This is a genomic window from Terrabacter koreensis, assembly GCF_054783315.1.
This window is the reverse complement of record NZ_BAAGQU010000004.1, coordinates 1753077-1978649: the sequence shown is the minus strand read 5'-3', so window position 1 is coordinate 1978649 and position 225573 is coordinate 1753077. Positions and strand designations below refer to the sequence as shown.

The 225573-nt window shown below is 71.8% G+C and carries 213 protein-coding genes, 6 tRNA genes and 1 riboswitch (1 of these 220 cut by a window edge); of the genes, 81 read left to right on the top strand and 138 right to left on the bottom strand.

Annotation, left to right across the window (positions count from 1 at the left end; genetic code table 11):
* Window positions 1–12: 12 nt before the first annotated feature.
* The gene (locus ACYVNR_RS12005) at window positions 13–1515 is read left to right on the top strand and encodes a CoA-acylating methylmalonate-semialdehyde dehydrogenase (protein WP_461048246.1); all 1503 of its coding nucleotides are present in this window, start codon (window positions 13–15) and stop codon (window positions 1513–1515) included.
* 29 nt (window positions 1516–1544) lie between these two features.
* The gene (locus ACYVNR_RS12000) at window positions 1545–2927 is read left to right on the top strand and encodes an aminotransferase class III-fold pyridoxal phosphate-dependent enzyme (RefSeq protein ID WP_461048245.1); all 1383 of its coding nucleotides are present in this window, start codon (window positions 1545–1547) and stop codon (window positions 2925–2927) included.
* A 93-nt stretch (window positions 2928–3020) separates the two neighbouring features.
* Here the strand turns inward: ACYVNR_RS12000 and ACYVNR_RS11995 are convergent, their stop codons facing one another.
* Complete coding sequence (locus tag ACYVNR_RS11995; RefSeq protein ID WP_045188115.1) at window positions 3021–3860, bottom strand: RecB family exonuclease; 840 nt, start codon at window positions 3858–3860, stop codon at window positions 3021–3023.
* 130 nt (window positions 3861–3990) lie between these two features.
* Between ACYVNR_RS11995 and ACYVNR_RS11990 the strand changes: the two genes are divergently transcribed.
* The 4 genes from ACYVNR_RS11990 (at window position 3991) to arc (ending at window position 8613) form a co-directional block, all read left to right on the top strand.
* Window positions 3991–5136 carry a site-2 protease family protein gene (locus tag ACYVNR_RS11990; protein ID WP_458799947.1) on the top strand — a complete coding sequence of 382 codons (1146 nt, stop codon included), beginning with the start codon at window positions 3991–3993 and terminating at the stop codon, window positions 5134–5136.
* A gap of 138 nt (window positions 5137–5274) precedes the next feature.
* A complete protein-coding gene (locus ACYVNR_RS11985; RefSeq protein ID WP_461048244.1) occupies window positions 5275–5703 on the top strand; it encodes a single-stranded DNA-binding protein in 429 nt (142 codons plus the stop codon).
* Between the two features lie 11 nt (window positions 5704–5714).
* A complete protein-coding gene (locus ACYVNR_RS11980) occupies window positions 5715–6794 on the top strand; it encodes a tRNA (adenine-N1)-methyltransferase (RefSeq protein ID WP_461048243.1) in 1080 nt (359 codons plus the stop codon).
* A 55-nt stretch (window positions 6795–6849) separates the two neighbouring features.
* Entirely contained in the window at window positions 6850–8613 is a 1764-nt protein-coding gene (gene arc / locus ACYVNR_RS11975) for a proteasome ATPase (RefSeq protein ID WP_461048242.1), read from the top strand.
* A 113-nt stretch (window positions 8614–8726) separates the two neighbouring features.
* Here the strand turns inward: arc and ACYVNR_RS11970 are convergent, their stop codons facing one another.
* Genes ACYVNR_RS11970 through ACYVNR_RS11960 form a run of 3 tightly spaced genes read right to left on the bottom strand, consistent with a single transcriptional unit; the run spans window position 8727 to window position 11137 of the window.
* The gene (locus ACYVNR_RS11970; protein ID WP_461048241.1) at window positions 8727–9116 is read right to left on the bottom strand and encodes a DUF3054 domain-containing protein; all 390 of its coding nucleotides are present in this window, start codon (window positions 9114–9116) and stop codon (window positions 8727–8729) included.
* On the bottom strand, window positions 9113–10102 hold the full coding sequence (locus tag ACYVNR_RS11965; RefSeq protein ID WP_461048240.1) for a ribose-phosphate diphosphokinase: 990 nt from the start codon (window positions 10100–10102) through the stop codon (window positions 9113–9115). Before ACYVNR_RS11965 ends, ACYVNR_RS11970 begins: the two co-directional genes overlap by 4 nt.
* A gap of 51 nt (window positions 10103–10153) precedes the next feature.
* On the bottom strand, window positions 10154–11137 hold the full coding sequence (locus ACYVNR_RS11960) for an alpha/beta hydrolase (RefSeq protein ID WP_052677076.1): 984 nt from the start codon (window positions 11135–11137) through the stop codon (window positions 10154–10156).
* A 104-nt stretch (window positions 11138–11241) separates the two neighbouring features.
* On the opposite strand from ACYVNR_RS11960, the gene ACYVNR_RS11955 reads away from it, so the two are divergent.
* From ACYVNR_RS11955 to prcA, 5 genes are all read left to right on the top strand, one after another.
* On the top strand, window positions 11242–13821 hold the full coding sequence (locus ACYVNR_RS11955; protein WP_461048239.1) for a lysylphosphatidylglycerol synthase domain-containing protein: 2580 nt from the start codon (window positions 11242–11244) through the stop codon (window positions 13819–13821).
* 68 nt (window positions 13822–13889) lie between these two features.
* A complete protein-coding gene (gene dop, locus ACYVNR_RS11950) occupies window positions 13890–15410 on the top strand; it encodes a depupylase/deamidase Dop (protein WP_461048238.1) in 1521 nt (506 codons plus the stop codon).
* A 145-nt stretch (window positions 15411–15555) separates the two neighbouring features.
* Window positions 15556–15762, top strand: coding sequence for a ubiquitin-like protein Pup (locus ACYVNR_RS11945; protein WP_045188098.1), 207 nt, complete (start codon window positions 15556–15558; stop codon window positions 15760–15762).
* Window positions 15759–16592, top strand: a complete 834-nt coding sequence (gene prcB / locus ACYVNR_RS11940; RefSeq protein ID WP_045188096.1) for a proteasome subunit beta — start codon at window positions 15759–15761, stop codon at window positions 16590–16592. Before ACYVNR_RS11945 ends, prcB begins: the two co-directional genes overlap by 4 nt.
* The gene (gene prcA, locus ACYVNR_RS11935; RefSeq protein WP_461048237.1) at window positions 16589–17383 is read left to right on the top strand and encodes a proteasome subunit alpha; all 795 of its coding nucleotides are present in this window, start codon (window positions 16589–16591) and stop codon (window positions 17381–17383) included. Before prcB ends, prcA begins: the two co-directional genes overlap by 4 nt.
* Window positions 17384–17453: 70 nt before the next feature.
* On the opposite strand, the gene ACYVNR_RS11930 is transcribed toward prcA, so the two are convergent.
* Window positions 17454–18722, bottom strand: coding sequence for a hypothetical protein (locus ACYVNR_RS11930; RefSeq protein WP_461048236.1), 1269 nt, complete (start codon window positions 18720–18722; stop codon window positions 17454–17456).
* 168 nt (window positions 18723–18890) lie between these two features.
* Here ACYVNR_RS11930 and pafA point away from each other — a divergent pair, with 168 nt between their 5' ends.
* The 3 genes from pafA (at window position 18891) to ACYVNR_RS11915 (ending at window position 21903) form a co-directional block, all read left to right on the top strand.
* Window positions 18891–20282: a Pup--protein ligase gene (gene pafA / locus ACYVNR_RS11925; RefSeq protein WP_458799962.1), complete on the top strand. Its 1392-nt coding sequence runs from the start codon at window positions 18891–18893 to the stop codon at window positions 20280–20282.
* Window positions 20283–20438: 156 nt separating this feature from the next.
* Window positions 20439–21431 (top strand): FKBP-type peptidyl-prolyl cis-trans isomerase, encoded by a 993-nt coding sequence (locus ACYVNR_RS11920; protein WP_461048235.1) that lies wholly within the window; start codon window positions 20439–20441, stop codon window positions 21429–21431.
* 85 nt (window positions 21432–21516) lie between these two features.
* Entirely contained in the window at window positions 21517–21903 is a 387-nt protein-coding gene (locus ACYVNR_RS11915) for an FKBP-type peptidyl-prolyl cis-trans isomerase (RefSeq protein WP_461048234.1), read from the top strand.
* 7 nt (window positions 21904–21910) lie between these two features.
* Here ACYVNR_RS11915 and ACYVNR_RS11910 read toward each other — a convergent pair whose 3' ends face one another.
* Window positions 21911–23017 carry a DUF3866 family protein gene (locus ACYVNR_RS11910; protein WP_045188086.1) on the bottom strand — a complete coding sequence of 369 codons (1107 nt, stop codon included), beginning with the start codon at window positions 23015–23017 and terminating at the stop codon, window positions 21911–21913.
* A gap of 76 nt (window positions 23018–23093) precedes the next feature.
* Between ACYVNR_RS11910 and ACYVNR_RS11905 the strand changes: the two genes are divergently transcribed.
* The 7 genes from ACYVNR_RS11905 (at window position 23094) to ACYVNR_RS11875 (ending at window position 30664) form a co-directional block, all read left to right on the top strand.
* Entirely contained in the window at window positions 23094–24092 is a 999-nt protein-coding gene (locus tag ACYVNR_RS11905; RefSeq protein WP_461048233.1) for a helix-turn-helix transcriptional regulator, read from the top strand.
* On the top strand, window positions 24089–25084 hold the full coding sequence (locus ACYVNR_RS11900) for a helix-turn-helix transcriptional regulator (RefSeq protein ID WP_045188082.1): 996 nt from the start codon (window positions 24089–24091) through the stop codon (window positions 25082–25084). Before ACYVNR_RS11905 ends, ACYVNR_RS11900 begins: the two co-directional genes overlap by 4 nt.
* Before the next feature lie 133 nt (window positions 25085–25217).
* Window positions 25218–25616: a Sec-independent protein translocase subunit TatA gene (tatA, locus tag ACYVNR_RS11895; RefSeq protein ID WP_045188080.1), complete on the top strand. Its 399-nt coding sequence runs from the start codon at window positions 25218–25220 to the stop codon at window positions 25614–25616.
* A 54-nt stretch (window positions 25617–25670) separates the two neighbouring features.
* On the top strand, window positions 25671–26477 hold the full coding sequence (gene tatC / locus ACYVNR_RS11890) for a twin-arginine translocase subunit TatC (protein ID WP_458799970.1): 807 nt from the start codon (window positions 25671–25673) through the stop codon (window positions 26475–26477).
* A gap of 9 nt (window positions 26478–26486) precedes the next feature.
* Window positions 26487–27392 (top strand): YegS/Rv2252/BmrU family lipid kinase, encoded by a 906-nt coding sequence (locus tag ACYVNR_RS11885; protein ID WP_461048232.1) that lies wholly within the window; start codon window positions 26487–26489, stop codon window positions 27390–27392.
* Complete coding sequence (locus ACYVNR_RS11880) at window positions 27389–30268, top strand: DEAD/DEAH box helicase (RefSeq protein ID WP_461048231.1); 2880 nt, start codon at window positions 27389–27391, stop codon at window positions 30266–30268. Before ACYVNR_RS11885 ends, ACYVNR_RS11880 begins: the two co-directional genes overlap by 4 nt.
* Before the next feature lie 195 nt (window positions 30269–30463).
* On the top strand, window positions 30464–30664 hold the full coding sequence (locus tag ACYVNR_RS11875; protein ID WP_045188074.1) for a cold-shock protein: 201 nt from the start codon (window positions 30464–30466) through the stop codon (window positions 30662–30664).
* 92 nt (window positions 30665–30756) lie between these two features.
* Here ACYVNR_RS11875 and ACYVNR_RS11870 read toward each other — a convergent pair whose 3' ends face one another.
* From ACYVNR_RS11870 to ACYVNR_RS11860, 3 genes are all read right to left on the bottom strand, one after another.
* Complete coding sequence (locus ACYVNR_RS11870; protein WP_045188072.1) at window positions 30757–30990, bottom strand: hypothetical protein; 234 nt, start codon at window positions 30988–30990, stop codon at window positions 30757–30759.
* Between the two features lie 97 nt (window positions 30991–31087).
* Window positions 31088–31447, bottom strand: coding sequence for a VOC family protein (locus ACYVNR_RS11865; RefSeq protein ID WP_461048230.1), 360 nt, complete (start codon window positions 31445–31447; stop codon window positions 31088–31090).
* Between the two features lie 25 nt (window positions 31448–31472).
* A complete protein-coding gene (locus tag ACYVNR_RS11860) occupies window positions 31473–32414 on the bottom strand; it encodes a 5'-3' exonuclease (protein WP_461048229.1) in 942 nt (313 codons plus the stop codon).
* 114 nt (window positions 32415–32528) lie between these two features.
* On the opposite strand from ACYVNR_RS11860, the gene ACYVNR_RS11855 reads away from it, so the two are divergent.
* Complete coding sequence (locus ACYVNR_RS11855; protein ID WP_045188066.1) at window positions 32529–32987, top strand: Lrp/AsnC family transcriptional regulator; 459 nt, start codon at window positions 32529–32531, stop codon at window positions 32985–32987.
* Between the two features lie 22 nt (window positions 32988–33009).
* Here the strand turns inward: ACYVNR_RS11855 and ACYVNR_RS11850 are convergent, their stop codons facing one another.
* Window positions 33010–33945 carry a threonine/serine dehydratase gene (locus ACYVNR_RS11850; RefSeq protein ID WP_461048228.1) on the bottom strand — a complete coding sequence of 312 codons (936 nt, stop codon included), beginning with the start codon at window positions 33943–33945 and terminating at the stop codon, window positions 33010–33012.
* 50 nt (window positions 33946–33995) lie between these two features.
* Between ACYVNR_RS11850 and ACYVNR_RS11845 the strand changes: the two genes are divergently transcribed.
* Window positions 33996–34847 (top strand): phosphotransferase, encoded by an 852-nt coding sequence (locus tag ACYVNR_RS11845; protein ID WP_461048227.1) that lies wholly within the window; start codon window positions 33996–33998, stop codon window positions 34845–34847.
* A 22-nt stretch (window positions 34848–34869) separates the two neighbouring features.
* Here ACYVNR_RS11845 and ACYVNR_RS11840 read toward each other — a convergent pair whose 3' ends face one another.
* Genes ACYVNR_RS11840 through ACYVNR_RS11830 form a run of 3 tightly spaced genes read right to left on the bottom strand, consistent with a single transcriptional unit; the run spans window position 34870 to window position 37273 of the window.
* Window positions 34870–36162 (bottom strand): multidrug effflux MFS transporter, encoded by a 1293-nt coding sequence (locus ACYVNR_RS11840; protein ID WP_458799979.1) that lies wholly within the window; start codon window positions 36160–36162, stop codon window positions 34870–34872.
* Window positions 36159–36653: a Cys-tRNA(Pro) deacylase gene (ybaK, locus tag ACYVNR_RS11835; RefSeq protein WP_461048226.1), complete on the bottom strand. Its 495-nt coding sequence runs from the start codon at window positions 36651–36653 to the stop codon at window positions 36159–36161. Before ybaK ends, ACYVNR_RS11840 begins: the two co-directional genes overlap by 4 nt.
* Window positions 36653–37273: a TetR/AcrR family transcriptional regulator gene (locus ACYVNR_RS11830; protein ID WP_082080703.1), complete on the bottom strand. Its 621-nt coding sequence runs from the start codon at window positions 37271–37273 to the stop codon at window positions 36653–36655. Before ACYVNR_RS11830 ends, ybaK begins: the two co-directional genes overlap by 1 nt.
* Before the next feature lie 77 nt (window positions 37274–37350).
* On the opposite strand from ACYVNR_RS11830, the gene ACYVNR_RS11825 reads away from it, so the two are divergent.
* The 4 genes from ACYVNR_RS11825 (at window position 37351) to ACYVNR_RS11810 (ending at window position 41354) form a co-directional block, all read left to right on the top strand.
* Window positions 37351–38445 carry a sensor histidine kinase gene (locus ACYVNR_RS11825; protein WP_458799982.1) on the top strand — a complete coding sequence of 365 codons (1095 nt, stop codon included), beginning with the start codon at window positions 37351–37353 and terminating at the stop codon, window positions 38443–38445.
* On the top strand, window positions 38442–39107 hold the full coding sequence (locus ACYVNR_RS11820; RefSeq protein ID WP_045188054.1) for a response regulator: 666 nt from the start codon (window positions 38442–38444) through the stop codon (window positions 39105–39107). Before ACYVNR_RS11825 ends, ACYVNR_RS11820 begins: the two co-directional genes overlap by 4 nt.
* Before the next feature lie 101 nt (window positions 39108–39208).
* The gene (locus ACYVNR_RS11815; RefSeq protein ID WP_461048225.1) at window positions 39209–40393 is read left to right on the top strand and encodes a hypothetical protein; all 1185 of its coding nucleotides are present in this window, start codon (window positions 39209–39211) and stop codon (window positions 40391–40393) included.
* The gene (locus ACYVNR_RS11810) at window positions 40383–41354 is read left to right on the top strand and encodes an alpha/beta fold hydrolase (RefSeq protein ID WP_461048224.1); all 972 of its coding nucleotides are present in this window, start codon (window positions 40383–40385) and stop codon (window positions 41352–41354) included. Before ACYVNR_RS11815 ends, ACYVNR_RS11810 begins: the two co-directional genes overlap by 11 nt.
* Before the next feature lie 97 nt (window positions 41355–41451).
* Here the strand turns inward: ACYVNR_RS11810 and ACYVNR_RS11805 are convergent, their stop codons facing one another.
* Entirely contained in the window at window positions 41452–42894 is a 1443-nt protein-coding gene (locus ACYVNR_RS11805) for a KamA family radical SAM protein (protein WP_461048223.1), read from the bottom strand.
* Window positions 42895–42984: 90 nt separating this feature from the next.
* Here ACYVNR_RS11805 and kdd point away from each other — a divergent pair, with 90 nt between their 5' ends.
* Genes kdd through ACYVNR_RS11770 form a run of 7 tightly spaced genes read left to right on the top strand, consistent with a single transcriptional unit; the run spans window position 42985 to window position 49802 of the window.
* Window positions 42985–44079, top strand: coding sequence for an L-erythro-3,5-diaminohexanoate dehydrogenase (gene kdd, locus ACYVNR_RS11800; protein WP_461048222.1), 1095 nt, complete (start codon window positions 42985–42987; stop codon window positions 44077–44079).
* Complete coding sequence (gene kamD / locus ACYVNR_RS11795; protein WP_461048221.1) at window positions 44076–45689, top strand: lysine 5,6-aminomutase subunit alpha; 1614 nt, start codon at window positions 44076–44078, stop codon at window positions 45687–45689. Before kdd ends, kamD begins: the two co-directional genes overlap by 4 nt.
* Window positions 45686–46465: a lysine 5,6-aminomutase subunit beta gene (kamE, locus tag ACYVNR_RS11790; protein ID WP_461048220.1), complete on the top strand. Its 780-nt coding sequence runs from the start codon at window positions 45686–45688 to the stop codon at window positions 46463–46465. The genes kamD and kamE overlap by 4 nt, the downstream gene beginning before the upstream one ends.
* Window positions 46462–46893 carry a 3-aminobutyryl-CoA ammonia lyase gene (kal, locus tag ACYVNR_RS11785; RefSeq protein ID WP_461048219.1) on the top strand — a complete coding sequence of 144 codons (432 nt, stop codon included), beginning with the start codon at window positions 46462–46464 and terminating at the stop codon, window positions 46891–46893. Before kamE ends, kal begins: the two co-directional genes overlap by 4 nt.
* Window positions 46894–46931: 38 nt before the next feature.
* Window positions 46932–48497, top strand: coding sequence for an apolipoprotein N-acyltransferase (gene lnt, locus ACYVNR_RS11780; RefSeq protein ID WP_461048218.1), 1566 nt, complete (start codon window positions 46932–46934; stop codon window positions 48495–48497).
* Window positions 48478–49269 carry a polyprenol monophosphomannose synthase gene (locus ACYVNR_RS11775; RefSeq protein WP_461048217.1) on the top strand — a complete coding sequence of 264 codons (792 nt, stop codon included), beginning with the start codon at window positions 48478–48480 and terminating at the stop codon, window positions 49267–49269. The genes lnt and ACYVNR_RS11775 overlap by 20 nt, the downstream gene beginning before the upstream one ends.
* Window positions 49266–49802 carry an FxsA family protein gene (locus ACYVNR_RS11770; RefSeq protein ID WP_458800002.1) on the top strand — a complete coding sequence of 179 codons (537 nt, stop codon included), beginning with the start codon at window positions 49266–49268 and terminating at the stop codon, window positions 49800–49802. The genes ACYVNR_RS11775 and ACYVNR_RS11770 overlap by 4 nt, the downstream gene beginning before the upstream one ends.
* A gap of 125 nt (window positions 49803–49927) precedes the next feature.
* Here ACYVNR_RS11770 and ACYVNR_RS11765 read toward each other — a convergent pair whose 3' ends face one another.
* Both ACYVNR_RS11765 and ACYVNR_RS11760 read right to left on the bottom strand, forming a co-directional pair.
* Complete coding sequence (locus ACYVNR_RS11765; protein WP_045188037.1) at window positions 49928–50287, bottom strand: RNA polymerase-binding protein RbpA; 360 nt, start codon at window positions 50285–50287, stop codon at window positions 49928–49930.
* A 118-nt stretch (window positions 50288–50405) separates the two neighbouring features.
* Window positions 50406–51782, bottom strand: a complete 1377-nt coding sequence (locus ACYVNR_RS11760; RefSeq protein ID WP_461048216.1) for an MFS transporter — start codon at window positions 51780–51782, stop codon at window positions 50406–50408.
* Between the two features lie 237 nt (window positions 51783–52019).
* Between ACYVNR_RS11760 and ACYVNR_RS11755 the strand changes: the two genes are divergently transcribed.
* The 6 genes from ACYVNR_RS11755 (at window position 52020) to ACYVNR_RS11730 (ending at window position 58056) form a co-directional block, all read left to right on the top strand.
* Window positions 52020–53435 carry a M28 family metallopeptidase gene (locus ACYVNR_RS11755; RefSeq protein WP_461048215.1) on the top strand — a complete coding sequence of 472 codons (1416 nt, stop codon included), beginning with the start codon at window positions 52020–52022 and terminating at the stop codon, window positions 53433–53435.
* Window positions 53436–53580: 145 nt separating this feature from the next.
* A complete protein-coding gene (locus ACYVNR_RS11750; RefSeq protein ID WP_461048214.1) occupies window positions 53581–54057 on the top strand; it encodes a MarR family winged helix-turn-helix transcriptional regulator in 477 nt (158 codons plus the stop codon).
* A gap of 104 nt (window positions 54058–54161) precedes the next feature.
* On the top strand, window positions 54162–55043 hold the full coding sequence (locus ACYVNR_RS11745; protein WP_461048213.1) for an aminoglycoside phosphotransferase family protein: 882 nt from the start codon (window positions 54162–54164) through the stop codon (window positions 55041–55043).
* Between the two features lie 100 nt (window positions 55044–55143).
* Window positions 55144–56352, top strand: coding sequence for a methyltransferase domain-containing protein (locus ACYVNR_RS11740; RefSeq protein ID WP_461048212.1), 1209 nt, complete (start codon window positions 55144–55146; stop codon window positions 56350–56352).
* Entirely contained in the window at window positions 56352–56897 is a 546-nt protein-coding gene (locus ACYVNR_RS11735) for a mycothiol transferase (RefSeq protein WP_461048211.1), read from the top strand. Before ACYVNR_RS11740 ends, ACYVNR_RS11735 begins: the two co-directional genes overlap by 1 nt.
* A complete protein-coding gene (locus tag ACYVNR_RS11730; protein WP_461048210.1) occupies window positions 56890–58056 on the top strand; it encodes a DUF2332 domain-containing protein in 1167 nt (388 codons plus the stop codon). The genes ACYVNR_RS11735 and ACYVNR_RS11730 overlap by 8 nt, the downstream gene beginning before the upstream one ends.
* Before the next feature lie 88 nt (window positions 58057–58144).
* On the opposite strand, the gene ACYVNR_RS11725 is transcribed toward ACYVNR_RS11730, so the two are convergent.
* The 3 genes from ACYVNR_RS11725 to ACYVNR_RS11715 are packed head-to-tail and all read right to left on the bottom strand — an operon-like array spanning window position 58145 to window position 62044.
* The gene (locus tag ACYVNR_RS11725) at window positions 58145–59332 is read right to left on the bottom strand and encodes a Fic family protein (protein ID WP_461048209.1); all 1188 of its coding nucleotides are present in this window, start codon (window positions 59330–59332) and stop codon (window positions 58145–58147) included.
* 60 nt (window positions 59333–59392) lie between these two features.
* On the bottom strand, window positions 59393–61366 hold the full coding sequence (locus ACYVNR_RS11720; RefSeq protein ID WP_461048208.1) for an alpha-amylase family protein: 1974 nt from the start codon (window positions 61364–61366) through the stop codon (window positions 59393–59395).
* Between the two features lie 57 nt (window positions 61367–61423).
* Window positions 61424–62044, bottom strand: coding sequence for an L-threonylcarbamoyladenylate synthase (locus tag ACYVNR_RS11715; protein ID WP_458800020.1), 621 nt, complete (start codon window positions 62042–62044; stop codon window positions 61424–61426).
* A 25-nt stretch (window positions 62045–62069) separates the two neighbouring features.
* Between ACYVNR_RS11715 and ACYVNR_RS11710 the strand changes: the two genes are divergently transcribed.
* Window positions 62070–62498, top strand: a complete 429-nt coding sequence (locus ACYVNR_RS11710; RefSeq protein ID WP_461048207.1) for a GNAT family N-acetyltransferase — start codon at window positions 62070–62072, stop codon at window positions 62496–62498.
* A complete protein-coding gene (lhgO, locus tag ACYVNR_RS11705) occupies window positions 62495–63703 on the top strand; it encodes an L-2-hydroxyglutarate oxidase (RefSeq protein WP_461048206.1) in 1209 nt (402 codons plus the stop codon). The genes ACYVNR_RS11710 and lhgO overlap by 4 nt, the downstream gene beginning before the upstream one ends.
* Window positions 63704–63706: 3 nt before the next feature.
* Here lhgO and ACYVNR_RS11700 read toward each other — a convergent pair whose 3' ends face one another.
* From ACYVNR_RS11700 to ACYVNR_RS11685, 4 genes are all read right to left on the bottom strand, one after another.
* Window positions 63707–64903, bottom strand: a complete 1197-nt coding sequence (locus tag ACYVNR_RS11700) for a WXG100 family type VII secretion target (protein WP_461048205.1) — start codon at window positions 64901–64903, stop codon at window positions 63707–63709.
* Between the two features lie 30 nt (window positions 64904–64933).
* Complete coding sequence (locus ACYVNR_RS11695; RefSeq protein WP_461048204.1) at window positions 64934–66295, bottom strand: APC family permease; 1362 nt, start codon at window positions 66293–66295, stop codon at window positions 64934–64936.
* An 85-nt stretch (window positions 66296–66380) separates the two neighbouring features.
* Window positions 66381–67010 (bottom strand): CE1759 family FMN reductase, encoded by a 630-nt coding sequence (locus ACYVNR_RS11690; protein WP_461048203.1) that lies wholly within the window; start codon window positions 67008–67010, stop codon window positions 66381–66383.
* Window positions 67007–68188, bottom strand: coding sequence for an LLM class flavin-dependent oxidoreductase (locus ACYVNR_RS11685; RefSeq protein WP_461048202.1), 1182 nt, complete (start codon window positions 68186–68188; stop codon window positions 67007–67009). The genes ACYVNR_RS11690 and ACYVNR_RS11685 overlap by 4 nt, the downstream gene beginning before the upstream one ends.
* Before the next feature lie 219 nt (window positions 68189–68407).
* Between ACYVNR_RS11685 and ACYVNR_RS11680 the strand changes: the two genes are divergently transcribed.
* Together ACYVNR_RS11680 and ACYVNR_RS11675 are read left to right on the top strand one after the other, a co-directional pair.
* Window positions 68408–69094 carry a VanW family protein gene (locus ACYVNR_RS11680; RefSeq protein WP_461048201.1) on the top strand — a complete coding sequence of 229 codons (687 nt, stop codon included), beginning with the start codon at window positions 68408–68410 and terminating at the stop codon, window positions 69092–69094.
* Window positions 69091–69855: a TrmH family RNA methyltransferase gene (locus ACYVNR_RS11675; RefSeq protein ID WP_461048200.1), complete on the top strand. Its 765-nt coding sequence runs from the start codon at window positions 69091–69093 to the stop codon at window positions 69853–69855. Before ACYVNR_RS11680 ends, ACYVNR_RS11675 begins: the two co-directional genes overlap by 4 nt.
* Window positions 69856–69863: 8 nt before the next feature.
* Here ACYVNR_RS11675 and ACYVNR_RS11670 read toward each other — a convergent pair whose 3' ends face one another.
* Both ACYVNR_RS11670 and ACYVNR_RS11665 read right to left on the bottom strand, forming a co-directional pair.
* A complete protein-coding gene (locus ACYVNR_RS11670; RefSeq protein ID WP_461048199.1) occupies window positions 69864–70403 on the bottom strand; it encodes a DUF1697 domain-containing protein in 540 nt (179 codons plus the stop codon).
* A 35-nt stretch (window positions 70404–70438) separates the two neighbouring features.
* Complete coding sequence (locus ACYVNR_RS11665) at window positions 70439–71320, bottom strand: PhzF family phenazine biosynthesis protein (RefSeq protein WP_461048198.1); 882 nt, start codon at window positions 71318–71320, stop codon at window positions 70439–70441.
* Window positions 71321–71385: 65 nt separating this feature from the next.
* Here ACYVNR_RS11665 and ACYVNR_RS11660 point away from each other — a divergent pair, with 65 nt between their 5' ends.
* Window positions 71386–72012, top strand: a complete 627-nt coding sequence (locus tag ACYVNR_RS11660; RefSeq protein WP_458802056.1) for a histidine phosphatase family protein — start codon at window positions 71386–71388, stop codon at window positions 72010–72012.
* Window positions 72013–72096: 84 nt separating this feature from the next.
* Here ACYVNR_RS11660 and ACYVNR_RS11655 read toward each other — a convergent pair whose 3' ends face one another.
* The 11 genes from ACYVNR_RS11655 to ACYVNR_RS11605 all read right to left on the bottom strand — a co-directional run bounded on the left by ACYVNR_RS11655 (window position 72097) and on the right by ACYVNR_RS11605 (window position 82970).
* Entirely contained in the window at window positions 72097–73584 is a 1488-nt protein-coding gene (locus ACYVNR_RS11655) for a glutamate--cysteine ligase family protein (protein WP_045188002.1), read from the bottom strand.
* 53 nt (window positions 73585–73637) lie between these two features.
* Window positions 73638–76565 (bottom strand): aminomethyl-transferring glycine dehydrogenase, encoded by a 2928-nt coding sequence (gene gcvP, locus ACYVNR_RS11650; protein WP_461048197.1) that lies wholly within the window; start codon window positions 76563–76565, stop codon window positions 73638–73640.
* Between the two features lie 78 nt (window positions 76566–76643).
* Window positions 76644–76742, bottom strand: a riboswitch (glycine riboswitch).
* Window positions 76743–76865: 123 nt separating this feature from the next.
* Entirely contained in the window at window positions 76866–77447 is a 582-nt protein-coding gene (locus ACYVNR_RS11645) for a MerR family transcriptional regulator (RefSeq protein WP_045188000.1), read from the bottom strand.
* 225 nt (window positions 77448–77672) lie between these two features.
* A complete protein-coding gene (locus ACYVNR_RS11640) occupies window positions 77673–78200 on the bottom strand; it encodes a bifunctional nuclease family protein (RefSeq protein ID WP_045187997.1) in 528 nt (175 codons plus the stop codon).
* A gap of 40 nt (window positions 78201–78240) precedes the next feature.
* The gene (gene ftsR, locus ACYVNR_RS11635) at window positions 78241–78990 is read right to left on the bottom strand and encodes a transcriptional regulator FtsR (RefSeq protein WP_461048196.1); all 750 of its coding nucleotides are present in this window, start codon (window positions 78988–78990) and stop codon (window positions 78241–78243) included.
* Window positions 78987–79451, bottom strand: coding sequence for an FHA domain-containing protein (locus ACYVNR_RS11630; protein WP_045187995.1), 465 nt, complete (start codon window positions 79449–79451; stop codon window positions 78987–78989). The genes ftsR and ACYVNR_RS11630 overlap by 4 nt, the downstream gene beginning before the upstream one ends.
* A 98-nt stretch (window positions 79452–79549) precedes the next feature.
* Complete coding sequence (gcvH, locus tag ACYVNR_RS11625) at window positions 79550–79939, bottom strand: glycine cleavage system protein GcvH (protein WP_045187993.1); 390 nt, start codon at window positions 79937–79939, stop codon at window positions 79550–79552.
* Window positions 79940–80116: 177 nt separating this feature from the next.
* On the bottom strand, window positions 80117–81049 hold the full coding sequence (locus ACYVNR_RS11620; protein WP_461048195.1) for a DUF881 domain-containing protein: 933 nt from the start codon (window positions 81047–81049) through the stop codon (window positions 80117–80119).
* A gap of 3 nt (window positions 81050–81052) precedes the next feature.
* Window positions 81053–81385: a small basic family protein gene (locus ACYVNR_RS11615; protein ID WP_045187991.1), complete on the bottom strand. Its 333-nt coding sequence runs from the start codon at window positions 81383–81385 to the stop codon at window positions 81053–81055.
* Window positions 81382–82368: a DUF881 domain-containing protein gene (locus ACYVNR_RS11610; RefSeq protein WP_052677072.1), complete on the bottom strand. Its 987-nt coding sequence runs from the start codon at window positions 82366–82368 to the stop codon at window positions 81382–81384. Before ACYVNR_RS11610 ends, ACYVNR_RS11615 begins: the two co-directional genes overlap by 4 nt.
* Window positions 82365–82970, bottom strand: coding sequence for a CDP-alcohol phosphatidyltransferase family protein (locus ACYVNR_RS11605; RefSeq protein WP_045187989.1), 606 nt, complete (start codon window positions 82968–82970; stop codon window positions 82365–82367). Before ACYVNR_RS11605 ends, ACYVNR_RS11610 begins: the two co-directional genes overlap by 4 nt.
* A gap of 189 nt (window positions 82971–83159) precedes the next feature.
* On the opposite strand from ACYVNR_RS11605, the gene ACYVNR_RS11600 reads away from it, so the two are divergent.
* Window positions 83160–84605 (top strand): YibE/F family protein, encoded by a 1446-nt coding sequence (locus ACYVNR_RS11600; RefSeq protein ID WP_461048194.1) that lies wholly within the window; start codon window positions 83160–83162, stop codon window positions 84603–84605.
* 19 nt (window positions 84606–84624) lie between these two features.
* On the opposite strand, the gene ACYVNR_RS11595 is transcribed toward ACYVNR_RS11600, so the two are convergent.
* From ACYVNR_RS11595 to ACYVNR_RS11585, 3 genes are all read right to left on the bottom strand, one after another.
* Complete coding sequence (locus ACYVNR_RS11595) at window positions 84625–86358, bottom strand: Ig-like domain-containing protein (RefSeq protein WP_461048193.1); 1734 nt, start codon at window positions 86356–86358, stop codon at window positions 84625–84627.
* A 56-nt stretch (window positions 86359–86414) separates the two neighbouring features.
* Window positions 86415–87008: a hypothetical protein gene (locus ACYVNR_RS11590; protein ID WP_461048192.1), complete on the bottom strand. Its 594-nt coding sequence runs from the start codon at window positions 87006–87008 to the stop codon at window positions 86415–86417.
* Window positions 87009–87105: 97 nt separating this feature from the next.
* Window positions 87106–87609, bottom strand: coding sequence for a hypothetical protein (locus ACYVNR_RS11585; protein ID WP_052677071.1), 504 nt, complete (start codon window positions 87607–87609; stop codon window positions 87106–87108).
* A 355-nt stretch (window positions 87610–87964) separates the two neighbouring features.
* Between ACYVNR_RS11585 and ACYVNR_RS11580 the strand changes: the two genes are divergently transcribed.
* From ACYVNR_RS11580 to ACYVNR_RS11570, 3 genes are all read left to right on the top strand, one after another.
* Window positions 87965–88888: a universal stress protein gene (locus tag ACYVNR_RS11580; RefSeq protein ID WP_461048191.1), complete on the top strand. Its 924-nt coding sequence runs from the start codon at window positions 87965–87967 to the stop codon at window positions 88886–88888.
* Window positions 88885–89922, top strand: coding sequence for a zinc-dependent alcohol dehydrogenase family protein (locus ACYVNR_RS11575; RefSeq protein WP_461048190.1), 1038 nt, complete (start codon window positions 88885–88887; stop codon window positions 89920–89922). The genes ACYVNR_RS11580 and ACYVNR_RS11575 overlap by 4 nt, the downstream gene beginning before the upstream one ends.
* Window positions 89923–90065: 143 nt before the next feature.
* Complete coding sequence (locus ACYVNR_RS11570; RefSeq protein ID WP_461048189.1) at window positions 90066–91004, top strand: universal stress protein; 939 nt, start codon at window positions 90066–90068, stop codon at window positions 91002–91004.
* Window positions 91005–91079: 75 nt separating this feature from the next.
* Here ACYVNR_RS11570 and ACYVNR_RS11565 read toward each other — a convergent pair.
* The 11 genes from ACYVNR_RS11565 to ald all read right to left on the bottom strand — a co-directional run bounded on the left by ACYVNR_RS11565 (window position 91080) and on the right by ald (window position 101245).
* Window positions 91080–91153, bottom strand: a tRNA-Pro gene (locus ACYVNR_RS11565).
* 93 nt (window positions 91154–91246) lie between these two features.
* Complete coding sequence (der, locus tag ACYVNR_RS11560) at window positions 91247–92746, bottom strand: ribosome biogenesis GTPase Der (RefSeq protein WP_045187975.1); 1500 nt, start codon at window positions 92744–92746, stop codon at window positions 91247–91249.
* A 12-nt stretch (window positions 92747–92758) separates the two neighbouring features.
* Window positions 92759–93424: a lysophospholipid acyltransferase family protein gene (locus ACYVNR_RS11555; protein WP_461048188.1), complete on the bottom strand. Its 666-nt coding sequence runs from the start codon at window positions 93422–93424 to the stop codon at window positions 92759–92761.
* Window positions 93421–94128 (bottom strand): (d)CMP kinase, encoded by a 708-nt coding sequence (cmk, locus tag ACYVNR_RS11550; protein ID WP_045187972.1) that lies wholly within the window; start codon window positions 94126–94128, stop codon window positions 93421–93423. The genes ACYVNR_RS11555 and cmk overlap by 4 nt, the downstream gene beginning before the upstream one ends.
* Window positions 94129–94240: 112 nt before the next feature.
* Entirely contained in the window at window positions 94241–95335 is a 1095-nt protein-coding gene (locus tag ACYVNR_RS11545; RefSeq protein WP_461048187.1) for a prephenate dehydrogenase, read from the bottom strand.
* A 46-nt stretch (window positions 95336–95381) separates the two neighbouring features.
* Window positions 95382–96353 carry a pseudouridine synthase gene (locus ACYVNR_RS11540; protein WP_461048186.1) on the bottom strand — a complete coding sequence of 324 codons (972 nt, stop codon included), beginning with the start codon at window positions 96351–96353 and terminating at the stop codon, window positions 95382–95384.
* The gene (gene scpB, locus ACYVNR_RS11535; protein WP_045187965.1) at window positions 96350–97006 is read right to left on the bottom strand and encodes an SMC-Scp complex subunit ScpB; all 657 of its coding nucleotides are present in this window, start codon (window positions 97004–97006) and stop codon (window positions 96350–96352) included. Before scpB ends, ACYVNR_RS11540 begins: the two co-directional genes overlap by 4 nt.
* On the bottom strand, window positions 96999–97946 hold the full coding sequence (locus ACYVNR_RS11530; RefSeq protein ID WP_461048306.1) for a segregation and condensation protein A: 948 nt from the start codon (window positions 97944–97946) through the stop codon (window positions 96999–97001). The genes scpB and ACYVNR_RS11530 overlap by 8 nt, the downstream gene beginning before the upstream one ends.
* A gap of 164 nt (window positions 97947–98110) precedes the next feature.
* Window positions 98111–99052 (bottom strand): ParA family protein, encoded by a 942-nt coding sequence (locus ACYVNR_RS11525; RefSeq protein ID WP_458802060.1) that lies wholly within the window; start codon window positions 99050–99052, stop codon window positions 98111–98113.
* Between the two features lie 97 nt (window positions 99053–99149).
* Entirely contained in the window at window positions 99150–100133 is a 984-nt protein-coding gene (gene xerD / locus ACYVNR_RS11520) for a site-specific tyrosine recombinase XerD (RefSeq protein ID WP_461048305.1), read from the bottom strand.
* Window positions 100130–101245, bottom strand: a complete 1116-nt coding sequence (gene ald / locus ACYVNR_RS11515; RefSeq protein ID WP_045187961.1) for an alanine dehydrogenase — start codon at window positions 101243–101245, stop codon at window positions 100130–100132. The genes xerD and ald overlap by 4 nt, the downstream gene beginning before the upstream one ends.
* Before the next feature lie 203 nt (window positions 101246–101448).
* Here ald and ACYVNR_RS11510 point away from each other — a divergent pair, with 203 nt between their 5' ends.
* On the top strand, window positions 101449–101850 hold the full coding sequence (locus ACYVNR_RS11510; protein ID WP_461048185.1) for a hypothetical protein: 402 nt from the start codon (window positions 101449–101451) through the stop codon (window positions 101848–101850).
* A complete protein-coding gene (locus ACYVNR_RS11505; RefSeq protein WP_045187957.1) occupies window positions 101847–102458 on the top strand; it encodes a hypothetical protein in 612 nt (203 codons plus the stop codon). Before ACYVNR_RS11510 ends, ACYVNR_RS11505 begins: the two co-directional genes overlap by 4 nt.
* A gap of 70 nt (window positions 102459–102528) precedes the next feature.
* On the opposite strand, the gene hisS is transcribed toward ACYVNR_RS11505, so the two are convergent.
* Both hisS and ACYVNR_RS11495 read right to left on the bottom strand, forming a co-directional pair.
* The gene (gene hisS / locus ACYVNR_RS11500) at window positions 102529–103899 is read right to left on the bottom strand and encodes a histidine--tRNA ligase (protein ID WP_461048184.1); all 1371 of its coding nucleotides are present in this window, start codon (window positions 103897–103899) and stop codon (window positions 102529–102531) included.
* Window positions 103896–104597, bottom strand: a complete 702-nt coding sequence (locus ACYVNR_RS11495) for an MBL fold metallo-hydrolase (RefSeq protein WP_461048183.1) — start codon at window positions 104595–104597, stop codon at window positions 103896–103898. Before ACYVNR_RS11495 ends, hisS begins: the two co-directional genes overlap by 4 nt.
* A gap of 182 nt (window positions 104598–104779) precedes the next feature.
* On the opposite strand from ACYVNR_RS11495, the gene ACYVNR_RS11490 reads away from it, so the two are divergent.
* Entirely contained in the window at window positions 104780–105628 is an 849-nt protein-coding gene (locus tag ACYVNR_RS11490; protein ID WP_461048182.1) for a peptidylprolyl isomerase, read from the top strand.
* Window positions 105625–107481 carry a DUF349 domain-containing protein gene (locus tag ACYVNR_RS11485; protein ID WP_461048181.1) on the top strand — a complete coding sequence of 619 codons (1857 nt, stop codon included), beginning with the start codon at window positions 105625–105627 and terminating at the stop codon, window positions 107479–107481. Before ACYVNR_RS11490 ends, ACYVNR_RS11485 begins: the two co-directional genes overlap by 4 nt.
* A 68-nt stretch (window positions 107482–107549) precedes the next feature.
* On the opposite strand, the gene ACYVNR_RS11480 is transcribed toward ACYVNR_RS11485, so the two are convergent.
* The 10 genes from ACYVNR_RS11480 to pdxT all read right to left on the bottom strand — a co-directional run bounded on the left by ACYVNR_RS11480 (window position 107550) and on the right by pdxT (window position 118064).
* A complete protein-coding gene (locus ACYVNR_RS11480; RefSeq protein WP_045187948.1) occupies window positions 107550–109850 on the bottom strand; it encodes a RelA/SpoT family protein in 2301 nt (766 codons plus the stop codon).
* A gap of 28 nt (window positions 109851–109878) precedes the next feature.
* Window positions 109879–110403: an adenine phosphoribosyltransferase gene (locus ACYVNR_RS11475; protein ID WP_461048180.1), complete on the bottom strand. Its 525-nt coding sequence runs from the start codon at window positions 110401–110403 to the stop codon at window positions 109879–109881.
* 67 nt (window positions 110404–110470) lie between these two features.
* On the bottom strand, window positions 110471–111631 hold the full coding sequence (secF, locus tag ACYVNR_RS11470) for a protein translocase subunit SecF (RefSeq protein ID WP_461048179.1): 1161 nt from the start codon (window positions 111629–111631) through the stop codon (window positions 110471–110473).
* On the bottom strand, window positions 111628–113529 hold the full coding sequence (gene secD, locus ACYVNR_RS11465; protein ID WP_461048178.1) for a protein translocase subunit SecD: 1902 nt from the start codon (window positions 113527–113529) through the stop codon (window positions 111628–111630). The genes secF and secD overlap by 4 nt, the downstream gene beginning before the upstream one ends.
* Before the next feature lie 7 nt (window positions 113530–113536).
* The gene (gene yajC / locus ACYVNR_RS11460) at window positions 113537–113896 is read right to left on the bottom strand and encodes a preprotein translocase subunit YajC (protein WP_045187940.1); all 360 of its coding nucleotides are present in this window, start codon (window positions 113894–113896) and stop codon (window positions 113537–113539) included.
* Between the two features lie 229 nt (window positions 113897–114125).
* A complete protein-coding gene (gene ruvB, locus ACYVNR_RS11455; RefSeq protein WP_461048177.1) occupies window positions 114126–115253 on the bottom strand; it encodes a Holliday junction branch migration DNA helicase RuvB in 1128 nt (375 codons plus the stop codon).
* Complete coding sequence (gene ruvA, locus ACYVNR_RS11450) at window positions 115250–115852, bottom strand: Holliday junction branch migration protein RuvA (RefSeq protein WP_458801919.1); 603 nt, start codon at window positions 115850–115852, stop codon at window positions 115250–115252. Before ruvA ends, ruvB begins: the two co-directional genes overlap by 4 nt.
* Window positions 115849–116514, bottom strand: coding sequence for a crossover junction endodeoxyribonuclease RuvC (gene ruvC / locus ACYVNR_RS11445; protein ID WP_461048176.1), 666 nt, complete (start codon window positions 116512–116514; stop codon window positions 115849–115851). The genes ruvA and ruvC overlap by 4 nt, the downstream gene beginning before the upstream one ends.
* A gap of 141 nt (window positions 116515–116655) precedes the next feature.
* Window positions 116656–117414 carry a YebC/PmpR family DNA-binding transcriptional regulator gene (locus tag ACYVNR_RS11440; protein WP_045187931.1) on the bottom strand — a complete coding sequence of 253 codons (759 nt, stop codon included), beginning with the start codon at window positions 117412–117414 and terminating at the stop codon, window positions 116656–116658.
* Entirely contained in the window at window positions 117411–118064 is a 654-nt protein-coding gene (pdxT, locus tag ACYVNR_RS11435; protein ID WP_045188225.1) for a pyridoxal 5'-phosphate synthase glutaminase subunit PdxT, read from the bottom strand. The genes ACYVNR_RS11440 and pdxT overlap by 4 nt, the downstream gene beginning before the upstream one ends.
* Before the next feature lie 253 nt (window positions 118065–118317).
* On the opposite strand from pdxT, the gene kynU reads away from it, so the two are divergent.
* Window positions 118318–119571, top strand: a complete 1254-nt coding sequence (gene kynU, locus ACYVNR_RS11430) for a kynureninase (RefSeq protein WP_461048175.1) — start codon at window positions 118318–118320, stop codon at window positions 119569–119571.
* Here kynU and ACYVNR_RS11425 read toward each other — a convergent pair.
* The 12 genes from ACYVNR_RS11425 to ACYVNR_RS11370 all read right to left on the bottom strand — a co-directional run bounded on the left by ACYVNR_RS11425 (window position 119564) and on the right by ACYVNR_RS11370 (window position 135385).
* Window positions 119564–120583, bottom strand: a complete 1020-nt coding sequence (locus ACYVNR_RS11425; protein ID WP_461048174.1) for a DUF4037 domain-containing protein — start codon at window positions 120581–120583, stop codon at window positions 119564–119566. The genes kynU and ACYVNR_RS11425 overlap by 8 nt on opposite strands.
* Window positions 120584–120789: 206 nt before the next feature.
* Window positions 120790–121725 carry a pyridoxal 5'-phosphate synthase lyase subunit PdxS gene (gene pdxS, locus ACYVNR_RS11420; protein WP_045188224.1) on the bottom strand — a complete coding sequence of 312 codons (936 nt, stop codon included), beginning with the start codon at window positions 121723–121725 and terminating at the stop codon, window positions 120790–120792.
* A 139-nt stretch (window positions 121726–121864) separates the two neighbouring features.
* A complete protein-coding gene (locus tag ACYVNR_RS11415; RefSeq protein WP_045187924.1) occupies window positions 121865–122416 on the bottom strand; it encodes a LemA family protein in 552 nt (183 codons plus the stop codon).
* A complete protein-coding gene (locus ACYVNR_RS11410; protein WP_461048172.1) occupies window positions 122413–123582 on the bottom strand; it encodes a glycosyltransferase family 4 protein in 1170 nt (389 codons plus the stop codon). The genes ACYVNR_RS11415 and ACYVNR_RS11410 overlap by 4 nt, the downstream gene beginning before the upstream one ends.
* Complete coding sequence (locus ACYVNR_RS11405; RefSeq protein ID WP_461048171.1) at window positions 123579–124577, bottom strand: phosphatidylinositol mannoside acyltransferase; 999 nt, start codon at window positions 124575–124577, stop codon at window positions 123579–123581. Before ACYVNR_RS11405 ends, ACYVNR_RS11410 begins: the two co-directional genes overlap by 4 nt.
* Window positions 124574–125197 carry a phosphatidylinositol phosphate synthase gene (pgsA, locus tag ACYVNR_RS11400; RefSeq protein WP_461048170.1) on the bottom strand — a complete coding sequence of 208 codons (624 nt, stop codon included), beginning with the start codon at window positions 125195–125197 and terminating at the stop codon, window positions 124574–124576. Before pgsA ends, ACYVNR_RS11405 begins: the two co-directional genes overlap by 4 nt.
* A gap of 26 nt (window positions 125198–125223) precedes the next feature.
* Window positions 125224–125778 carry an HIT family protein gene (locus ACYVNR_RS11395; protein WP_045187918.1) on the bottom strand — a complete coding sequence of 185 codons (555 nt, stop codon included), beginning with the start codon at window positions 125776–125778 and terminating at the stop codon, window positions 125224–125226.
* 448 nt (window positions 125779–126226) lie between these two features.
* Window positions 126227–129508, bottom strand: a complete 3282-nt coding sequence (locus ACYVNR_RS11390; RefSeq protein ID WP_461048168.1) for a GH92 family glycosyl hydrolase — start codon at window positions 129506–129508, stop codon at window positions 126227–126229.
* A gap of 198 nt (window positions 129509–129706) precedes the next feature.
* Window positions 129707–131704 (bottom strand): threonine--tRNA ligase, encoded by a 1998-nt coding sequence (gene thrS / locus ACYVNR_RS11385; protein ID WP_045187915.1) that lies wholly within the window; start codon window positions 131702–131704, stop codon window positions 129707–129709.
* A 189-nt stretch (window positions 131705–131893) separates the two neighbouring features.
* Entirely contained in the window at window positions 131894–132751 is an 858-nt protein-coding gene (locus ACYVNR_RS11380) for a MaoC family dehydratase (RefSeq protein ID WP_461048166.1), read from the bottom strand.
* A gap of 7 nt (window positions 132752–132758) precedes the next feature.
* Window positions 132759–134087: a 3-oxoacyl-ACP reductase gene (locus tag ACYVNR_RS11375; RefSeq protein ID WP_052677069.1), complete on the bottom strand. Its 1329-nt coding sequence runs from the start codon at window positions 134085–134087 to the stop codon at window positions 132759–132761.
* 2 nt (window positions 134088–134089) lie between these two features.
* Window positions 134090–135385, bottom strand: a complete 1296-nt coding sequence (locus tag ACYVNR_RS11370) for an acetyl-CoA C-acetyltransferase (protein WP_045187911.1) — start codon at window positions 135383–135385, stop codon at window positions 134090–134092.
* A gap of 98 nt (window positions 135386–135483) precedes the next feature.
* Here ACYVNR_RS11370 and ACYVNR_RS11365 point away from each other — a divergent pair, with 98 nt between their 5' ends.
* The gene (locus tag ACYVNR_RS11365; RefSeq protein WP_045187909.1) at window positions 135484–136173 is read left to right on the top strand and encodes a TetR/AcrR family transcriptional regulator; all 690 of its coding nucleotides are present in this window, start codon (window positions 135484–135486) and stop codon (window positions 136171–136173) included.
* Window position 136174: 1 nt separating this feature from the next.
* The gene (locus ACYVNR_RS11360; protein WP_082080693.1) at window positions 136175–138154 is read left to right on the top strand and encodes an acyl-CoA dehydrogenase family protein; all 1980 of its coding nucleotides are present in this window, start codon (window positions 136175–136177) and stop codon (window positions 138152–138154) included.
* A 20-nt stretch (window positions 138155–138174) separates the two neighbouring features.
* Here the strand turns inward: ACYVNR_RS11360 and ACYVNR_RS11355 are convergent, their stop codons facing one another.
* From ACYVNR_RS11355 to ACYVNR_RS11310, 10 genes are all read right to left on the bottom strand, one after another.
* Complete coding sequence (locus ACYVNR_RS11355; RefSeq protein WP_045187907.1) at window positions 138175–138696, bottom strand: flavin reductase family protein; 522 nt, start codon at window positions 138694–138696, stop codon at window positions 138175–138177.
* A gap of 31 nt (window positions 138697–138727) precedes the next feature.
* On the bottom strand, window positions 138728–139078 hold the full coding sequence (locus ACYVNR_RS11350) for a hypothetical protein (RefSeq protein ID WP_461048164.1): 351 nt from the start codon (window positions 139076–139078) through the stop codon (window positions 138728–138730).
* A 10-nt stretch (window positions 139079–139088) separates the two neighbouring features.
* On the bottom strand, window positions 139089–140066 hold the full coding sequence (locus tag ACYVNR_RS11345; protein WP_082080692.1) for an FUSC family protein: 978 nt from the start codon (window positions 140064–140066) through the stop codon (window positions 139089–139091).
* Window positions 140067–140124: 58 nt separating this feature from the next.
* A tRNA-Val gene (locus ACYVNR_RS11340) sits at window positions 140125–140198 on the bottom strand.
* Between the two features lie 121 nt (window positions 140199–140319).
* On the bottom strand, window positions 140320–140802 hold the full coding sequence (locus ACYVNR_RS11335) for a TIGR02611 family protein (protein ID WP_461048162.1): 483 nt from the start codon (window positions 140800–140802) through the stop codon (window positions 140320–140322).
* Window positions 140799–141644, bottom strand: a complete 846-nt coding sequence (locus ACYVNR_RS11330) for an aminotransferase class IV (protein ID WP_461048160.1) — start codon at window positions 141642–141644, stop codon at window positions 140799–140801. Before ACYVNR_RS11330 ends, ACYVNR_RS11335 begins: the two co-directional genes overlap by 4 nt.
* 43 nt (window positions 141645–141687) lie before the next feature.
* Window positions 141688–142725 (bottom strand): chorismate-binding protein, encoded by a 1038-nt coding sequence (locus tag ACYVNR_RS11325; RefSeq protein ID WP_082080691.1) that lies wholly within the window; start codon window positions 142723–142725, stop codon window positions 141688–141690.
* A 16-nt stretch (window positions 142726–142741) separates the two neighbouring features.
* The gene (locus ACYVNR_RS11320; protein WP_045187899.1) at window positions 142742–143224 is read right to left on the bottom strand and encodes a glutathione peroxidase; all 483 of its coding nucleotides are present in this window, start codon (window positions 143222–143224) and stop codon (window positions 142742–142744) included.
* Window positions 143225–143335: 111 nt separating this feature from the next.
* The gene (ligD, locus tag ACYVNR_RS11315; protein WP_045187897.1) at window positions 143336–144307 is read right to left on the bottom strand and encodes a non-homologous end-joining DNA ligase; all 972 of its coding nucleotides are present in this window, start codon (window positions 144305–144307) and stop codon (window positions 143336–143338) included.
* 130 nt (window positions 144308–144437) lie between these two features.
* Window positions 144438–144510: transfer RNA gene (locus ACYVNR_RS11310), tRNA-Gly, on the bottom strand.
* 176 nt (window positions 144511–144686) lie between these two features.
* Between ACYVNR_RS11310 and ACYVNR_RS11305 the strand changes: the two genes are divergently transcribed.
* Window positions 144687–144977, top strand: a complete 291-nt coding sequence (locus tag ACYVNR_RS11305) for a hypothetical protein (protein ID WP_045187895.1) — start codon at window positions 144687–144689, stop codon at window positions 144975–144977.
* Between the two features lie 31 nt (window positions 144978–145008).
* Here the strand turns inward: ACYVNR_RS11305 and ACYVNR_RS11300 are convergent, their stop codons facing one another.
* The 5 genes from ACYVNR_RS11300 to ACYVNR_RS11280 form a co-directional block, all read right to left on the bottom strand.
* Window positions 145009–145335, bottom strand: a complete 327-nt coding sequence (locus ACYVNR_RS11300; protein WP_045187893.1) for a putative quinol monooxygenase — start codon at window positions 145333–145335, stop codon at window positions 145009–145011.
* Between the two features lie 69 nt (window positions 145336–145404).
* Window positions 145405–145908: a DUF1097 domain-containing protein gene (locus ACYVNR_RS11295; protein ID WP_461048158.1), complete on the bottom strand. Its 504-nt coding sequence runs from the start codon at window positions 145906–145908 to the stop codon at window positions 145405–145407.
* Window positions 145909–145917: 9 nt separating this feature from the next.
* A complete protein-coding gene (locus ACYVNR_RS11290; protein ID WP_458801960.1) occupies window positions 145918–146952 on the bottom strand; it encodes an NAD(P)-dependent alcohol dehydrogenase in 1035 nt (344 codons plus the stop codon).
* Complete coding sequence (locus ACYVNR_RS11285; protein ID WP_461048157.1) at window positions 146949–147770, bottom strand: iron-sulfur cluster assembly protein; 822 nt, start codon at window positions 147768–147770, stop codon at window positions 146949–146951. Before ACYVNR_RS11285 ends, ACYVNR_RS11290 begins: the two co-directional genes overlap by 4 nt.
* 2 nt (window positions 147771–147772) lie before the next feature.
* Window positions 147773–148840, bottom strand: a complete 1068-nt coding sequence (locus tag ACYVNR_RS11280) for an amidohydrolase family protein (protein ID WP_045187887.1) — start codon at window positions 148838–148840, stop codon at window positions 147773–147775.
* Between the two features lie 177 nt (window positions 148841–149017).
* On the opposite strand from ACYVNR_RS11280, the gene ACYVNR_RS11275 reads away from it, so the two are divergent.
* Together ACYVNR_RS11275 and ACYVNR_RS11270 are read left to right on the top strand one after the other, a co-directional pair.
* A complete protein-coding gene (locus ACYVNR_RS11275) occupies window positions 149018–150538 on the top strand; it encodes an AAA-type ATPase lid domain-containing protein (RefSeq protein ID WP_461048156.1) in 1521 nt (506 codons plus the stop codon).
* Window positions 150539–150573: 35 nt separating this feature from the next.
* On the top strand, window positions 150574–151098 hold the full coding sequence (locus tag ACYVNR_RS11270; RefSeq protein WP_461048154.1) for a GNAT family N-acetyltransferase: 525 nt from the start codon (window positions 150574–150576) through the stop codon (window positions 151096–151098).
* Between the two features lie 34 nt (window positions 151099–151132).
* Here ACYVNR_RS11270 and ACYVNR_RS11265 read toward each other — a convergent pair.
* The 4 genes from ACYVNR_RS11265 to ACYVNR_RS11250 all read right to left on the bottom strand — a co-directional run bounded on the left by ACYVNR_RS11265 (window position 151133) and on the right by ACYVNR_RS11250 (window position 152554).
* Window positions 151133–151207: transfer RNA gene (locus ACYVNR_RS11265), tRNA-Val, on the bottom strand.
* Between the two features lie 29 nt (window positions 151208–151236).
* Window positions 151237–151307 (bottom strand) — tRNA-Cys (locus ACYVNR_RS11260).
* A gap of 28 nt (window positions 151308–151335) precedes the next feature.
* A tRNA-Gly gene (locus ACYVNR_RS11255) sits at window positions 151336–151408 on the bottom strand.
* A 99-nt stretch (window positions 151409–151507) separates the two neighbouring features.
* Complete coding sequence (locus ACYVNR_RS11250; RefSeq protein WP_045187883.1) at window positions 151508–152554, bottom strand: YihY/virulence factor BrkB family protein; 1047 nt, start codon at window positions 152552–152554, stop codon at window positions 151508–151510.
* A gap of 95 nt (window positions 152555–152649) precedes the next feature.
* Here ACYVNR_RS11250 and ACYVNR_RS11245 point away from each other — a divergent pair, with 95 nt between their 5' ends.
* Window positions 152650–154290, top strand: a complete 1641-nt coding sequence (locus ACYVNR_RS11245) for an acyl-CoA dehydrogenase family protein (RefSeq protein WP_461048152.1) — start codon at window positions 152650–152652, stop codon at window positions 154288–154290.
* A gap of 55 nt (window positions 154291–154345) precedes the next feature.
* Here the strand turns inward: ACYVNR_RS11245 and ACYVNR_RS11240 are convergent, their stop codons facing one another.
* Window positions 154346–155287, bottom strand: coding sequence for a polyphosphate kinase 2 family protein (locus tag ACYVNR_RS11240; protein ID WP_461048150.1), 942 nt, complete (start codon window positions 155285–155287; stop codon window positions 154346–154348).
* A gap of 89 nt (window positions 155288–155376) precedes the next feature.
* Here ACYVNR_RS11240 and ACYVNR_RS11235 point away from each other — a divergent pair, with 89 nt between their 5' ends.
* The gene (locus tag ACYVNR_RS11235; protein ID WP_045187877.1) at window positions 155377–156120 is read left to right on the top strand and encodes a dihydrofolate reductase family protein; all 744 of its coding nucleotides are present in this window, start codon (window positions 155377–155379) and stop codon (window positions 156118–156120) included.
* Between the two features lie 30 nt (window positions 156121–156150).
* Here ACYVNR_RS11235 and ACYVNR_RS11230 read toward each other — a convergent pair whose 3' ends face one another.
* Window positions 156151–157320, bottom strand: coding sequence for an alpha/beta hydrolase family protein (locus ACYVNR_RS11230; RefSeq protein ID WP_461048148.1), 1170 nt, complete (start codon window positions 157318–157320; stop codon window positions 156151–156153).
* Window positions 157321–157518: 198 nt separating this feature from the next.
* Here ACYVNR_RS11230 and ACYVNR_RS11225 point away from each other — a divergent pair, with 198 nt between their 5' ends.
* The 3 genes from ACYVNR_RS11225 to ACYVNR_RS11215 all read left to right on the top strand — a co-directional run bounded on the left by ACYVNR_RS11225 (window position 157519) and on the right by ACYVNR_RS11215 (window position 159791).
* The gene (locus ACYVNR_RS11225; RefSeq protein ID WP_461048146.1) at window positions 157519–158847 is read left to right on the top strand and encodes a vWA domain-containing protein; all 1329 of its coding nucleotides are present in this window, start codon (window positions 157519–157521) and stop codon (window positions 158845–158847) included.
* A gap of 61 nt (window positions 158848–158908) precedes the next feature.
* A complete protein-coding gene (msrB, locus tag ACYVNR_RS11220) occupies window positions 158909–159361 on the top strand; it encodes a peptide-methionine (R)-S-oxide reductase MsrB (protein ID WP_461048145.1) in 453 nt (150 codons plus the stop codon).
* A 43-nt stretch (window positions 159362–159404) separates the two neighbouring features.
* Entirely contained in the window at window positions 159405–159791 is a 387-nt protein-coding gene (locus ACYVNR_RS11215; RefSeq protein WP_461048144.1) for a DUF1707 domain-containing protein, read from the top strand.
* A 12-nt stretch (window positions 159792–159803) separates the two neighbouring features.
* On the opposite strand, the gene hemQ is transcribed toward ACYVNR_RS11215, so the two are convergent.
* Window positions 159804–160505, bottom strand: coding sequence for a hydrogen peroxide-dependent heme synthase (hemQ, locus tag ACYVNR_RS11210; protein ID WP_045187869.1), 702 nt, complete (start codon window positions 160503–160505; stop codon window positions 159804–159806).
* A 7-nt stretch (window positions 160506–160512) separates the two neighbouring features.
* Complete coding sequence (hemG, locus tag ACYVNR_RS11205) at window positions 160513–161919, bottom strand: protoporphyrinogen oxidase (RefSeq protein WP_461048142.1); 1407 nt, start codon at window positions 161917–161919, stop codon at window positions 160513–160515.
* An 80-nt stretch (window positions 161920–161999) separates the two neighbouring features.
* Between hemG and ACYVNR_RS11200 the strand changes: the two genes are divergently transcribed.
* Together ACYVNR_RS11200 and ACYVNR_RS11195 are read left to right on the top strand one after the other, a co-directional pair.
* A complete protein-coding gene (locus tag ACYVNR_RS11200; protein WP_458801987.1) occupies window positions 162000–162644 on the top strand; it encodes a DedA family protein in 645 nt (214 codons plus the stop codon).
* Between the two features lie 173 nt (window positions 162645–162817).
* The gene (locus ACYVNR_RS11195) at window positions 162818–163993 is read left to right on the top strand and encodes a DUF4349 domain-containing protein (protein ID WP_461048139.1); all 1176 of its coding nucleotides are present in this window, start codon (window positions 162818–162820) and stop codon (window positions 163991–163993) included.
* A 30-nt stretch (window positions 163994–164023) separates the two neighbouring features.
* On the opposite strand, the gene murJ is transcribed toward ACYVNR_RS11195, so the two are convergent.
* Window positions 164024–165730 carry a murein biosynthesis integral membrane protein MurJ gene (murJ, locus tag ACYVNR_RS11190; protein WP_461048138.1) on the bottom strand — a complete coding sequence of 569 codons (1707 nt, stop codon included), beginning with the start codon at window positions 165728–165730 and terminating at the stop codon, window positions 164024–164026.
* On the bottom strand, window positions 165727–166779 hold the full coding sequence (hemE, locus tag ACYVNR_RS11185; protein ID WP_045187861.1) for a uroporphyrinogen decarboxylase: 1053 nt from the start codon (window positions 166777–166779) through the stop codon (window positions 165727–165729). The genes murJ and hemE overlap by 4 nt, the downstream gene beginning before the upstream one ends.
* A 95-nt stretch (window positions 166780–166874) precedes the next feature.
* Between hemE and ACYVNR_RS11180 the strand changes: the two genes are divergently transcribed.
* From ACYVNR_RS11180 to ACYVNR_RS11160, 5 genes are all read left to right on the top strand, one after another.
* The gene (locus tag ACYVNR_RS11180) at window positions 166875–167459 is read left to right on the top strand and encodes a DUF3000 domain-containing protein (RefSeq protein ID WP_045187859.1); all 585 of its coding nucleotides are present in this window, start codon (window positions 166875–166877) and stop codon (window positions 167457–167459) included.
* Entirely contained in the window at window positions 167456–168817 is a 1362-nt protein-coding gene (locus ACYVNR_RS11175) for an HRDC domain-containing protein (protein WP_461048137.1), read from the top strand. Before ACYVNR_RS11180 ends, ACYVNR_RS11175 begins: the two co-directional genes overlap by 4 nt.
* Before the next feature lie 149 nt (window positions 168818–168966).
* On the top strand, window positions 168967–170208 hold the full coding sequence (locus tag ACYVNR_RS11170) for a thiolase family protein (protein WP_045187857.1): 1242 nt from the start codon (window positions 168967–168969) through the stop codon (window positions 170206–170208).
* Window positions 170205–172352, top strand: coding sequence for a 3-hydroxyacyl-CoA dehydrogenase NAD-binding domain-containing protein (locus ACYVNR_RS11165; RefSeq protein ID WP_461048135.1), 2148 nt, complete (start codon window positions 170205–170207; stop codon window positions 172350–172352). The genes ACYVNR_RS11170 and ACYVNR_RS11165 overlap by 4 nt, the downstream gene beginning before the upstream one ends.
* 128 nt (window positions 172353–172480) lie before the next feature.
* Complete coding sequence (locus tag ACYVNR_RS11160) at window positions 172481–174010, top strand: helix-turn-helix domain-containing protein (protein ID WP_461048133.1); 1530 nt, start codon at window positions 172481–172483, stop codon at window positions 174008–174010.
* Between the two features lie 57 nt (window positions 174011–174067).
* Here ACYVNR_RS11160 and ACYVNR_RS11155 read toward each other — a convergent pair whose 3' ends face one another.
* From ACYVNR_RS11155 to ACYVNR_RS11145, 3 genes are all read right to left on the bottom strand, one after another.
* Window positions 174068–174838 carry a hypothetical protein gene (locus tag ACYVNR_RS11155; RefSeq protein WP_461048131.1) on the bottom strand — a complete coding sequence of 257 codons (771 nt, stop codon included), beginning with the start codon at window positions 174836–174838 and terminating at the stop codon, window positions 174068–174070.
* 83 nt (window positions 174839–174921) lie between these two features.
* Entirely contained in the window at window positions 174922–175746 is an 825-nt protein-coding gene (locus ACYVNR_RS11150) for a 2-oxo acid dehydrogenase subunit E2 (RefSeq protein WP_461048130.1), read from the bottom strand.
* Complete coding sequence (locus ACYVNR_RS11145; protein ID WP_461048128.1) at window positions 175743–177293, bottom strand: carboxylesterase/lipase family protein; 1551 nt, start codon at window positions 177291–177293, stop codon at window positions 175743–175745. Before ACYVNR_RS11145 ends, ACYVNR_RS11150 begins: the two co-directional genes overlap by 4 nt.
* Before the next feature lie 195 nt (window positions 177294–177488).
* On the opposite strand from ACYVNR_RS11145, the gene ACYVNR_RS11140 reads away from it, so the two are divergent.
* Complete coding sequence (locus tag ACYVNR_RS11140) at window positions 177489–178310, top strand: 3-hydroxybutyrate dehydrogenase (RefSeq protein WP_461048127.1); 822 nt, start codon at window positions 177489–177491, stop codon at window positions 178308–178310.
* 69 nt (window positions 178311–178379) lie between these two features.
* Window positions 178380–180272 (top strand): helix-turn-helix domain-containing protein, encoded by a 1893-nt coding sequence (locus ACYVNR_RS11135; protein WP_082080687.1) that lies wholly within the window; start codon window positions 178380–178382, stop codon window positions 180270–180272.
* Here ACYVNR_RS11135 and ACYVNR_RS11130 read toward each other — a convergent pair.
* The 13 genes from ACYVNR_RS11130 to ACYVNR_RS11070 form a co-directional block, all read right to left on the bottom strand.
* A complete protein-coding gene (locus tag ACYVNR_RS11130; protein ID WP_461048125.1) occupies window positions 180257–181180 on the bottom strand; it encodes an alpha/beta fold hydrolase in 924 nt (307 codons plus the stop codon). The two genes, ACYVNR_RS11135 and ACYVNR_RS11130, sit on opposite strands and share 16 nt — an antisense overlap.
* Entirely contained in the window at window positions 181177–182307 is a 1131-nt protein-coding gene (locus ACYVNR_RS11125; RefSeq protein WP_461048124.1) for a branched-chain amino acid ABC transporter permease, read from the bottom strand. The genes ACYVNR_RS11130 and ACYVNR_RS11125 overlap by 4 nt, the downstream gene beginning before the upstream one ends.
* Window positions 182304–183188 carry a branched-chain amino acid ABC transporter permease gene (locus tag ACYVNR_RS11120; RefSeq protein ID WP_461048122.1) on the bottom strand — a complete coding sequence of 295 codons (885 nt, stop codon included), beginning with the start codon at window positions 183186–183188 and terminating at the stop codon, window positions 182304–182306. Before ACYVNR_RS11120 ends, ACYVNR_RS11125 begins: the two co-directional genes overlap by 4 nt.
* Window positions 183185–183943, bottom strand: coding sequence for an ABC transporter ATP-binding protein (locus ACYVNR_RS11115; protein WP_461048121.1), 759 nt, complete (start codon window positions 183941–183943; stop codon window positions 183185–183187). The genes ACYVNR_RS11120 and ACYVNR_RS11115 overlap by 4 nt, the downstream gene beginning before the upstream one ends.
* Window positions 183940–184674 (bottom strand): ABC transporter ATP-binding protein, encoded by a 735-nt coding sequence (locus ACYVNR_RS11110; RefSeq protein WP_461048119.1) that lies wholly within the window; start codon window positions 184672–184674, stop codon window positions 183940–183942. The genes ACYVNR_RS11115 and ACYVNR_RS11110 overlap by 4 nt, the downstream gene beginning before the upstream one ends.
* 16 nt (window positions 184675–184690) lie before the next feature.
* On the bottom strand, window positions 184691–185911 hold the full coding sequence (locus ACYVNR_RS11105; protein WP_461048118.1) for a substrate-binding domain-containing protein: 1221 nt from the start codon (window positions 185909–185911) through the stop codon (window positions 184691–184693).
* 589 nt (window positions 185912–186500) lie between these two features.
* On the bottom strand, window positions 186501–186911 hold the full coding sequence (locus ACYVNR_RS11100; protein WP_461048116.1) for a VOC family protein: 411 nt from the start codon (window positions 186909–186911) through the stop codon (window positions 186501–186503).
* A 254-nt stretch (window positions 186912–187165) separates the two neighbouring features.
* Window positions 187166–187753 (bottom strand): N-acetyltransferase, encoded by a 588-nt coding sequence (locus ACYVNR_RS11095; RefSeq protein WP_461048115.1) that lies wholly within the window; start codon window positions 187751–187753, stop codon window positions 187166–187168.
* A gap of 64 nt (window positions 187754–187817) precedes the next feature.
* Window positions 187818–189686, bottom strand: coding sequence for a 1-deoxy-D-xylulose-5-phosphate synthase (gene dxs / locus ACYVNR_RS11090; RefSeq protein WP_461048113.1), 1869 nt, complete (start codon window positions 189684–189686; stop codon window positions 187818–187820).
* A 108-nt stretch (window positions 189687–189794) separates the two neighbouring features.
* Window positions 189795–190241 carry a CoA-binding protein gene (locus ACYVNR_RS11085; RefSeq protein ID WP_461048112.1) on the bottom strand — a complete coding sequence of 149 codons (447 nt, stop codon included), beginning with the start codon at window positions 190239–190241 and terminating at the stop codon, window positions 189795–189797.
* On the bottom strand, window positions 190238–190720 hold the full coding sequence (locus ACYVNR_RS11080; protein WP_461048110.1) for an SRPBCC family protein: 483 nt from the start codon (window positions 190718–190720) through the stop codon (window positions 190238–190240). Before ACYVNR_RS11080 ends, ACYVNR_RS11085 begins: the two co-directional genes overlap by 4 nt.
* Window positions 190717–191052 (bottom strand): ArsR/SmtB family transcription factor, encoded by a 336-nt coding sequence (locus ACYVNR_RS11075; RefSeq protein WP_045192493.1) that lies wholly within the window; start codon window positions 191050–191052, stop codon window positions 190717–190719. The genes ACYVNR_RS11080 and ACYVNR_RS11075 overlap by 4 nt, the downstream gene beginning before the upstream one ends.
* Window positions 191053–191096: 44 nt before the next feature.
* Window positions 191097–191474 (bottom strand): hypothetical protein, encoded by a 378-nt coding sequence (locus ACYVNR_RS11070; RefSeq protein WP_458800468.1) that lies wholly within the window; start codon window positions 191472–191474, stop codon window positions 191097–191099.
* 31 nt (window positions 191475–191505) lie between these two features.
* Here ACYVNR_RS11070 and ACYVNR_RS11065 point away from each other — a divergent pair, with 31 nt between their 5' ends.
* Window positions 191506–192252 (top strand): VOC family protein, encoded by a 747-nt coding sequence (locus tag ACYVNR_RS11065; RefSeq protein WP_461048108.1) that lies wholly within the window; start codon window positions 191506–191508, stop codon window positions 192250–192252.
* A 3-nt stretch (window positions 192253–192255) separates the two neighbouring features.
* Here ACYVNR_RS11065 and ACYVNR_RS11060 read toward each other — a convergent pair whose 3' ends face one another.
* The 5 genes from ACYVNR_RS11060 to ACYVNR_RS11040 all read right to left on the bottom strand — a co-directional run bounded on the left by ACYVNR_RS11060 (window position 192256) and on the right by ACYVNR_RS11040 (window position 201124).
* Window positions 192256–193554: a peptidase C39 family protein gene (locus tag ACYVNR_RS11060; protein WP_461048106.1), complete on the bottom strand. Its 1299-nt coding sequence runs from the start codon at window positions 193552–193554 to the stop codon at window positions 192256–192258.
* Window positions 193555–193672: 118 nt separating this feature from the next.
* Window positions 193673–194818 (bottom strand): peptidase C39 family protein, encoded by a 1146-nt coding sequence (locus tag ACYVNR_RS11055; RefSeq protein ID WP_461048105.1) that lies wholly within the window; start codon window positions 194816–194818, stop codon window positions 193673–193675.
* 105 nt (window positions 194819–194923) lie between these two features.
* Window positions 194924–197701: an aconitate hydratase AcnA gene (gene acnA, locus ACYVNR_RS11050; RefSeq protein WP_461048104.1), complete on the bottom strand. Its 2778-nt coding sequence runs from the start codon at window positions 197699–197701 to the stop codon at window positions 194924–194926.
* A gap of 190 nt (window positions 197702–197891) precedes the next feature.
* A complete protein-coding gene (locus tag ACYVNR_RS11045; RefSeq protein ID WP_458800460.1) occupies window positions 197892–199166 on the bottom strand; it encodes a class I SAM-dependent RNA methyltransferase in 1275 nt (424 codons plus the stop codon).
* Window positions 199163–201124 carry an APC family permease gene (locus tag ACYVNR_RS11040; RefSeq protein WP_045192662.1) on the bottom strand — a complete coding sequence of 654 codons (1962 nt, stop codon included), beginning with the start codon at window positions 201122–201124 and terminating at the stop codon, window positions 199163–199165. Before ACYVNR_RS11040 ends, ACYVNR_RS11045 begins: the two co-directional genes overlap by 4 nt.
* A 169-nt stretch (window positions 201125–201293) precedes the next feature.
* Between ACYVNR_RS11040 and ACYVNR_RS11035 the strand changes: the two genes are divergently transcribed.
* Together ACYVNR_RS11035 and ACYVNR_RS11030 are read left to right on the top strand one after the other, a co-directional pair.
* Window positions 201294–201956, top strand: a complete 663-nt coding sequence (locus tag ACYVNR_RS11035) for a potassium channel family protein (protein WP_045192500.1) — start codon at window positions 201294–201296, stop codon at window positions 201954–201956.
* A gap of 22 nt (window positions 201957–201978) precedes the next feature.
* Window positions 201979–202665: a potassium channel family protein gene (locus ACYVNR_RS11030; protein WP_045192502.1), complete on the top strand. Its 687-nt coding sequence runs from the start codon at window positions 201979–201981 to the stop codon at window positions 202663–202665.
* A 48-nt stretch (window positions 202666–202713) separates the two neighbouring features.
* Here the strand turns inward: ACYVNR_RS11030 and ACYVNR_RS11025 are convergent, their stop codons facing one another.
* From ACYVNR_RS11025 to ACYVNR_RS11005, 5 genes are all read right to left on the bottom strand, one after another.
* Window positions 202714–203448 (bottom strand): DUF3159 domain-containing protein, encoded by a 735-nt coding sequence (locus tag ACYVNR_RS11025; protein ID WP_461048102.1) that lies wholly within the window; start codon window positions 203446–203448, stop codon window positions 202714–202716.
* Window positions 203441–203833: an OB-fold nucleic acid binding domain-containing protein gene (locus tag ACYVNR_RS11020; protein ID WP_045192504.1), complete on the bottom strand. Its 393-nt coding sequence runs from the start codon at window positions 203831–203833 to the stop codon at window positions 203441–203443. Before ACYVNR_RS11020 ends, ACYVNR_RS11025 begins: the two co-directional genes overlap by 8 nt.
* 46 nt (window positions 203834–203879) lie before the next feature.
* On the bottom strand, window positions 203880–204650 hold the full coding sequence (locus ACYVNR_RS11015; protein WP_461048100.1) for a DUF3710 domain-containing protein: 771 nt from the start codon (window positions 204648–204650) through the stop codon (window positions 203880–203882).
* Window positions 204651–204748: 98 nt separating this feature from the next.
* Window positions 204749–205291 carry a dUTP diphosphatase gene (dut, locus tag ACYVNR_RS11010; protein ID WP_461048098.1) on the bottom strand — a complete coding sequence of 181 codons (543 nt, stop codon included), beginning with the start codon at window positions 205289–205291 and terminating at the stop codon, window positions 204749–204751.
* 62 nt (window positions 205292–205353) lie between these two features.
* Complete coding sequence (locus ACYVNR_RS11005) at window positions 205354–205653, bottom strand: DUF4193 domain-containing protein (RefSeq protein WP_030146251.1); 300 nt, start codon at window positions 205651–205653, stop codon at window positions 205354–205356.
* Between the two features lie 357 nt (window positions 205654–206010).
* On the opposite strand from ACYVNR_RS11005, the gene ACYVNR_RS11000 reads away from it, so the two are divergent.
* Window positions 206011–206196 (top strand): hypothetical protein, encoded by a 186-nt coding sequence (locus ACYVNR_RS11000; RefSeq protein WP_045192506.1) that lies wholly within the window; start codon window positions 206011–206013, stop codon window positions 206194–206196.
* A 115-nt stretch (window positions 206197–206311) separates the two neighbouring features.
* On the opposite strand, the gene ACYVNR_RS10995 is transcribed toward ACYVNR_RS11000, so the two are convergent.
* The 3 genes from ACYVNR_RS10995 to ACYVNR_RS10985 all read right to left on the bottom strand — a co-directional run bounded on the left by ACYVNR_RS10995 (window position 206312) and on the right by ACYVNR_RS10985 (window position 209085).
* On the bottom strand, window positions 206312–207253 hold the full coding sequence (locus tag ACYVNR_RS10995) for an inositol monophosphatase family protein (RefSeq protein ID WP_461048096.1): 942 nt from the start codon (window positions 207251–207253) through the stop codon (window positions 206312–206314).
* Between the two features lie 9 nt (window positions 207254–207262).
* Window positions 207263–208387, bottom strand: coding sequence for a ferrochelatase (locus ACYVNR_RS10990; RefSeq protein ID WP_461048095.1), 1125 nt, complete (start codon window positions 208385–208387; stop codon window positions 207263–207265).
* Window positions 208388–208449: 62 nt separating this feature from the next.
* Window positions 208450–209085, bottom strand: coding sequence for a trimeric intracellular cation channel family protein (locus tag ACYVNR_RS10985; protein WP_045192509.1), 636 nt, complete (start codon window positions 209083–209085; stop codon window positions 208450–208452).
* Between the two features lie 120 nt (window positions 209086–209205).
* On the opposite strand from ACYVNR_RS10985, the gene sepH reads away from it, so the two are divergent.
* A complete protein-coding gene (sepH, locus tag ACYVNR_RS10980) occupies window positions 209206–210606 on the top strand; it encodes a septation protein SepH (protein ID WP_461048094.1) in 1401 nt (466 codons plus the stop codon).
* A 14-nt stretch (window positions 210607–210620) separates the two neighbouring features.
* Here sepH and ACYVNR_RS10975 read toward each other — a convergent pair whose 3' ends face one another.
* From ACYVNR_RS10975 to ACYVNR_RS10960, 4 genes are read right to left on the bottom strand one after another with little or no spacing between them, the layout of a single operon-like run.
* Window positions 210621–211313, bottom strand: coding sequence for a thymidine kinase (locus ACYVNR_RS10975; protein ID WP_045192510.1), 693 nt, complete (start codon window positions 211311–211313; stop codon window positions 210621–210623).
* Between the two features lie 11 nt (window positions 211314–211324).
* Window positions 211325–212473 carry an alkaline phosphatase family protein gene (locus ACYVNR_RS10970; protein WP_045192511.1) on the bottom strand — a complete coding sequence of 383 codons (1149 nt, stop codon included), beginning with the start codon at window positions 212471–212473 and terminating at the stop codon, window positions 211325–211327.
* Window positions 212474–212481: 8 nt separating this feature from the next.
* A complete protein-coding gene (locus ACYVNR_RS10965; RefSeq protein ID WP_045192512.1) occupies window positions 212482–213081 on the bottom strand; it encodes a DUF5998 family protein in 600 nt (199 codons plus the stop codon).
* Between the two features lie 36 nt (window positions 213082–213117).
* Window positions 213118–215814 carry a bifunctional acetate--CoA ligase family protein/GNAT family N-acetyltransferase gene (locus ACYVNR_RS10960; RefSeq protein ID WP_461048091.1) on the bottom strand — a complete coding sequence of 899 codons (2697 nt, stop codon included), beginning with the start codon at window positions 215812–215814 and terminating at the stop codon, window positions 213118–213120.
* 88 nt (window positions 215815–215902) lie between these two features.
* On the opposite strand from ACYVNR_RS10960, the gene ACYVNR_RS10955 reads away from it, so the two are divergent.
* The 3 genes from ACYVNR_RS10955 to ACYVNR_RS10945 are packed head-to-tail and all read left to right on the top strand — an operon-like array spanning window position 215903 to window position 220145.
* Window positions 215903–216523 carry a nitroreductase family protein gene (locus ACYVNR_RS10955; RefSeq protein WP_461048089.1) on the top strand — a complete coding sequence of 207 codons (621 nt, stop codon included), beginning with the start codon at window positions 215903–215905 and terminating at the stop codon, window positions 216521–216523.
* Between the two features lie 56 nt (window positions 216524–216579).
* Window positions 216580–219120 (top strand): DNA gyrase/topoisomerase IV subunit A, encoded by a 2541-nt coding sequence (locus tag ACYVNR_RS10950; protein ID WP_461048088.1) that lies wholly within the window; start codon window positions 216580–216582, stop codon window positions 219118–219120.
* A complete protein-coding gene (locus ACYVNR_RS10945; protein WP_461048086.1) occupies window positions 219117–220145 on the top strand; it encodes a sucrase ferredoxin in 1029 nt (342 codons plus the stop codon). Before ACYVNR_RS10950 ends, ACYVNR_RS10945 begins: the two co-directional genes overlap by 4 nt.
* Before the next feature lie 31 nt (window positions 220146–220176).
* Here the strand turns inward: ACYVNR_RS10945 and ACYVNR_RS10940 are convergent, their stop codons facing one another.
* The 6 genes in view from ACYVNR_RS10940 to ACYVNR_RS10915 are tightly spaced (at most 42 nt apart) and all read right to left on the bottom strand, a layout consistent with a single transcriptional unit that may run on beyond the window.
* The gene (locus tag ACYVNR_RS10940; protein WP_461048084.1) at window positions 220177–221055 is read right to left on the bottom strand and encodes a tetratricopeptide repeat protein; all 879 of its coding nucleotides are present in this window, start codon (window positions 221053–221055) and stop codon (window positions 220177–220179) included.
* On the bottom strand, window positions 221052–222062 hold the full coding sequence (locus ACYVNR_RS10935; protein WP_461048083.1) for a VWA domain-containing protein: 1011 nt from the start codon (window positions 222060–222062) through the stop codon (window positions 221052–221054). The genes ACYVNR_RS10940 and ACYVNR_RS10935 overlap by 4 nt, the downstream gene beginning before the upstream one ends.
* Window positions 222059–223048 carry a VWA domain-containing protein gene (locus tag ACYVNR_RS10930; RefSeq protein WP_461048082.1) on the bottom strand — a complete coding sequence of 330 codons (990 nt, stop codon included), beginning with the start codon at window positions 223046–223048 and terminating at the stop codon, window positions 222059–222061. The genes ACYVNR_RS10935 and ACYVNR_RS10930 overlap by 4 nt, the downstream gene beginning before the upstream one ends.
* Window positions 223039–223521, bottom strand: coding sequence for a hypothetical protein (locus tag ACYVNR_RS10925; RefSeq protein WP_045192514.1), 483 nt, complete (start codon window positions 223519–223521; stop codon window positions 223039–223041). Before ACYVNR_RS10925 ends, ACYVNR_RS10930 begins: the two co-directional genes overlap by 10 nt.
* Window positions 223508–224395 carry a DUF58 domain-containing protein gene (locus tag ACYVNR_RS10920; RefSeq protein ID WP_045192515.1) on the bottom strand — a complete coding sequence of 296 codons (888 nt, stop codon included), beginning with the start codon at window positions 224393–224395 and terminating at the stop codon, window positions 223508–223510. Before ACYVNR_RS10920 ends, ACYVNR_RS10925 begins: the two co-directional genes overlap by 14 nt.
* Before the next feature lie 42 nt (window positions 224396–224437).
* On the bottom strand, window positions 224438–225573 hold the 3' portion of the coding sequence (locus ACYVNR_RS10915; protein ID WP_461048081.1) for an AAA family ATPase. The gene runs 88 nt beyond the window's last position; the window shows 1136 of its 1224 coding nt (coding positions 89–1224); its start codon lies off the right edge, out of view — the gene reads right to left on this strand; the stop codon is at window positions 224438–224440.

Sequence of the window (225573 nt, the reverse complement as noted above, 5' to 3'; positions counted from 1 at the left end):
AATGTTGCGGGCATGACGACGCCCACCGTGACGACCATCGACCACTGGATCCAGGGGGCGCGCGTGCCCGGCACCTCCGGCCGCACCGCACCCGTGCACGACCCCGCCACGGGGCGGCAGACCGGCGAGGTCGCCCTGGCCTCGGCCGCCGAGGTGGATGCCGCCGTCAAGACCGCTGCCGCCGCGAGCCGGGAGTGGCGCGCGAGCTCGCTGTCGAAGCGGGCGGCCGTCCTCTTCGCCTTCCGCGAGCTGCTCCACACCCACACCGACGAGCTGGCCGCGATCGTCACGGCCGAGCACGGCAAGGTGCTCTCCGACGCCGTCGGCGAGATCGCCCGCGGGCTCGAGAACGTCGAGTTCGCCACCGGCGTCCCGCAGCTGCTCAAGGGCGGCTTCTCCGAGCAGGCCGCCTCCGGCGTCGACGTCTACAGCATCCGCCAGCCCCTCGGCGTCGTCGCGGGCATCACGCCGTTCAACTTCCCGGTCATGGTGCCGCTCTGGATGTGCGCCAACGCCATCGCCTGCGGCAACACGTTCGTGCTGAAGCCCAGCGAGAAGGATCCGTCTGCCTCGCTGTTCCTCGCCGAGCTCTGGAAGCGCGCCGGACTGCCCGACGGCGTCTTCACGGTCGTGCACGGCGACAAGGAGGCCGTGGACGCGCTGCTCGACCACGACGACGTCGCCGCGATCAGCTTCGTCGGCTCGACGCCGATCGCGAAGTACATCTACGAGCGCGGCACCGCCAACGGCAAGCGCGTCCAGGCCCTCGGCGGGGCGAAGAACCACGCCCTCGTGCTCCCCGACGCCGACATCGACATGGCGGCCGACGCGATCGTCTCGGCCGCGTACGGCGCGGCCGGCGAGCGCTGCATGGCGCTGTCCGTCGCCGTCGCGGTCGGCGGCATCGGTGACGAGCTGGTGCGGGCCGTCTCCGACCGACTGCCCGCGCTGAAGGTCGGACCCGGCTCCGCCGAGGGCACCGACATGGGCCCGCTCATCACGGCCGAGCACCGCGACAAGGTGGCCGGCTACGTCGCGGAGGGCGCCGCGGCCGGCGCCACCGTCGTCGTCGACGGCCGCGAGCAGGACGTGCCGACCGACGGCTTCTTCCTCGGCATGACACTGCTCGACGGCGTGACGCCCGACATGACCGTCTACCGCGACGAGATCTTCGGACCCGTGCTCTCCGTCGTACGCGTCGACACGTACGACGAGGGGCTGGCCCTCATCAACCGCAACCAGTACGCCAACGGCACCGCCATCTTCACCCGCGACGGCGGGGCGGCCCGCCGCTTCCAGAACGAGGTCGAGGTCGGCATGGTCGGCATCAACGTGCCGATCCCCGTCCCCGTCGCGTACTACTCGTTCGGCGGCTGGAAGGACTCCCTCTTCGGTGACACGCACATGTACGGCCCCGAGGGGATCAGCTTCTACACGCGCGGCAAGGTCGTCACGCAGCGCTGGCCCGACCCGGCGACGTCCACCGTCGACCTCGGCTTCCCGCGAACCCGCTGACCGCGCCGACAGACAGGAGCATCCCCACCATGACCGACCTGGACCGCCGGACCGTCGTCAAGGACCTGCTCGACCAGATGGGCGAGGACGAGGTGCGCGCGCTCGACCGCGCCCACGTCTTCCACTCGTGGTCGGCGCAGGGGCTCATCGACCCACTGCCGATCGCGCGCGCCGAAGGCTCGTACTTCTGGGACTACCAGGGCAAGCGCTACCTCGACTTCAGCAGCCAGCTCGTCAACGTCAACATCGGCTACAACCACCCCAAGGTCGTCGCCGCGATCCAGGAGCAGGCCGGCCGGCTCGCGACCATCCAGCCCTCCTTCGCCAACGACGCGCGCAGCGAGGCGGCCCGGCTCATCACCGAGGTCTCCCCCGAGGGGCTCTCGGCGGTGTTCTTCACCAACGGCGGCGCCGAGGCCAACGAGAACGCGATGCGGATGGCGCGCCTGCACACCGGGCGCCACAAGGTGCTGGCCACCTACCGCAGCTACCACGGCGCGACCGCCGGCTCGATCACCCTCACCGGCGACCCACGACGCTGGCCCTCCGAGCCCGGCTACCCCGGGGTCGTGCACTTCTGGGGTCCCTACACCTACCGCTCGGCCTTCCACGCCCAGGACGACGAGCAGGAGCGCGACCGAGCCCTCCAGCACCTGCGCGACACGATCATGGTCGAGGGTGCCCACACGATCGCCGCGATCATCCTCGAGACGGTCGTCGGCACCAACGGCATCCTCGTTCCGCCCGACGGCTACCTGCAGGGCGTTCGCGACCTGTGCGACGAGCACGGCATCATGCTCATCGCCGACGAGGTGATGGCCGGCTTCGGTCGGTGCGGCGAGTGGTTCGCGGTCGACCACTGGGGCGTGCGGCCCGACCTCATCACCTTCGCCAAGGGCGTCAACTCCGGCTACGTGCCGCTCGGAGGTGTCGTCATCTCCGACGAGATCCGCGCCACCTTCGACCAGCGTGCCTTCCCGGGCGGCCTCACCTACTCGGGCCACCCGCTCGCGTGCGCCTCGGCCGTTGCCTCGATCAACGCCTTCCGTGAGGAGGGCATCATCGAGAACGCGCGCACGCTGGGCAGCGACGTCATCGGCCCCCGACTGCGGGAGATCGCGGCGAAGCACCCGAGCGTCGGCGAGGTGCGTGGCCTCGGCGTCTTCTGGGCCGTCGAGCTCGTGCGCGACCGCGAGACCCGCGAGCCGCTGGTGCCCTACAACGCCGGCGGTGAGGCAGCCGCACCGATGGGCGCTTTCGCCGCCGCGTGCAAGGAGCGGGGCCTCTGGCCCTTCACCCACTTCAACCGCACGCACGTCGTGCCGCCGTGCACCACGACGCCGGCCGAGGCCGAGGAGGGGCTCGCCGTCCTCGACGAGGCCCTGTCGGTGGCCGACGAGTTCACCGTCTGACCCGCGGGAGAGGGGGGCGTATGCCGTCCGGCGCGGACCTGCGGGTCGGCACCGGACGGCATACGGCCCCGGGTGGCGCGAACGGGGCGGAGGTCAGGCGTCGATCTCGACGAGGCCGGTGACGGCGGGATCGACGGCGCGCTCGGCAGCGTCGACCGGCAGCGGCGGTGGGGTGCCGCCCCAGGCTGGGCACAGGGCGCGGTGCTCGCACCAGTCGCAGAGACGGCTCGGGCTCGGGCGCCAGTCGCCGGTGGTGGCTGCCCGCTCGATGGCGGTCCAGAGCGCCTTGACCTTGCGCTCGGTGCCGAGGAGGTCCTGCTCGTCGGGCTCGTAGGCGACGATCTCGCTGTTGCCGAGGTAGACGAGCTGGAGCCGCTTCGGGATGACGCCACGCTGACGCCACAGCACGAGCGCGTAGAACTTCATCTGGAACAGGGCCTTGGCCTCGAAGTGCTCGGAGGGCGAGCGCCCAGTCTTGTAGTCGACGACGCGCATCGCACCCCCCGGCGCCACGTCGAGGCGGTCGACGTAACCGCGCAGCACGAGGCCGTCGATCTCGGTCTCGACGTAGAGCTCGCGCTCGGCGGGCTCGAGCCGCGTGGGGTCCTCGAGGCCGAACCACGTCTGCAGCAGGGAGGCGGCGCCGGCGAACCACTCGTCGGTGCGGCCCTGCTGCTCGGCCAGCAGCTCGAGCATCGCCGGCTCCTCGTCGGCGAGCCGCTGCCACTCCTGCGGCACGAGGGCGACGGCGGCGTCGATGGTGCGCTCGGCGGCCGGGAGGTCGAAGAGCCGCTCGAGGACGGCGTGGACGAGCGTGCCCCGCGCTGTCGCCTGGGTGGGCGGCGACGGGAGCTTGTCGATGACCCGGAAGCGGTAGAGCATCGGGCACGACATGAAGTCGGAGGCCCGACTCGGGGACAGCGCTGAGACCATGGCCAGACTGTATGCCGCAGCGGCGACAGGGCCCCGACTCGACCCGGACTCGACCCGGACTCGACCCCACAGGCGGCGCACGGGACCGGCACGGGCCGGGCTCAGCGGGGCAGGCCCTAGGGTTGAGGTCATGAGCACTCCCGCCCGCCGGAGCACCTCCCACGGGTGGCGGATCGGCAGCCTCGCCGGCACGCCGGTCTACCTCGGCCGCTCGTGGCCGGTCATCGCCGTGCTCATCGTCGTGGTGTTCGGTCCGAACCTCGCGCGCGCCGACCGCGGGCCGGCCTACGGCTACCTGCTCGCCGCGGGCTACGCCGTGCTGCTGCTCGTGTCGGTGCTCGTGCACGAGGCCGCCCACGCGCTCGCCGCGCAGTGGCGCGGCCACCCCGTGAGCCGCATCGTCGCCGACGTGTGGGGCGGCCACACCGTCTACGACGCCACGCGCACGTCCCCGAGCACGACGGCCATCGTCGCGGTCGTGGGGCCGCTGTCGAACCTGCTCCTCGCCGCCCTCGTCTGGGGCATCCGTGCGCTCACCACGAACGAGACCGCCCTCACGCTGCTCGGCATCGTCGCCTTCGCGAACCTGCTCGTGGGGTTGTTCAACCTGTTGCCCGGGCTGCCGCTCGACGGCGGCCAGATCGTCAGCGCGCTCGTGTGGCGCGCGACGGGCAGCAAGGGACGAGGCCTGGTGGCCGCCGGCTGGCTCGGGCGCGTCGTCGCGGTGCTCACGGTGGCCTGGTTCGCCCTGCGGCCCCTCGTCGAAGGGCGCTCGTCGGACATCTTCGGGATCGTGTGGCCGGTGGCGATCGCGTTCTTCCTGTGGCAGGGCGCGTCGGCTGCCGTCCAGACCGGGCGCATCCACGAGGTCACGTCCGGTCTCGCGACCGAGGTGCTCGAGCCCTTGGTGCTCGTCGCCGGAAGCACCCCCGTCTCCGAGGTCCAGACGGCGGTGGCGCAGGGTGCGCACGTGGCTGCCGCCGACCCCGCCGGGTGGCCGCTGGGACTGGTGGACGCCGAGTCCGCCGTGCGGGTGCCGGCAGAGGCACGCGGCCGCACGGCCGTCGCCTCGGTCACCATCGCCCAGCCCACGGCATGGGTGGTGGCCCTGGCCGCCGACGCGGCCCTGACCGACCTCATCCGGGTGATGAGCGAACGCGACCTCTCGCAGGCCGTCGTCATCGATGACGACACGCGTGACGTGCGGGGCCTGGCCACGGCAGAGCGCATCAACGCGGTGGTCGGTGCCGAGCTCGGACGCCGCGGTCGTCGCTGAGGGTCTGTCTCCCGCTCCGTCCACACCCCCTCTGCTCAGGGTGCTGTCGTCCACAGGACGCCCGAGAGCGGTGCGCCGCGTGCGTGCCGTGGGCCAGCGTGGGGCCAGTGCCCGAGGGTCGGGCCGGAGGGAGTGACCATGGGCACGAGCAGGACCGCCACCGCGACGGTCGGAGGGGCGGCGGCCGCGGCGGCGAGCGCCGCAGCAGTCGGACGCAACGAGGTCGCCCTCGCCGGACGGGTCGCGGCTGCCGCCGAGGAGCGCGAGCTGCCGAGCGGCGACCGGATCGCGACCCTACGACTGGTCGTGCCTCGAGCAGACCCACCACGTCGGCGCAAGGACGCGGGGGAGGGGGCGCGCCGGGCCACCGTCGACACGATCGACGTGGTGTGCTGGACGGCCGCCACGCGTCGCACCGCCCTGCGCCTGCAGGCGGACGACCAGGTCGAGCTGGAGGGCGCGCTGCGGCGCCGGTTCTTCGGGGGTCCCGGCGGCTGCCTGAGCCGCTACGAGGTGGAGGCGAGCGCGCTCCGACGCGTGTCCGGGAGCCGCTCCGTGGGCACCTAGACTGTGCTCCCATGACCGACGCCGCACAGTCCCTCGTCACCGGTGCAGCCCACAACCGCCGCGGCGTCTTCGAGGTGGGGGAACGGGTGCAGCTGACCGATCCCAAGGGCCGGCTGCACACCATCACCCTCGAGCCCGGCCGTGAGTTCCACACGCACCGCGGGTTCCTGCGGCACGACGACCTCATCGGCTCGCCCGACGGCTCGGTGGTGACCAACACCGCCGGCGTCGAGTACCTCGCGCTCCGTCCCCTCCTCAGCGACTACGTCATGTCGATGCCGCGCGGGGCAGCGGTCGTCTACCCCAAGGACTCCGGCCAGATCGTCCAGATGGCCGACATCTTCCCGGGCGCGACGGTCGTCGAGGCCGGGGTCGGCAGTGGGGCGCTGTCGATGTCCCTGCTGCGCGCCATCGGCGAGAACGGACGCCTGCTGTCGTTCGAGCGCCGCGAGGACTTCGCCGAGATCGCCCGCGGCAACGGCCGCGCCTTCTTCGGGGGTGACCACCCCGCCTGGACCGTCACGGTGGGTGACCTCGTCGCCTCGCTCCCGCAGGTCGCCGAGGGCGGCACGGTCGACCGCGTTGTGCTCGACATGCTCGCCCCTTGGGAGTGCCTCGACGCCGTGTCGGAGGCGCTCATCCCCGGCGGCGTGCTCATCTGCTACGTCGCCACCACCACCCAGCTGAGCCGGGTCGCCGAGGGCATCCGTGCCCACGGCGGCTTCACCGAGCCCTCCGCCTGGGAGTCGCTGGTGCGCGGCTGGCACCTCGAGGGCCTCGCCGTGCGGCCCCAGCACCGCATGCACGGCCACACCGGCTTCCTCATCACGACGCGCCGCCTCGCGCCGGGCGTCGAGGCACCCGGGCGCAAGCGGCGCCCGGCCAAGGGCGCCTACGGTGACAACGGCGCCGCGGACGGCACCACGACGACGCCGGGCGGAGCGGGCGATCAGGTCGCCGGTTCCACCGCGTCCACGGACATCCCGGCCGATGCCTGGACCCCTGAAGCGCTGGGCGAACGGGTCAAGAGCGACAAGACGATCCGGCGCCTCCGGCGATCAGTGGCTGAAACGTCCGATGACTTGGGGTGACGCGGGGTTAGGGTCGAATCGTCACTATGTGCGAGTGACGGATGAGGAGGCCGAGATGTCTGACGACGTCCGCAACCCAGACGCTGAAGGTGCCGCCGGCGCCGGAGCCCCCGATGTGGGGGACCGCGAGCTCGCAGCCCTGCGTGCCGAGGTCGAGTCCCTGCGTGAGGTGGCGCGGCACTCGCCGCAGCGCACCCGCGAGCTCGAGGCCCGGCTGGCTCACGTGCAGACGAGCCTCTCGACGCTCTCGTCGCAGAACGAGCGGCTCGTGCGCACGCTCAAGGACGCGCGCGAGCAGATCGTCACCCTCAAGAAGGAGGTCGACCGGCTCGCCCAGCCGCCCAGCACCTACGGGCTGGTGGTCGACGCTCCCGACGACGGCGCCGTCGACATCCTCACGGGTGGACGGAAGATGCGCGTGGCGATCAGCCCGTCGGTCGACCAGAAGGAGCTCGGGCTCGGCCGCGAGGTGATGCTCAACGAGGCGCTCAACGTCGTCTCGGTCCACGGCTACGAGCGCGTGGGCGAGGTCGTCACGGTCAAGGAGCGCATCGAGCCCGACCGCGTCGTCGTCGTGACGCACGGCGACGAGGAGCGCGTGTGCCGCATCGCCACGCCGCTGCTCGACGAGCGCATCCGGGTCGGCGACTCCCTGACCCTCGACCCGCGCTCCAACTTCGTGCACGAGCTCATCCCGAAGCTCGAGGTCGAGGAGCTGGTCCTCGAGGAGGTGCCCGACGTCGACTACGCCGACATCGGTGGTCTCGCCGGCCAGATCGAGCAGATCCGTGACGCGGTCGAGCTCCCCTTCCTGCACCCCGAGCTCTACAAGGAGCACGCCCTCAAGCCGCCCAAGGGGGTGCTGCTCTACGGCCCTCCCGGGTGCGGCAAGACGCTCATCGCCAAGGCGGTGGCCGCCTCGCTCGCGCGCCAGGTCGCGGCCCGCACGGGCAAGCAGACGGAAAAGAGCTACTTCCTCAACATCAAGGGCCCCGAGCTGCTCAACAAGTACGTCGGTGAGACCGAGCGGCACATCCGCCTGATCTTCCAGCGTGCTCGCGAAAAGGCCTCTGACGGAACGCCCGTCGTCGTCTTCTTCGACGAGATGGACTCGCTCTTCCGCACCCGCGGTTCGGGTGTGAGCAGCGACGTCGAGACCACGATCGTGCCGCAGCTCCTCGCCGAGATCGATGGCGTCGAGCGGCTCGACAACGTCATCGTCATCGGTGCCTCCAACCGTGAGGACATGATCGACCCGGCGATCCTGCGGCCGGGACGTCTCGACGCCAAGATCAAGATCGAGCGGCCCGACGCCGAGAGCGCGCGAGACATCTTCAGCAAGTACCTCACCGACACGCTGCCGCTCCACGAGCACGACCTCGCGGTCAACGGCGGCAGCCGCGACGCGACCGTCGAGGCCATGATCACGGCGGCCGTCGAGCGGATGTACTCGGAGATGGAGGAGAACCGCTTCCTCGAGGTCACCTACCAGGGCGGCGACAAGGAGATCCTCTACTTCAAGGACTTCAACTCGGGCGCGATGATCCAGAACATCGTCGACCGGGCCAAGAAGCTCGCGATCAAGGACTTCCTCACCACCGGCCAGAAGGGCATCCGCGTCGAGCACCTGCTCGCCAGCTGCGTCGACGAGTTCAAGGAGAACGAGGACCTGCCCAACACGACCAACCCCGACGACTGGGCGCGCATCAGCGGCAAGAAGGGCGAGCGCATCGTCTACATCCGCACGCTCATCAAGGGCAAGGACGGCACCGAGCCGGGCCGTTCCATCGCGACGGCCAACACCGGCCAGTACCTCTGACCCGGAGAGCAGCCAACCGCCGGAACACGGTGCCCACTCGACCTTCCTGGGTCGGGTGGGCACTGTGCCGGCTCGGCAAGGTACCCGTTCGACGGTGGGGCGCGGCGGGTGGGTCAGGTGCGCACGGGGGAGCGGCGGGCGGCATACGCGCCCAGGGCTCGCCAGCCGAGCAGGAAGGCCGCGAGCACGACCGAGGCCACCACGACGAAGCTGGCCGCCGTGCCCGAGCCGACGGCTCGACGCAGCACGATCCCCACGAGCACCGTGGCGAACCAGACCGTCACGCCCGGGGCGAGGTCGACCGGCCAGGTGCGGCGCATGACCCGCACCACGATCCAGCCCAGCGCCGTGCCGACGAGGAACGGCCACGCCGTGGCGAGGGCGCCGACGACGGGGTTGGTCTCGTCGTGGCTGGCGCGTCCGACGGCAGCGAACACGACGACGAGCACGACGTCGAGAAGGAGGGCGACGCCAGGGTGCCGCCACCAAGGGGTGCGGCTCATGCAGGCGTCTCGAACGGCAACTTGGCCTGGGGCGGCGCGTGGGTGGGGTCGACGCCCTCGAAGAGCGAGCTCACCGAGCGGCCGTGGTGGATGCGGCTGATCGCCTCGGCGAAGAGGGCCGACACCGAACGCACCGTGAGCTCGGGCCAGCCGTCGGGGGCGGGCACCGTGTCGGTGGTGACGACCTCGGTGACGAACGGGTGTTCACGCAGCCGCTCGACGGCCTTGCCGGCGAAGAGCCCGTGCGTGCAGACGATGGCCGCCTCGGTGGCGCCGGCGTCCTTGAGGCGGTCCATCAGCTCGAGCATCGAGCCGCCGGTGGCGATCTCGTCGTCGAGGATGATCGCCCGTCGGCCCGCGACATCGCCGACGATCGAGTCGATGACGACGCGGTCGTCGGCGACGCGCTGCTTGGAGCCGGCAGCGACGGGCAGGCCGAGCAGTCGGGCGAACTGCGTGGCCACCTTGGCGTTGCCGAGGTCGGGGCTGACGACGATCGAGTTCGTGAGGTCGGCGTCGCGGAAGTGGTCGGCGAGCACGCCGATCGCGGTGAGGTGGTCGACGGGCGTCGAGAAGAAGCCGTGCACCTGCGGCGCGTGCAACGCCATCGTCAGCACCCGGTGGGCGCCCGCGGTCGAGATCATGTCGGCAACGAGACGGCCGCCGAGCGAGATGCGCGACGCGTCCTTCTTGTCGGAACGGGCGTACGCGTAGTGCGGCATGACGGCGGTGATCTGCGCCGCGGAGGCGCCGCGTGCCGCGTCGATCATGAGGAGCAGCTCCATGAGGTGCTCCTGCGTGGGTGGCACGAGCGGCTGCACGATGTAGACGTCGCGCTGCCGGCAGTTGGCGAGCAGCTGTGCCTGGAGGCAGTCGTTGCTGAACCGCTTGATGTCGACGGGGGACCGCGTGACCCCGAGGTGCGAGCAGATGCGGTCGGCAAGGGCGGGGTGCGCCGAGCCGCTGAACACGACGACATCGTTCACTTAGAGACCATCCCTCACGAGACTCGCGTGCGTTGGCAGACTATCGGAGGTTCAACGGTGTGCGTGGGCGGAGACCCAGTCCGCGAGCTCAGCGCGGGCCGCGGCACCGGCTCTCGTGGCCCCCGGAAAGCTCATGAAGCCGTGCGGCACCCGCGGGTAGTTCGTGTGCCGCACCGGACTGCCCGCGCGGCGGAGCGCGTCGGCGTAGCGCCCGCCCTCGTCGCGCAGCGGGTCGAGGTCCGCGGTCTGCACGAGCGTGGCCGGCAGGCGCGCGTGGTCGGGGGCGTGCAGCGGCGACACGAGTGGGTCCCGGCGGTCGAGGGCGTCCTCGCCGTCACCGAGGTAGTGCGCGAGGAAGGCGTCCATGTCGGGCCGGGTCAGGATCGGGGCCTGGGCGTGCTGGGCGACGGACGGGCTGCTCATCGTGGCGTCGACCGCGGGGTAGAGCAGGGCCTGGTAGCTCACGTCGACTGCCTCGTCGCGCAGCACGTGCGCGGCCACGGCGGCGAGGTTGCCACCCGCTGAGTCGCCCGCCAGGCCGATCCCCGTCGGCCGTATGCCGTCCGCCTCGCCCCTCGACGCGACCCACCGTGCCGCGTCGACGCAGTCGTGCGCCGCCTGCGGGGCGCGGTGCTCGGGTGCCAGGCGGTAGTCGACGTTGAGCACGGCGACCCGGCAGACGTCGGCGAGCCAGGCGCAGATGGGGTCGTAGCCGCGGGTGTTGCCGAGCACCCACCCGCCGCCGTGGAACCACAGCAGCGCCGGGAGCGTGTCGCCCTGGGAGTCCCGACGGCGGTAGGTGCGCACGGCGATCCGGTGCCCGTCGCGCGCCGGGAACGACAGGTCTCCGACGAGCACCGACGCCGGGACGGGACCGGTCACCCAGGTGTACGGAGCGCGCGGCGGCGTGAAAAGCGCTCTGCTGCGGGCGATTCCGTCGGGGGTGAGGGTGGCGATGCCGCCGCGCCACCGTTGCACGGCGCGGGCGAGCAGCTTGGTGCGCAGGGGCATGTCCCAGGAGCCGGTCGCCGTCACGAGCGCCAGTCTGGCACCTTCACCCGTGAGGCGGACGAGTGCCCGGGCGGCAACGGGGCCTCAGGTGCGGCCAATCGGGGCGTGGCTCAGGCAGGATTGACCCCATGCCCGACGACACCGACCGCGCGCGACACTCCGGTCGCGCCGTCGACGAAGGTCGTCCGGGGCACGCAGACGAGAGCACGGGGGAAGACATGCGCACGACGGCGCAGCAGGAGGCGGTCGACAAGACCGCACCGGAGGAACCGACTCCGGAGCCGGCCAGGGAGGTCGAGGCGATCGACCCGGAGGCGCCGACTCCGGTGCCACCGGCCGACGTCGACGTCGTGGAGCCGGCCATCCCCGAGCGGGTGCGCCGTCCGGCGGACGTCGTGCGCCTCGTCGTGGCGCTGCTGCTGCTGGTGCTCGGCCTCGTCGTGGCCGACCTCGCGGCAGGCACGCGTGGCGCCGTGGAGCAGGACCTCACCGACGTCACCAGCGGGCTGCCGAGGGTGCTGCTGACGCTGCTCTCGCTCGTCAGCGGCATCGGGGTTCTCCTCGTGCCGATCGGCGTGGGCGTGGACCTCGTCCTGCGCCGGCGTGGGCTGCAGCTGATCCAGGCGCTCGGAGCGGCCGTCGTCGCCGGTGTCATCGTCATCGTGCTCGCGGTGCTGGTGCAGTCGGGCAACGGGGGCTTCGTCACCGACGTCCTCACGCGCCCGACCCCGACCGGGCACACCGGCCCGCTCGACATCGTCATCGTCTCGACGGTCTCGCTGCTGACGGTGGCGGACATCTCCGGCCGCAAGTGGATCTGGCCGATCGCCGTCACCGTCGTCGTCGCGACCCTGGTCACGACGCTGCTCTCGGGGGCCATGACGCTGGCGGCCCTCACCGCCTCGCTGCTGCTCGGCTGGCTCGTCGGCATCGCGTTCCGGCTCGTCTTCGGCGTCACGTCGACCCGCGCGCCGGGGCGCGACGTGGCCGACGTGCTCGTCGCCACGGGCGTGCCGCTGCGCCGGCTCGAGCTCATCGACGCCAACGACGCCGGTGACCGTCGCTACATCGGCACCACCGAGGCCTCCGACGGCGCGCGCACCGTCGACGTGCACGTCATCGACCGCGACACCTTCGGCCTCGCGTCGGGCCGGCGCTTCCTGCGCGTGCTCCGCCTGAGGAGCGGCTTCACCCGGCCGCCCGCGCTCACGCTGCGCTCGGAGGTCGAGCACCGCACCCTCATGGGCCTCGTCCTCGAGGACCTCGGCATCCCGGCCCCACGGCCCGTGTCCGTCGCCGAGGTGGGCCCGTTCTCGGCGGTCGTCGCGTACCTCGAGCCGAAGGGACGTCCCCTGGCCGAGGTGGGGTCCGACCTCACCGACGCCCAGCTCGCAGCGGTGTTCCGGCTCTCGGAGACCCTCCACCGGCGGCGGGTGGCCCACCGTTCCCTCAGCCCACAGCACGTCCTCGTCGACGGCGACACCGTGGCACTCGGGAGCCTCGGCAGCGGGGACGTCGCCGCCGACGACATCAGCCTGCGCATCGACCTGGCCCAGCTGCTCACCACGGTCGCCCTCGCCGTCGGTCCCGAACGCACGGTCCGGGCCGCGGCCGAGACGCTCGGCGAGGAGGCCGTCCTGCGTGCCGTGCCGCTGCTCCAGTCCGTCGCCCTGACGCCCGAGACCCGGGAGGCGCTGCGCGAACGACGTGGCGTCCTCAAGGAGCTGCGCAGCCGCCTCGTCGAGCTGCGTCCCTCGATCGAGCACGTCGAGCCGGTGCAGCTGCGTCGCGTCTCGGCCCGCGCGGTGGTCACCGTCATCGGCGGCGCCGTGGCCGCGTACTTCATCCTCACCCAGCTCACCCAGTTCGACCTCGCCACCGTCTTCCGCGAGGCCGACTGGCGCTGGATCCTCGGTCTCGTGGCGTTCGCGGCGGCGACGTTCGCGGGCGCCTCCATCGCGCTCGCCGGGGCCTCGCCGATCCACCTGCGGTTCGTCCGCACGTACATGACGCAGCTCGCGGTCGCGTTCAGCGGTCTGGTCGCCCCGGCGGCGGTCGGCAACATCGCGCTCAACACCCGTTACCTGCAGACGTCCGGCCTGCAGCCGACGCTGGCCGGCGCGAGCGTCGGCGTGGCCCAGGTGGCTCAGTTCTGCTCGTACTTCGTGCTGCTCGTCGTCTCGGGCGTGCTGGCCGGCACCGGGCCTTCCGTCTCCTTCAGCCCGTCGCCCGTGCTCGTCGCGGCGATCCTGGCCGTCGTCATCGCGGCGCTCGGGCTGCTCGCCGTGCCGAAGATCCGGGCGCTGCTCACCGAGCGGGTCATGCCGCAGGTGCGTTCCGCGCTGCCGCAGGTGCTCGAGACGTTCCAGCACCCGCAGCGCCTCGCCCAGCTGCTCGGCGGCGCGCTCGTGCTCGACGTGTCGTTCGTGGCGGCACTCGTGTGCGCCACGAGGGCCTTCGGTGCCGAGCCGTCGGTGGCGTCGGTTGCGGTCGTCTACTTCGCCGGTGCCATCGTCGGCTCGGCCGTGCCGACCCCCGGTGGTCTCGGGGGCATCGAGGCGGCGATGTCGTTCGGCCTCATCCAGATCGGCGTCGACAGCGCCGTGGCCGTGCCCGCGGTGATCCTCTACCGCCTTGCGACCTACTGGCTGCCGATCCCATTCGGGTGGTTCTCGCTCAACCGGCTCCAGAAGGTCGGCGCCCTCTGAACGGGCCGCACGCGTACGCGGGTCGGACCGTCGCGGAGACCCCACGCAGCTCCGGTTAGGGTCGGGCCATGACGGTGCGTCGGATCATGGGGCTCGAGACCGAGTACGGCATCTCCGTGCCGGGCGACCCGATGGCCAACCCGATGTTCCTCTCGGGTCAGGTCGTCAGCGTGTACGCCGCCGCCCAGGGCATCCGGTCGAACCAGTCGAGCTGGGACTACGCCTTCGAGGACCCGTTGCGCGACGCGCGCGGCTGGCAGCTCGACCGGCAGACCGCCGACCCGAGCCAGCTGACCGACGTCGAGGACCCGACGCTCGCCAACGTGGTGCTCACGAACGGCGCCCGCTACTACGTCGACCACGCGCACCCCGAGTACAGCTCGCCCGAGGTGACGCTCCCGCGCGACGCCGTGACGTGGGACCGGGCCGGCGACGCCATCGCGCTCGAGTCCGTGCGCCTGCTCGCCGCCCGTCCCGGCCAGCCCCCGGTCAACCTCTACAAGAACAACGCCGACGGCAAGGGCCAGTCCTACGGCACGCACGAGAACTACCTCATGCCGCGACGCACGCCGTTCCCCGACATCGTGCGCCACCTCGTCCCGTTCTTCGTCACCCGCCAGGTCGTCTGCGGCGCCGGGCGGGTCGGGCTCGGCGTCGACAGCAGGGGAGCGGGCTTCCAGGTCTCCCAGCGCGCCGACTTCTTCGAGACCGAGGTCGGGCTCGAGACGACCCTGAAGCGGCCGATCATCAACACCCGCGACGAGCCCCACGCCGTCGCCGACCGCTACCGCCGACTGCACGTCATCATCGGAGACGCCAACCAGCTCGACGTCGCGACCCTCCTCAAGACCGGCACGACCTCCCTCGTGCTCGGCATGATCGAGGACGGCCACCTCACCGAGGACTGGTCCATCCGCCGCCCCGTCGCCGCGCTGCAGACGGTGTCGCACGACCCCACGCTCCAGGCCACGGTCGAGCTCACGGACGGGCGCACCGTCACGGCTCTCGACATCCAGTGGATGTACCTCGAGGCCGCCCGCAGCTGGCTCGAGCGCCGCGGCGACGACCCGGAGCCCGAGGCCACCGCCGAGGTCATGGCCCTCTGGGAGGAGGTCCTCACCGGTCTCGGCCGCGACGTCATGTCGTGCTCGGCGCTGCTCGACTGGGTGGCCAAGCTCAAGGTGCTCGAGGGCTACCGCGCCCGCGACGGCCTCGCCTGGGACGACCACCGCCTCGCCGCGATCGACATCCAGTGGGCCGACGTGCGCCCCGAGAAGGGCATCGTGCACCGCCTGCGCGACCGCGGCATGCTCCGCGACCTCGTGTCGCCCGAGGAGGTCAAGGCCGCCCAGACGACGCCCCCCGAAGACACCCGGGCCTGGTTCCGGGGCGAGTGCGTGCGCCGTTTCACCGGGCAGGTCTTCTCGGCGAGCTGGGACTCCGTCGTCTTCGACGTGCCCGGTCGCGCCAGCCTGCAGCGCGTGCCCATCCTCGAGCCGGAGCGTGGCACCCGGGCGCAGGTGGGCGCCCTGCTCGAGGACAGCGCCGACGTGTCAGAGCTGCTCCGCGGTCTCGCCACCCCCGAGTGAGGCGCCGGCCTCCCACCTGCCCTCTCGCGCCACTACCGAGGCGTCCCCGGGCCGTATGCCGTCCGCCCGCCGAGGCGGTGCTCGGAACGCACGCTCGCACGGGTTAGGGTCGAGCCAACGAGGTCTTTCACTCTGGGAGGTAGCCATGCCGGGTCAGGAGCACGCCAAGCCGCAGCGTCGTGACGAGGAGCCGCCTGAGGCGCCCGAGGCACCTCCCGCCGCCCCCGCCGGCGCTGCCGTCAAGGAGGGCCTCACCGACGACATCGACAGCGTCCTCGACGAGATCGACGGGGTGCTCGAGTCCAACGCCGAGGAGTTCGTGCGCGGCTTCGTCCAGAAGGGCGGCCAGTGACCGACGCTCTCCCGGGACGCTCGCGTCGGCTCGATGACGCCTTCCTGAGCGCGGGGTCGTCCTCCTTCACCGAGTTCGTCTCCGCCTACCGCCCCGAGCTCCTGCCCGCCGGTCGGCGCCTGCCCTCGGGGGCGAGCATCGAGGCCCCGCACGGCACGACCATCGTCGCGCTCCTCTTCGACGGCGGCGTCGTCATGGCCGGCGACCGCCGGGCCACGATGGGCAACATCATCGCCAACCGCGACATGGAGAAGGTCTTCGCGGCCGACGACTACAGCGTCGTCGGGATCGCCGGGACCGCGGGGATCGCCATCGAGCTGGTCCGGCTCTACCAGGTCGAGCTCGAGCACTACGAGAAGATCGAGGGCGCGATCATGTCGCTCGAGGGCAAGGCCAACCGCCTCGCGTCCATGATCCGGGGCAACCTGGGGCTCGCGATGCAGGGCCTGACGGTCGTGCCGACGTACGCCGGGTTCGATCTCGAGTCCGCGACGGGGCGCATCTACTCCTACGACGTGACCGGCGGCTGCTACGTCGAGGGCGGCCACCACTCGACCGGTTCCGGGTCGGTCTTCGCACGTGGGGCCCTGAAGAAGCTGTGGCGCCCGGGGCTGGCCGAGGAGCAGGCGGTGTCGATCGCCGTCGAGGCGCTCTACGACGCCGCCGACGACGACTCCGCGACCGGAGGGCCCGACCTCGGTCGCCAGATCTGGCCCACCGTCGCGGTCGTCGACCATGCCGGCGCGCGCTTCGTGCCCCAGGACCTCCTCGAGGGCCACGTCGAACAGGTCGTGGCCTCTCGCCGCGGCAACCCGGGAGGTGCCCGATGAGCATGCCGTTCTACGTCCCTCCCGAGCAGGTCATGAAGGACCGGGCCGACTTCGCGCGCAAGGGAATTGCGCGCGGGCGCTCGGTCATCGTCGTCGGCTACGACCGCGGCATCGCGTTCGTCGCCGAGAACCCCTCGCGGGCCCTGCACAAGGTGTCCGAGATCTACGACCGCATCGCGTTCGCCGCCGTGGGCCGCTACAACGAGTTCGAGAGCCTGCGTGTCGCCGGCATCCGGTACGCCGACCTTCGTGGCTACTCCTACGACCGCACCGACGTGACGGCGCGCGCGCTGGCCAACACCTACGCCCAGACGCTCGGCGCCGTCTTCACCCAGGAGTCCAAGCCGTTCGAGATCGAGATCGTGGTCGCCGAGGTCGGCGTCGACAGCGACGGTGACCAGATCTTCCGGCTCACCTACGACGGGTCGGTCGCAGATGAGCAGGGTTTCGTGGCGATGGGCGGTGCCAGCGACGCCGCCGAGGAGCGGTTGGGCACCGCCTGGCGCCCCGGGATGACCCTCGGGGAGGTGCTCCGGGTCGCCGTCGACGTGCTCGCCGCGGGCGAGAACGGCGAGCGCCGGGCCCTGGACGCCGCGCAGCTCGAGGTGGCCGTCCTCGACCGCGACCGGCCGCGCCGGTCGTTCCGCCGCATCGTCGGACCCCTGCTCTCGAGGCTGATCGAGCCGCGAGAGACCACCGACGCCCCGGCCGAGGTGCTCGGCTCCCCGCCTGCCACCGCGGCCGACAGCCCGCCCCCTGGCGGCGAGCCCGACCGCCCGACCGAGCCGTAGGCGTACCGACACGACGGAGGCCGCCCACCTGGTCAGGTGGGCGGCCTCCGTCGTGTCGTCTGCCGGCGGCTCAGCGGTTGGACGCGCCGACCTTCTGGTCGCCCGGCTTGCGCTGGTAGTAGGACGCACCGCTCGACGGGGCCTCGCCCTTCTCGTCGCCGGCCGCGTCGGCGTCCTGACGCTGCGCACCGTCGGCAGCGTCGGAGCCTGCGGTGTCTGCTGCGTCGGCAGCCTCGTCCGTCACCTGGCTCGTCGGCTCGGGATGGTGGGCCTCCGCGTCGTCGGCACCGGACTCGTCGGCGGACCCGCTGTCCGAGTCGTCCGCCGCTTCGTCGGCGGGCTTGCCCGCCGCATCGGCGGCCGGGAGCACCTGCGTGGCGTCGGCCGGCGGCGCGGGCTGGGCCGGCTTGTCGGGGGTGTTGAGGGTGTCGACGAGGGCCCCGCCGCCGAGCGTGGCGAGCATCTGGCGGACGTTGCCCAGCTGGGCCGTGATCGCGTCGCGCTGGGCCGAGGCGGCCGAGAGCTCGCGGTCGGACTCCTCGCGCAGCCGCGACGCGTGGTCGCGTGCCTCGGAGACGATCTGGTCGGCCTGCGCCTGGGCGTTCTCCAGCAGGCGCTCCGCGCGAGTCCGCATCTCCTGCGCGTCGTGCTCGGCCCGCTCGGTGAGCTGGCGCAGCCGCGTCTCGCTCTCGCTCAGTGCCGCCTCCTGCTGCTGGCGGCGGACCTCGAACTCGAGGTCGGCGGCCTCGCGCCGCGCGGCGAGCTTGACCTCGAGCTCCGCCGAGGCGGTGGAGGCCTTGAGCCGGTGCGCCTCGAACTCGGCGGCCGCCTCCTGGCGCTGGGCGGCGGTGACGCTCTGCGCCTCGGCGACGATGGCCTGGGCCTCACGGTTGGCCTGGGCGATGATGCGCACGGCCTCCTCGTCGGCGCGGGCGCGGGCCTGCTCCGCGTACGTGCTCGTGGTCGACTTCAGATCGTTGGCGGCGCGGTTGGCGCGCTCGCGGATCTCGTCGGCCTCGGCGTTGGCCCGCTTGCGCATGTCGGCGGCCTCCTCGTCGGCGAGCGAGAGGATCTGTCCGATGCGCTCACCGAGGTCGGTGAACGTCTGCGCGGCCGTCGGGCTGCTGTTCTTCTTGAGGTCGGCCATCACGCGCGACTGCTGCCCCAGCTGTCCCCGGAGGTCGGTCAGGGCCGCGTTGAGCTTGGTCAGCTCGACGCTGCGCTCGGCGGCGTCCTTCTTCGCAGCCTGGAGGATGCGGTTCTGCGACTCGATGAAGGCGTCGACCTCCTCGGGCTCGTAGCCGCGGCGGGAGGACTTGAAGTGCGGTCTGTCGATCATTTCCGTCCAATGCAGGGGGGAGGGTGTGGGGGCCAGCCGTGAGGGATCAGCAGCATCCATTGTGGCAGCCACATTCTCGTGCCTGTCCGGTGCGTTCGTCGCGGGATGACACGCGTGAGGTGACGGACGGTGCCGACCCGAGCGAGGAGGTCCGCCTAGAGTTGGTTCATGGAGCGGCGGATCTTCGGGATCGAGAACGAGTACGGCGTCACCTGCACCACGCAGGGCCAGCGGCGCCTGACTCCCGACGAGGTCGCCCGCTACCTCTTCCGACGCGTCGTCGCGTGGGGACGTTCGAGCAACGTCTTCCTCGGCAACGGCGCCCGGCTCTACCTCGACGTCGGCTCGCACCCCGAGTACGCCACGGCCGAGTGCGACTCCGTACGCGAGCTCGTCATTCAGGACAAGGCGGGGGAGCGCATCCTCGAGGGCCTCGTCGAGGACGCCCAGGGGCGACTGCGCGACGACGGCGTCGAAGGCGAGATCTTCGTCTTCAAGAACAACACCGACTCCGCCGGCAACTCCTACGGATGCCACGAGAACTACTGCTACGGCCGCACCGGCGACTTCCAGCGCGTCTCCGACATGTTCATCCCGTTCCTCATCAGCCGCCAGATCACCTGCGGCGCGGGCAAGGTCGTCGCGACCGCGCACGGTGCGAGCTTCGCGGTGAGCCAGCGGGCTGACCACATCTGGGAGGGCGTCTCGTCGGCGACCACCCGCAGCCGGCCGATCATCAACACCCGCGACGAGCCGCACGCCGACGCCGAGAAGTACCGCCGGCTGCACGTCATCGTCGGCGACTCGAACATGTCCGAGACGACGAACCTCCTCAAGGTCGGCAGCGCCGACCTCGTGCTGCGCATGATCGAGTCCGGGGTGGTCATGCGCGACCTGTCGATGGAGAACCCCATCCGGGCCATCCGCACGATGAGCCACGACCCGACGGGGCGCGCGACGGTGCGGCTCAACAACGGACGCGAGATCTCAGCCCTCGAGATGCAGCGCGAGTACCTCGACAAGGCCATCGAGTTCGTCGACCGCGAGGGCGTCAGCAGTCCCGACACCAAGCAGGTCATCGACCTCTGGGGCCGGGCCCTCGACGCGATCGGCAGCGGTGACCTCGACGCCATCGACACCGAGATCGACTGGGTCATCAAGCACCGCCTCATCGAGCGCTACCGCGAGCGCCACGGCCTGGCCCTCACCGACGCCCGGGTGCAGCAGCTCGATCTCGCCTACCACGACATCAACCGTCGTCGCGGGCTGTTCTACCTGCTCCAGCGCCACGGGCGCACGGCGCGCGTGGCGTCCGACGTCGAGATCTTCGAGGCCAAGGTTCGTCCACCCCAGACCACCCGGGCCAAGCTCCGGGGTGACTTCATCCGCGCCGCCCAGGCGCACGGCCGCGACTTCACCGTCGACTGGGTCCACCTCAAGCTCAACGACCAGGCGCAGCGCACGGTCCTCTGCAAGGACCCCTTCCGGGCCGTCGACGAGCGGGTCGAGCGACTCATGGAGACCATCGACCGTTCGCCCACGGTCCAGCGCCCGCTCTGAGTCGCACACTGCGCCGCACGCGGCGTCCCACGCGGCGTCGCACGGGGCCAACCTGTCAGCGGGCTGTGAACCTCGCACAAGGGCGGGCGTTACAGTGACGGGGATTTGCCCAGCGGGACCTCCACACCCGCCCGCCCCCGACCGAAAGTCTCACCTGTGCGTCACAACCGAACGGCCGCTCGCACGGCCGCTGCCCTCTTCGCTGCCCTCGGGCTGACCACCGTCGCGTCCTGTGGGTCGACCCCCAGCGGCTCCACCGGCTCGGCCACCACCGCTCCTGCCTCGGTCGCGCTGGCCGGGGTGAGCGCCACCGGTGCCGTCGACCTCAAGACCGCCCCGAAGGTGACGCTCGGCAAGACGCCGATCAGCTCGAAGGCGGTCGAGCACAAGGTGCTGACGCCGGGCAGCGGCAAGGCGGCCACCAAGGCCGACACCGTGAGCCTGCGCGCCCGCATCTACAACGGCACCAGCGGCAAGCTCCTCGACGACGGCTACGCGTCCGGCCGCAGGGCCGAGGGCTACCGCCTCGGTCGCGCCGACCTCATCGCCGGCTTCACCGAGGGCCTCGTCGGCGCCACGAAGGGCGGACGCATCGCCTTCACCATCCCCCCGGAGAAGGGCTTCGGCTCGGCCGGCAACGAGCAGCTCGGCGTCAAGGGCACCGACACCATCGTCGTCGTCGCGGACATCGCCGACGTGCACACGCCGCTCGCCAAGATCGACGGCGCGCAGACCGCTGCCCCCGCAGGCCTTCCGACGGTCGAGTTCAAGAACGGCCCCGCCAAGGAGCCGACCGTCACGGTCCCGAAGTCCGCGGCGCCCACCACGACGCAGCAGGCGACCCTCGTGCAGGGCACCGGGGCGACGGTGCAGCAGGGCCAGACGATCAGCGCGCAGTACCACGGCGTCCTCTGGAAGGACGGCAGCGTCTTCGACTCGTCCTGGCAGCGAGGCGCCTCCGCAGACTTCCCGATCGGTGTCGGCGGCGTCATCCCCGGTTGGGACAAGACGCTCGTGGGCAAGAAGGTCGGTAGCCGCGTGCTCATCGTCATCCCACCGAAGGACGGCTACGGCGACGCCGGCAGCCCGCCCAAGATCTCGGGCAAGGACACGCTGGTGTTCGTCGTCGACATCCTCGACGCGTACTGAGCACCGGCCGTACCGACCGGCCCGACCGGCCCCGACAGACCCTTCCCCCGCACACAGGACCCACTCACCGAAAGGGACACGAAGCATGGCACTGGACCCGAACCGCACCAAGCCCGAGATCGACTTCCCGGAGGGCGACGCTCCCGCCGACCTCGTCGTCGAGGACCTCATCGAGGGTGACGGCCGCGAGGCGAAGGCCGGCGACACCGTCAGCGCCCACTACGTCGGTGTCGCGCACTCGACGGGCGAGGAGTTCGACTCCTCGTGGAACCGTGGCGCGCCGCTCGACTTCCGCCTGGGCGTCGGCATGGTCATCCCCGGCTGGGACAAGGGCATCGAGGGCATGAAGGTGGGCGGCCGCCGCAAGCTGATCATCCCGTCCCACCTCGCCTACGGCGAGCGCGGCGCCGGCGGCGCCATCAAGCCCGGCGAGACGCTCATCTTCGTCGTCGACCTGGACGACGTGAAGTGAGAATGGCCTAGACCTTCAGCAACCGGGCGGCATACCGCCCCGCGACGGCCGCGCCGAGGAAACCGGCGCGGTCGTCGTCGTATCCGCGGCCCATCGTGCGCAGCGGCACGGGGGAGTCGCGAAGGGCGGCCTCGAGGCCGTCGCACGGCACCTCGTGCAACCGCAGGCGTCCGCCGCTGGCGGAGCACAGCGCACGCGCCTGCTCGACCACCCGCGTCCCGATGCCGGCGAGGTCCCCCTCGAGCCGGGGCGCGACGACGTCGGCCGGCACGAGCGACACGCGGCCGTATGCCGTGAGGCTGTGGTGCGAGACGCCGCGGTGCCGTTCGCGCGGGTCGGCCTCCGAGATCCGCAGGGAGCAGACCGGTCGCCCGCCGAGCGCCCCGGCGGCGTTGACCGCCTCGCCGGCCGACGTGCCGGAGAAGCCCCAGCGGGTGCCGGTGCCGAGGTTGCCGGGTCCTTGGGCGACCACCACCACGTCGGCGCCGACGACGTGGTGCGCGGCGAGCAGGCCCGTGTGCACGTTGACGGCCTCGAGGTCGCCGCCGAAGGCCTGCCCCACCGTGATCGAGGCCGCCAGCCACCCGGCATCGCGGAGCCCGGCCACCGTGCGGGAGAAGTCGATCGGCAGCGCGCCCCCGTCGGTCATGACGTAGGCGACGCGCAGCGCCGGGTCGGTCTCGCGGACACCCGCGACGATCGCGGGCAGGGCCGAGTGCAGGTCGGCGACGACCACCGGCAGACCGGCGAGGTCGTCGGCCTCGGCGAGCACGGCGTGGTGCGCGCTGTCCTGCTCGTCGACGCCGAGCACCATGGTCTGGCTGGGGGTGTATCGGGCCTTGACGATGTGGCCGGGCAACTCGTTGACGTCGGCGACGGGGTCGGGCAGCGCATCGGGGGCCGCCACCACGATGGCGAGGCCACCCGTGCCGAGCCCACGTTCGAGCGCGGTGGTGTTGAGCAGCACCTCGGTTCCGGTGCTCAGCGCGCCCACGACGTCGACGTAGCCGAGTGCCCGCACGACGTCTCCGGAGGGGAGCCGGACGGCGTACTCGACGGCGCCCGCCCAGCGGGAACGCACCTCGTCGACGACACCCCGGCGCCACTGGATCATGAGGCGACCCTATCGATCGCATGTTCGGGTAGCGTCGGACTGCCCGCCCGCGCCGCCGCCTCCCAGGAAGGTCTCGATGAGTCCTGCGTCTGCCTCGGCAGAGAAGACCGAACGGCTGCTCAACCTCATCCTCGCGCTCAAGTCGGCGCGACGACCGGTCTCGAAGCAGAAGATCCGCGAGTCGCTGCCCGCGTACGCCGCCGCCACCTCCGACGAGGCGTTCGACCGCATGTTCGAGCGCGACAAGGACGAGCTGCGCGAGATGGGCATCCCGATCTCGACGACGGTCATCGACGTGCTCTTCGACGACGAGGTCGGCTACCGCATCGACTCGAGCGAGACCACCCTGCCAGCGATCAGCTTCGAGCCCGACGAGGTCGCCGCCCTGGCACTCGCGGCCCGTGCGTGGTCCACGGCGAGCATCTCGGGGGCCGCCTCGGCCGGGCTGCGCAAGCTGCGCCTCTCCGGCGTCGAGATCGACGAGTCGGTGGCTGCCGGCGCCGAGCCGCGCATCCGCACCAAGGAGGCGGCCTTCGAGGCCGTGCACGCCGCCGTCTCGGCGTTGCAGCCCATCACCTTCGACTACCGCAAGAACGACGGCGAGCTGTCGACGCGCCACGTCCAGCCGTGGGCCCTGAAGAACTGGCACGGCCGGTGGTACCTCACGGCGTTCGACGTCGATCGCGGTGACGAGCGCGCCTTCCGCCTCAGCCGCTTCGAGGGCCCGGTCAAGCGCAAGGGCCGTGCGGGGTCGTATGCCGTCCCGTCCGACCACGTGCCCGAGGTGGCCCTCGAGGCCCAGCCGCCCGAGCCGGTCGGCTCCGCGGTGGTGCGGGTGCGCCACGGACGCGGACACACCCTGCGGCGCAACGCCACGCGTACCGCCGAGATCGACGAGCGGTGGGCCGAGATCGAGGTCCCGTACCAGCCGGGCACGACCGAGCGCGACGTCGTCGCGCTCGGCACCCACGCCGTCGCCGTCTCGCCGCCCGAGCTCGTGGCGGGCGTGCGGGCGGCGCTGCAGGCGGTGGCGGCCGCGCAGGCCGCGAGCGAGCTGACGGGGGAGCCGGCATGAGCGAGACGAGACGTCCGGCGCCGCGCCGCGCACCCGAGACCGCGACCCAGCGGCTGGGCCGGCTCCTCGACATGGTGCCCTGGCTGCTCCAGCACCGGGGCGTGCCGATCGCCGAGGCCGCGCGCGAGTTCGGCGTCACCGACGACCAGGTGGTCGAGGACCTCGAGCTGCTCTTCGTGTGCGGCACGCCGGGCTACGGGCACGCGGAGCTCATCGACGCCCAGTGGGACAGCGGGCACATCTACCTCGACAACGCCGACGACATCGCCGCCCCCATGCGCCTGTCGCGCGACGAGGCCGTGACGCTCACCGCGGGCCTCCAGGCGCTCGGGTCGACCCTCGTCGGCTCCGACGTCGCAGAGCGCACGCTCCGCAAGATCCGTGACGCCGCGGGCGGCGCCGTCGACGAGCCGAGGGGTCGCATCGACCTCGACCTCGACGACGGCAGCCAGCACCCGGCCATGGCGCCCCTCAAGGACGCGTTCTCGCGCGGGCGCCGCGTGCACCTGCGCTACTACGTGGCGACGCGTGACGAGTCCACCGAGCGCGACGTCGACATCATGCGCATCCTCAACCTCGACTCGCAGTGGTACGTCGAGGGCTACTGCCACCGGGCGAAGGACGTCCGGCTGTTCCGGCTCGACCGCATCGAGGACGTCACCGTGCTCGACGTCGACGGCACGCCGCCTCCCGGCGCGACACCCCGGGACCTCGACGACGTGTTCGTGCCCGGCGAGAACGACCTGACGGTCGTGCTCGACGCCAGCCGCTGGGCGGCCTGGATCGCCGACTACTACCCCAACGAGGGGGTGCAGCGCCGTCGCGACGGCTCGCTGCGGGTCACGCTCAAGGTCGCCGACCCGGCACTCGTGCGCCGCCTCGTGCTGCGACTCGAGGGAGAGGTGCGCGTCGTCGAGCCGCGTGAGCTGGCCGACGCGGTGGCCGACGAGGCACGCACGGCGCTCGCCGCCTACGACGACCCCGTCCGCTGACCGGACCGTGGGGCGTCCGTCCGGCCGTCCCACGGGTGGAGTTCACCCCACGCACGTATGCTGGACATCTGCGGCCCTGAGGCTGCAACGTGACGGTCCGCACGGGGCCGGCTTTCGACGAGGAGACATCACCATGCCCAGTCTGGGTGCCCCCGAACTCATCATCATCGCGGTCGTGCTCATCGCCCTGTTCGGCTGGAAGAAGCTCCCCGACATGGCTCGCAGCCTCGGCCGTTCCGCGCGCGTCTTCAAGTCGGAGGTCGACGAGCTGAAGAAGGACGGCAAGCCCGCTCCCAGCGACGCCTCCCAGAGCACCGTCCAGGGTCAGGCCTTCGACCCCGAGGCCGAGCGCCGTGCGGCCGACCGACGCGACGCGGAGGCCCGCCTCGCGGACGCGGAGCGGCGCGCCGCCGAGGCCCGTGCCGAAGCCGACCGGCTCCGTGCCTCCGGACCCTCCACCACCACCGGCAGCAGCACCGGCAGCACAGCCGGCAGTGCCGAGAGCGACATCCGTCGCGACACGACGCTCTGACGACGTCGCTCCACGACCCGCACCTTGCCCGAGCTCGCGCACGGACTCATCTGAATGCCCTCACTCCGCAAGCAGCGTGACCCCGAGGGGCGCATGTCGCTGGCCGACCACCTCCGGGAGCTGCGCAACCGGCTCACGGTCAGCGCGATCGCCATCCTCGTCGGGGCCGTCGTCGGCTGGATCTACTACAACCAGATCATCGCCAGACTGACGAAGCCCCTCACTGACCTCGACAGGCAGCGCGACGGCGTCGTCAACATCAACTTCGCGAACATGACCGATGCGTTCGCGCTGCAGCTGACGACGTCGATCTTCGTGGGGCTCATCCTGGCGTCCCCGATCTGGCTCTTCCAGATCTGGCGCTTCATCGTCCCCGGGCTCACCCAGAAGGAGAAGCTCGTCTCGCGGCTCTTCGTCGTCGCGGCGGTCCCGCTCTTCCTCACCGGGTGCTTCTTCGCCTTCGTGATGGTGCCCAAGGCGGTCGCGGTGCTGCTGGGCTTCACCCCGGTGGGCGCCTACAACCTGCAGGACGGCTCGCAGTACCTCAACTTCGTCCTCAAGTTCATCGTCGCCTTCGGCTGCGCGTTCCTGCTGCCGGTCTTCCTCGTGGCGCTCAACCTGGTGGGCGTCCTCTCGGCCCGCGCGATGCTCAGGGGCTGGCGCCCGGCCGTCATGATCATCCTGGTGTTCGCCGCGATCATGACGCCGACCCCCGACGCCTACACGATGCTCTTCCTCGCGAGCCCGATGGTGCTGCTCTACTTCGCCTCGGTCGGGCTGGCGTTCCTCTTCGACCGGCGCAAGGAGGAGCACAAGCCCGACTGGCTGGACGTCCCCGACGACCGGCCGTCACCCCTGTAGGTTTCGGGTGTGCCCCAACGCGTCGCCCTGATCGTCAACCCCACGTCGGGCAAGGGCGTCGGGCGGCAGCTGGGCGCCCAGACCCGGCGGCTGCTGCACGAGGCGGGTCACGACGTCGTCGACGTCTCGGGGGACACCTACCAGCAGGCTCGGTCGCAGGCGCTGGCCGCTGTCGCCGACGGTGTCGACACCGTCGTGGTGGTCGGGGGCGACGGCATGGCGCACCTCGGCGTCAACGTCTGCGCCGGCTCCCCGACGCGGCTCGCCGTGGTGGCGGCCGGCACCGGGAACGACTTCGCCCGCAACCTCGGCCTGCCGGTGCGCGACGCGGCGGCGGCGGTGTCGCTGCTCACCGAGGGCAGCACCCGTGAGATCGACCTCGGCCGTGTGAGCCACGGCGTGGCCGGTGAGAAGTGGTTCGGCGGCGTCCTCGGGGCAGGGCTCGACGCCGTCGTCAACGCGCGGGCCCAGCGCATGACGTGGCCGCGGGGGCAGATGCGCTACAACCTGGCGGTGCTGCGCGAGCTGCCCGTGTTCCGTCCCATCCCGTACGCCATCGAGCTCGACGGGCACCGCATCGAGACCCGCGCGATGTTGGTGGCCGTGGCCAACACGACGTCGTTCGGCGGCGGCATGCGGGTCTGCCCCGACGCCGACGTGGCTGACGGGCTCTTCGACGTCATGATCGTCCACGCGTTGTCGGTCGCGGCCTTCCTGCGGGTCTTCCCCAAGGTCTACTCCGGCACGCACACCACCCATCCGGCCGTCGAGATCCATCGCGCCCGGCGAGTTCGCTTGGAGGCGAGCGGTATCCACTCCCAAGCAGATGGCGAGTCCTTCGCAGAGCTGCCCATCGACGCCGAGGTCGTGCCCGGCGCCCTACGGGTCGTCACCCCGTCGGTGGTGGCCGCATGATGCCCGCCTGGCCGCGCCTGGCGGAGTTCGCGGCGCAGTTCGACTTCCCGCTCGACGACTTCCAGACCGAGGCCTGCCGGGCGGTCGAGGAGGGCCGGGGGGTGCTGGTGGCCGCACCGACCGGGGCGGGCAAGACCATCGTCGGCGAGTTCGCCGTGCACATGGCGCTGGCCACGGGCCGCAAGGCGTTCTACACGACGCCGATCAAGGCCCTGTCGAACCAGAAGTACACCGACCTCGTGCGCCGGCACGGTGCCGACAAGGTCGGTCTGCTGACGGGTGACGCCTCGATCAACGGGGAGGCGCCGATCGTCGTCATGACGACCGAGGTGCTGCGCAACATGATGTATGCCGGTTCGACCACCCTGCGTGGGCTCGGCTGGGTCGTCATGGACGAGGTCCACTACCTCGCCGACCGGTTCCGTGGCGCCGTGTGGGAGGAGGTCATCATCCACCTGCCGCCCGACGTCAGCGTCGTGTCGCTGTCCGCCACCGTGAGCAACGCCGAGGAGTTCGGCGCGTGGCTCGGCGAGGTGCGCGGTGACACCGAGGTCATCGTCTCCGAGCACCGGCCCGTGCCCCTGTGGCAGCACATGATGGTCGGGCAGACCCTGTTCGACCTCTTCGTCGAGGAGCGCGACGCGGACGAGGACGACGAGCACTTCGAGCACCTACGCGCGAGCCCGTCCCACTACTCGGTGAGCGTCAACCCCGACCTCGTCCACGCGATCCGCGGCAACGAGGGCCGGGGCGCCTGGGACTCGCACTGGGTGAGCAACCGCGGCGGCCGCGACAAGGGCCGCCCGAAGGGCAAGGGCGGCCGCGGCGGCAATGGCAACCGTGGTGGTGACGACTGGTCGGGCCGGGGCCGACGGGGGAGCGACGCCGGCAGGGGCCGCGGTCCCGGTGGCGGCGACGGCGGACGGGGCTTCGCCCGGGGAGGCCGTCCGGGCGGTGGGGCGACCCGCGCCGAGGTCATCGAGCGCCTCGAGCGCGAGGGGCTGCTCCCGGCGATCACCTTCATCTTCAGCCGTGCCGGCTGCGATGCGGCCGTCGGCCAGCTGCTCTCGAGCGGCATGCGACTCGTGCCGGAGGCCGAGGGTGAGGCGAACCGCCGTGTCGTCGAGGAGCGCATCCAGGGCCTCGCCGAGGAGGACCTCACGGTGCTCGGCTACTGGGACTTCGTCGACGGCATCTCGCGCGGCTTCGCGGCCCACCACGCCGGAATGCTGCCGACCTTCCGCGAGATCGTCGAGGAGCTCTTCACGGCGGGCCGCATCCGCGCCGTCTTCGCCACCGAGACGCTCGCGCTCGGCATCAACATGCCGGCGCGCACGGTGGTGCTCGAGAAGCTGGTGAAGTTCAACGGCGAGAACCACGTCGACATCTCGCCTGCCGAGTACACCCAGCTGACCGGCCGGGCGGGGCGTCGAGGCATCGACGTCGAGGGCCATGCGGTCGTCATCTGGAACCGCGGTCTCGACCCGGCAGGCGTCGCGGGCCTGGCCTCGACCCGCACCTACCCCCTGCGCTCCAGCTTCCGGCCGACCTACAACATGGCCGTCAACCTGGTGCGCCAGTTCGGCCGCGAGAGCGCGCGCGAGATCCTCGAGACGTCCTTCGCGCAGTTCCAGGCCGACCGGGCCGTCGTCGGTTTCGTCCGCACGGTTCGGCGCAACGAGGAGGCCCTCGCCGGCTACGCCGAGCAGATGAGCTGCCACCTCGGCGACTTCTCCGAGTACGCCGCGATCCGCGACGAGATCCGCACGATCGAGAAGGAGGGTGCCAAGGCGCGGTCCGCGTCGGCGCGCGCCGAGGCCGCGATCTCCCTGGAGTCCTTGCGCATCGGCGACATCGTGCGCATCCCGGCCGGCCGGCACAGCGGGCTCGCCGTCGTCGTCATGCCGAACCGCGGCGGCAAGGGGGAGTCGGCCTCCCCGGCCGTCGTCACCGAGGACCACCAGCTGCGGCGCCTGACCCTCCACGACGTGCCCACGGCGATCGAGCCGCTGGGGTCGATGCGGGTGCCGAAGCAGTTCAACGCCCGCAACCCCAAGGCGCGTCGCGACCTCGCGGCCACCCTGCGCGCCACGATGCCGCACGACCCGCCGCCCCGGCGCCGGGCAGCCGAGCCCGACCCGTCCGACGCCCGCCTCGACGAGCTGCGCCGCCGCATGAAGGCGCACCCCTGCCACCGCTGTCCCGACCGCGAGAACCACGCCCGCTGGGCCGAGCGCTGGTGGCGGCTGCGGCGCGAGACCGACGGGCTCCAGCGCAAGATCGACGGGCGCACCAACTCCGTCGCCAAGACGTTCGACCGCATCTGCGACCTGCTCGTCGAGATGGGCTACCTCGGCGACGGCGGCGAGTCCGTGACCACGCACGGCGACCGGCTGCGCCAGCTCTACACGGAAAAGGACCTCCTCGCTGCGGAGTGCCTGCGCGAAGGCACGTGGCGGCGTCTCGACGCCCCGTCGCTGGCCGCCATCGTCTCCTCGCTCGTGCACGAGCCGCGGCGCGAGGAGGGCGGGCTCACGCCACGCTGGCCCAACGACGACGTGCGCGAGGCCTTCGACCGGATGATCACGGTCTGGTCGGACCTCGAGGACGCCGAGGGCGCGCTGGCGCTGCCGCGCACCGGTATGCCGGACGGTGGGATCGCGTGGGCGATGCACCGGTGGGCGAGCGGGCAGCGGCTCGAGGACGTGCTGCGCGGCACCGACCTCGCGGCCGGTGACTTCGTACGACGGTGCAAGCAGGTCATCGACCTGCTCGGGCAGCTCACCGACGCCGCCGACCCGGACCTCGCGGCGACGGCCCGCAAGGCGAGCGACGGCGTGCTGAGGGGTGTCGTCGCGGCCGACCGGCTCGACTAGGAGCCCGCGAATCGTCGTGGCGGCACCTTGTCCGCTAGTCTTGGCGGACCGTCGACGTTTTTGGTGCTCGTGTTCGCACGCTCGCAAGGAACGACCAGCGAGCGCAGTTTCTTCAGGTTTGAAGGGTTGCGTCCCCTTTTCGACACGGGGTCGCCCGGCCGGGTGGTCTCAGCTTCCAACCTGAAGGAGCCAGTCATGGCGCAGGGTACTGTCAAGTGGTTCAACTCGGAGAAGGGCTTCGGCTTCATCGCTCCCACCGAGGGGCCTGACGTCTTCGTCCACTACTCGGAGATCCAGAGCAACGGCTACCGCAGCCTCGAGGAGAACCAGGCCGTCGAGTTCGACGTCGAGCAGGGTCCCAAGGGCCCGCAGGCGATGCGCGTCCGCGTTCTCTGATTCAATCGGCTCCCAGAGCCACACGACGAAGGCCGGTCCCCGACAGGGGGCCGGCCTTCGTCGTGGTGGAGCTGGACCCTGCTCGGGCGGTCTCAGAGCAGGGTGAGCCGCTCGAACGGGCTGTTGACCCGGACCAGCCCCGACTCGAACTTGAGCGTCACCGTCGCAGGGCTGGTCGCGACGACGACGCCGAGGCCGTGTCGGACGTGTGAGACGCGGTCGCCGACGTTGAACTCCTCGATCTCGGGCGCGGGAGCCGGACTGAACGGGCTGCTGGCGAGGTGGCGTCGGACGGCGGGCGATGAGGGCGTTCTGCGGTTGGGCACCCCCCAGTATCCCTCTTCCGGAGGGTCAGGGTGGCCGCGAGGGCCCGTCGACCGTCGTCGGACGTGCTCAGTCGTGCTCAGACCGGCTCGTTCGGGCTCATTCGTCTGCCTGCCACACGCCGAGCTCGTTGCCCGCTGGGTCGGTGAAGTAGAAGCGCCGACCGCCGGGGAACGCGTAGGGCTCGCGGGTGATGGTGCCACCGGCCTCCGTCACCGCCGCGACGGTCCTGTCGAGGTCGTCGGACCACAGCAGCACGAGTGCGCCGCCGGCTCCCGGCCGCCCCTCGGGGTTGAGTCCGCCGACCTCGCCGTGGCCGTCGACCGCCTGGATGCCCGAGTAGTCAGGCCCGTAGTCGTTGAACGCCCAGCCGAAGGCCGCCGCGTAGAACGCCTTGGCCGCGGCCAGGTCAGGGGCGGCCAGCTCGACGTAGTCGATCGCGTGGTGCCGGTGTGCCATGTCGTGCCTCCAGTCGGGTCGGGTCTCAGTCGATCCCCAGCGCGGAGATCACTCGGTCGAACGACGACGTGAGTCCGTGCTCGACGGCCAGCTTCGACATGAGCGCCGGGTCGGCGACCGTCGTCGGGACCGACACGTCGACGTCTGGGAGCGTGGCGTCCTTGACCACCGCGACGACGCGCGGCGCGGCGTCGAGGTAGTCGGCGGCTGCCTCGAGCCGGGCCCGCTGGGCGCCCATGAGCGCCGGGTCGCCGTCGTCGATGGCGGCGCGGAGCGCCTCGAGGGTGCCGTAGGTGGTGATGAGCTTGGCCGCCGTCTTCTCGCCGATGCCGGCCACCCCGGGCAGGCCGTCGCTCGTGTCGCCGCGCAGCACGGCCATGTCGGCGTAGGCGGCACCCGAGGGCACGCCGTACTTCTCGGCGATGAAGGACTGGTCCACGAAGTCGGGGGAGCGCACCCCGCCACGAGCCGTGTAGACGACACGCACCTGGTTGGCGTCGTCGACGAGCTGGAAGAGGTCACGGTCGCCGGTGACGATGTCGACCGGCATACGGCCGGACCACGCGGTCGCGTAGGTGCCGATCACGTCGTCGGCCTCGTGGCCGTCGAGCCCGACGCGTGCGATGCCGAGCGCCCTCAGCGCGTCCTCGATGATCGGCACCTGGACGCCCAGCGCCTCGGGCACCTGCTCGCCCGCGAGCTCGTCGTCGCCGGGCTCGGCCACGCGGTGCGCCTTGTAGGACGGGATGGCCTCGACCCGGAAGGCGGGACGCCAGTCGTTGTCCCAGCAGGCGACGAGGTGGGTCGGGTGCGCCCGGTCCACGAGCGAGGCGATCATGTCGAGCAGCCCACGGACGGCGTTCGTGGGGACGCCGCTGGGGCCGATGACCTCGGGCACGCCGAAGAAGGCCCGGAAGTAGAGGGACGCGGAGTCGAGCAGCAGCAACCGGGGCGCGTGGGACGGCATACGCGAGAGGCTACCGGGGCGCGGTGACCGGAGCGTGGCGGGCGGGACGCGCGTCCCCGTACCGGCATGAGGAATGGACCGCCCCGTCCGTAACCGCTGGTCTACCCTTCGGCCATGGAAGATCTCGACCGCCGCCTCGTCGGGCTCCTGCTGTCCGACGGCCGCATGAGCTACACCGACCTCGGCAAGGCCACGGGCCTCTCGACGTCGGCGGTCCACCAGCGGGTGCGGCGGCTCGAGGAGCGCGGCGTCGTCACCGGCTACACCGCCCAGGTCTCTCCCGAGGCGCTCGGCCTCCCGCTCACGGCGCTCATCTCCGTGACGCCCTTCGACCCCAGCGAGCCCGACGACGTGCCCGAACGGCTCCGTCACATCGAGGAGATCGAGGACTGTCACTCGGTCGCCGGCGTCGAGAGCTACATCCTCAAGGTGCGGGTGGGCACGCCCGGCAACCTCGAGGACCTCCTCGCGCGAATCCGCTCTGCTGCCAACGTCTCCACGCGCACCACCGTCGTGCTCTCCACCCCCTGGGAGGGGCGCAGCGCGTCGGCCCTCCCGCGCGACGACGCCTGACGCGGAACCCTCTTCGGAAGGGTCAGAGACCGGAGGGGTCCGTGTTGGCCCCGCACAGCACGACCGCGACCCGCTCCTCCGGCTCGGGCAGGTACGCACCTGCCATGAGTCCGGCGAGCGCCGTGGCTGCGCCGTGCTCGACGACGACCCGCCAGCGTTCCCAGAGCAGCTCGCGCGCGGCGACGATGTCGCCGTCCGAGACGACGACGCTCCGGACGGGTAGCCGAGACGTGACCTCGAAGGCGATGTCGCCGAGCCGACGCGCCCCGAGCGAGTCCGCCGCGACGCCCGACACGGGCACGTCGACCGGTCGTCCGGACGCGAGTGCCGACCGCAGGGTCGGGGCGCCGGTGGGCTCGACGCCGACCACCGTCGCCGTCCCGTCGAGCGCCGCCGTGACCCCGGCGAGCAGCCCGCCCCCTCCGACGGCCACGACCACGGTGTCGATGCCGGACGGCACCTGCTCGACGAGCTCGAGCGCGAGCGTGCCTGCGCCGGCAGCGATCTCGGGTTGGTCGTAGGCGTGGCAGTGGAGCGCGCCCGTGCGTGCCACCTGCTCCTGCGCCGCCTCGTACGCGGTGGCGTACTCCCGTCCCGACAGGACCACCCGGGCGCCGTACGCCTTCAGCCGGGCGACCTTGACCCCGGGCGCCGTCTCGGGGACGAAGACGGTTGCGGGCACGCCGAGACGCGCGGCGGCATACGCGTTGGCCATGCCGGCGTTGCCGCCGGACGCGACGACGATCCCCACGCCAGGGTCGAGCAGGCCGTCCTCCTGCGCACCGAGGATGCGGTTGAACGCGCCGCGCGCCTTGAACGACCCCGTGTGCTGGAGCAGCTCCAGCTTGAACCAGACCGGTGCGCCGAGCGCCTCGCGCTCCACAGCCAGCACCGGGGTGGTGCGGACGTGCCCCTGGACGCGGTCGCGGGCCTTCTCGACGTCGGAACGCTGGATCACGTCCCGAGCCTACGGGCGCCGCCGCGACACGCCCGTCCTAGGATCGCGCGATGACCTTCGCCTCGATCGGCTCGCTGTCGGCCCGCCAGGCCGAGCTCCTCGACTCCTGGCTGACGGGGGCCGAGGTCGTGCACGACCACGGCTGGCGCCTGGTCGCGACCACGGTCCTCGAGGTTCAGCGCGGCTCGGACCACCTCATCGTCAAGGCCGGTGGCGAACGCGACGGCCACATCACCCGCGAGATCACCGCCCACCGGAACTGGCTGTCGCCCTGGACGGCCCGCGGGCGTGCGCCACTGCTCGTGCACTGCGACGTCGACGCGAAGCTCGTCGTGACCCGCTACCTCCCCGGCCGGCTCGTCCTGGGCGACCCCAGCGCCGACGATCCGGACACCTACCGCCAGGCGGGTGAGCTGCTGGCGGCGTTCCACGGCCAGGAGAGCCACGTCGACCCCGACCACGAGCGCCTCGAGAACGACAAGACCCTGGCCTGGCTCGACGAGCCGCACCGCATCGACGCGGCCGTCGAGCAGCGTCTGCGTGACGAGATCGCCTCGTGGCCTGTGCCGTCCGCGACGGTCGTGCCGACCCACGGCGACTGGCAGCCGCGCAACTGGCTCGTCGCAGACGGCGTCGTCTCGGTCATCGACTTCGGCCGCGCGGCGCTGCGGCCGGCGCTCACCGACTTCGCGCGGCTCGCGGCCCAGGACTTCCGCCGCGAACCGGCCCTCGAGCGGGCGTTCCTCGAGGGCTACGGAGACGATCCGCGTGAGACGGGTGCCTGGTCGCGCCAGCGGGTGCGTGAGGCGATCGGCACCGCGACGTGGGCGTATGCCGTGGGCGACGCCGACTTCGAGGCGCAGGGGCTCCGGATGATCGACGAGGCACTGGCACCCGCCTGACGACGACGCCCGGGCGTGGCGATCAGAGCTGGTCGGTCGGCTCGGGGGCCAGCCCCTCGATGCGGACGTGGTCGTCGCGGCGCAGCGCCTTCGCGTGGGTGCGTGCGCGGTGCCACCACCAGAGGGCCAACGCGCCGAGCGTCATGGCCCCGGCCACCAGGGCGAGCGTCGCCAGCGACCCGCTGACGAGTGGCGACACCGCGCCGGCCACCAGGGCGTTGACGCAGGTGCTGAGGAAGGACTGGAACGACGACACCGCGCCGCGCTCGCGAGGTCGAAGGTCGAGCAGGGCGATCGTGAGGATCGGGAAGACGAGCGAGACCCCGAGCGAGGCCGCGGCTGCCGGGACGACCGTCCACGCGACCGCCGGCTCGTCGACGGTCGACTGGTACGCGACGGCGAGGACCCCACCGGCCAGGGCGACGAGGAAGCCGGCCAGCACGAACGCGCCCTGGCGGACCCTGCCCGCGAGCCGTCCGGTGAGGAACGAGCCCAGCATCATCGTGACGACGAGCGGGACGAAGAGCACGCCGAAGTCGCGCTCCCCGAGGTGCAGGTGGTCGACGACGATGGCCGGCGCCGAGGAGATGTAGAGGAAGAGCGCCCCGAAGTTCAGCGCGATCGCGGCGCTCAGGCGCAGCACCCCGCCGTCGCCGGCGGCCGACGCGAACGACGCCAACAGCGGCCGAGGGTGGAAGGCCACGCGTCGCTCCGCCGGGTGGGTCTCGGGCAGTGCGGTCAGCGTGAGGACCACGAGCACGAGACCGTAGACCGCGAGCACCCAGAAGATGGTGCGCCACGAGCCCCAGCCGAGGATCCAGCCGCCGACGATCGGTGCGAGCGCCGGTGCCACCGCGAAGATCATCGAGATGTGGCTCATGAAGCGCTGGGCGTGGGCGCCGTCGAAGAGGTCGCGCACGACGGTGCGCCCGACGATCATGCCCGCTCCTGCGACGAGCCCCTGGGCCGCGCGGGCACCGAGCAAAGTCGGCATGCTCGGCGCGAGCGCGCACACGGCGCTCGTGACGGCATACAGCAGGGAGCCCGTGACGATGACGGGCCGGCGCCCCAGAGCGTCGGACAGGGAGCCGTGGAAGAGGCTCGCGACGGCGAAGGCGACGAGGTAGACGCTCATCGTCTGCTGCATCGCGACCTTGTCGGCGCCCAGGTCGCGGCCCATCACCTCGAACGCCGGAAAGATCGCGTCGATGGTGAACGGGCCGACCATCGTCAGCGCGGCGAGGATGAGCACGAGCCGCAGATGCGACAGGCGCGAGCCGGTCGGTGCCGGCGGGCCGTCGGGGGAGCCCGTCATGGCCGCCCGATCCGCGCGCGCACGGCGCGCGTCACCTGCGCCAGGTCCGCCGGTGCCAGGGCGATGTCGAACCCACGCCGGCCCCCGGAGACGTAGACGACGTCGAAGCCGTATGCCGTCTCGTCGAGCGCGGTGGGCAGCGCACGCTTCTGCCCCACCGGGGAGATGCCGCCCACGACGTAGCCGGTGCTGCGTTCGGCGGTTGCGGGGTCGGCCATCGTGACGCTCTTCGCCCCCAGCGCCGCAGCCACGGCCTTGAGGTCGAGCTGGCTCTCCACCGGGACGACGCCCACGCCGAGGCCCTTGCCGGTGTCGACGAGAAGCGTCTTGAACACGCGGGCCGGCTCGACGCCGAGGGCCTCGGCCGCCTCGAGCCCGTAGCTCGTGGCAGCGGGGTCGTGCTCGTAGGGGTGCTTCGTGTAGGCGATGCCCGCACGGTCGAGCGCGACGGTCGCCGGGGTGGAGGGACCGGGCTGGCGCTGCCGGGCCATCAGGCGCCGGACACGGACGCGAGCCCGTCCCAGATGGTCGACACCACGAGGTCGGTCGCCTCGTCGGCGGTCGTGCCCGGGTGGGTGGTGCGCCAGACGGCGAGGCGCTCGCACGCACCGATGAGGATCTCGGCCATGACCGTGACGCGCCGCGGCTCGAGCGCGGTGAACGCGGGCAGGGTGCGCAGGCCCTCCGCGAACGCCTTCGCGGTCTGCTGCCGGATGCGCTCGACCGACGCCGACGCCTCGCCGATGAGTGCCCCCTCGGTGCGCAGCAGGGTGAACGCCTGCTCGTGCTCGTCGATGAAGGCGAAGAACGCGTGGACCACCCCGGCCACGCGGTCACGCGCCGGTGCGAGCGGCTGCGCCACCCACGCGTCGATGAGGGCGGTGAGCAGCTGCCCGCGTGCCCGCTCGATCGTCGCCGCGAGCAGCCCCTCCTTGGACCCGAAGTAGTCGTAGATGAGCGGCTTGGTCACCCCGACGAGCTCGGCGATCTCGTCCATCGTCGCGGCCTGGATGCCGCGGCTGGAGAAGACCTGCTCGGCGACGGCGAGCATCTGCGCCTCACGTTCGGCTCTGGGCATGCGCACGCGGGTGCCGGGGGAGCGGGAGGTCACCGCGGCAGTCTACGGGGGCTGCGCGCGACCTCCCGCTCGTGGTTGACGCGGCCCGTGCCCGGAGCGACATTGGAGCAGTGAACCGAGCGCTGCCGGGTCTGGCGGTTGCTGCGCTGCTGGTGATGCTGCTCGAGGCTGCTCCCAGCGGTCTCTCCGTGCTGACCGTCCTCTCGGGGGTCGTGTTCGTCGCATGGTCGGTCGTCGGCTACCGCTGGGCGCTCACTCGTGGGCGGGGCGCCTGCGTGGCCTACCTCGGGTCGGCCCTCGTGCTCGGCTTCCTCACCTTCGACCTGACCGGCCCGGGCGTCGGCAGCACGGTGCTGCTCGTGCTCGTCGTGGTGCAGGCGGTCATGCTGCTGCCGCTCGGCTGGTCGCTCGTGGTGGCGGCCACCGTGCCGCTCGTCCACGTCGGGATGCCGATGGCCGACGGGCTCCGTGAGGTGGTGAGCACCGGTCTGGCGTGTGCGGTCGCCTTCGTGCTCGCGCGCCTGTGGCTGCGCGAGCAGCAGGCTCGTGAGCAGCTCGCGGTGGCCAACGAGCAGCTGCGCGTGCTCGGGGCTCAGGCCGAGGAGCTGGCGGCCATGCGCGAGCGCACGCGGATGGCGAGGGACATCCACGACGGGCTGGGCCACCACCTCACGGTGGTCGGCATGCAGGTCCAGGCCGCCCGCGCCGTGCTGGCCGGTGATGTCGCGCGGGCGGACGGTCTGCTGGCGCAGGCCGAGGAGCAGGTCCGGCAGGCACTGACGTCGGTCCGTGAGTCGGTCGGGGCGCTGAGAGGCCGGCCGGTGACGCCCCTGCCGGACCGTCTCCGGGCGCTCGCCGACGAGAGCGCTGCGGCGGGGCTGCCGACCTCCGTGGCGGTGGACGGCGCGGAGCGGCGGCTCGACGACGAGGTCCAGTCCGCTCTCTACCGGGTGGCGCAGGAGGCGCTCACCAACGCGCGCAAGCACGCCCACGCCCGGGCCGCCGTGCTCCGCCTCGGCTACCTGCCCGACCGGATGACCCTCGAGGTGCGCGACGACGGCTGCGGTGTGAGCAACGACGTCCCGGCGTCCGGGGGCTTCGGCCTCACCGGCATCCGTGAGCGGGCCGAGCACCTCGGCGGCTCCATGGCCGTCGTCTCCACTCCCGGCGCCGGCCTGGCGCTGCGGGTCGAGCTGCCGGGATGAGCACTCCTGCGCCGGTGCGGGTCCTGGTCGTCGACGACCAGACCCTCTTCCGTGAGGCCCTGACGACGTTGCTCGAGGCCCGCGCGGAGGTCGAGGTCGTCGGTGGCGCCGCCGACGGGTCGGAGGCCCTCAGGCTCGTGGGCGAGCTGAGGCCCGACGTCGTGCTCATGGACCTGCGGATGCCGGTCCTCGACGGCGTGAGCACGACGCGGCGCCTCCGCGTCGAGCACCCCGAGGTGCGCGTCCTCGTGCTGACGACCTTCGACGACGACGACGAGGTGTTCCCCGCGCTGCGAGCGGGGGCCGTCGGCTACCTGCTCAAGGACGCGACCGCCGCTCGCCTCGTCGAGGGCGTGCAGGCCGCGGCGAGGGGAGAGTCCGTGCTGCAGCCGTCGGTCGCGGCCAAGGTGGTGGCCATGGTGAGCCGGCTGCCCGACCTGCCCGAGCGACCGCGACCGCAACCGCTCGTCGACCCCCTGAGCCCGCGCGAGCTCGAGGTGCTGCACGAGCTCGCCGACGGCCGCAGCAACCGCGAGATCGCCTCTCGCCTCTATCTTTCCGAGGGGACGGTCAAGAACCACGTCACGAACGTGCTGGCCAAGCTCGGCGCCCGGGACCGCACCCAGGCGGCGCTGCGGGCCCGGAGCCTCGGACTCCTCTGACCTGAGCGCCGGAACGCGGTCGGGGTCATGCCGTGAAGGTGACCCCGACCATGACGTCCGGCACGTCCGTCGAGCGGGGTGGGCGCCGGATGCTCGTGGGCATGACAACTCTCACCAGCTCGCGGGCAGACCTCGCGCCACGTGCGCGGGTCTCACGGTTCCTCCACACGCGGTTCGGCCGCTTCCTCGCCACCTACCTCGAGATGACGGTCGCGATGGTCGTCGGCATGGCGGTCCTCGGTGCCGTCTGGGACGCCGCATGGCCCGACGTGGTGCGGCAGCCCGACGGAATGGCACTCACCATGGGCCTCGACATGTCCGTGGGCATGGGCGCCTGGATGTGGGTGCGGCGTCACTCCGCGCGGCACATCCTCGAGATGTCGGCGGTGATGGTGCTGCCGTTCGTGCTCCTGCTCCTGCCCTTCCACCTCGACCTGCTCTCCGGGGACGCATTGCTCACCTGGGGCCACGTCGCGATGTTCGCCCTCATGGCGGCCTACCTGTGGGCCAGGCCCCACACTGCCGGTGCGCACCCTGCGCGCACGTCCTCACCGACGCTCCGCCGGCCAGCCGCCCGACGAGGCCGGCTTGCCGCGGCCCTGCTGGTCGGCGGTGCCGCGCTGGCACTCGTGGCCGGGGTGCTGCACCCCCACACCGAGGCGCCGAACTCGCACGCGGCGGTCTTCGCCGAGTACGCCCACAGCACCGACTGGGTCTGGGTGCACGACCTCCAGTTCCTCTCGGCGGCCGTGGTGGCGGCCGGGTTCGTCGTCGTCAGCGGCACGCTGACCCGGGCGGGCGCATCGCCCACCCTGCTCCGCCTCGGCAACGGAACGGCGGCCGCGACGGTGTCGCTCATCGGCGTGAACATGGCCGTCGACGGGGTCGCCCTCAAGGGTGCGGTCGACGCGTGGGCTACCGCAGGTCCCGACCAGAGCGCCTCGCGCTTCGCGGCCGCCGAGGCGATGCGTTGGCTCGAATGGGGCGTCAACTCGTTCTTCACCGTGCTGCTCGGGCTCACGGTGCTGCTCTTCGCGGCCGCGGTGCTGCAGTGTGCGCACGTCGGCACCGCAGTCCGTCTCGCCGGCGTCAGCGGTGTGCTGGCCGGTGTCTTCCTCGTCATGGGCGGCCTCGCCGTCGGGTCACGAGGCTTCGAACCGAGCGCACTGCCCCGCGTCGCAACCGCGCTCTACGTCGTCATGGCCCTGGGGCTGCCGTCCCTCGACCGGGCTGCCCACCGCGCCGCTGGCACGACGGCTGTGGTGTCATCGGGGGATGGTCGCTGAGGAGAGTCCGCGTGTCGCCGGGATGCTCGACGTCGGTGATGGCACGGCCCTCTACTGGGAGGAGTGGGGACACCCCGAGGGTGTCCCCGCCCTCTACCTGCACGGAGGGCCCGGCGGCGGCCTCGGCACCAGCCTCTATCGCCGGCGGTTCGACCTCGGCCGCACCCGCGTCATCGGTCTCGAACAGCGCGGGTGCGGCCGCTCGACGCCGCACGCGTCCGACCCCACGACCTCCCTGGCCGGCAACACGACCGGACAGCTCCTCGACGACGTCGAGCGGCTGCGCGCCCACCTCGGCATCACCTCCTGGGTCGTCAACGGCGCGTCGTGGGGGTCCACCCTCGCCCTGGCGTACGCGCGAGCGCACCCCGAGCGCGTCCGCGGCCTCGTCCTCTTCGCCGTCACGACGACGAGCCGCGCCGAGGTCGACTGGATCACCGAAGGGGTCGGCGCCGTCTTCCCGGAGGCGTGGGACCGGCTCGCCGCCCATGCCGAGGGCGCCGGCATCGGCTACCGGCGCGGTGAGGGCCGGCTCGTCGAGGCGTACTCACGGCTCATGGAGTCACCCGACCCCGCCGTGCGTGACGAGGCGTCGCTCGAGTGGGCCCTGTGGGAGGACACGCACGTCTCCATCGGCGCCGGCGGCCTGCACCGCGATCCTCGCTGGGACGACCCGCGCTTCCGGCACGCGTTCGTGCGGCTCACGACGCACTACTGGTCGCACGAGGGGTTCTGCGACCCGCCGATCCTGTCCGGCGTCGAGGCCCTGAGGGGCATCCCGGCAGTCCTCATCCACGGTCGGCGCGACATCTCCTCGCCCGCCGTCACCGCGTGGCGGCTGCACCGGTCCTGGCCCGGATCCCGCCTCGTCGTCGACGAGGGCGACGGGCACGGTGGGGCCTCGTTGGCCGAGCGGTGGCGCGCGGCCAACGACGAGCTGCTGGCGCTCTCCGGCGTCTGACGGCAGCGCAACCGACGGTGGTGCAACCCGACGGCGGCCCGGTCCCCTCGAGGACACGAGGAGACCGGGCCGCCCGGCATACGGCAGCGGGTGGGCCTCAGACGAGCTGGGACTCCGCGGCGGCGCGGCTCGTCGCCGCCTGCTCGACGGCCTCGGCGATGACCGACTCGTGGTCGACGGAGTCGTGCCACCACTGCTGGCCCGACTCGGGCAGCGTGTAGATCGGGTCGTAGTAGACGTACTCGCGTGAGAGAGCGTCGGTGTCGGCGCCCTCGATCGACGTGCGGTAGTTCTTGCGCCAGTAGGAGATTCCGCGCTCGGTGTCGTACTCCTCGACCTGGTGCACCCAGCGCTTGCCGACGAACGGCACGTCGCAGACGATGCGCGGCGTCGAGAAGCCGGGCAGGTAGCCCATGATCGAGTGCTGGAGGTGCTGGGCCTCGGCGAGCGACACGCGCCAGTGCTCCGAGAACGGGATCATGTCGCACATGTAGAAGTAGTACGGCGTGATCGAGGCGCCGTCGGCGAGGGAGAAGCAGAGGTCGAGCAGCTGCTCGGTGGTGTCGTTGACGCCCCGCATGAGCACGCCCTGGTTGCGCACGTCGCGCACGCCGGCCTCGAGCATCGCCCTCGACGCGCGCGCCACCGACGGGGTCACCGACTGCGCGTTGTTGACGTGCGTGTGGATCGCGAGCGAGACGCCGCGCGCGCGGGCCTTGGTGGCGACGCGGCCGACGCCCTCGACGACGTCGTCGGCGAACCAGTGCTGCGGCAGCCCCATGAGGGCCTTCGTCGCGAGCCGGATGTCACGGATGTTGTCGATCTCGAGGAGCTGGTCGAGGAAGGCCTCGAGGTTCTTCCACGGCATGTTGGCGACGTCGCCGCCCGACACGACGACGTCGCGCACGGCGGGCGTCTCGCGGAGGTAGTCGAGCATCGCGGCGTAGCGGTCGACCGGCTTGAGGTCGAACTTGAGCTTGGCGATCTGGGGCGTCGAGTTGCCGACGAGGTCCATGCGGGTGCAGTGGCCGCAGTACTGCGGGCACGTCGGCAGCAGCTCGGCGAGGACCTTGGTGGGGTAGCGGTGGGTGAGCCCCTCGGCGACCCACATGTCGTGCTCGTGGAGGGAGTCTCGGGAGGCGTGCGGGTGCGACGGCCAGTCGGTGCGGCGGTCGGAGAAGACCGGCAGCATGTAGCGGCGGATCGGGTCGGCGTAGAACGCCTCCGTGAAGTCGTGCCCGGCGGGCGGCAGCGGCGACTCGGTGGCCGGGACCATGGTGTTGAGCATCTGCGGCGGCACCAGCATCGACATCGTGGCGCGTTCGGACTGGTCCCTGGCGAGGTCGTCGTAGAACCGGTCGTCGAGCAGGTCGCCCATCAGGGCGCGCAGCTGCTTGATGTTCCTGACACAGTTGACGCGCTGCCACTGGGCGTTGTCCCAGTCCTCCTGGGTGACGTCACGCCAGCCGGGGAAGCGGGTCCAGTCGGGCTCGACGAGCTCTCGGCGCCGGTAGGCGTAGGGCTGCTCAACCTTGATCATGAGGCGAGGATAACCGAAGCATCACCGCATAGACCCATATGATGCTGAAGGATCTGCTGTCTGACCCCTCCGAAACCGAAGGATCTCTAGGTGACCCTGCCGACCCGACCGTCCCCCGTGGGCCTGCACCGCGTCCTCGAGCCCACCGGCGACGCGATCACGCTGCCGCAGGCCGCGCGCCGGCTCGACCCCCGCCCGGAGCTGTGGCCCGACGAGGTCCGCATCGCGGTCGAGACCCTCAACCTCGACGCCGCCTCCTACCGGCAGCTCGCCGAGAAGCACACCACCGACGGGCGCGTCGACGGCGCCGCGGTGCGCGCCGAGGTGCTCGACATCGTCGCGAGCCGGGGCAAGATGCAGAACCCCGTGACCGGTTCGGGCGGCATGCTCATCGGCACGGTCGACGAGGTCGGGCCCGAGAGCACCCTGGGGCTGTCCGTCGGCGATCGCGTCGCCACCCTCGTCTCGCTCTCGCTGACGCCGCTCGCCCTCACCGACGGCCTCGAGCGCTGGGACGGCCTGTCGGAGCAGGTGCCCGCCGCCGGCCACGCGATCCTCTTCGGTCGCAGCATCGCCGCCACCCTGCCCGACGACCTCGACCCGCACCTGGCCCTCATGGTCATGGACGTGTGCGGAGCACCGGCGCTCGTCGAGCGGGTCGTGGGGGAGTACGCCGCTCGTGGCGTCGCGCCCACCGTGGCGGTGCTCGGCGGGGCCGGCAAGTCCGGCTCCCTGTCGCTCGCAGCGGCCCGTGCTGCCGGAGCCGGCCGCACCATCGGGGTCGTCCCGGTCGAGCGCGAGCGCTCGGTGCTCGAGCAGAGCGGCCTGGCGGACGCCGTCGTGCTCGCCGACGCCCGCAGCCCGCTCGGGCTGGCCGCTGCGGTCGAGTCCGCGGGTGGGCCGGCCGACGTCACCGTCGTCTGCGTCGACGTGCCCGGCTGCGAGCAGCCGGCGATCCTCGCGACCGCGCAGGGCGGCACGATCATCTTCTTCAGCATGGCGACAAACTTCGCGGCGGCCGCTCTCGGTGCCGAGGGGCTTGCCGCAGACGTGCGCATGCTCGTCGGCAACGGCTTCGTGCCCGGGCACGCCGAGACGGCGCTGCGCCTCGTGCGCGAGGTGCCGGCGGTTCGCGCGCTCTTCGAGGGCCGCCTCGCCGCCGAGACCGCAGGGGCCGGCGCATGACCCGCCCGAACGCGATCCTCGAGCTCGACCCGACCGTCGTGCGCAAGGCCCGGTCGCTCGCCCGCAAGGCGGCAGCGCCGGTGGTCGAGATCGCCAAGAGCCACACGACCGTCTCGGTCGAGCGGGCGACGCTGCGCCTCGCCGGTCTCGCGGGCGCCGACCACGAGCGCGTGCCGTGGGTCAACCACCTCGTCACGGCCGTCCGCGACGAGGTCGGCCTCGAGCACGGCGTGACCACCCCGGTCTACGACGCGCTGCTGCGCGGCGAGGCCCCCGACCTGACGACGCTCGCCCAGAAGGCCGCGAGCGGCAACGTCTCGTTCCGCCTCCCGACGGGCCGCGAGGCGAAGGCGGCACAGCGGGCGGCCGCCAAGGGCGTCGGCGTGGGCCTGCGGACCGTCGACCGCTCGCGCGCCACCCGACACCGGCTCATCAAGCGGCACGGCGACCCGAAGACCAAGCCGTGGATCTACCTCATCGTCGCGACCGGCGACATCTACGAGGACATCCCGCAGGCCCAGGCGGCCGCCCGCGAGGGCGCCGACATCATCGCCGTCATCCGCTCCACAGGGCAGTCCCTGCTCGACTACGTGCCCGAGGGCGCCACGCGTGAAGGCTTCGCCGGCACGTACGCGACCCAGGAGAACTTCCGCCTCATGCGGGCGGCGCTCGACGACGTGAGCAAGGAGCTCGGGCGCTACGTGCGGCTGACGAACTACGCGTCGGGCCTCTGCATGCCCGAGATCGCGGCGCTCGCCGGCATGGAGCGTCTCGACATGATGCTCAACGACTCGATGTACGGCATCCTCTTCCGCGACATCAACCCGATCCGCACGTTCGTCGACCAGCGTTTCAGCCGACAGGTCCACGCTCGTGCCGGCATCATCATCAACACCGGCGAGGACAACTACCTCACCACCGCCGACGCCGTCGAGGCCGCGCACACCGTCACGGTCAGCCAGCTGCTCAACGAGCGGTTCGCCAAGGAGGCCGGCCTCGAGGACTGGCAGCTCGGCCTCGGGCACGCCTTCGAGATCAACCCGGAGATCCCCGACAGCTTCCGCATGGAGCTCGCCCACGCGATGCTCGCGCGCCAGCTCTTCCCCGACGCGCCGCTCAAGTGGATGCCGCCGACGAAGCACATGACCGGCGACGTGTTCCGGGGCTACCTGCTCGACGGCTTCTTCAACCTCGTCGGCGCCATGACCGGCCAGGGCATTCTGCTCGTCGGGATGATGACCGAGGCCGTCGTCACGCCGTTCCTCTCCGACCGCGACCTCGCGCTCCAGAACGTGCGCTACGTCATGAACGCCGCGAGCGGGCTCACCGAGGACTTCCACCCCCCGCGTGACGGTTTCATCCAGACCCGCGCCCGGCAGGTGCTCTCCGAGGCCGTCGAACTGCTCGAGCGCATCGTGAACGACACCGACGCGGCCGGCGACGCACCGCTGCTCGCGGCCATCGCCGACGGCACCTTCGGGCTGATGAAGCGTCCCGCCACCGGCGGCAAGGGGCTCGACGGCGTGTTCGAGCGGGCTGCGGCATACGACAACCCGGCGATCACCTCGCTCGACGCGTGGACCCCGCAGGCGGAGGGAGGCACCCGATGACCAGCGCGACGACGCCCGACGCGCCCGCGCAGGGCAACATCATCCGGCCCTACGGCGACACCACGGGTGACGGCATGGTGCAGATGTCGTTCACGTTGCCGCTGCCGCACGACAAGAAGGCCGAGGGGGCCGCTCTGCAGCTCGCACGCAAGATGGGCCTCGACCCGGCGCTGCTCGTGCACGCCAAGGCGATGGGCCCGGACTTCACCTTCTTCGTCGTCTACGGCAGCTCGACGCACCTGGTGAACCTCGACGACGTGCACGTCGTCGAGCGCGAGTACCCCCTGCTGTCGGCCAAGGACGCCAACCTCGCGATCAAGAAGCACCTGCGCCGCAAGCTCGTCGTCGTCGGCGCCTGCATCGGCACTGACGCGCACACGGTCGGCATCGACGCGATCCTCAACATCAAGGGCTTCGCGGGGGAGAAGGGGCTCGAGTACTACCGCGAGATCAAGGTCGTGAACCTCGGCGCCCAGGTGCTCGTGCCCGACCTCGTGGCCCGCGCCCGCGCCGAGAAGGCCGACGCCGTGCTCGTGAGCCAGGTCGTCACCCAGAAGGACGCCCACATCCACAACACGACGCAGATGTCCGCGGCGTTCCGCGAGGCCTACCCGGCCGGGCAGGTGCCGGTGCTCATCGCCGGAGGCCCGCGCTTCGAGGACGGCTCGGAGAAGGCGCTCGGCGTCGACCGGATCTTCGGGCGCGGCACCACCCCCGGAGAGGTGGCCAGCTACCTCGTCCACGAGATGACCCAGCGGAAGGCGAGGAAGTCATGACCGAGCACACCACCGAGCGCACCACCGAGCGCACCACCGAGCGCACCGCCACTGCGAGTGTCGGGCAGCGGGTCACCCACCGCCGCTACGTGCCCTACAGCCACGCCCACTACGCCGGCAACCTCGTCGACGGCGCGTACTCCCTCGCCGCCTTCGGCGACGTCGCGACCGAGATGTGCATCGTCACCGACGGCGACGAGGGCCTCTTCGCCTCCTACAGCGACGTGCAGTTCAAGGCGCCCGTCCGTGCAGGCGACGTCATCGAGATCTCCGCCGAGCTCGTCCGGGTCGGGTCACGCTCGCGCGAGATAGCCTTCGAGGTGCGCGTCGTCGGGCGGGGCACACCCGAGCGCGGCGAGTCCGCCGCCGAGGTGCTCGACCCGCCGATCGTCGCCACGACGGCCCGCGGGGTCGTCGTCGTCCCCTGAGGTCGGGCGTCCGGGCCGCACGGCATACGGTGAACCCCGTGCGGCGTCTTCTCGTGTCCCTGCTCGCGGGCGGGCTCCTCTGCTTCGCGTTCCCGACGTTCGACGTGTGGGTCGCCGCGCCGCTCGCCCTGGGGCTCTGGTCGTGGGCGTGGGTGGGCGCCGGCCTCGGCCGCGGCTTCGGGCTCGGGCTCGCCGGTGGCCTCGTCTTCTTCGTGCCGACGCTCAGCTGGTCGGGCATCTACGTCGGAGCCGTTCCGTGGATCGCGCTCGCGGTGCTCGAGTCGCTCTTCGTCGGTCTGGCCGGCGCGCTCGTGGGGTGGCTCAGCCGTGACGGCCGGGTGCGCCCCCTCGCGTTCGCGCTCGTCTGGGTGGTCACCGAGGGGTTCCGCGCGCGGGCCCCGTACGGCGGCTTCCCGTGGCTGAAGATCGCGTTCGGACAGGCCGACTCGCCGTTCGGACGTCTCGTCGCCCTGGGTGGTGCTCCCTTCGTCGGCTTCGTCATCGCCCTCGCCGGGGCCCTCCTGGCGCTCGCGGCGCAGCGGGCGCTCGCCTTCCGTCCCCACCGGTCGCGTATGCCGTCTCGCGCGGTCACGCTCCCGGTGGCCGGCACGCTCCTGCTGGGCCTCGTGGGTCTCGCCGTGCCGCTGCCCACCGACGGCCCCACCGCGCAGTTCCTCGGCGTGCAGGGCAACGTGCCACGCCCGGGGCTCGAGTTCAACGCCGAGCGTCGTGCCGTGCTCGACAACCACGTCGCGGCGACGCTCAAGGCGCAGGAGGACGTCACTGCCGGTCGGGCGCCCGCACCCGACCTCGTCGTCTGGCCCGAGAACGCCTCCGACATCGACCCGCTGCGCAACGCCGACGCGAAGTCCCTCATCCTCGAGACGGTCGACGCGCTGCGGCGTCCCCTCATCGTCGGCGGCCTGCTCGAGGAGCCGGTCGGTTTCGTCTCGAACGTCGCGCTGCTCTTCGAGCCGGGCAAGGGCAACACCGACCGCTACGTGAAACGCCACCCGGTGCCGTTCGCCGAGTACATCCCGAACCGGTCGTTCTGGCGCACCTTCAGCAAGGAGGTCGACCTCGTCCGCAACGACTTCGTGTCCGGCGACGGTCCCGGCGTCTTCCGCGTGACGACGCCGAGCGGCCAGTCCATCCGGGCCGGTCTCGCCATCTGCTTCGAGGTCGCCTACGACGACATCATGCGCGACGCGGTGCAGACCGGGGCCAACGTGCTCGTCGTGCAGACCAACAACGCGACCTTCGGCTTCACCGCCGAGTCGCCTCAGCAGCTGGCCATCAGCAGGCTTCGTGCCATGGAGTTCGGTCGGTCGGTCGTGCACGTCTCGACCGTGGGGCAGAGCGCCCTCATTACGCCCGATGGAACCGCCCACCAGGTCACGTCGTTGTTCACGCAGGCGGTCGTCCGAGGGGCCCTACCATTGCGGGACGCCACGACACTGGCGACCCGGGTCGGTGAGGCCCCCGAATGGGTCGCCGCTGCCGCACTGCTGGTGGTGCTGGCCCTCGGCATCGGCCGCGGGCGCCCGCTGCAGGGACCGGTGGCAGACACGACGAAGGAAGAGGATGACGACGACGCAGCGTGAGCCGGTGACCAGGGTGGCCGTGCTCATCCCGACGTACAACGAGCGGGACAACCTGCCCGGCATCATCGCCCGCGTGCGGGCGAGCGCCCCGGCCGTCGACGTCTTCGTGCTCGACGACGCCTCGCCCGACGGCACCGGGCAGGTCGCCGACGACATCGCCGCGGCCGACCCGCAGGTCCACGTCGTGCACCGCGCCGGCAAGGAGGGCCTCGGCAAGGCGTACCTCGCGGGCTTCGCGATCGTGCTCGAGCGCGGCTACGACGCCGCCGTGGAGATGGACGCCGACGGCTCGCACCTGCCCGAGCAGCTGCCGTCGCTGCTCGCCGCCCTCGGCGAGGCCGATGTCGTCATCGGCGCCCGATGGGTGCGCGGAGGAGAGGTGCGCAACTGGCCGGTCCACCGCAAGGTCCTGTCGGTCGGCGCCAACGTCTACACCAAGCTGATGCTGGGGATGTCGGTCAACGACGCCACGGCGGGCTACCGCGCCTACCGCGCCAGCGCCCTGCGCACCATGGGGCTGCAGGGCGTCGAGTCCCAGGGCTACTGCTTCCAGATCGACCTCACCCTGCGCGCCGTCCGTGCCGACCTGGCGGTCGTCGAGGTGCCGATCACGTTCGTCGAGCGCGAGGTCGGCGTCTCCAAGATGGGCAAGGACATCGTGCGCGAGGCGCTCACGAGCGTCACCCGCTGGGGCGTCGAGCACCGGGTCGGGCAGCTGCGTGCGGTCACGCAGAAGGCCCGGCGCCGCAAGCCGGTGGGTGACCGCACATGACCACGGCGCCCGGCTCGCCGCGGGCCCGGCGGGTGCGGCTGACGCGGCTCGCCCTCGTGGCGCTGCTCGCCCTGCCGATCATCGAGATCGTGGTGGTCGTCGCCGTCGGGCAGGCCATCGGCGGCTGGCCCACGTTCCTGCTGCTCGTCGCCACCTCGCTGCTCGGCGCGTGGCTGATCCGCCGTGAGGGCGCACGTGCGTGGCGTGCCCTCGAGCAGGCGGTGCGCAGTGGCCGCATGCCGGCCCGCGAGATCGCGGACGGCGTCGTCGTGCTGGTGGGCGGCAGCCTGCTGCTCGCTCCCGGCTTCGTCACCGACGTGCTCGGGCTGCTGCTCGTGCTGCCGTTCACGCGACCGGTCGCCCGGAGCATGCTCGCTGCGGTGATCTCGCGCCGCATGCTGGCCCAGACGGAGCGCTTCACCGGCCCGGCCGTCGCTGGTCAGCCCGGGTGGGACAAGCAGGCACCCGAGGGGCCGCGCCGCTCGACCTCGAGCGACGAGGTCGTCGAGGGCGAGATCATCGACGAGGACTGATCGAGAGAACGCTCCGTCACGTTCTGCGCGTCACGGAGCGTTCTTTCGATCGGTGGGTAGCGAGCGGTGGGGGTAGCGAGAAGCCCGCCCCCACGAACGGGACGGGCTTCTCGGTGGTACGTCTGTCAGGCGCTCTTGCGGCGGCGCGGCTTCTCGCCGCGCGACTCGCGCAGCAGCGTCAGGCGCTCCTCGAGGAGCTCCTCGAGCTCAGGGATCGACCGGCGCTCGAGCAGCATGTCCCAGTGCGTGCGCTGGTGCTTGACCTGCTTGGCCTCCGGCTCGGGGCCGCCCTGCAGCCTGGCGTCGAGGCCGCAACGGCACTCCCAGGTGGCGGGGACGTCGGCCTCGATGGAGAACGGGAGCTCGGTGCGGTGGCCTTCAGGGCAGACGTAGACGGTGAGCTGACGCTCACTCGGGACGACGTTCTCGTCGGACTCCATGCTCCTCGCGCCGAGGTTGGAACCGCGTAGTGCTCGATCGGCCATGTGGACCCCTCCAGGACTTCTGCCGCTGTGACACCCTTTGGTGTCATACCCTCACAGACGCTTGAACGAGCGAAACGGTTGACTTGTTCCCCGCAGACCGGCGGATTGTAAGCGCGTCTCAGATGACGGCAGGGACCGGGTTGCCGGCCTGCTCGATGCCCTCACGCATGCGCACGCGGGAGAGCAGCACCCCTCCGATGGCGAAGAAGATGATGAGCGCGATGATGGCCCACCGGTAGCTGAGCGTGGCCTGGTAGACGAGCCCGAAGATCAGGGTGCCGAACCAGCTCGTGCCGCGTTCCATGGCCTGGTAGAGGCTGAAGTACTCCGCCTCACGGCCGCGGGGGATCAGCTGGCTGTAGAGCGAGCGCGACAGTGCCTGCGTGCCGCCGAGGACGATGCCGATGAGCAGGGCGAGCGCGAGGAAGATGACGAGCGACTTCGACGGCACGAGGAAGGCGAAGACGACCACGAGGGTCCAGAGGCCGATGCCGTAGAGGACGGTGCGCCACGCGCCGATCGACGCGGCGACCCGCCCGAACAGGCGGGCGCCGAAGAAGGCGACGAACTGCACGAAGAGGAAGACGCCGAGCACGGTCGTCTCCGAGAAGCCGAGCTCCTTCGACCCGTAGATGCTCGAGCTGCCGATGACGGTCTGGATGCCGTCGTTGAAGAACAGGTAGGCGAGCAGGAACATCTTCGTCTGCGGGTAGCGGGCGAGGTCGCGGAAGGTGCTGCGCAGCTGGGCGATGCTGCCGCGGACGACGCCGGCCGAGCGCTCGACGGGCGTCTCGACGGTGCCGGTGAGGTGGCGCAGCCCGAGATAGGGGATGAGCGTGAAGCCGGCCCACCAGAGCCCCGCCGACAGGATGCTGATGCGCGTGCTGAGCGCCCGGTCGAGGCCGAGGTCCTCGTGGAAGAAGTCGAGCGCGAAGTTGAGCGCGAGCAGGATGCCACCGCCCAGGTAGCCGAAGGCCCACCCCTTCGAGGAGACCCGGTCGCGCTCGTTCTCGTTGGCGATGCGCACGAGGATCGAGTCGTAGATGACGAGCGAGGCGCCGAGGCAGATGCCCGCCACGACGACGAGAGCCGCCCCGAGCTGCCAGTTCGTTCCCGCGACGAAGAACATGAGGCTGGCCGCTGCGGCGCCGACCCACGCGAAGGCCCCGAAGAGCCTGGTGGGTCGCTGGCTGCGGTCGGCGATCGCCCCGATGAAGATGAGCACGAGCGCCGAGAGGATGGTCGTGAACGTCACCGTGAAGAACCAGAGCGAGCCCGGCGCGACGGGGATGCCGAGGACCGAGAGGGTCGTGGTGCAGTCCTGCCCGTCGGCGAGCCCGGGGCACGCGGCATCCTCGGCGACGGACGTCAGGTACGGGCTCATCAGCACCGTCGCGGTGGTGGTGACGTAGGCCGAGTTGGCCCAGTCGTACCAGTACCAGGCGCGCTGCTCCCGGGTCTCCGGGCGGGCGGCGTTGACGACGGCGTGCGACATGGCGCAACCGTCCCACAACGCGTCCGCCACGGCACCGCGAGCCGCGCAAACACGCCGCGCACCCTGCCCATCCAGCGTCAGCGGACGGCATACGTCCACTCAGCGGACGCTCGGCGAGGCGTCAGGACTTGGCAACCCGTGGCCAAGGGATCGCAAGGTGCATTGCCCGGGAAGTGGGGGCTGGACAGGGTTTCGCTCGCTCGACCTCCCCACACCCCTTCATCCCCAAGGAGATCCATGCGCAAGCGCACCCTGCTCACCCCGCTGGTGCTCGCTGCGGTCACGACGGCCGGCCTCACCATCGCCCCACCCGCGGCCCTGGCGGCGGGGCCGGACATCTCGGTGGCCAACACCAAGGCCCACCTCGACCAGCTCCAGTCGATCGCGAACGCCAACGGCGGCAACCGGAGCACGGGCAGGCCCGGCTACAAGGCCTCGGTCGACTGGGTGAAGGCGAAGCTCGACGCGGCCGGCTACACCACGACCGTCCAGTCGTTCAGCACGTCGTCGGGCACCTCGTACAACCTCGTCGCGGACCTGCCGGGCGGCGACACGAGCTCGGTCGTCATGTTCGGCGCCCACCTCGACTCGGTCTCGGTCGGCCCCGGCATCAACGACAACGGAAGCGGCAGCGCCGGCATCCTCGAGACGGCCCTGACGTACGCCGCCAGCGGGCAGACGCCGCGCAACCACGTGCGCTTCGGGTTCTGGGGCGCCGAGGAGCTCGGTCTGCTCGGCTCGAAGTACTACGTCAACAACCTGACCACGGCGCAGCGCTCGGCGATCAAGAGCTACCAGAACTTCGACATGATCGCCTCGCCCAACGTCGGCTACTTCGTCTACGACGACAACACGGCGGGCAACGGCATCCGCGACGACTTCACGAAGTACTACGACGGCAAGGGGATCCCCTGGGAGTACATCGACGTCCAGGGCCGCAGCGACCACGCCGCGTTCCGCTCGCTCGGTCTGCCCACCGGAGGCATCTTCAGCGGCGCCGAGACGACGAAGACGAGCGCGCAGGCGAGCAAGTGGGGCGGCACGGCCGGCCGGGCCTTCGACGCGTGCTACCACCAGTCCTGCGACACGAACACGAACCTCGACCTCAAGGCCCTGGACGTCAACGTCGACGCCATCGGCGCCATGGTGTGGGCGTATGCCGCCAAGGACTACGGCACGACGCCGCCGCCGGCGGGTGGGAACCTCCTCGCCAACCCCGGCTTCGAGTCGGGAGCCGTCTCGTGGACCGGGACGTCCGGACCGATCACCAGCTCGACGTCGCGGCCCGCGCACAGCGGCACGTGGAAGATGTGGCTCGGCGGCAACGGGAGCACGGCGACCGAGAACGAGCAGCAGACTGTGACCATCCCGTCGACGGCGACCACGGCGCAGCTGTCGTTCTGGGGACGCTTCGACACCGCCGAGGTGGGAAGCACCGTCTACGACACCCTCAAGGTCCAGGTCGCGAGGAACGGCGTCACCACGACGCTGGCGACCTACAGCAACGTCGGGGCGTCGGCGACGTGGGTGCAGCGGTCGTTCGACCTCAGCGCGTACCGGGGGAGCAGCGTGACGGTGAAGTTCGTGGCGACCGAGGACTCGTCGGCCCAGACGTCCTTCGTCATCGACGACACGGCCCTGACGACGAGCTGAGACGTCGCGGCCCCGGGGGAGGGGTTTGTCGCGCGGGTCGGGCTCGGTGCCCGACCCGCGCGGCGACGGCGAGGACGTGCTCTTTTCAACAGCCTCGTTTTAGCACTAAAGTGTTCGGTGTGAGCGAGAGTTCGCGGGGGAGCGGGTGGGTGAGATCGTCGCGGCCTGGGCGCGGGAACGGCCTGACGTCGACGTCTCGTCGATCGCCGTGCTGACACCCCTCTGGCGGCTGGCCGCACGGGCGGCCGAGAACCGCGTCAGGGTGCTGGCCGAGCACGGCATCGAGCAGAGCCATGTGGACGTCCTCGGGACCCTGAGACGTGCCGGCGCGCCGTTCCGGCTGACGGCCGGCGAGCTGACCCGTCGGTGCCGGGTCACCGCTGGAGCCACGACGCAGCGCGTCCAGGCCATGGAGCGTCTCGGTCTCGTCGAGCGCGTGCGCGAGGAGCCGGACCGGCGGGCCGTCCACGTGCAGCTGACCGCGGATGGGGTCGCCGCGGTCGACCGCATCCTGGGAGACGTCATGGCCGGTGACGAGCTGATGCTGTCGGGGCTGACGTCCACCGAGCGCGCCACGCTGGAGACGGCGCTGGGCGGCTGGCTCGAGAGGCTGGAGCCGTGACGCGAGCAGCCGGCAAGCCCCGTGCGGGGCCCAGTGCGGGGTTCGGGGGACTAGGACGAAGGTCTGATGGTGGGGAACCCTCGGGACAGGCAAGGCTGAGCCCCGTGGAACAGGTGTTCAACCCGACCCATCCGGAGCGAACGGTGGCGCGACGCCGCGTCGACGGGCGCGACGTGGTGGTCAAGCGCTACGCCCGAGGTGGGGCGGACGAGGTGCGAGCGGCCATGGAGGCCCTCTGGGCGTCGCCGTTCGGCGCCTCGAGGCCGTCACCGGCCATGCCGGAGCCCGTCGTGCGGCCCGTTGCAGAGGCGTCGCGCGACGAGCTCTGGATGTCGTTCGTCGACGGCCGCCAGATGGCGACGCGCACCGACCTGGGCGACACGCTGTCGCGACTGGACGACGTCGCGCGGCTGCTGGCCGACCTCAACCGCAGCGGCGTCGTCGTGCCACGCCGCCGGACCGCCTCCAGGCTGCTGCTGTCGCTGCGTCGTAAGCGAGACGCCGTCGGCGGCCGACTAGCGGCGCACGTCGAGTCGGTCGTGGCGCGTCTCGAGCTGTCGATGCCGCAGGACGATCCGCTGGTCGTCAACCATGGCGACTTCTCTCCACGCAACCTCATCGTCAACGGGCACGGTCTGGTGCTCATCGACTTCGACCGGCTCCAGATGGCCGACCCGCTCCACGACGTGGCGTACTTCGGCGCCTGGCTGTGGGCCACGGACCGGGTGCTGGGCCGCGACGGCAGCTGGAGGCCCGGAGACGAGCTGGCACGAGGGCACGCAGCCGAGCTGGACGAGCTGGACGGTGGCCGCGACGACGACGAACGCCGTCAGGCGCTGGCCTTCCACCGCAGCGTGGGTCTCGTGCGCATCGCGACGAGCTGGACGTGGATGCGTGACCATCCTGATGTCGCTGCCGGTGTTCTCGACGAGGCGCAGCGGCTCGCATCCGCGCTGCCAGCCCTGCGGCCACGCGCGAGCGCATAACGCCGATAATCGACATTATGTCACTTCGGCGCACGAGAGGGCTCCCCTCGGCGGTCTACCCGTGGCCGTAGAGTCCCGCCGCGAGCCGTAGCCTTGCCCGGTGCAGTGCGACTACTTCGACGCGGGGCGCTGCCGCTCGTGCGCCCTGATGGGCGTGCCGTATGCCGTGCAGCTCGCCGACAAGCACGAGCGCTGCCGACAGGCGCTGTCAGCGGTCGCCCCCGACGTCACCTGGCTCGAACCCTTCGCCAGCCGCGAGTCCGCGTTCCGCAACAAGGCCAAGCTCGTCGTCGGCGGCCGTCCCGGCGCCGTCACCCTCGGGATCCTGGACCCGAAGTCGCGCGGCGTCGACCTGCGGGCCTGCGGGCTGCACGAGGGTCCGCTCCAGCGCCTGATCCCCCGGCTCGCCGATGTCGTCGACGAGATCGGTCTCGAGCCCTACGACGTCGCGGCCCGGCGGGGCGAGCTCAAGCACCTCATCCTGACCCTCTCCCCCACCGGTGAGGTGATGCTGCGCTTCGTGCTGCGCTCGAAGAAGCACCTGGCGCTGCTCGAGTCGCGCCTCCCGCGGATGCTCGAACACCTGTCCGAAGTGCGTGTCGTCTCGGTGAACCTCCAGCCCGAGCACAAGGCCGTCCTCGAGGGCGAGACGGAGCTCGTCCTCACCGAGCAGGGCCTGCTCGAGATGCCCGTCAACGACGTCACCCTCAACCTACGACCCAACAGCTTCTTCCAGACCAACACCGCCGTCGCCGCAGGCCTCTACCGCCAGGCCAGGGACTGGGCCGACGAGGTGCGTCCGGCTGCCGTGCTCGACCTCTACTGCGGCGTGGGCGGCTTCGCCCTCCACTGCGCCACCGACCGCGGCGGCGTCCCTCGCCGCGTGCTCGGCGTCGAGGTGTCCCCCGAGGCGGTGCGCAGCGCGGAGCTGAGCGCCGAGCGTCTGCGCGCGAGCTCGCCCGGCGCCGTCGACGTGCAGTTCCGGGCCGGCGATGCGACGGACGTGTCGGCCCTCGACCCGGCCGAGCTCGGAGGCGCCACCTCGATGGTGGTCGTCAACCCGCCCCGTCGCGGCATCGGGCCCGAGCTGGCCGACTGGATCGAGCGATCGGGCGCCGACCACGTGACCTACTCCAGCTGCAACGTCGACAGCCTGGCGCGCGACCTCGCACGGCTGCCCTCCTACGTCGCCCGCCGGGCTCGACTCTTCGACATGTTCCCACAGACCTCGCACCACGAGGTGATCATGCTTCTCGAACGCGAAACCACCTCTGTCACAAGCCTGCTCGCCGATGGAGGCCGACCCTGATGAGCCACACCGCCACCGCCGACAGCACGTCGCCGTGGACGGCCCCCGAGGTCGAGCGCCCCGGCGGTTCGCTCGTGGCCGTCGAGACCCGGATGCTGCCGGAGATGCTCGCCTGGCACCGCGCAACGCTGCTGTCCAAGTGTGCGGGACTGACCGCCGAGCAGCTCGCCGAGCGCACGATCGGGCCGTCGAACCTCAGCCTGCTCGGACTGCTGCGCCACCTGCGCAAGGTCGAGCGGATCTGGCTGCGGCAGAGGGTCGCCGACGAGGACGTCCCCGCCCTGCACGGCTTCGGCACCGGGGCCGATCTCGACTTCGACGACATCGACCCCGCGACCGCCCGCGCGGACTACGAGGCGCTGCTGTCCGAGTGGGCGGCGGCCGACGAGGCGGTCGCCGGTCGTGGACTCGACGAGGTCTTCGAGGCGAGTGGTGAGCCCTTCTCGCTCCGGTTCGTCTACCTGCACCTCATCGGCGAGTACGCCCGTCACAACGGCCACGCCGACCTCGTGCGGGAGTCTCTCGACGGGGTCACCGGTGCCTGACGAGGCGCGACACGACCTCGAGCGGCTCGCCCGGATCCAACGACGGTTCTCCGAGTTCGGCTCCGAGTACGCGGCGCTGCCCCTCTACGCGACGATCTGCCGGCACCTCACCGAGGACCAGGACCTCGCGTCGCTGCTCCTGGCCGCGCGACCCGGACAGGCGCGACCCGTGCTGTGGCTGGCGGCCCTGCACGACCTCGTGCTCCGCCTACCGGAGACCCCGGCAGCCAAGTGGTACCCGAGCGTCGCGGGAGCCGGGCGCACACCGAGCGGCGACCCGTGGCCCGACGTGCGGCGTACGGTCCTCGACCACCGCGACGAGCTGGTCGAGAAGATCTCCACGCACGGGACGCAGACCAACGAGGTGAACCGGGCGGTGTACCTCACGCTCGGGCTCGCGGCGGCGTCTCGAGACGTTCCTGACCGCCCGCTGGCACTCGTCGAGCTCGGGGCGAGCGCCGGACTGCTGCTTGCGGTCGACCGCTATGCCGTGCGACTGGACTCACCGGACGCGCTGTCGGCGCCTCCGGTCGTGCTGGGCGAGCCCGGCTCGACCGTCCGCTGTGCGGGCCAGGACCGGTCCGGGGTCGCCTCGCCCGGCAGGGCTGAGGCGCTCGAGCTGCCTCCGGTGCTGGGGCGAGCGGGCGTCGACCTCGATCCCGTGGACCTTGCCGACGACGACGCCGTCCGCTGGCTCGAGGCCTGCCTCTGGCCCGAGGTGCCCGGCAGGGTCGAGCGCTTCCGAGCCGCGCGCGACCTGCTGCGTGACCAGCAGCCGACGGTGCTGCGGGCAGACATGGTCGACGGCCTGAGCAGAGCCGTCGAGGTCGCCCGGAGCCAGGCCGGCCAGGGGGCCCACGTCGTGGTCTTCAGCTCGTGGGCGCTCACCTATCTGGAGCGCTCGCGGCGCACCGACCTCGAGGCCGAGGTGCGTGCGCTCGCCCGAGACTGCGCGCTGCTGTCGTGGCTCACCGCTGAGCCCCCGTCGTGCGCTCCGGGCATCGAACCCCCGGCGGACATGGACGATGGCGGCACCGTCGTCGGGCTGCGCCGCTGGCGCGACGGGCACGAGCGAGCACCGGTGTCGCTCGGCACCTGCCACCCGCACGGCGCCTGGGTGGATCTGAGGCTCCGCGGGCTCGACGGACAAACATCATAATGTCGATTACCGGCGAATTCTGTTGCGGCACAACGTTATTCGCCAGTCCAGCGGAAGTGGCACCGCTCCCCCATCGGCGTGACCACTGTCATCGGGCGCGCCGGCCCAGCCCGGCGGCATACGCGTCGAGGGCTCTCAGGGCGGCCGGCGCACGGTAGACGCGGTTGCGTCGGTGGCCCGTGGACTCGAGCAGGATGCCGTCGTCGACGAGCCGCTGGAGGGCCGACTGGGCGGTGGGGGCGGAGACCTCCAGCTCGCGCATGACGACCCGCGCGGTGACGACGGGCTGCCGCAGAAGGAGGTCTAGCATCGACCAGGACGCCGATCCCGCTCTGGCAGTGAGGCGTTCGGCCCAATCCGCACGGACCTCGCGCAGCGTCGCGACGAGCCGCTCGCCGATGTGGGTGCCGTTGCGCGCGGCTTCGGCCACGCAGCGCAGGATCGGCTCGGCGTCACCTCGGCGGTACGTCATGAGCGCGTCGACGTAGTCCTCGCGAATGGCGAGCAGGCCCGCCGATATCGGCACGGTGACCCGGCGGATGACGCCGGTGTGGAGCAGCACCGAGTGCAGCAGTGCGCGGCCGGTGCGCCCGTTGCCGTCGGTGAAGGGGTGGATCGTCTCGAACTGCGCGTGGGCCAGTGCGGCATGGGCCAGGGGCGGCAGGTCGTCGCGGTCCATGAACGCGACGAGGTCGGCCATCAGGGCGGGCACGTCGTCGGCCACCGGCGGCACGTAGTGCGCGTCCCCGGGGTGCAGCGCCGAGCCGCCGACCCAGACCTGCTGGTCGCGCCAGCGTCCTGCGGGGTGCTGCGTCTGCTGCGCCATGAGGGCGCGGTGCATGGCGAGCACCGCGTGCTCGTCGAGCCGCCCGGCGAGGTCGAGAGCCGCCTGCATGGTGCGCACGTTGCCGAGGATGACGGCGGCGTTGGCGCGGTTGCCCTCGCCGATCTCGGCCTCCGCGAGGGCGCGTGCCGACGACGTGAGGTTCTCGATCTGCGAGCTGGCGGCGCTCTCGGAGCGGAGCAGCACCGAGGCGAAGGGTGCGATCTCGCCCGCTCCCCCGGCGTCGAAGGCCGCGAGCAGGCGGGTGGCCTCGTCGAGGTCGGCTGCGAGGTCTCCGTCGAGCACCAGTCGGACCGCGGCGATGGGTGGCACGACCGCCGCCGCGTAGCTGCGGGGGGCGGCTCGCTGGGCGCGGCGGGACAGCTCGAGCAGCCCTTCGACTGGACGCCACGAGACCGTTCGCGACTCGAGCGCCGGCCAGGTCAGCACCATGTGTTGTCCACCTCCTTGGTAAAGGTTATCGCACAACCTTTACCAAGGAAGCGCGGCGGCTCAGGCCCGCGACACCTCGACCGGTGCCTCGACGACCCACCAGGCGGCATACGGGCTCAGTGACGCCTGCCCGGCCGCGTCGCCGAAGACCGGGTGCCCGCCCAGCGCGTCGTGCGGGTGCACGATGCCGGCGTCCGCGAAGAGCCGCACCGGGACCGTCTGCCAGTGCCCCGTCACGTTGTAGACGCAGACCATGGAGCCGCTCGGGTGCGTGCGCACGACGGCCAGCACGCCGTCACTCGTCTCGAGGACCACCCGGGTCTGCGCCGAGGCGTGCAGCTGCGGAAGGCTGCGGCGCACCGTCGCGAGGTGTCGCAGTCCCTGGAACACCTTGCCCGCCGTCGTCGCCAGGTCGCCCCGGTGCGACGCCAGGGCCCAGTCGATGCGCTCCCGGTGCGCCCAGCGGTTGTCGTCCTCGTGGCCGGGCTCGTCGGCCCAGTGGGGGTCGTTCGGCATGCCCAGCTCGTCACCGCTCCACACCACCGGTATGCCGCCCCAGCCGGCCACGACGGCGTGGGCCAGGAAGAGGCGTGCCAGGCCCTGGCCGACCCCGCCGGCGTCGCCGCGACGCTCCGCGTCGGACAGTCCCGTGAGCGCCGCGGCCGTGCCACTGATGCGTTTGTCGCCCGTCGCCGGGTTGTGCTGGAAGACGAGCCCGTGCGCCCACGACCCCGGCTGGTCACCGGCGTACCAGTCGGAGAGGAAGCGGCGATGGGCGTAGCCGTCGAGGCCCGCAGCCGCCGCGTCGGCGTCGTCGATGGCCCACCCGATGTCGTCGTGGCAGCGCACGTAGCAGATCCACGTGCCGCTGGGCGGCGTCGGCGGCAGGGCCGTCAGGGCCTGCTTGGTCAGTCCGGTGCTGCCCGTCGCCAGCATCGACCACACCTGGACCATGAGGCTGTTGTGGTAGGCGATGTCGCTCACCCGGCCGGCGTGCTCGCCCTGTCCGAGGTACTGCACGAGGTCGCGGGGCCCGACGATGGCCTCTGCCTTGAACGCGAGGGCCGGGCAGGCGATGCGCGCCACGGTGCGCAGCGCCTGCGTGACCGCGTGCACCTCCGGTTGGTTCTGGCAGTTCGTGCCGAGGCGCTTCCAGGTGAAGGCGATCGCGTCGAGCCGGAGCACCTCGACACCGAGGTTCGCGAGGTAGAGCACGATGTCGGCGTACTCGACGAGCACGTCGGGGTTGGCCCAGTTGACGTCCCACTGCCACTCGTTGAAGGTGGTCCAGACCCAGCCGTCCAGCTCGTCGTCCCACGTGAAGTTGCCGGGGGCGAAGTCGGGGAACACCTCGGGCAGCGTGCGCTCGTAGGCGTCGGGCATGACCCGGTCGGGATAGACGTGGAAGTAGTCGCGGTAGTGCGACTCCCCCGCCCGGGCGCGCCGCGCCCACTCGTGCTCGCGCGCCACGTGGTTGAGGACGAGGTCGAGAACGAGGGAGATGCCGTCGGCCCGCAGCGTGGTCGCGAGGTCGCGCAGGTCGTCGACGTCGCCGAGGTCGGGACGCACGGCGCGGTAGTCCTGCACCGCGTAGCCGCCGTCGTTGTCGCCGTCGCGGGGCAGCAGCAGCGGCATGAGGTGCAGGTAGGTGACCCCGAGGTCGCGCAGGTGGTCGAGCCGGCCGCCGAGCCCCTTCAGGTCCTCGCCGAAACGCTCTGTGTAGCAGGCGTACCCGAACATCCCGGGCTGCTGCAGCCAGTCCGGGCGCAGCAGGCGTCGCTGGTCGAGGCGGCGCAGCTCCGGAGGTCGCTCGGAGTAGGCCGAGACGGCGCGCTCCACGAGCCGCTGGGCGATGGCGGAGACGTCCTGCTCGGGGTAGAGCACCCGCAGCGCGGCCAGGAGGTCGTCGGACCAGCGCTCGAGCCGCAGCTCCAGCGTCTCGCGGTCCGCCTCGTCGAGACCGGTCAGCAGCGAGCCCAGGGAGTCGCCCGCCGGCGACTCGGCAGTGGGCACGTCACGGGCGCCATGGCTCATGGCCCGATTGAACAGCACCGCGCCTCGGCGCGACAGTGGGGGCGACGGCGCGGCGGCTCACTCGAAGGGGGTCGGGTCGCCCGCGCCGACGCGGGTGACGACCGGGTAGCCGTCGGACCAGTCCACGACGGTCGTGGGCTCGAGGCCGCACTCCCCCGAGTCGATGACGGCGTCGATGACGTGGTCGAGGCGGTCCTTGATCTCCCAGCCCTCGGTCATCGGCTCGTCGTCGTCGGGCAGCAGCAGGGTGCTCGACAGGATGGGCTCACCCATCGCCTTGAGCAGCTCGCGCACGACCGGGTGCTCGGGGATGCGGACGCCCACGGTCTTCTTCTTCGCGTGCAGCAGGCGTCGCGGCACCTCCTTGGTCGCCGGCAGGATGAACGTGTAGGGGCCGGGGGTCGCCGCCTTGATGGCCCGGAACACCGAGTTGTCGAGGTGTACGAACTGGCCCAGCTGCGCGAAGTCCGAGCACACGAGGGTGAAGTGGTGCTTGTCGTCGAGGTGGCGGATGCGCAGGATGCGCTCCTTTCCCTCGGGGTTGTCGAGCGAGCAGCCGAGGGCGAAGCACGAGTCGGTCGGGTAGGCGATGAGGCCGCCGGTCCGAAGGATCTCGACCGCCTGACCGATCGCGCGAGGCTGGGGGTCCACCGGGTGGACGTCGAAGTACTTCGCCATGACCTCACCCTGCCATGCTGGGGCCATGACGGAGCGCACGGGTGACGGCGTGGACGACGGGACCGACGGGACCGACGGCTCGGCAGCGGCCATCGAGGTGGTCGACAACCCCGGACGGAGCCGGTTCGAGCTGCTCGACCGCGAGCGGGTCATCGGCATCGCCAGCTACGCCGTGGTGCGGGGCTCGGGCGACGGCGGGCCCGCCGACGCCGATCGGGTCGTGTTCTTCCACACCGAGGTGCTCCCGGAGTACGAGGGACGTGGCCTGGCAGGTCGGCTCGCCGAGTTCGCGCTGAGCTCGACGGTCGCCTCCGGGCGCCGCATCGTGGCCCTGTGCCCCTACATCAAGGTCTACCTCCGCAGGCACCCGGAGCCGTATGCCGCCCACGTCCTCACGCCCACCGACGCGGACGTCGAGGCGGCTGACGAGGCCGCTCGCGCGGCAGCAGGGTGACGCGGCCGCACGTCGTCGTCGTGGGTGGCGGGATCGTCGGGTCGGCGGTGGCCCGCCGCCTCACGCTGTCCGACCCCCACCCCGACGTCACCGTCGTCGAGAAGGAGTCGGCGCCCGCACGGCACCAGACATCGCGCAACAGCGGCGTGGTGCATGCCGGCATCTACTACGCGCCGGGCTCGGCCAAGGCCATTCTCTCCAGGGAGGGCGTCCGGCGGCTGCGGGCCTACTGTCGCGATCGCGGGCTGCCCTACGAGGAGGTCGGCAAGGTCGTCGTCGCCCTCGACCCGGTGGAGGTCGAGCGGCTGCGCGGCATCGAGGCCCGGGCCAGGGCGAACGGCGTCCCCGGCCTGCGCTGGCTCGGACCGGACGCCCTGCGCGAGGTGGAGCCGCACACCGTGGGTCTGGCGGCGCTGCACTCCCCCACGACCGCGATCACCGATTTCTCCCGTGTCGCCGCGGCGATGCTCGAGGACGCCAGCGACCGCGGGGCGCAGGTCCTGACCGGCTTCGAGGTGACCGGGCTCGACCAGGACGGTGGTCAGGACGGGCAGGTCGAGGTGCGCGCGGCGGACGGGCGCCGGCTGCGTGCCGACCGGGTCGTCGTCGCGGGAGGGCTGCACGCCGACCGGCTAGCCGTCCTCGCCGGCGACGGGCCGAGCCCCGCGATCGTGCCCTTCCGTGGCGAGTACCACCGGCTCGCCCCGTCTGCGACGCACCTCGTGCGGGGCCTGGTCTATCCCGTTCCCGACCCGCGCTACCCCTTCCTCGGGGTCCACCTGACCCGCACGGTCGGCGGCGACGTGCTGCTCGGACCGAACGCGGTGCTCGCCACGGCACGGGAGGGCTACCGCCGTCGCGACGTGGACCTCGAGGTCGTGCGAGCGCTCGCGACCTCGAGCGGCTTCAGGCGGTTCGCGCGGGCCAACCTGGCGACCGGGTTGCACGAGGTCGTGGGATCGGTCAGCAGGCATGCGTTCGTGGCCCGGGCGCGGCGCTATGTTCCCGGCATCACCGACGCCGACGTCGTGCCCGCCGGCGCCGGGGTGCGGGCACAGGCCATGGACCCCGACGGCTCCCTCGTGGAGGACTTCCGGTTCAGCAGGATCGGCGGGGTGCTGTGCATCCGCAACGCCCCGTCGCCCGCCGCGACGGCGTCACTGGCCATCGCCGACCTGGTCGTGGACCGCCTGGACCTCGCCTGAGCCTCAGTGCTTGCCGAAGTACTCGCTGGCCTCCATGGCCTCGATGACCGACGGCGCCTGGTGCTGTCCGATCGCGTAGCCCCCGAGGTCGATGGCGGTGTCGACCACGCCGGCGATGGGGCTGACCAGCGACCACGGTGACGGGTGGAGATCCGGCCCCTTCGCCGGGTCGAGGGCGATCTGCGTGCCGAGCGCGTTCGGCAGGATGCTGTCACCGAAGGGCGCGTGGTCGACGAAGGACCCGAGAGGGTTCTGCAGCGTCGTCAGGATCTCGCCGCGCACGTGGTAGTTGCGCACCTGGCCGGGATCGAGGCCGGGGATCTCGTGGCCGAGCGTGGCCGCCGCGAGCACCGTGTTGGGGTGCACGCCGGCCGCGTTGAAGGTCACTGCGGGCACGTCGGTCGCGACCGATGCCGTGCTGGCGAGGCCGCCACCCAGGGAGTGCCCGGTCAGCACCATGTTGTCGCTGCCGACCGCCCCGGCCAGGTGCTGCGCGAGGCCGATCGCCTGCAGGTGCTGGCTGCTCAGCGCGCCAACGCCCTGCTGGGCGTTCGCACCCCAGTCGCTGATGCTGCTCGGGTCGGTGCCGGCGAACGCGAGGACGTAGCGCCCCTCGTCGTCGCGATAGATGCTCGCCTGGAAGCCGCCCGGGCCGGTGAGCGCGTCGGGATCGATGCCGAGCGCCTCCAGGGCCGAGTCGTCGAGGGGCTGAAAGTGCTCGCTGCCCTCGCCGTCGTAGACGCCCTGGGCCAGCTCGGCGAGCTCGAGGTCGAGGTCCTGTGGCGTCGTGCCGCGGACCTCGTCGGCCAGTGACTCCTCGGTGCTCGCTTCCATCCCGACGGAGGCTGAGCCACCGAGGCCAGGAAAGAGACCGGGCAAGAGGCCGGGGAACGGGCTGAGCGGGCCTGCCGGCCCAGCGGGGCCGACGCCGTCGCCGCTCGTGGACCGCTGCGACCGGGCGTTGTCGGACAGCCGGCGCGACATCGACTCCAGTGTCGACCCGAACGCCGTGAGCGCGGACGCCGTGGCGCGCCAGCTCTCCTGGGCCGCCTGGGCGTCGTCGCCACCCCACGAGCGGCCGATCACGGCGAGCGCCCGCGTGCCGTTGGCACGGATGCCGTCGACCTCGCCGACGCACGCGGTCAGCTCTCGAGCGGTGCGATCGAGGGCTTCGGGGTCAGCACCCTTGCGGTAGAGCACGTGGGCCTCCTGTCGACGGTGCGCCTCACGCTAGAAGGCCGCGGAGCCACCGTCCATGGGGAGCGCTCCCCGCGTGTCGCGTCCGCCGGGGCCGGGTCCGTCGGTGCCGGGTCCGCCGGTGCCGCCTCGTCGGTTCCGTGCGCGGGTGGCGACGAGGCGACCCACGAGACCCACGGCCAGGACGGCGACGCCTGCGACGAGCGAGCCGGACGGCACGGCGAAGGCGAGGGCCACGCAGCCGACGACACCGAGCGCTGCTAGGGCCCGAGGGTAGCGACGGTGGGCGCGGTCCTGTGTGAGGGCAGCAGCGTTCGCCACCGCGTAGTAGGTGAGCACGCCGAACGACGAGAAGCCGATGACGCCGCGCAGGTCGGTGAGGACCACCAGGGCGCACACCACGACGGCGACGCTGACCTCGGCGACGTGCGGCACGGCATACCGCTCGTGCACGGCCGCGAGCCGGCGCGGCAGGTCCCCCTCCCGGGCCATGGCCAGGGTGGTGCGGCCGACACCGGCGACGAGGGCCAGGAGCGCACCGAGCGTCGCTGCCGCGGCGGCGAACCCGACGACGACCGTGAGCCACGACGACCACGGGGTCGTGTCGGCCGCGGACCGCAAGGGTGCGGCGCTCGCCGCGAGCGCTGGGACGCCGAGCGAGCGGACCAGGACGAGCGCGGTGACGGCATACAGCGGCACGACGACCGCGAACGCGCCGAGCACGGCCCGCGGGATGGTGCGGGCCGGGTCGACGACCTCCTCGCCGAGGGTGGCGATGCGCGCGTAGCCCGCGAAGGCGAAGAAGAGGATGGCCGCGCCCTGGAGCACGCCGGCGACGCCGCCGGCCGGTGCGACTGCGGAGCCCGTCCGGTCGGCACCGGGAGTGAGGGTGAGTGCGACGACCACGACGACGAGCGCGGCCAGGACGCCGGTGACGATCACCATGGTGAGCCGTGCCGTACGCGTGATGCCGCGGTAGTTCACCGCGGTGAGCGTGACCACGGCTGCGACACCGACGAAACGCTCCCACCCGGGCGGGGCGACGTAGGCCGCGAAGGCGAGCGCCATCGCGGCGCAGCTCGCCGTCTTGCCGATGACGAAGCCCCACCCGGCGACGAAGCCCCACCAGGGTCCGAGGCGTTCGCGGCCGTAGACGTACGTGCCACCGGAGGTCGGGTACTGCGCCGCGAGCTGGGCGGAGGATGTCGCGTTGCAGAAGGCGATGAGCGCGGCGACGGCGAGTGCGCCGAGCAGCCAGCCGCCGGCCGCGGCCGCTGCGGGCCCGAAGGCCGTGAAGAGACCGGCGCCCACCATGGAGCCGACCCCGATGACGACGGCGTGTCCGGTGGTGAGGCGCCGCGCGAGCGGCGGGGCGCTGCCGTGGGATCCGGTCATGGCCCCGAGTCTGCCGCGCGTCGCCCCGCAGGACCTGATCGGTCTTACGGGGCGACGGCGACGAGGGTGGCCGGGACGACCGGGGTCAGGCGTGCAGGTCGCTCAGCAGGGACGCGAACGGCGTCACGTCCTCGAAGGGGTCGACCCGAGCCTCGCGGGGGCTTCCCACGACGAGCGCGGCGAACGAGCGGCCGGCGCGGTCGATGCGCTCCCCCAGACGGCCGGCGTCCACGCTCCCCCAGTCCTCGCTGGCGGCGAAGACCGCGACGGGGGCCACGAGGGCGCCGAGGTGCGCGAAGAGCGGCCGCAGCGCGTGGTCGATCGCCAGCGAGTGGCGGGCGGTGCCGCCCGTCGCGCCGAGCAGCACCGGGGTGTCGCGCAGGGCGTCCTTCGGTAGCACGTCGACGAGCATCTTGAAGAGGCCGCTGTAGGACGCGGCGTAGATCGGGGTCGCGACCACCAGGGCGTCGGCCTCGGCGATGGCGTCGAGCCGCACCTGCAGCTCGGGGGACGCGAAGCCCGTGAGCACGTTGTTCGTCACGTCGTGGGCGACGTCCCGCACGTCGACGACCTCGACGACGACCTCACCGGCGTCGTGGCCGGCGAGGGCGCGCACGGTCGACTCCGTCAGGCGGTCGGCGAGCAGCCGCGTCGACGACGGCTCGGTCACGCCGGCGGTGATGACGGCGAGGTGGAAGGGGGTCTGCGTGGTCACGTGGTCACCTCCAGGGTGCTCGTGCTGACGGTCGTGCCTCTGGGGTCGGGCGACGCTCCGGTGACGTCGTCACCGCCGGCGTACACCGTGGTGTCGTGCGCCCCTCCCGCTGCCGCGACGCGGCTCGCGTGGGTCGGGGCGTCCGGCACGTGCGCGGGCTTGAGGGCGGCGAACTCCTTGCGGAGCACGGGGACGACCTCCTCGCCGAGGATGTCGAGCTGCTCGAGCACGGTCTTGAGCGGCAGGCCTGCGTGGTCGACGAGCCACAGCTGGCGCTGGTAGTCGCCGACGTAGTCGCGGAAGCCGAGGGTGCGCTCGATGACCTCCTGCGGGCTGCCGACGGTGAGCGGCGTCTGGCTCGTGAACTCCTCGAGGGAGGGGCCGTGGCCGTAGACCGGGGCGTTGTCGAAGTAGGGCCGGAACTCGCGCACGGCGTCCTGGCTGTTCTTCCGCATGAAGATCTGCCCGCCGAGGCCCACGATGGCCTGGTCGGCCTTCCCGTGGCCGTAGTGCTCGAAGCGGCGGCGGTAGAGCTGCACCATCTGCTTCGTGTGGCTGGCCGGCCAGAAGATGTGGTTGGAGAAGAAGCCGTCACCGTAGTACGCGGCCTGCTCGGCGATCTCGGGGCTGCGGATCGAGCCGTGCCACACGAACGGCGGCACCCCGTCGAGCGGGCGCGGCGTCGAGGTGAAGCCCTGGAGTGGCGTGCGGTACTTCCCCTGCCAGTCGACGACGTCCTCGCGCCACAGCCGGTGCAGCAGGGCGTAGTTCTCGACGGCGAGCGGGATGCCCTCGCGGATGTCCTTGCCGAACCACGGGTAGACCGGGCCGGTGTTCCCGCGGCCGAGCATGAGGTCCATGCGCCCGTCACTGAGGTGCTGGAGGTACGCGTAGTCCTGGGCGAGGCGCACGGGGTCGTTCGTCGTGATGAGGGTCGTCGAGGTCGACAGCACGAGGCGCTCGGTCTGCGCGGCGATGGCCGCGAGCAGGACGGGCGGGTTGGCCGGGGCGGCGAAGGGCGGGTTGTGGTGCTCACCCGTGGCGAAGACGTCGAGACCGACCTCCTCCGCCTTCTTCGCGATGGCGACCGTGGCCCTGATGCGCTCGTTCTCGGTCGGCGTGCGGCCCGTCGTCGGGTCGGTGGTGACGTCGCCAACGGTGAAGATGCCGAACTGCATGTGTCCCAACTCCTAAGTGATTGACGATTCAATCATACCGAACGCCGTGACCCCCTTGTCCATTCCCGACGGCCGGCGGGCGAAGGGGCAGGCGAGCGACGGGCAGGCAGGTCACATCTCGGCAACCTCGGCAACTTTCACCCCCTGCCGAGCATCGTCACGGGTAGCCGGCTGCCACAGGGGCGCCGGGGCCTTCCGAACGAGAACCAGGACAGTCCCATGCAGCTGTCTGCCGACGAGATGCACCTGCAGCGGGGCAAGGTCGTCAACCTCCGCCTGGCATCGAAGCGCGTCGACGCCCTGGTCATCCGGCCCGGCGAGACCTTCTCGTTCAACAAGGTGGTCGGAAGCTGCACGCGCCGTCGCGGCTACGTCGAGGGCATGCGGCTGTCCAACGGGCAGGCCCGGGCCGGGGTCGGCGGCGGCATCTGCCAGCTGGCCAACCTGCTGCACTGGATGTTCCTGCACAGCGAGCTCACCGTGCTCGAGCGGTCCGAGCACTCCTTCGACCCGTTCCCTGACAAGGCGCGCGCGTTGCCCTGGGGCGTGGGGTGCTCCATCGTCTACAACTACGTCGACCTCGTCGTGCGCAACGACACCACCTCCACGTTCCAGCTGCTCGTCGGCGTCGGCCCCCGTCACCTCCAGGGCGAGCTGCGCTCGGACGCCCCGGCCGCCCACTCGTACACGGTGGAGGCTCGCGACGAGCAGTTCATCCGCTCGGGCACCGACATCTTCCGCCGCAACGAGATCTGGCGCACGGTCATCGACAAGCGCACGGGCCGTACCGTCGGCAAGGAGCTGCTCAAGCGCAACTGCGCGCTCGTGCGCTACGAGCCCACCGGCCCCGTCATCGACCTACGCCTGGCCCCGCAGCGCACCCGGCATGACATCCTGACCGCGTGACCGACGAGATCTCCCCCAAGGACCGCTTCATCACGGTCTACGGCCGCAACCCGGTCCACGAGGTGCTCCTCGACGACGACCTCCACGTCGACAAGGTCGTCATCGCCGAAGGCGCGCGCGGGTCCGGCCTGCGTGAGATCCAGCAGGCCGCGCGGCGGCGCCGCGTCGACGTGCAGTACGCGAGCGCCGAGCGGGTCAAGAAGCTCGCCGGCAACGGGCGCCAGGACCAGGGCGTGTTCGCCGACGTTGTGGCGCCCCGCATGCGACCGCTCGAGGCGGCCCTCGCAGCCGACGGGGCGGCCGGGCTCCGGACCGTGCTGGTGCTCGACGGCGTCACGACCCCTGCGAACGTCGGCATGATCCTGCGCTCGGCCACGGCGGCCGGCGTGGACGGCGTCGTCGTGCCGCGCCGGGGCGTCGCCTCGATCGACCCGCTCGTCGTCAAGGCCTCGGCCGGGGTCGCCTTCCGGGCGCCGATCCTCAAGGCCTTCACCGCGGCAGAGGCCGTGGGGGCTCTCAAGGCTGTCGGCTTCCACGTGGTGGGCCTCGATGCCGGCGGCGACGACGACCTGTTCTCGGCCCACCTGCCCGAGCCGGTCGCCTTCGTCCTCGGCAGCGAGACGGCGGGGCTCTCCCCCGATGTCGCCGAGCTCGTCGACACGTGGGTCTCCATCCCCATGGCGGCGGGGGTGGAGTCGCTCAACGTGTCGGCGGCCGCCGCCGTCGTCTGCTTCGAGCTCGTGCGCCGTTCCCGCCTCTGAGACGGCGCTCAGCCGCCCCACTTGTCGGCGAGCGCGCGCACCACTGTGATGTTGCGGGCCGTGCCCACGGCCCCGGTCAGCTTCTCGATGCGGGCGTTCGTGAGCTTGGCACCCTGCACGCCGTCGGACAGGAACAGCACGACGTCGCTGCCGACCACCCGGGCGCCCTCGGTGGCGACGTCCCACTCGTGCAGCGCCTTGACCCCGTCGGCCGCCAGGTCACCGGTCATGAAGGTCACGTAGCGCTTCGCGTCGTCGGCGATCGGCGACTCCAGGGCCTCCGCCTCGTCGGCGAGACTGCGCAGCTGGGCCGGGGTGCGGACGACCACCGGCACGTCGAAGCCGAACTCCGCGCTGATGGCGCGGCGGAGGTCCGCCTCCACCGTGGCCGCGCTGCGGGTCGCCGACCGCACCTTGAGGTTGCCGCTCTGGATGTGGGTCTCGACGTCCTCGTAGCCCTCGGCCTCGAGCAGCGCACGCAGGGCGGCCATCTTCACCTGACGCTTGCCCACGTTCACGGCACGGAGGAACCCGATGTAGGTCGGCACGCGCCGATCGTCGCACAGGAGGCCCGGCGACCGGCTCAGCCGCGCGACACGACGCCCGACCCGACGTCGGCGACCCGCCCCGCGACGCGGATCGTCGCATCGGTGTCGACCGTGAGGACGAGCCGGGACGGCCGGCCGGTCTGTGCGCCCTGCGACACGACGACCTCGAAGCCGGTGCGCTGCTGGCCCACGAACCAGCCGCCGAGGCTGCTGCAGGCGGAGCCCGTCGCCGGGTCCTCCTCGAGGGCGGCTCCGGCAGCAGCGAACATCCGCGCCTCGATGGTGCCGGTCCCGGTCCAGCACCAGAGGTAGGCGTGCGGCGGACGCCCGGGCATGGCGAGGTGCTCGTGCATGAGGGCGGGACTCGGAGCGGCCGCCCGCAGCGCGGCGAGGTCGTCGACCTGCACGATGAGCGACTCCACGCCGCAGCTGACCCACTGCGTCGCCCCCTCGACGAGGGCGTCGACGGGCACGCCGAGCGCCGCCGCCACCTGCCCCGGAGTGGCCGTCACGTCGCGGTGCTGTGGCGGGTTGGCCCGCAGCTGCCACCCGTCTGCGGTGCGCCGCACCGGGATGTCGCCCGCCGGCATGGTGAGGACCACGTCGTCGACGGTCGCGCCGGACCGTGCGGTGGCGGTGTCGGCCACCACGTGTGCCGTGCCGAGCGTCGGGTGACCGGCGAAGGGCATCTCGTAGGTGGCTGTGAAGATGCGCACCGACGCGTGCGCGGGCCCCCCGGTGGGCGTCGCGGAGTCGTCGACGACGAAGGTCACCTCGCTGAGGTTGAACTGTCGGGCCCACGCCTGCATCTCGGCGTCGTCCACGCCCGAGGTCGCCTCGAAGACGCCGAGGGCGTTGCCCGAGAACGGGTTCCCGTCGATGCCGAACACGTTGACGATGCGAAAGGGCAGCTCCATGCCCGGGAGTCTCGCAGTCCCGTCGTCGGGGGACGGCATCGGGTCCAGGTGGTTTGATGACCGGTATGGCCTCCCCCGACGGCATCTACCCGGGCAACATCTACCTCTTCCGGCACGGCGAGACCGAGTGGTCGCTGAGCGGCCAGCACACCGGCACCACCGACCTGCCGCTGCTCCCCGAGGGCGAGGCCGCCGCGCGCGAGCTCGCCGACGTGCTGCGCAAGCACACCTTCGAGCGGGTGCTCGTCTCGCCGCTGCAGCGCGCCAAGCGCACGGCCGAGCTGGCCGGGCTCGGCGACTTCGAGGTCGAGCCGCTGCTGCGCGAGTGGGACTACGGCGCGTACGAGGGAGTCACGACGAAGCAGATCAGCGCCGAGATCGGCCACCCGTGGGAGGTCTTCGTCGACGGGGTCGCGCCGGGCGAGACCCCGGGCGAGACCGTCGAGCAGGTGGCCGAGCGGGCGCAGCAGGTCATCGACAAGGTGTGGCCCGACCTCGAGCACGGCGACGTGGCGCTCTTCGGCCACGGGCACGCGCTGCGCGTGCTCACGGCCACCTACCTCGGTCTCGACCCGAGGTTCGGCCAGCACCTCGTCCTCGACGCAGGGTCGATGAGCGTGCTGACGCACCACCGGTCGACCCGCTGCATCGGGATGTTCAACCTCTCCCCCTGGCGCCTGCTCACCGACTGAGGCGCCCACACGACGCCGCCCAGGTATGCCGTCGCGCCACCACGCGGCATACGTGGCCTGCGCTGTGGCGCGAGGTCGCCCGCGTCAGTCGCGGGGCAGCTCCCACGTGTGCACGGGCTGGTTGGCGCTCATGCCCTCGATGTAGCGCCTGAGCATCTCGCGCAGCGCCTTGTCGCGGGTGAGCCCCTGCGCCTCGAGCCGGGCCACGCACTCGGTCTGCCACGAGGCGCCGTTGACCCCGAGGATGCAGCGCTGCTCGATGACGGAGAGGAACCGGTCGCGCACCGCCGCGGACACGCCCCACCGCTCGAGGCCCTCGTGCGCCATCGGCAGCAGCCGGCGCAGCACGAGCTCGCTGGCCGGCACGTCGCCGAAGCCGGGCCAGTAGGTGCGGGCGTCGATGCCGAGCCGCGCGCCCTCCTCGAAGTTGGACTCGGCCGCTGAGAAGCTCATCCGGGTCCAGACCGGTCGGTCCTCCTCGGCGAGCACGCGCATCGTGCCGTAGTAGAAGGCCGCGTTGGCCAGTACGTCGACGATGCTCGGGCCGGCGGGGAGCACGCGGTTCTCGACCCTCAGGTGCGGTCGGCCACCGACGATGTCGTAGATCGGGCGGTTCCAGCGGTAGACGGTGCCGTTGTGGAGCCGGAGCTCCTTGAGCTCGGGCACCTCGCCACGCTCGAAGACCTCCTCGGGCTCCTCGTCGTAGAGCTCGGGCAGCAGCGCCGGGAAGTAGCGGACGTTCTCCTCGAAGAGGTCGAAGATCGAGGTGATCCAGCGCTCTCCGAACCACACCCGTGGGCGCACCCCCTGGTTCTTCAGCTCGACCGAGCGAGTGTCGGTCGCCTGCGTGAAGAGCGGGATGCGGGTCTCGGCCCAGAGCCGTTGGCCGAGGAAGAACGGAGAGTTGGCGCCGAGCGCGAGCTGCGGTCCGGCGAGCACCTGCGCGGCGTTCCAGTGGTCGGCGAAGCGCTCGGGCTGAACCTGCAGGTGCAGCTGGATCGAGGTGCACGCCGACTCGGGCGCGAGGCTGTCGGAGTAGCGGGCGATCCGTTCGCCCGTCGGCCCCTCGAGCTCGAGCCAGACGTCCTCGCCGCGGGCGTCGAGCACCGCGTTGTTGAGCGCGGCGTAGCGGATGTTCTCGCTGATCCAGTCGCCCTCGAAGTGCTCGGGCATGACGGTGGGCAGGATGCCGATCGCCACGATGCCGGTGTGCAGCTCGGCCGCCTTCTCGGACGCGCGGTTGAGCGACTCACGCAGCAGGCCCTCGAGCTCGATCGCCGAGTCGCCGGGCAGCGGCCTCGGGTGCACGTTGAGCTCGATGTTGTAGCGCGCCAGCTCGGTCTGGTAGTCCTCGTCGGCGATCTGCTCGAGCACCGACTTGTTGTCGAGCTTCGGACCGAGGTCCTCGTTGACGAGGTTGAGCTCGATCTCGAGGCCCGTCATGGGACGGTCGAACTCGAACTCACTCTTGCCGAGCATCCGTTCGAACACGTCGAGGTCGCGGCGCACCTTCTCGCGGTACTGCTGCCGCTGCTCGCGTGTGTACCTGGCCTGTTCGACGTCGGCTCCCACGTGCCGAGACAACCACATCCGGTGTCCCGGCGCGAGGAAAGCGCCCGGCGAGTTCAGCCCTCGAACGCCTCCGGCGGCGGGCAGGAGCAGACGAGGTTGCGGTCGCCGTAGGCACCGTCGATGCGGCTGACCGGGGGCCAGTACTTGTCGGCGGCCTCGATGCCCACCGGGAAGGCGGCCTCGGTGCGCTCGTACGGGTGGTTCCACTCCCCCGCGATGTTGAGGGCGGTGTGCGGGGCGTGACGCAGCATGCTGTCCCCGACCGCGACCTCGCCCGCCCGGATCGCCTCGATCTCCTCGCGGATCGCGATCATGGCGTCGCAGAAGCGGTCGAGCTCGTAGAGGTTCTCGGACTCGGTGGGCTCGACCATGAGCGTGCCCGCGACGGGGAAGCTCATCGTCGGCGCGTGGAAGCCGTAGTCGATGAGTCGCTTGGCGATGTCGTCGACGGTCACGCCCGTCTCGGCCGTGATCTGCCGGACGTCGAGGATGCACTCGTGGGCGACCAGCCCGTCGTGGCCGGAGTAGAGCACCGGGTAGTGGTCGCGCAGGCGGGCCGCGATGTAGTTGGCACCGAGGACAGCCATCTGGGTGGCGTGGCGCAGGCCGTCGCCGCCCATGAGGCGCACGTACGCCCACGAGATCGGCAGGATGCTCGCCGAGCCGAAGGGGGCCGCGGAGACCGGGCCGACGCCGTTCTCGGGGCCGGCCTCCGGCGCGAGCGGGTGGTTGGGCAGGTGCGGGGCGAGGTGGGCACGAACGGCGACCGGGCCCACACCGGGGCCACCGCCGCCGTGCGGGATGCAGAACGTCTTGTGCAGGTTGAGGTGGCTGACGTCGGCGCCGAACTTGCCCGGCTGGGCAAGACCGACGAGGGCGTTGAGGTTGGCGCCGTCGACGTAGACCTGGCCGCCGGCCTCGTGGACGAGCTCGCAGAGCTCGGTGATGGTGTCCTCGTAGACGCCGTGCGTCGACGGGTAGGTCACCATGATCGCGGCGAGGTCGTCGCGGTGCGCCTCGATCTTGGCGCGCAGGTCGTCCATGTCGACGGTGCCGCCGGCGGCCGTCTTGACGACGACGACCTTGAGCCCGGCCATGACGGCCGAGGCGGCGTTGGTGCCGTGCGCGCTCGCCGGGATGAGGCAGATGCGGCGGTGCCCCTCGCCGTTCGCCTGGTGGTAGGCGTGGATCGCGAGGAGGCCGGCGAACTCGCCCTGCGAGCCGGCGTTCGGCTGCAGCGACACGGCGTCGTAGCCGGTGATCTCGCACAGCCACGCGGCGAGGTCGTCGATGAGGCCGCGGATGCCCTCGGTCTGGTCGGCCGGCGCGAACGGGTGGAGGTTCGCGAACTCGGGCCAGGTGACTGCCTCCATCTCGGTGGTGGCGTTGAGCTTCATCGTGCACGACCCCAGGGGGATCATGCCGCGGTCGAGGGCGAAGTCGCGGTCGGAGAGACGACGCAGGTAGCGCAGCATCGCCGTCTCGGAGTGGTGCGCGTGGAAGACGGGGTGGGTCAGGAAGTCCGACGTACGCGTGAGCGCCGCCGGCACGCCGTTGCCCTCGGGTGCGCCGAGCTCCGCCTTCGTCTCGTCGGACACGGTCACGCCCAGCGCGTCGAGGATCGCGAACACCGTTGCCGGCGAGGAGGTCTCGTCGAGGCTCAGGGAGACCCGGTCGGCGTCGACCCGGCGCAGGTTCATCCCGCGGTCGGCGAACACGCCCGTCACCTCGTCGGCGCGGCCCGGCACGACGAGCGTGAGGGTGTCGAAGAAGGCGGCCGTCTCGACGTCGACCCCACCGGCGACGAGCGCCTCCCGCAGGCCGGCCGTGAGGCCCGTGACGCGGCGCGCGATCGTGGTGAGGCCCGTGGGACCGTGCCAGACGGCATACATGCTCGCCATCACGGCGAGGAGCACCTGGGCGGTGCAGATGTTGGAGGTCGCCTTCTCGCGGCGGATGTGCTGCTCGCGGGTCTGGAGCGCGAGGCGATAGGCCTGGTGGCCCTCGGCGTCGACGGAGACGCCCACGAGCCGGCCCGGGATCTGGCGCTCGAGCCCGCGGTGCACGGCCATGTAGCCGGCGTGCGGGCCGCCGAAGCCCATCGGCACGCCGAAGCGCTGGGCACTGCCGACGGCGATGTCGGCGCCCCACTCGCCCGGGGCGGCCGCGAGCGTGAGCGCCAGCAGGTCGGCGCACGCGGTGACCAGGCCCTTGGCCTCGTGGACGGCGGCGGTGAGGGGGGCCCAGTCGACGAGCTCGCCCGACGCGTCGGGGTACTGCACCATCGCGCCCACCACGTCCTTGCCTCCCCCGGCCGTCGCGAGCGACTCGGCGTCGGCGACGCCGCGCAGGTCGGTGACCACGACCGGCAGGCCGATGGCCTCCGCGCGCGTGCGCATGACGGCGATCGTCTGCGGGAACAGGCGCTCGTCGACGAGCACGACCGCGTCGGCAGCGGCGCGGCTCGCGCGACGCATCAGCGACATCGCCTCCGCGGCCGCGGTGCCCTCGTCGAGCAGGGAGGAGCCGGCGACGTCGAGGCCCGTGAGGTCGGTGACGACCGTCTGGAAGTTGAGCAGCGCCTCGAGGCGGCCCTGCGAGATCTCGGGCTGGTAGGGCGTGTAGGCGGTGTACCAGGCGGGGTTCTCGAGGACGTTGCGGCGCACGACCGGAGGCGTGACGGTGCCGTAGTAGCCGAGGCCGATCAGCGAGGTGAGCACGGTGTTGCGCGAGGCGAACCCGCGCAGCTCGTCGATGACGGCGCTCTCGCTGGGGGCGGCCTGCACGCGCAGCGGCGACTCCGAGCGGATCGCGCCCGGGATGGCGCGGTCGCACATCGCATCGAGGCTCGGCTGCCCGACCACCTCGAGCATGCGGCGCACGTCGTCACCGGCCGGGCCCACGTGGCGGCTGACGAAGTCGGCCATCGGCGTCGCGCTGGACGCTCCGGTGGTCACGGGGACGAGCTGGTCGATCGACATGCGGGGCTCCTGGCGGGATTCGAGCGGACGACACACGCTCCCCGTCTGTCGAGCACCGCGCGGTGCCTCCAGAGTTGCCTCGCCCGCATGGTCCTGGCGCCTGAGAGGTTCCGGGGATGTTGCCCCTTCGGCGCCTCGCAGGTGCTCGCACCCCGAGGACTCTCCCACGCAGGGTCGATCGGCACCGCTAAATCTACCAGCAGCCCGATGTGGTGGCGGCACGCCGACGGCCCGACCGGAACTGCCGGTCGGGCCGTCGAACGTGGTGGTCTGGCTGGGCCTTGGCGGCGACCGCCGACCTCAGGCCATGCGGCGGGCCTGACGGCGCGCGGTGAGCTCGTCGTCGGGGTGCTCGGCCGGCAGGTCCTCGGCGCGCTCGCTGGGCAGCTGCGCGAGCTCGCCCTCGACCTCACGCCACACGCGACCCACGGCGATGCCGAAGACGCCCTGGCCGCCCTGGACGAGGTCGATGACCTCGTCGGCCGACGTGCACTCGTAGACCGAGGCGCCGTCGCTCATGAGCGTGATCTGGGCGAGGTCCTCGACCCCGCGCTCGCGCAGGTGGCCGATGGCGACACGGATCTGCTGGAGGGACACCCCGGTGTCGAGCAGGCGCTTGACGACCTTGAGCACGAGGATGTCGCGGAAGCCGTAGAGGCGCTGCGTGCCGGAGCCGGTGGCGCTGCGCACGGACGGCTCGACGAGGCCGGTGCGGGCCCAGTAGTCGAGCTGGCGGTAGGTGATGCCGGCCGCCTTGCACGCCGTCGGCCCCCGGTAGCCGGAGTCCTCGGCGAGCTCGGGCAGGTCGTCGGTGAACAGCAGGCCCTGCGACCCGACGGGCAGTGCCCGACCAGCGTCACGCGCGTCCTCGATGGCGGCCATGCCGTCCTCCTCCTGCTCAGGCTGCGGGCCGCGCGGTGCGTGCCCCCAGACGACATGCAGATAACTACAATCACGTCGTTCTCCGACGGTAGGCCGAGCGTCCGTCCCGGTCAATCACCACGAGTGCTCGCGCGACGGCGTGTCGGACCATCGCGACAAACTCTCACCTTCGTGTTGAAGGTGAGAGTGGTCGGGTACGGCTCGTCCGCGTGCCTGGCCGATCGTTCAGTCGGGCCGGTCCGGCAGGTCGGGCGCGTCACCGGGGCGGTCGCCCGGCTGGTCGCCGGGCTCGCCCTCGAAGTCCTCCGCCGAGACGTGGTCGAGGAACTCCTTGAAGCGCTCCACCTCGTCGTCCTCCTCGGAGGAGACGACGATGGCCGCCTCGTCGAGGATCGAGGACTCGACGAGCACCTTGGAGCCGGTGCGCAGGGCGAGCGCGATGGCGTCGCTCGCTCGGGAGCTGATCTCGGACTTGCCGTCGATGATGAGCGCAGCGTGGAACACGGAGTCCTTGAGGGCCACGATGCGCACCTCGGTGAGCTCGTGGCCCAGCACGGCGAGCAGGTCGCGCATCAGGTCGTGCGTCAGCGGCCGCGGGGGCACCACTCCCTGCTGGGCATACGTGATGGCCGCGGCCTCGGCGGCACCGATCCAGATCGGCAGGTAGCGGCCGCCGTCCCTCTCGCGCAGCAGGACGATCGGCTGGTTCGTGGGCATCTCGACTCGGACGCCCAGGACATCGACCTCTCTCACTCCTCCACCGTACCCCGCGCTCGGAGGAGTCGGGACGGGCTCAGTGCGGGAGGCCTGCCCGGACCAGCGCGACGTGGAGCGCGATGCAGGCAGAGGCGATCTCGGCCGCGCGCTCCTCTGCGGGTCCGCTCCCCCGGCGTGTCGCCAGGACCTGCTGCACGAGCCCGATCTCGCGGTCGGCGGCCGTGCGGAACGGCCTGAGGTGTCGCGCCTCGAGGCCGTGCGAGGCCAGCGCCTGCGCCGCCGCGGCGACGGCCAGGGACTCGTGTCCGAACCGGCCGTTGGCGTCGGGCTGCAGCAGCCCGTAGGTCTCGAGGGCGTGCATGGTCTCGCGGTCGATGCCGGTCGCCTCTCGCAGCTCCGGACCCGTCAGGGAGACGTCGCGGTGACCGACCAGCGCCTCGGGGCCGGGCACGTCGGGGTCGGGCGTCGGCGCCGGTGGGCGGGGGCGGCCGTCGTGGTCGTCGCCCGGGTCGGACAGCCCGCGGTCGAGGGCGTCGAGGGCCTCACGGATGACCTTGAGCGGCCAGTAGCGGTCGCGCTGGGCAGCCAGCACGTAGCGGAGCCGGCGCACGTCGTCGTCGGAGTACGTGCGGTAGCCGGAGGCCGTGCGGTGCGGCAGCACGAGACCCTCGGCCTCGAGGAAGCGGATCTTGGACGCCGTGACGTCGGGAAAGTCCCCGGAGAGCGCGGCGAGGACCTTCCCGATCGTGAGCCGGCGCGGGACGGACGTGACCTCCTCGCCCTCACCGGCCGTCACGGCAGGGCCCTCGGCCGTGCCTGCGGTCATGATGCAGAGTGCTGGGGCGCCCCGGACGAGTAGTAGACGAGACGGAACTTGCCGATCTGGACCTCGTCGCCCTGGTGCAGCGGCGCCTCGTCGATGCGCTCGCGGTTGACGTAGGTGCCGTTCAGGGAGCCGGAGTCGCGCACGGTGTAGCCGCCACCGCGGGCGACGAAGGTCGCGTGCTTGCGCGACACCGTGACGTCGTCGAGGAAGATGTCGGAGTCGGGGTGCCGGCCTGCGGCGACCTCCTGGTCGTCGAGCAGGAACCGGGCGCCGGTGTTGGGACCACGGAGCACGACGAGCAGAGCCGTGCCCGGGCGAAGGGCGTCGATCGTCGCGGAGTCCTCGGCGCTGAGCCCACGAGGGGATGCGGTCTCGGGGCTCTCCTGGGCTGGGACGCCTTGGAACCGCATGGTGCGGGGTTCGACGTTCATGTCGTCGGGGTCGGGCAGGTCGCTCGACATGCGGTCCTCCTCTGTGGTGCGGGCGGATCGGGGTCAGACCACTCTAGTTGACCCGGGCACGGCGAGAGCCTGCCCGGGTCGGTGGCCCGTGCGGTGGGTCAGGACAGGGACGCGGTGTAGGCCGAGGCATCCATCAGGGAGTCGACCGCGGACGCGTCGGCGAGACGCATCTCGAACATCCAGCCCTCGCCGTACGGGTCGGAGTTGATCAGCTCGGGCGAGGCGTCGAGGGCCTCGTTCGTGGCCGTGACCTCGCCCTCGAGCGGCGCGTAGACGTCGCTCACGGACTTGGTGGACTCGACCTCGCCGCAGGAGTCGCCGGGAGTGACGGTGTCGCCGACAGCCGGGAGGGAGACGTAGACGACGTCGCCGAGGGCGTCCTGGGCGAACGAGGTGATGCCGATGCGGACCACACCGTCGTCGCCGACGCGGACCCACTCGTGGTCGCTGGTGTAGCGCAGGTCGGAGGGGTAGTCCAGGTCGGTCATGTCGCTCCTTGTCGATGGGCGGCCCGAAGGGGCCGGGTGGCTGCGGTGGCTTCGCGGCGCCGGTGCCGACGTGGATGCGCCGGCACCTGAGAGGATGCCATGCCCGTGGCGCGCGCGCAGGAGGTGCGGTCAGCGAGTCGCGGTGATCTCGCCGCGACGGCCGTCACGCCGGGGTGGTCACTCGACCGGTTTGGCGTGGGTCATCTCGGTGGGCCGGTGCAGGGAGGTGATCTCCACGAGGCTCGACTCGGTGATGGTGGCGTTGGCGCCCTTCTGGCGCACCGTCTCGACGATGCCACCCGGGATCGTCATGGCCGACGAGAGCGTCTTCGAGTCGCCGATGACCTTGACCACGAGTGGGCGGCTCACCTGCGTGCCGTCGACGACGAGCTCGCCGTTGCGGTCGCCGATGAACGTCGACGCGACGACGCGGACCCCGCCGACGTCGATCGACTCCGCGCCGGCGTCGCGCAGCTCCTGGATGAGGTCGAGCACGATCGGGCCGTTGACCTGCCGGTCCGGGTCGGTGAGGCGCAGCGTGATGCCCGGGCCCTTGGTCGCGATGGTGCCGGCGAGGATGCCGAGCGTGTCGACGCGCTTCTGGGCCTGCTCGAGCGCCTCACCGGCGGTGCCGGTGCCGCTCTTGAGGCGGTCTCGGGTGGCCTCGAGCTCGCGGACCTGCTGGTCGAGGCGGGACGAGCGGGCGGAGACGTCGTCGAGCACGCGGATGAGGTCGGACTGGCTCAGCTCGTCCAGCCCGCGCTGGTTGGTCAGCTGCACCTGGGCGGCGATGCCCGCACCGAGCAGGACGGCGAGCAGCGCCGCCAGCAGGTTGGCGCGCGTGGCTCGGGGCCGGCTCATCTTGAACAGGCGCCCCCAGGCGTCCCGGCCCTCGACGGGCGGCCGCGCGGTCACGAGCTCACGGGCTTCGGGCGAGGTGAAGTCAGGGTCGGCGCCGTCGTCGACGGCCGTGCCGAAGACGGGTCGCGGCGGCGTCGCCTCGGGCAGGTCGTCCTCGAGCGCGGAGGCTCGTTCCGCCGTCTCGGCAGGCACCTCGACGGATCCGGTCCCAGCGGGGCCGGTGTCCTTCTCCTCCTCGCGGTCGGCCATCGGTCAGGCCCTGAAGAGGTGACGACGGATCGAGGCCACGTTGGAGAAGATGCGCACGCCGAGGACGACGACCACGCCGGTGGACAGCTGGGAGCCGACGCCGAGCTGGTCGCCGAGGAAGACGATGAAGGCGGCGACGACGACGTTCGAGAGGAACGACACGACGAACACCTTGTCGTTGAAGATCCCGTCGAGGATCGCCCGGATCGCACCGAAGACGGCGTCGAGCGCCGCGATCACGGCGATCGGCAGGTACGGCTGCAGCCACACGGGCACCGACGGATCGAGGAAGAGCCCCACCGCGAGTCCGGCCAGGAGGCCGAGAACTGGGATCACGAGGGACGCTCCTGACTGGTCGGTGGTGCGGTGCTGCCGGTGTTGCCGGTGTTGCTCGAGCCCGGGCTGCGCGTGGGGGTGCTCGTGCCCTGCTGGACCCCCGGCAGGCTGGGCGCGGACGAGCCTACGGGTGGCCCGATGGGTTCCGCGACCTCGAGGCGTGCCGCCGAGTCGCCGGGGACGGTCAGGCTGTCGCTGCCCGCGAGGATCGAGCGGATCTTGAACTCGTCGGTCAGCTGGGACAGGTAGACACCGGCGAAGGACGGCTCGAAGAGCTGTTGCATGGCCTGGGCGTCGCCGAGCGCCGTGATGACGTAGGGGCGGGCCAGCGGACGGAAGTCGACGATGATCGCCTGCCCGGCGAAGCGGATCGCCGCGGTGGAGCTGAGCCGGTGGCCGTTGATCGAGATCGCCTCGGCGCCGGCGCCCCACAGCCCGTTGACGACGATCTGGAGGTCGGCCGAGGTGACGCGCCCTTCCTCGAAGCCGCCGCTCGGCCGGTTGCCGGCGTCGGCGTCGGCGACGGTGGACGCGGCGTCGTCGAGGGTGAGTGTGAGTCCAGGGCCCTTGAGGGGCACCGCGGCTGCCTGCACCTCGAGACTCTTGATGGTGTTCGTCAGGTCGCCGCCGCCCGACTGCTGGAGCGCGAGCGCCTCGTAGTCGCGCACCTGCTTGCCCAGGGCGGCGACCTTCGCCTCCTGCTGCACCCCGCGCTCCTGCAGCGCCTCGATGCGCGTGACGAGCTCGCTCTTGACCGCGGCTGCAGCCGTCGGCTTGGGCCGCAGCGACTGCGCGGCCACCGCGAAGAGGAAGCCGGTGAGGATCGCGAGGACGACGACCAGCACGGTGCGCGTCGAGGTCGCCCGCGGAAGCCCGGCGGCAACCCTGCGGTCGGCCGCCTCCTGGTACCCCGCGTCGAGGGGCCGCTCCATCATCGTCGTGAGCAGCGTCATCGACGCGTCCGGTCGGCGCGCGGACGTCACGGCGTGACCACCCTCGACCGCTGCGACAGGACGATCCGGGCGTGGACGGCATACAGCACCGCGGCCAGCCAGTAGAGCACGACGCCCCACCAGGCGAAGCCCCAGCCGACGGGGCGCGCGATGTCGCCGACCCAGTCGTCACGGTGGGCGAGCAGGAGCAGGGGGAAGGCATACAGCAGGTTGAAGGTCGCTGCCTTGCCGACGAAGTGGACCGGCAGGCCCACCTGCCCACGGGACTTGAGGTAGAGGAGCATCAGCGCCATCACCGCCTCGCGGGCAAGGAGCACCACGACGAGCCAGACGGGGATGATCTCGCGCCAGGCCAGTCCCAGCAGCGTGGTGAGGATGTAGAGCCGGTCGGCGATCGGGTCGAGGAACTGCCCGAGCCGGCTCTCCATGTTGAACTGGCGTGCGATCTTGCCGTCGAGGTAGTCGGTGACGCCGGAGAAGAGCAGGAGCAGCAGGGCGAGGCCGTCGTGCTCCGAGAGGATGGCCCAGAGGAAGACGGGCACCCCGAGCAGGCGGAGCACGGACAGCACGTTCGGGATCGTCAGCAGGCGCTCCGACACGACATGCCGCTCCCCCGCGTTCTCGACCTCCACGGCGGCAAGCCTAACCGTCGGTCGGGGTGCCCGCCGAGCGCGGTCGGCATCGATCCGGACACGGCCTCGGCGCAAGTATGCCGGTGGGCCGCGGCCGCGTCGGGGCGTCTCTGGCACACTCGCGGCATGGCGGGCGGACATTCCCACACGCACAGTCATGGCGGACCGGGCACCCACGGGTCCGTCGCCGTGAGCGTCCTGGCACGCGTCGGGATGACGGTGCTGCTGGTGGCCGCGGCCGCCGCCACCGTCTTCGGGCTGGTGCGCCACTGGCCGGACGACGCGCGCACGCCGAACCAGGTCGCGAGCACCGAGTACGCGGCGCCGGGGGTCACCTTCCCGGTCGCGGAGGTGCTCAAGGTGCTGCCGGTCTGCGAGGGGGCGGACTCGACCACCGGCGCCAAGCCCGCGCCGGGCCAGGGTGGCGACGTGGTGTCGTCCGACGCGACCTGCGGGGCCATGACGGTGCAGCTCGAGCAGCCGACGTCGACCTCGGGCGACGTGCGGCCGACGGTGTCGGTGTCGGTGCCACCTGCGGTGTCGACGTCGGGCCTGCAGCAGGGTGACACGGTCCAGCTGTTGCGCATCCCGGCCCAGAACGGCCAGCCCGAGGCGTACTCCTTCCTGCAGGTCCAGCGCGGTGCGCCCCTGTCGCTCATGCTGGCCCTCTTCCTCGTGGTCGTGGCGGTCGTGGCCCGGTGGCGTGGGGTGCTGGCGCTCGTCGGGCTCGGCGTCGGCGGCCTCGTCGTCGTGAAGTTCATGCTGCCGGCGCTGGTCGCCGGTCAGTCGGGGCTGCTCGTGGCCCTCATCGGGTCCTCGGCGATCATGTTCGTCGTCCTCTACCTCGCCCACGGGCTGTCGATCCGCACGAGCACGGCTCTGGCCGGCACGCTCTTCGGCGTCGCCATCACGGCCGGGCTGGGCCTGCTCGCCGTGGACCTCGCGAGGCTCAGCGGGGTCGCCGACGACGAGGGGGCGCTGCTGGCCGGGTTCGTCACCTCGATGAAGCCCCAGGAGCTGCTCACCTGCGCGATCATCGTCGCCGGTCTGGGGGTGCTCAACGACGTGACGATCACCCAGTCGTCGGCCGTCTGGGAGCTGCGAGCGGCAGCCCCGTCGCTGGGCCGTCGGGAGCTCTTCCGCTCGGGCATGCGCATCGGTCGGGACCACATCGCCTCGACGATCTACACCATCGTCTTCGCGTATGCCGGCGCGGCCCTTCCGGTGCTGCTGCTCCTCTTCCTCTACGAGCGTCCGGTGCTCGACCTGCTCCAGACGGAGTCGATGTCGGAGGAGATCGTGCGCACGCTGGCGAGCGCGATCGGGCTCGTCCTCGCGGTGCCCGTGACGACGGCGATCGCCGCGCTGACGGTCGGTGCAGCCAAGGAGCCGGCGTCTGCCGGGGATGACGAGACGCCCCACCTCGGGGAGCGCGACGCGATCGGGGCGGACGGCCGGCACCTCGGCGACGAGCACGAGGCCGAACACGCGCGCGGACCTGGGCGCGAGCCTGCGCTCGACCACGGCCCGACGGCAGACGACCTCGTGCGGGCGGCGGGCGGGCCGCCTCCCCCGGCCACCCGGGCCGAGGCACGCGCCAGGATGTCTGCGGCCAGGGGCGACCGCCCGAGGTGACAATCCAACGGGCGTCCGGTCAGCCGCTGAGGCTCTTGGACGAAGGGGCGCTGGCGACGCCGTTGCGGGTGCTGCGCACCCAGAGCGTCTGCGTGCCGTTCTTGATCGTGGTGAAGGTGAAGGGTGACGTGCAGGACGTCCAGGAGCCGGCACCGGCGGGGCTGCCGCCGGTGGTGACCTGGCACTCGTAGACGAGTCCGACGACGGCCGTCCACGTCGCGACGGCCTGGGTGCCGTTGACCGTGATGGTGAGGTTGGCGGGAGGAGTCGGCGTCACGAGCACGTCGAACGACTGCAGCTTCTGGGCCGCGGGAGAGTAGGCGGCGTTGCCCCCCTGGTCGGCGGTGATGGTGCACGTGCCTCCGCCGACGAAGGTGACGGTGGCGGCGTCGACCGTGCAGATCGTCGGCGTCGTCGTCGCGAAGCTCACGGCGAGCCCGGACGTGGCCGTCGCGGTGACCGTGTACGCGGCGCCTCCCACCGCGGCGTTCGTCGGAGCGGTGGAGGTGATCGTGACCGTCTGCGCGGTCCTGGCGACGGTGAACGTCTGCGACCTCTGCGCCGCCGCGGCGTAGGCCGCGTTTCCGGGCTGGTCGGCCAGCACGGTGCAGCTGCCGCTGCCGACGAAGGTGACGGTCGAGCCGGTGACCGTGCAGACGGCTGCCGTGCCGGAGGAGAACGCGACTGCGAGGCCGGACGAGGCGGTCGCGGTGATCGTGTAGGTGCCGCCGCCCGAGGCGTTGGTGGGGGCCGCCGAGGTGATGGTGATCGTCTGCGCCGCCTGGGCCACCGTGAAGGACTGGGACGCCTGCGCGGCCGGGGCGTAGGCCGCGTTGCCGGCCTGGTCGGCGAGCACCGTGCAGGCGCCGCCGGCGACGAAGCTCACCGTCGAGCCGCTGACCGTGCAGACGGACGGCGTGCCGGAGGAGAAGGAGACGGACAGTCCGGATGACGCGACGGCCGAGACCGCATACGTGCCGCCCCCCACCGTCGCGCTGGTCGGCGCCGTCGAGGTGAACGTGATCGTCTGCGTCTGCTGGTCGACGATCTGGGTGAGCGCGGAGGAGGTGGAGGCCGCGAAGGGCGCCGAGCCGGCATACGCGGCGGTGAGCGAGCGGCTGCCGCTCGAGCTGAACGTCGTGACGCACGTGGCGACACCCGCGCTGAGCGTCTGGGTCCCCCCGGAGCAGGTGATCGGCGTGCCGCCACTGCGGAAGACGACCGTGCCCGTCGGGGTGTCGGAGCCTGCGGTGACGGTCGCGGTCAGCGTGAGGGCCTGCCCGACCAGGCCGGGGTTGCGCGACGAGGTGAGCGTCGTCGTCGTGGCGATGGTGCGCAGGACGGTCACGGGGATGCTGTCGGCGCTGGTGGCCGACCATCCCGACCGCACGGCGACCACCGTGTACCGGTAGGTGCCGTCCGGGATCGACCCGTCGACGCAGGGCGACGTCGTGACGGGCGACGACACCGACGTGCCGCAGGCCGCGGACGCCGAGCCCGTCGCGGTGTCGGTGCGCACGAGCCGGTAGCCGGTGGGTGCCACGCCCGTGCTGGGCGGGAGCCAGGCCACGGTGACGTCCGACCCACCGTTGGCCACCGAGGCGGTGACCCCGGTCGGCGCCGAGAAGGTGCTCGTCGTCGCCGCACCCGAGCCGGAAGCGCTGGCGGTGGCCACCTGGGTCCAGAAGGCCTGCGCCGGCAGCGCCACGGTCATCAGGACCGCGAACAGCGCGCCGACGCGGAGGGCGCGCACGCCGCGGCGCGTGGCCGCGCGGCGTGCGCGCGTGTGCGGGCGGGCCGTCCCAGGCATCAGCCGGTCGCCCTTCCGGACCAGACGAGCGTGAAGGACTTGCCCTTGCAGACGTCCTGGTTGACGGTGGGCAGGTCGCGCAGGCGGATGCGCGGGTCGGTGCCGCCCTGCTGGACGAGGGTGACGCTGCGTCCGGCGGGGACCGTGATCCGGCCGCTCGCGCCGAGGCTCCCCTGCCTGATCTCGAGGTTGGTGGACGTGCGGCAGCCGGGCGGGAAGCTGTCCGAGCTGACCGACAGCTCGAGCGACGTGACCCGGATCGCCACCGAGTTGGGGTTGTGCACCGTTGCGGCGACCGGACGCCACAGCCCGGGGGCCAGCCCGGTCACGCCCCCGGTCACGGTGAAGGGGAGGCTGTCACCGGCGCTCGCGACCCCGAGGCCGAACCCGGCTCCGACGGCGCCGGCGGCGGCGCCCTCCCCCGCGGGCGGCCCGCCGTGCGTCTGCGCAGCGCCGGACGAGCCGGTGCTCGAGTCCCTCGCGGCCGAGGTGCCCGCGCCCACGCTCGGCATGCCGTGCACGGCGAGGAGGATCGCGGCGAAGAGCGCGAGCAGCAGCAGTGCTGCCGGCTTGGCCTTGGTCCTCGTCCTCATCAGATTCCTCGTCGGTCGTGGTGCTCGTGGGCTTCAGGGTCCCTGCTGCGGGAGGGGTGGCCACCCGGCCTGAACCGGGGGCCACCGCTTCCGCGGGTCAGCTGGCGATGTAGTGGACGGTGACCTTGGCGCCCTGGCAGGCGTTCTGGCTCGTCGCCTTGTTGTTGAACTGGATGGAGTAGGTGAGCGTCTTGGTGGCGCCCGGCGCGAGGTCCGTCGGCGCGATCGTGAGCGCCGCCGCAGAGGCCGAGCTCGTGGGGGCGACGGCGCCGTTGAGCCTGTAGTCGCTCCCGTCGCAGCCAACCTTGTCGGTCTCGACCCAGGCGCTGACTCCGGTCACCTTGTAGTTCTCCGTGCCGGTGTTCTCGACCGTCGCGGTCACGGTCTGCGCCGAGTCGCCGGGGTACATGGCGTCGGGCACGTCGCCCGTCACCGTGAAGATGCTGCCGGCGCCGGTGCGGGTCGCGGCCTCACCGGTGCCGCCACCGGTGGAGGTCCAGTAGGCGTAGGCCCCACCGGCGGTCGCGAGGCCGAGGACTCCCGCCGTGACGATGGCAGCGGCCTTCTTCTTCGAGCTCTTCTTCTGCTTCTGCGTGCCCATGGGGATCCATGACCTTTCTTTACCGTTTCTTGGTGATTTGCTGGTCTGGACTTTGACATCACGAATCGCCGCGCAACGCCCAACTCGGGCAAAGTTGCGCGTTCCTTGCGGATCTCTTGTCGCAGGTCCGGGGTTCTTGCAGCGGCGGCCGGGTCTCGTTGCACCACAGTCGAATTCCCGCCTCCGACCTGGTGTGCGACGCAACCCGGTCAAGGCCCGATCAGTGCGCCCGCACCTGTGCCCGCGAGGCCAGGGGTGCCTCGGCCGGGCCTCCCCCGTGTGCCCACGCCGAGCGTGCTCTTCCACCACAATCGGCATAGGCGCAACGAAGCGCACCGACCACCCGGGAGATGCCATGACCCTGACGAGCGGAGCCACCACCCGCCCGGCGACCGACGTGGTGGTCGGCTGCGACGGGAGCGTGGGTTCTGACGGCGCGTTGGACTGGGCGGCCCAGGAGGCCCGCGCGCGCGGAGCAGGTCTGAGGATCGTCACCGCGACGTTGGCGTCCGAGCTGCCGTTCGTTGCGGAAGGGGAGGCGACCCCGGGCGCCACACGCAGGGAGCGCTCGCACGCGGCGGCGCACGTCGTGGCGCAGGCGCGACGGCGCGCGGAGGCGGTGCTCGACCCGGCGCGCATCGAGACCACGACGATCTGGGGTCACCCGGCCGGCGTGCTGGTGGACGTCTCGCGAGAGGCCGGACTCGTCGTCGTCGGTCACCCCGAGCGGGGCAGGGCGCGCGAGTACCTCACGGGCTCGGTCGCCTTCGCCGTGGCGGCCCACGCGACGTGCGACGTCGCCGTGGTCCCTCGCGGTGAGCTCGTCCTACCCGGGCCTCGGGTGCCCGTCGTCGTCGGGGTGGACGGGAGCGCTCACGGCGACCGTGCCGCCCACGCGGCGGCTTCCGTGGCCGAGCGTTCCGGGGCGCCGCTGGTGCTGGTTCGCGCGTGGCAGCTGCCGAGCCTCACCGGTGCGTGGCGTTCCGAGGCCGAGGCGCCGGCGCGACCCGATGAACGCGAGATCTGCGAGGACAGCGCCCACAGGTCGACCGAGCACAGCGCCGCGGCGGTCCGACGGGCCTTCCCGGACGTGGGCGTCACCGTCAGGCTGGTCGAGAAGCACCCCGTCCTGGCCCTGCTGGACGCTGCCGAGGGTGCGGGTCTGGTCGTGGTGGGCTCGCGAGGGCTGGGCGGTTTCGCCCGGCTGCTGCTCGGTTCGGTCAGTCGGGCGGTCATCCATCACGCGCAGACCCCCGTCCTCGTCGTGCGCTCGCTGTGAGCCCCGAGGAGCTGCCCTCCCGGATGCGGGCGTGGGAGGTCACCGGCGGTCCGGATCGGCTGCGTCAGGTCGAGCGTGCGGTGCCCGTGCCGGGTGCCGGCGAGGTGGTCGTGCAGGTCGAGGTGTGCGGGGTCTGCCGCACCGACCTGCACGTCGCTGACGGCGACCTTCCCGTGCACCGGGACTCGGTGGTCCCCGGCCACGAGGTCGTCGGTCTCGTGGCCGGGGTCGGTCCCCGCACGAGCCGCTTCGCCGTGGGTGACCGCGTCGGTGTGGCCTGGCTTCGGGGCACGTGCGGCGAGTGTCGCTGGTGCCGGTCGGGGCGGGAGAACCTCTGCCCGTCGGCGCGCTTCACCGGTTGGGACCACGACGGCGGCTACGCCGAGTACACGACGGTCCCGGCGGCATACGCGTACGCCCTGCCCTCGGCGCTGCCGAGCCGGCAGGCGGCACCACTGCTCTGCGCCGGCATCATCGGCTACCGCTCGCTGCGGCGCACCCAGCTCCCGCCGGGTGGCCGGCTGGGGCTCTACGGGTTCGGCGCCAGCGCCCACGTCACGGCGCAGATCGCGATCGCGCAGGGTGCCGAGGTCCACGTGCTGACCAGGGGTGAGGAGTCGAGGCAGCTGGCCCTGACGCTGGGCGCGGCGTCGGCCGGGGGCCCGCACGACCGGCCGCCCGTCCCCCTCGACGCGGCGATCGTCTTCGCTCCTGCCGGGGAGCTCGTCCCGCTCGCCCTGGCGGCCCTCGACCGGGGTGGGAGTGTCGTGCTCGCCGGCATCCACCTGACCGAGATCCCGTCCCTCGACTACGCCACCCACCTCTTCCTCGAGAAGCGCCTCACGACGGTGACCGCCAACACGAGGGCCGACGGGGAGGAACTACTGCGGCTCGCTGCGTCGCTGTCGGTTCGAGCCCACGTCACGACCTACGGCTTCGAGGAGGCAGACCGGGCGTTGGACGACCTGGCCCACGGACGCTTCGCCGGCGTCGCCGTCCTCGACGTCGCCGGCGCGTCGGCCGACGCACACTGACCCGCCCCGGCGCACTGACGGGCACGCGTACGACATCGGGACCTTCGACCCGTGCACTCCCCCGCCCCCGCGGCGCACAGTCGAAGGAGCGCGGCACGACAGCGAGCTGCGGCGTGCCGGAGCCACGAGCGGAGGAGGCAGCCATGACGTCCTCGACAGCGAGCCCCTGGGCCCAGCAGATCGTCGTGGGCTACGACGGGTCGACGAACGCCGTCGCAGCGCTGGAATGGGCAGCACGAGAGGCCGCGAGCCGAGGGGTGGGCCTGAGGGTCGTCATGGCCCTCCCCCGCGCCTTCGAGGGAATGGCCGCACCGATCGGCTCCATCTCGTCCGTGCTCCCCACACCGGCGCACCACACCGTCGAGACCGTCGGGGAGGCCGCGCGACGCCTCGCGGCGAAGTACCTGGCCGAGGACAAGGTGCGGCTCACCGAGGAGGTCGGCAGTCCCGCCGCTGCGCTGATCCGCGCCTCCGAACGAGCCGAGATGCTCGTCGTGGGCAACCGGGGGCACGGGGCGTTCGGGTCGATGGTCCTCGGCTCGGTCTCGTCTGCTGTGGCAGGTCACGCGGCGTGCCCGGTCACGGTGGTGCGCGGCGCCGTCGACGACCCCGACCACCGCCGTCCCGTGACGGTGGGCGTGGACTACGTCGAGCCCTCTGCGTCGGCGGTTCGGGTCGCGGCGGAGCTGGCCTCGCGGTGGGGGGTCCCCCTGCGGATCGTCTCGGCCTGGGCTTCCCTCGACCAGGGGGCGGCCGTACTGCCCCACCTGCGCCCGGACACCGTGGCCGAGCTCGCCCGGAGCCGCTTCGACATGGCGCGGGTCGCCGCGGAGCAGGCGGCCGAGGTCGCTCGCTCGCTGGCGCCGGGCCTCGAGGTCGATGTCATCACGCCGGAGGCGCCGGCCGCAGTGGTGCTCGAGGACGACTCGCGCCGTTCCGGTCTCGTCGTGCTGGGCACCCGCCGACTGGGTCCGCTGATGCGGCTCGTGCTCGGCTCCGTGAGCCACGCGGTGCTCGGCCATGCCTCGTGCCCCGTCACCATCGTCCCGGGTCCGCCGGAGGAGCCTGCCTCCCACCACTGAGCCGGCGGGCGGAGGAGACGGCGAGAGGGCCCGACCGGACGACTCTCGTCGTCTCGGCCGGGCCCTCTCGTTCGGTCGGGCTGACAGGATTTGAACCTGCGACCCCTTGACCCCCAGTCAAGTGCGCTACCAAGCTGCGCCACAGCCCGTTGCCCCGTGGGGCGAACGAGACGAAACCTTAGCGCACCGTGTGCCGCCCGTCCCAATCGGCCCATCGGGGGCCGGCCGCCGCCGGCTCGGGGTCAGCGCCGGCGCTTCTCGCGGACGCGGACCGAGACCTCGATGGGCGTGCCCTCGAAGCCGAACTGCTCGCGCAGCCGCCGCTCGATGAAGCGGCGGTAGCCGGCCTCGATGAAGCCCGACGCGAAGACGACGAACCGCGGAGGGCGCGTCGAGGCCTGCGTGGCGAAGAGGATGCGCGGCTGCTTGCCACCCCGGATCGGGTGCGGGTGCGCGGCGACGATCTCACCGAGGAAGGCGTTCAGCCGCGCCGTCGGGATTCGGGTGTCCCACGAGTCGAGGGCCGTCTCGATGGCGGGGACGAGGCGGTCCATGTGGCGACCGGTGCGTGCCGACACGTTGACGCGCGGGGCCCACGGCACCTGCACGAGCTCCTTCTCGATCTCGCGCTCGAGGTAGTAGCGACGCTCCTCGTCGAGGGTGTCCCACTTGTTGTAGGCGATGACGAGGGCCCGCCCGGCGTCGATGACCTGCTGCACGACGCGGATGTCCTGCTCGGCGATGGGCTGCTCGGCGTCGATGAGCACGACAGCCACCTCTGCCTTCTCCAGGGCCGTCTGGGTGCGCAGCGAGGCGTAGAAGTCGGCGCCGCGCGACTGGTGCACTCGGCGCCGGATGCCTGCGGTGTCGACGAACCGCCACGTCTTGCCGCCCAGCTCGATCATCTCGTCGACCGGGTCGCGCGTGGTGCCGGCGACGTTGTCGACGACGACGCGCTCGGTCCCGGCGAGGCGGTTGAGCAGGCTCGACTTGCCGACGTTCGGTCGGCCGATGAGGGCCACGCGGCGGGGGCCGCCCTGGGCGTACGCGCCGTGCGCGGACACGTCGGGCAGCACCTCGAGCACGGCGTCGAGGGCGTCACCGCTGCCGCGGCCGTGCGCGGCCGACACCGGCCACGGCTGCCCGAGCCCGAGGCTCCACAGCATGGCCGCGTCGGCCTCGCCCCGCTCGTCGTCGACCTTGTTGGCGACGAGGACGACCGGCTTGCCGGAGCGACGCAGCAGCTTCACGACGGCCTCGTCGTCGTCGGTGGCGCCGACGGTCGAGTCGACGACGAACATCACGACGTCGGCGAGGTCGATGGCGATCTCGGCCTGCTCGGCGACGCGGAGGTGGATGCCCGTGGCGTCGGCCTCCCAGCCGCCGGTGTCGACGATGGTGAAGCGGCGTCCGCCCCACTCGGCCTCGTACGAGACGCGGTCGCGCGTGACGCCGGGAACGTCCTCGACGACGGCCTCGCGGCGGCGCAGGATGCGGTTGACCAGGCTCGACTTGCCGACGTTGGGCCGGCCGACGACCGCGACGACCGGCAGCGGACCCCGCTCGGCGGCGTCAGCGGCATACGGCCCCTCGGCGTCGAGCAGGGCCTGGTCCTCGGGGCTCAGCTCGAAGTCGTCGAGCCCCGCACGGAGCGCACGCTCCACGGAGGCGTCGTCGACGGCGGGGTCGGCGGTCGAGATCGGAGCGCCCTCGTCGCTGGGGCGGGCGGTCTCGTCAGTCACGGTGTCCTCGAATCAGTGAACGTCTGTTGACGGACCATTCTCCACCCGCGAGCGGCGTACGTGTGACGCGAGGCCGTCGCGCAGCTGTTCGCTGGCCAGACGAAGGCGGTGACGACCCGGTGCTCCGGCGTCCACGGCGAGCCGGAAGGGCTCGCCGAAGTCGACCACCAGACGCGACCGGAGGGAGGGCCAGTCGTCCTTGCCGGCACCCGGCACGCGCGTGCCCATGACCGCCACGGGCACGATCTGCGCGTCAGTTCGCAGCGCGATCCACGCGGCGCCGGAGTTGATCTGCTCGACCTCCCCGGAGCCGCGGCTGCCCTCGGGGAAGATGCCCACCGCTCCACCGTGCTCGAGCACGGCCGTGGCGGCGGCCAGGGCCGCACGGTCGCCGACGCTGCGGTCGATCGGGATCTGCCCGACGTTGCGGATCGTCCAGCCGAAGAACCCCGAGAAGGCCTCCTGCTTGACGAGGAAGCTGACGGGTCGGGGGGCGAGCCCGAAGACGAGCGGACCGTCGAGGAACGCGGCGTGGTTGGCGACGAGGATGACGGGCCCGCGAAGCGGCACCCTTTCCGCGTGCAGCGCGGCGCCGCGGTAGAGGGTGCTGAAGATGAGCTTGCCGATCGGACGGCCGATCCGGGCCCGGTTGGGGTGGGGAGCGACCGGCTGGTTCACGCGCGAGCCGCCTCGACCACCTGGAGCACCGCCTCGACCGAGCCCTCGAAGTCGAGGTCGGACGTGTCGATCGTCGTCACGCCGTCGGCCGCGACGGTGAACTCCGACACCGCCGAGTCGGCCCTGTCGCGGTCGACGATCTGCGACCGGGTGGCCTCCACCGAGTCGGCGTCGGCGGCCCCGTGCAGCTCCTTCGAGCGTCGCGCGAGCCGTGCCTCCTCCGAGGCCGTGAGCAGGATGCGCACCGGGGCGTCGGGTGCGACCACCGTCGTGATGTCACGGCCCTCCGCGACGACGCCGCCGTTGGCCCGGCCGGCGTCGGAGATGAGGCGTCGCTGGAGCAGCCGGAGGATCTCGCGCACCGGGATCACCGTGGCCACGGCCGAGACGTTCGTGGAGATGCGGGTCTCGCGGATCTCGGCCGAGACGTCGGTGCCGTCGACCTCGACGGCGGGGTGGTCGGGATCGGTGCCGATCGAGAGCGGGAACCGCTCTGCGGCAGCCGTGACGGCCTCGGCGTCCGTCAGGTCCACGCCCTCGTGCAGGCACCACCAGGTGAGTGCGCGGTACATCGCGCCCGTGTCGAGGAAGCCGTAGCCGAGGGAACGCGCGACCTGCTTGCTGACGCTGGACTTGCCCGATCCCGAAGGGCCGTCGACGGCGATGACGAAACCGGACAGGTGCTCCTCGGGGCTCTCAGGCATGCGCCCGAGGATAGTGCCTCGCAGGATGCCACCCGACCGTCGCCCAGCCGTCGCCGCCCCTCCTCCAGCGGTCCCCCAGTCGTCAGGTGGGGGTCTCCGCACCCGGGGCGGCTCAGTCGTGGAGTCGCCAACCGAGACGCGTCAGCTCGGCCCGGAGCGGCTCGACCGAGGCCGGCACGACCGAGATCTCGGCGACGCCCACGGCCTGGCCGAGCCCGTGCTCAAGGTGCAGGTCCTCGAGGTTGATGCCGGCGTTGCCCATGTCGCCGAACAGGCGGCCGAGCGAGCCCGGCTCGTCGGGGACGATGACCGACACGACCTCGTACGCCGCGGGCGCCGAGCCGTGCTTGCCGGGGATGCGCGCGTGGCCGAGGTTGCCGGCCTCGAGCACCCGGCTGAGGGTGCCGAGCGAGCCCTCTCCGCCAGAGTCGACGAGGGCGTCCAGGGCGGCCACGACGTCGTCGACCTGGTCGCGCACCTGGCGCAGCACGTCGCGCACGGCGGGCGCGTTGCCGGCCAGGATCTGGGTCCACAGGCGTGGGTCGCTCGCAGCGATGCGGGTCACGTCGCGCAGCCCCTGACCTGCCAGCCCGACCGCCGACTCGGGAAGCTCTCTCAGGCAGGCCGCCACGATGCTCGCGGCGAGCTGTGGCACGTGCGACACGGCCGCCACGGCTTCGTCGTGCTCGTGGGCCGGCATGACGCGGACGGCGCTGCCGACGGCGGTCGCGATCTCGCGCACCTTCTTGACGGCCGCGTCGGTGGACCCCTCGTGGGGCACGACCACCCAGGCGCGGCCGTCGAAGAGGTCGCCACGGGCGGCGGCGGTGCCGGACCGCTCGCGGCCGGCCATCGGGTGCGACCCCACGTAGCGGCTCGAGTCGGCACCCGAGTCGAGGACCTCGACCAGGACGGCCTCCTTGACGGAGGCGACGTCGGTGACGACGGCGTCGGGCCACCGGTCGAGCGCTGCGATGACCGCACCGGCCGTCACGTCGGGTGGCGCAGCCACGACCACGACGTCGGGGGCGTCCGCGGGGTCGACGGTGAGGTCGTCGGCGAGCTGACCGGCCTCCAGGTCGCGCGCCAGGCGAGCCGCCGTCGGCGACGGGTCCTCGATCGAGACACGAAACCCGTTGCTGGACAGGCAGATTCCGAGGCTGGCGCCGATCAGGCCAACCCCGACGATGCGGACGTGCGTGGTCACCCCGTCAGCGTAGCGACGCCGTCAGGGTGCGGTCGGCACGTCCGTGTCACAGACCCGCGGCCTTGTAGAGCGCGCCGATCTCCGCCTTGTTGAGCCGGCGCGTGCGACCCGACTTGAGGTCGGCGAGGCGGATCGGGCCGACCTCGGTGCGCACGAGCTCGAGCACCGGGTGACCGACCGCCTCGAGCATGCGTCGCACGACGTGCTTGCGTCCCTCGTGCAGCACGACCTCGACCATCGCCTTGCCGGGCTGGTGGTCGACGATGCGGAACGAGTCGACGGTGACGGGACCGTCCTCCAGCTCCACACCCTCGCGCAGCCGCTTGCCCACGTCGCGCTGCACCGGGCCACGGATCGTCGCGATGTACGTCTTGAGCACGCCGTATGCCGGGTGCTGCAGCCGGTGCGCGAGGTCGCCGTCGTTCGTGAGCAGCAGCAGCCCCTCGGTGTCGGCGTCGAGGCGCCCGACGTGGAAGAGCCGCTCCTCGCGGTTGCCGACGTAGTCGGCGAGCGAGATGCGACCGAGCTCGTCGTTCATCGTCGTGACGACGCCCTTGGGCTTGTTGAAGGCGAGGTAGACGCGGTCCTCGTCGAGGTTGACCCGGACGCCGTCGACGTGCACGACCTGGGTGCGCGGGTTGATGCGCACCCCGAGCTCGGTGACGACCTGCCCGTCGACCTCGACGCGGCCCTGCTCGATGAGGTTCTCGCAGACGCGGCGCGAACCGACTCCCCCGGCCGCCATGAGCTTCTGCAGGCGCACGCCCTCGGGGTCGTGCACGTCGATCTCGGGGGCCGACCGGCGCTCGGGCAGCTTGGTGGGCTGGCTCGCCTTGGTCGAGCCCGCGAAGCGGGGACCCGCTGAGCCGCCCTTGCCGCCCTTGCTGGGTTTGCCGGGCTTGCTGGGCTTGCCACCGCGGGTGGCGCCGCCTCGGGCCGCTCCCGGGCGACCCTTGGCGCCACCGGCGGCCGAGCCCTTCTTGCGGGGCTGGCGGGGTGACCTGGAGTACTCGCTCATGCGTGTCCTTCCTCGATGAGCTCGTCGATGACGTCGGCGTCCGGCAGGTACGGCGCGAGGGCCGGGAGGTCGTCGATCGACGACAGCCCCATCCGCTGCAGGAAGTAGGGCGTGGTGCGGTAGAGGACGGCGCCGCTCTCGCCGGCGTCCTCCACCTCCTCGATCAGGCCTCGCGACGTCAGGGTGCGCACGACGCCGTCGACGTTGACGCCGCGGACCGCACTGACCCGGGCCCGCGAGACGGGCTGCCGGTAGGCGATCACGGCCAGCGTCTCGAGCGAGGCCTGGGTGAGCTTGGCCTGCTGGCCGTCCAGCACGAACTTCTCGACGACGGGCGCGAAGTCGGAGCGGCTGTAGACGCGCCACCCACCCGCGACGCTGCGCAGGGTGAAACCGCGCTGCGCAGCGGCATACTCCTCCTCGAGCGCCACGAGGTGGCCGCGGACGTCCTCGACGGGCAGCTCGAGCGCCGACGCGAGCGCGACCTCGGTCACCGGCTCGTCGACGACCATAAGCACCGCCTCGAGCGCCGACCGGGCACCGCCCGGGAAGTCGTTGATGTCGAAGGCGATCTGCTCGTCGGCACCCTCGCGCTCGTCGAGCACCTCGGGCTCGGCGGTCGCGTCGGGCCCCTGCGCCGACTGCTCACTCATCGTCTGTTCCTCCTCCGGGGGCGGCGACTGCGCCCGCGTCCTGCTCTGCATCGGTTCGCGTCTCGTCCTCATCGTCCGCCTCGGCGGGCTCGCCGTCGATCTGCTCCTCGATCTGCCCGTCGATCTGCTCGTCGAACTCGTCGTCGATGGCCACGTCGCCGACGTCGGCACCGGTCCAGCGGATGTCGAGCTCACCGAGCGCCTCGGCCTGCTCGAAGGCGATCGCCGCCTCCTTGAAGAGCTCGAGCAGGGCGAGGAAGCGGGCCACGATGACGAGGGTGCTGTCGGCGTCGGCGACCAGGCTCCGGAACGAGACCTGGCCGCGGTTGCGCACCCGCTCGACGATGATCGCCGCCTGCTCGCGCACGCTGACCTGCGGCGCGTGCAGGTGGTCGAGGCCCACCGTGGGCGCGATCTTGGGCGTCATGGCCCGAGCGGCGATGCGCGCGAACTGCTCGGGCGTGACCGCGATGACGAGCTCGGGCAGCAGGCTCGCGAACTCGTCATCGAGCCCGGCCTGGCGCGGGGTGATGCGGCCGGCGGTCGCCATCCGGTCACGGAAGGTGTTCGCGATCTCCTTGTAGGCGCGGTACTGCAGGAGGCGTGCGAAGAGCAGGTCGCGAGCCTCGATGAGTGCGAGGTCCTCGTCGTCCTGCGGACCCGACTGCGGCAGCAGGCGCGACGCCTTGAGGTCGAGGAGGGTCGCGGCGATGAGGAGGAACTCCGAGGCCTGCCCGAGGTCCCAGTCGGCGTCGGCCGCTTGCGCGGCCTTGATGTGCGCGACGAACTCGTCGGTGACCTGGGCGAGCGCGACCTCGGTGATGTCGAGCTTGTGCTTGCTGATCAGGCCGAGCAGCAGGTCGAACGGGCCCGAGAAGACGTCCAGGTGGACCTCGAAGGGGGTGACGGTGCGGCGGGTGATGACGCCACCCGGCACCATCTCGCCGTTCGACTCGCCGCTGGAGTCGCTGCCGGGCTGGGTGACGTGCTCGGCGACGTGCTCGGTCACCGGTCCGCCGACCGGCCCGGGCGCGGGCATGCCTGCGCCGGGGTCGACCGCGTCGCGGTCGACGGTGTCCTGCCCGACCATCAGTTCACTGCGGATCAGGCCGCCCCACCGCGTGCGATGAGCTCGCGGGCGAGCTGGCGGTAGGCGTTGGCACCGGAGTGCTCGGACGAGTAGGACGTGATCGGCTCGGCGGCGAGCGTGGCGTCGGGGAACTTCACGGTGCGGCTGATGACGGTGTGGAAGACCTGGTCGCCGAAGTGGTCGACGACCGAACGCACGACCTCACGGCTGTGCAGCGTGCGGCTGTCGTACATCGTCGCGAGGATGCCGTCGACGTGCAGGCGCGGGTTGAGCCGGTCGGTGATCTTGTCGATGGTGTCGATGAGCAGGGCGACTCCGCGCATCGCGAAGAACTCGCACTCCAGCGGGATGACCACGCCGTGCGCCGCCGTGAGGGCATTGACCGTGAGCAGGCCGAGCGAGGGCTGGCAGTCGATGAGGATGACGTCGTACTCGTCGACGACGGGCCGCAGCACGCGGGCCAGGATCTGCTCACGAGCGACCTCGCCGACGAGCTGCACCTCTGCAGCCGACAGGTCGATGTTGGCCGGCACGAGGTCGAGGTTGGGCGTGCGCGTCTGCTGGATGACGTCGTGGATCTCGTGGCCGCGCTCGACGAGGAGGTTGTAGATCGTCGTGTCGAGCTCCTGGGCGTTGACGCCGAGGCCGACGGACAGCGCCCCCTGGGGGTCGAAGTCGATGACGAGGACCTTGCGGCCGAGCTCGGCCAGCGCTGCGCCCAGGTTGATCGTCGTCGTGGTCTTGCCGACGCCGCCCTTCTGGTTGCACATGGCGATGATGCGCGCCGGCCCGTGGCTGGACAGCGTCACGGGGTCGGGGAAGTCGGGCAGCGGGCGACCGGTCGGGCCCATCGCGCCGGAGCCGGCCGACTCGGTGCCGGGGAGCTGGGCGACCGGGACGGAGCTGAGGGTGGGGTGGCGAGGCGGGTCGAGGTCTGCTGACGGCACGGACTGCATGCTCTGGTGTGACTCCTCGTTCACCGGGTGTTCCACTCCGCTCGGCGTTGCCCCTGGGATGCTGCGGTCAGCCTCTCGCTGATCACGTGTGACCCTATCAGCGGGCACGGGGGTGGGCGCCCGCATACACCTCGCGGAGCCGGTGCACGGAGACCATCGTGTAGATCTGCGTCGTCGTGACCGAGGCGTGCCCGAGGAGCTCCTGCACGACGCGTACGTCGGCGCCGCCGTCGAGCAGGTGGGTGGCGAAGGAGTGTCGCAGCGTGTGCGGCGAGACGTGCTCGAGCCCGGCGCGGGACGCCGCGCGCTGGATGATCGCCCACGCCGACTGTCGCGAGAGCCGGGCGCCGCGCTGGTTGAGGAAGAGGGCCGGACCCCCTTTTCCGTGCGTGGCGAGGGCCGGTCGGCCCCTCACGAGGTATGCCGTCACGGCCTCGAGGGCGTACCTGCCGACCGGCACGACGCGCTCCTTGCCGCCCTTCCCGTGCAGCCGCACGGAGCCGACTCCCGGACCCGAGGGTGAGTCCGGCGACGCGTCGGAGGGGCCGGCGGTCTCGAGGTCGTCGACGTCGAGGCCGACCGCCTCGCTGATGCGTGCGCCCACGCCGTAGAGCACCTCGAGCAGTGCACGGTCGCGCAGCGACTCGGGCGTGTCGCCGACCGATGCGGCCGCGAGGAGCCGCTCGACGGCCTCGACGGGGATGGCCTTCGGCAGCCGCGCCGGGGGCTTGGGCGGGGCGACGTTGGCGGCCGGGTCGGAGGCCACCTCGCCCTCGAGGGCGAGGAAACGGTGGAAGCCGCGCACGGCGACGAGGCTCCGGGCGGCCGACGACGCGGCCAGGCCGCGCTCGCGCAGCGAGGCGAGGAAGTCGGTCACATCGGCCTCGCTGACCCGGCCGGCGTCGTCGATGCCCCTCGCGGCCAGGAACGTGCTGTAGCCCCGCAGGTCCCGGGCGTAGGACTTCAGCGTGTTGTCCGACGCTCCCTTCTCGACCCGGACGTGGTCGAGCCACCCGCGGACGTCGCGCTCGAGGCGCGAGAGCCGTGCCGCGGGTGGCTCGGTGACGAGCTGCTCCGTCAGGACAGGGCCTCGTCGAGGCTGACCGACTGCATGCCGTGCGCCTCCGCGACACCGGCGTAGGTCACGTGGCCGTCGTGGGTGTTGAGGCCGAGGCCGAGCGCGTGGTCGGCGCGCAGCGCGTCGCGCCACCCCTGGTTGGCCAGCTTCACGGCATACGGCAGCGTGGAGTTCGTCAGGGCGTAGGTCGACGTGTTCGGCACCGCGCCCGGCATGTTGGCGACGCAGTAGAAGACCGAGTTGTGGACCGTGTAGGTCGGGTCGGCGTGCGTCGTCGCGTGGCTGTCCTCGAAGCAGCCGCCCTGGTCGATGGCGATGTCGACGAGGACCGAGCCGGGCTTCATCTGCGACACGAGCTCGTTCGAGACCAGCTTGGGCGCCGCGGCACCCGGGATGAGCACCGCGCCGATGACCATGTCGGCCTGCAGCACCTGCTCCTGGACCGTCAGCTTCGACGAGGCGAGCCCGTGGACCTGGTTGTCGTAGCGCCAGAACGACATGCGCAGCTTGTCGAGGTCGGTGTCGAGCAGGGTGACGTCGGCGCCCATGCCGAGCGCGATGTTGGCGGCGTTCTGCCCCGACACGCCGGCGCCGAGGATGACGACCTTCGCGTTCGCCACGCCGCCGACACCACCCAGGAGCACGCCGCGGCCGCCCTGCGCGCGCATGAGCGCGTGCGCGCCGACCTGCGGCGCGAGGCAGCCGGCGACCTCGGACATCGGGTAGAGCAGCGGCAGGGCGCCGGAGGGCAGCTGCACGGTCTCGTACGCGATGCCGGTGACCTTGCGCTTGACGAGCTCCTCGGTGAGCGGCTTGTCGGCCGCGAGGTGCAGGTAGGTGAAGAGGGTCAGGCCCTCACGCATCCGGTGGTACTCCTCGGCCACGGGCTCCTTGACCTTGAGCACCAGCTCGGCCTCGCCCCACACGTCGTCGGCGGAGCCGATGATGCGAGCGCCCGCGGCCACGTAGTCGTCGTCGCTGATCTGCGACCCGACACCCGCGTCCTTCTCGACGAACACCTCGTGCCCGTGGTCGGTGAGCTCGTGCACGCCGGACGGGGTGATGGCCACGCGGTACTCGTGGTTCTTGACCTCGCGGGGGATGCCGACCTTCATGCTGCTGCACTTCCTTCCGGACTGTCGCCGCCCGGCGCCGTTGCCGTGGCGGACGAGGGCCCCTCCCGGGGGCCGCGAGCCAACTGTATCCACGGCTGTCACGACCCGGTCACGTCCACGCGCAACACCCACGAGGCCGTCCGTCGCCCTGCCAGAGTGGGGCCACCCGACCCGCTGCGGTCGCCGAGCAGGGAGGAGCCGGTGTGAGCATCCTGCCACCCGAGGAGCGGTACACGTGGCCGACGACGCCCGCCGGCACCCGGCGGCGCCGGCACGAGGTCCCGCTGCGGCCCACGGCGCCGGGTCTGCCCTCGGCCACGGTCACCTCCTCTTCCACGACGGGGCCGACACGGCGTCAGGGGGTCGTCGCGGGAACGGTCTTCGCCGTGGTGGCGGTGTGGGGCACCGTCTTCCGGGGCGTCGAGCTGCCGGGGGGTCTCGCCCTGCTCGCCGTGGGCTTCGTCGCGGCCGCGGCAGCCACGTCGTCCGTGCGCCTGCGCCCGTTCGCACAGGGCTTCCTGCTGGCCTGTCTCGTCGCCGGCCCCGTGGCCGTCGTGCTCCTCATGGTGCTGCTCATCGCGATCTTCGCCAACATGGGCCCGTGAGGTTCTACGCGCACAGTCCCGCCCGTCGCACCCGGCAGATCGTCGCCGACGTGCTCATGCTGCTGTGGATCGGCGTGTGGGTCTACGCCGGCCGGCAGGTCCACGACACCGTGCAGGCCCTGCGAGCACCCGCAGACTCGATCACGTCGGCGGGCAGGTCGGTCAACGGAGCCCTGACCGGGGCCGGTGACCAGGCCGGACAGATCCCGCTCGTCGGCGACCAGCTGCGCACCTGGCTGACCCAGGCCGCGGGTTCGGGCACGACGCTGGAGCAGGCCGGGACCTCGATGGCCGACACCGTCGAGACCCTGGCGCTCGGTCTGGGACTCGCGACCGCCCTCGTCCCGATCCTGGCCGTCCTCTGCGTGTGGCTCTGGGTGCGAGTCCGCTTCGTGCGCAACGCCACCCGCTCCCAGCGCTTCATCGACGCGGGTGAGGACCTCGACCTGTTCGCGTTGCGGGCCATGGCGACCCAGCCGATGCGCACGCTCGCGAAGGTCTCCGACGACCCAGCGGGCGCGTGGCGGCGCCAGGACCGGGACGTGATCCGCCGCCTGGCCCTCCTCGAGCTCCGCGACCAAGGGCTTCGTCCTCCCCCGGGCCACTGAACCCTCACGTCGAGTGCCCACGTTCCCGCGCCGGGAAGTGGGCACTCGACGTCAGGGATGAGTCGAGTGCTCAGTTCCTGACGTCAGGGCGCGGGGCGTCCGCGCGCGTGACGGCCGGCGCGAGGTCCTCCGCCGGGGGCGCCCACGTGCCGGCGGCAGCCGGCACCTGCTCACCGCTGCGGATGTCCTTGACCTCGTCGCCCGACTCGCCGGCCCCGGGGAACCAGACGTACGGGATCCCGCGGCGCTCGGCGTACCGGATCTGCTTGCCGAACTTGGCCGCCGACGGAGCCACCTCGCAGGCGATCCCCCTGCGGCGCAACGTGGTTGCGATGGCAACGGCGTCATCGCGGGACTCGTCGTCGTTGAGGGCGACGAGCACCGCGGCGGGCGTGGAGCGCGAGGCGGTGACGAGCCCGCGGCCGATGAGCAGGCCGAGGATGCGGGTGACGCCGATCGAGATGCCGACGCCGGGGTAGGTGGTGCGCCCGTCGCTCGCCAGCGCGTCGTAGCGCCCGCCGGAGCAGAAGGAGCCCCACGACTCGTGCCCGACGAACTGCGTCTCGTACACCGTGCCGGTGTAGTAGTCGAGGCCGCGGGCGATGCGCAGGTCGGCGACGAGCTTGCCCGGGGCGTGGGCCATGCCGGTCCGGATGACGTTGGCGAGCGACTCGAGACCCTCCTCGAGCAGCGGGTGCTCGACACCCAGGGCCCGCACCTGCTCGACGAAGCCGAGGTCGGTCGACCGGATCTCGGCCAGCGCCAGGCACTGGTCGGCCTGCTGATCGGTGGCTCCGGCCTCGAGGAGCATCGCCCTGACCTTCTCGGGCCCGACCTTGTCGAGCTTGTCGACGATGCGCAGCGTCCCGATGACGTCGGTGATGCCGATGCCCTGGTAGAAGCCGTTCGGGATCTTGCGGTCGTTGACCTGGATGACGAACTCGCCGACCGGGAACTTGCTGAACACGTCCGCGATGACGAGGGGCATCTCCGCCTCGAAGTGCGACGACAGGTTGCCGACGTCGACGACGTCGATGTCGGCCTGGGTGAACTCGCGGTATCGACCCTCCTGGGGGCGCTCGCCGCGCCACGCCTTCTGGATCTGGTAGCGCCGGAACGGGAAGGAGAGCTTGCCGGCGTTCTCCAGCACGTAGCGCGCGAACGGCACCGTCATGTCGAAGTGGAGGCCCCAGCGCGCGTCGTCGTCGTCACCCGCGAGGCGCGACACGGCGTAGATCTCCTTGTCGGCGTCGCCGCCCTTGCCGAGGAGCCGGTCGACGGGCTCGATCGAGCGGGTCTCGACCGAGGAGAAGCCGTGCAGCTCGAACGTCTCGCGGATGACGTCGAGGAAGCGCTGCTCGACGATGCGCTCGGACGGGAGGTACTCGGGGAAGCCACTGATCGGCAGGACCTTGGTGGCCTTCGGCTGGGAGGTGCTCACGCGGACAAGTCTTTCAGGTAGGGGTTGGTGGCGCGCTCGTGGGCCATGGTCGTGGCTTGGTAGTGGCCGGGCAGCACGAGCGTCGTGTCGGGCAGGGGCAGCACCTTCTCGCGCAGGCTGCGCTGCATGGCGGCCGCGTCGCCGCCCGGGAGGTCGGTGCGACCGATGGAGCCGGCGAAGAGCACGTCACCGGTCACCATGGTGCGGTCGACGTCGACCTGGTCGCGGATCCCGTCGGGTACGCGGTCGAGGCCGAACATCACGGAGCCCTCGGTGTGCCCGGGCGCGTGGTGCACGTCGACGTCCATGCCGGCCAAGGTGAGCCGGGTGCCGTCGACGATCTCGACGACGTTCGTCGGCTCGGTCCACGTCGCTGCGGTGCCGAACTGCTGCTCCAGCATCGCGACGAGCCCCGGGTTGCTCCGGGCCAGCAGGTCGTGCAGCCGGTAGCGGTCCTCGGGATGGATGTACGCGGCGGTGTCGGCACCGCAGACGGGCGTCACCGAGTAGACGTGGTCGACGTGCCCGTGCGTGAGCAGCACGGCGGCGGGCCGCAGTCGGTGCTCCGCCAGCACCTCGCGCAGCGTCTCCTCCACCCCGACGCCGGGGTCGACGATGAGGCACTCCTCCCCTGCCGCCGGCGCGAGCACGTAGCAGTTGGTGTCGAACGCCTGGGCGGGGAACGCGATCGTCAGCACCCACGGAGCCTAGCGACGGGTGCCTGCGTATGCCGTCTCGCCGGCCTCCGGACGTAAATCCGCCCGTCTGAGGGGAGTTGTCACGGACTCGTGACCCGTCCCGCTGCGTACGCACAGCAGTCGTTCCATAAAATGACCGAACGCCCGGGGACAACCCATGTGGCCCGTACGAGGAGAGGTCAGTGACCAAAGAGCAGGAACGCGCACGTGCGCGCCGCCGCCACGAAGAGCAGCAGAAGACAGCCAAGCCGCCGGTGAGCGACTCGACGCGCGACAAGCAGGTCTTCGGCGTGATCCTCGCGGTCATCCTCGTCATCGCAGCCGTCATCGTCGTGCCCAGGCTCGTCGGGAGCTCCGACACGCCGGCCGCCGCCCAGGCGACGCCGTCGGGCACGACGACGCCGGGATCGACCGCGACGTCGTCGAGCGGGCTTCTCGAGGGCCAGAAGCTGGCCGCCGGCTGCACGGCTCCCCCGGCCGCCCAGACCGACCCGAAGCAGCAGACCGCGGTGCCGTCCAGGGCCACCGCCGCCGGCAAGACCTTCGTGGCCACGGTCAAGACGACGTGCGGCACCATCACCATGGAGCTCGACGGCACGAAGGCCCCGCAGACGGTGGCCTCGTTCCTCAACCTCGCCAAGACCGGCTACTGGGCGCCGAGCCCGTGCCACCGCCTCACGACCGAGGGGATCTACGTGCTGCAGTGCGGCGACCCCACCGGCAGCGGCGAGGGCGGCCCCGGCTACAAGTTCGGCATCGAGAACGCGCCGGCCGACGGCAAGTACCCGCGCGGTGTGCTGGCCATGGCCCGCACCCAGGACCCGAACTCCAACGGCGGCCAGTTCTTCATCACCTACAAGGAAACCCAGTTGCCCACCGAGGGTGGCGGCTACACGATCTTCGGAAAGGTGACCAAGGGCCTCGACATCGTCGACAAGATTGCGGCGGGCGGCCTGGTCACCGCAGGCCAGCCGACGCCAGTGAACCCGATCAGCATCCTCAGCGTCAGCGTGACGGAGAAGAAGGCATGACCGACATGAACCAGCCCGACACCGACGAGACCACCGGCACGCAGGTCCCGGCAGCGCCTTCCGACCCTGCCGACGCACCTGCCGGCGATGCCGCTGCCGCGGACACGGCGGACGCCGTCTCGTCCGTCGAGTCGACGGAGTCCGGTGACGCGGTCGAGACCCACGGGTCCGACGAGTCCGCAACCGCCGCGGTCGAGGTCGAGCCCGAGGTCGAGCCCGAGGTCAGCGAGCCGGCCGCCGCAGAGGCTGCCGCCGCAGAGAACGACAGCGAGACCTCCGATGCTCCGGCCGTTGTCGAGCCCGAGGCCGCTGTGGTGGCCGTGACCGAGCCCGAGTCCCAGGAGCCTGCTCCCGTGGCGGAGCCCGAGGCCGCTGTGGTGGCCGTGACCGAGCCGGTGGCGCAGGAGCCCGCAGGCGAGGAGGCCACGGTTCCCGCAGCCGAGCAGACTCCCGAGCCCGCCACACCCGCCACGCCCGCCGTGCCCACGCCTGCCTCGGTGCCCAAGCCCTCGGCGATCCCGACGCCGGCAGCCATGGCGAAAGCCGTCCCACACCCCGCCGTCACCACCGTCGCTCCCCCGGCCATCACGACCGATCACTCGGCCTCCGCGGCCTTCGGTCGGGTCGACGAGAACGGCACGGTGTTCGTGCGCACCAAGGACGGTGAGCAGGAGGTCGGTTCCTACCCTGGCGCCAGTGACGCCGAGGCGCTCACCTACTTCGCCCGCAAGTACGACGAGCTGTTCGCTTCGGCTGTGCTGCTGGAGCAGCGCCTGTCGCAGCCGGAGGTCCCTTCGAAGGACGTCGCCGAGGGACTGAAGACCCTTGCGGCACAGGTGAAGGACGCCACCGTCGTCGGAGACCTCGACGCCCTCGCGACCAAGCTCGACGAGATCCAGTCGGGCCTGGCAGCCAAGCGCAACGTCGAGCAGCAGCACCGCGCCGAGGCGCGCGCCGCCGCCACGGCGGAGCGCGAGAAGATCGTCGCCGAGGCCGAGTCCATCGCGTCCCAGCCCGAGAGCCGAATCCAGTGGAAGAGCAGCGGCGCCCGCATGCGCGAGCTGCTCGACGAGTGGAAGGCGCACCAGCGCGCGGCCACGCGCCTCGACCGCGAGACCGAGTCGGCCATGTGGCAGCGCTTCAGCGCGGCGCGCAACGGCTTCGACAAGGCGCGCCGCAGCCACTTCGCCGGCCTCGACGCCGCGCACGCCGACGCCAAGTCGGCCAAGGAGCGCCTGGTCGGCGAGGCGGAGAAGCTCGCGACGAGCACCGACTGGGCCGCCACGGCAGGGGCGTTCAAGCGCCTCATGGACGAGTGGCGGCGGGCGGGCCGGGCGAGTCGCTCCGACGACGACAAGCTGTGGGCGCGTTTCAAGGCAGCGCAGGACGCCTTCTTCGCGGCCAAGGACGAGGTCGTCGCCGCCGAGGAGGAGCAGTTCCGCGGCAACCTCGTGGCCAAGGAGGCCCTGCTCGTCGAGGCCGAGGCGATCCTCCCGGTCACCGACCTCGAGAAGGCCAAGGCGCAGCTGCGGGTCATCCAGGACAAGTGGGACGCGGCAGGCAAGGTCCCCCGGGCCGACATGGAGCGGGTCGAGAAGGCCATGCGCCGGGTTGAGCAGACCGTGCGCGACGCCGAGGACCGCAAGTGGAAGTCGAGCAACCCCGAGGTCGCTGCACGCGCCAAGGCGATGGTCGACCAGCTCGAGCGCGCGGTTGCCGACCTCGAGGAGGACCTCGCCAAGGCCGAGGCCTCGGGCAACGCGAGCAAGGTGCGCAAGGCGCGCGAGGCCCTCGAAGCGCGACAGGTGTGGCTCGACCAGGCCCGCGCCGGAGTGGCCGAGTTCGGCGGCTGACCCACGACAGCAGAGTGCCCACTCGACCCATCACCCGGTCGAGTGGGCACTCTGCTGTGGCCGTGAGGTCAGGAACGCATCACGGCGTCGGTGGACTTGCTGCCGTTGACGCGGTAGACGTCGAAGACGCCGTCGATGCGTCGCACCGCCTTGATGACGTGGTCGAGGTGGGCCGGGTCGCCCATCTCGAAGGTGAAGCGCGAGATCGCCACCCGGTCGCGTGACGTCTGCACCGACGCCGACAGGATGTTGACGTGCTGGTCGGACAGCACCCGCGTGACGTCGCTGAGCAGCCGGTTGCGGTCCAGCGCCTCGACCTGCAGCTGCACGAGGAAGACGCTGGCCGAGCTCGGCGCCCACTCGACGTCGATGAGGCGCTCGGGGTTGGCCGTGAGCTGGTCGGCGTTGGTGCAGTCGACCCGGTGCACCGACACGCCGTTGCCACGGGTGACGAACCCGATGATCGGGTCGCCCGGCACCGGGGTGCAGCACTTCGCGAGCTTGACCCAGACGTCGGCGGTGCCGACGACCACGACGCCGGGGTCGCCGGCTCGGCGCCGGCTCGCCGCGCGCGTCGGGACCGTGGCCTCGGCGAGGTCCTCGGTGGCGCCGTCGACGCCGCCCATGGAGGCCACGACCTTGCCGACGACGTGCTGGGCGGAGACGTGTCCCTCGCCGACGGCGGCATACAGGGCCTCGATGTCCTGGTAGCGCAGGTCGGTCGCGACGGCCGTCATCGACTCGTGACTCATGAGGCGTTGGAGCGGGAGGTTCTGCTTGCGCAGCGCCTTCGCGATGGAGTCCTTGCCGGCCTCGATCGCCTCCTCGCGGCGCTCCTTGCTGAACCACTGCTTGATCTTGTTGCGGGCCCGCGGGCTCTTGACGAACTGCAGCCAGTCGCGCGACGGTCCTGCACCGTCGGCCTTGCTCGTCAGCACCTCGACGACGTCGCCGTTCTCGAGGGTTGACTCCAGCGGGACGAGACGACCGTTGACGCGCGCACCGATGCAGTGGTGGCCGACCTCGGTGTGGACGGCGTACGCGAAGTCGACGGGCGTGCCGCCCATCGGCAGCGCGACGACCGAGCCCTTCGGGGTGAACACGTAGACCTCGCTGCTGCCCATCTCGAAGCGCAGCGAGTCGAGGAACTCGCCGGGGTCCTCGGTCTCGCGCTGCCAGTCGAGCAGCTGGCGCAGCCAGGCCATGTCGTTCTGCGGGGTGATCTCGCCGGGACGGGCGGGACCGCCACCGCTTGCCTGGTCCTTGTACTTCCAGTGGGCGGCCACGCCGTACTCGGCGCGGCGGTGCATCGTGTGCGTGCGGATCTGGATCTCGACCGGCTTGCCCTGCGGCCCGATGACCGTCGTGTGCAGCGACTGGTACATGTTGAACTTCGGCATCGCGATGTAGTCCTTGAACCGCCCGGGGACCGGGTTCCACCGCGAGTGAAGGGCGCCCAGCGCCGCGTAGCAGTCGCGCACGGTGTCGACGAGCACTCGCACGGCGACGAGGTCGTAGATCTCCTCGAAGTCACGGCCGCGCACGATCATCTTCTGGTACACGCTGTAGTAGTGCTTCGGCCTGCCCGTGACGACCGCCTTGATCTTCGCGGCCGTGAGGTCCTCGGTGACCTGGCTGCGCACCCCCGCGAGGTACTCCTCGCGGGCCGGGGCGCGCTCGGCCACCAGACGCACGATCTCGTCGTAGACCTTCGGGTAGAGCGTCGCGAACGAGAGGTCCTCGAGCTCCCACTTGATGGTGTTCATGCCCAGGCGGTGCGCGAGCGGCGCGTAGATCTCGAGCGTCTCGTTGGCCTTGCGCTTGGCCGACTCGGGGCTGACGTAGCGCCACGTGCGGGCGTTGTGCAGCCGGTCGGCGAGCTTGATGACGAGCACGCGGATGTCGCGCGCCATCGCGATGACCATCTTGCGCACCGTCTCGGCCTGGGCGGCCTCGCCGTACGTGACCTTGTCGAGCTTCGTGACGCCGTCGACGAGCATCGCGATCTCGTCGCCGAAGTCACGGCGCAGCTCGTCGAGGCCGTATGCCGTGTCCTCGACGGTGTCGTGCAGCAGCGCCGCCGCGAGGGTGGGCGGCGTCATGCCGAGCTCGGCGAGGATCGTCGTCACGGCCAGCGGATGCGTGATGTACGCGTCGCCGCTCTTGCGCATCTGGCCGTCGTGCGCGTGCTCGGCGACGGCATACGCCCGCTCGATGACCGAGAGGTCGGCCTTGGGGTGGTTCTGGCGGACCGCCGTCATGAGCGGCTCGAGGACGGGGTTGCCGGCGGGTCGGGTCGCCCCGAACCGCGCGAAGCGGGCGCGCACCCGCGACGGGGTGGACAGCTCGCTGCGGACGTCCTCGCTCATGAAGAGAGTCTAGGCGGTCTGCCCGAGGTCACACCGTGAGGATGGCGTTGACCGGCCGGTCCGCGAGCCGGTCGCGCCCGTCGAGGAAGCCGAGCTCGATGACGAACTCGAGCGCGCTCACCTCGGCGCCGCCGCGCTCGATGAGCTCGCAGGCTGCCGCCGCCGTGCCTCCGGTCGCGAGCACGTCGTCGATGAGCAGCACGCGGGCCCCCGGGGCGAAGGCGTCGGCCTGCACCTCGACCTCGGCCGTGCCGTACTCGAGCGAGTACGCGGAGGCGATGGTGTCGCCGGGGAGCTTGCCGGCCTTGCGGATCGGCACGAACCCGATACCCAGGGCGAGGGCCACCGGCGCCCCGAAGATGAAGCCGCGGGCCTCGATGCCCGCGACGACGTCGACCTGACCGGCGTAGCGCCGAGCGACGTCCTCGACGAGCGACCTGAAGGCCGCGCCGTCGGACAGGAGGGGGGCGATGTCCTTGAAGACGACGCCGGGCTTCGGGAAGTCGGGCACGTCACGGACCCGTGCGGCCACGAGGTCACTGGTCTGGCTCACGCCGTCTCCTGCTGGGGTGTCGGGAGCTGAGGTGCGTACGGGTGGCCCGCGGGGCGGGCCACCCGTGTCAGCGGCGGGACTTGGGGGCGCGCTTGGGCTGGTTGCGCGGGCCCGCGGCCTGGGCGTACTTGTGCACGGGCCGCGGAGCGCCCTCGGGCAGACCGGTCGGCGCCGCAGCCCCGGTGGAGTCGGAGACGACGGAGACGGGCTCGCCCGTGGCGTCCGCGACGTCGACCGCGTCGACAGCCTCGGTCCTGGAGCCGTGCCGGGCGGCGTACTTGTCGAGCTGGCGGATGGCCGGCTCGTTGCGTCGCAGGTCGACGAGCAGCGGCGTGGCGATGAAGATCGAGGAGTAGGCCCCGACGCCGATACCGATGAAGAGCGCGAGCGAGAGGTCGAGCAGCGTGCCGGGCCCGAGGAGCGTGAAGCCGACGACGAGGACCGCGGCGATCGGCAGCAGCGCGACGACCGTCGTGTTGATCGAACGGACCAGCGTCTGGTTGACGGCGAGGTTGGCGGCCGCCGAGTAGGTCATCCGCTTGGTGCGGAACGCCTCGGCGGTGTTCTCGCGCACCTTGTCGAAGACGACGACGGTGTCGTAGAGCGAGTAGCCGAGGATCGTCAGGAAGCCGATCATCGACGACGGCGTGATCTCGAACCCGAACAGAGCGTAGATGCCCACCGTGATGACGAGGTCGTGCAGCAGCGCCACCAGACCTGCGACGGCCATCTTCCACGTGCGGAAGTACAGCGCCATGACGATGGTCACGAGGATGAGGAAGACGATGAGGCCCTGGATCGCCTGTTGGCTCACCGACTGCCCCCAGCTGGGACCGATGAGCGAGGCGCTCACCGAGCTCGTGGGCACCCCGAACTCCTTGGCCAGCGCGGCCGACGCCTCGTCGGTGCGCTCGGAGGCGGCCTCGGACTGGACGCGGACCGTGTTCTGGCCGATGACCGTCGAGACGACGTTGCCCTGGATGCCGGCGTTGCCGATCGCGTCCTGGGCCTTCTGCTCGTAGTCCTGGCTGTTCGTCACGCCCTGCACGCGGAACTCGGAGCCACCGCTGAACTCGATGCCGAAGTTGAGGTGCTTGACGAAGATGCCGACGAGGGCGAGGGCGATGAGCACGGCCGAGACCGCGTACCAGGTCTTCTGGCGCTTGATGAACTCGATCGAGCGCTTGCCGGTGTAGAGGTCGTTGCCGACCTGAGCGAAGTTGATCATGCCTGGGCCTTCCCCTCGGCGACGCGGGCCGAGCCGACGGTGGCGGGCGGGCGCTGGGCGCCGGCCGACCCGAACTGACCGCGGCCGCGGTAACGGAGAGTCTCCTTGGCGCCGAGGCGCTGCGGGTCGAGACCCGACCACTTGTGGCCCCCGCCGAAGAACTTCGTGCGGGCGAGCAGCTGCACCGTCGGGTGGGTGAAGAGCATGACGACCGCGAGGTCGATGAGCGTCGTCAGGCCGAGGGTGAAGGCGAAGCCGCGCACGTTGCTCGAGGCGAGGAAGTAGAGCACGCCGGCCGCGATGAAGTTCACGGCGTCGGCCGCGATGATCGTGCGCCGGGCGCGCTTCCAGCCAGTCTCGACGGCGGCGACGAGCGGGCGCCCGTCGCGCACCTCGTCGCGGATGCGCTCGAAGTAGACGATGAAGCTGTCGGCCGTGACGCCGATCGCGACGATGAGGCCGGTGACGCCGGCCATCGTCAGGCGGAATCCGTGCGTCGTGCCCAGCACCGTGACCGCGAGGTAGGTGATGATCGACGCCACGGCGAGCGAGGCGACGGTGACGAACCCGAGGGCGCGGTACTGGAACAGCGAGTAGACGACGACGAGCAGCAGACCCACGAAACCGGCGAGAAGACCGATGCGCAGCTGCTCCTCACCGAGCTGGGGGGTGATGTTGTCCTGCGTCTGCAGCGCGAACGAGATGGGCAGGGCGCCGAACTTGAGCTGCTCGGCGAGCTGCTTGGCCGAGTCGATGGTGAACGAGCCGGTGATCGAGGCACGACCGTCGGAGATGACGGCGCGGGCCTGCGGCGCGGTGATGACGCTCTTGTCGAGCACGACGGCGAACTGGTCGAGCGGCGGCTCGGACTGCAGGCCGTAGAGACGCTTCGTCACGGCGGCGAACTTGGCCTTGCCGCTGTCCTTGAACGACAGGGCGACCTCGACGATGGAGGTGGGCTGGCCGTTCGGGCCGGGCTGGTAGCCGCTGCTCGCGTCGGCGATCTCGCTGCCGTTGATCTCGCTCGGGCCGAGGACGTACTTCGTGGTGCGGTCGTCGCCGCAGGTCGCGATCGGCTGGTCGGGGTCGTCGACGATCTTGTCGACGGCGCCCGGCGTGGAGCAGTTGAGCGCCGAGTACTGCTTGGCGACCTTGGTGGCGGCCTCGTCGGCCTTCGCCTGGGGCCAGCCGATGCCGGTGAGGCCCTTGACGGCCTGTGCCTTCACAGCGGCCTCGGTCTGCGCCTGCGTGGGCGCGGCCGGGGCCGTCGTCGCGGCAGGCGCCGGCGTGGTGGGCTTCGCGGTGGCCGTGCCAGTGGGGGTGGCCGGCGTCGTGGCGGCACGCAGCGCGTCGGGCACGACGCCGTTCTGGGCGGTCACGGAGGTCGACGGGGTCGCGGTGCCGGTGGCCGACGGCTTGCCCGACGCCGGCGTGGTGGCCGTGCCGGAGGGCGTCGGCGTGCCGGTTGCGCCGCCACCCGGGTTGACCTGGGTGGCGTTGGTGTCGAGGGCCTGGACGTACACGGCGCGGAATCGCAGCTGGGACGGCTTGCGGATGGCGTCGAGCTGCTCGGGCGACGGGGAGCCCGGGATCGAGACGACGATGTTCTGGCCGCCCTGGGTGGCGATCTCGGCCTCGGACACGCCGTTGGCGTCGATGCGCTGGCGGATGATGTCGACGGCGCGGTTGACCTGGCCCTCGTTGATCTTCTCCGTGCCGACGAGGACGGGCTGGAGCACGAGCTCCGTGCCGCCCTCGAGGTCGAGACCCAGACGCGGGGTCGTCGAGCCGCCACCCCAGACGGTGAGGCCGCCGACGAGTCCGCCGAGGCCGAGGATGACGACGATCAGCGCCAGGAGGCTGCGTCTCGCCGACTTCTTGGTGGAGCTGCGTGCCACGAAAGCCTCACTGACCGTTCTGCTGCGGACCCGGAGCGTCGTCCGGCACCGAGTCGTTGCCGTGCGTGGTCGGGTTGTCGGCCGTGGTCGGCGCTGCCGAGACCCCATCGGCCTGCTTCATCGCGACGGCGCGGCGGTCGAACCGGACCGTGGTGCCCTCGGCGATCTCGAGCCACGCGGTGGTGTCGTCGAGGTGCTTGATCGTGCCGTAGACACCCGAGGAGGTGACGACGTGGTCGCCGACGTTGAGCGACGAGCTGAACTCGCGCATCTGCTTCATCCGCTTGTTCTGGGTAAAGAACAGCCAGCCCAGCAGCAGCAGGGGCAGCGCGAAAATCAGCAACGAGAAGGCCCCGTTGTTGTTCATGTCAGCTCAGTCCTTCGTGTCTTCGTCGGTGGTGGCGCACGGTTCGACCCTTCGGTTCGGGTCGGGTCTCGCGTCAACGACCGGGAGCACCGGATGGTGCCGCGGCAGCGGCGATGGTGCCCGCAGGAGTCTACGTGCGCCGGTGCAGTTTGTCAGACCGACTCAGGGCCTCGCGACGCAAGCCTGTGTCACGTTTTGATCGCGCTCGGCACGCGGCGAGCGCGACCCGTCACGAGTCGAAGCGGCCCCCGCCGGACTCCTCGATGGGGAGGGTCGCAGACCACAGCGACTGCGCGTCGATCGGAGGCTTGAGGCCGAGGTGCTCCCAGGCGAGCGTCGAGGCAGCGCGGCCGCGGGGCGTACGCACCATGAAGCCCTCGCGCACGAGGTAGGGCTCAGCGACCGTCTCCACGGTGTCGGGCTCCTCCCCCACGGCCACCGCGAGCGTGGACAGGCCGACCGGGCCGCCGTTGAATCGCCGGCAGAGCGCCTCGAGGACCGCCCGGTCGAGGCGGTCGAGCCCGCGCTCGTCGACGTCGAAGAGCGCGAGGGCCTGGCGGGCGGCGGAGTGGGTGACCCGACCGTCGCCGTGCACCTGTGCCCAGTCACGCACGCGCCGCAGGAGGCGGTTGGCGATACGCGGGGTGCCGCGCGAGCGAAGCGAGATCTCGCGGATGCCGTCGTCGTCGGCGTCGAGACCGAGCAGGCGGGCCGAGCGGTGCAGGATCGTGACGAGGTCGGCGGCCGTGTAGTAGTCGAGGTGGCCGGTGAAGCCGAACCGGTCGCGCAGCGGCGCCGGCAGCAGACCCGCTCGGGTCGTGGCGCCCACGACGGTGAACGGCGGCAGCTCGAGCGGAATGGCCGTGGCGCCCGGCCCCTTGCCGATGATGACGTCGACGCGGAAGTCCTCCATCGCGAGGTAGAGCATCTCCTCGGCGGAGCGTGACATGCGGTGGATCTCGTCGAGGAAGAGCACCTCGCCCTCGGCGAGCGACGACAGCACCGATGCGAGGTCGCCGGCATGCTGGATCGCCGGACCCGACGTGATGCGGATCGGCTGCTCGAGCTCGCTCGCCACGATCATGGCGAGTGTCGTCTTGCCGAGGCCGGGCGGTCCGGAGAGGAGGACGTGGTCGGGAGGGGTGCCGCGGCGGCGGGCCGCCTTGAGGACCAGGCCGAGCTGCTCGCGCACGCGCGGCTGCCCGGGGAAGTCGTCGAGCCGCTTGGGCCGCAGCGCCGCCTCGACCTGGCGCTCGTCGGTGTCGCTGCCGGCGTCGACGATGCGCGCGGTCGCGTCGTAGCCGTCGTGCCACACGTCGGAGGCCTTGTCGTAACCCACCGAGCGGTCGACACTCATCGGCCGAGCTCCTGCAGGGCGGCCCGCAGCAGCGCGGAGACACCCGCACCGTCGGCAGCCAGGGGCGCGACCTTGTCGAGCGCGTCATCGGCCTGGCGGGCGGTCCAGCCGAGCCCGACGAGGGCCTCGCCCACCTGCTCGCGCCATGCCTCGCCGGTGTCGAGGTGGACGGGCTCGGCCGACCCACCGGTGCCTGGCAGGGCACCGAGCTTGTCCTTGAGCTCGAGCACCATGCGCTCGGCGCCCTTCTTGCCGATGCCGGGCACCTTGGTCAGCGCCACGAGGTCACCCGTGCCGAGGGCGACGCGCACCGCGTCGGGCGTGTGCACGGCGAGGACCGCCAACGCCAGCCGCGGGCCGACGCCCGAGACGGTCTGCACCGTCTCGAAGACGTGCTTCTCGTCGTCGGTGGCGAAGCCGTAGAGGGTCAGCGAGTCCTCGCGCACGACGAGGCTCGTGGCCAGCTCGGTGGGCTGCCCGAGCCGCACCGACGTGGCTGTGGCGGGCGTCGTGTGCACGAGCATGCCGACGCCGCCGACGCCGACCACGACGGAGTCGAGGCCGACCTTGAGGACGGTGCCGGAGAGGGAGGCGATCATCGGGGCTGGGCTCCAGGGATGTTTCGGGTCGGCCGCGCGACGCGGGCGGACCGGGTGGGCTGGCTGGCGAGGGACCGGAGACGCCGCTCGGCCGGTGCCGCGGACGCCGGGACACGACGCGGTATGCCGCTCCCCCGGGTGCCGGTGCGCGCGGCCTGCTCGAGTGCGGCCTCCTCGAGGCGGTTCTGGGTGCCTCCGCGCCAGACGTGGCAGATCGCGAGCGCCAGGGCGTCGGCCGCGTCGGCGGGTTTCGGCGGCGTGGCGAGGCCGAGCAGCCGTGTCACCATCGTGGTGACCTGGGCCTTGTCGGCACGGCCGCTGCCGCTCACTGCGGCCTTGACCTCGGTGGGCGTGTGGAGCGTGACCGGCAGGCCGCGCCGCTCGGCGAGCATCATGACGATGCCCGTCACCTGGGCGGTGCCCATGACCGTCGAGACGTTGGTGTCGGCGAAGACCCGCTCGATGGCCACCGCCTCGGGCCGGTGTCGCTCGAACCACAGCCGCATCTCGTCCTCGACGGCGACGAGGCGCCTCGGGGTGGGGTCGGCCGACGGCGTGCGGATGACGCCGACCTCGACGAGCGCGAGGCGCCGGCCCGGCACCCCGTCGACGACGCCCACGCCACAGCGGGTGAGGCCTGGGTCGACCGCGAGGACGCGCACGGCATACCTCCTGGGTCAGTGGACGGGCGACAGGGATCCGAACAGGTGTTCGGGACAACGCTAACCGCCCTCCCCCGAAAGGACGGGAGGCACGCCGGTCACCGGCGTGCCTCCGCACCTGGGTCGATCGTCGAGCCCGGCTCATTCCTCTTCGTCGAGCTGGGCCAGCACGTCGTCGGGGATGTCGCCGTTGGCGAAGACGTTCTGCACGTCGTCGCTGTCCTCGAGCGCCTCGATGACGCGGATCATCTTCTTCGCGCCGTCGAGGTCGAGCGGCACCTGCAGGTTGGGCACGAACGACGCCTCGGCCGACTCGTAGTCGATGCCGGCGTCCTGGATCGCCTTGCGCACCGCGACGAAGTCGGTGGCCTCGGAGATGATCTCCCAGGTGTCGCCGTTGTCGTTGACCTCCTCGGCACCGGCCTCGAGCACGACCTCGAGGATGTCGTCCTCGGAGCCGGCCTCCTTGAGCACCGTCACGACGCCCTTGCGGTTGAAGACGTAGGACACCGAGCCCGGGTCGGCCAGCTGGCCGCCGTTGCGGGTCAGCGCGGTGCGCACCTCTGCAGCGGCCCGGTTGCGGTTGTCGGTGAGGCACTCGATGAGCACCGCGACGCCGTTGGGCGCGTAGCCCTCGTACATGATCGTCTGCCAGTCGGCCGCGCCCGCCTCGGCACCCGACGCGCGCTTGACGGCACGGTCGATGTTGTCGTTGGGCACCGACGTCTTCTTCGCCTTCTGGATGGCGTCGTAGAGCGTGGGGTTGCCGGCGGGGTCAGCGCCGCCCTGACGGGCCGCGACCTCGATGTTCTTGATGAGCTTGGCGAAGAGCTTGCCGCGCTTGGCGTCCTTGGCAGCCTTCTGGTGCTTCGTGGTGGCCCATTTGGAGTGGCCGCTCATGCAGTGTCCTCGCGTTCCGGTGACTGGCTGGCACCGGACTGCTGGAGTCGGTGCGCTCTGACGATCGAGACGAACTCGGCGTGGATCCGGCGGTCGCCACCCACCTCGGGGTGGAACGACGTGGCCATCAGGTTGCCCTGCCGGACCGCGACGATCCTACCGGCGGCAGCGCCCTCGCTCACGCGGGCGAGCACCTGCACGTCGGGTCCGGCCTCCTCGACCCACGGGGCGCGGATGAAGACGGCGTGCACGGTGCCCTCGTTCGAGTCGTCGGTCCACGCGTACTCGAGGTCCTGCTCGAACGAGTCCACCTGGCGTCCGAAGGCGTTGCGGCGCACCGTGACGTCGAGGCCGCCCAGGGTCTGCTGGTCGGGCCGGGCGTCGACGATGCGGTCGGCGAGCATGATCATGCCGGCGCACGAACCGTAGGCGGGCATGCCCTCGGCGATGCGCCGCAGCAACGGTTCGCGCAGCTCGAAGGCGCGCACGAGCTTGTCCATCACGGTCGACTCTCCGCCGGGGATGACGAGCCCGTCGACCTGCTCGACCTCTGACGGTCGGCGCACGGTCACGGCCTCCGCGCCCAGTGCGGTGAGGGCGGCCAGGTGCTCGCGCACGTCGCCCTGCACGGCGAGGACGCCGATGCGCACGGGCTCGGCCGGCGCGGGGGCGGCGGCGGCGGGGGCGGCGGCGACGGTCTCGTGCGTCTCGCCGGTCTCGCCCGTCGTGGTGGTCGTGGTGGTCGGGGTGCTCACGGCACCAAGCGTAGGGCGGGCGGTAGAGCCGCCCGGCGCCGGCCCGGCGCCGCCACCGCACGACGGCGGGCGACGAACCGTCTGGGATGCGAGACGGCTGTGCCGTCCTCCCTGACATCGCGACGACGCCACCGGCTACGTTGCGGCCATGACGACCGTGCACACCCACGACGCCCTGATCGCCCGCGCCGAGCAGGCCGACGCCGAGTCGCCGCTGCGTGGGACGCGTGACCTCTTCGACCTGCCCGACGGCGTCATCTACCTCGACGGCAACTCCCTGGGCGCCCTCCCCCGCGCCGTGCCGGCCGTCGTCGACGACGTCATGCACCGGCAGTGGGGCGAGCGGCTCATCCGGTCGTGGAACGAGTCCGACTGGTGGGGTGCGCAGACGCGCGTCGGCGACGCGGTGGGCCGGCTCGTCGGTGCGGCGCGGGGCCAGGTCGTCGTCACGGACTCGACGTCGGTCAACCTCTTCAAGGCGGTCGTCGGCGCCGCGCGGCTGCGCCCCGGCCGACGTGTGGTGCTCACCGACCCCGACTCCTTTCCCACCGACCTCTACATCACCGAGTCGGCCGCCGCCCTTGCGGGCCTCGAGGTGCGTCGTGTGAACCCGCGCGACGCCGTGGCGGCCATCGCAGAGGTCGGTGACGCGCTGGCGCTCGCGTCGTACTCGAGCGTCGACTACCGCACCGGCGAGCTGTGGGACCTGCGCGCCGTCACCGAGGCGGCCCACGCCGTCGGGGCACTGGCGTGCTGGGACCTCTGCCACTCCGCCGGGGTGCTCGACGTCGACCTCGACGCCGGCGGTGCGGACCTCGCCGTCGGCTGCGGCTACAAGTACCTCAACGGCGGCCCGGGTGCGCCGGCGTTCATCTACGTCGCGCGGCGCCACCAGGACGCCTTCGAGCAGCCGCTCACCGGCTGGAACGGGCACGCGCGCCCCTTCGACATGGCACCCGACTACGCGCCGGCCCCGGGCATCACCCGCGCCCGAGTCGGCACGCCGCCCCTGCTGTCGGTGCTCGCCCTCGAGGCCGCGCTGACGGCGTACGACGGCCTCTCCCCCGCCGACGTGCGCGCCGCATCGCTCGCCGTGACCGGCACCTTCATCGACGCGCTCGACGGGCTGGGAGTCGACCTGCCACTGGCTACCCCGCGCGACCCGGCCCGGCGCGGCTCGCAGGTCTCGCTGCGCCACCCCCAGGCGTTCGCCGTGGTGCAGGCGCTCATCGCCAGGGGCGTCATCGGCGACTTCCGCGAGCCCGACATCATCCGGCTCGGCTTCGCGCCGCTCTACGTGACCCACGCCGACGCCGTCCGCGCCGCCGTGCACGTGAAGGAGGTGCTGGAGGGCCGCGAGTACGAGCGTCCCGAGTTCGCCGAGCGCGGCGCCGTCACCTGAGCGGTCGTCGGCGAGCCGCGTGCACGAGCACGTCGACGTTGTCGCTCCACTGCTCCACGGAGCCGACGCCGCGAGGCAGTGCCCGCACGACCGGGTCGGTGATGCTCGCCTCGAGCAGGTCCACGACGGCGGCGCGCACCCCGCGGTAGGGCCTGCCCCAGAAAGGCTCGACCGGGTCGTCGACGGACGGCAGCCCGACCCCGCCCTGCACCCTGGCCAGCAGACGGAGCGCGTCGACGAGCCCTGACTCGCGCTCGCGCCAGCCGCCGGAGGACAGAGCCGCCTGCAGTGACGCGGCCGCCGTCCCCGCAACCGGCAGCTGGGCGAAGCTCGTGCCGAGCCACTTGGCGTAGGGCGGCCACCGACGCTCCAGCAGGTGCCCGAGGTGCATCGCGACCCCCGCGAGCCGTGCGGCCACGACCCGCGAGCCGAGGTCGTCTCCCCGCTCCCCCGCGCGCCCGACGAAGGGCAGCTCCTGGGCGAGCCGGGCCCAGCCCGTCGCGACCACGTGGCGCCACACGTCGTCGGGATACCAGGCGAGCCGTCGACGTATGCCGTCCAGCTCGCCCACGTCGTCGGCGAAGACCTCACCGCCGGTGACCTCGAGGACGGCCTGGCCCGTGAGCGACAGCCAGTCGCTCACGTCGAGGTCGCGGGTGGGGTCGACGCCGAGGCGCGAGACCGCGAGGTCACGGGCGGTCTGCACCTGGACCCGGTGCCGCACGACCGGGTCCCACGTCGTCGCGAAGCGCACCGGGTGCCCCGCGAAGGTGGCGGGAAGGACCTCGGCCAGGTGGGCGTCGATCTCGGCGACGGACCCTGCTGGGACCAGCAGGTTGAGGCGAAGCCCCCAGTCGTGGTCGCGGGACATCGCGTCGTCCAGTCCGAGGACGTCGGAGCCACTCCCGAGGCGTGCTGAAGCGCACGGCAGACCGGGCCACCGACCGCGGACGAGCGGCTCCACGACCTGCTCGAAGTACGTGCGCGACAGCTCGGTACCGGTGAGGTCCACGGTGTCGATCCTGTCAGCCACTGCCCCCGCAACACACCCGGAAGCGGTCAGATCGGGCCGGTTGCAGCACGGACCGGTTGCCCGTTGCCGGGTGTGTTGCGGAGGGACCCGGGGGTGTCAGGATCGGGGTCCAGGACGACGTGTGCCGCCGCGCCCGGTGGGGCACGGCGGCATCCGTCAGCGGTGGGCGCGGGAAGGGCGCCGGGTCACCAGCCCCGCTCGGAGAGGCGGTGCGGCTGGGCGATCTCGTCGACGTTGATGCCGACCATCGCCTCACCGAGACCGCGGGAGACCTTGGCGATGACGTCGGGGTCGTCGTGGAAGGTCGTCGCCTTGACGATGGCCTCGGCGCGCTGGGCCGGGTTGCCCGACTTGAAGATGCCGGAGCCGACGAAGACGCCCTCGGCGCCGAGCTGCATCATCATCGCGGCGTCGGCCGGAGTGGCGATGCCGCCGGCGGTGAAGAGCACGACGGGCAGCTTGCCGGCCTCGGCGACCTCCTTGACGAGCTCGTAGGGGGCCTGCAGCTCCTTGGCCGCGACGTAGAGCTCGTCCTCGGGGAGGTTCTGCAGGCGGCGGATCTCCTGGCGGATCTGGCGCATGTGCGTCGTCGCGTTGGAGACGTCGCCGGTGCCGGCCTCACCCTTGGAGCGGATCATCGCCGCGCCCTCGGTGATGCGGCGCAGGGCCTCACCGAGGTTCGTCGCCCCACAGACGAAGGGCACGGTGAACTGCCACTTGTCGATGTGGTTCGCGTAGTCGGCCGGGGTGAGCACCTCGGACTCGTCGATGTAGTCGACGCCGAGGCTCTGGAGGACCTGCGCCTCGACGAAGTGGCCGATGCGGGCCTTGGCCATGACGGGGATCGAGACGGCCTCGATGATGCCGTCGATCATGTCGGGGTCGCTCATGCGCGACACGCCGCCCTGGGCGCGGATGTCGGCGGGGACGCGCTCGAGGGCCATGACGGCGACGGCGCCGGCGTCCTCGGCGATCTTCGCCTGCTCGGGCGTGACGACGTCCATGATGACGCCGCCCTTGAGCATCTCGGCCATGCCGCGCTTGACGCGCGTCGTGCCCTTCGAGCTCGTGGACTGCTGGTCAGCCGCGGGCGTGCTGCCCGTGGTCGGGGTGGTGCTCACGATGTCCTGCTTTCCCGTGATCTTGGGCTGGGGATGCACACAGGGTAGGCCCACGCGGGCACGCCCGACGACACGGTCCACCCGCGGCTGCGCCACGGCCGTCGGCACTGTGACGCAGGTCGCTCCGTCGCCGACGGGGTCAGGCGACGGCGAGGTGCTCCGGGGCCTCGTCGTTGAACTCGACGGTGTGCGGCAGGGGTGTGTAGCCGGCCAGGTGGAACGCCCGGATCGTCCACTTGCGCCGGACCCGGCGCACGTCGGTGACAGCGTCGTTGTGGAAGCGGCGCGCGAGCTGCACGCGGGTGCAAGCCGAGCTGAGCCGGGCCAGCACGTCGGTGCCGAGGGCGGTCGACCTCAGGTCGGCGACGGCCTCGGGCGTCAGGGCGAGGTCGAGCGCCTCGGTGAGGTCGTTCTCGGCGAGCTCGCGGGCGTTCCCGTGCTCGGCCGGTGCCTCGAGCGAGCCGGCCGCGGCGTTGGCGAGGATGAGGGACGTGGCCCCGTCGAGCAGGCCGCTGTTCGCGAGCTCGACCGCGGCCTCGGCCCGGCGCACGAGCCGTGCGTCGAGGGCCGCGAGGGTGCCGCTCAGGCGCACGTGCAGCCGGTCGAGCCGCGCCGCCGTGTACGTCAGGTACCACGCGATGACGACGAGGACGAAGAGGACCGCGAAGACCCACGAGAGGACCTCGCTCACCGGGCACCCCCGCGCAGGAAGCGGTTCCAGCGACCCTGCGGATGGGTGGCCGCCGCGCGCCCCTCGATGACGGTCTCGTAGACGGCGAGGATCTTGTCGGCCACGACCGACCAGTCGAAGATGCGGGCGCGTTGCTGGCCGGCCTCGGCCAGGGTCGCGCGCCGCTCTGGGCTGCGCAGCAGGTCGACGAGCGTGCGGGCCAGGTCATCCGGCTGCTCGTTGGCGAACATCGCACCCGCGGTGCCGCCGTCGAGCACCCTGGAGAAGGCCGCGAGGTCGCTCGCCAGCACGCACGCCCCTGCGCTCATGGCCTCGATGAGGATGATCCCGAAGCTCTCTCCTCCAGTGTTCGGCGCGACGTAGACGTCGACGGACGCGAGCAGCGAGGCCTTGTCGTCGTCGGAGACCGCGCCGAGGAAGTCGCACGCGGCGACGACATCGGGCGGCCAGCCCTCGGTGACCTCCTCGGGGTCGCCGGGACCGGCGACGAGCACCCGCAGTCCGGGGACGGCTCGGAGCACCTCGGGCAACGCGGCCGCGAGCACCGGCAGACCCTTGCGCGGCTCCCCCATCCGGCCGAGGAAGGCGATGGTCGGCGCCGCCGGGGTGCCGATCCACTCCGAGCGCCGCGGCGCGGAGGCGAACCGGTCGACGTACACCCCGTTGGGGATGACGACGGCGTCGCCGCCCACGTGCGTCGTCACGGTGCGGCGCGCGTCCTCGCTGACGGCGATGCGTCCCGCGATCTTCTCCAGGCTCGGCCTGATGATCGGGTAGGCCGTCTGCATCGTCCGCGACCGCAGCATCGAGGTGTGGAAGGTCGCGACGATCGGGCCGTCGGCGGCCATCAGGGCCAGCACGCTGACGCTGGGCGTCACGGGCTCGTGCAGGTGGAGCACGTCGAACTCGCCCTGGTCGATCCAGCGCCCGACCTTCGAGGCCGTGACGGGCCCGAAGTTGAGGCGGGCGACCGAGCCGTTGTAGCGCACCGCCGTGGCCCGGCCGGCGGACGTGACGTAGTCGGGCAGCTCGGTGTCGCTGTCGGCCGGGGCGAGCACGGAGACCTCGTGGCCCTGGCCGATGAGGTGCTCGGCGAGGTCGCGCACGTGGAACTGCACCCCTCCCGGCACATCGAAGGAGTACGGGCAGACGATGCCGATCCTCATGGCGTGGCCTTCGTGGGCTCGGCCGGCTGGGAGGCGTTCACGGGGTCCTCGGGGGCTGCACGGCTGTCGAGGTCGTCGACGAAGACCCGCTGCAGCATGTGCCAGCTCGACGTGTGCTCGCGGATCGTCAGGGCGAGGTGGTCGGCGCACTGCTGGATGAGGTCGGCCGCCCGGGCCGCCGTCGGCCCCTCGACCCGAGGCACGAGGCGGTCGCTGAACTCGATGACGGTGCGGTGGCCGCCGAGGCCCTCGCCGCGGGGGGCCGGCTCGTACCAGATGCGGGCGGCGTAGAGCGGGGCGCCGGTCATGAGCGAGAGCACCGCCGGCCCCTTGGCCATGCGGGCCCGGTGGCCGAGCAGGTCGACCTCGACGCCGCCGTTGGTGAGGTCGCGGTCGGAGGCGAGGGCGATGAGGCGGCCGCCGCCGCGTGCGGCCGTGAGCAGCCCCTGGAAGGGGTCGTCGCCGCCGGTGAGCGGGATGATGTCCATGTCGATCGACCGCCGGAAGGCGACGAACTCCTGGTAGACCTCCTCGGGCTTCAGCCGCTCGGCCACTGTCGTCACCGGCATGAGGTTGCCCGCCGACCAGGCTGCCGCGAGGTCGAAGTTGCCGAGGTGACCGACGAACACGACGGCGGCCTCGCCGCGCGCGGAGAGCTCGGCGACCTCCTCGGAGCGCCGGACGACGACGGCGCGGTCGATCTGCTCGCGCCTCAGCGACGGCAGGCGGAAGGCCTCGCAGTAGTAGCGCATGTAGGAGCGCATCCCGGCAGCCACGAGCTGGTCGAGCTCACGCTCCCCCAGCTCGGGGCGGACGCGGCGGTAGTTCGAGCGCAGCCGCTCGATCCCCTTGCCACCCCGTCGGACGGCGAGGTCGGCCACGCGGTCGAAGAGGGCGTATGCCGCCCACTCGGGGAGGGCGCGTACGGCCGACCAGCCGAGTTTGAAGCCGAGGACGCTGACCGTGTCGGTGGCCCGGCGCACGACGGAGGTCACGTGCTGACCTCGCCCGAGGCGAGGGCCTGACGGCGCACGGTGACCATGCGCTGGAGCACCGTGACGAAGCTGGCGACGGCGAGGAGGCCGAGGACGACACCGAGCAGCAGCGTCGAGTTCAGCACGTCGGCGAAGAACGCCGCGACGAGGACGGCCACGAGCCGGTCGGCGCGCTCGGCGATGCCCACGTCGGCCGTGTAGCCGAGTCCCTCGGCACGCGCCTTCGCGTAGGACACGACGCTGCCGAGGATGAGGCACGCGAGCGCGAGCCCGGCCATCCAGAAGTTGTCCCCGGGGCCGGCGTAGTAGAGCACGAGGCCGCCGAAGATCGCGCTGTCGCCGATGCGGTCCAGCGTCGAGTCGAGGTAGGCGCCCCACTTGCTGGAGCGCCCGGACTCGCGCGCCATGATGCCGTCGACGTTGTCGGAGAAGACGAACGCCGTGATGACGAGCACGCCGATCCAGATGTCGCCGCGCGGGAAGAAGGCGAGCGCTCCCACGCAGACTCCGACCGTTCCGACGATCGTGACGACGTCGGGGCTGATGCCGAGGCGGAGGAACAGGTGGGCGATCGGTGCGAGGATCCGGGTCATCGACGCGCGCAGGAGTCTGTTGAGCATGGTGGTGACAGCGTAACGACCGGGGCTCAGCCGGCGGGCCACGCGGCGACGAGGCGAGACCGGGTGTCCTCGAGCAGAACGGGCAGGGCCTTGGTCTGCCCGACGATCGGCAGGAAGTTCGAGTCGCCGCTCCAGCGGGGCACGACGTGCTGGTGCAGGTGCGCCGCGACCCCGGCGCCGGCGACGGCGCCCTGGTTCATGCCGAGGTTGAAGCCGTGCGGCTCGGAGGCGCCCTGGAGCGCGCGGATGGCCCGCTTCGTCAGGGCGGTGAACTCCGTCGTCTCCTCGTCGGTCAGGTCCACGTAGAGCGACACGTGGCGGTACGGGCAGACGAGCACGTGCCCGGGGTTGTACGGGAAGAGGTTCATCACGACGTAGCAGTGCTCGCCGCGGTGGACGATCAGCCCCTCCGCGTCGGGCTTCTGCGGCGCGGAGCAGAAGGGGCAGCCGTGGCCGGCCGCCTCGGTCGGCTTGTCGCCGAGGATGTAGGCCATCCGGTGCGGCGTCCAGAGGCGCTGGAAGCCGTCCTCGACGTGGGCGAAGTCCTCGGCCGCCTCGGGCGCGCTCCCCTGCTCCGTCATGGTCCTCGATCCTAGGGCGGTGGCGTCCGGGAACGTGAGCGGCCCCGCGGTCTCACACACCGCAGGGCCGACACCCATTGAACCGCGTCAGGGGCTCCAGCCGAAAATCGACACGCGTCGGGACGCAGATCAGCCCCGCGGGTGTGAGATCCGCGGGGCCGAGTGCCGTGGGCGCGCCGGATCGCTGCCGGTGGCGCCGTGAGAGAGGTGAAGGCCCGGGAAGTATGAGTTCCCGGGCCTTCGATTCTGTCTCACCGAAGTGAGTCAGAAACCTTTCCGCCGAAGCGGATTGGTAACTCCTTTCTAGACCACGATCCCGCTGCTGACAAGGGTTTCCGGAAGATTTCTCGGTCTTGCCCCAGGTGCACGCGTGTACCTGGGGTCCGGCGTGCCCACGCCGGACGACGTCTGGCCCGGGTGAGAGTCCGGCTCACGCTCGCCGTGCCGGTCAGCCGAGCGTGACGGCGTACACCTCGAAGCGGTCGTCGCCGGGCAGCGTGATCGACTGGAGCTGCCTACCCGGGTCCGCGACCACGGTCGTGCCGAACAGCTGCACCGGAGGGCCGTCCACCCCGGAACCGCCCTTGATGCGGTGGTCCATGGCGATCGCGACCCGGTTGCCGTTGTGGCCGCTGCCGGCCGCCCAGTCGGTGAGCGAGATCGGCACGGACTGCACGCTGCCGTCGGTGTAGGTCAGGCGCAGGGCCGTCGACACGTCGCCGTTGTGCGTCGAGCCGATGACGTGCACCGCGCTCCGGCTCGCGGCGGGCACGAGGATGGTCTGCCCTCGGCCCTCGACGAAGTTCGGCGTCGTCCCGGACGTCACCGGTGCGGCATACGTCACGCCGTTCCAGTCCCACGTCGTGCCGGCCGGCAGCAGCGCGGCGTCGTAGCTCCACCCGCTGCCGTCGAAGTTGCCCTCGCTCGGCGAGGCCACCGTGGCTGTTCCGTCATGGTTGCGCGCCGGCGCCAGGTCCACGGCGCAGCCAGGGGCTCCCGCGACGCAGTCGAGCGCTTCCTGCAGCTGCACGGTGACGACCTTCGTCACCGGGTCGACCCCCGGCGCCGAGGCCGTCACGCGGACCTCGTGCGAGCCGACACCGAGGCCCGCGGGCAGCTTCAGCGTGACGGGCACCGAGCTGCTCGCCGGCACGCCGTCGCTGTGCAGGACGACCGCCCCGTCACCGCTCGAACCCACGGCGGCCGACCAGCCCTGCGGCGCTGCAACGTCCACCTGGACCGGCAGGCTCTTGGGCGCCTGCCCCACGAGGTCGACAGAGAGGCGGGCCTCACGGGCTCCGGTCGGCACGACGACCGGGTTGGGGCGCACCGTCATCGACAGCGACAGCCGCGGGTCACGGCTCGCCTGCACCGCCGAGGGCGGGACGTCTGCGGGGGTCGTGCCCCAGCGGCTGGGCGTCGTGCCCACGGTGTGGGCAAGCGTGCCGCCCCGACGGAGCGCGTCCCAGCCGACCCAGCTCTTCGTGCTCTTCGCGCCGTTGACCGTCAGGGTCTGGACGTAGCGCCGGTCGTCCGAGACGCCGGGGGCCGTGATCGTGAGCGACCCGCCCTGGCCGGTGCGCACCGAGGCAGGCGTGGCCACGTCGATGTCCACCCGCTCGAACTGCGGCGAGCTGACGACGAAGTAGTTCGCCCCGCTCATCGTCGGGTAGAGGCCCCACGAGGAGAAGACGTACCAGGCGCTCATCGTGCCGAGGTCGTCGTTGCCGGTCATGCCGTCGGCGCCGTCGGTGAAGAGCGTGAACGCGGCGCGGGCCATGGTCGCGATCTTCGCCGGCTGCTGCACCCACGCGTACGTGTAGGGCGCGAGCAGGTCGGGCTCGTTGTTCGGGTTGTACGTCGGCTTGCTGTAGTAGGCGTAGGTCGCCTCGATCCAGTCGGTACGGGCGGTGCCCGCCGGGTCGGCGAGCAGCTCGTCGTAGGCGAAGAAGTCGTCAAGGCGCTTCTCGGTCGTGGCGCGACCGCCCATCAGCTCGACGAGACCGGCCGGGTCCTGCGGGGCGAGCCACTGGTACTGGTACGAGCCGCCCTCGTGGAAGGCGTGCGAGGCCTCGACGGGGTCGTACGGGTCGAGCCACGTGCCGTCGGCCAGCCGCGGGCGGAAGGTCTGCGTGCCGGCGTCCCAGAGGTTGCGATACCAGCCGCTGCGCTCGGTCAGCATCGACGCGTCGGCCGGGTGCCCGAGCGCCTTGGCCATGATCGCCAGTGAGGCATCGGCGGCCGCGTACTCCATGGTGGCGGAGGCCGGGTGGGCGCAGTCGTTGTCGCCGCCGTGCGACACGCAGTCGGTGCCGACCTTCAGCCCGAAGGGGATGTAGCCGAGCTTCTCGTACCAGTGCTGGCCGGAGCGACCGTTGTACTGGCTGTCGGCCGGCGGCCGTTCGGTCGCGTTCTGCTTGAGCAGCGCGTACGCCTCGTCCTCGTGCCCGGCGAGGAAGCCTTTGCTCCAGCCCTCGACGAGGAACGGCGTCACAGGGTCGCCGGTCATGATGTTGGTCTCGCTGTTGACCAGGGCCCAGCGGGGCAGCCAGCCGCCCTCACGGCCGATGGCGAGCACCGACAGGTACGAGTCACGGGCGACGTCGGGGGCCAGCACCTCGAGCAGCTGGTTCTGGGGCCGGTAGGTGTCCCACAGCGAGAAGTTCTGCCGGGGCGTGTAGCCGTCGGCCACGTGGGTCCTGCCGTCCCAGCCGTGGTACTTCCCGTCGACGTCCGACGCGAGGTTGGGGTGCATGAGCGAGTGGTAGAGCGCCGTGTAGTAGGCGGTCCGGCGCTCGTCGGATCCGCCGGTGATGCGGGCGTGCCCGAGCTGCTCCTCCCACCGCTGGGTGAGGGCGGCACGCGTCGCGTCGAAGTCGAAGCCGGTGCCGGTCTCCTTCGCGAGGTTGGCCCGGGCGCCGTCGGCCCCGGTGTAGCTGAGGCCGACCTTCATCGTCACGGAGGTCGTGCCGGTCGGGAAGGTGACGGCGGCCCCGTTTCCGCCGTTCGTCGTGGACGCGTCACGGGCGCCGGCGGTGAGCGTCGAGCCGCTCCACGTGCCGAACGACGCGAACGGCTTGTCGAACTCGGCGCGGAACCAGACCGTGTGCTCGTCCTTGCCGGCGCAGAAGTTGCCGTCGTGGATGCGTCCCTCGACGACGCGGTCGCCGACGACGTGCACCTCGGAGTCGAAGCCCCGCATGTTGGCCTTGCCGGTGTTGAGCAGCACGTTGGCTGCCTTGTCGGCCGGGAAGGTGAACCGCTGCCAGCCGGTGCGGTCGGTGGCGGTCAGCTCGGCCTCCACCCCGTAGGTCGGCAGGCCCACGCGGTAGTAGCCGGGACTGGCCTCCTCGTCGGAGTGCGAGTAGCTCGACGCATAGCGCGCCGCGTCGACCGTGGTGACGGCGCCGCTCGTCGGCATGATCGGCAGCTCGCCGACCACCGGGCAGCCGACACCCGACAGGTGCGTCTGGCTGAAGCCGTAGATCGACGTCTGCGAGTAGTCGTAGCCGCCCTCTCCCCCGGTGTCCGGGCTGACCTGGACCATCCCGAAGGGCGCGCTGGCGCCGGGGAACGTGTTCCCGTTGTCCTGCGTGCCGATGAACGGGTTGACGGACTCGACGAGGGGCTCGGCCGCCGCGGCCGTCGGGGGTGCGCCCGACGGCAGCACGGGCCCGAGGGCGGTGGCTGCGAGGACGACGGTGCCGAGCGATCTGAGCACGATGCGCATGGGGGGGCGTTCCTTCACGGGACGGACGACGGTGTCGTGCCCGAGCCTCGTGAGGTGCCGCATGTCCGGCAACTTGACACCGTCGTCCTGTCCGATGGACGCGCGACATCGGACAAGAACGACGTATGCCGCCGGGCGGGGGTCGCCTCGGAGCGGACCCGGCCCGACGGCATACGTCGTCGGTCGTGCTGGTGGGGCTCAGACCTGCGCGCGGCTCTCGATCGCGGCGAGCACCTCGGCGATGGCGTCGTCGACCGGCACGCCGTTCTTCTGCGACCCGTCGCGATAGCGGAACGACACGGCGCCGGCCGTGCGGTCCTCCTCGCCGGCGATGAGCGTGAAGGGCACCTTCGACTTGCTGGCGTTGCGGATCTTCTTCGGGAAACGGTCGTCGCTGGCGTCGAGCTCGACGCGAACTCCCTTGCGGCGCATGCGGTTCAGCACCTCGCCGAGGTAGTCGGCATAGTCCTCGGCGACCGGCACGCCGAGCACCTGGACGGGTGAGAGCCACACCGGGAACGCGCCCGCGTAGTGCTCGACGAGCACGCCGAGGAAACGCTCGATCGAGCCGAACTTCGCAGAGTGGATCATGACCGGCTGCTGGCGCGACCCGTCGGCGGCCTGGAACTCGAGGCCGAAGCGCTCGGGCTGGTTGAAGTCGTACTGGATGGTCGACATCTGCCAGGTGCGCCCGATGGCGTCGCGGGCCTGGACGGAGATCTTCGGGCCGTAGAAGGCGGCGCCACCCGGGTCGGGCACGAGCTGCAGACCCGAGGCGACGGCGACGTCCTCGAGCACCTTCGTCGCGACGGCCCACTGCTCGTCGGAGCCGATGAACTTGTCCTTCTTGTCGCCGTCCTCGTCTCGCGTCGACAGCTCGAGGTAGAAGTCGTCGAGGCCGAAGTCGCGCAGCAGGCTCAGCACGAAGTCGAGCAGGTGCTGGATCTCGGCGGGCGCCTGCTCGGGAGTGACGTAGCTGTGCGAGTCGTCCTGCGTCATGCCGCGCACGCGCGTCAGCCCGTGCACGACGCCGGACTTCTCGTAGCGGTAGACGGATCCGAACTCGAAGAACCGCAGCGGCAGCTCGCGGTAGGAGCGACCGCGGGAGGCGAAGATGAGGTTGTGCATCGGGCAGTTCATCGCCTTGAGCTGGTACTTCGCGCCCTCGAGCTCCATCGGCGGGAACATCGTGTCGGCGTAGTACGGCAGGTGGCCGCTCGTGTGGAAGAGGCCGTCCTTGGTGATGTGGGGCGTGCCGACGTAGTCGAAGCCCTCCTCGATGTGTCGGCGGCGGACGTAGTCCTCCATCTCGCGCTTGATGACGCCGCCCTTGGGGTGGAAGACCGGCAGGCCGGAACCGAGCTCGTCGGGGAAGCTGAAGAGGTCGAGCTCGGCACCGAGCTTGCGGTGGTCGCGGCGCTCGGCCTCGGCGAGACGGTCGAGGTAGGCCTTGAGGTCGTCCTTGGTCGGCCACGCAGTGCCGTAGACGCGCTGCAGCTGCGGGTTCTTCTCCGAGCCGCGCCAGTAGGCGGCGGCCGACCGCATCAGCTTGAAGGCGTTGCCGATGAGCTTGGTGTTCGGGATGTGCGGGCCGCGGCAGAGGTCGCCCCAGGCGCGCGTGCCGTCGCGGCGGATGTTGTCGTAGATCGTCAGCTCGCCGGCCCCGACCTCGACGCCGGCGCCCTCGGCCGCCTCGTCGGCGTTGCCGCCCTTGAGCCCGACGAGCTCGCACTTGTAGGGCTCGCGGGCGAGCTCCTCGAGGGCCTCGGCGTCGGTGACGACCCGGCGCTCGAAGGTCTGGCCCTCGTTGACGATCTTCTGCATGGCCTTCTCGAGGGCCTTGAGGTCGTCCGGGTGGAACGGGGTCTCGACGTCGAAGTCGTAGTAGAAGCCGTCACGGATGGGCGGCCCGATGCCGAGCTTGGCGTCGGAGTGGAGCTGCTGGACCGCCTGCGCGAGCACGTGGGCCGTCGAGTGGCGCAGCACCGCGAGACCGTCCTCGGAGGTGACCGTCACGGGCTCGACGACGTCGCCGTCGGAGACGACGTGGAAGAGGTCGCGCAGCTCGCCGTTGACGCGGGCGACGACCACCTCACGCCCGCCGGCCCCGGCCTCCTCCAGCAGCGCGCCGGCCGTCGTCTGCTCCGTGACCGTTCGCTCGCTCCCGGCGACGGTGACGGTGATCTGTGCAGACACGGTGGGTGCTCCTTCGTGAGTGATCCGACCGCGAGCCGGTCGGATCATGGCGTATGCCGTCGGGTGCGGCAGGTGCCCAGCGTATCGAGCGCTCCGGCCGGCCCGCGACGCACCGGACGCCGGGCCTCCCCGGGAGCGAAGCAGGGCGCGCCCCTGTCGGCCGGGGAGGCCGACAGGGGCGCGGCGAGGTCACCAGGTGTTCTCGACGACGGCGTGCTCGACCTGGCCCTTGGCGTTCTCGAGCACCGACAACGTGCGACGCGTCTCGAAGGCCGTGCGCAGCCGCACCGTCGAGGGGAGCCGCACCGGCTTGCGGAACCACACCCGGCTGGAGAGCCCGCCCTCGGGCAGCCGCGGGCCGAGCGATGCGAGCGCCCTGGCGTACGAGTACATCCCGTGCGCGATGGCGGTGGGGAACCCCAGCGGACGGGCCGTCAGGGCGTGCACGTGGATCGGGTTCCAGTCACCCGAGACCGCGGCGTACTCGCGGCCGGCCCCCTCCCCCAGCCGCCACAGCGGCCCGGCGGTGACCGACTCGAGCGCCTCCTGCGACGGCGGCTCCGACGCCGTCGCGTCCGGGTGCTCCTGCCCCCGGGAGAGGTAGGTGCTCACGCCGCGCCAGACCAGCTCGCCACGGACCTCGACCTCGGAGACGAGGTCGACCTGCCGGCCACGGCGGTGCGGCCGCAGCCCCTCGGCCCGCACGGCCACGTCGAGCACCTCGTCGGTGGTGACCGGACGCACCACCTCGATCCGGTTCTCGACGTGCACGGCGCCCATGAGCGGCAGCGGGAAGCGGTCGTCGCTCATTACGCTCATCTGCAGCGGGAACGCCAGCAGGTGCGCGTAGGTGACCGGCAGCGTGCCGTCGACCGGGAAGCGGCAGACGTGCGAGTAGGCGACGAGGTCGTCCAGGTCGACCCGCACGCCGGCCCGTGACACGCGGACGTCGGGCAGGGTGTCGCCGGAACGGCCTCGGCGCAACGCGGCCGTGGCATAGATGCGGCGCAGGTCGGGGGGCCCCTCGAGGGTGATCTCCTTGGTCATCGTCGCCTCAGGCCCCCAGCAGGCTCTGGCCGCACACGCGCACGACCTGCCCGGTGACCGCCGCGGCACCCGGCTGCGCGAACCACGCGATGGTCTCGGCGACGTCCTTGGGGTGGCCGCCCTGCTGGAGCGAGTTCATGCGACGCCCGATCTCTCTGGTGGCGAAGGGGATCCGGGCCGTCATCTCCGTCTCGATGAAGCCCGGGGCGACGGCGTTGACGGTGATGCCGCGGTCGGCCACCTGGCGCGAGAGCGCGGAGACGAGGCCGATGACACCTGCCTTGCTCGCGCCGTAGTTGGTCTGGCCGCGGTTGCCGGCGATCCCTGCGATCGAGGCGACGCACACGATGCGTCCGCCCGCGGCAAGTCCCCCCTCGCCGAGGATGGCCTCGTTCATCCGGAGGACCGACCGCAGGTTGACGTCGATGACGCTGCGCCAGCGGTCCTCGTCCATGTTGACCAAGAGCTTGTCGCGGGTGATGCCGGCGTTGTGGACCACGATGTCGAGACCGCCGTGCCGGCTGGTCGCGTGCTCGACGATGCGCGACCCGGCGTCGTCGGACGTGACGTCGAGCTGCAGGGCCGTGCCCTTGACCTCGTTGGCCACCGCGGCGAGTGCGTCGCCGGCTGCGGGGATGTCGACCGCCACGACCGTCGCGCCGTCGCGCGCCATGACCCGGGCTATCTCGGCCCCGATGCCGCGGGCGGCCCCGGTGACGACGGCCACCTTGCCTGCGAGCGGTCGCAACGCGTCGGCGTCACCGCTCGTGGTCTCGTCGACGCGCACGACCTGGCCGTCGACGTACGCCGACCGGCCGCTGAGGAAGAACTCGACCGCAGAGCGCACTCCGTCCCGCGCCTCGCCCTGTGCCAGAACGAGGTTGGCGGTCGCCCCGGCGCGCAGCTCCTTGCCGATGGAGCGCACGACACCCTCGAGGGCGCGCTGGGTCGCGACCTCGGCCACCTCGCTCAGCGTGTCGGGGTCGGTGCCGATGACGACGACGCGGCCGTTGCGCTTGAGGGCCTTCACGGCCGGGGCGCCGAGCAGGCGCAGCGCGTCGAGGTCCGACGGGTCGGTGGCGGCGCTGAGGTCGAGCACGACGGCGCCGACCTTGGCGGCGGCGTCGGCTGCGTCACCGGCGGCCGTGACCGTGGGGACGCCGACCGTGCCGAGCCACGACGTGATGGCCTCGGCGAAGCGGCCCCCGCCGGCGACGAGGACCGGTCCCTCGCAGAGGGGCATGCCGGGCTCGTAGCGGCGCAGGCGCGTCGGCTGGGGCACGCCGACCTTCTGCGCGACGGGCGAGCGGACGATGGTGGTGAAGAGGTCGGTCATGCTCAGGCCTCCAGGATCGCGACGACGCCCTGGCCGCCGGCGGCGCAGATGGAGATGAGGCCCCGTCCGCCGCCGGCTTCCTTGAGCTGCTTGGCGAGGGAGGCGATGATGCGACCGCCGGTCGCTGCGAATGGGTGTCCCGCCGCCAGCGACGAGCCGTTGACGTTGAGCTTGCTGCGGTCGATGGACCCGAGCGGCGCGTCGAGGCCGAGTCGGCCCTTGCAGAAGTCCGGGTCCTCCCACGCCTTGAGGGTGGTGAGGACGGTGGCCGCGAAGGCCTCGTGGATCTCGTAGTAGTCGAAGTCCTGCAGGGAGAGGCCGTTTCGGGCGAGGAGGCGCGGCACGGCATACGCGGGCGCCATCAGCAGGCCCTCGTCGCCGTGGACGTAGTCGACGGCGGCGGTCTCGGCGTCGACGAACCACGCCAGGGGCGTCAGCCGGTGCTCCTCGGCCCACTCCTCGCTCGCGAGCAGCACCGCCGAGGCGCCGTCGGTGAGCGGGGTGGAGTTGCCGGCTGTCATCGTCGCGCCCTCGCCCTTGCCGAAGACCGGCTTGAGCTTGGCGAGCTTCTCGACGGAGGAGTCGGGGCGCAGGTTGTTGTCGCGAGCGACCCCGAGGTACGGCGTGACGAGGTCGTCCTGGAAGCCGCGCTCGTACGCCGCGGCCAGCTTCTGGTGGCTGGCGGCGGCGAGCTCGTCCTGGGCCTCACGCGTGATGCCCCACTGTGCCGCCGTCAGGGCCATGTGCTCACCCATGGAGAGGCCGGTGCGGGGCTCGACGTTCTCGGGGATCGCGGGCACGAGGTGGCTGGGGCGCAGGCCGGCCAGCGCCTTGGCGCGGTCGGCGGCGGACCGGGCCCGGTTCGCGGCGAGGAGGGTCTGTCGCAGGCCCTCGTTGACGGCGATGGGTGCGTCGCTGGCGCTGTCGACGCCGCCGGCGATGCCCGCGTCGATCTGCCCGAGCGCGATCTTGTTGGCGACGAGGATCGCCGCCTCGAGGCCCGTGCCGCACGCCTGCTGGATGTCGTAGGCGGGGGTGGTCGGGTCGAGGCGGGTGCCGAGCACCGTCTCACGGGTCAGGTTGAAGTCGCGGCTGTGCTTGAGCACCGCGCCGGCGACGACCTCACCGAGTCGCTCGCCGGCGAGGCCGTAGCGGGCGACGAGGCCGTCGATGCTGGCGGTGAGCATGTCCTGGTTGGACGCCTTCGCGTACGTGCCGTGGGCACGCGCGAACGGGATGCGGTTGCCTCCGAGGACCGCGACGCGACGGGGCGCGCGCGGACTGGTCTTGGACGCCATGGATCTGTACCTGCTCTCGGTGTGGTGGCTGTCGATCAGGACCAAGATAACCGAAACTCGCAGTAGTCGATACAGGCAGTACCTGTTACTTTCGTGAGATGGACGACGATGTGGCCCCCACCGCCTCGACCACCCGGACGGCACCGCGCGACGGCCGCGACGCACGCTGGGAACGGCACCGCGAGGAGCGGCGGGCCGGCCTGGTCGATGCGACGATCCGTGCCATCCGCAAGCACGGTGCGGGCGTGGGCATGGACGACATCGCCGCCGAGGCCGGCACCTCCAAGACCGTCATCTACCGGCACTTCGACGACAAGGCCGGCCTCTACCGCGCTGTGGCCCACCGCATCGACGGCCGCGTCGTCGGCAACGTCGGTGCGGCCATGGGTCTCTCGAGCACCTCGCACGGCGACACGCGCGAGCTCGTCGCGTCGACGGTCGACGCCTACCTCGCACTCGTCGAGTCGGACACCGAGGTCTACCGCTTCGTCGTCAACCGCCCGCTCGTCGACCTGCCTCTCGCGGACGACCCCGTCGGCGGCACCGTCGACCAGGTCACCGACCAGCTGACGGGCCTGCTGCTCGCCTCGCTGAGCGCGACCGCCACCGACCACTCCCGGGCCCGCACCTGGGCCATCGCCCTCGTCGGGTCGGTGCGTGCCGTCGCCGACGACTGGCTCGCCACCCCCGAGTCCGAGCGCGCCCCTCGCGAAATGGTCGTCGAGGCCCTCACTGAGCTCGCCTGGCACGGACTCGAGCCCGCTCTCACCCGCACGGAAGGCCGATGAGATGTCCACTGCTGCAGAGATTCCCACCCCGAGCACCCAGGGCGCGCCGAGCAACCCGACCGCCCCGGTGACCCGCTCCCCCGAGCTCGTGACCCGGCTGCGCGCGCACCTCGATGGGCCGTTCGGAGACGTCCGGGACCACTGCCGGGCGCTCGACCCCGTCACCTTCGGCCCCCCGCCCACACCGTTGTCCACCGACGAGCACCGAGCGCGGGTCACGTCGCAGCTGGCCGCCCTCGCCGAGCAGCCGTATGCCGCGGACGGCTTCCCCGAGCGCCAGGGCGGCACCGCGCGCTACGCCCAGGCCGTCGCCGCGTTCGAGATGCTCGGTCACACCGACCTCTCGCTCTTCGTCAAGGCGGGCGTGCAGTGGGGGCTCTTCGGCGGTGCGGTCTCGCTGCTCGGCACGAGCCGACACGACCACCTGGTGCCGCTCATCACCTCGGGTGAGCTGCAGGGCTGCTTCGCGATGACCGAGACCGGCCACGGCAGCGACGTGCAGAGCCTGCTCACCACCGCCACGTTCGACCCGGCGACCGACGAGATCGTCGTCCACTCCCCCACGCCCGACGCACGCAAGGACTACATCGGCAACGCCGCCCGCGACGGCCGGGTCGCGGCCGTCTTCGCCCAGCTCGTCGTCGGCGACGAGTCGCACGGCGTGCACTGCGTGCTGGTGCCGATCCGCGGGGCCGACGGCACTGCGGCGGCCGGGGTCACCATCGAGGACTGCGGCGCCAAGCTGGGGCTGGGCGGCGTCGACAACGGTCGCCTCTCCTTCGACCACGTGCGGGTGCCGCGCACCAACCTCCTCGGCCGCTACGGCGACATCGACGACGACGGGACGTACTCCAGCCCCATCGACAACCCCGGCCGGCGCTTCTTCACGATGCTCGGCACGCTCGTGCGCGGGCGCATCTCCGTCGCGGGCGGCGCCGGGGCGGCCGCGCGCTCGGCCCTCGCGGTCACCACGCGATATGCCGCCGGGCGACGCCAGTTCGCCGCGCCCGGCACCGACGTGGAGACGACCGTCCTCGACTACCGCACCTACCAGCGGCGGCTGCTCCCGAGGATCGCGACGGCGTACGCCCTGCAGGTGGCCCAGCACGAGCTCGTCACGGCCATGGACGACGTGCTCTCGGGACGCGCGACCGCCGAGGAGGACCAGCGGCGGCTCGAGACCCGCGCCGCCGCCATCAAGGTGCTGACGACGCGCCACGCCACCGACACCATCCAGGAGTGCCGCGAGCTCTGCGGCGGCGCCGGCTACCTCTGGGCCAACCGCCTCGCGGCGCTCAAGGCCGACACCGACATCTTCACGACGTTCGAGGGCGACAACACGGTGCTGCTGCAGCTCGTGGCCAAGTCGCTGCTCGGCGAGTACCAGGCGACGTTCGGCGACCTCGACACCCTGGGCATCGTGCGGTTCGGGGCCCGGCTCGTCGGCGGCACCGTCATCGAGCGGTCGTCGGCGCGCGGCATCGTGCAGCGGCTGGTCGACGCCGCGCCGGGTCGGGAGGAGGACGTCACCTTCGGCATCCGAGGCACGCAGCTGCGCCTGCTGCGCGAGCGCGAGGAACACCTGCTCGAGGGCCTCGCGCGCCGGCTCCGCCGTGCCACGGCACCCGGCGCCGACGCGTTCGCGGTCTTCAACGCCACCCAGGACCACCTCGTCGAGGCCGCGACGGCGCACGTCGAGCGGCTGGTCGCCGAGTCCTTCGCCGCCTCGGTCGAGGAGTGCGCCGACGTGGAGGCCAAGGCGGTGCTCGCCCGCGTCTGCGACCTGCACCTGCTGTCGACGATCGAGCGGCACAAGGCGTGGTACCTCGAGCACGACCGGCTCAGCCCGGCCCGCACCAAGGCGCTGACCGCCCTCGTCAACGAGATCTGCGCCGAGCTGCGGCCGTTCGCAACCGACCTGGCCGACGCGTTCGGGGTCCCGGAGGGCCTGCTCACGACGGAGATGTCGGGCACGGCCTGATCCTGCGCGAGGTCGCGCGCTCAGGCGTGTGGGCGCTGGTAGCGGCCCCGTCGGTGCACGAGCGGGCCGTCCTCGGGCCCGACCTCGACGTGCTCGACCACCGTCTCGACGAGCACCGACCACCCGACGTCGTGACGGGTCGCAGCGTCGAGGCGCACTCCCGCCCAGGTCGCAGCGGAGGCGGGCCGGGGCCCCCACTCGGTCTGCTCCCACGTGCCGAGCCGGAACGGGCCGCCCGGAGCGGGCATGACCCCTGCGAAGGCGTCCGCGAGCCGCTGGTCACGGACCCCCAGCAACGTCACGACGGCTGTGCCGGTCTCGTCGAGCCGCTCGAGCAGGTCGGAGTCCGGGTGCAGCAGGCCGACGACGCGACCGGGGTCGCCGGTCGCGACGAGGTAGGACGAGACCGTGAGGCCCGCGCGCTCGACGCCGGAGCCGGCCGTCCAGAGCGACACCGTGCCCCCGATGCGCCCGCGCAGCCGTCGGACGGGGTCACGGTCCTCGTCGGGGGTGTCGAAGGGATGCTCGGTGTGGATCGTCACCCGATGCCCTTGCCGCGCCCGCAGGCCCTCTTCACTCGGACTCGGCCACCATCAGCGCGTCGTCGACCGACACCGCGCCGGGCGTGACCACCTCGGCGTAGACGCCCGCGCACTGCGACGGCGCCTGCGTGACCTTGAGAGTGCAGTCGCCGAGGCGGATGACGCGCCCCACGAGCCTGTCGAGCACCGCGGACTCCATGTCCAGGACGATGTTCGCCTTCGGGTGGGTCTCGACGTAGTCGTCGGCCGTCACGAGGTGCACGGCATGCTTCTTGCTGCGGTTGCCCTCCGGGCCGGTGGGCGTCACCTCGACGGAGTCGAGCTCCTGTCCCGGCGAGTCGGAGTCGGGGTAGATGAAGAGGCTGGAGACCGTCGCGACCATGGACGACACGCTAGTGCGTCGAGGGCGCGTGGCCGGGAGCCACGGCGTCGTCGAGCCCGCGCATGAGCCACGCAGCCAGGAGGGCCAGACCGACCGAGACCCCGGTGAGGAGCACCCGCTCGGCCGCGACCCGCGCCGGGTCGACGAGCGCGGGCGACGAGGCGAGCAGCACGATGACCGGTGTGCCGAACCAGGACTGCCGGCCGGCGTCCCCCGCGAGCGCCCAGCCGAACATGAGGACCGCGCAGGCCACGAGGGCCACGATCGTCGCCGGACGTGGCAGCGCGAAGGCGACGACCGCTGACACGGCGAGGCCGACGAGCGTCCCGACGAAGACGGCCGGCGCGGTGCGACGGGCCTCCACAGGCCGCGGGCGCATGGCGGCGGCGAGCACCAACACGGCCCAGTACGCGTGGGGAAGACCCTCGAGGCCGGCGACGAGCAGCACGGCCGAGGCGATCACGGCGAAGGTCACGGCGTGGAGCACCGCGAGCCTCCACGGCACAGGCACCGACCGGCGCGGCAGGCGCAGGGCCCACACCACGGCGTGCGCGAGGCCGTTGCCGACCACGACGAGGAGCCCGACGAGCACCGGGTGCTCACCCGGGAGCACCGAGCCGAGCACCGAGGCAGAGACCGCGGGGGCCATGCCGAGCCCCGCGGAGGACGCGGTGAACGGCGCCTGCGCCAGCGCGGTCGCGAACACGACGGCGGCGAGGCCCCAGGGACGCCCTGCCGCGACGCCCAGACCGGCGGCCGCGGCCGCGAGCGCCGTCTCCCCGAGCCGCACGCGCAGCGGCAGCTCGGCCGCTGCGGCCGGCAGGCCCGTGACGAGGCCCATGCCGAGGGACAGCGCCGCGCCGACGCCGATGAGCCACGCGGTGAGTCCTGTGGCGACGGCGAGCACGGCGACGACGACGCAGGCGAGCAGCAGCACGGTGCTCGGCGGAACAGCGGTCCGGGCGAGGCGGCGCAGGGCCTGCGTCATGCCGCTCACGCTAGTGCCCGCTGGGCGGAGCAGGCGCGAGGTGCCGGTGAAGATGCGGTGGACGTGAAGGGACTCGAACCCCTGACCTCTCGCGTGTGAAGCGAGCGCTCTAACCAGCTGAGCTACACGTCCGGGCACCCCTGTGCCGAGAGGCTGTCGGGGTGACGGAGGGAAACAATAGCCGGTACCGGTCCGGTGGTGGAAATCGCCCCTGCCGCGGCCGTGTCGGCGCCCGCAGGACAGCCGAGTCGCGTCAGTCGATCCCGGGCACCCGGACCAGTAGGTCCTCGGCCCACTGGGGCACGAACTGCGGAACGCCCGCCCAGGCCAGGTAGGTCCAGACGACCCCCCAGACGATGAGCAGGGTGCCGAGCGCGACGAGGCCCCGCACCCAGATCGACTGGGCCATGATCCAGTCGTTCCAGCGGCTCACGTGGTGCTTGCCGAAGTCGAGCCAGCGCTGGGCGAACTCGAACTCGCTCGCGAGGATGAGCAGCCCGAAGAAGACGACCAGCCACCCGGGGCCGGGCGCGGGAACCATGATGAGCCCGGCGATCGTGACGACGGCCCCGACGACCCCGACGGCGGTGCGCCAGGCGAGGTGGGTGACCCGGTTGCGGCGCAGGCGGGCGCGCCAGGCCCAGCGGTCCTCTTCCGCGTCGAGCGTGCGGTTCGGGTCGGAGTAGTCGACGTCGTCGGCGGCCCCGGCCCGCGCGGACTCTTCGGGGGCTGTCACGGGTCGGCGTCCCGCTCGGCGTTGCTGCGGAAGACTCGCAGCAGCTCGCGTGTCACCGGGTTGCTCTCGGGGAGCACCCGGTCGTCGACGGCGTGGATGGGCAGGACGTCCTTCGTGGAGCTCGTGATGAACACCTCGTCGGCCGTCTGCAGCACGTCGAGCGGCAGCGCCTCCTCACGGACGTCGATGCCGGCGGCGCGGCCCCACTCGATGGTGAGCTCGCGGGTGATGCCGGCGAGCAGGCCCGACCCGACGGGCGGCGTGAGCACGACGCCGTCCACGACGACGAAGACGTTGCTGCCCGTGCACTCGCACAGCTCTCCCCGGGTGTTGGCGAAGACGGCCTCGATCGCGCCCTCCTGCTTGGCGCGCGCGAGCGCGACGACGTTCTCGGCGTACGAGGTCGTCTTGAGCCCGGCCACCGCGGAGCGCTCGTTCCGGGTCCACGGCACGACCGTCAGCGTGCCGCTCTCGGGCGGGAGCGGCTGGGTGGCCGCCAGCACGATGTAGGTCAGGGACGCGTCGTCGCGGTCGGAGCCGAGGGGCCCGATGCCTCCGGTGACGCTGTAGCGCAGGCGGCCGAAGGGGATCGCCGGCCCGTCGAGCACCGCGGCCACACCCTTGTCGACGACGCCGAGATCGAGCGGCGGCAGGCCGAGCCCGGCCGCGGAGCGCTCGAGCCGTCGGTGGTGCCGCGAGAGGGCGAACGGCCGTCCGTCGACGATCTTGGCGGTCTCGAAGACGCCGTCGCCCACGGTCACGGCGTGGTCGAGGGCGGACACCGACGGTCCGGTGGGGTCGACGAGGTCGCCGTCGACCCAGACGCGCATGGTCGTGCTCATGGTCCCTTCCCTGAGGCTCGTGCCGTGGCTCGCGAGAGCGTCCTCATGGTGTCACAGTGCCGGCCGCCAGCCCGATGAGGCGGGCCGCCTTGAGCTCGGTCTCGGCCCACTCCCCCTCGGGGTCGGAGTGCCACGTGATGCCGGCCCCGGTGCCGAACCGCAGCCACCGGAGTCCGGCCGCGTCGTGCTCGGCCCAGAAGGTGCGGATGCCCACGGCCAGGTCGGCCTCACGCGCATCGGCGTCGACCCAGCCGATGGCCCCGCAGTACGGCCCGCGCGGCTGCGTCTCGAGGTCGTGGATCGCGGTGAGGGCACTCGACTTGGGGGCACCCGAGACCGAGCCGGGTGGGTAGGTGGCAGCGAAGACGTCGCCCCACGCCACGCCGTCGGCCAACCGCCCGCTCACGGTGGAGACGAGGTGGACGAGGCCGGGGTGCTGCTCGATCGCGCACAGCTCGTCGACCGACACGGTCCCCGGCTCGCAGACGCCCGAGAGGTCGTTGCGCATGAGGTCGACGATCATGACGTTCTCGGCGTGGTCCTTGGGCAGCATCTGCTCCGCGGTCGGTGCTGTGCCCTTGATCGGGCGCGTCACCACGGTGGCGCCCCGGCGTGCCAGGAAGAGCTCCGGGGAGGCGCTGACCACGTCGAGGCCGGCTTCCTCACACCTGATGCGCGCGGCGTGCGGCGCTGGGTTGCCTTGTCGCAGAAGGGCGTCGAGCCCGTCGAGGTCTGCATCGGCCGCCAGCTCGTGGCTGACCACCCGGCACACGTTGACCTGGTAGACGGTGCCGGCGGCGATGCGCTCGCGCACCTCGCGCACCGCGCTCACGTAGGCCGCGCGGTCGAGGGACGAGCACCAGTGACGGTCGAGCGGCCGCCAGTCCGCCGGGCTGACGGCTGCCGGACCGGTTGGTGTGGCGCGGTTGACGTCGCCGAAGCGGACCGCGGTGACGTCGCCCTCGAAGGTCGCCACGACGGCCCAGAACCCCTCGCGCGAGATGGCGTCGAGGGCCTCCGCACCGCGGCGGACGTCGACGACCTCTCGGGCGACCCGGTCGGCGAAGCGGGCGTGGTCCACCCGCAGATCGTAGGCCCTAGCCGGCCAGGGCCTTCTCGATGTCGGCGGCAATGGCGGAGGGCTCGGTGGTCGGCGCGTAGCGCTCGATGACGGCGCCGTCGCGGCCGACGAGGAACTTGGTGAAGTTCCACTTGATCTTGCTGCCGAGCAGGCCGCCCTGCTCGGACTTCAGCCACGTGAACAGGGGGTGCTCGTCGTCCCCGTTGACGTCGACCTTGGAGAACATCGGGAACGTGACGCCGTAGTTCTTCTGGCAGAAGGCGCCGATCTCGTCGTCGCTGCCCGGGTCCTGGTTGCCGAACTGGTTGCACGGGAAGCCGAGCACCGTCAGTCCCTGCTCGCGGTAGGTCTGGTACAGCTCCTCGAGCCCGGCGAACTGCGGCGTGAAGCCGCAGGCGCTGGCGGTGTTGACGACGAGGACGACGTTGCCGGCGTACTCGTCGAGCGACACCTCCGAACCGTCGATGGCGGTGGCCTTGAAGTCGTGCAGGACGGTCACGTCGTCTCCTCGGGGTGGTCACGCGTGCGGTTACGCGTCGGTAGCATTCTCGCCCCGGACGAGGCTGCGCCGCCAATCGGCGTCGAGGGTTGTCCCTCGGCAGACGTCGGCTCAGGAGGCCTCGTCGGGCTCGGGCGGCAGGTCCTTGCCCTCACGCTCGTCGCGGTCGGCCCACTCGAGCAGCGCCCGGAAGTCGAAGACGGCGTCGTCGATGCCGGCGTGCAGGTCGCCGACCCGCGCGAACCGCTCGGGCATGGTGGCGATGGTGAAGTCCTGCGGCTCGGCGTCGGCCACCTCGTCCCACGTGAGCGGCGCCGAGACGGTGCCGCGCGGGTTGCCGCGCACGCTGTAGGCGGCGGCGATGGTGTGGTCTCGCGCGTTCTGGTTGTAGTCGACGAAGAGGTCCTGGGGCGACCGGTCGCGTCGCCACCACGTCGTGGTCACGACGTCGGACAGCCGACGTTCGACCTCGCGCGCGAAGGCGAGGGCGCCACGGCGGACGTCCTTGAAACCCCACTCGGGAGCGATCCGCACGTAGACGTGCAGGCCGGAGCCGCCGGAGGTCTTCGGCCAGCCGACGGCGCCGAGCTCGTCGAGGATCTCGTGGGTCGTGGCTGCGGCCCGCCGCACCGTGTCGAAGGTGCACTCGGGCATGGGGTCGAGGTCGATGCGCCACTCGTCGGGCTTCTCGGTGTCGGCGCGCCGGCTGTTCCAGGGGTGGAACTCGACGGTCGACATCTGGACGGCCCAGATGACGTCGGCGAGGCGGGTCACGCAGAGCTCGTCGGCGTGCAGCCCGTAGCGCGGGAAGTGCAGCCGCACCGTCTCGACCCACGGCGGCGCTCCGGCCGGGAGCCGCTTCTGGTGCACCTTCGGCCCGTCGACCCCCTTGGGGAAGCGGTGCAGCATGCAGGGCCGCTCGCGGAGCGCGTTGACGATGCCGGGACCGACGGACTGGTAGTACCGCACGAGGTCGAGCTTGGTCTCGCCCCGCTCGGAGAAGTAGACGCGGTCGGGGCTCGAGAGCCGCACCGTGTGGTCGCCCACCTCGATCTCCATCGCCGGGCTCTTGCTCGCCGCCATGCCGACAGCCTACGTATGCCGCACGGTGGCGACGCGTTCCGACGCGGGTGTCGGGCGCCGGGCCGGACGGCATACGCCCTCGAACGCGCGGAAGGGCCCGCCGACGTGAGTCGACGGGCCCTTCCAGCGGAGCGGACGACCGGGCTCGAACCGGCGACCTCAACCTTGGCAAGGTTGCGCTCTACCAACTGAGCTACGTCCGCTTGCCGGCCCTCGGGAGCCGAAGCCCCGTGGGTGCGAGGTAGACCATAGCGGACGGTTGGCCCCGGCGCGAAACCCGCTCTCCGAGTGGCCGTTCGGGCCCCTCGTGCACGTGCTTCGACGGGCACTGCGAGAGGGCCGCTGTCCACCGACCGGCGCGACGGGGGAGGATGTGCGCATGGCCAAGCCCGGTGCCGACCTACGGTTCCTCCGACGCAAGGGGCACGACCTCACCGTGCGCGACGCGGAGGGCGACAAGCACCGGGCCACGCTCGAGAAGCTGGCGAAGTCCGACGACGGGACGCAGGAGGACGGCGCCTTCTCCTTCGGCTACTGCAAGAGCTGCGACTGGACCGGGCCCGCCCGCCGAGCCCGGGAGAAGGCGCGCAAGGACGCGGAGGCCCACCAGACCGAGTGCGACGGCAAGGGCAAGATCCGGATCGGCGTCCGCGACCCCGGCCGGGAGTAGTCCCGACCGGGGCCTCGGATGCACCCGCCCCCTACTTCTCGACGGCCATCTCCCCCAGGTCCGACCACTCGGTGCCCTCGATCGTCGTGTTGACGATCTTCGGGGTGGCGGCGAGGTAGCCCGGCAGCGTCGACGTCGCCTCCTTGAAGTGGTCGCTCTGCACGTGTGCCCCGCCGGCCGCGTCGTCGCGGAACGCCTCGACGAGGACGTACTCGGTCGGGTCGTCGAGGCTGCGCGACCAGTCGAACCAGAGGCACCCCTCCTCGGCGCGCGTGGCCTCGGTGAAGGCCCGGGAGATCTCGGGCCAGTCGTCGGCGTGCTCGGGCTTCACGGGGAACTTGGCGGTGATGAAGATCAAGGCGTTCTCCTGTCGGTGAGTGCTGTCGATGCAGCTGTCGGTGCCGTGCGGTCGGTGCCGTGCGGTCGGTCAGGCCGCGGCCGGCGTGACCGGGTCCGCCGGCTCGGCGGAACCCGCCACCGGCCGGCCGTCGACGGCCTTCTGGATGCGCTCCCCCAGGATGCCGGAGGCCCACCCGAGGCACGCTCCCACGACGAGGGCCAGGACGGTGGGCCAGAACGCGAAGGACGCGCCGAAGAAGACGGCTGTGCCGGCGAAGGCGCCGGGGATGAACGACAGCCACGACACCGCCGCCTGGACGCAGAGCACGAATGCGAGCACCGTGACGATGATCGCGAGCGCGCCACCGAACGTCAGGCGGGCGGCCGCGAGGCTGGCGAGCCAGCCCCAGACCACGCCGCTCAGGTTGGCGGCCAGACCGTTGCGGAAGCCGGAGAAGCCGCCGCCGGCCGCGAAGTAGCAGGCCCACGCGATGAACGCGACCCAGGTGACGAGGCCGAGCTGCAGGCTCACCTGGGTCCAGATGCCGGCGAGGACGCCGACCGATGCACCGACTCCGAGATAGCTCTTCATGGTCGCTCCTCAGGGGACGAGGATGGCCCGGCCGCGGACGTTGCCCGCGTCGAGGTCGTCGATGGCGGACTGGAAGTCGTCGAGCGCGTACGTCTGCGTGTGCAGGGTGACGGCGCCGCGTGCGGCGAGGGCCATGAGGTCCTGGAGGTCGTTGTAGGAGCCGACGAGGTTGCCGATGACGTTCTTCTCGGTGGAGACGAGGTCGATCGTGGGCACGTCGACGTTCTCGCCGTAGCCGACGACGTGGTAGTCGCCCGCCCGACGCGTCATGGCGAGCCCCTCTGCGGTGGAGCCGTTCTCGCCGACGAAGTCGACGACGACCTCGGCGCCGTGACCGCCGGTCACGTCGAGCACCTGGTCGACCTGCGTGCCGTCGGCCACGATCGCGTGGTCGGCCCCGATCGAGAGGGCCAGCTTCACGGCGTCGGCGTTGCGGTCGACCACGAGGATCTCGGCCGGCGTGAGCGCCCGGAGCACCTGGATCCCGATGTGGCCCAGTCCCCCTGCCCCGATGACGACGACCCGGTCGCGGGGGCTCAGCCTGCGTGCCGCCTTTGCCGCGGCGTGGTAGGCGGTGAGGCCGGCGTCGGCGAGCGCCGCGACGTCCTTCGGCTCGAGGGAGTCGTCGATGCGCACGACGCTGCGGGCCGACGTGCGGAGGTACTCGGCGTACCCGCCGTTCGTGTCGATGCCCGGGAACTGGTTGCTCTCGCAGTGGACGTCGTCACCTGACCGGCAGGCGCGGCAGAGCCCGCACGTGACGAGCGGATGGACGATGACCTTGTCACCCTCCGTGACGTTCGTGACGGCCGAGCCGACGGCGTGCACCCAGCCGGCGTTCTCGTGGCCGATCGTGTAGGGCAGCACGACCTGCGACTTCTCGGCCCACTGGCCCTCGAGGATGTGGAGGTCGGTGCGGCACACGCCGGCCCCGCCGATCTTGACGACGACGTCGAACGGGCCGGTCGGCTCGGGCACCGGCACCTCCGTCATGCGCAGGTTCTCGTGGTAGCCGACGACCTGGACGGCTCGCATGGTGGTCATGACAGGTGCTCCTTCAGCTGGGAGAGCGGGATGAATGTCGTGGGGCTCGGTGGTCTGTGGAGCGCGTCCGCGGGCTCGGCGCCCTCCGGACGGTCGGTCTGGTCCTGCTCGGACCCGGGGTAGCGCGTCCGCAGCAGCCCGCGGCAGAAGTGCGCGTTGCCGTCGATCGAGACCCGCGTCGAGCGGGCCCGCCGCAGCGCGAGCGGGACGTCGGCGGCGGCATACGTCGTGCCGTCGTGGCTGACGAGGACGGGTGCCATCGGGACGTCGGGTAGGCCCAGCGCCGCGCGGCGGCGTCGGAGGGCGGCGGTGCGCTCGTCGTCGGGCAGGTCGCCGAGGGTGACCTCGCCCAGCGCCTCGACCTCCCGGTCGGGGTCGGCCCGGAGCAGGGCGGTCAGGCAGCGCTCCATCGCCGCCGTGTGCGCCTTGCGCCGGAACGTCTCGCGCAGCTCGTCGAGGTCCTGCTCCGCCTCGTGGCGGAAGGTGCCCCTGTAGCCGGCGTCGGCCGCGAGCCCTGCGTTGATGAGGTCGCTGTCGTGGTGGTCGTCGAGCTCGACCACCACGTGCCGCGACCAGGGCAGCGCGGTGAGCGCGTCCTTGGCGTCCGACGCCATGAGGTAGGCGAAGTTCGGCGAGCAGAACGACGTGGGGAGCCTCAGGTGCACCGTCACCGAGTCACCGGCGACGTCGAGCGAGCGCACGAACCCGAGGTCGGTGATCGGCTCGTCGAGCTCGGGGTCGAACACCCCCGAGAGGGCCTCGTACGCCGCCGCGTGCGTCCCTGCGCCGCGCGCGGTCTCGGGCAGGGCGAGCGCCATCGTCACACCCCGGCCAACGTGCTGGTGTCGGCGGCGCGCTCCGCCGTGTCGTCGGCTCCGCGCGGGCCGGTGGCCGGCTCGTCGGCATCGGGCAGCCGCAGCTCGGCCGGCACGTCGATGTCGTACATCTTCGCCGCGTTGAGGCCGAGGATCTTCTTCTTCTGGGCCGTCGTGATCGGGGCGTACTCCGTCAGGTCCTCGGGGATCTGGAAGTCCACGAACCGCTCGATCAGCCACTTCGGCGTCCACAGCGCGTAGTCGCTCGAGAACTGGATACGGTCCTCGCCGACCCAGTAGAGGAGCTCGCCGATGATCTGCGCGAAGTACCGCGGCCGCGTGTGGATGAACGGCATCGCGACGGCGAGGCCGGCGTGGACGTTCGGCTCCTGGGTGGCGATCCAGCAGAAGTCCTCGAGCCTTGGCAGACCGCAGTGCTCGACGACGAAGTTGAGGTCGGTGAAGTCGGTGGCCACGTGGTCGACGTCCGCGACGTCGAACGCGTCGCGGTCGAGCGGCCGGATCGTCGGGCCCTTGTGGATGTGGATGTTGGTGATGCCGAGCTCGCGGCAGGCCTCGAAGTAGCGGTAGGCCCACGGGTCGTCGAGACGCCAGCCGCGTGACTCCCCGTGCCACTCGGCCGTGTAGAGCTTGACGCCCCTGAGACCGAACCGCTCGGCGTCGGCGCGCAGCTGGTCGAGCCCGGCCTCGCCGTTGCGCGGGTCGAAGTTGTGGTTGTAGGTGAGCTTGTCGGGATGCGCCTGGGCCAGGGCCGAGGCCTCCTCGGTCTGCCCGAACCCGTTCTTGTAGAACTCCCCCAGGAACGCCGGCTGGAAGACGGCGTGGTCGACGTAGCCGTCCTCGAAGAGGTCCTTCATGAGGCGCCGGCCGCCCTGGTAGAGGTAGTCCTCGTAGCTCCAGACGGTCCCCTCCGGGCTGAGGTTGCGGTGGTAGTCGTAGAAGCAGTCGATGAACTGCTTGCCGTGGATGTTGCGCTGGTTCTCGGGCCGGGCGTCCCACAACGCGACGTGCGCGTCGACGATGAAGTAGCTCTCGCCGTCCTTGCTGTACATCTGGTCTCCTCCGGGTGCGATCGTCGTTGATCGCCTTCGACGATAGGAACGGTCGCGCGCCACGGCACCGGGGTCGGTGTCTCAATTTGAGACGCCGACCGACGAACGCGGAGGAGCGCGCGAGGTACCTTCGGAGTGGCTTCGAGAAGGCCGCCGTGAGGCGGCGAGGAGGCGGCGATGGTGCCGACGCACGACGGGGCCCTGCCGGAGCGGTGGGGGCTGCAGGGATCGCCGGACGCGGGTCCCGTGTCCGGCCGCGTCATCGCGTCCTGGCAGCGCAGCGAGGACTACGGCGTGCCGCTCGAGTCGGTCGAGCCGTTCTTCGCGGGCACGAGGCGAGACGACTCGCTCTTCTCCCAGTGCGGCAACGAGGTGCTGACCGGCCTGCACGAGACCCTCTCCAACGAGCCGATCAGCCTCATGCTCACCGACGCCGACGGCCTCGTGCTCAACCGCTTGAGCGGTGACACCTCGCTGCTGCGGGCCCTCGACGCCGTCCACCTCGCACCGGGTTTCGCCTTCTCGGAGCGCGAGGCGGGCACCAACGGCCTCGGCATGGCGCTGGCCGACCGCACACCCTCGCTCGTCCGGGCGGACGAGCACTACTCGCTGAGCCTGTGCACCTACACGTGCGCGGCCGCGCCCGTTCTCGACCCCGTGACGGGGCGCCTCGAGGGCAGCGTCAACCTCACCACGTGGTCGCGGTCGCGGGGTGACCTGCTGCTCGCGCTGGCACAGTCCGCCGCGGGCAACACGGCCTCGCTCATGCTGGCCCGGTCCCGCGGGCAGAGCCCACGGCCGGCCCCGAAGGGGCAGGTGTTCCGCGTCGAGACCGCTCGTCTCGAGCCGGGCGCGGGGACCCTGCGCGGGCTGTCGGCGACGTGGCGTGGTGCCGTCGACCGGGCCGCCGACGCCATCACCCGCGGGCGCGTGGTGGCCGCCGTGGGCGAGACCGGGGCAGGCCGCGCGACGCTCCTCGCCCAGGCGCTGCGCCAAGCCCACCCCCGCGACCGCATCCTCAGCGTCAGCTCCCCCGACCCCGAGGACGTCGAGGCCTGGCTGGCCTCCTGGGCGCCCGAGATCAGCAAGCCGTGGACCTCGGTGGTCGTGCGCAACGTCGACGTGCTGCCTGCCGGGGCAGCGGCCTCGCTCGTGCGCGTGATGGGGACCCGGCACCCGGTGCCGGTGCCCGGGACGACGCCTGCGGCGCACGGCGGAGCCGGCGGGCGGTCGTGGTGCCTGACCGCCGAGTCCTTCGCCGACGTCCCCGCCGGCCTCGCACCGCAGGTCGACACGGTGGTCGAGGTGCCCCCGCTGCGCGAGCGCACCGAGGACGTCATGCCGCTGGCGCGACACGTCGCCGAACGCACGCGCGGACGCCCGATCGACTTCACGGCGGCGGCCGAGCGCGCGCTGACGAGCTGCGGCTGGCCGGGCAACGTCGACCAGCTCGTGCGGGCCGTCAGGCAGGCTGCGGGCCGTGGCGACGTCGTCGACCTCGCCCAGCTGCCGTCGGAGGTGTTGAGCGGCTCGCGCCGGCGCCTGACGCGGATCGAAGCGTTCGAGCGCGACGAGATCGTGCGGTGCCTCACCCGCCCGGGCACGACGATGAAGGTCGCGGCCGCCGAGCTCGGCATGAGCCGGGCGACCCTCTACCGCAAGCTCGCCCAATACGACCTGCACGCGCTGAAAGAGTGACGACCCGAACCACCTGGCCTTGCTAGGTTCGGGGCGTGGACATCACGAGGATCGGGCCCGACGACTGGCAGACGTTCCGGGAGGTGCGGCTCGCGTCGTTGGCGGGGTCGCCGGAGGCCTTCGGCTCGCGTCACGCCGACTGGGTCGAGGCCCCCGAGCCGCAGTGGCGGTCGCGCCTGACCACCGTGCCGCTGACCCTCCTGGCACAGGACGGCACGAACGTCGTCGGCGTCGTCAGCGGCCAGCGCGTCGGCGAGCACGAGGTCGAGCTGATCTCGATGTGGGTGGCACCCGCGGTCCGCGGCGCAGGGGTCGCACGCGCCCTCATCGACGCCGTGGTCGAGTGGGCCGACGGCCAGGACCGGTCGACGTTCCTCATGGTCCGCAGCGACAACGCGAGGGCACGCACCGCGTACGAGCGCGGGCTTCGTCGACCTGGGGGTGCCACCGGACTGGCCGTCCGACGAACCCGCGGAGAACCGGATGGAGCTGCGCCGCTGAACACGTCACCGGCTGCGCGAACAGGCAACTGGACGGCCGCGCAACGAAACAGCCCCTGACCGGCGTCTCCGCTGGTCAGGGGCTGTTCTGTGCTGGTGGGCGATACTGGGTTTGAACCAGTGACCTCTTCCGTGTCAAGGAAGCGCGCTACCGCTGCGCCAATCGCCCGTGGGTCCTGCTGTGGTGGTGCTGTACCGAGGTGGAGACGGGATTTGAACCCGTGTACGCGGCTTTGCAGGCCGCTGCCTCGCCTCTCGGCCACTCCACCGTGGAAGGCAAGTGGATCTTTGCCTCCGAGCGGACGACCGGGCTCGAACCGGCGACCTCAACCTTGGCAAGGTTGCGCTCTACCAACTGAGCTACGTCCGCGGAACACCAGCGGTGTAACTTCTCCGCTCGGTGCGAGGTAGACATTAGCCCATCGGTCCGGGCGACACAAAACCGGCCGTCGGACCACCGATCCGGGGGTCAGCGGCCGACCTCGCGCTCGTGCTCAGCCGGTGCCGCGACGCCCTCGTCGAGCTCGCGCTCGACGGCCTGCTGCAGCTCGGACGGTCGACCGTGCGTGTACTGGCGGTCCTCCGCCCGTCGTCGGGCGATCCAGTCCACGACCGACGTCGGCTCGTGCTCGCCGAGCTCGACCGGCCACAGGGTGCGCGAGGCGGAGTTGAGCCCGGCCCCGATGAGGATGGCGATGGCGAGGAAGTAGAGCCAGATGAGCAGCACGATCGGCGCCGTCAGAGGCCCGTAGATCGTCGTGCCGCCGAGGGAGGCCTCGAGCGAGACGCGGACGAGGTAGGAGGCACCGAGCCAGATGGCGAGGGCCAGCAGAGCGCCGGGGACGTCGCGGAGCCACGGCGCCCGGCGCGGCGTGGCCACGTGGTACAGCGTCGTCAGCGCGATGATGCTGAGCACCAGGACGGTCGGCCAGTAGAGGTAGCGCAGGAAGGCGAGCGAGTCGGGCAGCCAGTCGGACACGAGGACCGGACCGAGGAGCACGAGCGGCAGCAGGACGATTCCGGCGACCGTGCTCACCGTGTAGATGCCGAGGCTGAGGGCGCGCAGGCGGATGATCCCGCGAATGTCCTTCTGGCCGTACATGATCGACACGGTGTCGATGAAGACGTTGAGGGCGCGCGAGCCCGACCACAGCGACAGCAGGAAGCCGAGGGACACGATCTCGGGCCGTCCGCGACCCAGCACGTCCTCCACCGTGGGCACGAGCAGCTGGCTGATGCTGTCCTCGGTGAGGAAGCGTTCGGCGTACTCCCGGATCGTCGCGACGACCCGGGCGACGTTCTCAGGACCGATCCAGGCACTGACGTAGCCGAGCCCGCCGAAGAGCCCCAGCACGAGCGGCGGCAGCGAGAGCAGCATGAAGAACGCCGCCTCGGCGGCGAGTCCGGTGACCCGGTAGTCGAGGCAGACGTCGACGGTCCGCAGCGTCAGCCGGGCCGCGCCGAGCCCGCCCGGCACCCGACGCAGCACCGCGCGTACGCGCTTCTTGACCGTCATCGCCACGAATCTATCCGTGCGGGTGGGTCGTCGACGTGACCCGTGCGACACGCGTCCCACCGGCGCCGCCCGGGCGGGCGGCCTACCCTCGGCTGGTGAGCACACACGAGGTGACCAACCAGGCCCCGGAGTACGTCGGCGGCGACTTCCTCGCCGACGACGTCGCACTGGCAGAGGCCGTCGCCCGGTGGGCGGGCCAGTCCGCGATGCAGGAGCTCGCTGCCCTCGGGCGCCTGGCCGGCTCCGCGCAGGCACAGGAGCACGGCCGGCTCGCCGACGCCCACCGTCCGGTGCTGCGCACCCACGACGCCAGGGGCAACCGGGTCGACGAGGTGGAGTTCCACCCCTCGTGGCACTGGCTCATGACCCAGGCCGTGGGGGCCGGCCTGACGGCCGAGGCCTGGCTGTCACCGAGCGGATCGGGTGCCCACGTGCGCCGAGCCGCCGGCTTCGTCCTGTGGTCGCGTGTCGAGGCCGGGCACGGTTGCCCCGTCTCGATGACGTATGCCGCCGGGTCGGCCCTCCGGCACGACCCCACCCTCGGGGGGCGCTGGCTGCCCGCCCTCGCGAGCCGCTCCTACGACTTCGGCATCCGGCCGGTCACGACCAAGTCGGGCGCCGTCGCCGGCATGGGCATGACCGAGAAGCAGGGCGGGTCGGACGTCCGGGCCAACACGACCCGGGCCGTCGCGTCCCCCGGCGGACCGCTGCCGGGTGAGACCTACCGCCTCACCGGGCACAAGTGGTTCTGCTCGGCCCCCATGAGCGACGCGTTCCTCGTGCTCGCGCAGGCGCCGGGAGGCCTGACCTGCTTCGTCGTGCCGCGTGCCCTCGACGACGGCTCGCGCAACGTCTTCGCGCTCCAGCGCCTCAAGGACAAGCTCGGCAACCACTCGAACGCCTCGAGCGAGGTCGAGCTCGACGGCACGTGGGGCAGCCGGCTCGGTGACGAGGGGCGCGGCGTGCGCACCATCATCGACATGGTCGGCGCGACCCGACTGGACTGCGTGCTGGGGTCGACGGCCACGATGCGCGCCGCGGTGTCACGCGCGCTGCACCACGCCCGGCACCGCAGGGCCTTCGGTGCCCTGCTCGTCGACCAGCCGCTCATGCGCAACGTCCTCGCCGACCTCGCCCTCGAGGCCGAGGCCGCCACCGTGCTCGGCCTCCGCCTCGCCCGTGCGGTGGACGACGGCGAGAGCGAGCTGGCCCGCATCGGGGTCGCTCTGGGCAAGTTCTGGGTGTGCAAGCGCACCTCCTCGGTCGTCGCCGAGGCGCTCGAGTGCCTCGGCGGCAACGGCTACGTCGAGGAGAACGGGCTGGCGCGCCTCTACCGCGAGGCCCCGCTCAACTCGATCTGGGAGGGGTCCGGCAACGTCAACGCGCTGGACGTCATGCGCGCGGTCGGTCGTGAGCCGGCGAGCCTCGAGGCCCTGACCAAGGAGCTCCACGAGGTGCGGGGACGCAGCGCGGAGCTCGACGCGTACGTGGACTCCGCTCTCGCACAGGCTCGCTCGCTCGACCCGCTGTCCGCCGGGGCGGCCTTCGGTGCCCGCTCGGTGGTCGAGCGCCTCGCCCTCGCGCTGCAGGCGAGCCTGCTGGTGCGGCACTCCCCCGGCGCCGTCGCCGACGCCTTCGTGGCCAGCCGGATCGCCGGCCGCCGCGGCCACACCTTCGGCTCTCTCGACGTCGACCTCGCGGGAGCCACCGACGCCGTGCTGGACCGCGCCGGCTGAGCCGTCACCCACAGCTGGAACGGGCCGGACGGCATACGCCCCGGGACCACGTCCGTCAGCTGACGGCCAGGCGCTTCTTCTCGGCCTCGACGTCGAAGTCGGGCGGGGGCCACTCGAGGTTCATGCCGCGCAGGGCCTCGAGCAGGAGCTGCTGGACCGCCAGGCGGGCGTACCACTTGCGGTCGGCCGGCACGACGTGCCACGGCGCCCCCACCGTCGACGTCTTGTCGAGGACCGCCTGGTACGCCTCCATGTACGCGTCCCAGTGCCCCCGCTCGTCCACGTCACCCGGGTTGTACTTGTAGTACTTGTCCGGGCGGTCGAGACGCTCCATGAGGCGGTCCCTCTGCTCGTCCGTGGAGATGTGCATCATCACCTTGATGACCGTCGTTCCCGCGGCGATCACCTTGCGCTCGAAGGCGTTGATCTGGGCGTAACGCTTCGACCACACGGACTCGGGCACCAGCTCGTGCACCCGCACGACGAGGACGTCCTCGTAGTGCGACCGGTCGAACACGCCGAGCTGGCCGGGCTCGGGCAGCGCCTTCTCGATGCGCCAAAGGAAGTCGTGAGCGAGCTCCTCCTTCGTCGGAGCCTTGAAGCCGGTCGCCTTGACGCCCTGCGGGTTCACCGAGATGACGTGGCGCATGATGCCGCCCTTGCCCGACGTGTCCATCCCCTGAACGACGAGCAGCACGGACCGCCTGCCACCCTCGATGGAGTCGGCGAAGAGCCGTTCGAGCAGGTCGGACAGCTCCGTCTCGCACGCCTTGAGCGCCGCCTTGCCGTCCACCTTGTCGCCCGTGAAGCCGGGCGTGCCCGAGGTGTCGACGTCGGCGAGCACGAAGCCCTTGCCGACGCGGAGCGAGTTGACGACGTCCTTGATCTCCTGGACGGCCTCCTCCTCGTGGGCGGCGACCACGGCATCCTCGACAGCCTTCTCCTCGATCTCCGCCGCTGCCTTCTGGCTCTTCTTGCCCTTCTTGCCCTTGCCCATGCGGTCATCCTGCCCGAAAGGGCCGTGGTGCGACGGGATGCGCAGGCCCTGATCGGCAAGTGCCCCCGGCCGTCGCCGATACTGACGGGATGCGTCTGCTCGTCCCCGGCCGTTCCGGCCTGCCCGCCCTGGCCGACCTCGACGACGCGGCACTCTTCCGCGCCTACGCCTGCGCCGAGGAGCGCTGGGTGCGCTCCAACATGGTGACGTCGCTCGACGGCGGTGCGACCGGCCCCGACGGGAGGTCGGGATCGATCAACAACGATGCCGACCACGTCGTCTTCGAGGTGCTGCGGGCGCTGAGCCACGTCGTCGTCGTGGGAGCGGGCACCGTCCGCGCAGAGGGCTACCCGCCGCTGTCGGTCGACGACTCCCTCGTGGCGCTGCGTCGTGCCGCGGGGCTGCCCGACGTCCTGCCCCTCGTCGCAGTCAGCAACCGGGGCACCGTCCCGCCGACGCTGAGCGGGTGCCGGGACGGACGGGCGCTGCTGGCGACCACCGCCTCGGCCCCGGGGCTCGAACCGGCCCGGGACGACCTCGGCGCCGCCAACGTCCTCGTCTGCGGCGACGACGAGGTGGACCTGCACGTGCTCCTCGACGCCCTCCATGCGCGCGGGCTCGACCACGTGCTGACGGAGGGCGGCCCGGGCCTGCTGGGCTCGTTCCTCGCCGCGGGCGCGATCGACGAGCTGTGCTACACCGTGGTCCCGCGCGTCGTCGGCGCCGGCCCGCCCCGGACGGTGGGAGCCGACGGCACGCCGGCCGACCTCGACCTCGAGCTCCTCGTCGAGCAGGACGGCACGCTCATGGGGCGCTGGTTCGTGCGGCGCTGAGCACGCGCGCCGACTCGCGCGGAGGCACCGCTAGCCGGACGTCACGAACTCGCGCAGCACGCGCTCCCAGCGCTCGGGGTCGTAGTTCCACTCGCGGCAGTGGCGCGCGACGTCCCAGCGCTCGAAACGCACGAGGTCGGGGCGTCGCCCGGCGAGAGCCACCGCCGGTCCGATCGGCACGAAGTCGTCGCCGTCCGAGGCGATGACGAGCATCGGGTGGCGCAGCTCGTCCGCCCGGGCCACCCAGTCGGTGCGGGCCACGTCGATGGGCTCGCGAACGCCCACGAGGCGTCGGCTGCGGTGCGACCCGAGCAGACCGGACGCCATCCGCACGAGGGGGGCGGGCACGCGGCGCAACCTGCCGTGGTGACGCAGCACCACGCCCCAGTCGATGACGGCGGAGTCGAGCACGACACCCACCACGTACTCGGACAACGGGGAGTGGTCGAGCGTCTGCAGCACGATGGCTCCACCCATCGACCAACCGAGCAGGAGGATGCGGCGCGCCCCGTGCGACACGGCATACCCCATCGCCGCCTCGACGTCGCGCCACTCGGACAGCCCGAGGTTGTATCGCCCGTCCGGACCCAGCGGGGCGTCACGGTCGTTGCGGTAGGCGGCGACGAGACTGGTCCACCCGGCCTCGTGCAGCACCGGGACGGCGCGGAGCGTCTCCTCCTTGCGGGCGCCTCGCCCGTGGACCAGGACCGCCCAGTCCGAGCTGCTGCCGCGATTAGCGGGTCGCACGACCCACCCGGGCAGCGCGCCGACGTCGGAGACGATGCTCACGTCCTCGTCGGGCAGTCCGAGGCTCACCGAGGGCCGGTCCCAGAAGTAGTACTGGTTCCACCGGGCCGGTCCGACGGAGAGGGCGCCGCGGTCGACGGAGAGCAGGCGACGCGTGACCGACGTCGCGTCGCTCTCGAGGATGTCGCCCACGCGGGCGTGTCCCGCTCCCCCGTCCAGCCACACGCCGTAACGGCCCGGCACCACCGGGTCGGGCGCGGCGGCGAACGTCACGGACTCGTCGTCGTGGCGCAGGATCGCGACGTCGTCGGGCTGCAGCTCGTCGGGCGTGATCACCTTGCGCGCGAAGTACGCGGCCGCGGCGACCGAGCCGCCGGCCGCACCGAGCAGCGAGCCCGTGCCCGCAGCGGCAGCGACGAGCACCGGTCGCGAGACGAGCCTGCGCACCTGCACGCGCACATCGTCGCAAACGGGCCGCCGGACCCGTCGACGACGTGCCGCGCCGGGTGATTGTTCGCATTTGTCGGTATCAGGCGACTCGTCCGCGCCACCTACCTCTCGAGCGTCCCGGGGGGAGCAGCCGGGCACTCGGTGCGGGGGGAACACCGCGCACCACTTGCCGCAGTGTGTTTCGTCACGGAAGGAACATCCATGTTCACAGCCATTCGCCGCAGCGCCCTGACGCTCGCGGCCGCCGGAGCGCTCGTCGCGACGCCGGCCCTCGCGATGGGCGCCGGTGTCAGCCCGGCCAGCTACGACGCCTCGGTCGACCCGGGCGACACCGTGCACGTCACGAAGACCGTCACCACGCCCGAGATCCCGCCGAAGCCCGACATCGTCCTCGTCGTCGACGAGACCGGCAGCATGGGCCCCGCCATCGCGAACGTGAAGGCCGAGATGGGCTCGATCGTCTCCAGCGTGCAGACGGCGCAGCCGCAGGCACAGTTCGCGGTCGCGTCCTACAAGGACGTCTCGGACGGCACCGGCCTCTTCGAGGTCGAGTCGGGCCTGACCCCGAGCCAGGCGACGGCGCAGGCCGCCATCGACAGCCTCGTCGCCTCGGGAGGCGGCGACACGCCGGAGGGCCAGCTCAACGCGCTGTGGCAGGTGGGCTCGGGCGGCAACGCCATCGCCTTCCGTCCCGGTTCGTCACGCATCGTCGTGTGGTTCGGCGACGCGAGCGGACACGACCCGAGCGCAGGACACAGCGAGGCCGACGCCACCGCGTCGCTCGTCGGCGTGGGCGCCCAGGTCATCGCGATCAACGTCGCCTCCGGCGGTGGGGACGGCCTCAACGCCACCGGCCAGGCCCAGCGGATCGCCACGGCCACCTCGGGCTCGTTCTTCCCGAGCGTCACGCCCGGCAACGTGGCGAGCACGATCCTCGCCGGCCTGGGCAACCTGCCCGCCGAGGTCACCGCAGACGTCAGCTGCGACGCCGGGCTCTCGATCGCCCTCTCCCCCAGCCTTCCTCGCACGGTCACCAGCGGCGGCGACGTCGTCCTCGACGAGGCCGTCACCGTCGCCGCCGACGCGCCCCAGGGCTCGACGCTCGGGTGCACGACGACCTTCAGGATCAACGGCGCAGAGGCCGGACCCGAGTTCGTGCAGACGGTGAGCATCAAGGTCAACGACGTCACCCCGCCCACCGTCTCGTGCGGGCCCGGCGTCAACCCCGACGGCCACACGCCCGGCGGCTGGCGCAACGCCGGCTTCTTCGAGATGGTCGCCGCGGACAACCTGCCCGGCGTCACCGTCGCCATCACCGACAACGCCACCGGCACCACGTTCCGGCCCTACGCCGCCGGCACCTACCTGAAGCTGACCCAGGCGCCGGGGACGACGGCATCGAGCGTCACCCCGTTCGCCGGCGCCGTCGACTGGCACTTCACCTTCAAGGGTGACGCCACGCTCACCGCCACCGACGCGGCCGGCAACACGGCCACCGCCACCTGCGCAGTCCCACCGAAGCAGAAGTAGCCGACCCGACCGCGCCACGTCACCCGGGCACAAACCCGGGTGACGTGGCGTTGGTCTGGACATGAGCGACGAGAGCACCCACAGCACGACCACGCCGTACGCCGTCCAGCGCACCGAGGACGAGTGGCGCGCCGCCCTGACCCCGGCCGAGTACCAGGTGCTGCGACAGGCCGGCACCGAGCCGGCGTTCCGCGGCGAGTACACCGACACCAAGACCAAGGGCGTCTACTCCTGCCGCGCCTGCGGCGCCGAGCTGTTCCGCAGCGACACGAAGTTCGAGTCGCACTGCGGCTGGCCGTCCTTCTACTCCCCGCTCGCCGGTGACTCCGTCGAGTACATCGAGGACCGCAGCTTCGGCATGAAGCGCGTCGAGGTGCGCTGCGCCACGTGCGGGTCGCACCTCGGGCACGTGTTCGAGGGCGAGGGCTACGACACCCCCACCGACCAGCGCTACTGCATCAACTCGATCTCCCTGCGGCTGCAGCCCGACGAGGACGGCGCCGCGCCGGCCTGACCGGCTGCTGCGCGGCCAGGGCCCGCTCGCCTAGATTCGTCCCATGGTCGACGACGGCGACATCCGCATCGGCACGGCCGAGCGTGAGGAGGCCCTGGCCGCCCTGGCGGAGCACCACGCGGCCGGGCGCCTCGACGCGAACGAGTACGAGGACCGTCGCGGCCGCGCGAACGACGCCGTCGTGCGTCGTGAGCTCACGGCGCTCTTCGTCGACCTGCCCGAACCCCGGCCGAAGCTACGTCCCGCCCGCGGCAGTGCCGTCGCCCACACCGCGGCCCCGGGCCGGACGTCGGCGCAGGGCAAGCTGGCGCGCACGCTCGTCAGTCTGTCGCCGTTCATCGCGATCGCCGCGTTCTTCCTGACGAAGTCGTGGCTCGCGTTCCTGCTCATCCCCGTCATCGCCATCCTTGCCAGGGCGCTCGACGACTGAGCGGGGCCGCGGTCAGCGCAGGTTCGCGACCAGCTCGGCCGCGCTCACCTTCGGGCCGGTGAAGAAGGGGATCTCCTCGCGCACGTGGCGACGGGCGCGCGACGCGCGCAGCTCTCGCATGAGGTCGACGATGCGGTGCAGCTCGTCGGCCTCGAAGGCGAGCAGCCACTCGTAGTCGCCGAGCGCGAAGGAGGCGATCGTGTTGGCCCGCACGTCGGGGAAGTCGCGCGCCATCTGGCCGTGCTCGCGCAGCAGGTCGCGTCGCTCGTCGTCCTCGAGCAGGTACCACTCGTAGGAGCGCACGAAGGGGTAGACGCAGACGTACTTGCGGGCGACCTCGTCGGCCATGAAGGCCGGGATGTGGCTCTTGTTGAACTCGGCCGGCCGGTGCAGCGCGGCGTTGCTCCAGACCGGCTCCAGGTGCTGGCCGAGCTCGGTGCGCAGCAGCCGGTGGTAGGCCGACTGCAGCTGCTCGATCGTCTCGGCGTGCCACCAGACCATGAAGTCGGCATCGCCACGCAGGCCCGCGACGTCGTAGATGCCGCGGACGACGACGCCCTCGCCGTCGATCTCGGCGAGGAAGGCCTCGAGCTCGCCCAGCAGCTTCTCGCGGTCGTCGCCCAGCGGCGTCACCGTGCTGAAGACCGACCACATGCAGTAGCGGATCGTGTCGTTGATCTCTCGCATCCGGGCCGGGGTCATGCGCTCGCTCATGACCCCATCATCCCAAGACCGTCCGGGCACTGCCCACGCGGGTCAGGACGGCGCGGGCCGCGGCCCTCCCGGACGCGATGCACGCGGGTATGCCGACGCCGTCGTAGGCCGCCCCGCACAGCGCGAGCCCCGGCGGCAGGTCACGCGTGGGCGCCAGCCGCGCACGGTGCCCGACGGCATACTGCGGCAGGCCGCCACCCCAGCGCTGGACGTGGGCGGCGGCAGGCCCGGGAAGCCCCTCGCCCAGGACGGTGCGCAGGTCGGCGAGCGCCACCTCGACGAGCTCGGCGTCGCTGCGCTGCAGCGACGCCTCCTCGCGGTGCCGACCGACCGACGCGCGCAGGTAGGTGCGGTCAGGGTGGGCCTGCGCCAGCCACGGCCACTTGAGCGAGCTGAAGGTCGACGCCTTGATGGTCAGCGGCTCGGTCGGGGGCACGAGGAAGCCGCTGCCGTCCAGCTCGGGCGGGACGGGGCCCTCCAGCGCGAAGGTGATGATGGCCATCGAGGCGTACTCGACGGTGGCGAGCGCCTCGGCGGCCGACGGCGCCACGTGGCGCAGCAGGCGTGACGCCGGCGCAGCGGGTGCGGCCAGCACCACGTCGTCGAAGCGCTCGCGCCGGACATCGGTCGTGGGGCCGGTGGAGACGAGCCAGCCGGTGCCGTCCGCCTCGAGCTCACGGACCAGGGCGCCGGTGCGGACGTCGACCCCCGCCTCGGCCAGCCTGGCGCCGAGCAGCTCCGGCAACGTGCCCAGACCCCCGACGAGCGACGCGAAGACCGGCAGCGCCGCCATCGGCCCGTTCGCCGCCGCGGCCACGGCATCCCGCGCGACATCGGTCAACGACCTCCCCTCGCGGGCAGCTGCTGCGAGCGCAGGCACCGCCTGCTCGACGGAGATCTCGCGGGCGTGACCGGCATAGACGCCGGCGAGCAGGGGCTCCACGAGGCGGTCGGTCACCGCTGGCCCCAGCCGGGCGTCGACGAGGTCCCCGACAGAGAGGTCCCCCTCACGCGGACCTTCGACGACCTCGTGGACGAGGCGCTGCACCTCGTCGTCGTCGAGGAGACCGCGCACCGACTCGGGGTCCGAGGGCACACCCATGACGGTGCCCTTGGGCATCGGCCAGCGGGTCCCGCGCGAGACGATCGATGCGCCGACTGCCGCCGGGTGCGTGGTGAGCTCGGCGACACCGAGCTCCTCGAAGAGGGTCAGCGCCTCCGGTCGTCGGGCCAGCACCGACTCGGCGCCCACGTCGATGCGGGCACCCCCGACGTCCGCGAGGCGCAGCTTGCCACCGACCCGGTCGCTCCCCTCGAGAAGCGTGACCTGCACGTCGGCCCCGGGGCGCGTGAGCTCCCACGCGGCGGCCAGTCCGCTGATGCCCCCACCGATGACCGCGACCGTCCTTGCCATGGGGTCACTCTCCCACCCGCGAGCACGGCTTCGACGGTCGGGTGCGCGGGCTGCGGGGCACGACAGGGCATGGTGAGGGCATGATCCACACCGCCCTGCTCGCAGCCCCACCCGCCGCGGACCTGTCCGGGCTGGTCGGCGTCGCCTACCGCGTCATCCAGGCGTTGGGCGAGTGGGGGGTGGCCGCCCTCACCTTCGTCGAGACGGTGCTGCCACCGATCCCGAGCGAGGTGGTGCTGCCCATGGCGGGCTTCATCTCGCGCCAGGGGCAGCTCGGTCTCGCCCTGCTGCTCGTGACGAGCACGCTCGGTTCCTACCTGGGTGCCCTCGCCCTCTACCTGCTCGCCGCGCGACTCGGCCAGGAACGCGCCATCGACGTCATGGCCAGGCTGCCCCTCGTCGACCGGCGCGACTTCGAGCGCGCGACCACGTGGTTCGAGCAGCACGGTCGCCGGTCGATCTTCTTCGGCAGGCTCGTGCCCGGGGTGCGGAGCCTGGTGTCGCTGCCGGCGGGCGCGGTTCACATGCCGCTGGCCCGGTTCAGCGTCTTCACCGTCGCCGGCAGCGCCATCTGGAACGGGCTGCTCATCGGGCTCGGCTGGGTGCTCGGATCGCGCTACGAGCTCGTCGACCGCTACTCCTCGGTGCTCGACTGGGTCGTCGGGCTCGTGGTCGCCGGTCTGGTCGTCTGGCTGGTGGTGCGACGCGTGCGCCGAGCCCGCTGACCCGAGCCCGCTGACCCGAGCCCGCTGACCCGAGCCCGCTGACGGGCCCCGCGCCGACCGGACGTCGCAACGTTCTGGCGCGTGCGCGTGTCTCTGGACACAAGGAGGTCGCCACGGCACCCGTGCCCGCCAGCGGGCGACGCACGGGCGGCGACCCGTCGAAAGGGCTCGCCATGACCGCCACCTCACACCTCCCCCGGCTCTCGTCCGTGCCTCCGGCACGCCGGCGCACGCTCGCGGTCATCGCCGTGACGGTCGTGGTCCTCGCGCTGGCGTTCGCGCTGGGGTCGCGGGCGCTCCAACGGTCGGGGTCCACGGCGGGGCCTGCGGCCGGCTTCGGGTCCACCACCGGTTCGAGCAGCGTGGCCGGCACTGCAGAGTCCTCTCGCGACGGTGCCGCGGTCGGGCTGGGGGCGCCGTCCGTCAGCCCACCGTCGCAACCCGGTACGGCGAAGGCGCCCGCTGACGCCGCCGGAGCCGGGAGCCTCGCCGGGGTGGTGACGGCCAAGATCGCCCGCACCGCCTGGCTCGGCATCAAGGTGACCGACCTGACGGGCTCCGCGGCCCGTGCCCGAGTCATCGCCACCGGCGCGGGTGGGCAGGTCACCTCCGAGAACGTCGTCACGAGCATCGACCCGACGGGGGGCCGGCGCTCGGCCGAGCAGCGCACCGGGTCCGGCGCCTCGGTGCCGGACGTCGGCGTGGACGAGGCCCGGATGGTGCTCAACGTGCCGGCGAAGGCGCTGGACCAGGTGCTCACCGACCTGTCGAAGATCGGGTCGGTGAGCTACCGCTCGTCGCAGTCCGAGGACGTCACCGACACCTACGTCGACACGAAGGCCCGCATCGAGCCGATGCGTGACGGCATCGAACGCGTACGGGCCCTGCTGGCCAAGACGACCGACCTGCAGCAGGTCATCACGCTCGAGAGCGAGCTGACCCGACGCCAGGCTGACCTCGACTCGCTGACCCAGCGTCTGGCCCAGCTCGACCAGATGACGACGACGAGCGACGTGACACTGACCCTGTGGACCGACGCCACGACGCCGGCTGCCGGCTCGGACGAGGGGATCACCGGCGGCCTGCGCACCGCCTGGGACAGCCTGCTGGGGTCGGTGACCGTGATCCTGACGGGACTCGCGGCGCTGCTGCCGTGGCTCGTCGTCCTCGTCCCGGTCACGCTGCTGGTCCTGCGCTACCGGCGTCGTCACGCCGTGGTCGCCCCGGCGGTTCCCGTGGCGCCGGCAGCGCCGGCAGCGACGGCAGCGACGGCAGCGACGGGGACGAAGGACCCCGAGCCGGAGCCGGTGGGCGCGCCGGCGAAGGTCGGCACCGACCCTGTCGAGTGACGCCGCTGGACGAGGGTGGGGCGGCTCGGTCTAGCGCCCGAGCCGCCCACGCACCATGTCGGCCGCCTGACGGATCTCCTTGACCCGCATGGCGTGCGCGAGGCCCAGGTAGATCACGAGGAACACCAGGCCCACGAGACCGATCTCCAGCGAGCTGGCGAACATGCGCTTCGCGGTCGACGACGAGGAGTCGACGACGCTGCTCGTGATCGGCTCGAGCACCTGGGTGGCGCCCCACGCCACGACCCCCGCCACGGCCGCCGCGATGCCGACCCTCGAGGCGGTGACCACGGCGCTCATGAGGCCCAGCGAACCGGTGCGTCGGCGCAGGAGGTAGAGACCGACGCCCGAGCTGACGACGTTGCCGACGGTCTGCCCCATCGCCATGACCCCGATGGCCCACACCGGGTTGATGAACAGGGTGATGACGCCCGCGACGGCACTGATGCCGGTCAGCAGCACCTGCATGACCACGGTCGGCTTGCCGTCCTCCAGAGCGAAGAACATGCGGTAGCAGAGCAGGTCGAGCCCGAAGGGGATGAGCCCGAGGATCATGATGACGAGCACGCTGGCCGACACGTCGACCGAACGAGGGTCGTTGACCGCCACCCCTGGGTTGAGCAGGGCCACGATCGGGTTGGCCAGCACGATGACCGCGACCATGACCGGCACGTTGGCGACGAGTGGCACCGTCAGGCCGGTGCGGAAGTAGCGACGCAGGCCCGCCCGGTCGCCGGCCGCGGCGGCCGCCGAGAACCGCGGGAAGAGCGACGTGATGACCGACACCGTGATGAAGGCGTGCGGGAGCATGAACAGCGTGAAGGCGATGCTGTAGGCCATCGGCCCGCGGGCGGCGCCGGCCAGCCCCAGCTCCTTGGCATGGGCCGTGGCGTTGTTGAGCACGCCCTGGCTGATGAAGAAGCCGACCTGCGAGACGGCGAGACCGCCGAAAGCCCAGAGTGCCAGGCGGCTCACGCCGCCGAGACCCACGCCCCGCAGCCCCCAGCGGGGCCGGTAGCGAAAGCCCGTGCGGCGCAGCGCCGGCACGAGGGAGAGTGCCTGGACGACGACCGACAACGTCGCCGAGCCGGCGAACAGCCAGATCATCGGGCCGGTCCATTCCGCCGGGTCACGCGGACCGGGGCGGCCCGGACCCGCCGGGCGGTGCTGCGGGAAGACGACGATGAACAGCAGGAGCCCGGCGACCGCGACGACGTTGGCGATGAAGGGCGCCCAGGCGAAGGCCCCGAACCGACCTCGCGCGTTGAGGATCTGGCCGAGCAGGGCGAACAGGCCGTAGAAGAAGATCTGCGGCAGGCAGATGAGCGAGAACGCGAGCGCCAGCTGCTTGAAGTCGGGTGAGCTGTTGCGGGCGAGGAGCCACACGAACGCGCCGGCCCCGGCCGTCACGAGGACGGTGATGAGGGCCATCCCCGCCAGCGCCACGGTGATGACGCGGTCGGTGAACTCCTGGCCGCCGTCCTCGAGCTTCATCGCCCGCGCCAGCGACGGGATGAGCACCGCGTTGAGGATGCCGCCGGCCGCGAGCACGTAGAGGACGTTGGGCAGCGTGTTCGCCAGCGAGAAGGCGTCACCCGCCAGCTGCGCCCCGATGATCGCGGTGATGAGCGCGTTGCGCACGACCCCGAGGATGCGGGACGCCACCGACCCGCCGAGCATCGTGAGGCTCGAGCGGGCGACCGAGGGTGCCGCGGACACGGTGGGGGCTGCCGTCATGGGCGGCTCGAGCACTCGTGCACGAGCGCGGTGACCCGGGTGAGCACGTCGGGGTCGACCTCGGGCAGCACCCCGTGACCGAGGTTGAAGATGTGGCCGGGCGCGCGGCGACCCTCCTCGACGATCTCGCGGACGCGACGCTCGAGAGCGTCCCACGGCGCGAAGAGCAGGGCGGGGTCGAGGTTGCCCTGGACGGCATACGTCGGCCCGAGGCGCTCGATGGCGTCGGTGAGCGACACGCGGTAGTCGACGCCGACGACGTCGGCGCCGGCCTCGCCCATGAGGGTGAGCAGCTCCCCGGTGCCGACACCGAAGTGGATGCGCGGCACGTCGAGGTCGGCGACGGCGCCCAGCGCCACGGTGGAGTGCGGCAGCGCCCTGGCCTGGTAGTCGGCGCGGGACAGGGCCCCGGCCCAGGAGTCGAAGAGCTGGACGGCGCTCGCCCCTGCCTCGGCCTGCACGCGCAGGAACTCGCCCGAGATCTGGGCGAGGCGCCCGCACAGGGCGTCCCACAGCTCGGGGTCGCCGTGCATGAGGGCCTTCGTCTTCTCGTGGTTCTTCGAGGGGCCGCCCTCGACGAGGTAGGACGCGAGGGTGAACGGTGCCCCGGCGAAGCCGATGAGCGGTGTCTCGCCGAGCTCGGCGACGAGCAGCCGCACGGCCTCGGTGATGAAGGGGACGTGGTCGGGCGTGAGCGGCACGAGCTGGTCGAGGTCGGCGCGCGAGCGGATCGGGCGGGCCACGACCGGGCCCACGCCGGGCACGATGTCGAGGTCGACCCCGATCGCCTTGAGCGGCACGACGATGTCGCTGAAGAAGATCGCCGCGTCGACGCCGTGGCGACGCACCGGCTGGAGCGTGATCTCGGTGACGAGCTCGGGGCGCATGCACGACTCGAGCATCGGGATGCCCTTGCGGACGGCGCGGTACTCGGGCAGCGAACGGCCGGCCTGCCGCATGAACCACACGGGCGTCCGCGTGACCGACTCACGGCGGGCGGCCCGCACGAGGTCGCTCTGGCGGGTGGCTGTCGGGGCAGAGGTCGGCACCGGACAATCCTGCCACGCCGCGGCTGGGCGTCCGCGCCACGCGCGCTCGGCGCGCCCTGAGGACAGATCGCCCGACTCCGGCATACCCTCGTCTGGTGCACACGAGAACGTTGCCGGGCAGTCACGGCGCGGTCTTCGCGAGGACGCTCAGCGCCCTGCGAGACGTCCGGCTGCGCTCGGAGGTGCGACTCACCGAGGTGCCGGCCCCGACCCGCATCGCGCCGTATGCCGCCGCGCTGACCGCCGACGTCATCGACGTGGCCGACCCCGAGGCGGACCTCGCGACCGGTCGCTTCGTGCTGCTCCACGACCCGGCCGCCCCCGACACGTGGGACGGCCAGTGGCGCGTCGTCACCTTCGCCCGCGCCGAGCTCGAGGCCGAGCTCGCCGGCGACCCCATGCTCGGCGCCGTCGGGTGGTCGTGGCTCACCGACTCGCTCGCCGAGCGGGGCCTCACGTGGACGGCCGAGGCCGGCACGGTGACCCGGGTCGTCAGCGAGAGCTTCGCCGGCCTGGCCGACCGCGAGGCGAGCGTCGAGATGGAGATCCGCGCCTCGTGGACGCCGGTCGCCGGCGACGTCGTCGACCACCTGCGGGCCTGGGCCGACATGCTCTGCACCATCGCCGGCATCCCGCCCCTGCCTGACGGCGTCGTCCCCCTCCCGGGGCAGCGCCGGTGACGGCTGAGCCGAACGCGCCAACCGCCGACCTCGAGGCCGATCTCGACGCCGACACGGGGCCCGACACCGCGGCCGACACCGCGGCCGACACCGCGGCCGACACCGCGGCCGACACTGTGATCGACAGCCCGGTCGACACCGCGTCCGATCTCGTCCCGTTGACCCACCCGCGGGACGGCGTGCCCGACGTCGTCGTCGAGGAGCGCGACCTGATGAAGGCGGCCGAGGCCATCGCCCGCGGCACCGGCCCCGTCGGCATCGATGCCGAGCGCGCCTCGGGCTACCGGTACGGCCAGAAGGCCTACCTGGTCCAGATCCGGCGCGAGGGATCCGGCACCTGGCTCATCGACCCCATCGCGTGCCCCGACCTCTCGCCCGTCGGCGAGGCCATCGGCGACGCGGAGTGGATCCTCCACGCCGCCACCCAGGACCTGCCGTGCCTGGCCGAGGTGGGGCTGCGCCCGAAGGCCCTCTTCGACACCGAGCTCGGCGGCCGGCTCGCCGGCCTTCCCCGGGTGGGCCTCGGCGCCATGGTCGAGCACTACCTCGGCCTCCAGCTCGCCAAGGAGCACTCGGCCGTCGACTGGTCGGCCCGCCCCCTGCCCGAGCCCTGGCTGCGGTATGCCGCTCTCGACGTCGAGGTGCTCGTCGACCTCCGTGACGCGGTGGCCGCCGAGCTCGCCGCCCAGGGCAAGGCCGCGTGGGCCGCCGAGGAGTTCGAGCACCTGCTCGACTTCACCGGGCCCGAGCCCCGGGTCGACCCGTGGCGCCGCACGTCCGGCATGCACAAGGTGCGCGGCCGGCGCGGGCTCGCCATCGTGCGCGAGCTGTGGCTCTGGCGTGACGCGCTGGCCCAGCAGCGCGACACGTCCCCCGGCCGGGTGCTCCCCGACGCCGCCATCAGCGAGATCGCGCTGGCCAACCAGCGCGCGACGAAGCCGCCACGCACCGTGGGCTCCGCCGAGCCCCGCCTGGCGCGGTCGGTGCGCCGCCACCAGGAGGCGATCATCGAGGTCGTCGCCCGGGCCTTGGCGCTATCCGAGGACGCGCTGCCGGTCGTCTCGCTGCCCCCGACCGGTCCCCCGCCGCCGAAGGCGTGGGCCGACCGTGACCCTGTTGCCGCCGGACGGCTGGCCCGGGCGCGCGAGCTGCTGGGCGCCGTGTCGCAGGAGCTGTCGGTGCCGGTCGAGAACCTGCTGACCCCGGACCTGCTGCGTCGCTTCCTGTGGGAGGGCCCGGCCGCTCCCACGACCGCCGAGGTCGCGGAGGCGCTCTCCGCGCTCGGCGCTCGCCGGTGGCAGACGACGATCACCGCGCCGCTCATCTCGCTGGCCTGCAGCGAGAACCCGCCCACCTGAGGCAGGCCGCAACACCCCCGTCCGAGGGTGGGGGCGGTCGTGAGGATGGTCACCCGAGTGCCCGTTGGCCCGGAAGTTACCCGGAAGTAGTATCGGGACGTCGCGCTTCCGAGCGCCCTCCCACCGACCCTCGATCCCCTGGAGGCACCGTGCCCCGCGCACTCAATGAGGTCGTCTTCGTCGACGGCGTCCGCACGCCGTTCGGCAAGGCGGGTGACAAGGGCATGTACGCCCAGACCCGCGCCGACGACCTCGTCATCCGGTGCATCCGCGAGCTGCTGCACCGCAACCCGAACCTGCCCAAGGACAAGGTCGAGGAGGTCGCCATCGCCGCGACCACCCAGATCGGTGACCAGGGCCTCACGCTGGGGCGCACCGCGGCGCTGCTCTCGGGCCTGCCGAACACGACCCCCGGCTACTCGGTCGACCGCATGTGCGCCGGCGCCATGACCGCCGTCACCAACACCGCGAGCTCCATCGCGTTCGGCGCCTACGACATCGCGATCGCCGGCGGCGTCGAGCACATGGGGCGCCACCCCATGGGCGAGGGCGTCGACCCCAACCCGCGCATCGTCGCCGAGAAGATTGTCGACCCCGACGCGCTCGTCATGGGCAAGACCGCCGAGAACCTCCACGACCGCTTCCCGCAGCTGACGAAGCAGCGCTCCGACGCCTTCGCCGTCGGCAGCCAGGACAAGCTCGCCAAGGCGTACGCCGACGGCAAGATCCAGCGCGACCTCGTCACTGTCGCGACGCGGCACGCCGAGCAGGGCTGGGGCATCGCCACGGCCGACGAGCCGCCGCGCCCGGGCACCACGGTCGACGACCTGGGCCAGCTCAAGACACCCTTCCGCGCCCACGGCAACGTCACCGCCGGCAACGCCGCCGGGCTCAACGACGGCGCCACCGCCTGCCTGCTCGCCTCCGAGCAGGCGGCCACCGACCTCGGACTGCCGGTGCGGATGCGTCTCGTCTCCTACTCCTTCGTCGGGGTCGAGCCCGAGGTCATGGGCGTCGGACCGGTCCCCGCCACCGAGAAGGCCCTGGCCAAGGCCGGGCTGACGATCGAGGACATCGGCCTCTTCGAGCTGAACGAGGCGTTCGCGGTGCAGGTGCTCGCCTTCCTCGACCACTTCGGCATCGCCGACGACGACCCCCGCGTCAACGAGTACGGCGGCGCCATCGCCACCGGCCACCCGCTCGCGAGCTCGGGCGTGCGCCTCATGACCCAGCTCGCGCGTCAGTTCGAGGAGCACCCCGAGGTGCGCTACGGCCTCACCGCGATGTGCATCGGCATCGGCATGGGCGGCGCCGTGATCTGGGAGAACCCGCACCACGCCGACTACTCCCCCACCGCCACCGCCGGCACGACCGAGGAGATCGCCCAGTGAGCGCCCCCACCACCGAGAAGCAGAGCACCGAGAAGCCCACCGTCGCAGCCGACTTCGCGTCGGAGGTCGTCACGCGCACGCCCGTGCGTGACGTGCCGCTGCCCGGCGGCGCCGGCACCCTGGCGCTCATCACCCTCGACAACGGCTTCGACCACACCAAGCCGAACACCTTCGGCCCCCAGTCGATCGCCGGCCTCACCGAGACGGTCGCCCGCCTGCGCGAGCGCGCCGAGCGCGGCGAGATCGCCGCCGTCGCGGTCACCGGCAAGCCGTTCATCTTCGCGGTGGGTGCCGACCTGACGGGCGTGCCGTTTATCCAGTCGCGTGAGCAGGCGCTCGAGATCGCCCGAGCCGGCCACACGGCATACGCGGCCTTCGCTGACCTGCCGGTGCCGACGTTCGCCTTCGTCAACGGTGCCGCCATGGGCGGCGGCGTCGAGCTCGCGCTCTCGGCCACCTACCGGACGATGAGCGCCGGCGTGCCCGCCGTCGCGCTGCCCGAGGTCTTCCTCGGGCTGGTGCCCGGGTGGGGCGGCTGCTGGCTGCTGCCCAACCTCGTCGGCATCGAGAAGGCACTCACGGTCGTCGTCGACAACCCGCTGAGCCAGAACCGGATGCTCAAGGGCGTCGACGCGTACAAGCTCGGGATGGCCGACGCGCTCTTCGAGCCCGCCGACTTCCTCGAGGAGTCGGTCGCCTGGGCCGCCCGCGTGCTCACGGGCGAGGTCACCGTCGAGCGACCCGAGGTGGACCGCGACGAGACGGCGTGGGCGGCCGCGATCGCAAAGGCCAAGGGCCTCGCCGACGTCAAGACCGGCCGCCAGGCCAAGAGCCCGTACGCCGCCCTCGACCTGCTCGCCGCCGCCCGCACCGCGACTCGCGACGAGGGCTTCGCCGCCGAGGACGACGTGCTCGCCGACCTGCTCATGAGCGACGAGCTGCGCGCGGGTCTCTACGCCTTCGACCTCGTGCAGAAGCGCGCGAAGCGCCCCGCCGGGGCTCCCGACAAGGCCCTCGCCCGACCGGTGACGAAGGTCGGGATCGTCGGCGCCGGCCTCATGGCCAGCCAGCTCGCGCTGCTGTTCATCCAGCGCCTACAGGTGCCGGTCGTGCTCACCGACATCGACGACGAGCGCGTCGCCAAGGGGGTCGGCTACGTCCACGCCGAGCTCGACAAGCTCGCCGGCAAGGGCCGGCTGAACCCCGACAGGCTGAACCGCTACAAGGCCCTCGTCACCGGGTCGACGAGCAAGGACGGCTTCTCCGACGCCGACTTCGTCATCGAGGCCGTCTTCGAGGAGATGTCGGTGAAGCAGCAGGTCTTCGCCGAGGTCGAGGCCGTCGTCTCGCCCGAGTGCGTGCTCGCGACGAACACCTCGAGCCTGTCGATCGCCGAGATGGCGTCGAAGCTCGAGCACCCCGAGCGCGTCGTCGGCTTCCACTTCTTCAACCCGGTCGCCGTCATGCCGCTGCTCGAGGTCATCCCGGGCGAGCGCACCGACGACGCGACGCTCGCGACGGCCTTCGCCGTGGGGAAGGCGCTGAAGAAGACGTGCATCCGTTGCGCGGACCGGCCGTCGTTCATCGTCAACCGCCTGCTCGGCCGCTTCATGGGCGAGGCCGCGAAGATCCTCGACGAGGGCACCCCGATCGAGGTCGTCGACCGCGCGTTCGCCGGGCTCGCGCCGATGCCACCCTTCGTGCTCATCGGCCTCGTGGGTCCGGCGATCGCGCTGCACAACGGCGAGACCCTCGTGCGGGCGTTCCCCGACCGCTTCTACGCCTCTCCGACGCTCCAGCGCATCGTCGCGGCGGGCAAGCGCGGCTTCTACGACCTCAGCTCGGGCCGGCCGGTGCTCGACCCCGAGGTCGCCGAGCTCATCGAGAAGCCGGCCGAGCCGGTCGTGCTCGACCTGGCCCAGGTGCGCCAGCGCGTGCTCACGGTGCTCGCCGACGAGGCGCGCCGGATGCTCGACGAGGGCGTCGCCCAGGCGCCGATGGACATCGACCTCGCGATGATCACCGGTGCGGGCTTCCAGTTCTGGAACGGCGGCATCACGCCACTGCTCGACCGCACCGGCGTCGCAGAGGCGGTGACGGGGTCGCGGTTCCTCCCCGCGGGCGTCGCGAACGTCCCTGCCTGACGCACGCTGCAGACGGCATACGGCCGAAGCGCCACGAACCGGACGATCCGGTTCGTGGCGCTCGGCGGTTCCGGCGCGTCCCGCGCGGCGGATTTGCCCTATCTCATATATGAGTTAGCCTCGACGTCGTGCCCAAGACCTACCTCACTCGTATCGGAACCCTCATCCGCGACGCCCGTCGCCACAAGGGGATGACCCAGTCGGACCTCGCGGAGCTGCTCGGCACCTCCCAGAGCGCCGTCACACGCATCGAGCAGGGCAAGCAGAACCTCAGCCTCGACATGCTCGCCAAGATCGGCGACGCCCTCGACTCCGAGTTCGTCTCGGTCGGCCACTCCGGCCCCCAGCACCTGCGCATCGTCGGCGGCCAGAAGCTCACCGGCTCCATCGACGTCAAGACGAGCAAGAACGCCGCCGTGGCCCTGCTCTGCGCGTCGCTGCTCAACCGCGGTCGCACCACGCTGCGCAACCTCGCCCGCATCGAGGAGGTCAACCGCATCCTCGAGGTGCTCGCCTCGATCGGCGTGCGCACCCGCTGGCTGCCCGACAGCAGCGACCTCGAGATCATCCCTCCGGCCGAGCTCAACCTCGACGACATCGACGTGGCCGCCGCCCGTCGCACGCGCACCGTCATCATGTTCCTCGGCCCGCTCCTGCACGAGCTCGAGTCCTTCCAGCTGCCGTATGCCGGCGGCTGCGACCTCGGCACCCGCACCGTCGAGCCGCACCTGAGCGCGCTCCGGTCGTTCGGTCTCGAGGTCACCGCCACCCACGGGTTCTACGAGGCGCGCTCCGACCGGACGGTCAACCCCGAGCGAGCCATCGTGCTCACCGAGCGCGGCGACACGGTCACCGAGAACGTGCTCATGGCCGCGGCCCGCCACGCCGGCACGACCGTCATCCGCAACGCGAGCCCCAACTACATGGTCCAGGACCTCTGCTTCTTCCTGGAGAAGCTCGGGGTCCGCATCGAGGGCATCGGCACCACCACCCTGACGGTGACCGGACTCGCCGAGATCGACGTCGACGTCGAGTACGCCCCCAGCGAGGACCCCATCGAGGCCATGAGCCTCATCGCGGCCGCCGTCGTCACCGACTCGTCGATCACGATCCGCCGCGTGCCGATCGAGTTCATCGAGATCGAGCTCGCGACCCTCGACGGCATGGGGATGAAGTACAACCTCACGGGTGAGTACACGTCGGCCAACGGCAAGACCCGCCTCGTCGACCTGACGACGATCCCCGGCCCGCTCAAGGCGCCGACCGACAAGATCCACCCGATGCCGTTCCCCGGCCTCAACATCGACAACCTGCCGTTCTTCGCGCTCATCGGGGCCGTTGCCGAGGGCAGCACGATGATCCACGACTGGGTCTACGAGAACCGCGCCATCTACCTCACCGAGCTGACGAAGGTCGGCGCGCGCGTCCAGCTGCTCGACCCGCACCGGGTCATCGTCGAGGGACCCACCCGTTGGCGCGCCGCCGAGGTCATGTGCCCGCCGGCACTGCGCCCCGGCGTCGTCGTGCTGCTCGCGATGCTCGCCTCGCCCGGCACGTCGGTGCTGCGCAACGTCTACGTGATCAACCGCGGCTACGAGGACCTCGCGGAGCGGCTCAACGCGCTCGGCGCCACCATCGAGGTCTTCCGCGACATCTGAGCCGTCCGCCGTGCGGGGGTGGAGCAGAGGCGCCCCCGCACCACCGCGTCGTGCGGCTCAGCGAGCCCAGGTGACGGTGGTGACGATCAGGTTGCCGTTGCCCAGGTCACGGACGTGTGTCGAGTGGCCCTCAGAGCGGGACCCCTCCACGAGCCGCCCCCAGCTGCGCTCGTCGTTGCCGGCCGCGGCCGCCGCTGCCCCGGACGGCAGGCTCGCCCCGACGGTCGTCGTGCTGTCGGTGTGGGCGTAGATGCTGACCAGCTGGTCGTAGTCATGCTGGTTGGGGTGCTGGTTGGTGCTGGGGTCGTTCGTGTAGTCCATGCACGTGCCGAGGTTGGCGTTGTTGAAGTTCTCGTCCTGGTGGGCGAGCCCGAACGTGTGACCGACCTCTTGGCAGGTGACAAGGTTGCGCCAGGCCGGGGTGTTGTACTGCGCGGTGTTGAAGTACGTGTCGTTGAGCTTCACGGTGCCCTGCGTGATGTGCGTGCCGCCCGTGACGGAGATGGACGCGATCCCGAGCCACCCGGTGTTGCCGTAGGCCGCGTTGCACACCTCGACGCGCCCGGCGGTCGGGCGGCAGTTCTTCGGGCGGGTGGAGCCGGCCACGACCGTCGTGTCGAGGACGCTGGACCTGCTCCAGTCGCTGCTTGCTCCCGTGAGGCTCGCATCCCACGCGGACGTGACGTTGTCGCCGAGCTTCAACGTGAACGGGTTGCTGGTTCGGGCCCAGTGGTAGCCGTTCCACGAGTGGTTGGCCTGCGCGGCAGCAGGGGCCATCATGCCCAGGGCCACTGCTCCGAGGGCCGAGAAGAGAACACGAGAACGCATCGACGGACTCCTTGCATCTGGTGGTCGGGCCCCCGAGCCAGCCGCGAACGGCCATCGACCACGATCGTCCTCTCGGAGCCGTGTCACAACCCGGAACCGGTACGGAGATGGTCAACGGATGGCAGCCCGTCCTGGAGGACGGTGGCGGTCTCGACGAGGTCGCGCAACGTCTCGATGAAGCGGGCCGCCGGCGCGCCGTCGACGACTGCGTGGTCGAAGGTCACGGTGAGCGGCAGGTGGGGCCTCGCCACCACGGCGCCGTTCTCGACGGTGGGTCGCTCGACGACGCCGCCGACGCTGACGATGACGGTCAACGGGGCGACGGGGATGGCCCAGCCCCAGGCGTGGGCGAACATCCCGAGTGAGGTGACGCCGACGGCAGGGCCGAACCGGGCCGCCGTGCTCGCCCGCGCTCCGAGGGCACGGATCCCGGCTCGCCGCAGCGGCGCCGGCAGGCGGAGCAGTGCCGCCACGGCGCGGGTGGCCTCGTGCGTCGGCGGCGGCCCGATCTTGGCCTGGTGGAGCAGGGCCGTGATCTCGGCACAGCCGAGCCGGTCGGCCGCCGGCACGAGCGCGAGGTCGAGGACCGGCAGGTCGGGGCTGCCCCGCTCCACCGTCACCCCGACATCGACCCGGTCGAAGCAGACGAGGTCGTGGCCGGCCCTGCGGACGTTGAGCGCCGGGTGCAGCGCCACCGCCCTGGCCACCGAGCCGATGACGAAGCCGGTCCACGAGATGGTGCCGTGCGCGTCCGCGATGCGCTGGGCTGCTCGGGTGACGTCGAGCTCGACGAGCGCGTGCACCTGGAAGCGGCGGCTCGCCCCCGCGAGCCTGTCGAGCACCGGCTCGCGCGCCGGGGCGATGCGCCGCACGACGTAGCCGGCCGGTCGGGGCGCCGCCGGTGTCATCGCAGACCGTCCCACAGGGCGCGCTCCCAGGCCCGCGGGTCGTCGACGACGGTGCAGGTGGTGTCGAGGCGGTAGGTCGACCGGTGGTCGGTGTCGTAGGTCGGCCAGCCGGGGTCACCCGGGCCGGCGAAGGCCACCCAGGCGGAGTGCATCGTCCGGGCCAGCTGTTGAGGCGGGTCGGCGCCGAGCAGCGGACCGAAGAGCGGGGCGTCGCTGCGGGCGGTGTCGAAGACGAACGGCACCTCCAGGGCGTGCACGGCGCCCAGTCCGGGCGACGCCCAGGCGAACTCGTACATGTGGGTGCTTGCCGTGGACGTGTGGTCGGCGTGCGCGTCGGCCAGTCGGATGGCCGGGATCCTCATCCACCAGTCGGTCTGGACGGCGGCCAGCAGGTCGCCGGGCACCGCCGCCGGATAGCGCCGCCCGTACGCGTCGAGGGCTGCCGCGTCGAGTCCGTAAGCGGCGAGGCTCTGGTAGCCGTGCGTGTGCACGTCGCCGAGCAGCACCTCGTCGGTGATCCCCGGGAACGCCCCGCTGACGACGAGCCACAGCCGCCAGTCGTCGGTGTTCGTGCCGACGAGGACGTCCACGTCGCGGGCGCAGCCGGCCGCGATGCGGTCGATCGGCCGGGCAGGGAGCACTGTCCCGTCGACGACCGGCTGCCACGGCATCATGCTCACGACCAGCGGCAGTCCCCACCGGTCCGGGTCGGGGTGCGCGAGCAGGTCCGCCTTCTGCTCGGCCTGGGCCACCAGCAGCCGCGCGACTCCCGCCTCGGCGATGGCCTCACGGGTCGGTGGCACCCCCATCCGCCGGGCGAGGTCCTGCCCGACGTTCAGGGCGTGCTCCGGCGCCAGCGTGTGGTGGGCGGCGCCGCTCTGCAGCACCGCGCGGCGGAAGAGTCCACGGGCCGCCGGCATCGCGAGCAGGCACCCGATGCTCATGGCCCCCGCCGACTCGCCGAAGACGGTCACGTTGTTCGGGTCGCCGCCGAAGGGAGCGATGTTGTCGCGCACCCACTCGAGTGCTGCCACCTGGTCGAGCAGCCCGAGGTCGGCCACGCCGTCGTCGAGGTAGAGGAAGCCCTCCGCGCCGGGTCGCCAGTTGATGACCACGCAGACGACGCCGTCGCGGGCGAACGCCCAACCGTCGTACGCCCCCGTCGAGCTGAGCTCGAACATCCCGCCCTGGATCCACACCATGACCGGCAGCCCGGCTCGGCCGGGGTCCGGCGTCCAGAGGTTGAGGTCGAGGTAGTCGGACGACGGGGGCGCCCGGTGCACCGCCTCGAACGCCGCACCGACGTCCTGCCAGTCCTCACCCGCGCCGCCCGGCGGGCCGCCCGTCGCGGGTGGTGCCACCTGGGGTGGCTCGGGCCCAGGCCGACTCGCGTCACGAACCCCGTTCCACGCCTGCGGGGGGCGCGGTGGACGGAGCCGGTCGGCACCCGCGGGCGCGGCGGCATACGGGATCCCGAGGAACGCGTGCACGCCGTCACGCACGACGCCGCGCACCCTCCCGTACGCCGTCGACACGACACTCTCCACACGTCCACCGTGCGCCGGGGGTCTTCGAGCGACCAGAGGCCAAGGTCCCAGCAAGGTCCCAGCACGGTCCCGGCACGTCCCGGCGACCACGAGCCGAGGGGCCGGCCCCCACGTGAGCGGTAGACACATGGAACCGGGGGTTTTGTGTCAGGTCACCACACAGGTGGCCTCCGGGCCCCTCCCTAGTCTTCCCGCATGGCCGACGCCCGCACCGACGCACGCGACGCCGCCCCGGACTCCCCTGCGCGGGTCCGCACGGCGGTCAACGAACCCATCGACCTGACCGGCCGGACGGCCCTCGTGACCGGCGCCGCGAGCGGCATCGGGGCGAGCGTCGCGAGGGCCCTGGCCGGTGCCGGCGCCAAGGTGCACGCGGTCGACCGGGACGAGCAGGGCCTCGCCGCCCTCGCCGACGGCGCCGCCCTGTCGACCATCACGGCGGACCTCGCCGACCTCGACGCGCTCGCCGACCTGCCGACCGAGGTCGACATCCTCGTCAACAACGCCGGGATCCAGCACGTCAGCCCGATCGAGGAGTTCCCGCTCGAGCGGTTCGACTTCATCCTCGACCTGATGCTCGTCTCGCCGTTCCGGCTCATCCGGCAGAGCCTGCCGCACATGTACGACCGTGGCTGGGGCCGAGTCGTCAACATCTCCAGCGTGCACGGCCTGCGGGCCAGCGCCTTCAAGTCCGCCTACGTGACGGCCAAGCACGGGCTCGAGGGCCTCTCGAAGGTCGTCGCCCTCGAAGGGGGCCCGCACGGCGTCACCTCCACGTGCATCAACCCCGCCTACGTGCGCACCCCGCTCGTCGAGAAGCAGATCGCCGACCAGGCCCGCACGCACGGCATCGCCGAGTCCGAGGTCGTCGAAAAGATCATGCTGGCCCCGGTGGCCGTCAAGCGTCTCGTCGAGCCCGACGAGGTCGCCGCGCTGACCCTCTTCCTGTGTGGGCCGGCATCCGGCTCGGTCAACGGGACCTCGTTCTCGATGGACGGCGGCTGGACCGCGCACTGACACGGCCTTCCCGCCCACCGATCGGAGTCCGTCCTCATCGCCCGCCCGCGACGCGCCTAGGATCTGCCCGTGGCCACCCCCAGCGACACGTCACAGACCGCCGACCCGGCGGTCGCGACCGAGCACGCCCAGCAGGTCATGCACCTGCTCGAGCTGCTCGCCGCCGACGCACCCGTCGCCGAGGTCGCCGCCGCCCCCGCCCCGGCGGAGGCCCGCGACCTCGCGCTGCGCATCGCGAGCGCGCGCGAGGTGCACCAGCACCGCGAGGCGGGTCTCGCCGCACTGCTCGACACGGCGCGCGAGCTGGCGACCGAGAGCGACCCCGGGTCGGTGCTCGATGCCATCGTCCGCCGCGCGCGCCGGCTCGTCGGCACCGACCTCGCCTACCTCACCCTCTACGACCCGGAGGCCGGCGACACCTACATGCGGGCCACCGACGGTTCGGTCTCGGCCGCCTTCCAGTCGGTGCGGCTCGCCCTGGGCGCCGGTCTCGGAGGACTCGTGGCGTCGACGCACAAGCCGTACTGGACCGCCGACTACTGGTCCGACGAACGCTTCCGGCACACGGAGGCGATCAACAGCGCGGTCGGCGAGGAGGGCATCATCGCGATCTGCGGCACGCCGCTCATCGTCGAGTCGCACTTCGTGGGGGTCCTCTTCGCCGCCAACCGCTCGTCCCGGCCGTTCACGCGCGAGGAGGTCGGGCTGCTCGGCAACCTGGCCACGCTGGCAGCGGTCACGCTCGTGCAGACGCGCGCGCTGGCGGACGCCGAGAACGCGCTCGCAGCGCTCTCCGATGCCCACGAGACCGTCCGGCAGTACGCCGAGGGCGTCGAGAAGGCGGCTGCCGCCCACGACCGCTTCGCCTCCCTCGTGCTGGGCGGGGGCGGCGTCGATGACATCACGCACGCCCTGGCCGAGCTGCTCGGCGGCTGGGCCGTGCTCGTCGACGAGAACGGCCAGCGCCACAGCGCGGCCGGTCCGGCGCCCGAGCCGTCACCCGGCGGCGACGACCCCTTCGCGAGCCTCAACGCCCTTCCGGGGCTGGGCACCGGGCGCCTCGTCGAGCAGGACGGCGTCTACGCGGTGGCCGTCACGGCCGCGCGGGAGCGTCTGGGCACGATCTACGTGGGCGGGCTCACCCTGGGCGACTCCGACCAGCGCACCGTCGAGCGCGCCGGCGTCGTCACCGCCCTCGTCCTGCTCTTCGAGCGGCAGGCCGCCGACGCCCGCCAGTCGGCCCGCAACCGGCTCGTCAGCGACCTCGTCAGCGCACGCGGCTCGAGGGAGGAGCGGCTCACCCTGGCCCAGACCGTGGGCTTCGACCCGCAGCGGCCCTTCTGCCTGCTCGTCCTGCGCGGCGACGAGTCGGCCGGCCACCGAGCCCTGCTCATCTCCGCCAGCGCCGCGACGGGCGACGCTGCTCTCGTGGGGTCGCACGACGGTGACGTCATCGCCCTCGTGCCCGGCACCGACGCCGACGGGCTCGCGCGCTCGGCGGCGGCGCGCATCGGCAAGCGCACCTGCGTCACTGTGGCCGGCGTGGGACCGGTGAGCGACGTCGATGCCATCACCGAGGCGTACGAGGAGGGCCACCGCACCGTCGGCGCCCTCATCGCCCTGGGCCACCGGGGCAAGGGCGCCGCGGCGACCCAGCTCGGCTTCGCCGGTCTCATCGTCGGTTCCGCGCCAGACGTCGACGAGTACGTACGCCGTCTGCTGGGTCCCGTCGTCGACTACGACGAGCGTCGCGGCACGGACCTCGTGGGCACGCTCGCCGCGTACTTCGGCGCCGGCGGCAGCCCGCGCCACGCGGCCGGCACGCTGCACGTGCACGTCAACACGGTGTCGCAGCGGCTCGAGCGCATCACGGCCCTGCTCGGCGAGACGTGGCAACAGCCAGAGCACGCGCTCGAGCTGCAGATCGCGCTGCGTCTGCGCGCGCTTCAGGCCCCGAGCTGACGGTCGACGGCGTCGACGACGGCTTCGACGCCCCGCTCGCCGAGGATGACGTCGTAGTGGTTCGCGTCGACCCGCGTGACCCTCACCTCGGACGGCACTCCGAGGGCCTCGAGACGGGACTCGTCGTAGAGGCCCTGCGGCTCGTCGAGCAGGCCGCGCTCGGCCCAGACGAGCTCCGTGCCGACCCCGTCGGCGACGGCCGCTCTCAGCGCGCCGTGGGTCTCGCGGTCGGCCATGACGTCGGCCCCGTCGGCGCGCACCGCGTCGAGCACGCACGTGCTGCGCCACTCCCCCGGCGCGTCCTCGACGAGGTCGTGCTCGATGTAGGCGCGGGCGGCGTCGCCGCCGGGGCCGCGGATCACCGGCCCGAGGGCGGGGTGCTGCGACCAGAAGTCGAGGTATGCCGCCGGGTCGGGGAAGCGCATCGACAGCCGGTCCATGGCCGGGCCGATGACCGACCGCAGCGCCGCGTCGACGTCGAGGTCGTCCGGCACGGGAAAGGCCAGGCCGCCGTCGACGAGGACCGCGCCGGAGAACCGCTCGGGGTGGCGAGCGGCCGCCAGGGCGCTGATGAACGCGCCCATCGAGTGCCCGAGGAGCACCGGCGTGGCCGCGAACGCCGTGGCGACCGACACGAGGTCGTCGACGTGCGCGGCCAGCCCGTAGGGCGCCGGCGCCGACCGGCTGTCTCCGCGACCGCGGAGGTCAGGAGCGAGCACGCGGACGGCGCCGGGACCCTGGCGGTGTCCGATCTCGTCGGCGACCCGGCGCCACGAGAGGCCGTTGGCCGTGATGCCGTGCACGGCGAGCACGACCGGTGCGTCGGGGGGAGGGCTGCCGAGACTCAGGTCGTGGATGGCGATGCTGCCCTCGGGCAGCTCGATGACGAAGGCGGACGTGGTGCTCACCTGGTCCCCGCTCTCCTGATCAGACGGCCGCCGAGCCCGGTCAGGCCCGACGGTGCGAAGTAGACCACGACGACGAAGAACGCGCCGAGGATGAAGAGAGGCTGCGACAGGACCTGTCGCACGACCTCCGGCAGCGAGTGGAGGAAGCCGGCGTTGCTCACCTCGACGAGCCGCGCGTCGGCGTACGTGTAGAGCACCCCGCCGAGCACGGCTCCCCAGCGGTGGCCGGCACCGCCCAGCACCACCATGACGAGCAACGAGAGGGTGAACTCCGAGGTCGTCAGGTGCGGGTTCGAGCCCCCGAGCACGAGGGCGTGGACGACGCCGCCAACCGCCCCGAGGAACGAGCCGGCCACGATCGCCATGAGCTTCACCCGGTACGTGCCGAAGCCGAGGACGGCGGCGCGCTGCTCGTTCTCGCGCACGGCTGCCATCGCGTGGCCGGCCCGGGACCGGACGAGCAGGCTCACGAACACCCAGGCGACGACGACGAACCCGAGCGCCAGCCAGTAGCGGTACGGCGCGTTCGAGACCCCGACCAACAGGCCCGGGAGGGCGACGCGGTCGAGCGGCTTCCCCTCCTCGCCGCCGGTCAGGCCACCGGGGTTGCGCATCACGACGATGGAGGCCGCCTGCGCGAACGCGAGCGTCACCATGGCGAAGGCGATACCGCCGACGCGCAGGGCGATCGCACCGACGGCCAGAGCGAGCAGCGTCGAGAGGCCCAGCGCGACACCCACCGCCAGGGGCAGCGGCAGGTCCCAGGTGGACAGCGAGATCGTCAGCAGGTAGCTGCCGGCGGCCACGAACAGGGCGTGCCCGAAGCTGAGCAGCCCGGTGCGACCGAAGAGCACGTCGTAGCTGAGGGCGATCCCGCCGACGACGAGGCAGGTGGCGAGCAGCTGCATCGACCCCGGGCCGTTGACGCGACCGGGCAGGATGCCGGGAAGCTCGGCCGCGACGTACGGCAGGTACGCGAGCATGGCCACTACGACGAGCGCGGGGATCGCGCGCAGCAGGACACGGGCACGGGAGGAACGCGGCTGCGTCCCCGCCGGGCCGTCCGGGCTGTCAGGACCTCCTGTCGAGGCGCGGACGGCCGGGGGTGTCTGCGTCGATGACGTCATGCCGGGGCCACCTTCAGGGACGTCGGGCGGAGCAGGAGGACCAGAGCGAGGAGGAGCACGACCGACAGGTCGCCCACCCCGCTCGCCGCGTAGTAGTTCGCGAGCTGCTGGACGAGGCCCACGACCACGGCCGCGACCGCGGTTCCCGGCAGCGAGCCCATGCCACCGATGACCACGACGATGAAGGCGAAGATGAGCAGCGACCCGCCCTGCGCCGGAGACACCGCGCCGGCGTACTGGGAGTAGAGGACCCCAGCCAGCCCGGCTGCGGCGCCGCCGATGGCGAAGACCACCGTGAAGGTTCGGCGGACGTTGATGCCCAGCGCCTCCACCATGGTGCGGTTCTCGACGCCCGCACGGATCACGAGGCCCAGCCGGGTCAGGTGCAGCAGCGCCATCAGGCCGAGGAAGAGCGCCACGGCCACGACGACGTAGACGAGCCGGTCGTTCGGCAGCCGCGCGCCGAGGACGTCGCTGGTCGTGGTCATCCAGACCGGCTTGTCGACGGGGCGGGGGTCCGACCCCCAGATGCCCTGTGCCGCAGCGACGCCCGCCAGCGAGAGCCCGACGGTGACGAGAACCTGCTGGATGTGGTGGCGGTAGAGCGGACGGATCAACACGACCTCGACGACCACGCCGATCACGGTGCCGACGACGACGGCGACCAGCAGCGCGAGCACAAGACGTGACGCTGTGGGCCATGACTCCGGGAGCGCGTCCATGGTGAGCCAGCCGGCATAGGCGCCCGCGGTCATGAACGCGCCGTGCGCGAAGTTGAGCACGCCCATGAGGCCGTAGATGAGGCTCAGCCCGCTCGCGGCGATGAAGTAGAGCGCCCCGAGACCGAGGCCCGTGACGAGGAGCAGCACGAGGTCGCTCACGCGGCGCCCTCCCGTCGCATCGAGACGCCGAGCAGCTCCCGGGTCAGCTCGACGTCCGCGACGAGGTCGGCGGCGGCGCCGCGGTGCACGACCTCACCGGCGTCGAGCACGACGACCCGCTCGGCGATGCGACGCACCAGCGGCAGGTTCTGCTCGACGAGCAGGATCGGGGTCGTGCGCGCGACCTCGGCGAGGACGTCGGCCACCTCGGTCACGAGCTTGGGTGCGAGTCCCTTGGTGGGCTCGTCGATGAGCAGCAGCGCGTTGTCGCGCAGGAGGACGCGCGCGAGCGAGACCATCTGCTGCTGCCCGCCCGACAGCGTGCCGGCGCGCTGACCGCGCCGCTTGACCAGGTCGGGGAAGAGCTCCGCCACGACCGGGGCGTCGACGCCGAGGTCCGGGTCGACGAGACGGAGGTTCTCGTCGACGGTCAGGCCGCCGAAGACCTCACGGTCCTCGGGGACGTAGCCGAGTCCGGCTCGGACGATGCGTGCCGTCGCCTGCTCCTGGATGTCTCTGCCCTGCAGCAGGATCCGCCCCGAGCGCGGCGCAAGCCCGATGACGGCCTTCAACGTGGTCGTCTTGCCGACGCCGTTGCGCCCGAGCAGTGCCGTCACCCCCGTGGAGGGGACGTCGAACGAGACGCCTTGAAGCACGTGCGAGCCGCCGAAGCGGACGTGGACGTCGTCGAGCGACAGCACCGGGCGTGGCTGCACCTCCGGCGTCGCGTCGGGGATGGCTCTCTCTTCGCTCACAGCGCTTCTCCCAGGTAGGCCTGCTGGACCCGCTCGTCGGACGTGACCTCGGCCGGCGCTCCCACGGCCAGCAGCTCGCCGTGGTGCAGGACGGCCACGCGGTCGGCGAGCCCGAGGACGACGTGCATGTGGTGCTCGACCATGGCGACCGCGACGCCCGCGTCACGCACCTCGCCGATGATCTCCGTCAGCCCGTCGACGTCCTCCGCGGACACCCCGGCCATCGGCTCGTCGAGCAGCAGCACGCTCGGCTCGGATGCGAGGGACATCGCGAGCTCGAGCTTGCGACGTTCGCCGTGCGAGAGGTCACGGGCCAGCGTGCGCCCGCGACCCGGCATACGCACCCGGGTCAGCAGCGACTCGATGACCTCGCTCGACGACGAACCGGCCCCACGCCACGGCGAGAACGGCCGCGGGCCGGCGGCCTGCACGGCGAGGCGGACGTTCTCCCCCGCGGTCAGGCCGTCGAAGAGCGCGGACGTCTGGAACGACCGGGACAGACCGAGTCGGGCCCGCCTGGTGGCACTGGCACGCGTGACGTCGTCGTCCCCGAGCGTGATCCGACCGGTCGTGGGCCTGGTCACCCCGCTGAGGACGTTCACGAACGACGACTTGCCCGCCCCGTTGGGGCCGATGATGCCGAGCAGCTCACCGGCCCCGACGGACAGCGACACGTCGTCGAGGATCTGGGCTCCGCCGACCTTCCAGCCGACCGCTTCAGCGCTGATCACGACGAGACGGGTCCGATCACTTGAAGGGCGTGACGGGCGGGGCGACCACTGCGGGGTCGAGCGTGTCCACGCGCTGCGGCATGACGTTGCTGCCGTCCTTCTCGAGCGTCGCGGTGAACATCGGCTGCAGCAGCGCGTGGTCCTCGGCGCGGATCTCGAGCTTGCCCTTGGGGCCCTCGAACGACCAGCCCTCCAGGGAGGTCACCATCTTGTCGACGTCGTCACCACCGCCCTCCAGCGCGTGGACGATCATCTGGCCGGCGACGAATCCGTCGTTGGTGAAGAGGTCGACGGTGGAGCCCTGCTTCTTCAGCCCTGCGTCGAGGGCCTGGTAGGCCGGGTTGTCGGCGGCGCCGTCGAAGAAGTGCGACAGGAAGTTGATCTTGGTCGCCGCCTCACCGAAGAGCGGGTGGGTGGGCTTGATGTCGAGACCCGTGACGACCTTGGTCTGGTCGAAGACGCCCTGCTGGCCGAGGGTGGTCCACATGGCCGTCGCGTTCGCTCCCGCCCACGCGACGAAGAGCAGGTCGGGTGCCGCCCCCTTGACCTTCGTGGCGAACGGGGTGAGGTCGGTCGCGGCGGCCGGCACCTCGACGGCGTCCACCGTCGCGCCCTTGGCTCCGAGGATCGCCGTGACCGCGGCGACGTTCGCCTTGCCGAAGGCGCTGTCCTGCGCCAGGACGGTGACCTTCTTGCCCTTGACGTCCCCGAGGATGCTGCCGGCGGTGGCGACGTCCTGGTAGGTCTGTCGACCCGAGCGGAACGTGTAGCGGTTGGCGCCGGTGACCGCGTCGACCGCGGCCGGGCCCGACACGAAGAGGATCTTGTTGTCCTTCGCCAGGGGCGCGACCTGCAGTGCGACACCGCTCGAGGTCGAACCGGCGATGATCTTGTTGCCCTTGCCGATGAGGTCGGTCGCCGACGCGACGGCCTTGGCGGGGTCACCCGCGTCGTCCTGCTCGGAGATCTCGATCGAGCGGCCGCCGATCTTGCCGGTTCCCTTCGTGGCGTAGTCGATCCCGGCCGTCAGACCCTGGCGGTACTGCGCGCCGTAGCTCGCGAGCGGGCCCGACTTCGAGTAGACGAGGCCGACCTTGAAGGGCGCGCCCCCACCTGCGGCACCCGCACCTGAGGCATCACCGGCGGCTGGCGCGCCGGGCTGTCCAGGGGACCCGCAGGCCGCGACCGACAGGGTGATCATGGCGCTCGCCAGCGCGAGACTCCACCGCTTGGACACCGATGTCCTCCACCTCTGGTGGGCGCTCGCGCCTTTGCTGCAACGAGATCCGTTGACGCCCAACCGTTTCGGCGAACCTAGGTGAGCCTTCAAGGTCCGTCGGTGGGACCGGGAACCACAAACCCGTCGTACGCATGTGGTTGGGATCCATCAGGGGCGAGATTCAGGTGGTGGCGCCTCATGCAACGGATCGCGGTGCACCGTCGTGAATTCGTCTTGTGCGCATAGGTTTTCGCGTGGACAACTCTTCTCTGCCTGTTCGAACACCTGTACGATAGGGGCATGGGGAGCGCGCGACAGATCGAGCAGGACTGGGACCACGTCGCATCCCTGGCCGCCGACCTGCACGACGCCCACGCCCACGCCTCGGACGGCGCTACCCCGCCCCCACCGGCGGGACCCTCCACCTGCACCTCGTCGACCTCACCCCCACCTGATCGGAGCCACGGTGCGGCGGGCGCGACGGATCGGACGGCGAACAGGACTCGCGACGCCGGCTGGCGCCTACCGCCGCAGGCCGGCCCAGGTTCCCGAGGACGGCGGAGCGGTTCGCGCCGCGATGTCCTCGCCGTTGCACGTCGGGGCCGCGCTACCGGCGCTCGGGCCAGACGGGGCCCTGGCCGGTCCAGGTGACGCCCTTGTTGCGGCAGAGGCAGAACGGGTGGCCGACGGGGTCGGTGTAGACGCGCCAGCCGTAGCCGTCGGCCCCGATGGAGTCCTGCCGCCGGTTCGCGCCCAAGGCGAGGATGCGGCGCTCTTCGCCGTCGACGTCGTCGACCTCGAAGTCGAGATGGAACTGCTTGGGGTGCGCACCGTCGGGCCACTGCGGGGCGCGGTAGTCCTCCACCCGGGTGAAGGCCAGCTCGATGTCGCCGAACTGGATGCCGGCCCAGTGTTCGTCGCTGCCCTCCTTGACCGGTCTCCCGGTCACCTGGGCGTAGAACGCGGCCAGCGTCATCGTGTCGGGGCAGTCGATGATGAAGTCGGTGAGTCGCAGCACCGGTCGATCTTCCCAGCACCGAGGCCGCTTCGCTCAGCGACCCCGACGGGTGACCCGACGCCGAGACCGACGACGGCGCGCTGCCCAGCGGGCTGCTTCGTTCGCGGCGGCAGCCACACCGGCGGCCGCCGTCAGGGCGGTGAGGAGCAGGTCCCCCTTGTGGTGGTCGCGTAGTCGCACGCTTGTACGTGCCCGTCGCGGCGAGTCGCAAACATCTCGGGTGCGGCATGACGCCGTCACGTCACGGGTCCCGTTCAGCAGGGGTCGACGATCTTCACCATGACGCAGTTCTTGAGGCCCTTGGGCCGGTCGTAGGTGAAACCGAGCCGCTCGTAGAGCCGACGGGTGCCGTTGTAGAGGAACGACGACGACATCTTCTTGGTCTGGTCGGTCAGGTCGTGGGGATAGCTCTCGACCCGGCCGCCGCCGGCCTCGGCGATCAGGTCGAGCGCGCCGTTGATGGCCAGCTCCGTCACCCCCTGGCGCCGGTGACGTCGGTCGACGAAGACGCAGGTGATCCGGTAGTCAGGGTCTGCCGTCTTCGTCGCGTCGTACTGCTTGAGGTGGTGGAGGGTGGGCAGCTCCGCCGGAGTGCCGTACTCGGCCCACGCGATGGCCTCGTCGCCGTCCATCACGAGTGCGGCGTGCGCCTCGCCCTTCTCGACGTAGGCCTTCTTGAGTGCCCGGTTGGCTTCCGCACCCTGTCCGCGCTCGGGTCCGTCGGGGTGGAACCAGATGCACCAGCAGCCACCGAAGATGCCGTGGTGCCGCTGCACGAGCGCGTCGAACGCCGGCCAGGTCTCAGGGCTGAGTGGGACGACGGTGTACGACTCGCCTGCCATGCCGCACCCTAACCCGCCGTCGGTGCGTCGTGGCGGTTGACAGAGGTGGAGTGTGGGCTCCCCGTCAGCGCAGCCGCGGCTCGAGGTCGGCGACGACCTGGTCGGCGGTGAGGCCGAGCTCCTCGAGGATCTGGCCGCGGGACGCGTGGTCGAGGAACTGCTTCGGTATGCCGTAGGTGTGGACCGGCGCGTCGACGCCGGCTGCGCCCAGGGCGAGGGTGATGGCGGAGCCGACGCCCCCGCTGACGAGGTTGTCCTCGATGACCGCGACCGCGCCTGCGTGGCGGGCGAGCTCGACGAGGTCGTCGCTGACGGGCAGCACCCAGCGCGGGTCGACGACGCGCACGTCGCGACCGTGCGCGGCCACCTTCTCGCCGGCCTCGATCGCGAGGGAGGCGAAGGCGCCGACACCGACGACGAGCAGGTCGACATCCTTGCCGGAGTTCTCGAAGAGCACGTCGACGTCGCCACTGGTGCGCACGGCCGTGAGCGGGTCGGCGACGTCACCCTTCGGGAAGCGGATCACGGTCGGGGCGTCGGAGACGTCGAGGGCCTCGCGCAGCTGGCGCTTGACCTGCTCGCCGTCGCGCGGGGCCGCGAGGCGCAGGCCCGGCACGATCGAGGTGAGGGTCATGTCCCACATGCCGTTGTGCGAGGCTCCGTCGCTCCCGGTCACGCCGGCCCGGTCGAGGATGAAGGTGACGCCGGCCTTGTGCAGCGCGCAGTCCATGAGCAGCTGGTCGAAGGCACGGTTGAGGAACGTCGCGTAGATGGCCACGACCGGGTGCAGACCGGAGTACGCGAGCCCGCTGGCCATGGTGACCGCGTGCTGCTCGGCGATGCCGACGTCGAAGACGCGGTCGGGGTAGGCGGCGGCGAAGCCGTCGAGCCCGACGGGGATGAGCATCGCGGCGGTGAGCGCGACGACGTCGGGGCGCTCGGCCCCGATCGCCACCATCTCCTCGTTGAACTCGTCGGTCCAGATGCGACCCGACACCTCGAAGGGCAGTCCCGTCTCGGGGTTGAACTTGCCGACGCCGTGGAACTGGTCGGCCTCGTCGTCGATGGCGGGCTGGTAGCCGCGCCCCTTCTGGGTGATGACGTGGACGATGACCGGGCCGCCGAAGTCCTTGGCCTTGCGCAGCGCCCGCTCGACGGCCTGCTCGTCGTGCCCGTCGACCGGGCCGATGTACTTCAGGCCGAGGTCCTCGAACATGCCCTGCGGCGCGACGATGTCCTTGATGCCCTTCTTGACGCCGTGCAGCGTCTCGAACATGGCCCCACCGACCACGGGGGTCTTCGCGAGCGACCGCTTGCCCCAGTCAAGGAACCGCTCGTAGCCACGAGTGGTCCGCAGGGTGGCGAGGTGGTCGGCGAGACCGCCGATGGTGGGCGCGTACGAACGCTCGTTGTCGTTGACGACGATCGTGAGGGGCAGCGTCTTGTCGACCGCGATGTTGTTGATCGCCTCCCACGCCAGGCCGCCGGTGAGGGCACCGTCGCCGATGACGGCGACGGTGTGCCTTCCGGTCTCACCGCGCAGCCGGCGGCCCTTCGCGATGCCGTCGGCCCACGACAGGGCCGTGGACGCGTGCGAGTTCTCGACGACGTCGTGCTCGGACTCCGCGCGGCTGGGGTAGCCGGACAGTCCGCCCTGCTTCTTCAGCTTGCTGAAGTCGTGCCTGCCGGTCAGCAGCTTGTGCACGTAGGACTGGTGACCCGTGTCGAAGACGATCGTGTCGCGCGGCGAGTCGAAGACGCGGTGCAGGGCGATGGTCAGCTCGACGACGCCGAGGTTGGGCCCGAGGTGGCCGCCCGTCTTGGACACCTCGGTGACGAGGAAGGTGCGGATCTCCTCAGCCAGTGCGGGCAGCTGGGTCGCCGGCAGCGCCTTGAGCGCTGCAGGGCTCGTGATCGTCTCCAGCAGGGCCACGCTGCGTCGTCCTCTCGGGTGTTCGGTGAAGTCGATCGAGTCTACGGGTCGACGGGACGGGCCTCCCACACGCGCACGCACACCACTGTCACGACCGTCACACGACCATCACTTCCGCGCCTCCCTGGCGGCGTCGACGATGTAGGGCTCCGTGACGAACTGCACGCCGGCGTCTGCCGCCAGTCGTGCGCGCTCTCCGGCCTCCTGGTCGTCGAGGTGGACCCCACGGGGGTCCTTGCCACCGTGCTCGTCGACACCCGACTGGTGCCACAGCACGCGGGCCCCGAGCGCCTGCGCCTCCTCGAGCAGACGCGGCATCTCCTCGATGGGTCGGTGGCTGTAGATGACGTCGGCGCTCTGCGGCAGCGTCCCGGCCTTCTGGGTGTCGGGCCGGCCGTCGACGAGCCTCGTCACGTAGAGGTCGTCGGGGTCGGGGCCTCCCTGGTAGGTGACGTCGAGGCCGGCAGCGACCAGCTCGTCGGGCACCTCCTGCGAGGGCCAGTCGTGGAGCACCACGGTCTGGGCGGCGCGCAGGATCTCGGCAGGTGTGGTCATGACGGATCAGCTTTTCTGGTGGGGGATCCCGCCCTCGTGGGCGGAGCTTCTGGGTCGGCAACCGTCGCGCACCACGGCACGAGCCAGCCGATGACGTTGGGCCAGAAGAGGAAGGCGCGTTCGCCTCCCTCGCGCAGGTACTGGTGCACGGCGACCGTGGTCCCGGCGAGGCCGTCCTCATCGATCGCCTCGAACGTCACGACGGTGCGGGAGTCGTCGACGACGCCGTCCCAGCAGACCCGCCGACCGGGCTCCCAGTCGGTGACCCGCGCGATGACGAGCTCACCGTCCGCGTACCGCTCGAGCACTCGACCACCGACCCCGGGCTCGACGTGCATCGTCGGGCTGCGGCCCGCGTCGAAGTAGTTGATCGGCCCGGGCACCCACCACGACGAGATCTCGGCCGTGAACGCCTCGAACGCGCGGACGGGCGGCGCCGACACCTGCACCGTCGCTCGCGCCTCCGGCCGCGCGGTCATGAGTGCAGGTCGCCCGCCTCGAGGTGCGCCTTGAACGCAGCAAGCTGCTCACCCCATTGCGCCTGCACCTGGTCCATCCAGGCCCGCGCGGCGACGAGACCGTCGCCGTGGAGCGAGAAGATGCGGCGCCGCGCGTCCTCGGGGTCTCGCTGGTCGACGACGAGCCCTGCCTCCTGCAGGGTGCGAAGGTGGCGGCTCATCACGGACGGGGAGACCTCGGCCAGCCGGGCGAGGTCGCCGGCAGCCCGGGGGCCGCGGGCCAGCGCCTCCACCGTGGACAGTCGGACCGGGTCGGCCAGGGCGGCGAAACGCCCCGCCGCTTCATTGCGCATTCCGGCAATATTTCACGGTTTTGGCAATTGTTCAACGGTTGCGGCTAGAGGCGCGGGGCGAAGACCTTGCCCTGCAGCGCCTCGTGGAGCAGCTTGACCGACCGGGACGCCGCCATGAGGCGGATGCCCTCCGCCTCGATCTGCCCGAGGATCTCGGTGAGCGCCTCGGCGGGCACGTGCGGTCCGATGGCCACCCGCGCCTCGCGCCAGGCGTCGCGCATCGCCACCACCTGGCCGTCGACGTGCCGGCCGGTCAGCCAGGCGAGCGCGATGGGGTGGCGCCGCCAGCCGGCATACGAGCGGTAGTCGGGTGGGCACTGGTCGAGCATCCAGAGGACGGCCCGGTCCTCCCACCCCGGCGTGTGCGCCGGGGGGACGCCGTGCGGCCACCCGGGCGGGGTGTGTCCGGTCGGCGTGGGCATGGTTCCAGTGTGCCTGTCCTACTCTTCGGCCATGACGACGGTCAGCTGGGTGACGGCCTTCCTCGACCTGCCGCCCCAGGTCCACGAGGCGGGCTCGCGCTTCTGGACGGGGGTCACGGGGTATGCCGTCTCGCCGCCGCGTGGCGACGAAGGCGAGTTCGCGACGCTCGTCCCCCCGGACGGCGATCCGTTCCTCAAGCTCCAGCGCACCGGTGCGGGTGGTGCCACCCCGACGGGCCCGTCGGTGCACCTCGACCTGCATGTCGCATCGGCCACGGACGCAGCCGCTCGTTCCGAGTCCCTCGGCGCCACGGTCGTGCACCGCGAGACCGACGCATACGTCGTCCTGCGCTCCCCCGGAGGGTTCACGTTCTGCTTCGTCCACGAGCAGCTCGCCAGGCGCCCCGGGCCCACCCGCTGGCCGCACGCGAGCATCGTCGACCAGGTGTGCCTCGACATCCCACCCGACGCGTACGAGGGCGAGTGCGCCTTCTGGTCGATGCTGACCGGATGGCCCCAGCGGACGTCACCGAGCCGCAAGGAGTTCCGTCATCTTGCTCGCCCCGACCACGTCCCGGTGCGCCTGCTGTTGCAGCGCCTCGACGCCGAGTCGGTGACCGTGACCGGTCACCTCGACCTCGCCTGCGACGACCGCCCCACCGAGGTGTCGCGACACGAGCTCCTGGGCGCGGTGGTCGTCGCCGACCACGGCGGCGGCTGGACGACGCTGCGCGACCCGGCCGGCGCCCCGTACTGCGTCACCGACCGGGTCCCGTGACGGCTACCAGTTCGCCTCCGCAGGGGCCTGCGGGAGCGCCCGGCCGGCCGGGCGGATGACGTAGACGATGCCGCCGCTGTGCGGCACCCACACGTTCTCGAACTGCTCACGGTCGTAGGTCACCCGCACCTGGTCGTTGCTCGCGACGAGGTGCGACGCCGGGTCGTTGCAGACGACGTCACCGTCGGGGGTGAAGCCGACGATGACCATGAGGTGGCCGTTCGTGCCGTAGCCGGCGCCCGAGAGCTCGCCCTTCTTGAACGACACCGACGCGACGAGCGGGATGCCTGCGGCGATGAACAGCTCCGCCTCGGCGAGGCTGCGCAGGCGCGTGACGAAACCGGTGAGGTCGCCTCGCGTGGCCGCGTATGCCGTGTTGAAGGGCCAGTTGCCCGCGCCGTCGTACGTGTAGTCGAAGACGTTGCGTGCGGTGAAGTCGACCTGTGCGTCGACGGGCGGGTCGACCCAGCCGGTCTCGGCCACGGACGGCCCCGCACCCCAGTAGTCGACGACCATCGACGTCGAGGTGGGCGAGCACCACGCCTCACCGCCGTTGTCCCACTGCGGGTAGTGCCCGACGTGCACCTCCTGGGAGTACGCGGGCACGTCGAGCACGGTGCCGCACGCAGGACCGTTCGCGCTGCGCGCGACCTTCTTCTCGTCGGGCAGCGCCGAGGCGAAGGCGCCGACGCTGGAGACCGACGGCGTGTCGATGGTGCCGTGCGGCCGCAGCAGCCGCACCTCGAGCTGCCAGTCGCTGAGGGCGTATCCGCTCCGTGTGGCAAGGGTGTCGGTGTAGACGGTGGCGACCGTGTCGCCCTGTCCCGAGACAGAGGTGCGGTGGATGCCGCCGCCGTCGGCGGGGTCCTTGGCGGCCCACTGGCCGAGCACGTAGTCCTTCGTCACGATCCCGCCGCTCGTGCCGCGCACCCTGATCTCGACCCAGGAGCCGCCCGGCGTCGACGCGTTCCACGACGCGACCAGCTCGGTGAGCGCGAAACCCGGAACCACCACCGGCGAGGTCCACGTCGCGACGTCGTAGAGCACCGGGGTCGTCGAGGTGGCGTGCGGGTCGACGTGCTCGACCGTGCGGTCGAAGGGCCCGAAGACGAGCTCGGCGCCCGACCACGAGCGGTAGGCGACGTGCCGTGCGGGCCCGGCATTCTTGGCCGCCGCCCGGGCCCGGGGAGCGCCCACCACTCCCCCGACGGAGGCGAGGGCGGCACCGGCCGCGGCTGTCGTGAGCAGGGCACGGCGGCTGGGCTGGAACGGGGTGACGGACACGGACGAACGACTGGGCATGGCACACCTTCCGGGAGAGGGGAATCGCGTGGGCCAGTCAACACTCGCGGCGTCCGCCGTGGGGGCTTCGCGGAGGAAGATCTCGCATTCAGGACATTCCGCGCAGGAAAATGACGTGTCAGGCCCAGTTCGCCTCGGAAGGAGCGGGCGGCAGGACAAGCTCGGGTGGGTGCACGACGTAGGCGAGCCCGCCGTTGTCGCCGAGCCAGACGCGCTCGAACTGGTCGCGGCGGTAGACCCGGCGCACCTCGTCGTTGCTGGCGATCCGGCCGGAGTTCGGGTCGTTGGAGACGACGTCGCCGTCCGCGGTGAAGCCGACGATGGTGAGCAGGTGGCCGTTCGTGTCGTAGCCCGCACCGTCGAGCTCGTCCTCCCGGAAGGTCACCGAGACGACGAGCGGCACTCCGGCCGCGACGAAGGCCTCGGCCTCGGTGAGGTCGCGCAGCCGGGTGACGTACGCCCGGAGCCCACGGGCCCCGGCGTATGCCGCGTTGAACGCCCAGTTGCCGGCACCGCCGTACGCCCGGTCGAAGACCCGGCGCACGCCGTGGACGACCTCGGGGTCGGTGTCGTGCCCGACCCACGAAACCTCCTCGGCGGTGGGCGCCGCCCCCCAGTGCTCGAGCAGCATGGTCGTGGAGGTCGGCGAGCACCAGGACTGGCCGCCCCGGTCCCAGTCGGGGAAGGTGTCGACGTGCAACCGCTGCGAGCGCGGCGGCACGGGGACCTCGTGCCCGCGGCCGACCCCGGGTTCGCTCGTCGGCTCGTCGGCGGCGATGCACATGCGCTGCGCCGCCCCGGCCACCAGCCGGACCTCTGCCGCCTCCGCCGCTCGACCGGCCAGCGCGGTCAGGCGCAGCTGCCAGCGGTCGAAGCCTCGACCCGGCGCCGAGAGCCACGTGTCGGTGGAGACCTGGCCCGCCTCGAGGTGCTGTCCGCGCACCGTCGTGCGCGTGATCGGCGACTCCCCCGCCGGGTCGTCGTCGGCCCAGCGCGCGAAGGTGAACCACGGCGTCCACCCGGAGTCGTCGGCCACCCGTCCCTCGACGTGGAGCCAGGTGCCGCGCGGCGTGCGCGCGTTCCACGAAGGAATGAGCTCCGTTGCGGCGAAAGGCAGCTCGACGACCGGCGACTCCCAGGTGCGCGCAGAGTACGTGACCTCAGGGGCACCGTCGACGTGGGTATCCGCGTAGGTGAGGTCGGCTGCAGGGCTCCAGTCGAAGCCCGACTCCCACACGGTCAGGACTGCGTGTCGCTCGCTCACCGGACGAGCATGCCATCCGGCCGGACGCGGCGGCGCGTCGGGGCCGACGGCGACGGGCCCGGCCCCGCGCGTGCGGAGACCGGGCCCGTCGGACGGCAGGGTACGTCAGCTCGCGACGAGCGAACGCAGCACGTACTGCAGGATGCCGCCGTTGCGGTAGTAGTCGGCCTCACCGGGGGTGTCGATGCGCACGACCGCATCGAAGGTGACGGCACTCGACTCCTGTCCGTCCTTCGTCGCGACGACCTTGACCGTCTTCGGCGTCGAGCCCTCGTTGAGGGCCGTGATGCCGGTGATCGTGAAGGTCTCGGTGCCGTCGAGGCCGAGCGAGTCGGCGTTCTGCCCAGCCGGGTACTGCAGCGGGATGACGCCCATTCCGATGAGGTTGGAGCGGTGGATGCGCTCGTAGCTCTCGGCGATGACGGCCTTCACGCCGAGCAGGCTCGTGCCCTTGGCTGCCCAGTCGCGTGAGCTGCCCGAGCCGTACTCCTTGCCCGACAGGATGACGAGCGGCGTGCCGGCCGCGGCGTAGCTCTGGGCGGCGTCGTAGATCGTCGTCTGCTCACCGCCCTTGGTGAAGTCGCGCGTGAAGCCGCCCTCGACGCCGTCGAGGAGCAGGTTCTTCAGGCGGATGTTCGCGAACGTGCCACGGATCATGACCTCGTGGTTGCCGCGGCGCGAGCCGTAGGAGTTGAAGTCCTTGCGCTCGATGCCGTGCTCGGCGAGGTACTTGCCGGCGGGGCTGTCGTTCTTGATGGCGCCGGCGGGGCTGATGTGGTCGGTCGTGACCGAGTCGCCGAGCTTGGCGAGCACGCGGGCGCCCTCGATGTCGGCGACGGGCGTCGTCTCCATCGACATGCCGTCGAAGTACGGGGGCTTGCGCACGTAGGTCGACTCGGCGTCCCAGGCGAAGGTGTCACCCTCGGGGGTGGGCAGTGACTTCCAGCGCTCGTCGCCCGCGAAGACGTCGGCGTAGTCGTCGGCGAACATCTGCTGGTTGATGCTCGCCGCGATCGTCTCCTCGACGTCGGCCGGGGCCGGCCAGATGTCCTCCAGGAAGACGTCGTTGCCGTCGGTGTCCTGGCCGAGCGGCTCGGAGTCGAAGTCGAAGTCCATGGTGCCGGCGAGGGCGTACGCGATGACGAGCGGCGGGCTCGCGAGGTAGTTCATCTTGACATCGGGGTTGATGCGACCCTCGAAGTTGCGGTTGCCCGACAGGACCGAGGTGACGGCGAGGTCGTGCTCGTTGATCGCCGCCGAGATCTCGTCGTTGAGCGGGCCCGAGTTGCCGATGCACGTCGTGCAGCCGTAGCCGACGAGGTGGAAGCCGAGCTTCTCGAGGTAGGGCCACATGCCGGCCTTGTCGTAGTAGCCCGTGACGACCTTGGAGCCGGGCGCCATCGACGTCTTGACCCACGGGGCGACCGTGAGGCCCTTCTCGACGGCGTTCTTGGCGAGCATCGCCGCCGCCATCATGACCGACGGGTTCGAGGTGTTGGTGCAGCTCGTGATCGAGGCGATCGACACGATGCCGTGGTCGATCTCGAACTCTCGCCCGTCGGCGTCCTTGACGGCCACCTTCTTCGACGGGCGCCCGTTGGTCGCTCCGTCGGCCGGCTTCTCCCCGCCGTCGTCGATGCCCGGGTCGCTGGCCGGGAAGGACTCGGCCTCGCCGGCGTCGCCCTCGTCGTGCGCGACGTAGGTGGGCAGCACCTTGCGGAAGGACTCCTTGGCGTCGGTCAGGGCGATGCGGTCCTGCGGACGCTTCGGGCCGGCGATCGACGGGACGACCGTGGACAGGTCGAGCTCGAGGTACTCGCTGTAGCGGGCCTCCGGCTGGTCCGGGCCCGCCTTGAGCCACATGCCCTGCTCCTTGGCGTACGCCTCGACGAGGGCGACGCTCTCGTCGGAGCGGCCGGTGAGGCGCAGGTAGTCGAGGGTGACCTCGTCGATCGGGAAGATCGCGCACGTCGAGCCGAACTCGGGGCTCATGTTGCCGATGGTGGCGCGGTTGGCGAGCGGCACCTGCGAGACACCCTCGCCGTAGAACTCGACGAACTTGCCCACCACGCCGTGCTTGCGCAGCATCTCGGTGATGGTGAGGACCACGTCGGTGGCGGTGGCTGCGACGGGGATCGAGCCGCTCAGCTTGAAGCCGACGACGCGCGGGATGAGCATCGAGACGGGCTGGCCGAGCATGGCCGCCTCGGCCTCGATGCCGCCGACGCCCCAGCCGAGCACGCCGAGGCCGTTGACCATCGTCGTGTGCGAGTCGGTGCCGACGCAGGTGTCGGGGTAGGCGACGCCGTCACGCACCATGACGGTGCGGGCGAGGTGCTCGATGTTGACCTGGTGGACGATGCCGGTGCCCGGCGGGACGACCTTGAAGTCGTCGAAGGCGGTCTGGCCCCAGCGCAGGAACTGGTAGCGCTCGCGGTTGCGCTGGTACTCGATCTCGACGTTGCGCTCGAAGGCGTCGGCCCGGCCGAAGACGTCGATGATGACCGAGTGGTCGATGACGAGCTCGGCGGGGGCGAGCGGGTTGATCTTGGCCGGGTCGCCCCCGAGGTCGGCGACGGCCTCGCGCATCGTGGCGAGGTCGACGACGCAGGGGACGCCGGTGAAGTCCTGCATGATCACGCGCGCGGGCGTGAACTGGATCTCCGTGTCGGGCTCGGCGTTCTCGTCCCACGAGCCGAGCGCGCGGATGTGGTCGGCGGTGATGTTCGCACCGTCCTCGGTGCGCAGCAGGTTCTCGAGGAGGACCTTGAGGCTGTAGGGCAGCGTCTCGTGCCCCTCCACGCCTGCGAGGCGGTAGATCTCGTAGGACTGGCCACCGACCTCGAGGGTCCCCTTGGCCTTGAAGCTGTCAACACTGCCCACGACGGGCTCCTTCCAGCAACTGAAGATGTCACGGTGCTCGATTTATCTTGACGTCAAGATATATCTAACCACACGCGGTGGTCCTTGTCAGTCCACCCCTACCCGCCCATCCTGTCCCTGGCGCGCGGCGTTGTCTGCCCGCGAGGCGCCCCCGTCCGGTGTGCCGGGTCGCCGGAGCGCGCGCGGCGTCTCAGTCGGCTGCGGGCTCGAGCACCGCGATGCACTCGACGTGGTGGGTCATCGGGAAGGCGTCCCACGCCTCGAGCGAGACGAGTGCGTAGCCGTGCTCGGCCGCCGCCTTGACGTCTCGAGCCAGCGCCGACGGGTCGCACGCGACGTAGACGACCCTGCGCGGCGCCAGCCGCGCGAGCTGGGCCATGACGTCCTTGCCGGCGCCCGTGCGCGGCGGGTCGAGGACGGCGAGGTCGGCCGAGATGCCCTGCGAGACGAGCGATCTCAGCTCGCGGTCGACGCGGTTGGCGCGCCACTCGACGTTGTCGAGGTGCTCGGTGTTGGCGATGCCGTTGTCGACGGCTCGCGCGTCGCCCTCGACCCCCAGCACGAAGCCGTCAGGCGCGACCAGCTCGCCGAGTCGCATCGTGAACAGGCCCGAGCCGGCATAGAGGTCGAGCACCTTGTCGCCGGGCTCGGCGCCCAGCAGGGCGACGACCCGGGAGAGGAACGTGGAGGCCGCGCCGGGGTGCACCTGCCAGAAGCCGCGCGCGGCCACGACGTACTCACCCTCCCAGTCCCCGTCGACGGCCCGTTCCCCCACGAGACCACCGGTCGGCTCAGGGCCCGGCGCTGCGTCCGACGTCGACGCCGGCACCGGCACGAGCACCGGCTCGTCGGGGTGGGCGGCGTCGACGACGTCGACGGACTCGACGTCGGGCCACTCGGTGTCGAGCACCCCCGAGTCGATGACCCCGCGCGTGGCGATGAGGCAGTCCTCCACGGGCACGACATGGCGGGACCGGTGACCCCGGAGGCCCGCGCGACCGGTCGCGTCGACGGCGAACTCGACGCGGGTGCGCCAGCGCAGCCCCTCCTCGTCGCCCGGGACCGGGCGCACCTCGACGGACACGTCGGTCTTCGCGATGCGCGCGAACTGCTCGCGGACGACGTCCGCCTTGAGCGCGCGCTGGGTGTCGAGGGTGGCGTGCTGGAAGTCGCAGCCTCCGCACTGGCCGGGGACGGCATACGGGCAGGGCCGCTCGACCCGTCCCGGCGCCGCGTCGAGCACCTCGACCGCGTCGGCGCGCACGAAGCTGTCACCGACCCGCCCCTCCGTCACGCGCGCGACGACCCGCTCGCCGGGCAGCGTGTGGCGCACGAAGACGACCTGTCCCTCGTGGCGTGCGACGCAGTGCCCGCCGTGCGCGACCGGGCCGACGTCGACCGTCCACTCCTGACCGGCGAGCGACTCGCCACCAGCGGCGCGCTCGCGGGTGCGGCGTGCGCTCACAGCGCCCCGCCGCGCACCGAGCCGCTGATCGGCGGCTCGTCGATCCAGTCGCGCTCGGCGCCCTCGGACGACTGCAGCTGCCACGGCACGCTGACGACCATGACGCCCGGCGTGAAGAGCAGTCGAGCCTTGAGCCGAAGGGCGCTCTGGTTGTGCAGCACCTGCTCCCACCACTTGCCGAGGACGTACTCGGGCAGGTAGACGGTCACGATGTCGCGCGGGTTGCCGCTGCGGATCGAGCGGACGTAGTCGAGGATCGGCTTGGTGATCTGGCGGTACGGCGAGGCCAGCACCTTGAGCGGCACCGGGATGTCGCGCCTGTCCCACTCGGTCAGCAGCGCCTGCGTCTCGTCGGGGTCGACGTCGACCGTGACCGCCTCGAGGACCGATGGCCGGCTCGCGCGGGCGTAGGCGAGGGCACGCATCGTGGGCTTGTGGATCTTGGAGATGCAGACGATGGCGTGCACGTGGCTCGGCAGCATCGGCCGGTCGACGTCCCAGTCGATGGCGAGCTCGTCGCGCACCCGGTTGTAGTGCTTGCGGATGCCGAGCATCAGGGCGAACAGCAGCACCATGGCGAGGATGGCGTACTTCGCGCCCGCCTGGAACTTCGTCGCGAGCACGACCACCAGGACGGTCGCCGACATCGCCGCGCCGACCGCGTTGATGACGCGGGAGCGCTGCATCCGGCTGCGCTCCTTGGCGTTGCGCTCCAGACGCAGGTGACGGGTCCAGTGCCGCACCATGCCGATCTGGCTGGTCGTGAACGACACGAAGACGCCGACGATGTAGAGCTGGATGAGGGCCGTCACCTCGGCCTTGAAGACGATGACGAGCAGGATCGCCGCACCGGCCAGCATGAGGATGCCGTTGGAGAAGGCCAGCCGATCGCCGCGGGTGTGCATCTGCCGCGGCAGGTAGCCGTCGCGGGCGAGGATCGAGCCGAGCACCGGGAACCCGTTGAACGCCGTGTTGGCAGCGAGGACGAGGATCAGGCCCGTGACGATCGACACGAAGACGACGCCGACGTGGAAGTTCGCGAAGACGGCCTCGGCGAGCTGGCCGATCACGGTGTGCTGGACGTAGCCGTCGCCCACTGCCTCGCCGTTGCGGAGCAGCTGGGTCGCGGGGTCCTCGGCCATCTTGACCCCCGTCCACTGGGACAGGGCGATGATCGAGCTGAGCATCATGATCGACAGGCCGCCCATGAGCAGCAGGGTCGTCGCGGCGTTGTCGCTCTTCGGCTTGCGGAAGGCCGGCACCCCGTTGCTGATCGCCTCGACGCCCGTGAGGGCGGCGCAGCCCGAGGAGAAGGCCCGCAGCAGCAGGAACGCCGCCGCGATGCCCGTCAGCTCGTCGCCGTGCTGCGACACGAGCGTCAGCGAGGAGCTCTCGGCCGGCGTGAGGGAACCGGTGAAGTGCTGGATGAAGCCGTAGAGGCCCATCCCGATGATGGCGACCATGAACGCGTAGACGGGCACCGCGAAGGCCTTGCCCGACTCACGGACGCCGCGCAGGTTCATCGCCGTGAGGAACAGGATCAGCGCGACGGCGACGAGGACCTCGCGCCCACGCACGAAGCCGAGAACCGTGGCGGCGTTCTGGACGCCGGACGAGATGGAGACGGCGACGGTCAGCACGTAGTCGACGAGCAGTGCGCTCGCGACGGTGAGCCCGGCCTTGGGCCCGAGGTTGACGGTCGCCACCTCGTAGTCGCCGCCACCAGACGGGTAGGCGTGCACGTTCTGGCGGTAGGACGCGACGACGACGACCATGACGAGGACGACCGCGACGGTGATCTGCCAGCTGTGCGTGACCGCGAACGCGCCGCCCGCGAGACCGAGCATGAGCAGGATCTCGTCGGGCGCGTACGCCACCGACGACAGCGCGTCGCTCGCGAAGATGGGCAGGGCAAGGCGCTTGGGCAGCAGCGTCTCGCCCAGCTTGTCGCTGCGCATCGCGCGGCCGAGGAGAAGTCGCTTGAACAGCGAACCGGTACCGGGCACGACGCAACTGTATGACGGATCGCCGGGTCGCACTCACCCCGCGTGAGCCACCTGTTCGAGGGCTGGGCGACCCGTCACGCCTGCACGGTGGGCGGCCTCGTCACGGTGTAGCGTCGCGTCCGTGCACTTCGTCATCATGGGATGCGGCCGCGTCGGGTCGACCCTCGCCCGCACTCTCGGTCGTGGTGGCCATGACGTCGCGATCATCGACGTCGACGCCTCGGCCTTCCGCCGCCTCGGCACCTCGTTCGAGGGCCAGACCGTCACCGGGGTCGGCTTCGACCGCGACACGCTGGTGGCCGCCGGCATCCGTGACGCGTACGCCTTCGCGGCCGTGAGCAGCGGCGACAACTCCAACATCCTCGCCGCGCGCGTGGCTCGTGAGACCTTCGGCGTCGAGCACGTCGCGGCACGCATCTACGACCCACAGCGCGCCATGGTCTACCAGCGCCTCGGCATCCCCACGGTGGCCACGGTGCGCTGGACCGCCGACCAGATGATCCAGCGCCTCCTCCCCCAGGGCTCCGTCCCCGAGCTGACCGACCCCAGCGGCAAGATCGTCATCGCCGAGGTGCCCCTCGCCGAGGCCTGGGTCGGGCGCCCGCTCACCGAGGTCGAGCACCAGACCGGCGCCCGCGTCGCCTACGTCACGCGGCTCGGCGAGGGCACCCTCCCCCGACCCGACATGGTCGTCCAGCAGGGCGACCTCGTGCACCTCGCGGTGCAGAGCGAGGAGCTCGCCCGCGTCGAGCGGCTCTGCGACTCGGCCCCCGCCGCCCACTGACCGGCACAGGAGAAGAACAAGCATGCGCGTCGTCATCGCCGGGGCCGGGAGTGTCGGCCGGTCCATCGCCCGCGAGCTGCTCGGCAACGGGCACCAGGTGCTGCTCATCGACAAGGACGCCGACGACGTCCAGGCCTCCCGCGTGCCCGAGGCGTCGTGGCTGCTCGCCGACGCGTGCGAGCTCGCCGCCCTCGAGGAGGCCCGCCTCGAGGAGTCCGACGTGTGCGTGGCGGCCACCGGTGACGACAAGGCCAACCTCGTGCTCTCGCTGCTGGCCAAGACCGAGTTCGGGGTGCCGCGCACCGTGGCCCGCGTCAACAACCCGAAGAACGAGTGGATGTTCGACGAGTCGTGGGGCGTCGACGTCGCCGTGTCGACGCCGCGGCTCATGACGGCCCTCATCGAGGAGGCCGTCAGCATCGGTGACCTCGTGCGCATCTTCGAGTTCCAGCAGGGACGCGCCTCGATGGTCGAGATCACGCTCCCCGAGGGCAGCCGGTTCGCCGGTCGCCGCGTCGGCGACGTCGACTGGCCCACCGACACGGTGCTCGTCGCGATCATCCGCGACGAGCGGCCGCTGGCCCCGACGCCCGACGACGCGATCGAGGCCGGCGACGAGCTGCTCTTCATCACCACCCCCGAGCAGGAGGCTCGGCTCCAGGACCTCGTCGCACCCGACGACCGGCACCGCATCAACGACGCCGGCTGACCCGGCCCCGCGGGGCCGAACCGGTCACGCCCTCCGCGCCGGCGCGGCTCAGGCCGGCGCGCGGTTCGGGTCGATCGGCGTGTGCCCCCGCAGCAGGATCGCGCCCATCGCCGTCACGGCGAGCAGGTAGGCCGGGAAGCCGAGCACGACCTTCGCGACGCCGAGCGCCGAGACCTGCTCGGCGACGTAGAGCGGCACCATGATGGCCAGCCGCAGGACGTTGAGGGCGATGAGCACCCAGGTGAGTCGAGCCGCGACGGTGACGATGCCGGCATGGCGGCGCCACCAGGTGGGGTCCTTCGCGAAGGCCTCGGGCTCGGCGACGCCGACCACGAAGCCGAAGATCGGCCACCTCGCCAGGTTCGTCACGAGGAACAGCACGAGCAGCCCGGCGTTCTGGAGCATCCCGGGCAGGAACGCGTCCTCGGCGCGACCGGACCGCAGGGCGAAGAAGGCCGAGATGGCCACTCCCACAGCGGCATACGCGATGAAGCGGGGATCCTGGCGCTGGACCAGGCGGACCAGGAGGAGCAGCACCACACCGGCTCCGGCGACGATGAGCGCGGTGCGGAGGTCCTGCGTGCGCGCCCAGGCGATGGTGAAGGCCACCACGGGCAGCGCCGACTCGATGGCGCCGCGCCAGCCACCGATGGCCTCCGACAGCTTGTCGCGGAGCAGCTCCTCGACGGTCTCGTAGCGGCGCAGGTCGGCCTCGGACCGGGCGATCCCGTCGCCGTCCGACTCGGTTCCGGGGACCGGGGTGCCGCGGTCGGCCTCAGCCATGCTGCTGCCCGGGCCGGCCGATGATCTCGTAGGCCGGGTTGAACATCGTCGTGACCTTCCGGCGGGTGGTGATGCGGCCAGTGGCCTGGATCTTGATGCCGGGCACGATGCCGGCGATGCGCCGCCGCCCCAGCCAGACCAGGTGCAGCGACTCGGTGCCGTCCCAGACCTCGACGTCGAGAGCAGGGGTCTCGTCGCGGGGACGCAGCGTCACCGAGCGCACCTCGCCGAGGATGGTCACCTTCGTGCGCTGCCGCGCGTCGCTGATGTGGACGACACCTTGGTCGATCGACTCGCGGCGCAGCTCGTCGGCCTCGAGCTCGTGGGACGAGCGGGTCAGGCGGTGGGTGAGGCGCCGCAGGGCGCCGGGCTGGCCCGTGCTCACGAGAGGGTCCGGTCGGGACACGGCGCGGGAGGGCACGGGCCGGCCATCAACGCACCTCGGTGATCTCGGGACCGCGCTCGAACGGGTTGAGGTCGGTGCCGCCCGAGTCGGTGCCCGGCTGCTCGGCCTGGGCGGTGCCGTCGGCGTCGGGCAGGCGCAGCGGCAGCAGCTCGCGGGGCGGCATGGCCTCTTCGCCACGGTCGATCACGGCCGTGCGGATGACCTCGTGCACCGAGTCCGCGGCGGCCGGCTCGATGGCGGCGCGGCCGGACACGACGGCGCGAAGGAACCAGCGCGGGCCGTCGACGCCGACGAAGCGAGCCGGCATGAAGACGGTGCGGCCGTCGGGTCCCGCCTGCGGCATCCGCGTGAGCAGCTCCTCGCCGAACTCGCCGGTGAGCACCTCGGCCGTGCCGCCGGCGTCGACGATGCTGGCCGCGATCTCGTTGCGGATGTCGACCCAGACGCCCTCGGTGCGCGGCGCCGCGAAGGCCTGCAGCTGCACGGCGGACTCGCCGATGACCGCGGTCACGCCGGTGATCTGCTGCTCCTGCTCGTTGATCTCGAGACGCAGCTCCATGCCCTGCTGCCCGCGCAACCAGATGGCGCCGAGGTTGAGGTAGTCGCTGTCGTCGTCGACCTCAGCACGGTCGAACGGGCCCGCCTTGCCCTCACGGCCGCCGTCGCCGTGGTCCGCGGAGTGAGAGAGCTCGTCCCGGTCGTCGGAGAGGTCGTCGACCTCGGCATCCAGGGCCTCGGCGTCCACGGCAGCGGTGTCCGGGCGGTCCTTCGACTTGCCCCGGCTGAAGAGTCCCACGTCATTCCGTCCTTTGAAGTCCTGCGGCTCGGCGGGCGCCCTGCCCAGCCATGTCGTCGCCGGCGCTGACGCAGCGCCCGGCGAACCGTATCCGATGATCACGCCCCGGTGGGCGTCTCCCCCGCCGTCGGCGAGCTGGCAGCCCCCGGACCGAACCCTCCGGTGGATCCGTGTCCAGTGTCCCCCCGACTGGTCCGGTCGAGCGAATCGACCTCGACGAAGCGCACGCGCTCGACCCGCTGCACGACGAGCTGAGCGATCCGGTCACCTCGTCGCACGGTGAACGGCTCGCGCGGGTCGAGGTTGACGAGGTTGACGAGGATCTCGCCGCGGTAGCCCTCGTCCACGGTGCCGGGCGCGTTGACGATGGTGATCCCGTGGCGCGCCGCGAGACCCGACCGGGGGTGCACGAAACCGGCGTGGCCGGGGGGCAGGGCCAGCGCGACCCCGGTCGGCACGAGCACCCGCTCCCCCGGCTCGATCGTCACGTCGACGCGGGCACAGAGGTCGGCGCCGGCGTCGCCCGGGTGCGCGTAGCCGGGCAGCGGGAGGTCGGCGTCGAGGAGACGGACCGGAACCTCCGGCAGAGCGTCGGTGAGAACGTCGGCGAGCTCGCCGGGGACAGCACAAGGGTCGGTCACGAGGACCGACCCTACTTGCCCGACGTGCTGCCGGGGCTGCTGCCTGACTGTCTCGGAGGCGCTCAGGCCGCGCACTCCGTGCAGATCATCATGCCGTTGCTCTCCTTGGCGAGCTGGCTGCGGTGGTGCACCAGGAAGCAACGCCCACAGGTGAACTCGTCGGCCTGCTTGGGCAGGACCCGCACCGACAGCTCCTCGCCGGAGAGGTCGGCACCCGGGAGCTCGAAACCCTCGGCCTGCTCGGTCTCGTCGACGTCCACGCTCGACGACGTCTTGTCGACCCGACGCGACTTGAGCTCCTCGATGGAGTCCTCGTTCAGGTCGTCGTCGGTCTTGCGTGGCGCATCGTAATCGGTTGCCATGTGTCGTCTCGCTTCTACTCGTGCTGCGCCTTGCGGTCTGTGACGCGGAGAACGCTTGCAGGCCCGTGCTTGTTCCCGAGGGAAAACACGGTGTCGACGTCGTTGTCACACCCACGAAACATGTCCGCGTGCGCGTATGGTGCCCGATCGCCGCCGGGATGTCACGTCGCACCCGCCAACGGCTGAGACGAGGCGGTCACCGGGGCCCACCAACTCTGGGCACACCTACCCTTTTCGGACCAACAGTTCACCTACCCTTTGCCATCCACCGACCTGGGCAGGTGCACATTGGAGGTCCTACAGCGCGGTAGGGTCTCCGGACCCGACCCGATCGACTACCAGGCCCGGAGGTGGCACATGACCGAGTTCGTCGACCAGATCAGGCAACGTGTCAACGACGCGCTGGGCGACCTCGCGGACGCCCGACGGGTGGGCGACGACTACCGCATCCAGGTGCACACGGGAGAGCTCGAGTCGTTCGCGCGGCTCGCTGCCGAGAACGGCATCCGTGTTCCCGAGCTCGAGCCGTTCCGCGCTGCCTGAGCCTGCCTGAGCCGCGTCGCCCCCGCGGACGTATGCCGTCCGCCGCGTCAGACGACGAACGCCCCTCCCGGTCCTGCCGGAGGGGCGTTCGTCGTGTGGTGGGTGGCGCGTCGGCTCAGTCCCCGTGGTCGGCGCCGGCGAGGAAGAGCGCCCTCACCTGCTCCACGAGGGCAGGTCCTGCGGCGACGGTCAGCGCCTTGCCGGGATGGTCGCCCTCGCCGACGACGACGGCGCCCGCCTCCTCGGCGATGAGCCACCCGGCGGCGAGGTCCCACGCGTTGAGCCCGGTCTCGGCGTACGCGTCGACCGACCCGTCGGCAACGCGCACGAGGTCGAGGGCGGCGCTGCCGATGCGACGGATGTCGCGCACCAGGGGCAGCACCCGGCGCAGGACGTCGGCCTGGCGCGCCCGCACCTCGGGGGCGTAGCCGAAGCCGGTGGCGAGCAGGGTGCGACCCAGCCGGTCCTCTGCCGAGGCAGCGAGCCGTCTCACCGCGAGGCCCGCCGAGTCGTCCGAGTCGTCCGCGTCGATCGAGTCGTCCGCGTCGCGCGAGTCGTCGGGCCCGTCGGGGAGGTGGCCCTCGGGACGGGTCCACGCCCCCGTGCCCACGCCGGCGTGATGGACCAGCCGGAGGCAGGGATCGGCCACCGCACCGGCGACCGGGGTCCAGCCGCCCTGCGCCCGGGCATCCCCCACGACGACGGCCACCGACACGGCATACGCGGGCACCTCGTAGAGGTAGTTGACGGTGCCGTCGATGGGGTCGATGACCCACGTGAGGCCCGAGGTCCCGTCGACGTCGGCGCCCTCCTCGCCGAGGATGCCGTCCTCGGGACGCGCTTGCTGGATCAGCCGGTGCAGCAGCTCCTCGGAGCGGCGGTCCATCACGGTGACGACGTCGGTCTCGGTCGACTTCGTGGCGGCGACCCCCATGCGAGGCGGCCGCTCGTCACGGATGAAACGGGCTGCCTCCGTCGCGAGCTCGATGCAGAGCCGCTCGAGCTCCTCGACGGTGACCCCGGTGGGCAGGGAGGGGGCGGTGCGCGCGGTGCTCATGCGGACCTCTCAGTCGCTGCCGCAGAGGGCAGGTCGGGCGTGCCGCAGGTTCGGGCAGCAGCCGGGCTCGCAGACCGACGGGCGGCGCCCCTCGAACTGCGGCACCCCCTCGCCGCGCGCCTCGGCGGCCCGCTCGAGCAGGGCGTCGACGAGGTCGCCGACGAAGGTCGGCGAGGTGCCGACGGTGGGCACGCGCACGAGGCGAAGGCCCAGCTCGTCGGCCGTCTCCTGCGCCTCGGTGTCGAGGTCGTAGACGACCTCCATGTGGTCGCTGACGAACCCGATCGGGGCGACGACGGCCGTGCGCACGCCCTCGGCCGCCAGCTCGCGCAGCCGGTCGTTGACGTCGGGCTCGAGCCACGGGTGCGAAGGCGGCCCGGACCGTGAGCAGAACACGAGCTCGCCGGTGAGGTCCCGGCCGAGGAGCCGGCCCGCCTCCTCCGCGAGCCGCGAGGCGAGCGCGAGGTGCTGACGGCGGTAGAGGTTGCCCTCGCCGTCGCCCGGGCCGGACGTGTCGTCCATCGCGTCGGGGATCGAGTGGGTGACGAAGAGCAGCGCGATCTCCCCGTCCGGCGCCCCGTCGAGCGCTCGGAGGGAGCGCACCAGCTCGTCGAGGTTGGCCGCGGCGAAGCCGGGGCGGGGCGCGTACTGGGCGACCTTGTCGATCGTCAGCTCGATGCCCTCCTCGGCAACGGTCGCGGCGGCGTCGGCGAGGTTCTCGCGGTACTGGCGGCACGACGAGTAGCAGGAGTAGGCGCTCGTGGTCAGCACCACGACCCGCCGGTGGCCGTCCGCGTGGATCTCGCGGAAGGCGTCGTCGATGAAGGGCGCGCTGTTGCGGTTGCCCCACACGATCGGCGTGTCGATGCCCCGGCTGTCGAGCTCGCCGCGCAGGGCCGCGATGAGGGCCCGGTTCTGGTCGTTGATCGGGCTACGCCCACCGAAGTGGTGGTAGTGCTCCCCCACCGCCGCGAGGCGCTCGTCGGGGATGCCCCGACCCGCCGTCACCCGGCGCAGGAACGGCATGACCTCATCGGGTGCCTCGGGGCCGCCGAAACCGAGCAGCAGCACGGCGTCGTAGGGCGCGAGAGCGTTCTCGTCGGACTGGTCAGGTGCCTGCGGTGTGTCTGTCATCTCTCCGCCATCGGATCGTGGGCCACGGGGGTTGTCGGCAGTCGTTCGGAGCCGTGCTGCTCTCAGGTGGGTGTGGAGCGCAGCGGCGTCGGCGCGTTGAGGTCGAGGCGCACGGCCACCATGCGCACGGCGAAGACGAGACCGGCCGAGGTCCACAGCACCCAGTCCTGCAGCGAGCCCATCTGGGCCGCGACGACGACGATGAGCGCTCCCAGCATGGCCGGCACGGCGTACAGCTCGCGGCGCAGCACCTCCGGCACCTGCCCGGCCAGCAGGTCGCGCACGATGCCGCCGCCGATGGCCGTGATGACGCCGATGAGCACCGACGCGACCGGTGAGACCCCGGGCGCGGTGATCGCCTTGAGGCTGCCGGCGACCGCGAAGGCTGCCAGGCCGGCGGCGTCCAGCACGCGTACGAAACGCGTCACGCGCTCGACGCCCGGATGGAAGAGGAAGGTGACCAGCCCGCCGAGAGCGGCCGCCGTCAGCAGCCGCCAGTCGCTGATGCCGACCGGTGGCACGCTGCCGATGAGCAGGTCGCGCATGATGCCGCCGCCGAGAGCTGCCGCGCACGCGAGCACCAGCACACCGAAGAGGTCGAACCGCTTCTTGACGGCGACGAGCCCGCCGGACAGCGCGAAGACGAAGACGCCCACGAGGTCGAGGGCGAGCTGGGCGGACGTGAAGGTGGTTGGCATGCCAGAGCAAACGGTACCCGTGCGGCGTGGTCGCTTTGGTGGGCACCCACGCCGGTGGCATGCTCGACTGCACAGCAGGATCCGCACCACCCCGCAGACTCGCTACCGGGAGACCCACCCATGCAGCACCTCAGGCTCGTCGGCGTCCACGAGGACGGATTGCACCTGCTGCTGGCCGACGACGACGGCAACCGCTTCTCCCTCCCCCTCGACGAGGGGCTCCGGGCCGCTGCCCGTCGCGACCGCCCCCGACTCGGCCAGCTGCAGATCGAGGTGTCAGGAGGCCTGCGCCCCAAGGACGTCCAGTCCATGATCCGCGCCGGCCTGACGGCCGAGGAGGTCGCCGAACGCGCCGGCTGGTCCGTCGAGAAGGTCCACCGCTACGAGGGCCCGATCCTCGCCGAGCGCGAGCACGTCGCGGGCCTGGCCCGCCAGACCAGGCTCCGTGCCCGCGGTGGGTCCCACGGCGCCGCCCCCACCCTCGACGCTCGCGTCACCGAGCGGCTGCGCAGCCGCGAGATCGACGAGGGCTCCGCGAGCTGGGACTCCCGCCGCACCGACAAGAGCGCGTGGACCGTGCTGCTCGTCTTCAACGCCGGAGGGCGCCAGCGCGAGGCGGCATGGCAGTTCGACCCGCTGGCACGCACCCTCTCAGCGGTGGACGACGAGGCGCGGTGGCTCAGCGAGGACGAGGACGTCCAGGCGCCCGGCCCCATCCCGGCGCCGCACCTGACCGCCCCCACCAGGCCGAGCCACGTCTACGACCTCGAGGCCGAGGGCGGCATCACGGCGCCGACGCCGCGTCGTCGCGAGGGCGAGACCGTCGACCTCATGGCCGCGATGCGCGAGCGCAGCGCCCAGCGAGGTCGACGGCGCAGGCCCAAGTCCGCCGAAGTGCCGGGCCTCGACTCGGTGCCCGAGGAGGCCCTCCCACTCGAGGAGCTGGCCGGCGACCACCGCGAGCAGCTGCCGCCGCCGGCCCACACCCACCCCGAGGACGACCCCGATGTCGTCAAGACCGGGTCGGCCGAGCAGCGGGTCGGCGAGGTCGCCGCCGCACGTCGCACTCGTTCGGCCGAACGCACCCGCCCCCTGCAGCAGGTCCAGGCACCCGAGACCCCGGCGCGGCCCGACCACCGCGACGACGGTCCTGTCGACGAGGCCCCGGCTGGGCCGCAGGACGACGTCACCGACGCCACCGACGCCACCGACGACGCCGCCCAGCAGGACACCCGTCCCGACCCCGCCACCACCACTGCCAGCGCGGACGAGGGTGAACGGCACGAAGGGCACCAAGGGCACGACGGGGACGACGAGCCCGACCGGCCCGACCCGCCCGACCGTGCCGACGAGGACGACTACGCCGACGTGGTCGCGCAGCGAGCCGCCGCTCCCGCGCCCCGACCGTCGACGCGACCGTCGCCCCGACCGGCGCCCAAGCCTGCCCCACCGGCGCGCAAGTCGGGTCGGCCGAGCGTGCCCAGCTGGGACGACATCATGTTCGGCCGCAAGACCGACTGACCGGCCGCGAGCCCTCAGTCGGCCTGGGTGATCGGCAGCGGCGGCAGCGGGCACACGTCGAGGTCGAACGGCAGCACCTCGGGCGAGATGGCGGCGGCCCTCGCGGCGTGCGACGTCATGCGCCGCATGTAGTGGCGCCGGCACAGCACCTCGTACTCGACGAGACCCGTCGTGCCCGGCTTCGTGTCGCCCACGACGACCTGCTCGCCCTCGACGACCATGACGCCGTCCAGCACGCGGGCGTTGGTCGTCGCGCGCCGCCCGCACCAGCACAGGGCCTCGACCTGAAGCACCTGCACCCGGTCGGCCAGCTCGATGAGGCGCTTGCTCCCGGGGAACAGCTCCGTGCGGAAGTCGGCGGTGATGCCGAACGCGAAGACGTCGACCTCCATCTCGTCGACGATGCGGGCCAGCTGCTCGACCTGGTCGCAGGTGTAGAACTGCGCCTCGTCGCAGATGAGGTAGTCGATCCGCGTGCCGGCGGTCGCCCGGCCCACGATCTCCTCCCAGAAGTCGAGGTCGTCACCGACCTCGAGCGCCCCCGTCGAGAGGCCCAGGCGGGAGCTGAGGACGTTGGTGCCGGCGCGGTCCATCTTGGTGAAGATGAGGCCGACGCGGCCCCGGGCACCGTGGTTGTGGTCCATCTGCAGGGCGAGCGTCGACTTGCCGCAGTCCATGGTTCCGGAGAAGAAGACGAGCTCAGCCACGAGGCACCACCCTAGGTGCCACGGCGGGGTGGCACCACGACCACCGGCACGGCGAGTTCCGCGTCGCTGGTCGAGCCGTGCAGGCCGAGCAGCGCGACGAGCTCCTTGCGCATGAGGCCCGAGTGGACCACGGCGAAAGACCCGCGCGTCACGACGACGAGGTCACCGATGCGACCCGCCACGCCGGCGCGCACCGGACCGAACCAGCCCTCGTCGACGGCCTGCTCGCGGGTCAGCACCTGCACCCGGTCGCCGAGGCGGTCGGTCCACGCACGCCGGACGTCCTCGGCGGCGCCCTGCTCGGCGTAGAGCTGCAGGTTGCGCGGCTCGCCCCCGAGGTGACGCACGCCGGCCATCAGGCCCGGCTCGTCCACCAGGTCGACGCGGTCGTGGAACGGGATGTCGACCATGCCGTGGTCGGCCGTCACCACGACCGAGGTGTCGTCGGGGACCCGCGCGGCCAGTCGGCGCAGCGCAGCGTCGACGGCCTCCACCTCGTCGCCCCACTGCCACGACTGGCAGCCGTGCACGTGGCCGATCTTGTCGACCTCGCCCCAGTAGAGGTAGACGAGCGAGCGGGGCGCCGCTCGCACCGCCGCCACCGCCGCGTCGACGCGCTCGTCGAGCGTGCGCGCCCCGCGGAACTGCCCGCCGCGCAGGGTGGCGAGCGTGAGGCCGGAGCCGTCGAAGTAGTGCGGCCCCACCATCGTCACCGACACGCCGGCGTTCTCGGCGGCCTCGAAGACCGTCTCGTTCGGCTGCCACGTGCGCGGGTCGGGGCCGTCCTCCCACGACAGCTCGTTGAGCAGCGTGTCGGTGGCGGGGTCGAGCACCTGCATGCCGACGAGGCCGTGCGCCCCTGGTGGCAGCCCGGTCCCGAAGGTGCCCATCGACGTCGCCGTCGTGGTCGGGAAGCCGCAGGGCACCCGGTGCGCCGTGCCGAGGTGGCTGCGCAGGAACGGTGCGTGGCCGCCGCGCTGGCGCAGCAGGTCGTAGCCGAGCCCGTCGACGAGCACGACGACGGTGCGCGGTGCCGGGGGCAGGTCGAAGACGTCTCGGCCGGCATACTTCGGCACGCCCAGCCGGTCGGCCACCGACGGCAGGACGGAGGCGAGCGTGCCGCGCGACCAGTCGGTGGGGCCCGGGGACGGGGTCGTCATCGGCAGCGTCAGTGCGCGGTGCCGCCGCCGATGCTGGCGGAGAGCACGCGCGCGAAGCGCATCGCGTTGCCGACGGCGTCCTCGCCGTCGGCGGCCGAGCTGATGCGCAGCGAGATGTCGTCGGAGGCGATGGTGCCCTCGAAGCCGTGGTCGGCGGTGCAGTCGGGGTCGCCGCACTGGGCGGGGATCATGTCGAGGCGGCTGACGGCGCCCCAGCCGAGCGTCAGGGTGAGGTCGCGACCGTGGGTGCCCGGCGTGAAGGTGTCGGGCTGGGTCACGACGTGCGTCAGCATGACGCCCCGCACCGCGGCGAGCGGCACGGTCTCGGTGGTGGCCGTGGCCATCAGCTTGTCCTCGGACTCGGCGTGGTCGTCGGCGTGCGCGATGACGAGGCGCAGCGGCGTGACGACGAGGACGGTGACGTGACGACGCACCGTCTCGTGGTCGAAGGTCGTCTCCTGGTGCACGAGGTGCGACACGACCTCGTCGTCGGCGATGGCCGACTCGACGACGTCGCAGACCAGCGACGGGTAGTAGCCGGCTCGGGTGATCGCCTCGGTGAGGTCCTGGGGAAGGGCTCGGCCGGTGCCCTGGGTCGCGTGTCGCATGACCCCATCCTTGCACTGACGTGCCGAGTGGGTGTCTCAGGTCATGCGGCGACGCCCGGGGTCCTTGCGCACGAGAGCGGGCCGGACCACGACCTCGGCCCCGAGCACGTCGACCCCGCCGGTCCACGCGTTGACCGGGTTGAGCTCGACCGACGCGAGCTCCGGGTGGTCGTCGGCGAGCACCGAGAGCCGTGCGACGAGGTCGGCGAGCGCCGCCCGGTGGACGGGGGCCGCGCCACGGTGGCCGTTCAGCAGGGGCGCCGCCTTGACGCCGTCGATGAGGTCGGTGACGTCGACGTCGGTCAGCGGCGGGATGCGGTGAGCCACGTCGTCGAGCAGCTCGGTGGGCGGCCCCGCCACCGAGAAGCTGACGACGGGACCGAAGAGCGGGTCCTCGCTCGCGCGGATCACGGTCGAGACACCCGGCACGGCCATGCGCTGCACGACGAACCGGTCGGCGACGAGCGGCCCGAGCCGCTCGCTGAGGGACGCATACGCGTTGCGGACCGCCTCTGCGTCGACGAGGTCGCCGCGCACGCCGACGAGTCCGGGCTGGTGGCGCACCACCGGCGACGTCGACTTGAGGATGACGGGGTAGGTGAGCTCGTCGGCAGCGGCGACGGCAGCCTCGACGCCGGTGACCTCCACGGCGGGCCACACCCGGATGCCGTACGCGCCGAGCAGCTCGCGAGCCTCCTCGCGCGTCAGCGCGCGACCCTCGCTGCTCCCGGCGAGGTAGCCGTCGATGAGCGCTTCGGCGCGCAGCCGGTCGATGCCGACGGGAGAGACCGCGGTGCCACGGTCACGCTGGCGCCACAACGCGTACCTCGTGACCGCGTTGAGCGCGCGGATGCCGTCCTCGGGCATCGCGTACGCGGGCACCGACCTGCGCATGCCGTCCTGGTCGTACGAGAGTCCGTCACCGACACCGCGCATGCCGAGGAACGTTGCGACACAAGGCTTCTCGTAGTCGGCGACGATGTTGCGAACGGCCGTGTGGACCTCCTCGTCCTGTGTGACGAGGGGCGGGATGAACGCGGCGACGACGCTGTCGACCTCCGGGTCGGCGAAGGCGGCGTCGAGCGCGGCCGCGAACTCCTCGGCCGACGCCTGCGGCGGCAGGGAGACGGGCCCGTGGGTCACCCGCAGCCCCCAGCTGACGCAGGCGCTCGCGCTCAGGGCGCCGAGGGCGTCGGAGTTGCCGACGATGGCGACCCGGTCACCCTTGGGGAGCGGCTGGTGGAGCGTGAGCTGGGCGACGTCGAAGAGCTGGTGCACGTTCTCGACCCGGATGACGCCGGCCTGCCGGAGCAGGGCGTCGAACGCCTGCGGCGGCACGTTGGTGATCCGGGTACGGTGCCCGGGCGGCGCCGCGAAGCTCGAGACGCCCGAGCTGACCACGACGACCGGCTTGACCGCCGCCAGCGCCCGGGCGATGCGCGAGAACTTGCGGGGGTTGCCCATCGACTCGAGGTAGAGGCCGACGGTGTCGGTGCCCTGGTCGTCGATCCAGTACTGCATGAGGTCGTTGCCGGAGACGTCGACGCGGTTGCCGGCCGAGGCGAAGACCGAGATCCCGAGCCCTCGCCTGGCCGCCGACGCGAGCACCGCGACACCCAGGGCGCCGCTCTGCGCGAAGAGGCCGAGCCGTCCGGAGTCGGGGATGACGGAGGCGAGGGTGGCGTTGAGCCGCACGGCCGGGTCGTTGTTGATGAGCCCGAAGCTGTTGGGCCCGACGATGCGCATGCCGGCCCGACGCACCCGGCGACGCAGCTTCTCCTGCAGCAGGACTCCCTCCGCACCGGCCTCGGCGAACCCGGCCGAGAGGACGAGCAGCGCCTTGACCCCAGCCCTGCCGCAGTCCTTGACGACGTCGATGGCCTGCGCGGCCGGCACGACGACGATCGCGAGGTCGACGGGCTCGGGCGTCTCGAGGATGCTCGGGTAGGCCTTGAGGCCCTGGACGTGCTCGGCCACCCGGTGGATCGGGTAGAGCTCGCCCTGGTAGCCGGCGGCGAGGATGTTGCGCATCACCAGCGCGCCGATGGACTCCTCGCGGCGGCTGGCGCCGATGATGGCGACCCGCTCGGGGAAGAGGATGGTGCGCATGCTGCGCGACTCAGCGCGGTGCTCGCGCGAGAGCTGCACCGCCTTGCTCTGCTCGGTCGGCTCGATGTCGAAGGCGACCTCGACGACACCGTCCTCGATGTGGTGCGTGACCTCGTAGCCGGCGTCCTTGAAGACCGTCAGCATCTTCCGGTTCTGGGGCAGCACCTCGGCGACGAACCTCGTGATCCCCATCTCCTGGGCGATCGCGGCGAGGTGCTCGAGCATCACCGAGCCGATGCCCTTGCCCTGGAAGTGGTCCGAGATGTTGAACGCCACCTCCGCCGAGGTCGGGTTGATGCGGTCGTAGCGCCCGATCCCGGTGATCTCGCCGTCGAGGGTCGCGACGAGGGCGACCCGGTCGTGGTGGTCGACGTGCGTGAAGCGGTGGACGTCCCGCTCGCTCAGCTCGCGCAGCGGCGCGAAGAAGCGCAGGTAGATCGACTCCTCGGACTGCTTGCTGTGGAAGGCGCGGATGCCGTCGGCGTCGTCGGGCGTGATCGGCCTGATGTGCGCTACGGAGCCGTCGCGGAGCACGACGTCGGCCTCCCACTCGACGGGCGCACCCGCCGCCCGGGCCGAGACCCGCTCCATCGCCGCGGTGTCGTCGAGCTCGCCACCCTCCATGGGGCACATCCTGTCACCTCGGCGCGACGGCGCACCGGACATGCCGGGACGCGCGGGACCACGACGGGCCGGATGGCACTCTGTGCGGATGGAGTTCAGCGAGGTCGTCCGCGCCCGACGCATGGTCCGCCGCTACGACCCCGACCGGCCCGTCCCGAGGGAGGTCGTCGAGCGGTGCCTCGCCAACGCCGTCCGCTCCCCCAGCGCCGGCTTCAGCCAGGGCTGGGACTTCCTCGTGCTCACGACCCCGCAGGAGCGTGACACGTTCTGGGCTGCCACGACGGACGAGGGGACCCCGAGCGACCGCTGGCTCGACGGCATACGCAAGGCACCCGTGCTCGTGCTGTGCCTCTCGCACAAGGACGCCTACCTCGACCGCTACGCGGCGCCCGACAAGGGCTGGACCGACCGTGACGAAGCACGGTGGCCGGTGCCCTACTGGGACGTCGACACCGGCATGGCCTCGCTGCTCATCCTGCTCACGGCCACCGACGAGGGCCTCGGCAGCCTCTTCTTCGGCGTGCCGCCGGAGCGCCACTCGGCCGTGCACGAGGCGTTCGCGATCCCCATGTCACGCACGATCGTCGGCGTCGTCTCGATCGGGTATGCCGTCCCGGGGCCCAGGAGCCCGAGCCTGCGCCGCCACCGACGGAGCGGCCACGAGGTGGCCCACTGGGGCCGTTTCGGCGTGGCAGGTGAGGACGCGTGAGCGGCCTGCGCGAAGATGGGGTGTTCACCCGCTAGCGGCAAGGAGCACCACCCGGCATGGCCCGTCGCACGACCACCCCGCCTCCGCCCGAGGACTTCGAGGAGAAGATCGTCGGGATCGACGTCGAGGAGGAGATGCAGAACGCCTTCCTCGAGTACTCCTACAGCGTCATCTACAGCCGGGCCCTGCCCGACGCGCGCGATGGCCTCAAGCCGGTCCAGCGACGCATCCTCTACGGCGCCAACGAGCTCGGTCTGCGCCCCGACCGCGGTCACGTCAAGAGCCAGCGCGTCGTCGGCGAGGTGATGGGCAAGTACCACCCCCACGGGGACCAGGCCATCTACGACGCCCTCGTGCGCATGGCCCAGCCCTTCACGCTGCGCCTGCCCCTCATCGACGGCCACGGCAACTTCGGCTCGCTCGACGACGGTCCGGCCGCGGCCCGCTACACCGAGGCGCGGATGGCGAACGCCGCCCTCCTCATGGTCGGCTCCCTCGACGAGGACACCGTCGACTTCGTCCCGAACTACGACGACACGCAGTACCAGCCGGGCGTGCTGCCCGCCGCGTACCCGAACCTCCTCGTCAACGGCGCGGCCGGCATCGCCGTCGGCATGGCCACCAACATGCCGCCGCACAACCTCGTCGAGGTCATCGGCGCCGCGCGCCACCTCATCGCGAATCCCTCGTGCTCGCTCGAGGACCTCATGAAGTTCGTGCCGGGGCCGGACCTGCCCTGCGGCGGCAAGATCGTCGGCCTCGAGGGCATCCGCGACGCGTACCTCACGGGGCGCGGCAGCTTCCGCACCCGCGCGACCGCCCGCATCGAGTCGATCACCCCGCGCCGCAAGGGCATCGTCGTCACCGAGCTGCCCTACCTCGTCGGCCCCGAGAAGGTCATCGACAAGGTCAAGGACCTCGTGCAGGGCAAGAAGCTGCAGGGCATCGCCGACCTCAAGGACCTCTCCGACCGCCAGCACGGGCTGCGCCTCGTCATCGAGGTCAAGAACGGCTTCAACCCCGACGCCGTCCTCGAGCAGCTCTACAAGCTGACGCCGATGGAGGAGAACTTCGGCATCAACAACGTGGCGCTCGTCGACGGGCAGCCCCGCACGATGGGGCTCAAGGAGCTGCTCAAGGTCTACGTCGACTTCCGCACCACGGTCGTGCGGCGCCGCACCGAGCACCGGCTGGCCAAGCGCGAGGAGCGGCTGCACCTCGTCGAGGGCCTGCTCATCGCCATCGTCGACATCGACGAGGTCATCCAGGTCATCCGCAGCTCCGACGACGCCGGCACGGCGCGCGCCCGCCTCATGGAGGTCTTCGACCTCTCCGAGGCGCAGGCGACCTACATCCTCGACCTGCAGCTGCGCCGCCTCACGAAGTTCTCGCGCATCGAGCTCGAGACCGAGAAGGCGGAGCTCGAGCGGGCGATCGAGGAGCTGCGCGCCCTGCTCGACAACGAGAAGCTGCTGCTCAAGCTCGTCTCGACCGAGCTCGCCGACGTCGCCAAGGCGCACGGCACGCCGCGCCGCACGGTGCTGCTCGAGAGCTCGGGTGCGAGCGCGGCCGCCACCGCCAGCTCGCCGCTCGAGATCGCCGACGACCCGTGCTGGGTGCTGCTCTCGTCCACGGGATTGCTCGCCCGCACGGGCTCCGCCGAGCCGGTCCTCGCCGAGGGGTCCCGCTCCAAGCACGACGTCGTCATCGGCGCCGTGCCCACCACGGCCCGCGGCGAGTTCGGGCTCGTGACCTCGGCCGGGCGCATGGTCCGACTCTCGGCTCTCGACCTGCCCACCCTGCCTCCCACGAACGGCGCCCCGAGCCTCTCCGGCGGGGCTCCCCTCGCCGCCTACGTCGACCTCGCGAAGGGCGAGGAGCCGGTGACGATCGTGCCGATCGGGGCCGACGCTCCCGTGGTCGCGCTCGGCACCGCCGCCGGTGTGGTCAAGCGCGTGACCCCCGACGCCCCCAAGAGCAACGACTGGGACGTCATCTCCCTCAAGGACGGCGACCGGGTCGTGGGAGCGGGTGTCGCGGCCCGTGACGACCTCGACCTCGTGTTCGTGACGACCGACGCGCAGCTGCTGCGCTTCCCGGCCCGGTCGGTGCGCCCACAGGGCCGGTCGGCCGGTGGCATGGCCGGCATCAAGCTCGCCGCCGGCGCCCGCGCCGCGTTCTTCGGCGTCGTCGACCCGCGGCGCGAGGGCGTCGTCGTCACCTCGGCGGGCTCGTCGGGGGCGCTCCCGGGCACCGAGGGCGGCTCGATCAAGGTCACGCCGTACGCCGAGTACCCCGCCAAGGGACGCGCGACCGGCGGGGTCCGGTGCCACCGGTTCCTCAAGGGCGAGGACACCCTCGTCCTCGCCTTCGCCGGCAACACCCCGGCGCGGGCCGCCGCCGCCAACGGCGTCGCCATCGAGCTGCCGGCCGCAGACGGGCGCCGCGACGGGTCCGGGGTGCCCACCACGGCGCTCATCGCGCACGTCTCCGCTCCGCCGGCCACCGAACGGACCAGTGGCTCCGGAGCGGCCTCAGCCGAGGCCGTCGACGTCTCCCCTGACGACGCACCCGATCCCGAGGAGGGCCAGTCGTGAGCGACGCGACCGAGGTCACGGACTTCGACGAGCACCCGGCCACCAGCGGTCACGGCCGTCCGGCCGCGGACGCCTGCTCGGTGCAGTGGGACCGCGACGGCACGAGCGCCTACGGCACCGCCGCGACCGCCCGGTTCTTCGTCGTGGTGGAGCAGCCGGGACCCTGGGGCCGCGACGCCGCACGCGAGTCGCACCTCGACCGCGACCTCGGCGCTGAGCTCGACGCACGCACGACGCACGCCGGCGGACGGTTCATGCTCATCCGCCGGCCCGGCGGGCACCCCGCGCACGACGGCCCGCGGCGGGTGCTGCTCGCCCACGCCGGCACGCGCCCACAGGATGCGTGGCTGCTGTCCGCGGAGGTCGACGACATCGGCAGCCTGCTCGGCCTCGACTGGGGCGCCCTGGCGCGCGGCAGCCGCTCGCTCGTGCAGGCGTCGCTGCCGGGGTCCGGGTCGGCCGAGCCGACGCTGCTCGTCTGCACGAACGGGCGCCGCGACGTCTGCTGCGCAGTGCGGGGCCGTCCGCTCGCGGCGCACGCCGCCCGGCTCGCGCCAGGTCGCGTGTGGGAGGTGTCGCACACCGGCGGCCACCGGTTCGCTCCGACGGCGGTGCTGCTGCCCTGGGGCCAGACCCTGGCCCGGCTCGACGACCACGGCGCCGAGCGGGTGCTCGCCGCCAGCGACACCGGCCACCTCCCGACCGAGCTCGTCGGACCGCTGCACGACCGTGGCCGTTCCGGCGTGCCGGGTCCGTCGCAGTGCGCCGAGTCCCACGTCCGCGCCGAGACGGGCGAGACGCGCCTCGCGGCCCTCTGGGCCGAGGACCCCGTTGCCTTCCCCGACGCCGAGCCCTCCGGCTCTCAGGGGACCGGGTGGGAGGTCATCGTGAACCACACCGACGGGCGGCGCTGGCGCGTCGCCGTGACCCGGGTGCCGGCCGACCGCTCGCGCCCCGAGTCCTGCGGCAAGAAGGCCGTCGACGTGCTCGAGCACCGCGCGACGACCCTCGAGGCCTGGTTCTAGCCCCGCTCGGCCGCAGAGACCAGCCTCGGGGTCACCAGGGCTTGGGGTACGACTGCGAGCCGTCCCCCGGCACCGTCTCGTCGCCCTGCTGCTGCTGGTTGCGCTCGATGGTGTTCTGCCGCTGCTGCTCCTTGAGGTAGTCCTGCTCCTCCTGGCTCGGCGTGTTGCCCGGATCGGGCGTCGGCTGCGGGGGCTGGCTGGGTCCCGGCTGCTGCTGGTCGTCGTTCTGCTGCTGCGGGTCCTGGGGCGGCGCGTCGGCGCTCTTCTGCTCCATGCGCTGCTGGGCCTGCTGGAGCTGGTCGCCGGTCTGGCCGCCCTCGGGCGCCTCGCACAGGGGCGGGCGCTCCTTGGTGATCTTGATGCCCTTGTCGTAGAACTGCTTCCACTCGTCCGTGCGCTCACGCGCCTTGGCCGCGTCGCCGAGCGCTTCGTAGGTGAGGCCGAGGTTGACGCGCACCTTGCAGTCGTCGATGCCGCCCTTGGGCACCTGCTCGAAGGCCTGCTCGAACCACGGCCTGGCCAGCTCGAAGTGACCGGACAGCACGTGGGCGTCACCGATCGCGAACGGTGACCGGAACTGCTCGACCACGTTGACCCAGCCCTGCCGCTCCCCCCAGGTCAGCGTGCGCGGTTTGTCGCCGGCCTCGTAGGCGGCCAGCGTCTGGGCGTGGACGAGGTTGAGGGAGAGCAGGCGCGCCGCCACGAGCAACAGCAGCACGACCACCGGTGCCGACGCGAGCAGGAGCCGACGCCGGCGCCGTCGCAGGTGGGGCGGCAGCGGCCGGTGCGGCCGACGGAGACGACCGAAGCGGCCTCGCGACGGGCCCTGCTGCGCCGTCGTCGCGGGCTCGCCCGCGGTGCCGTCGGCGGCGGGTTCGCGTCCGGGGGGTCGCTCGTCGAGGATCGTCATGGGCGCGACTCCCTGCGTCGGCGGGTCTGGAGCAGCGCGGTTGACGCTGCGCCGACCTCCCACGCCGCGATCCCGGCGACGCCGATGAGCAGCGGCCAGTAGAGCTCGCGCCGGGCCAGCACCTTCTGCCTCTCGATCTCCTCGCTCGTGCCGAAGCGTTCGAGGTCGATCCCGGCAACGGCCGGGTCGATCGAGTCGCCCGAATCGCGGTGCAGGTAGGCCAGCCCGAGCTGCCCGGCGATGGCGCGCAGGGTGTCCTCGGCGATGACCGACCTGGCGTCCTCCCCCGTGGCGGGGTCCTTGATGTAGGAACGGGTGGAGTCGAACCGCGATCGGGTCGCCTTCATGCGACCGCCCTCGGTGGTGCCGTAGCCGAGCACCGCGCCCCCGTTGACCAGACCCTTGGGCACGTCGAATGGAGCGGGCGGCTCGGCAGCGGTCTGCTCGCCGTCGCCGAGGTAGAAGACGACTCGCCCCCGCTCCGGTGCGCGGGAGGCCGCCTGCTCCAGCAGCGACTTCAGGCGGTCCTTCGCCTGGGTGACCGACGAGCCACGCGACACCTCGTAGGACTCGGGCAGCAACGTCTCCACGGCCGCATCGAGGGCCGTCGTGTCGGTGGTGAGCGGCAGGCGTACGCGGGCGTCCTGGTCGAAGGTCACGACGGAGTAGCGTGCGCCCGGCAGCGCCTCCGCGATGGCGGCGATGTCGGCGGCGACGCCCTCGATGCGCGGGCGCTCGTCGCCGTAGTCCTCGGCGATGATGCTGCTCGTCGTGTCGACGACGAAGTAGACGTTGAGGTTGGCGGCAGTCGTGTCGACCTGCTCGCCCGGCACGGCCGGCCGCACCGCCGCGAGGCCCAGCAGCAGCGCCGCGGCGGTCAGCCGCCAGTGCGTCGCGCGCGACTCCCCCGGGACGGTGCGGGACGACGGGTTCCACCAGATCGCCGCGAGGGCGGCGACGAGCAGCACGAGCAGGACCGGCCACGGCGCGACGGGCAGGAAGGTCATGAGGCCCACCTCCGGCTCGCCCCGACCACTCCCAGCAGGCCGACACCGGCCAGCGCGATGGGCAGCGTCGGGTTGTCGGAGTAGAGGGAGCGCGAGGCGGCGTCGATGAGGGTGGCCTCCTGGGCCTGCACCGCGTCGACGATGCCCTTGATGGCGGACTGGTCGCCCATCGCGTAGTACTGGCCGGCGGTGCCGGTCACGACCTCGCGCATCTCCAGCGCCTCGTCGTCGGGGCCGTCCTCCTCGGGGTTGAGCCCGTAGACGCGGACGCCCTTGGCCTTGGCCAGCTCGCCCGCCTCGTCGACGTCGATGATCGGCCGGCCGGCGACGTGGTTGTCGGTGGCGAACACGACCGACCGGGCGCGCTGCAGGTCGACCTTGTCGAAGCTGGACACGCAGGTGGCGAGGCCGTCGCCGATGAGGGAGGTTCCGCGGCCGTTGAACGTGCCGGCGAAGAACGAGTCGAGCTCGGGGTCGCCGCTCAGCGCCTTGGTGGCGGTGTCGAGCTCGTCGTTGATGAAGTCGTAGTCGTCGGTGAGCGGGAAGACCGTGGCCGCCGACGAGTTGAAGATGACGAGGCCGATGCGCTCGCCCTCGAAGCTCTTGACGAGCGTCTTGAACGTGGCGACGAGCGTCGCGTCGTAGGCAGCCATCGAGCCGGAGATGTCGAGGCACAGCATGATGTCGCGGCTGCGGGTCTGCGGCTTGTCGATGGTCGTGTCGAGCGGCCGCGCCGCACCGACGAGGGCGGCCCCTCCGAGCAGGACCGCGCTCAGGGCGAGCACCGCCATGCGGATGCGGTGCAGCCGCAGCGCCCGGCGGTACTCGGGGAGCTCGGTCAGGGCCGTCGAGTTGGCGACGGCGGCCGCGGCCCGGGCAGAGCGCCGCGACATCATCCGGTGCACCACGAACGCCAGCGCGAGCGCCAGCAGGACGCCCAGCGACAGGACCGCGGGGTACTTGAGGTCGATTCCGTTCAGCTCCACCGCGCGACCACCTGCTTCGCGACGTCGCCGGCGCCCACGAGCGTGGCCGTCTCGCGAGGAGCGAACTCCCCCGGATAGAGGGTGCCGACGACCTCGGAGACCGGGGTGAGCCGCGCACCCCGGGCGTTGAGCTCGGTGAGCGTCATCGTCGGCGCGTGGATGCCCGAGACCTCCTGGACGAAGTGGCGCACGAGCACGCTGAGCTGCTGGTGGGCGCGCCGCTGCGTGATCTCGCCCGCCGCAGCCCGCTGGAGCACGAGGTCGATCTGCCGGGTGTAGTCGGCGCGCAGCCGGCTGAGGCGGTCGGTGGTGACCCGCGGCGGCACGACGACCTTCTTCTCGCGGGTCGACCACCACACCCACGCGTACCAGGCGGCAACGAGAGCGAGGACGCCGACGCCGATCCACAGCCACCGGGCGGCATACGGGTCGGGCGCGTAGAAACCCGGCGGGGGCGCGTCAGCGGCGCGCACGGCGCTGCCTCTCGAGGAGCGCGAACATCGTCTGGACGACCTCGTCCGACGACCCGAGGCGCGCGTGGTTGATGCCGCGGCGGTCGAGCAGCTCCGTCGTGCGGCGCACGCGCTCGGCCACCGAGGCGGCATACGCCGCACGGACCTTCGGGTCGAGACGCACCAGGGTGGGCAGCGTGTAGGTGTCGGCGACGTCGTATGCCGTGCGGTCGCCGCCGATGGCGGTCGGGTCGGCGTCCTCGACGGTGATCCAGAGGATCTCGTGCTGCACGTGCAGCCGACGCAGCAGGTCGTCCAGTGCAGGGTCGAGCTCCTTGTCGTCGGCCACGACGAGCAGGACGAGCCGGCGGCGCACGTTGCGGACGATCCAGCGCAGCTGGGTCGCGAGGTTGCTCTGGTCGCCGTCGACGACCGTGGCCGAGTCGACGGCGCGCAGCAGCGTCTCGAGGTGCGCCTCGCTGCCCCGCAGGTCGTGCGCGACGGTCGAGCCTGCCGTGCCGCGGACGAGGCCGACGAGGTCGCCGTGGCGCTGGGCGAGGTAGCCGACGAGCCCGGCGGCGGCCACCGCGACCGCCTTCTTCTGCTCGCCGCTGCGGGTCGTGGCCGCCATGCCGCGGCCGGTGTCGATGACGAGCATGAGGTTCTGCTTGCGGGTCGCGACGTAGCGCTTGACGAGTGGCGCCTGGTGGCGGGCCGTGGCACGCCAGTCGATGTCGCGCACCTCGTCGCCCGGCACGTAGTCGCGCAGGTCGTCGTAGTCGAGGCTGCGTCCGTGGAAGACCGAGGCGTACTCGCCCTCGAGCAGGCTGCGCGACTTGCGGCGCGCGTGGACGAAGAGCTTGCTCTTCACCCTCGTCAGCAGCGTCGTCGTCATGTCCCGTCCCTCGTGAGTCCGGCCCGGCTCGCCTTCCGCCCCTCACGGGGTGCGGATGCCGCCGACCATCGCGTCGATGATGCTCTCGACGGCCACCTCGTCGGCGGCCGCCTCGAACCCGAGCGTCACCCGGTGCCGCAGCACGCGGTGCGTCAGGGCCTTGACGTCGTCGGGCACGACGTGGTTGCGCCCGTCGACGAGGGCACGGGCGCGGGCCGCGCTCGTGAAGGCGATGCTCGCGCGGGGGCTCGCGCCGAAGTCGACGTAGCCGGCGAGACGCGGCTCGATGTAGTCGCGCGGGTGCCGCGTGACGTAGCCGATGCCGACGATGTAGTTGACGATGGCCGGGTCGACGTAGACGCGGGAGACGAGTGCCTGGAGGCGCTTGACGTCGGCGACGGACACGACCGGGTCTGCCGGCGTGGCGAAGATGCCGGAGTCGATGCGCCGAAGCACCTCGGCCTCCTCGGCGGGCGACGGGTAGTCGAGGACGTCCTTGAGCATGAACCGGTCCATCTGTGCCTCGGGCAGCGGGTACGTGCCCTCCTGCTCGATGGGGTTCTGCGTGGCGAGCACGAGGAACGGGTCGGGCAGCGCGTAGCTCTTGTCGCCGATCGAGGTCTGGCGCTCCTGCATCGCCTCGAGCATCGCGGACTGCGTCTTGGCGCTGCTGCGGTTGATCTCGTCGAGCAGCACGAAGTTGGCGTGCACCGGGCCGAGCTGCGTCTCGAAGGTGCCCGAGTGCTGGTTGTAGACCTGCGTGCCCACGATGTCGCTGGGCAGCAGGTCGGGCGTGCACTGGATGCGGTGGAACCGTCCCCCGACGGCCTGGGCGATGGTCTGCGCGGCCGTGGTCTTGGCGAGGCCGGGCACGCTCTCGAGCAGGACGTGCCCGGCGGTCAGCAGCGCGACCAGGAGGGTCTCCTGCAGACGGGTCTGCCCGACGACCCTCGAGGCGAAGGCGGTCGAGATGGCCTCGACGGTCTCGGCCGCCCAGTGGAGCTCATCGGGGGTGAGGTAGCGAGCGGGCGCCGGCGCGGTGCGTTCGTGAGCGGTGCCGATGCCGGCCACGGCGACGTCCTCGTCGGGGGCGTCCGGCGAGCCGGCCAGCTGCTCGGGCTCCTGCGGGGCGACCGGTTCGTCCCGGCGCTCCCCCGTGGTGGGCAGCTCGACGGTGA

Excerpts from the sequence above, each read along its gene's own strand:
- ACYVNR_RS11295 (WP_461048158.1), bottom strand. The coding sequence starts at position 145,908 with ATGAAGAGCTATCTCGGAGTCGGTGCATCGGTCGGCGTCCTCGCCGGC.
- ACYVNR_RS11375 (WP_052677069.1), bottom strand. The coding sequence starts at position 134,087 with ATGACCGACCTCTTCACCACCATCGTCCGCTCGCCCGTCGCGCAGAAG.
- ACYVNR_RS10985 (WP_045192509.1), bottom strand. The coding sequence starts at position 209,085 with ATGCCAACCACCTTCACGTCCGCCCAGCTCGCCCTCGACCTCGTGGGC.
- ACYVNR_RS11250 (WP_045187883.1), bottom strand. The coding sequence starts at position 152,554 with ATGACGGTCAAGAAGCGCGTACGCGCGGTGCTGCGTCGGGTGCCGGGC.
- ACYVNR_RS11735 (WP_461048211.1), top strand. The coding sequence starts at position 56,352 with ATGAGCCACACCGCCACCGCCGACAGCACGTCGCCGTGGACGGCCCCC.
- ACYVNR_RS11485 (WP_461048181.1), top strand. The coding sequence starts at position 105,625 with ATGACCGACATGAACCAGCCCGACACCGACGAGACCACCGGCACGCAG.
- ACYVNR_RS11620 (WP_461048195.1), bottom strand. The coding sequence starts at position 81,049 with ATGGCCGACCGCGAGGAGGAGAAGGACACCGGCCCCGCTGGGACCGGA.
- ACYVNR_RS11005 (WP_030146251.1), bottom strand. The coding sequence starts at position 205,653 with ATGGCAACCGATTACGATGCGCCACGCAAGACCGACGACGACCTGAAC.
- ACYVNR_RS11710 (WP_461048207.1), top strand. The coding sequence starts at position 62,070 with ATGACGGAGCGCACGGGTGACGGCGTGGACGACGGGACCGACGGGACC.
- scpB (WP_045187965.1), bottom strand. The coding sequence starts at position 97,006 with ATGAGTGAGCAGTCGGCGCAGGGGCCCGACGCGACCGCCGAGCCCGAG.
- msrB (WP_461048145.1), top strand. The coding sequence starts at position 158,909 with ATGAGCGACGAGAGCACCCACAGCACGACCACGCCGTACGCCGTCCAG.
- prcA (WP_461048237.1), top strand. The coding sequence starts at position 16,589 with ATGAGCATGCCGTTCTACGTCCCTCCCGAGCAGGTCATGAAGGACCGG.
- ACYVNR_RS11350 (WP_461048164.1), bottom strand. The coding sequence starts at position 139,078 with ATGGTCGCGACGGTCTCCAGCCTCTTCATCTACCCCGACTCCGACTCG.
- ACYVNR_RS11085 (WP_461048112.1), bottom strand. The coding sequence starts at position 190,241 with ATGACCACACCTGCCGAGATCCTGCGCGCCGCCCAGACCGTGGTGCTC.
- ACYVNR_RS11855 (WP_045188066.1), top strand. The coding sequence starts at position 32,529 with ATGGAAGATCTCGACCGCCGCCTCGTCGGGCTCCTGCTGTCCGACGGC.
- ACYVNR_RS11235 (WP_045187877.1), top strand. The coding sequence starts at position 155,377 with ATGCGTCTGCTCGTCCCCGGCCGTTCCGGCCTGCCCGCCCTGGCCGAC.
- cmk (WP_045187972.1), bottom strand. The coding sequence starts at position 94,128 with ATGCCTGAGAGCCCCGAGGAGCACCTGTCCGGTTTCGTCATCGCCGTC.
- ACYVNR_RS11525 (WP_458802060.1), bottom strand. The coding sequence starts at position 99,052 with ATGCAGTCCGTGCCGTCAGCAGACCTCGACCCGCCTCGCCACCCCACC.
- ACYVNR_RS11880 (WP_461048231.1), top strand. The coding sequence starts at position 27,389 with ATGATGCCCGCCTGGCCGCGCCTGGCGGAGTTCGCGGCGCAGTTCGAC.
- ACYVNR_RS11820 (WP_045188054.1), top strand. The coding sequence starts at position 38,442 with ATGAGCACTCCTGCGCCGGTGCGGGTCCTGGTCGTCGACGACCAGACC.
- yajC (WP_045187940.1), bottom strand. The coding sequence starts at position 113,896 with ATGAACAACAACGGGGCCTTCTCGTTGCTGATTTTCGCGCTGCCCCTG.
- ACYVNR_RS11440 (WP_045187931.1), bottom strand. The coding sequence starts at position 117,414 with ATGAGCGGCCACTCCAAATGGGCCACCACGAAGCACCAGAAGGCTGCC.
- ACYVNR_RS11900 (WP_045188082.1), top strand. The coding sequence starts at position 24,089 with ATGAGCGAGACGAGACGTCCGGCGCCGCGCCGCGCACCCGAGACCGCG.
- ACYVNR_RS11845 (WP_461048227.1), top strand. The coding sequence starts at position 33,996 with ATGACCTTCGCCTCGATCGGCTCGCTGTCGGCCCGCCAGGCCGAGCTC.
- ACYVNR_RS11630 (WP_045187995.1), bottom strand. The coding sequence starts at position 79,451 with ATGTCGAGCGACCTGCCCGACCCCGACGACATGAACGTCGAACCCCGC.
- kamD (WP_461048221.1), top strand. The coding sequence starts at position 44,076 with ATGACCCGCCCGAACGCGATCCTCGAGCTCGACCCGACCGTCGTGCGC.
- ACYVNR_RS11380 (WP_461048166.1), bottom strand. The coding sequence starts at position 132,751 with ATGACCAAGGAGATCACCCTCGAGGGGCCCCCCGACCTGCGCCGCATC.
- ACYVNR_RS11660 (WP_458802056.1), top strand. The coding sequence starts at position 71,386 with ATGGCCTCCCCCGACGGCATCTACCCGGGCAACATCTACCTCTTCCGG.
- ybaK (WP_461048226.1), bottom strand. The coding sequence starts at position 36,653 with ATGGCCCGGCAGCGCCAGCCCGGTCCCTCCACCCCGGCGACCGTCGCG.
- ACYVNR_RS11665 (WP_461048198.1), bottom strand. The coding sequence starts at position 71,320 with ATGGAGCTGCCCTTTCGCATCGTCAACGTGTTCGGCATCGACGGGAAC.
- ACYVNR_RS11980 (WP_461048243.1), top strand. The coding sequence starts at position 5,715 with ATGACCGACGCCGCACAGTCCCTCGTCACCGGTGCAGCCCACAACCGC.
- ACYVNR_RS11540 (WP_461048186.1), bottom strand. The coding sequence starts at position 96,353 with ATGAGCGAGTACTCCAGGTCACCCCGCCAGCCCCGCAAGAAGGGCTCG.
- ACYVNR_RS11330 (WP_461048160.1), bottom strand. The coding sequence starts at position 141,644 with ATGAGCACGACCATGCGCGTCTGGGTCGACGGCGACCTCGTCGACCCC.
- ACYVNR_RS11775 (WP_461048217.1), top strand. The coding sequence starts at position 48,478 with ATGACGACGACGCAGCGTGAGCCGGTGACCAGGGTGGCCGTGCTCATC.
- ACYVNR_RS11365 (WP_045187909.1), top strand. The coding sequence starts at position 135,484 with ATGGACGACGATGTGGCCCCCACCGCCTCGACCACCCGGACGGCACCG.
- gcvH (WP_045187993.1), bottom strand. The coding sequence starts at position 79,939 with ATGACCGACCTGGACTACCCCTCCGACCTGCGCTACACCAGCGACCAC.
- ACYVNR_RS11905 (WP_461048233.1), top strand. The coding sequence starts at position 23,094 with ATGAGTCCTGCGTCTGCCTCGGCAGAGAAGACCGAACGGCTGCTCAAC.
- ACYVNR_RS11585 (WP_052677071.1), bottom strand. The coding sequence starts at position 87,609 with ATGGGCACGCAGAAGCAGAAGAAGAGCTCGAAGAAGAAGGCCGCTGCC.
- kal (WP_461048219.1), top strand. The coding sequence starts at position 46,462 with ATGACCGAGCACACCACCGAGCGCACCACCGAGCGCACCACCGAGCGC.
- ruvA (WP_458801919.1), bottom strand. The coding sequence starts at position 115,852 with ATGATCGCCTCCCTCTCCGGCACCGTCCTCAAGGTCGGCCTCGACTCC.
- ACYVNR_RS11915 (WP_461048234.1), top strand. The coding sequence starts at position 21,517 with ATGGCACTGGACCCGAACCGCACCAAGCCCGAGATCGACTTCCCGGAG.
- ACYVNR_RS11720 (WP_461048208.1), bottom strand. The coding sequence starts at position 61,366 with ATGAGCCATGGCGCCCGTGACGTGCCCACTGCCGAGTCGCCGGCGGGC.
- ruvB (WP_461048177.1), bottom strand. The coding sequence starts at position 115,253 with ATGAGTGTCGACCGCTCGGTGGGTTACGACAAGGCCTCCGACGTGTGG.
- ACYVNR_RS11570 (WP_461048189.1), top strand. The coding sequence starts at position 90,066 with ATGACGTCCTCGACAGCGAGCCCCTGGGCCCAGCAGATCGTCGTGGGC.
- arc (WP_461048242.1), top strand. The coding sequence starts at position 6,850 with ATGTCTGACGACGTCCGCAACCCAGACGCTGAAGGTGCCGCCGGCGCC.
- ACYVNR_RS11075 (WP_045192493.1), bottom strand. The coding sequence starts at position 191,052 with ATGCGCAATGAAGCGGCGGGGCGTTTCGCCGCCCTGGCCGACCCGGTC.
- ACYVNR_RS11410 (WP_461048172.1), bottom strand. The coding sequence starts at position 123,582 with ATGAGGATCGGCATCGTCTGCCCGTACTCCTTCGATGTGCCGGGAGGG.
- ACYVNR_RS11360 (WP_082080693.1), top strand. The coding sequence starts at position 136,175 with ATGTCCACTGCTGCAGAGATTCCCACCCCGAGCACCCAGGGCGCGCCG.
- ACYVNR_RS10955 (WP_461048089.1), top strand. The coding sequence starts at position 215,903 with ATGGAGTTCAGCGAGGTCGTCCGCGCCCGACGCATGGTCCGCCGCTAC.
- ACYVNR_RS11345 (WP_082080692.1), bottom strand. The coding sequence starts at position 140,066 with ATGACGCAGGCCCTGCGCCGCCTCGCCCGGACCGCTGTTCCGCCGAGC.
- ACYVNR_RS11955 (WP_461048239.1), top strand. The coding sequence starts at position 11,242 with ATGCCCGACGACACCGACCGCGCGCGACACTCCGGTCGCGCCGTCGAC.
- hemG (WP_461048142.1), bottom strand. The coding sequence starts at position 161,919 with ATGGCAAGGACGGTCGCGGTCATCGGTGGGGGCATCAGCGGACTGGCC.
- tatA (WP_045188080.1), top strand. The coding sequence starts at position 25,218 with ATGCCCAGTCTGGGTGCCCCCGAACTCATCATCATCGCGGTCGTGCTC.
- ACYVNR_RS11070 (WP_458800468.1), bottom strand. The coding sequence starts at position 191,474 with ATGCCCACGCCGACCGGACACACCCCGCCCGGGTGGCCGCACGGCGTC.
- ACYVNR_RS11760 (WP_461048216.1), bottom strand. The coding sequence starts at position 51,782 with ATGTCGCACGCCGTCGTCAACGCCGCCCGCCCGGAGACCCGGGAGCAG.
- ACYVNR_RS10995 (WP_461048096.1), bottom strand. The coding sequence starts at position 207,253 with ATGAGCACCGCGCGCACCGCCCCCTCCCTGCCCACCGGGGTCACCGTC.
- pafA (WP_458799962.1), top strand. The coding sequence starts at position 18,891 with ATGGAGCGGCGGATCTTCGGGATCGAGAACGAGTACGGCGTCACCTGC.
- ACYVNR_RS10965 (WP_045192512.1), bottom strand. The coding sequence starts at position 213,081 with ATGCGACACGCGACCCAGGGCACCGGCCGAGCCCTTCCCCAGGACCTC.
- ACYVNR_RS11000 (WP_045192506.1), top strand. The coding sequence starts at position 206,011 with ATGACCGAGTTCGTCGACCAGATCAGGCAACGTGTCAACGACGCGCTG.
- ACYVNR_RS11390 (WP_461048168.1), bottom strand. The coding sequence starts at position 129,508 with ATGCGCATCGTGCTCAGATCGCTCGGCACCGTCGTCCTCGCAGCCACC.
- dop (WP_461048238.1), top strand. The coding sequence starts at position 13,890 with ATGACGGTGCGTCGGATCATGGGGCTCGAGACCGAGTACGGCATCTCC.
- ACYVNR_RS11590 (WP_461048192.1), bottom strand. The coding sequence starts at position 87,008 with ATGAGGACGAGGACCAAGGCCAAGCCGGCAGCACTGCTGCTGCTCGCG.
- tatC (WP_458799970.1), top strand. The coding sequence starts at position 25,671 with ATGCCCTCACTCCGCAAGCAGCGTGACCCCGAGGGGCGCATGTCGCTG.
- ACYVNR_RS11225 (WP_461048146.1), top strand. The coding sequence starts at position 157,519 with ATGTTCACAGCCATTCGCCGCAGCGCCCTGACGCTCGCGGCCGCCGGA.
- ACYVNR_RS11530 (WP_461048306.1), bottom strand. The coding sequence starts at position 97,946 with ATGGTGCCGGGTGGCGTCATCACCCGCCGCACCGTCACCCCCTTCGAG.
- ACYVNR_RS11060 (WP_461048106.1), bottom strand. The coding sequence starts at position 193,554 with ATGCCCAGTCGTTCGTCCGTGTCCGTCACCCCGTTCCAGCCCAGCCGC.
- ACYVNR_RS11095 (WP_461048115.1), bottom strand. The coding sequence starts at position 187,753 with ATGGCAGGCGAGTCGTACACCGTCGTCCCACTCAGCCCTGAGACCTGG.
- ACYVNR_RS11195 (WP_461048139.1), top strand. The coding sequence starts at position 162,818 with ATGACCGCCACCTCACACCTCCCCCGGCTCTCGTCCGTGCCTCCGGCA.
- ACYVNR_RS11140 (WP_461048127.1), top strand. The coding sequence starts at position 177,489 with ATGGCCGACGCCCGCACCGACGCACGCGACGCCGCCCCGGACTCCCCT.
- ACYVNR_RS11200 (WP_458801987.1), top strand. The coding sequence starts at position 162,000 with ATGATCCACACCGCCCTGCTCGCAGCCCCACCCGCCGCGGACCTGTCC.
- ACYVNR_RS11815 (WP_461048225.1), top strand. The coding sequence starts at position 39,209 with ATGACAACTCTCACCAGCTCGCGGGCAGACCTCGCGCCACGTGCGCGG.
- ACYVNR_RS11765 (WP_045188037.1), bottom strand. The coding sequence starts at position 50,287 with ATGGCCGATCGAGCACTACGCGGTTCCAACCTCGGCGCGAGGAGCATG.
- ACYVNR_RS11990 (WP_458799947.1), top strand. The coding sequence starts at position 3,991 with ATGAGCACTCCCGCCCGCCGGAGCACCTCCCACGGGTGGCGGATCGGC.
- ACYVNR_RS10990 (WP_461048095.1), bottom strand. The coding sequence starts at position 208,387 with ATGACAGACACACCGCAGGCACCTGACCAGTCCGACGAGAACGCTCTC.
- sepH (WP_461048094.1), top strand. The coding sequence starts at position 209,206 with ATGCAGCACCTCAGGCTCGTCGGCGTCCACGAGGACGGATTGCACCTG.
- ACYVNR_RS11945 (WP_045188098.1), top strand. The coding sequence starts at position 15,556 with ATGCCGGGTCAGGAGCACGCCAAGCCGCAGCGTCGTGACGAGGAGCCG.
- ald (WP_045187961.1), bottom strand. The coding sequence starts at position 101,245 with ATGAAGGTCGGCATCCCCCGCGAGGTCAAGAACCACGAGTACCGCGTG.
- ACYVNR_RS11860 (WP_461048229.1), bottom strand. The coding sequence starts at position 32,414 with ATGCCGTCCCACGCGCCCCGGTTGCTGCTGCTCGACTCCGCGTCCCTC.
- ACYVNR_RS10950 (WP_461048088.1), top strand. The coding sequence starts at position 216,580 with ATGGCCCGTCGCACGACCACCCCGCCTCCGCCCGAGGACTTCGAGGAG.
- ACYVNR_RS11865 (WP_461048230.1), bottom strand. The coding sequence starts at position 31,447 with ATGGCACACCGGCACCACGCGATCGACTACGTCGAGCTGGCCGCCCCT.
- ACYVNR_RS11725 (WP_461048209.1), bottom strand. The coding sequence starts at position 59,332 with ATGGTGCTGACCTGGCCGGCGCTCGAGTCGCGAACGGTCTCGTGGCGT.
- ACYVNR_RS11580 (WP_461048191.1), top strand. The coding sequence starts at position 87,965 with ATGACCCTGACGAGCGGAGCCACCACCCGCCCGGCGACCGACGTGGTG.
- hemQ (WP_045187869.1), bottom strand. The coding sequence starts at position 160,505 with ATGAGCGAGCGCATGACCCCGGCCCGGATGCGAGAGATCAACGACACG.
- ACYVNR_RS11715 (WP_458800020.1), bottom strand. The coding sequence starts at position 62,044 with ATGGCGAAGTACTTCGACGTCCACCCGGTGGACCCCCAGCCTCGCGCG.
- ACYVNR_RS10970 (WP_045192511.1), bottom strand. The coding sequence starts at position 212,473 with ATGACGACCCCGTCCCCGGGCCCCACCGACTGGTCGCGCGGCACGCTC.
- ACYVNR_RS11370 (WP_045187911.1), bottom strand. The coding sequence starts at position 135,385 with ATGGCGTCCAAGACCAGTCCGCGCGCGCCCCGTCGCGTCGCGGTCCTC.
- ACYVNR_RS11995 (WP_045188115.1), bottom strand. The coding sequence starts at position 3,860 with ATGGTCTCAGCGCTGTCCCCGAGTCGGGCCTCCGACTTCATGTCGTGC.
- ACYVNR_RS10920 (WP_045192515.1), bottom strand. The coding sequence starts at position 224,395 with ATGACGACGACGCTGCTGACGAGGGTGAAGAGCAAGCTCTTCGTCCAC.
- ACYVNR_RS11305 (WP_045187895.1), top strand. The coding sequence starts at position 144,687 with ATGGCCAAGCCCGGTGCCGACCTACGGTTCCTCCGACGCAAGGGGCAC.
- ACYVNR_RS11810 (WP_461048224.1), top strand. The coding sequence starts at position 40,383 with ATGGTCGCTGAGGAGAGTCCGCGTGTCGCCGGGATGCTCGACGTCGGT.
- ACYVNR_RS11395 (WP_045187918.1), bottom strand. The coding sequence starts at position 125,778 with ATGACGGAGCAGGGGAGCGCGCCCGAGGCGGCCGAGGACTTCGCCCAC.
- ACYVNR_RS10940 (WP_461048084.1), bottom strand. The coding sequence starts at position 221,055 with ATGACGATCCTCGACGAGCGACCCCCCGGACGCGAACCCGCCGCCGAC.
- kamE (WP_461048220.1), top strand. The coding sequence starts at position 45,686 with ATGACCAGCGCGACGACGCCCGACGCGCCCGCGCAGGGCAACATCATC.
- ACYVNR_RS12000 (WP_461048245.1), top strand. The coding sequence starts at position 1,545 with ATGACCGACCTGGACCGCCGGACCGTCGTCAAGGACCTGCTCGACCAG.
- gcvP (WP_461048197.1), bottom strand. The coding sequence starts at position 76,565 with ATGTCGATCGACCAGCTCGTCCCCGTGACCACCGGAGCGTCCAGCGCG.
- ACYVNR_RS11150 (WP_461048130.1), bottom strand. The coding sequence starts at position 175,746 with ATGACACCGGCGGCGCCCCGACCGGCCGGCTACGTCGTGCGGCGCATC.
- ACYVNR_RS11805 (WP_461048223.1), bottom strand. The coding sequence starts at position 42,894 with ATGATCAAGGTTGAGCAGCCCTACGCCTACCGGCGCCGAGAGCTCGTC.
- ACYVNR_RS11985 (WP_461048244.1), top strand. The coding sequence starts at position 5,275 with ATGGGCACGAGCAGGACCGCCACCGCGACGGTCGGAGGGGCGGCGGCC.
- ACYVNR_RS10935 (WP_461048083.1), bottom strand. The coding sequence starts at position 222,062 with ATGACCTTCCTGCCCGTCGCGCCGTGGCCGGTCCTGCTCGTGCTGCTC.
- ACYVNR_RS11770 (WP_458800002.1), top strand. The coding sequence starts at position 49,266 with ATGACCACGGCGCCCGGCTCGCCGCGGGCCCGGCGGGTGCGGCTGACG.
- ACYVNR_RS11275 (WP_461048156.1), top strand. The coding sequence starts at position 149,018 with ATGGTGCCGACGCACGACGGGGCCCTGCCGGAGCGGTGGGGGCTGCAG.
- ACYVNR_RS12005 (WP_461048246.1), top strand. The coding sequence starts at position 13 with ATGACGACGCCCACCGTGACGACCATCGACCACTGGATCCAGGGGGCG.
- ftsR (WP_461048196.1), bottom strand. The coding sequence starts at position 78,990 with ATGACCGCAGGCACGGCCGAGGGCCCTGCCGTGACGGCCGGTGAGGGC.
- ACYVNR_RS11125 (WP_461048124.1), bottom strand. The coding sequence starts at position 182,307 with ATGACGTCATCGACGCAGACACCCCCGGCCGTCCGCGCCTCGACAGGA.
- ACYVNR_RS11755 (WP_461048215.1), top strand. The coding sequence starts at position 52,020 with ATGCGCAAGCGCACCCTGCTCACCCCGCTGGTGCTCGCTGCGGTCACG.
- ACYVNR_RS11215 (WP_461048144.1), top strand. The coding sequence starts at position 159,405 with ATGGTCGACGACGGCGACATCCGCATCGGCACGGCCGAGCGTGAGGAG.
- ACYVNR_RS11930 (WP_461048236.1), bottom strand. The coding sequence starts at position 18,722 with ATGATCGACAGACCGCACTTCAAGTCCTCCCGCCGCGGCTACGAGCCC.
- ACYVNR_RS11155 (WP_461048131.1), bottom strand. The coding sequence starts at position 174,838 with ATGCGTTCTCGTGTTCTCTTCTCGGCCCTCGGAGCAGTGGCCCTGGGC.
- ACYVNR_RS10960 (WP_461048091.1), bottom strand. The coding sequence starts at position 215,814 with ATGGAGGGTGGCGAGCTCGACGACACCGCGGCGATGGAGCGGGTCTCG.
- ACYVNR_RS11875 (WP_045188074.1), top strand. The coding sequence starts at position 30,464 with ATGGCGCAGGGTACTGTCAAGTGGTTCAACTCGGAGAAGGGCTTCGGC.
- ACYVNR_RS11645 (WP_045188000.1), bottom strand. The coding sequence starts at position 77,447 with ATGGCCGCCATCGAGGACGCGCGTGACGCTGGTCGGGCACTGCCCGTC.
- ACYVNR_RS11910 (WP_045188086.1), bottom strand. The coding sequence starts at position 23,017 with ATGATCCAGTGGCGCCGGGGTGTCGTCGACGAGGTGCGTTCCCGCTGG.
- ACYVNR_RS11970 (WP_461048241.1), bottom strand. The coding sequence starts at position 9,116 with ATGAGCCGCACCCCTTGGTGGCGGCACCCTGGCGTCGCCCTCCTTCTC.
- ACYVNR_RS11280 (WP_045187887.1), bottom strand. The coding sequence starts at position 148,840 with ATGTACAGCAAGGACGGCGAGAGCTACTTCATCGTCGACGCGCACGTC.
- ACYVNR_RS11480 (WP_045187948.1), bottom strand. The coding sequence starts at position 109,850 with ATGAGCGAGGACGTCCGCAGCGAGCTGTCCACCCCGTCGCGGGTGCGC.
- ACYVNR_RS11840 (WP_458799979.1), bottom strand. The coding sequence starts at position 36,162 with ATGACGGGCTCCCCCGACGGCCCGCCGGCACCGACCGGCTCGCGCCTG.
- ACYVNR_RS11040 (WP_045192662.1), bottom strand. The coding sequence starts at position 201,124 with ATGCGCAGCGACAAGCTGGGCGAGACGCTGCTGCCCAAGCGCCTTGCC.
- pgsA (WP_461048170.1), bottom strand. The coding sequence starts at position 125,197 with ATGCTCAACAGACTCCTGCGCGCGTCGATGACCCGGATCCTCGCACCG.
- ACYVNR_RS11240 (WP_461048150.1), bottom strand. The coding sequence starts at position 155,287 with ATGGGCAAGGGCAAGAAGGGCAAGAAGAGCCAGAAGGCAGCGGCGGAG.
- ligD (WP_045187897.1), bottom strand. The coding sequence starts at position 144,307 with ATGGCGGCGAGCAAGAGCCCGGCGATGGAGATCGAGGTGGGCGACCAC.
- ACYVNR_RS11290 (WP_458801960.1), bottom strand. The coding sequence starts at position 146,952 with ATGACCACCATGCGAGCCGTCCAGGTCGTCGGCTACCACGAGAACCTG.
- ACYVNR_RS11080 (WP_461048110.1), bottom strand. The coding sequence starts at position 190,720 with ATGACCGCGCGGCCGGAGGCGCGAGCGACGGTGCAGGTGTCGGCGCCG.
- ACYVNR_RS11685 (WP_461048202.1), bottom strand. The coding sequence starts at position 68,188 with ATGCAGTTCGGCATCTTCACCGTTGGCGACGTCACCACCGACCCGACG.
- ACYVNR_RS11025 (WP_461048102.1), bottom strand. The coding sequence starts at position 203,448 with ATGGCTGAGGCCGACCGCGGCACCCCGGTCCCCGGAACCGAGTCGGAC.
- ACYVNR_RS11030 (WP_045192502.1), top strand. The coding sequence starts at position 201,979 with ATGCGCGTCGTCATCGCCGGGGCCGGGAGTGTCGGCCGGTCCATCGCC.
- ACYVNR_RS11285 (WP_461048157.1), bottom strand. The coding sequence starts at position 147,770 with ATGGCGCTCGCCCTGCCCGAGACCGCGCGCGGCGCAGGGACGCACGCG.
- kynU (WP_461048175.1), top strand. The coding sequence starts at position 118,318 with ATGACGACCGTGCACACCCACGACGCCCTGATCGCCCGCGCCGAGCAG.
- secF (WP_461048179.1), bottom strand. The coding sequence starts at position 111,631 with ATGATCAACTTCGCTCAGGTCGGCAACGACCTCTACACCGGCAAGCGC.
- ACYVNR_RS11065 (WP_461048108.1), top strand. The coding sequence starts at position 191,506 with ATGACGACGGTCAGCTGGGTGACGGCCTTCCTCGACCTGCCGCCCCAG.
- ACYVNR_RS11680 (WP_461048201.1), top strand. The coding sequence starts at position 68,408 with ATGCAGCTGTCTGCCGACGAGATGCACCTGCAGCGGGGCAAGGTCGTC.
- ACYVNR_RS11695 (WP_461048204.1), bottom strand. The coding sequence starts at position 66,295 with ATGACCGGATCCCACGGCAGCGCCCCGCCGCTCGCGCGGCGCCTCACC.
- murJ (WP_461048138.1), bottom strand. The coding sequence starts at position 165,730 with ATGACGGCAGCCCCCACCGTGTCCGCGGCACCCTCGGTCGCCCGCTCG.